General features: G+C 65.4%; 240 protein-coding genes, 1 other RNA gene and 1 pseudogene (1 of these 242 only partly in view). 117 read left to right on the top strand and 125 right to left on the bottom strand.

Features of this window, described 5'->3' with window-relative positions:
• The 3 genes in view from EWH10_RS00295 to argC are tightly spaced (each overlapping or abutting the next) and all read left to right on the top strand, a layout consistent with a single transcriptional unit that may run on beyond the window.
• On the top strand, positions 1-70 hold the 3' portion of the coding sequence (locus EWH10_RS00295) for a MarR family winged helix-turn-helix transcriptional regulator (RefSeq protein WP_025548865.1). 338 nt of this gene lie to the left of the window's left edge; only the last 70 of its 408 coding nucleotides appear in the window; its start codon lies off the left edge, out of view; the stop codon is at positions 68-70.
• Complete coding sequence (locus EWH10_RS00300; protein WP_044662580.1) at positions 30-938, top strand: C40 family peptidase; 909 nt, start codon at positions 30-32, stop codon at positions 936-938. The genes EWH10_RS00295 and EWH10_RS00300 overlap by 41 nt, the downstream gene beginning before the upstream one ends.
• Positions 935-1,879, top strand: coding sequence for an N-acetyl-gamma-glutamyl-phosphate reductase (gene argC, locus EWH10_RS00305; RefSeq protein WP_025548862.1), 945 nt, complete (start codon positions 935-937; stop codon positions 1,877-1,879). The genes EWH10_RS00300 and argC overlap by 4 nt, the downstream gene beginning before the upstream one ends.
• A 94-nt stretch (positions 1,880-1,973) precedes the next feature.
• On the opposite strand, the gene EWH10_RS00310 is transcribed toward argC, so the two are convergent.
• Positions 1,974-2,177, bottom strand: a complete 204-nt coding sequence (locus EWH10_RS00310) for a hypothetical protein (protein WP_037482318.1) — start codon at positions 2,175-2,177, stop codon at positions 1,974-1,976.
• Positions 2,178-2,404: 227 nt separating this feature from the next.
• Here EWH10_RS00310 and EWH10_RS21620 point away from each other — a divergent pair, with 227 nt between their 5' ends.
• Positions 2,405-2,578 carry a hypothetical protein gene (locus EWH10_RS21620; RefSeq protein WP_165363299.1) on the top strand — a complete coding sequence of 58 codons (174 nt, stop codon included), beginning with the start codon at positions 2,405-2,407 and terminating at the stop codon, positions 2,576-2,578.
• 60 nt (positions 2,579-2,638) lie between these two features.
• Entirely contained in the window at positions 2,639-3,967 is a 1,329-nt protein-coding gene (locus tag EWH10_RS00315) for a PQQ-dependent sugar dehydrogenase (protein ID WP_044662581.1), read from the top strand.
• A 228-nt stretch (positions 3,968-4,195) separates the two neighbouring features.
• Here EWH10_RS00315 and EWH10_RS00320 read toward each other — a convergent pair whose 3' ends face one another.
• On the bottom strand, positions 4,196-5,014 hold the full coding sequence (locus EWH10_RS00320) for an ATP-binding protein (RefSeq protein WP_025548859.1): 819 nt from the start codon (positions 5,012-5,014) through the stop codon (positions 4,196-4,198).
• A gap of 111 nt (positions 5,015-5,125) precedes the next feature.
• Here EWH10_RS00320 and EWH10_RS00325 point away from each other — a divergent pair, with 111 nt between their 5' ends.
• A complete protein-coding gene (locus EWH10_RS00325) occupies positions 5,126-6,082 on the top strand; it encodes an L-threonylcarbamoyladenylate synthase (RefSeq protein ID WP_065846747.1) in 957 nt (318 codons plus the stop codon).
• 97 nt (positions 6,083-6,179) lie between these two features.
• On the opposite strand, the gene EWH10_RS00330 is transcribed toward EWH10_RS00325, so the two are convergent.
• The 7 genes from EWH10_RS00330 to EWH10_RS00360 all read right to left on the bottom strand — a co-directional run bounded on the left by EWH10_RS00330 (position 6,180) and on the right by EWH10_RS00360 (position 13,011).
• Positions 6,180-6,446, bottom strand: coding sequence for a hypothetical protein (locus tag EWH10_RS00330; RefSeq protein ID WP_025548857.1), 267 nt, complete (start codon positions 6,444-6,446; stop codon positions 6,180-6,182).
• A 74-nt stretch (positions 6,447-6,520) separates the two neighbouring features.
• On the bottom strand, positions 6,521-7,057 hold the full coding sequence (gene msrA / locus EWH10_RS00335; RefSeq protein WP_025548856.1) for a peptide-methionine (S)-S-oxide reductase MsrA: 537 nt from the start codon (positions 7,055-7,057) through the stop codon (positions 6,521-6,523).
• A gap of 43 nt (positions 7,058-7,100) precedes the next feature.
• Entirely contained in the window at positions 7,101-8,807 is a 1,707-nt protein-coding gene (locus EWH10_RS00340) for a long-chain-fatty-acid--CoA ligase (protein ID WP_044662582.1), read from the bottom strand.
• Positions 8,808-8,944: 137 nt separating this feature from the next.
• Positions 8,945-9,628, bottom strand: a complete 684-nt coding sequence (locus tag EWH10_RS00345) for a DUF1013 domain-containing protein (RefSeq protein ID WP_025548854.1) — start codon at positions 9,626-9,628, stop codon at positions 8,945-8,947.
• A gap of 126 nt (positions 9,629-9,754) precedes the next feature.
• On the bottom strand, positions 9,755-10,783 hold the full coding sequence (locus tag EWH10_RS00350) for a glycosyltransferase family 4 protein (RefSeq protein WP_044662583.1): 1,029 nt from the start codon (positions 10,781-10,783) through the stop codon (positions 9,755-9,757).
• Positions 10,784-10,797: 14 nt separating this feature from the next.
• Positions 10,798-11,661 (bottom strand): UDP-2,3-diacylglucosamine diphosphatase, encoded by an 864-nt coding sequence (locus EWH10_RS00355; RefSeq protein WP_025548852.1) that lies wholly within the window; start codon positions 11,659-11,661, stop codon positions 10,798-10,800.
• A 333-nt stretch (positions 11,662-11,994) separates the two neighbouring features.
• Entirely contained in the window at positions 11,995-13,011 is a 1,017-nt protein-coding gene (locus EWH10_RS00360) for an NAD(P)H-quinone oxidoreductase (protein ID WP_044663183.1), read from the bottom strand.
• A gap of 97 nt (positions 13,012-13,108) precedes the next feature.
• On the opposite strand from EWH10_RS00360, the gene EWH10_RS00365 reads away from it, so the two are divergent.
• The 3 genes from EWH10_RS00365 (at position 13,109) to EWH10_RS00375 (ending at position 16,628) form a co-directional block, all read left to right on the top strand.
• On the top strand, positions 13,109-13,306 hold the full coding sequence (locus tag EWH10_RS00365; protein ID WP_044662584.1) for a DUF1192 domain-containing protein: 198 nt from the start codon (positions 13,109-13,111) through the stop codon (positions 13,304-13,306).
• 157 nt (positions 13,307-13,463) lie between these two features.
• Positions 13,464-15,782, top strand: a complete 2,319-nt coding sequence (gene clpA, locus EWH10_RS00370; RefSeq protein WP_044662585.1) for an ATP-dependent Clp protease ATP-binding subunit ClpA — start codon at positions 13,464-13,466, stop codon at positions 15,780-15,782.
• Positions 15,783-15,998: 216 nt separating this feature from the next.
• Positions 15,999-16,628: a glutathione S-transferase family protein gene (locus EWH10_RS00375; protein ID WP_044662586.1), complete on the top strand. Its 630-nt coding sequence runs from the start codon at positions 15,999-16,001 to the stop codon at positions 16,626-16,628.
• A gap of 70 nt (positions 16,629-16,698) precedes the next feature.
• Here EWH10_RS00375 and EWH10_RS00380 read toward each other — a convergent pair whose 3' ends face one another.
• Positions 16,699-17,436 carry a Bax inhibitor-1/YccA family protein gene (locus EWH10_RS00380; RefSeq protein ID WP_025548846.1) on the bottom strand — a complete coding sequence of 246 codons (738 nt, stop codon included), beginning with the start codon at positions 17,434-17,436 and terminating at the stop codon, positions 16,699-16,701.
• Positions 17,437-17,556: 120 nt separating this feature from the next.
• Between EWH10_RS00380 and thpR the strand changes: the two genes are divergently transcribed.
• Positions 17,557-18,105: an RNA 2',3'-cyclic phosphodiesterase gene (gene thpR / locus EWH10_RS00385; protein ID WP_044662587.1), complete on the top strand. Its 549-nt coding sequence runs from the start codon at positions 17,557-17,559 to the stop codon at positions 18,103-18,105.
• Between the two features lie 31 nt (positions 18,106-18,136).
• On the opposite strand, the gene EWH10_RS00390 is transcribed toward thpR, so the two are convergent.
• The 11 genes from EWH10_RS00390 to EWH10_RS00440 form a co-directional block, all read right to left on the bottom strand.
• The gene (locus EWH10_RS00390; protein WP_044662588.1) at positions 18,137-18,685 is read right to left on the bottom strand and encodes a superoxide dismutase family protein; all 549 of its coding nucleotides are present in this window, start codon (positions 18,683-18,685) and stop codon (positions 18,137-18,139) included.
• Positions 18,686-19,048: 363 nt separating this feature from the next.
• Entirely contained in the window at positions 19,049-20,125 is a 1,077-nt protein-coding gene (locus EWH10_RS00395) for an OmpA family protein (RefSeq protein WP_044662589.1), read from the bottom strand.
• Positions 20,126-20,315: 190 nt separating this feature from the next.
• Positions 20,316-20,819, bottom strand: coding sequence for a DUF2793 domain-containing protein (locus tag EWH10_RS00400; RefSeq protein ID WP_044662590.1), 504 nt, complete (start codon positions 20,817-20,819; stop codon positions 20,316-20,318).
• Between the two features lie 33 nt (positions 20,820-20,852).
• The gene (locus EWH10_RS00405) at positions 20,853-23,048 is read right to left on the bottom strand and encodes a phage tail protein (RefSeq protein WP_044662591.1); all 2,196 of its coding nucleotides are present in this window, start codon (positions 23,046-23,048) and stop codon (positions 20,853-20,855) included.
• Positions 23,049-23,056: 8 nt separating this feature from the next.
• A complete protein-coding gene (locus tag EWH10_RS00410) occupies positions 23,057-23,416 on the bottom strand; it encodes a hypothetical protein (RefSeq protein WP_013039658.1) in 360 nt (119 codons plus the stop codon).
• A gap of 8 nt (positions 23,417-23,424) precedes the next feature.
• Complete coding sequence (locus EWH10_RS00415; RefSeq protein ID WP_044662592.1) at positions 23,425-24,243, bottom strand: DUF2163 domain-containing protein; 819 nt, start codon at positions 24,241-24,243, stop codon at positions 23,425-23,427.
• Positions 24,240-26,567, bottom strand: a complete 2,328-nt coding sequence (locus EWH10_RS00420; protein ID WP_044662593.1) for a DUF2460 domain-containing protein — start codon at positions 26,565-26,567, stop codon at positions 24,240-24,242. Before EWH10_RS00420 ends, EWH10_RS00415 begins: the two co-directional genes overlap by 4 nt.
• A complete protein-coding gene (locus EWH10_RS00425; RefSeq protein WP_044662594.1) occupies positions 26,564-27,106 on the bottom strand; it encodes a hypothetical protein in 543 nt (180 codons plus the stop codon). Before EWH10_RS00425 ends, EWH10_RS00420 begins: the two co-directional genes overlap by 4 nt.
• Before the next feature lie 82 nt (positions 27,107-27,188).
• The gene (locus EWH10_RS00430) at positions 27,189-27,386 is read right to left on the bottom strand and encodes a phage tail assembly chaperone (protein WP_044662595.1); all 198 of its coding nucleotides are present in this window, start codon (positions 27,384-27,386) and stop codon (positions 27,189-27,191) included.
• On the bottom strand, positions 27,383-27,709 hold the full coding sequence (locus tag EWH10_RS00435) for a gene transfer agent family protein (RefSeq protein ID WP_229742428.1): 327 nt from the start codon (positions 27,707-27,709) through the stop codon (positions 27,383-27,385). Before EWH10_RS00435 ends, EWH10_RS00430 begins: the two co-directional genes overlap by 4 nt.
• Entirely contained in the window at positions 27,706-28,113 is a 408-nt protein-coding gene (locus tag EWH10_RS00440) for a phage tail tube protein (RefSeq protein WP_025552304.1), read from the bottom strand. The genes EWH10_RS00435 and EWH10_RS00440 overlap by 4 nt, the downstream gene beginning before the upstream one ends.
• Positions 28,114-28,171: 58 nt before the next feature.
• Here EWH10_RS00440 and EWH10_RS00445 point away from each other — a divergent pair, with 58 nt between their 5' ends.
• Positions 28,172-28,501, top strand: a complete 330-nt coding sequence (locus EWH10_RS00445; protein ID WP_025552306.1) for a hypothetical protein — start codon at positions 28,172-28,174, stop codon at positions 28,499-28,501.
• Here the strand turns inward: EWH10_RS00445 and gp17 are convergent.
• From gp17 to EWH10_RS00490, 9 genes are all read right to left on the bottom strand, one after another.
• Positions 28,498-28,893 (bottom strand): tail completion protein gp17, encoded by a 396-nt coding sequence (gene gp17 / locus EWH10_RS00450; RefSeq protein WP_044662596.1) that lies wholly within the window; start codon positions 28,891-28,893, stop codon positions 28,498-28,500. The two genes, EWH10_RS00445 and gp17, sit on opposite strands and share 4 nt — an antisense overlap.
• Positions 28,890-29,093 (bottom strand): hypothetical protein, encoded by a 204-nt coding sequence (locus EWH10_RS00455; protein WP_044662597.1) that lies wholly within the window; start codon positions 29,091-29,093, stop codon positions 28,890-28,892. Before EWH10_RS00455 ends, gp17 begins: the two co-directional genes overlap by 4 nt.
• A 19-nt stretch (positions 29,094-29,112) precedes the next feature.
• Positions 29,113-29,598, bottom strand: coding sequence for a head-tail connector protein (locus EWH10_RS00460; RefSeq protein ID WP_044662598.1), 486 nt, complete (start codon positions 29,596-29,598; stop codon positions 29,113-29,115).
• A gap of 124 nt (positions 29,599-29,722) precedes the next feature.
• Complete coding sequence (locus EWH10_RS00465; protein ID WP_044662599.1) at positions 29,723-30,835, bottom strand: phage major capsid protein; 1,113 nt, start codon at positions 30,833-30,835, stop codon at positions 29,723-29,725.
• 128 nt (positions 30,836-30,963) lie between these two features.
• Positions 30,964-31,356 (bottom strand): HK97 family phage prohead protease, encoded by a 393-nt coding sequence (locus EWH10_RS00470; protein WP_044662600.1) that lies wholly within the window; start codon positions 31,354-31,356, stop codon positions 30,964-30,966.
• A complete protein-coding gene (locus EWH10_RS00475) occupies positions 31,349-31,669 on the bottom strand; it encodes a DUF6127 family protein (protein WP_025552246.1) in 321 nt (106 codons plus the stop codon). Before EWH10_RS00475 ends, EWH10_RS00470 begins: the two co-directional genes overlap by 8 nt.
• Before the next feature lie 23 nt (positions 31,670-31,692).
• The gene (locus EWH10_RS00480; protein ID WP_130029749.1) at positions 31,693-32,823 is read right to left on the bottom strand and encodes a phage portal protein; all 1,131 of its coding nucleotides are present in this window, start codon (positions 32,821-32,823) and stop codon (positions 31,693-31,695) included.
• Between the two features lie 114 nt (positions 32,824-32,937).
• Complete coding sequence (locus EWH10_RS00485) at positions 32,938-33,276, bottom strand: hypothetical protein (protein ID WP_044662602.1); 339 nt, start codon at positions 33,274-33,276, stop codon at positions 32,938-32,940.
• A gap of 161 nt (positions 33,277-33,437) precedes the next feature.
• Complete coding sequence (locus EWH10_RS00490) at positions 33,438-34,763, bottom strand: DNA-packaging protein (RefSeq protein ID WP_025552161.1); 1,326 nt, start codon at positions 34,761-34,763, stop codon at positions 33,438-33,440.
• 65 nt (positions 34,764-34,828) lie between these two features.
• Between EWH10_RS00490 and EWH10_RS00495 the strand changes: the two genes are divergently transcribed.
• Positions 34,829-35,275 carry an acetyltransferase gene (locus EWH10_RS00495; RefSeq protein ID WP_044662603.1) on the top strand — a complete coding sequence of 149 codons (447 nt, stop codon included), beginning with the start codon at positions 34,829-34,831 and terminating at the stop codon, positions 35,273-35,275.
• Between the two features lie 89 nt (positions 35,276-35,364).
• Here the strand turns inward: EWH10_RS00495 and EWH10_RS00500 are convergent, their stop codons facing one another.
• The 5 genes from EWH10_RS00500 to EWH10_RS00520 form a co-directional block, all read right to left on the bottom strand.
• The gene (locus EWH10_RS00500; protein ID WP_083199221.1) at positions 35,365-36,474 is read right to left on the bottom strand and encodes a GGDEF domain-containing protein; all 1,110 of its coding nucleotides are present in this window, start codon (positions 36,472-36,474) and stop codon (positions 35,365-35,367) included.
• Between the two features lie 37 nt (positions 36,475-36,511).
• On the bottom strand, positions 36,512-37,399 hold the full coding sequence (locus tag EWH10_RS00505; protein WP_139111520.1) for a helix-turn-helix domain-containing protein: 888 nt from the start codon (positions 37,397-37,399) through the stop codon (positions 36,512-36,514).
• Positions 37,400-37,502: 103 nt separating this feature from the next.
• Positions 37,503-38,066, bottom strand: coding sequence for a hypothetical protein (locus EWH10_RS00510; RefSeq protein ID WP_044663186.1), 564 nt, complete (start codon positions 38,064-38,066; stop codon positions 37,503-37,505).
• A gap of 161 nt (positions 38,067-38,227) precedes the next feature.
• Positions 38,228-39,013: a hypothetical protein gene (locus EWH10_RS00515; RefSeq protein ID WP_170825667.1), complete on the bottom strand. Its 786-nt coding sequence runs from the start codon at positions 39,011-39,013 to the stop codon at positions 38,228-38,230.
• A gap of 44 nt (positions 39,014-39,057) precedes the next feature.
• Complete coding sequence (locus EWH10_RS00520) at positions 39,058-39,300, bottom strand: reeler domain-containing protein (protein WP_025551538.1); 243 nt, start codon at positions 39,298-39,300, stop codon at positions 39,058-39,060.
• A gap of 90 nt (positions 39,301-39,390) precedes the next feature.
• On the opposite strand from EWH10_RS00520, the gene EWH10_RS00525 reads away from it, so the two are divergent.
• From EWH10_RS00525 to EWH10_RS00560, 8 genes are all read left to right on the top strand, one after another.
• Positions 39,391-39,912, top strand: a complete 522-nt coding sequence (locus EWH10_RS00525) for a GNAT family N-acetyltransferase (protein WP_044662605.1) — start codon at positions 39,391-39,393, stop codon at positions 39,910-39,912.
• Positions 39,913-39,924: 12 nt separating this feature from the next.
• On the top strand, positions 39,925-40,560 hold the full coding sequence (locus EWH10_RS00530; protein WP_044662606.1) for a YqaA family protein: 636 nt from the start codon (positions 39,925-39,927) through the stop codon (positions 40,558-40,560).
• An 11-nt stretch (positions 40,561-40,571) separates the two neighbouring features.
• Positions 40,572-42,215, top strand: coding sequence for an apolipoprotein N-acyltransferase (gene lnt / locus EWH10_RS00535; protein WP_130029831.1), 1,644 nt, complete (start codon positions 40,572-40,574; stop codon positions 42,213-42,215).
• A 60-nt stretch (positions 42,216-42,275) separates the two neighbouring features.
• Entirely contained in the window at positions 42,276-43,481 is a 1,206-nt protein-coding gene (metK, locus tag EWH10_RS00540; protein WP_044662607.1) for a methionine adenosyltransferase, read from the top strand.
• Positions 43,482-43,727: 246 nt separating this feature from the next.
• The gene (locus EWH10_RS00545) at positions 43,728-44,438 is read left to right on the top strand and encodes a methyl-accepting chemotaxis protein (protein ID WP_044662608.1); all 711 of its coding nucleotides are present in this window, start codon (positions 43,728-43,730) and stop codon (positions 44,436-44,438) included.
• Between the two features lie 126 nt (positions 44,439-44,564).
• Positions 44,565-44,744, top strand: coding sequence for a hypothetical protein (locus EWH10_RS00550; protein ID WP_025551528.1), 180 nt, complete (start codon positions 44,565-44,567; stop codon positions 44,742-44,744).
• Between the two features lie 219 nt (positions 44,745-44,963).
• Complete coding sequence (trmB, locus tag EWH10_RS00555; RefSeq protein WP_044662609.1) at positions 44,964-45,659, top strand: tRNA (guanine(46)-N(7))-methyltransferase TrmB; 696 nt, start codon at positions 44,964-44,966, stop codon at positions 45,657-45,659.
• Positions 45,660-45,916: 257 nt separating this feature from the next.
• On the top strand, positions 45,917-47,458 hold the full coding sequence (locus tag EWH10_RS00560) for a right-handed parallel beta-helix repeat-containing protein (protein WP_229742426.1): 1,542 nt from the start codon (positions 45,917-45,919) through the stop codon (positions 47,456-47,458).
• 266 nt (positions 47,459-47,724) lie between these two features.
• Here the strand turns inward: EWH10_RS00560 and EWH10_RS00565 are convergent, their stop codons facing one another.
• The 3 genes from EWH10_RS00565 to EWH10_RS00575 form a co-directional block, all read right to left on the bottom strand.
• Positions 47,725-48,273, bottom strand: a complete 549-nt coding sequence (locus EWH10_RS00565; protein WP_025551523.1) for a hypothetical protein — start codon at positions 48,271-48,273, stop codon at positions 47,725-47,727.
• 502 nt (positions 48,274-48,775) lie between these two features.
• On the bottom strand, positions 48,776-49,027 hold the full coding sequence (locus EWH10_RS00570; protein ID WP_044662611.1) for a hypothetical protein: 252 nt from the start codon (positions 49,025-49,027) through the stop codon (positions 48,776-48,778).
• A gap of 79 nt (positions 49,028-49,106) precedes the next feature.
• Complete coding sequence (locus tag EWH10_RS00575) at positions 49,107-49,352, bottom strand: hypothetical protein (protein ID WP_229742423.1); 246 nt, start codon at positions 49,350-49,352, stop codon at positions 49,107-49,109.
• A gap of 161 nt (positions 49,353-49,513) precedes the next feature.
• On the opposite strand from EWH10_RS00575, the gene EWH10_RS00580 reads away from it, so the two are divergent.
• On the top strand, positions 49,514-50,623 hold the full coding sequence (locus tag EWH10_RS00580; protein ID WP_130029750.1) for a sensor histidine kinase: 1,110 nt from the start codon (positions 49,514-49,516) through the stop codon (positions 50,621-50,623).
• Positions 50,624-50,895: 272 nt separating this feature from the next.
• Complete coding sequence (locus EWH10_RS00585) at positions 50,896-51,639, top strand: LytR/AlgR family response regulator transcription factor (protein WP_025552126.1); 744 nt, start codon at positions 50,896-50,898, stop codon at positions 51,637-51,639.
• 182 nt (positions 51,640-51,821) lie between these two features.
• Here the strand turns inward: EWH10_RS00585 and EWH10_RS00590 are convergent, their stop codons facing one another.
• Both EWH10_RS00590 and EWH10_RS00595 read right to left on the bottom strand, forming a co-directional pair.
• Entirely contained in the window at positions 51,822-52,142 is a 321-nt protein-coding gene (locus EWH10_RS00590) for a UrcA family protein (RefSeq protein ID WP_044662613.1), read from the bottom strand.
• A 545-nt stretch (positions 52,143-52,687) separates the two neighbouring features.
• On the bottom strand, positions 52,688-53,260 hold the full coding sequence (locus EWH10_RS00595; RefSeq protein ID WP_044662614.1) for a septal ring lytic transglycosylase RlpA family protein: 573 nt from the start codon (positions 53,258-53,260) through the stop codon (positions 52,688-52,690).
• A 163-nt stretch (positions 53,261-53,423) separates the two neighbouring features.
• On the opposite strand from EWH10_RS00595, the gene uvrA reads away from it, so the two are divergent.
• The 11 genes from uvrA to EWH10_RS00645 all read left to right on the top strand — a co-directional run bounded on the left by uvrA (position 53,424) and on the right by EWH10_RS00645 (position 61,331).
• Entirely contained in the window at positions 53,424-56,336 is a 2,913-nt protein-coding gene (gene uvrA, locus EWH10_RS00600; RefSeq protein WP_044662615.1) for an excinuclease ABC subunit UvrA, read from the top strand.
• 75 nt (positions 56,337-56,411) lie between these two features.
• A complete protein-coding gene (locus EWH10_RS00605) occupies positions 56,412-57,488 on the top strand; it encodes a type I restriction endonuclease (protein WP_044662616.1) in 1,077 nt (358 codons plus the stop codon).
• 7 nt (positions 57,489-57,495) lie between these two features.
• Positions 57,496-58,056 carry a hypothetical protein gene (locus tag EWH10_RS00610; protein WP_083199195.1) on the top strand — a complete coding sequence of 187 codons (561 nt, stop codon included), beginning with the start codon at positions 57,496-57,498 and terminating at the stop codon, positions 58,054-58,056.
• Positions 58,034-58,228 carry a hypothetical protein gene (locus EWH10_RS00615; protein ID WP_099185664.1) on the top strand — a complete coding sequence of 65 codons (195 nt, stop codon included), beginning with the start codon at positions 58,034-58,036 and terminating at the stop codon, positions 58,226-58,228. Before EWH10_RS00610 ends, EWH10_RS00615 begins: the two co-directional genes overlap by 23 nt.
• 76 nt (positions 58,229-58,304) lie before the next feature.
• Complete coding sequence (gene relB, locus EWH10_RS00620; protein WP_044662618.1) at positions 58,305-58,487, top strand: type II toxin-antitoxin system RelB family antitoxin; 183 nt, start codon at positions 58,305-58,307, stop codon at positions 58,485-58,487.
• Positions 58,487-58,762 (top strand): type II toxin-antitoxin system RelE/ParE family toxin, encoded by a 276-nt coding sequence (locus tag EWH10_RS00625; RefSeq protein ID WP_044662619.1) that lies wholly within the window; start codon positions 58,487-58,489, stop codon positions 58,760-58,762. Before relB ends, EWH10_RS00625 begins: the two co-directional genes overlap by 1 nt.
• An 83-nt stretch (positions 58,763-58,845) precedes the next feature.
• Positions 58,846-59,847 carry a hypothetical protein gene (locus EWH10_RS00630; RefSeq protein ID WP_130029751.1) on the top strand — a complete coding sequence of 334 codons (1,002 nt, stop codon included), beginning with the start codon at positions 58,846-58,848 and terminating at the stop codon, positions 59,845-59,847.
• Positions 59,848-60,017: 170 nt separating this feature from the next.
• On the top strand, positions 60,018-60,230 hold the full coding sequence (locus EWH10_RS00635) for a cold-shock protein (RefSeq protein ID WP_007684722.1): 213 nt from the start codon (positions 60,018-60,020) through the stop codon (positions 60,228-60,230).
• 62 nt (positions 60,231-60,292) lie between these two features.
• Positions 60,293-60,469 carry a hypothetical protein gene (locus EWH10_RS21625; protein ID WP_165363300.1) on the top strand — a complete coding sequence of 59 codons (177 nt, stop codon included), beginning with the start codon at positions 60,293-60,295 and terminating at the stop codon, positions 60,467-60,469.
• A 128-nt stretch (positions 60,470-60,597) separates the two neighbouring features.
• Positions 60,598-60,816 carry a hypothetical protein gene (locus tag EWH10_RS00640; RefSeq protein ID WP_025550213.1) on the top strand — a complete coding sequence of 73 codons (219 nt, stop codon included), beginning with the start codon at positions 60,598-60,600 and terminating at the stop codon, positions 60,814-60,816.
• Positions 60,817-60,986: 170 nt separating this feature from the next.
• The gene (locus EWH10_RS00645; protein WP_025550214.1) at positions 60,987-61,331 is read left to right on the top strand and encodes a glycine zipper 2TM domain-containing protein; all 345 of its coding nucleotides are present in this window, start codon (positions 60,987-60,989) and stop codon (positions 61,329-61,331) included.
• Between the two features lie 57 nt (positions 61,332-61,388).
• On the opposite strand, the gene EWH10_RS00650 is transcribed toward EWH10_RS00645, so the two are convergent.
• The 4 genes from EWH10_RS00650 to EWH10_RS00665 form a co-directional block, all read right to left on the bottom strand.
• Complete coding sequence (locus tag EWH10_RS00650; protein ID WP_044662621.1) at positions 61,389-62,321, bottom strand: electron transfer flavoprotein subunit alpha/FixB family protein; 933 nt, start codon at positions 62,319-62,321, stop codon at positions 61,389-61,391.
• Positions 62,318-63,067 carry an electron transfer flavoprotein subunit beta/FixA family protein gene (locus EWH10_RS00655; RefSeq protein ID WP_044663190.1) on the bottom strand — a complete coding sequence of 250 codons (750 nt, stop codon included), beginning with the start codon at positions 63,065-63,067 and terminating at the stop codon, positions 62,318-62,320. The genes EWH10_RS00650 and EWH10_RS00655 overlap by 4 nt, the downstream gene beginning before the upstream one ends.
• A 113-nt stretch (positions 63,068-63,180) precedes the next feature.
• Positions 63,181-64,380: an ADP-forming succinate--CoA ligase subunit beta gene (gene sucC / locus EWH10_RS00660; RefSeq protein ID WP_044662622.1), complete on the bottom strand. Its 1,200-nt coding sequence runs from the start codon at positions 64,378-64,380 to the stop codon at positions 63,181-63,183.
• A gap of 140 nt (positions 64,381-64,520) precedes the next feature.
• On the bottom strand, positions 64,521-64,853 hold the full coding sequence (locus tag EWH10_RS00665; RefSeq protein ID WP_065847390.1) for a hypothetical protein: 333 nt from the start codon (positions 64,851-64,853) through the stop codon (positions 64,521-64,523).
• A gap of 70 nt (positions 64,854-64,923) precedes the next feature.
• Here EWH10_RS00665 and EWH10_RS00670 point away from each other — a divergent pair, with 70 nt between their 5' ends.
• Positions 64,924-65,322, top strand: a complete 399-nt coding sequence (locus tag EWH10_RS00670; protein ID WP_044662623.1) for a low affinity iron permease family protein — start codon at positions 64,924-64,926, stop codon at positions 65,320-65,322.
• Here EWH10_RS00670 and EWH10_RS00675 read toward each other — a convergent pair.
• Positions 65,319-65,498, bottom strand: a complete 180-nt coding sequence (locus EWH10_RS00675) for a hypothetical protein (protein ID WP_025550220.1) — start codon at positions 65,496-65,498, stop codon at positions 65,319-65,321. The genes EWH10_RS00670 and EWH10_RS00675 overlap by 4 nt on opposite strands.
• Positions 65,499-65,890: 392 nt before the next feature.
• Between EWH10_RS00675 and EWH10_RS00680 the strand changes: the two genes are divergently transcribed.
• From EWH10_RS00680 to EWH10_RS00695, 4 genes are read left to right on the top strand one after another with little or no spacing between them, the layout of a single operon-like run.
• A complete protein-coding gene (locus tag EWH10_RS00680; RefSeq protein ID WP_044662624.1) occupies positions 65,891-67,279 on the top strand; it encodes a glycosyl transferase family protein in 1,389 nt (462 codons plus the stop codon).
• Positions 67,276-68,331, top strand: a complete 1,056-nt coding sequence (locus EWH10_RS00685; RefSeq protein WP_044662625.1) for a hypothetical protein — start codon at positions 67,276-67,278, stop codon at positions 68,329-68,331. The genes EWH10_RS00680 and EWH10_RS00685 overlap by 4 nt, the downstream gene beginning before the upstream one ends.
• A 49-nt stretch (positions 68,332-68,380) precedes the next feature.
• Positions 68,381-69,295: a sulfite exporter TauE/SafE family protein gene (locus EWH10_RS00690; protein WP_025550226.1), complete on the top strand. Its 915-nt coding sequence runs from the start codon at positions 68,381-68,383 to the stop codon at positions 69,293-69,295.
• Entirely contained in the window at positions 69,292-70,053 is a 762-nt protein-coding gene (locus EWH10_RS00695) for a TIGR02186 family protein (protein ID WP_025550228.1), read from the top strand. The genes EWH10_RS00690 and EWH10_RS00695 overlap by 4 nt, the downstream gene beginning before the upstream one ends.
• On the opposite strand, the gene EWH10_RS00700 is transcribed toward EWH10_RS00695, so the two are convergent.
• Positions 70,050-70,520: an Lrp/AsnC family transcriptional regulator gene (locus EWH10_RS00700; RefSeq protein ID WP_025550230.1), complete on the bottom strand. Its 471-nt coding sequence runs from the start codon at positions 70,518-70,520 to the stop codon at positions 70,050-70,052. The two genes, EWH10_RS00695 and EWH10_RS00700, sit on opposite strands and share 4 nt — an antisense overlap.
• 117 nt (positions 70,521-70,637) lie before the next feature.
• Here EWH10_RS00700 and alr point away from each other — a divergent pair, with 117 nt between their 5' ends.
• From alr to EWH10_RS00740, 8 genes are all read left to right on the top strand, one after another.
• Complete coding sequence (gene alr, locus EWH10_RS00705; RefSeq protein WP_044662626.1) at positions 70,638-71,780, top strand: alanine racemase; 1,143 nt, start codon at positions 70,638-70,640, stop codon at positions 71,778-71,780.
• On the top strand, positions 71,777-73,030 hold the full coding sequence (locus tag EWH10_RS00710; protein WP_044662627.1) for a D-amino acid dehydrogenase: 1,254 nt from the start codon (positions 71,777-71,779) through the stop codon (positions 73,028-73,030). The genes alr and EWH10_RS00710 overlap by 4 nt, the downstream gene beginning before the upstream one ends.
• A 20-nt stretch (positions 73,031-73,050) precedes the next feature.
• The gene (locus tag EWH10_RS00715; protein ID WP_025550234.1) at positions 73,051-73,401 is read left to right on the top strand and encodes a RidA family protein; all 351 of its coding nucleotides are present in this window, start codon (positions 73,051-73,053) and stop codon (positions 73,399-73,401) included.
• A gap of 170 nt (positions 73,402-73,571) precedes the next feature.
• Positions 73,572-75,671 (top strand): TonB-dependent siderophore receptor, encoded by a 2,100-nt coding sequence (locus EWH10_RS00720; RefSeq protein ID WP_044662628.1) that lies wholly within the window; start codon positions 73,572-73,574, stop codon positions 75,669-75,671.
• An 8-nt stretch (positions 75,672-75,679) separates the two neighbouring features.
• Positions 75,680-76,258: a hypothetical protein gene (locus tag EWH10_RS00725; protein ID WP_137710348.1), complete on the top strand. Its 579-nt coding sequence runs from the start codon at positions 75,680-75,682 to the stop codon at positions 76,256-76,258.
• On the top strand, positions 76,255-77,601 hold the full coding sequence (locus tag EWH10_RS00730) for a PepSY-associated TM helix domain-containing protein (RefSeq protein ID WP_044662629.1): 1,347 nt from the start codon (positions 76,255-76,257) through the stop codon (positions 77,599-77,601). The genes EWH10_RS00725 and EWH10_RS00730 overlap by 4 nt, the downstream gene beginning before the upstream one ends.
• A gap of 104 nt (positions 77,602-77,705) precedes the next feature.
• The gene (locus EWH10_RS00735; RefSeq protein ID WP_083199187.1) at positions 77,706-78,545 is read left to right on the top strand and encodes a shikimate 5-dehydrogenase; all 840 of its coding nucleotides are present in this window, start codon (positions 77,706-77,708) and stop codon (positions 78,543-78,545) included.
• Positions 78,546-78,679: 134 nt separating this feature from the next.
• On the top strand, positions 78,680-79,687 hold the full coding sequence (locus tag EWH10_RS00740; RefSeq protein WP_044662631.1) for a class 1 fructose-bisphosphatase: 1,008 nt from the start codon (positions 78,680-78,682) through the stop codon (positions 79,685-79,687).
• 235 nt (positions 79,688-79,922) lie between these two features.
• On the opposite strand, the gene EWH10_RS00745 is transcribed toward EWH10_RS00740, so the two are convergent.
• The 7 genes from EWH10_RS00745 to EWH10_RS00775 all read right to left on the bottom strand — a co-directional run bounded on the left by EWH10_RS00745 (position 79,923) and on the right by EWH10_RS00775 (position 89,379).
• Positions 79,923-80,963 (bottom strand): rod shape-determining protein, encoded by a 1,041-nt coding sequence (locus EWH10_RS00745; protein ID WP_025551712.1) that lies wholly within the window; start codon positions 80,961-80,963, stop codon positions 79,923-79,925.
• A 114-nt stretch (positions 80,964-81,077) separates the two neighbouring features.
• Complete coding sequence (locus tag EWH10_RS00750) at positions 81,078-81,458, bottom strand: TadE/TadG family type IV pilus assembly protein (RefSeq protein WP_044662632.1); 381 nt, start codon at positions 81,456-81,458, stop codon at positions 81,078-81,080.
• Positions 81,455-81,928, bottom strand: a complete 474-nt coding sequence (locus EWH10_RS00755) for a TadE/TadG family type IV pilus assembly protein (protein ID WP_044662633.1) — start codon at positions 81,926-81,928, stop codon at positions 81,455-81,457. Before EWH10_RS00755 ends, EWH10_RS00750 begins: the two co-directional genes overlap by 4 nt.
• On the bottom strand, positions 81,925-83,181 hold the full coding sequence (locus EWH10_RS00760) for a pilus assembly protein TadG-related protein (RefSeq protein ID WP_044662634.1): 1,257 nt from the start codon (positions 83,179-83,181) through the stop codon (positions 81,925-81,927). The genes EWH10_RS00755 and EWH10_RS00760 overlap by 4 nt, the downstream gene beginning before the upstream one ends.
• Positions 83,182-83,469: 288 nt before the next feature.
• Positions 83,470-87,051, bottom strand: a complete 3,582-nt coding sequence (locus EWH10_RS00765; protein WP_065847387.1) for an error-prone DNA polymerase — start codon at positions 87,049-87,051, stop codon at positions 83,470-83,472.
• On the bottom strand, positions 87,048-88,637 hold the full coding sequence (locus tag EWH10_RS00770; RefSeq protein WP_044662636.1) for a Y-family DNA polymerase: 1,590 nt from the start codon (positions 88,635-88,637) through the stop codon (positions 87,048-87,050). The genes EWH10_RS00765 and EWH10_RS00770 overlap by 4 nt, the downstream gene beginning before the upstream one ends.
• The gene (locus tag EWH10_RS00775; protein ID WP_044662637.1) at positions 88,534-89,379 is read right to left on the bottom strand and encodes an ImuA family protein; all 846 of its coding nucleotides are present in this window, start codon (positions 89,377-89,379) and stop codon (positions 88,534-88,536) included. Before EWH10_RS00775 ends, EWH10_RS00770 begins: the two co-directional genes overlap by 104 nt.
• A gap of 223 nt (positions 89,380-89,602) precedes the next feature.
• Here EWH10_RS00775 and EWH10_RS00780 point away from each other — a divergent pair, with 223 nt between their 5' ends.
• From EWH10_RS00780 to EWH10_RS00805, 6 genes are read left to right on the top strand one after another with little or no spacing between them, the layout of a single operon-like run.
• Positions 89,603-90,472, top strand: coding sequence for a cytochrome c oxidase subunit II (locus EWH10_RS00780; RefSeq protein ID WP_044662638.1), 870 nt, complete (start codon positions 89,603-89,605; stop codon positions 90,470-90,472).
• Positions 90,472-92,202 (top strand): cytochrome c oxidase subunit I, encoded by a 1,731-nt coding sequence (locus EWH10_RS00785; RefSeq protein ID WP_044662639.1) that lies wholly within the window; start codon positions 90,472-90,474, stop codon positions 92,200-92,202. The genes EWH10_RS00780 and EWH10_RS00785 overlap by 1 nt, the downstream gene beginning before the upstream one ends.
• Positions 92,199-92,774 (top strand): cytochrome c oxidase subunit 3, encoded by a 576-nt coding sequence (locus EWH10_RS00790; RefSeq protein WP_044662640.1) that lies wholly within the window; start codon positions 92,199-92,201, stop codon positions 92,772-92,774. Before EWH10_RS00785 ends, EWH10_RS00790 begins: the two co-directional genes overlap by 4 nt.
• A 12-nt stretch (positions 92,775-92,786) precedes the next feature.
• A complete protein-coding gene (locus EWH10_RS00795; protein ID WP_044662641.1) occupies positions 92,787-93,473 on the top strand; it encodes a heme-copper oxidase subunit III family protein in 687 nt (228 codons plus the stop codon).
• An 8-nt stretch (positions 93,474-93,481) separates the two neighbouring features.
• Positions 93,482-93,820 carry a cytochrome C oxidase subunit IV family protein gene (locus EWH10_RS00800; protein ID WP_025547798.1) on the top strand — a complete coding sequence of 113 codons (339 nt, stop codon included), beginning with the start codon at positions 93,482-93,484 and terminating at the stop codon, positions 93,818-93,820.
• 3 nt (positions 93,821-93,823) lie between these two features.
• Complete coding sequence (locus tag EWH10_RS00805; protein ID WP_025547796.1) at positions 93,824-94,498, top strand: c-type cytochrome; 675 nt, start codon at positions 93,824-93,826, stop codon at positions 94,496-94,498.
• A 101-nt stretch (positions 94,499-94,599) separates the two neighbouring features.
• On the opposite strand, the gene EWH10_RS00810 is transcribed toward EWH10_RS00805, so the two are convergent.
• Complete coding sequence (locus EWH10_RS00810; RefSeq protein ID WP_025547794.1) at positions 94,600-94,839, bottom strand: hypothetical protein; 240 nt, start codon at positions 94,837-94,839, stop codon at positions 94,600-94,602.
• 153 nt (positions 94,840-94,992) lie between these two features.
• On the opposite strand from EWH10_RS00810, the gene EWH10_RS00815 reads away from it, so the two are divergent.
• Entirely contained in the window at positions 94,993-97,317 is a 2,325-nt protein-coding gene (locus EWH10_RS00815) for an arylsulfatase (protein ID WP_065846654.1), read from the top strand.
• Positions 97,318-97,432: 115 nt separating this feature from the next.
• Here the strand turns inward: EWH10_RS00815 and EWH10_RS00820 are convergent, their stop codons facing one another.
• Positions 97,433-98,125 (bottom strand): TetR/AcrR family transcriptional regulator, encoded by a 693-nt coding sequence (locus EWH10_RS00820; RefSeq protein WP_044662643.1) that lies wholly within the window; start codon positions 98,123-98,125, stop codon positions 97,433-97,435.
• Positions 98,122-99,705, bottom strand: coding sequence for a Na+/H+ antiporter (locus EWH10_RS00825; protein WP_044662644.1), 1,584 nt, complete (start codon positions 99,703-99,705; stop codon positions 98,122-98,124). The genes EWH10_RS00820 and EWH10_RS00825 overlap by 4 nt, the downstream gene beginning before the upstream one ends.
• A gap of 313 nt (positions 99,706-100,018) precedes the next feature.
• Between EWH10_RS00825 and EWH10_RS00830 the strand changes: the two genes are divergently transcribed.
• A complete protein-coding gene (locus tag EWH10_RS00830; RefSeq protein WP_371873073.1) occupies positions 100,019-102,796 on the top strand; it encodes a TonB-dependent receptor in 2,778 nt (925 codons plus the stop codon).
• Positions 102,797-103,011: 215 nt separating this feature from the next.
• On the opposite strand, the gene EWH10_RS00835 is transcribed toward EWH10_RS00830, so the two are convergent.
• Positions 103,012-104,034: a LacI family DNA-binding transcriptional regulator gene (locus EWH10_RS00835; RefSeq protein ID WP_044662646.1), complete on the bottom strand. Its 1,023-nt coding sequence runs from the start codon at positions 104,032-104,034 to the stop codon at positions 103,012-103,014.
• A gap of 144 nt (positions 104,035-104,178) precedes the next feature.
• Between EWH10_RS00835 and EWH10_RS00840 the strand changes: the two genes are divergently transcribed.
• The 4 genes from EWH10_RS00840 to EWH10_RS00855 all read left to right on the top strand — a co-directional run bounded on the left by EWH10_RS00840 (position 104,179) and on the right by EWH10_RS00855 (position 111,394).
• Positions 104,179-106,038: an alpha-amylase family glycosyl hydrolase gene (locus tag EWH10_RS00840; RefSeq protein ID WP_065846652.1), complete on the top strand. Its 1,860-nt coding sequence runs from the start codon at positions 104,179-104,181 to the stop codon at positions 106,036-106,038.
• A complete protein-coding gene (locus tag EWH10_RS00845) occupies positions 106,035-107,624 on the top strand; it encodes an alpha-glucosidase family protein (RefSeq protein WP_044662648.1) in 1,590 nt (529 codons plus the stop codon). Before EWH10_RS00840 ends, EWH10_RS00845 begins: the two co-directional genes overlap by 4 nt.
• A 121-nt stretch (positions 107,625-107,745) precedes the next feature.
• Positions 107,746-109,812: a glycoside hydrolase family 97 protein gene (locus EWH10_RS00850; RefSeq protein ID WP_044662649.1), complete on the top strand. Its 2,067-nt coding sequence runs from the start codon at positions 107,746-107,748 to the stop codon at positions 109,810-109,812.
• 70 nt (positions 109,813-109,882) lie between these two features.
• Positions 109,883-111,394 carry an MFS transporter gene (locus EWH10_RS00855; RefSeq protein ID WP_044662650.1) on the top strand — a complete coding sequence of 504 codons (1,512 nt, stop codon included), beginning with the start codon at positions 109,883-109,885 and terminating at the stop codon, positions 111,392-111,394.
• A gap of 46 nt (positions 111,395-111,440) precedes the next feature.
• Here the strand turns inward: EWH10_RS00855 and EWH10_RS00860 are convergent, their stop codons facing one another.
• The 3 genes from EWH10_RS00860 to EWH10_RS00870 all read right to left on the bottom strand — a co-directional run bounded on the left by EWH10_RS00860 (position 111,441) and on the right by EWH10_RS00870 (position 113,045).
• Entirely contained in the window at positions 111,441-111,716 is a 276-nt protein-coding gene (locus EWH10_RS00860) for a hypothetical protein (protein WP_044662651.1), read from the bottom strand.
• Positions 111,717-111,768: 52 nt separating this feature from the next.
• Positions 111,769-112,380: a response regulator transcription factor gene (locus EWH10_RS00865; RefSeq protein ID WP_025547776.1), complete on the bottom strand. Its 612-nt coding sequence runs from the start codon at positions 112,378-112,380 to the stop codon at positions 111,769-111,771.
• A gap of 83 nt (positions 112,381-112,463) precedes the next feature.
• On the bottom strand, positions 112,464-113,045 hold the full coding sequence (locus tag EWH10_RS00870) for a PilZ domain-containing protein (RefSeq protein ID WP_044662652.1): 582 nt from the start codon (positions 113,043-113,045) through the stop codon (positions 112,464-112,466).
• Between the two features lie 231 nt (positions 113,046-113,276).
• On the opposite strand from EWH10_RS00870, the gene EWH10_RS00875 reads away from it, so the two are divergent.
• The gene (locus tag EWH10_RS00875) at positions 113,277-113,693 is read left to right on the top strand and encodes a BLUF domain-containing protein (RefSeq protein WP_025547774.1); all 417 of its coding nucleotides are present in this window, start codon (positions 113,277-113,279) and stop codon (positions 113,691-113,693) included.
• Positions 113,694-114,009: 316 nt separating this feature from the next.
• On the opposite strand, the gene EWH10_RS00880 is transcribed toward EWH10_RS00875, so the two are convergent.
• Complete coding sequence (locus EWH10_RS00880; protein WP_044662653.1) at positions 114,010-114,396, bottom strand: response regulator; 387 nt, start codon at positions 114,394-114,396, stop codon at positions 114,010-114,012.
• Positions 114,397-114,466: 70 nt separating this feature from the next.
• On the opposite strand from EWH10_RS00880, the gene EWH10_RS00885 reads away from it, so the two are divergent.
• The 3 genes from EWH10_RS00885 (at position 114,467) to EWH10_RS00895 (ending at position 116,637) form a co-directional block, all read left to right on the top strand.
• Positions 114,467-115,225, top strand: a complete 759-nt coding sequence (locus EWH10_RS00885) for a Crp/Fnr family transcriptional regulator (protein WP_044662654.1) — start codon at positions 114,467-114,469, stop codon at positions 115,223-115,225.
• A complete protein-coding gene (locus EWH10_RS00890; protein ID WP_044662655.1) occupies positions 115,222-116,151 on the top strand; it encodes an HWE histidine kinase domain-containing protein in 930 nt (309 codons plus the stop codon). The genes EWH10_RS00885 and EWH10_RS00890 overlap by 4 nt, the downstream gene beginning before the upstream one ends.
• A gap of 288 nt (positions 116,152-116,439) precedes the next feature.
• Positions 116,440-116,637, top strand: a complete 198-nt coding sequence (locus tag EWH10_RS00895) for a hypothetical protein (RefSeq protein WP_044662656.1) — start codon at positions 116,440-116,442, stop codon at positions 116,635-116,637.
• Positions 116,638-116,828: 191 nt separating this feature from the next.
• Here the strand turns inward: EWH10_RS00895 and EWH10_RS00900 are convergent, their stop codons facing one another.
• Both EWH10_RS00900 and EWH10_RS00905 read right to left on the bottom strand, forming a co-directional pair.
• Complete coding sequence (locus EWH10_RS00900) at positions 116,829-117,590, bottom strand: Crp/Fnr family transcriptional regulator (protein WP_052628237.1); 762 nt, start codon at positions 117,588-117,590, stop codon at positions 116,829-116,831.
• A gap of 416 nt (positions 117,591-118,006) precedes the next feature.
• Positions 118,007-118,645: a Crp/Fnr family transcriptional regulator gene (locus EWH10_RS00905; protein ID WP_025547767.1), complete on the bottom strand. Its 639-nt coding sequence runs from the start codon at positions 118,643-118,645 to the stop codon at positions 118,007-118,009.
• A 404-nt stretch (positions 118,646-119,049) separates the two neighbouring features.
• On the opposite strand from EWH10_RS00905, the gene EWH10_RS00910 reads away from it, so the two are divergent.
• From EWH10_RS00910 to EWH10_RS00925, 4 genes are all read left to right on the top strand, one after another.
• Positions 119,050-119,529: a DUF4142 domain-containing protein gene (locus EWH10_RS00910; protein ID WP_229742417.1), complete on the top strand. Its 480-nt coding sequence runs from the start codon at positions 119,050-119,052 to the stop codon at positions 119,527-119,529.
• Positions 119,526-119,717, top strand: a complete 192-nt coding sequence (locus EWH10_RS00915; protein ID WP_044662657.1) for a DUF3606 domain-containing protein — start codon at positions 119,526-119,528, stop codon at positions 119,715-119,717. The genes EWH10_RS00910 and EWH10_RS00915 overlap by 4 nt, the downstream gene beginning before the upstream one ends.
• A 120-nt stretch (positions 119,718-119,837) precedes the next feature.
• Positions 119,838-120,059, top strand: coding sequence for a hypothetical protein (locus tag EWH10_RS00920; protein WP_025551728.1), 222 nt, complete (start codon positions 119,838-119,840; stop codon positions 120,057-120,059).
• 8 nt (positions 120,060-120,067) lie between these two features.
• A complete protein-coding gene (locus EWH10_RS00925) occupies positions 120,068-120,445 on the top strand; it encodes a response regulator (RefSeq protein WP_226869863.1) in 378 nt (125 codons plus the stop codon).
• 9 nt (positions 120,446-120,454) lie between these two features.
• On the opposite strand, the gene EWH10_RS00930 is transcribed toward EWH10_RS00925, so the two are convergent.
• From EWH10_RS00930 to EWH10_RS00960, 7 genes are read right to left on the bottom strand one after another with little or no spacing between them, the layout of a single operon-like run.
• A complete protein-coding gene (locus tag EWH10_RS00930; RefSeq protein WP_226869859.1) occupies positions 120,455-121,498 on the bottom strand; it encodes an NAD-dependent epimerase/dehydratase family protein in 1,044 nt (347 codons plus the stop codon).
• 32 nt (positions 121,499-121,530) lie between these two features.
• A complete protein-coding gene (locus EWH10_RS00935) occupies positions 121,531-122,607 on the bottom strand; it encodes a CgeB family protein (RefSeq protein ID WP_044662659.1) in 1,077 nt (358 codons plus the stop codon).
• Positions 122,604-123,710: a CgeB family protein gene (locus tag EWH10_RS00940; RefSeq protein ID WP_044662660.1), complete on the bottom strand. Its 1,107-nt coding sequence runs from the start codon at positions 123,708-123,710 to the stop codon at positions 122,604-122,606. The genes EWH10_RS00935 and EWH10_RS00940 overlap by 4 nt, the downstream gene beginning before the upstream one ends.
• Positions 123,707-124,810 (bottom strand): CgeB family protein, encoded by a 1,104-nt coding sequence (locus tag EWH10_RS00945; protein ID WP_044662661.1) that lies wholly within the window; start codon positions 124,808-124,810, stop codon positions 123,707-123,709. Before EWH10_RS00945 ends, EWH10_RS00940 begins: the two co-directional genes overlap by 4 nt.
• On the bottom strand, positions 124,807-125,889 hold the full coding sequence (locus EWH10_RS00950; protein WP_044662662.1) for a glycosyltransferase family 4 protein: 1,083 nt from the start codon (positions 125,887-125,889) through the stop codon (positions 124,807-124,809). The genes EWH10_RS00945 and EWH10_RS00950 overlap by 4 nt, the downstream gene beginning before the upstream one ends.
• The gene (locus EWH10_RS00955; protein ID WP_044662663.1) at positions 125,886-126,959 is read right to left on the bottom strand and encodes an SDR family NAD(P)-dependent oxidoreductase; all 1,074 of its coding nucleotides are present in this window, start codon (positions 126,957-126,959) and stop codon (positions 125,886-125,888) included. The genes EWH10_RS00950 and EWH10_RS00955 overlap by 4 nt, the downstream gene beginning before the upstream one ends.
• Positions 126,956-128,068 (bottom strand): NAD-dependent epimerase/dehydratase family protein, encoded by a 1,113-nt coding sequence (locus EWH10_RS00960; RefSeq protein ID WP_025551718.1) that lies wholly within the window; start codon positions 128,066-128,068, stop codon positions 126,956-126,958. Before EWH10_RS00960 ends, EWH10_RS00955 begins: the two co-directional genes overlap by 4 nt.
• A 273-nt stretch (positions 128,069-128,341) precedes the next feature.
• On the opposite strand from EWH10_RS00960, the gene EWH10_RS00965 reads away from it, so the two are divergent.
• From EWH10_RS00965 to EWH10_RS00995, 7 genes are read left to right on the top strand one after another with little or no spacing between them, the layout of a single operon-like run.
• A complete protein-coding gene (locus EWH10_RS00965) occupies positions 128,342-128,968 on the top strand; it encodes a histidine phosphatase family protein (RefSeq protein ID WP_044662664.1) in 627 nt (208 codons plus the stop codon).
• On the top strand, positions 128,965-129,789 hold the full coding sequence (locus EWH10_RS00970; protein ID WP_044662665.1) for a TIGR04290 family methyltransferase: 825 nt from the start codon (positions 128,965-128,967) through the stop codon (positions 129,787-129,789). Before EWH10_RS00965 ends, EWH10_RS00970 begins: the two co-directional genes overlap by 4 nt.
• Complete coding sequence (locus tag EWH10_RS00975; protein WP_044662666.1) at positions 129,786-130,709, top strand: glycoside hydrolase 5 family protein; 924 nt, start codon at positions 129,786-129,788, stop codon at positions 130,707-130,709. Before EWH10_RS00970 ends, EWH10_RS00975 begins: the two co-directional genes overlap by 4 nt.
• A 12-nt stretch (positions 130,710-130,721) precedes the next feature.
• The gene (locus tag EWH10_RS00980; RefSeq protein WP_044662667.1) at positions 130,722-131,837 is read left to right on the top strand and encodes an inositol-3-phosphate synthase; all 1,116 of its coding nucleotides are present in this window, start codon (positions 130,722-130,724) and stop codon (positions 131,835-131,837) included.
• Positions 131,834-132,838, top strand: a complete 1,005-nt coding sequence (locus tag EWH10_RS00985; protein ID WP_083199121.1) for an MDR/zinc-dependent alcohol dehydrogenase-like family protein — start codon at positions 131,834-131,836, stop codon at positions 132,836-132,838. The genes EWH10_RS00980 and EWH10_RS00985 overlap by 4 nt, the downstream gene beginning before the upstream one ends.
• Entirely contained in the window at positions 132,835-133,863 is a 1,029-nt protein-coding gene (locus EWH10_RS00990; protein ID WP_044662668.1) for a Gfo/Idh/MocA family protein, read from the top strand. Before EWH10_RS00985 ends, EWH10_RS00990 begins: the two co-directional genes overlap by 4 nt.
• Before the next feature lie 15 nt (positions 133,864-133,878).
• Positions 133,879-134,160, top strand: a complete 282-nt coding sequence (locus tag EWH10_RS00995) for a hypothetical protein (protein ID WP_025550104.1) — start codon at positions 133,879-133,881, stop codon at positions 134,158-134,160.
• Between the two features lie 38 nt (positions 134,161-134,198).
• Here the strand turns inward: EWH10_RS00995 and EWH10_RS01000 are convergent, their stop codons facing one another.
• Genes EWH10_RS01000 through EWH10_RS01015 form a run of 4 tightly spaced genes read right to left on the bottom strand, consistent with a single transcriptional unit; the run spans position 134,199 to position 137,924 of the window.
• Positions 134,199-135,572: a Coenzyme F420 hydrogenase/dehydrogenase, beta subunit C-terminal domain gene (locus EWH10_RS01000; RefSeq protein WP_044662669.1), complete on the bottom strand. Its 1,374-nt coding sequence runs from the start codon at positions 135,570-135,572 to the stop codon at positions 134,199-134,201.
• The gene (locus EWH10_RS01005) at positions 135,569-136,657 is read right to left on the bottom strand and encodes a polysaccharide pyruvyl transferase family protein (protein WP_044662670.1); all 1,089 of its coding nucleotides are present in this window, start codon (positions 136,655-136,657) and stop codon (positions 135,569-135,571) included. Before EWH10_RS01005 ends, EWH10_RS01000 begins: the two co-directional genes overlap by 4 nt.
• On the bottom strand, positions 136,635-137,030 hold the full coding sequence (locus EWH10_RS01010) for a DUF6165 family protein (RefSeq protein WP_025550107.1): 396 nt from the start codon (positions 137,028-137,030) through the stop codon (positions 136,635-136,637). The genes EWH10_RS01005 and EWH10_RS01010 overlap by 23 nt, the downstream gene beginning before the upstream one ends.
• Positions 137,031-137,045: 15 nt before the next feature.
• The gene (locus EWH10_RS01015) at positions 137,046-137,924 is read right to left on the bottom strand and encodes a glycosyltransferase family 9 protein (protein WP_229742416.1); all 879 of its coding nucleotides are present in this window, start codon (positions 137,922-137,924) and stop codon (positions 137,046-137,048) included.
• Between the two features lie 271 nt (positions 137,925-138,195).
• On the opposite strand from EWH10_RS01015, the gene EWH10_RS01020 reads away from it, so the two are divergent.
• Entirely contained in the window at positions 138,196-139,431 is a 1,236-nt protein-coding gene (locus EWH10_RS01020; protein WP_044662672.1) for an NRAMP family divalent metal transporter, read from the top strand.
• Between the two features lie 2 nt (positions 139,432-139,433).
• Here the strand turns inward: EWH10_RS01020 and EWH10_RS01025 are convergent, their stop codons facing one another.
• The 8 genes from EWH10_RS01025 to EWH10_RS01060 all read right to left on the bottom strand — a co-directional run bounded on the left by EWH10_RS01025 (position 139,434) and on the right by EWH10_RS01060 (position 145,454).
• Complete coding sequence (locus tag EWH10_RS01025; protein ID WP_044662673.1) at positions 139,434-140,162, bottom strand: Crp/Fnr family transcriptional regulator; 729 nt, start codon at positions 140,160-140,162, stop codon at positions 139,434-139,436.
• 81 nt (positions 140,163-140,243) lie between these two features.
• Positions 140,244-140,483 carry a DUF6894 family protein gene (locus tag EWH10_RS01030; RefSeq protein WP_025550110.1) on the bottom strand — a complete coding sequence of 80 codons (240 nt, stop codon included), beginning with the start codon at positions 140,481-140,483 and terminating at the stop codon, positions 140,244-140,246.
• 73 nt (positions 140,484-140,556) lie between these two features.
• On the bottom strand, positions 140,557-142,629 hold the full coding sequence (locus EWH10_RS01035; protein ID WP_044662674.1) for an NAD(+) synthase: 2,073 nt from the start codon (positions 142,627-142,629) through the stop codon (positions 140,557-140,559).
• A complete protein-coding gene (locus EWH10_RS01040) occupies positions 142,610-143,149 on the bottom strand; it encodes a CinA family protein (protein ID WP_044662675.1) in 540 nt (179 codons plus the stop codon). The genes EWH10_RS01035 and EWH10_RS01040 overlap by 20 nt, the downstream gene beginning before the upstream one ends.
• 17 nt (positions 143,150-143,166) lie before the next feature.
• Positions 143,167-143,520, bottom strand: coding sequence for a response regulator (locus tag EWH10_RS01045; RefSeq protein ID WP_025550112.1), 354 nt, complete (start codon positions 143,518-143,520; stop codon positions 143,167-143,169).
• A 6-nt stretch (positions 143,521-143,526) separates the two neighbouring features.
• Positions 143,527-144,429, bottom strand: a complete 903-nt coding sequence (locus tag EWH10_RS01050; RefSeq protein ID WP_044662676.1) for an iron-containing redox enzyme family protein — start codon at positions 144,427-144,429, stop codon at positions 143,527-143,529.
• Between the two features lie 125 nt (positions 144,430-144,554).
• Positions 144,555-144,704 (bottom strand): lmo0937 family membrane protein, encoded by a 150-nt coding sequence (locus tag EWH10_RS01055; RefSeq protein WP_130029753.1) that lies wholly within the window; start codon positions 144,702-144,704, stop codon positions 144,555-144,557.
• A 135-nt stretch (positions 144,705-144,839) separates the two neighbouring features.
• A complete protein-coding gene (locus EWH10_RS01060; RefSeq protein ID WP_044662678.1) occupies positions 144,840-145,454 on the bottom strand; it encodes a hypothetical protein in 615 nt (204 codons plus the stop codon).
• Between the two features lie 266 nt (positions 145,455-145,720).
• On the opposite strand from EWH10_RS01060, the gene EWH10_RS01065 reads away from it, so the two are divergent.
• Positions 145,721-146,209, top strand: coding sequence for a hypothetical protein (locus tag EWH10_RS01065; RefSeq protein ID WP_044662679.1), 489 nt, complete (start codon positions 145,721-145,723; stop codon positions 146,207-146,209).
• A 13-nt stretch (positions 146,210-146,222) separates the two neighbouring features.
• Entirely contained in the window at positions 146,223-148,286 is a 2,064-nt protein-coding gene (locus EWH10_RS01070) for a glycoside hydrolase family 65 protein (RefSeq protein WP_065846648.1), read from the top strand.
• Here the strand turns inward: EWH10_RS01070 and EWH10_RS01075 are convergent.
• Positions 148,268-149,254 carry a DMT family transporter gene (locus EWH10_RS01075; RefSeq protein ID WP_052628238.1) on the bottom strand — a complete coding sequence of 329 codons (987 nt, stop codon included), beginning with the start codon at positions 149,252-149,254 and terminating at the stop codon, positions 148,268-148,270. The two genes, EWH10_RS01070 and EWH10_RS01075, sit on opposite strands and share 19 nt — an antisense overlap.
• Positions 149,254-150,168 (bottom strand): SDR family oxidoreductase, encoded by a 915-nt coding sequence (locus EWH10_RS01080; RefSeq protein WP_052628239.1) that lies wholly within the window; start codon positions 150,166-150,168, stop codon positions 149,254-149,256. Before EWH10_RS01080 ends, EWH10_RS01075 begins: the two co-directional genes overlap by 1 nt.
• A 212-nt stretch (positions 150,169-150,380) precedes the next feature.
• Here EWH10_RS01080 and EWH10_RS01085 point away from each other — a divergent pair, with 212 nt between their 5' ends.
• Together EWH10_RS01085 and EWH10_RS01090 are read left to right on the top strand one after the other, a co-directional pair.
• A complete protein-coding gene (locus EWH10_RS01085; protein WP_044662681.1) occupies positions 150,381-150,776 on the top strand; it encodes a DUF6766 family protein in 396 nt (131 codons plus the stop codon).
• Positions 150,777-150,903: 127 nt separating this feature from the next.
• Complete coding sequence (locus tag EWH10_RS01090; protein WP_065846014.1) at positions 150,904-151,941, top strand: PAS domain S-box protein; 1,038 nt, start codon at positions 150,904-150,906, stop codon at positions 151,939-151,941.
• Between the two features lie 6 nt (positions 151,942-151,947).
• Here EWH10_RS01090 and EWH10_RS01095 read toward each other — a convergent pair whose 3' ends face one another.
• The gene (locus tag EWH10_RS01095) at positions 151,948-152,358 is read right to left on the bottom strand and encodes a low affinity iron permease family protein (RefSeq protein WP_065846013.1); all 411 of its coding nucleotides are present in this window, start codon (positions 152,356-152,358) and stop codon (positions 151,948-151,950) included.
• A 208-nt stretch (positions 152,359-152,566) separates the two neighbouring features.
• On the opposite strand from EWH10_RS01095, the gene EWH10_RS01100 reads away from it, so the two are divergent.
• Together EWH10_RS01100 and EWH10_RS01105 are read left to right on the top strand one after the other, a co-directional pair.
• Positions 152,567-153,475: a dimethylarginine dimethylaminohydrolase family protein gene (locus EWH10_RS01100; protein ID WP_044662683.1), complete on the top strand. Its 909-nt coding sequence runs from the start codon at positions 152,567-152,569 to the stop codon at positions 153,473-153,475.
• Between the two features lie 136 nt (positions 153,476-153,611).
• Positions 153,612-153,791 carry a hypothetical protein gene (locus EWH10_RS01105; protein WP_044662684.1) on the top strand — a complete coding sequence of 60 codons (180 nt, stop codon included), beginning with the start codon at positions 153,612-153,614 and terminating at the stop codon, positions 153,789-153,791.
• A gap of 155 nt (positions 153,792-153,946) precedes the next feature.
• Here EWH10_RS01105 and EWH10_RS01110 read toward each other — a convergent pair whose 3' ends face one another.
• Both EWH10_RS01110 and EWH10_RS01115 read right to left on the bottom strand, forming a co-directional pair.
• Positions 153,947-154,588, bottom strand: coding sequence for a DUF4142 domain-containing protein (locus tag EWH10_RS01110; RefSeq protein WP_044662685.1), 642 nt, complete (start codon positions 154,586-154,588; stop codon positions 153,947-153,949).
• Positions 154,585-154,809 (bottom strand): hypothetical protein, encoded by a 225-nt coding sequence (locus EWH10_RS01115; protein WP_025550128.1) that lies wholly within the window; start codon positions 154,807-154,809, stop codon positions 154,585-154,587. Before EWH10_RS01115 ends, EWH10_RS01110 begins: the two co-directional genes overlap by 4 nt.
• Before the next feature lie 228 nt (positions 154,810-155,037).
• On the opposite strand from EWH10_RS01115, the gene EWH10_RS01120 reads away from it, so the two are divergent.
• Positions 155,038-155,226: a hypothetical protein gene (locus EWH10_RS01120; protein ID WP_025550129.1), complete on the top strand. Its 189-nt coding sequence runs from the start codon at positions 155,038-155,040 to the stop codon at positions 155,224-155,226.
• A 16-nt stretch (positions 155,227-155,242) separates the two neighbouring features.
• Positions 155,243-155,464, top strand: a complete 222-nt coding sequence (locus EWH10_RS01125) for a hypothetical protein (RefSeq protein ID WP_044662686.1) — start codon at positions 155,243-155,245, stop codon at positions 155,462-155,464.
• A 161-nt stretch (positions 155,465-155,625) separates the two neighbouring features.
• Here the strand turns inward: EWH10_RS01125 and EWH10_RS01130 are convergent, their stop codons facing one another.
• Positions 155,626-156,870, bottom strand: a complete 1,245-nt coding sequence (locus EWH10_RS01130) for an NADH-quinone oxidoreductase subunit D (protein WP_083198893.1) — start codon at positions 156,868-156,870, stop codon at positions 155,626-155,628.
• 197 nt (positions 156,871-157,067) lie between these two features.
• Positions 157,068-157,253, bottom strand: a complete 186-nt coding sequence (locus tag EWH10_RS01135) for a hypothetical protein (protein ID WP_044662687.1) — start codon at positions 157,251-157,253, stop codon at positions 157,068-157,070.
• Between the two features lie 18 nt (positions 157,254-157,271).
• Between EWH10_RS01135 and EWH10_RS01140 the strand changes: the two genes are divergently transcribed.
• Positions 157,272-157,454, top strand: coding sequence for a hypothetical protein (locus EWH10_RS01140; protein WP_065846012.1), 183 nt, complete (start codon positions 157,272-157,274; stop codon positions 157,452-157,454).
• A 6-nt stretch (positions 157,455-157,460) separates the two neighbouring features.
• Here EWH10_RS01140 and EWH10_RS01145 read toward each other — a convergent pair whose 3' ends face one another.
• The 4 genes from EWH10_RS01145 to EWH10_RS01160 are packed head-to-tail and all read right to left on the bottom strand — an operon-like array spanning position 157,461 to position 160,013.
• Entirely contained in the window at positions 157,461-158,228 is a 768-nt protein-coding gene (locus tag EWH10_RS01145) for a ZIP family metal transporter (RefSeq protein ID WP_044662689.1), read from the bottom strand.
• A complete protein-coding gene (locus tag EWH10_RS01150; RefSeq protein ID WP_065846011.1) occupies positions 158,225-158,737 on the bottom strand; it encodes a ferritin-like domain-containing protein in 513 nt (170 codons plus the stop codon). Before EWH10_RS01150 ends, EWH10_RS01145 begins: the two co-directional genes overlap by 4 nt.
• 1 nt (position 158,738) lies before the next feature.
• The gene (locus EWH10_RS01155; RefSeq protein WP_044662691.1) at positions 158,739-159,710 is read right to left on the bottom strand and encodes a manganese catalase family protein; all 972 of its coding nucleotides are present in this window, start codon (positions 159,708-159,710) and stop codon (positions 158,739-158,741) included.
• Positions 159,711-159,722: 12 nt separating this feature from the next.
• Positions 159,723-160,013 carry a hypothetical protein gene (locus EWH10_RS01160; protein ID WP_044662692.1) on the bottom strand — a complete coding sequence of 97 codons (291 nt, stop codon included), beginning with the start codon at positions 160,011-160,013 and terminating at the stop codon, positions 159,723-159,725.
• A gap of 388 nt (positions 160,014-160,401) precedes the next feature.
• Between EWH10_RS01160 and EWH10_RS01170 the strand changes: the two genes are divergently transcribed.
• From EWH10_RS01170 to EWH10_RS22190, 3 genes and pseudogenes are all read left to right on the top strand, one after another.
• On the top strand, positions 160,402-160,908 hold the full coding sequence (locus tag EWH10_RS01170) for a hypothetical protein (protein WP_044662693.1): 507 nt from the start codon (positions 160,402-160,404) through the stop codon (positions 160,906-160,908).
• 114 nt (positions 160,909-161,022) lie between these two features.
• Positions 161,023-163,263 (top strand): CheR family methyltransferase, encoded by a 2,241-nt coding sequence (locus EWH10_RS01175; RefSeq protein ID WP_083198889.1) that lies wholly within the window; start codon positions 161,023-161,025, stop codon positions 163,261-163,263.
• An 11-nt stretch (positions 163,264-163,274) separates the two neighbouring features.
• Positions 163,275-163,802 (top strand): annotated as a pseudogene (locus EWH10_RS22190) (chemotaxis protein CheB); the annotation flags it as partial.
• Between the two features lie 43 nt (positions 163,803-163,845).
• Here EWH10_RS22190 and EWH10_RS01185 read toward each other — a convergent pair.
• The gene (locus EWH10_RS01185; protein WP_065846009.1) at positions 163,846-164,853 is read right to left on the bottom strand and encodes a chemotaxis protein CheB; all 1,008 of its coding nucleotides are present in this window, start codon (positions 164,851-164,853) and stop codon (positions 163,846-163,848) included.
• Positions 164,854-164,972: 119 nt separating this feature from the next.
• Between EWH10_RS01185 and EWH10_RS01190 the strand changes: the two genes are divergently transcribed.
• On the top strand, positions 164,973-166,748 hold the full coding sequence (locus EWH10_RS01190; RefSeq protein ID WP_052628243.1) for a sensor histidine kinase: 1,776 nt from the start codon (positions 164,973-164,975) through the stop codon (positions 166,746-166,748).
• Positions 166,745-167,113, top strand: a complete 369-nt coding sequence (locus EWH10_RS01195) for a response regulator (RefSeq protein WP_044662694.1) — start codon at positions 166,745-166,747, stop codon at positions 167,111-167,113. Before EWH10_RS01190 ends, EWH10_RS01195 begins: the two co-directional genes overlap by 4 nt.
• Positions 167,114-167,137: 24 nt before the next feature.
• On the opposite strand, the gene EWH10_RS01200 is transcribed toward EWH10_RS01195, so the two are convergent.
• Together EWH10_RS01200 and EWH10_RS01205 are read right to left on the bottom strand one after the other, a co-directional pair.
• A complete protein-coding gene (locus tag EWH10_RS01200) occupies positions 167,138-167,320 on the bottom strand; it encodes a hypothetical protein (protein WP_025547543.1) in 183 nt (60 codons plus the stop codon).
• A 51-nt stretch (positions 167,321-167,371) separates the two neighbouring features.
• Positions 167,372-168,067 carry a CDP-alcohol phosphatidyltransferase family protein gene (locus tag EWH10_RS01205; RefSeq protein WP_044662695.1) on the bottom strand — a complete coding sequence of 232 codons (696 nt, stop codon included), beginning with the start codon at positions 168,065-168,067 and terminating at the stop codon, positions 167,372-167,374.
• Between the two features lie 401 nt (positions 168,068-168,468).
• On the opposite strand from EWH10_RS01205, the gene EWH10_RS01210 reads away from it, so the two are divergent.
• Genes EWH10_RS01210 through EWH10_RS01220 form a run of 3 tightly spaced genes read left to right on the top strand, consistent with a single transcriptional unit; the run spans position 168,469 to position 169,096 of the window.
• Complete coding sequence (locus EWH10_RS01210) at positions 168,469-168,684, top strand: hypothetical protein (RefSeq protein WP_044662696.1); 216 nt, start codon at positions 168,469-168,471, stop codon at positions 168,682-168,684.
• Positions 168,681-168,923 carry a hypothetical protein gene (locus EWH10_RS01215; protein WP_025547548.1) on the top strand — a complete coding sequence of 81 codons (243 nt, stop codon included), beginning with the start codon at positions 168,681-168,683 and terminating at the stop codon, positions 168,921-168,923. The genes EWH10_RS01210 and EWH10_RS01215 overlap by 4 nt, the downstream gene beginning before the upstream one ends.
• Before the next feature lie 2 nt (positions 168,924-168,925).
• Positions 168,926-169,096 carry a hypothetical protein gene (locus EWH10_RS01220; RefSeq protein ID WP_162195972.1) on the top strand — a complete coding sequence of 57 codons (171 nt, stop codon included), beginning with the start codon at positions 168,926-168,928 and terminating at the stop codon, positions 169,094-169,096.
• A gap of 101 nt (positions 169,097-169,197) precedes the next feature.
• On the opposite strand, the gene EWH10_RS01225 is transcribed toward EWH10_RS01220, so the two are convergent.
• Positions 169,198-169,884 carry a spermidine synthase family protein gene (locus EWH10_RS01225; RefSeq protein ID WP_371873077.1) on the bottom strand — a complete coding sequence of 229 codons (687 nt, stop codon included), beginning with the start codon at positions 169,882-169,884 and terminating at the stop codon, positions 169,198-169,200.
• 480 nt (positions 169,885-170,364) lie between these two features.
• On the opposite strand from EWH10_RS01225, the gene EWH10_RS01230 reads away from it, so the two are divergent.
• The 6 genes from EWH10_RS01230 (at position 170,365) to EWH10_RS01255 (ending at position 175,795) form a co-directional block, all read left to right on the top strand.
• Positions 170,365-170,658, top strand: coding sequence for a hypothetical protein (locus EWH10_RS01230; RefSeq protein ID WP_128830691.1), 294 nt, complete (start codon positions 170,365-170,367; stop codon positions 170,656-170,658).
• Between the two features lie 158 nt (positions 170,659-170,816).
• Entirely contained in the window at positions 170,817-171,317 is a 501-nt protein-coding gene (locus EWH10_RS01235) for a Csu type fimbrial protein (protein ID WP_082166166.1), read from the top strand.
• A gap of 11 nt (positions 171,318-171,328) precedes the next feature.
• Complete coding sequence (locus EWH10_RS01240) at positions 171,329-172,066, top strand: fimbrial biogenesis chaperone (protein ID WP_044662698.1); 738 nt, start codon at positions 171,329-171,331, stop codon at positions 172,064-172,066.
• A complete protein-coding gene (locus EWH10_RS01245) occupies positions 172,047-174,374 on the top strand; it encodes a fimbria/pilus outer membrane usher protein (RefSeq protein ID WP_229742411.1) in 2,328 nt (775 codons plus the stop codon). The genes EWH10_RS01240 and EWH10_RS01245 overlap by 20 nt, the downstream gene beginning before the upstream one ends.
• Positions 174,371-174,877, top strand: coding sequence for a Csu type fimbrial protein (locus EWH10_RS01250; protein ID WP_044662699.1), 507 nt, complete (start codon positions 174,371-174,373; stop codon positions 174,875-174,877). Before EWH10_RS01245 ends, EWH10_RS01250 begins: the two co-directional genes overlap by 4 nt.
• Before the next feature lie 354 nt (positions 174,878-175,231).
• Entirely contained in the window at positions 175,232-175,795 is a 564-nt protein-coding gene (locus tag EWH10_RS01255) for a Crp/Fnr family transcriptional regulator (RefSeq protein ID WP_082718732.1), read from the top strand.
• A gap of 183 nt (positions 175,796-175,978) precedes the next feature.
• Here the strand turns inward: EWH10_RS01255 and EWH10_RS01260 are convergent, their stop codons facing one another.
• From EWH10_RS01260 to EWH10_RS01290, 7 genes are all read right to left on the bottom strand, one after another.
• The gene (locus EWH10_RS01260; protein WP_052628244.1) at positions 175,979-177,436 is read right to left on the bottom strand and encodes a TRAFs-binding domain-containing protein; all 1,458 of its coding nucleotides are present in this window, start codon (positions 177,434-177,436) and stop codon (positions 175,979-175,981) included.
• Positions 177,437-177,488: 52 nt separating this feature from the next.
• On the bottom strand, positions 177,489-178,088 hold the full coding sequence (locus tag EWH10_RS01265) for a hypothetical protein (protein ID WP_044662700.1): 600 nt from the start codon (positions 178,086-178,088) through the stop codon (positions 177,489-177,491).
• Positions 178,089-179,801, bottom strand: coding sequence for a toll/interleukin-1 receptor domain-containing protein (locus EWH10_RS01270; protein WP_052628245.1), 1,713 nt, complete (start codon positions 179,799-179,801; stop codon positions 178,089-178,091).
• A gap of 409 nt (positions 179,802-180,210) precedes the next feature.
• On the bottom strand, positions 180,211-181,026 hold the full coding sequence (locus EWH10_RS01275; protein ID WP_044662701.1) for a ferredoxin--NADP reductase: 816 nt from the start codon (positions 181,024-181,026) through the stop codon (positions 180,211-180,213).
• Positions 181,027-181,184: 158 nt separating this feature from the next.
• Positions 181,185-181,397 (bottom strand): hypothetical protein, encoded by a 213-nt coding sequence (locus tag EWH10_RS01280; RefSeq protein WP_226870181.1) that lies wholly within the window; start codon positions 181,395-181,397, stop codon positions 181,185-181,187.
• 144 nt (positions 181,398-181,541) lie between these two features.
• Positions 181,542-181,859: a hypothetical protein gene (locus EWH10_RS01285; RefSeq protein WP_025547568.1), complete on the bottom strand. Its 318-nt coding sequence runs from the start codon at positions 181,857-181,859 to the stop codon at positions 181,542-181,544.
• 112 nt (positions 181,860-181,971) lie between these two features.
• Entirely contained in the window at positions 181,972-183,567 is a 1,596-nt protein-coding gene (locus EWH10_RS01290) for a phosphoenolpyruvate carboxykinase (RefSeq protein ID WP_044663208.1), read from the bottom strand.
• Positions 183,568-183,856: 289 nt separating this feature from the next.
• Here EWH10_RS01290 and EWH10_RS01295 point away from each other — a divergent pair, with 289 nt between their 5' ends.
• From EWH10_RS01295 to EWH10_RS01335, 9 genes are all read left to right on the top strand, one after another.
• Positions 183,857-184,564 carry a response regulator transcription factor gene (locus EWH10_RS01295; RefSeq protein WP_044662702.1) on the top strand — a complete coding sequence of 236 codons (708 nt, stop codon included), beginning with the start codon at positions 183,857-183,859 and terminating at the stop codon, positions 184,562-184,564.
• Entirely contained in the window at positions 184,530-186,125 is a 1,596-nt protein-coding gene (locus EWH10_RS01300) for a stimulus-sensing domain-containing protein (RefSeq protein ID WP_044662703.1), read from the top strand. The genes EWH10_RS01295 and EWH10_RS01300 overlap by 35 nt, the downstream gene beginning before the upstream one ends.
• A gap of 228 nt (positions 186,126-186,353) precedes the next feature.
• Complete coding sequence (locus EWH10_RS01305; RefSeq protein ID WP_025547576.1) at positions 186,354-186,803, top strand: HPr kinase/phosphorylase; 450 nt, start codon at positions 186,354-186,356, stop codon at positions 186,801-186,803.
• Positions 186,800-187,732: an RNase adapter RapZ gene (gene rapZ / locus EWH10_RS01310; RefSeq protein ID WP_130029759.1), complete on the top strand. Its 933-nt coding sequence runs from the start codon at positions 186,800-186,802 to the stop codon at positions 187,730-187,732. Before EWH10_RS01305 ends, rapZ begins: the two co-directional genes overlap by 4 nt.
• 32 nt (positions 187,733-187,764) lie before the next feature.
• Positions 187,765-188,169, top strand: a complete 405-nt coding sequence (locus EWH10_RS01315; protein ID WP_025547579.1) for a PTS sugar transporter subunit IIA — start codon at positions 187,765-187,767, stop codon at positions 188,167-188,169.
• On the top strand, positions 188,166-188,438 hold the full coding sequence (locus tag EWH10_RS01320; protein WP_025547580.1) for an HPr family phosphocarrier protein: 273 nt from the start codon (positions 188,166-188,168) through the stop codon (positions 188,436-188,438). The genes EWH10_RS01315 and EWH10_RS01320 overlap by 4 nt, the downstream gene beginning before the upstream one ends.
• Positions 188,439-188,555: 117 nt before the next feature.
• The gene (locus EWH10_RS01325; protein WP_044662705.1) at positions 188,556-189,551 is read left to right on the top strand and encodes a sensor domain-containing diguanylate cyclase; all 996 of its coding nucleotides are present in this window, start codon (positions 188,556-188,558) and stop codon (positions 189,549-189,551) included.
• A 134-nt stretch (positions 189,552-189,685) separates the two neighbouring features.
• Positions 189,686-190,486, top strand: coding sequence for a TrmH family RNA methyltransferase (locus tag EWH10_RS01330; RefSeq protein WP_044662706.1), 801 nt, complete (start codon positions 189,686-189,688; stop codon positions 190,484-190,486).
• Positions 190,487-190,530: 44 nt separating this feature from the next.
• Positions 190,531-191,793 carry an MFS transporter gene (locus EWH10_RS01335; RefSeq protein WP_130029832.1) on the top strand — a complete coding sequence of 421 codons (1,263 nt, stop codon included), beginning with the start codon at positions 190,531-190,533 and terminating at the stop codon, positions 191,791-191,793.
• Here EWH10_RS01335 and EWH10_RS01340 read toward each other — a convergent pair.
• The 9 genes from EWH10_RS01340 to EWH10_RS01380 all read right to left on the bottom strand — a co-directional run bounded on the left by EWH10_RS01340 (position 191,777) and on the right by EWH10_RS01380 (position 200,276).
• On the bottom strand, positions 191,777-192,301 hold the full coding sequence (locus tag EWH10_RS01340; RefSeq protein WP_044662708.1) for a GNAT family N-acetyltransferase: 525 nt from the start codon (positions 192,299-192,301) through the stop codon (positions 191,777-191,779). The two genes, EWH10_RS01335 and EWH10_RS01340, sit on opposite strands and share 17 nt — an antisense overlap.
• A gap of 101 nt (positions 192,302-192,402) precedes the next feature.
• Entirely contained in the window at positions 192,403-195,027 is a 2,625-nt protein-coding gene (locus EWH10_RS01345) for a TonB-dependent receptor plug domain-containing protein (protein ID WP_044662709.1), read from the bottom strand.
• Positions 195,028-195,370: 343 nt separating this feature from the next.
• The gene (rplS, locus tag EWH10_RS01350; RefSeq protein ID WP_025547586.1) at positions 195,371-195,739 is read right to left on the bottom strand and encodes a 50S ribosomal protein L19; all 369 of its coding nucleotides are present in this window, start codon (positions 195,737-195,739) and stop codon (positions 195,371-195,373) included.
• A gap of 11 nt (positions 195,740-195,750) precedes the next feature.
• Positions 195,751-196,482 carry a tRNA (guanosine(37)-N1)-methyltransferase TrmD gene (gene trmD / locus EWH10_RS01355; RefSeq protein WP_044662710.1) on the bottom strand — a complete coding sequence of 244 codons (732 nt, stop codon included), beginning with the start codon at positions 196,480-196,482 and terminating at the stop codon, positions 195,751-195,753.
• Positions 196,479-196,751: a hypothetical protein gene (locus EWH10_RS01360; protein ID WP_044662711.1), complete on the bottom strand. Its 273-nt coding sequence runs from the start codon at positions 196,749-196,751 to the stop codon at positions 196,479-196,481. Before EWH10_RS01360 ends, trmD begins: the two co-directional genes overlap by 4 nt.
• 133 nt (positions 196,752-196,884) lie before the next feature.
• A complete protein-coding gene (gene rimM / locus EWH10_RS01365) occupies positions 196,885-197,364 on the bottom strand; it encodes a ribosome maturation factor RimM (RefSeq protein WP_025547590.1) in 480 nt (159 codons plus the stop codon).
• Between the two features lie 5 nt (positions 197,365-197,369).
• Entirely contained in the window at positions 197,370-197,822 is a 453-nt protein-coding gene (gene rpsP / locus EWH10_RS01370; RefSeq protein WP_025547592.1) for a 30S ribosomal protein S16, read from the bottom strand.
• A gap of 79 nt (positions 197,823-197,901) precedes the next feature.
• Positions 197,902-199,353 (bottom strand): signal recognition particle protein, encoded by a 1,452-nt coding sequence (gene ffh / locus EWH10_RS01375; RefSeq protein ID WP_044662712.1) that lies wholly within the window; start codon positions 199,351-199,353, stop codon positions 197,902-197,904.
• A gap of 203 nt (positions 199,354-199,556) precedes the next feature.
• Positions 199,557-200,276: a hypothetical protein gene (locus EWH10_RS01380; RefSeq protein WP_044662713.1), complete on the bottom strand. Its 720-nt coding sequence runs from the start codon at positions 200,274-200,276 to the stop codon at positions 199,557-199,559.
• Between the two features lie 177 nt (positions 200,277-200,453).
• On the opposite strand from EWH10_RS01380, the gene EWH10_RS01385 reads away from it, so the two are divergent.
• From EWH10_RS01385 to EWH10_RS01415, 7 genes are all read left to right on the top strand, one after another.
• Complete coding sequence (locus EWH10_RS01385) at positions 200,454-201,854, top strand: amino acid permease (RefSeq protein ID WP_044662714.1); 1,401 nt, start codon at positions 200,454-200,456, stop codon at positions 201,852-201,854.
• A 41-nt stretch (positions 201,855-201,895) separates the two neighbouring features.
• Positions 201,896-202,696 carry a diaminopimelate epimerase gene (gene dapF / locus EWH10_RS01390; protein ID WP_065846007.1) on the top strand — a complete coding sequence of 267 codons (801 nt, stop codon included), beginning with the start codon at positions 201,896-201,898 and terminating at the stop codon, positions 202,694-202,696.
• 1 nt (position 202,697) lies between these two features.
• Entirely contained in the window at positions 202,698-203,960 is a 1,263-nt protein-coding gene (mtaB, locus tag EWH10_RS01395) for a tRNA (N(6)-L-threonylcarbamoyladenosine(37)-C(2))-methylthiotransferase MtaB (protein WP_044662716.1), read from the top strand.
• A gap of 120 nt (positions 203,961-204,080) precedes the next feature.
• Complete coding sequence (gene ftsY, locus EWH10_RS01400) at positions 204,081-205,013, top strand: signal recognition particle-docking protein FtsY (RefSeq protein WP_025547600.1); 933 nt, start codon at positions 204,081-204,083, stop codon at positions 205,011-205,013.
• A gap of 106 nt (positions 205,014-205,119) precedes the next feature.
• A complete protein-coding gene (gene ispZ, locus EWH10_RS01405) occupies positions 205,120-205,770 on the top strand; it encodes a septation protein IspZ (protein ID WP_044662717.1) in 651 nt (216 codons plus the stop codon).
• A gap of 172 nt (positions 205,771-205,942) precedes the next feature.
• A complete protein-coding gene (locus tag EWH10_RS01410; protein WP_044662718.1) occupies positions 205,943-206,557 on the top strand; it encodes a superoxide dismutase in 615 nt (204 codons plus the stop codon).
• Between the two features lie 123 nt (positions 206,558-206,680).
• Positions 206,681-207,118 carry a hemerythrin domain-containing protein gene (locus tag EWH10_RS01415; RefSeq protein ID WP_044662719.1) on the top strand — a complete coding sequence of 146 codons (438 nt, stop codon included), beginning with the start codon at positions 206,681-206,683 and terminating at the stop codon, positions 207,116-207,118.
• Between the two features lie 2 nt (positions 207,119-207,120).
• Here EWH10_RS01415 and EWH10_RS01420 read toward each other — a convergent pair whose 3' ends face one another.
• The 11 genes from EWH10_RS01420 to mscL form a co-directional block, all read right to left on the bottom strand.
• Positions 207,121-207,459: a hypothetical protein gene (locus EWH10_RS01420; RefSeq protein WP_025547605.1), complete on the bottom strand. Its 339-nt coding sequence runs from the start codon at positions 207,457-207,459 to the stop codon at positions 207,121-207,123.
• Positions 207,432-207,980, bottom strand: a complete 549-nt coding sequence (locus EWH10_RS01425; RefSeq protein ID WP_044662720.1) for a J domain-containing protein — start codon at positions 207,978-207,980, stop codon at positions 207,432-207,434. The genes EWH10_RS01420 and EWH10_RS01425 overlap by 28 nt, the downstream gene beginning before the upstream one ends.
• 99 nt (positions 207,981-208,079) lie before the next feature.
• An RNA gene (gene rnpB / locus EWH10_RS01430) (RNase P RNA component class A) lies at positions 208,080-208,465 on the bottom strand.
• Between the two features lie 60 nt (positions 208,466-208,525).
• On the bottom strand, positions 208,526-209,224 hold the full coding sequence (locus tag EWH10_RS01435; RefSeq protein WP_025547608.1) for an N-acetylmuramoyl-L-alanine amidase: 699 nt from the start codon (positions 209,222-209,224) through the stop codon (positions 208,526-208,528).
• A 114-nt stretch (positions 209,225-209,338) separates the two neighbouring features.
• Positions 209,339-210,247 carry a CheR family methyltransferase gene (locus EWH10_RS01440; protein ID WP_229742409.1) on the bottom strand — a complete coding sequence of 303 codons (909 nt, stop codon included), beginning with the start codon at positions 210,245-210,247 and terminating at the stop codon, positions 209,339-209,341.
• Entirely contained in the window at positions 210,247-211,326 is a 1,080-nt protein-coding gene (locus EWH10_RS01445) for a chemotaxis protein CheB (protein ID WP_025547611.1), read from the bottom strand. The genes EWH10_RS01440 and EWH10_RS01445 overlap by 1 nt, the downstream gene beginning before the upstream one ends.
• A 67-nt stretch (positions 211,327-211,393) precedes the next feature.
• Entirely contained in the window at positions 211,394-211,759 is a 366-nt protein-coding gene (locus tag EWH10_RS01450; protein ID WP_025547613.1) for a response regulator, read from the bottom strand.
• A 94-nt stretch (positions 211,760-211,853) separates the two neighbouring features.
• Complete coding sequence (locus EWH10_RS01455; protein ID WP_044662721.1) at positions 211,854-212,291, bottom strand: chemotaxis protein CheW; 438 nt, start codon at positions 212,289-212,291, stop codon at positions 211,854-211,856.
• A gap of 18 nt (positions 212,292-212,309) precedes the next feature.
• Complete coding sequence (locus tag EWH10_RS01460) at positions 212,310-214,679, bottom strand: chemotaxis protein CheA (RefSeq protein WP_044662722.1); 2,370 nt, start codon at positions 214,677-214,679, stop codon at positions 212,310-212,312.
• A 148-nt stretch (positions 214,680-214,827) separates the two neighbouring features.
• Positions 214,828-215,103 carry a hypothetical protein gene (locus EWH10_RS01465; protein WP_025547617.1) on the bottom strand — a complete coding sequence of 92 codons (276 nt, stop codon included), beginning with the start codon at positions 215,101-215,103 and terminating at the stop codon, positions 214,828-214,830.
• A 135-nt stretch (positions 215,104-215,238) separates the two neighbouring features.
• Positions 215,239-215,667 carry a large conductance mechanosensitive channel protein MscL gene (mscL, locus tag EWH10_RS01470; RefSeq protein ID WP_065846006.1) on the bottom strand — a complete coding sequence of 143 codons (429 nt, stop codon included), beginning with the start codon at positions 215,665-215,667 and terminating at the stop codon, positions 215,239-215,241.
• 101 nt (positions 215,668-215,768) lie between these two features.
• On the opposite strand from mscL, the gene EWH10_RS01475 reads away from it, so the two are divergent.
• The 4 genes from EWH10_RS01475 to EWH10_RS01490 are packed head-to-tail and all read left to right on the top strand — an operon-like array spanning position 215,769 to position 218,407.
• On the top strand, positions 215,769-216,371 hold the full coding sequence (locus tag EWH10_RS01475) for a LemA family protein (protein ID WP_025547620.1): 603 nt from the start codon (positions 215,769-215,771) through the stop codon (positions 216,369-216,371).
• Positions 216,372-216,378: 7 nt separating this feature from the next.
• The gene (locus EWH10_RS01480; RefSeq protein WP_044662724.1) at positions 216,379-217,191 is read left to right on the top strand and encodes a TPM domain-containing protein; all 813 of its coding nucleotides are present in this window, start codon (positions 216,379-216,381) and stop codon (positions 217,189-217,191) included.
• Positions 217,191-217,868 carry a TPM domain-containing protein gene (locus EWH10_RS01485; protein WP_044662725.1) on the top strand — a complete coding sequence of 226 codons (678 nt, stop codon included), beginning with the start codon at positions 217,191-217,193 and terminating at the stop codon, positions 217,866-217,868. The genes EWH10_RS01480 and EWH10_RS01485 overlap by 1 nt, the downstream gene beginning before the upstream one ends.
• A complete protein-coding gene (locus EWH10_RS01490) occupies positions 217,865-218,407 on the top strand; it encodes an NUDIX hydrolase (protein WP_044662726.1) in 543 nt (180 codons plus the stop codon). The genes EWH10_RS01485 and EWH10_RS01490 overlap by 4 nt, the downstream gene beginning before the upstream one ends.
• Before the next feature lie 137 nt (positions 218,408-218,544).
• Here the strand turns inward: EWH10_RS01490 and EWH10_RS01495 are convergent, their stop codons facing one another.
• Positions 218,545-219,561, bottom strand: coding sequence for a 50S ribosomal protein L11 methyltransferase (locus EWH10_RS01495; protein WP_044662727.1), 1,017 nt, complete (start codon positions 219,559-219,561; stop codon positions 218,545-218,547).
• Positions 219,562-219,699: the final 138 nt, after the last annotated feature.

The following is a 219,699-nucleotide window of genomic DNA, read 5'->3' on the forward strand; positions in this document are numbered from 1 at the left end:
TCACCATTTCATCGCAGGAACCGGCCGCGATGAACGCCTCAACTTCTCCCCTGCGGAACGCACCGCCTGAACGCATCCGATTCAAGCTGGACGGCCGATCGGTCAGGCTCGACACGCGCGTCCACGCGGCGCGCGGCGACCTGGCCGACCTGGCGCTGGCCGGCGTGCTGTTTTCCGCCCATTATGCCCGCGCCGTCGAACTGACCTGCGTCGCCGCCGGCGCGCCGGTGCTGGCATCCGACACGCCCAAGGCGCAGGCGGTCAGCGAATTGCTGCGCGGCGAGAGCTTCCACGCGCTGGACGTGACGGCGGACTGGGCCTGGGGCTTTTGCGGGCATGACGGCTATGTCGGCTATGTCCGGCGGGAAGCGCTGGACGTGCGGGAGGTGGTGAACAGCCGCGTGATCACCGGCACGGCGCCGCTCTTCAGCGCCGCCGACATCAAGTCGCCCATTGCCGATTACTGGCCGCGCGGCGCGCAGTTCGCGGCAGAGGCGCGGGGCGATTTCTTCGCCTGTGCGGAAGGCTTCGTGCATCGGCGCCATGTCGCGGAGATCGACGCGCTGGAAAGCGACTGGGTTTCGGTGGCGGAGCGTTATCTGGGCCAGCCCTATGTCTGGGGCGGGCGCGGGCATCGCGGCGTCGACTGTTCCGGCCTGGTGCAGGTATCGCTCGGCCAGTGCGGGATCAAGGCGCCCCGCGACACCGATCTGCAGCGGGAGGGGATCGGTTCCCTCATCGCGCCGGATGCGCCGCTCCGACGAGGGGACTTTGTCTTCTTCCCCGGCCATGTCGGCATCATGACCGACGAGCGCAACATGATACATGCCAACGCCCATTGGATGAGCGTGGTGATCGAGCCACTGGCCGACGTCGTCGGACGGTTGGCGGCGGACCATGCGGAACCCGTGACGGCGAGGCGGAGAATCGGCACATGACACATCGGATATTCATCGACGGCGGCGTCGGCACCACGGGTCTGGAAATCAACGAGCGGCTGGCGGGTCGTCCCGAACTGTCGATCATCACGCTCGACGAGGACAGGCGCAAGGACGCGTCGGCGCGCAGGGAGGCGCTGAACGCGGCGGACATCGTCATCCTCTGCCTGCCCGACGATGCAGCGCGGGAGGCGGTGGCCCTGATCGACAATGGCCGGACGCGGGTGATCGACGCGTCGACGGCCCATCGGGTGGCGGACGGCTGGACCTATGGCTTTGCCGAACTGGAACCGGGGCATCGGGACAGGCTTGCAAATTCGCGGTTCGTCGCCAATCCGGGCTGCTGGCCGACAGGCTTCCTGGCGCTGGTGAGACCGCTGGTGCTCGCCGGTCTGCTGCCGGGCGACTGGCCGGTGACGGTATCCGGCGCATCCGGCTATTCGGGCGGCGGCAAGTCGATGATCGCGGAATATGAAGGCGCGGAGGGCGCGCCGAGCGCGTTCCGGCCCTATGGACTGGGGCTGGCCCACAAGCATGTGCCGGAAATGCTGCGCTATTCCGGCTTGCAGCACCCGCCCCTGTTCGCCCCGGCCGTCGCCAATGCCTATCGCGGCATGATCGTGGAGGTGCCGTTGCAGTTGCGCGCCCTGCCCGGGGCGCCTTCGGTGGCCGATGTGCATGGCGTGTTGGCCGCCGCCTATGCGGGATCGCCCATCGTCAGCGTGGAAGCGCTGGAGGACAGCGCGGCGATGACTCAGGTCCGGCTGGAGCATGTCGGCGCGACCGACCGGCTGGCGCTGTTCGTCTTCGGCAATGAGGCGGCCGGTCAGGCGCGGCTGGTGGCGGCGCTCGACAATCTCGGCAAGGGCGCGGCCGGAGCCGCCGTGCAGAACCTCAACATATTGGCGGGACTGCCGGAAACGGCTGGCCTGCGGCTATAGGCCGACATTCGATCTGCTCCATCCGTCATGCCGGACTCGTTTCAGCATGACGGATGGGAAGTCGGGGCGAGCGAAGCTTCGGAGATGCGCTGGATCAATGGATCGTGCCCAGCGGCCCTTCATGGGTCAGCAGCACGATCAGCCGCTCGATCTGCCGCCAATGGCAGAAGCGGATATGGTTGCCCAGATCGCGGCTTCGGTCGGCGCGCGCCGCGGCTTCATAGCCTGCATTGTCGCCAAACAGCGACATCAGCTCAGCTGCGTCCTCATAGCTCTTTCGATTGGAAAGATATGGCATGTTCATGACGAAGCCCCCCAAAGTCCCCACCCTGACGGTAAGGATCATGGTTCAATCCCCATGCCAACCATGGTCATCGACGGAGCAGCGCGGCCTGGAAGGGTGAACGGCCGGTTAGCCAAGTCCCGCCATGGCACAAACATCCCGTTGCGGCACAGACCTGTCCTGAAAAGGCGCAGGCGGGAAAGCGCTGGCCATGCATCCCCGCGCGTGGCAAGGACCGGGAAATGACCAATGCCAGAAAAGAACCGATCGGCGCAGGCGCCATTTTGGCGCTCACCATTTTGGGCGGAACAATCGTCGGCGGCCTGATGGGCCAGCCAAGTGCAGGCCTGCTGGGCGGCACCGCGCTGGGCATCGTGATCGCGGTGCTGCTATGGGTGCGGGATCGGGGAAAATAGCTCCGCACCCGGCACTTGCGCGCCTTGCCACCATCTGTGGGCCAGCATAAACGGATAGCCATGAAGAAGCATCTGATCGCGCTCACCCTCCTCACGCTGGCCGTTCTCATCGGCCTTTTCTTCTATTTCGCGCGGGGAGATACGGCGCGGCTTCCGGCCGGCGCGGATGTGGGCAAGGAGCCGGTTTTCACCAGCCCCCGCAGCGAAATGATCCCGACGATGAACGTCGCGGATGCCGTGCCGTGGAAGGGTGGGGAAAAGCCGGTTCCCGCAAAGGGGCTGAACGTCGATCGCTTCGCGGATGGGCTGGACCATCCCCGCTCGCTGCTGCGCCTGCCCAATGGCGATGTGCTGGTGGCCGAAACCAACAGTCCGACACGCCCGACGGGCGGCATCGTCAACCGGGTGATGAACTATCTGATGAACAAGGCAGGCGCCGGCGTGCCGTCCGCCAACCGCATCACCCTGCTGCGCGACGCCGATGGCGACGGGCGGGCGGAAACCAAGACCGCTTTCCTCAGCGGGCTCAACTCCCCCTATGGCATGGCGCTGGTGGGGAACACGCTCTACGTCGCCAATACGGATGCCTTGATGGCCTTTCCCTACAAGGAAGGGGACAGCAGGATCACGGCCAGGGGGCGCAAGATCCTGAACCTTCCCGCGCAGGCGCCCAACATGCACTGGACGCGCAGCCTGGCCGCAAGCCCGCAGGGGCTGCTTTATGTGGGCGTCGGCTCCAACAGCAATATCGGGGAAAATGACCTGGAGACGGAGGCCAATCGCGCCGCCGTGCTGGAGGTCAATCCCGATACGGGCGCCTATCGCATCTACGCTTCGGGCCTGCGCAACCCCGTGGGGCTGGCTTTCGAGCCCAGGAGCGGCGCCTTGTGGGGCGTGGTGAACGAGCGCGACATGCTGGGCAGCGATCTGGTGCCCGATTATCTGACGCGGGTGGAATTCGGCGCCTTCTATGGCTGGCCGTGGAATTATTGGGGCGGTTATGAGGATCGCCGTGTCCAGCCGCAACGGCCGGAGGTTCGCGAATATACCAAGCGGCCGGACTATGCGCTGGGCAATCATGTGGCGCCGCTGGGCCTCAGCTTCGCCGACAAGGTGACGCTGGGCGCGCCCTATGCCAACGGCGCCTTTGTCGGGCTGCACGGCAGCTGGAATCGCAAGCCTGCCGCGGGCTACAAGGTCGTGTTCGTGCCCTTTGGCGACAATGGGGAGGCGGGCAAGGCCAAGCCGGTCGATGTGCTGACGGGCTTCCTGGGAAGCAAGGGCGAGGCGCATGGGCGCCCGGTCGATGTGACGGCGGACGCCAGGGGCGCGTTGCTGGTCAGCGACGATGTCGGCGGTGTCGTCTGGCGGGTGACGGCGGCGAAGTGAGGTGATGGGTTCTTGCCGGGGTGTGCCCTTGATCCTCTCCCGTCGAGGGCCGGCAGAGAGGGACACTCCCCAAAATGCCCCGGCCGCAAACCCATGAATGGCGCGCTCAGGATTTGAGGCAAAGGGCCCGGCACAAGGAGAGAGGGCGCGGGAATATGTTTCAAGCCCTGCCGACGCCGTGATGGGCCTTTCTGGTCGAACCGCAGGACGCCCGGATGGGTTTACGGCCTAGATATTGAGGCCATGCCGCCCGGCCAGTTCCACCACATATTGCCAGGCCACGCGGCCTGAGCGGCTACCCCGCTGCGTCGCCCACTGGATCGCGTCCAGCGGCTGGAAGCTGAGGCCGAGGCTGGCCGCATAGCCGCTGACAATAGCGACATAGGCATCCTGGTCGATCGCGTGGAAACCCAGGGACAGCCCGAAGCGGTCCGAAAGCGCCATCTTGTCGTCCACCACGTCGCGGGGATTGACGGGGTCGTCCTGCTCCGACAGGTGGCGGGGCACGATGTGACGGCGGTTGGACGTCACATAGAGGCGAACATTGGCCGGGCGGGCGGCGGTTCCGCCCTGGAGCAGCGATCGAAGCGCACGGGCGTCGCCCACCCCATTTTCATCGAAGCCAAGATCGTCGAGGAACAGGATGAAGGGCCGGCGCGTGTCGCGCAACAGGGTGAAGAGTTGCGGCAGGCTGGCCAGTTCATCGATCGCGCATTGCAGCAGGGCGATGTCCTGCCCCTCCGCCTGAAGCTTGCCGATGACGGCGGCAACGACGGCGGACTTTCCGGTTCCGCGTGCGCCCCACAGCAGCACGTCATGCGCCGCATGTCCGGCAGCATGGCGGCGGCTGTTTTCAAGCAGCGCCTGCTTCTGCGCATCAATGCCGGTCAACAGGGCGTAATCCACCGGCGCGAAGGCCTCCACAGCCCGGATCGTGGCGCCGTTCCACACATAGGCGGGCGCGGCGGCCAGATCGGCGGAAGAAGCGGGCGGCGGAGCGATCCGTTCCAGCGCTTCGGCAATGCGGGTCAGCAGGGCATCGTTCATGGCGCCCTCGCTTAGCCCGCATCCGCATGACGGGCAAGCGCGGCGCCCATGTCATTCTTCTGTAGCAATGGCCTTTTACTCCCGGAAATCGGGGCTTATATCGCTGGGGTCGTGACCATCCCAAATCCAGTCTTTTCCACCCGAATAAGCCGCTATGGCAGCGAAGCGCTGCGCGAGGCGGCGCTGCTGATCCGTGCGGGCGAACCGGTCGCCGTGCCGACGGAGACGGTCTATGGCCTGGCGGCGGACGCCACGGACTCCAACGCGGTGGCGGCGATCTACACCGCCAAGGGACGGCCAAGCTTCAATCCGCTGATCGTCCATGTCGCCGATCGGGAGATGGCCGGGCGTCTGGCCGATTTTTCGCCCGTGGCCGACAAGCTGGCGGAGCGGTTCTGGCCCGGCGCGCTGACCATGGTCCTGCCGGTGCGCCCGGATAGTGGGCTGTCCCCGCTGGTCATGGCGGGACTGCCGACCGTGGCGCTGCGCCTGCCCGCCCATCCGGCGATGCGGGCGCTGATCCGGGAAAGCGGGCGTCCGCTCGCCGCGCCTTCGGCCAATCGCAGCGGCGCGATCAGCCCGACGCGCGCCGAACATGTGCTGGCGAGCCTCAACGGCAAGATCCGCATGATCCTGGATGAGGGGCCGACCAGCGAAGGGCTGGAATCGACCATCGTCGCGCCGGAAAGCGACTGCATCCGCCTGCTGCGACCGGGCCCGATCACGGCGGCCATGCTGGAGGAGGCAAGCAGGCTGCCGGTGGTGACGGGCGCTGACAATGCGAAGATCGAGGCGCCGGGGCAGTTGGAAAGCCATTATGCGCCGTCCAAGCCGGTGCGGCTGAACGCGCTGAAGGCGGAGAAGGACGAATATCTGATCGGCTTCGGCCTGATGCCGTGTCATGTGAATCTCAGCCCCGACGCCGATATGCGGGAAGCGGCGGCGCATCTGTTCGCGGCCCTGCACATCGCGGATGCCAGCGCGGCGGAGCGGATCGCGGTGGCGCCGATACCCAATGAAGGGATCGGTGTAGCCATCAATGACCGGTTGCGGCGGGCGGCGGCTTAACATTCGCATTCATGCGGACCGCCTATGAATATGGTCATGCTGAACTTATTTCAGCATGACGCGTGGGGATGGGCCGGATAAAAGGGCGAGAAATCACTCACCCGCAATTATCATAACCCGCATCGCGGCATTCGCGGCGACGGCGTTCTTCCTCCTTCTTCCGCTCGCGGGCTTCGCGCGCCTCCTGCTTGCGCATCTTGCGGCCGTAATTGCGGTCGGCCTCTTCCTGGCTGGTGGTGCTCCAGTCGACCACCTGGCTGCCAGCGCGCACCGGCGCCGTCACGATATTCGCCGCCGTCCGCGCGATGCAGCCCGGCAGGAACAGCAACAAAGCCGGCGCGGCCACCCATGCGATCTTGTTCATATCTCTTCCCCGGCTTGTCATGTCCGCCAGCTTAAAGACGCTGGCGGCCAGGGCAAGCCGTGGGCGACGAACCGTTAGGGCGCTTCGATCCGCTCGGCAAAGCCCTTGCGCAGCTTGGCGAGCTTGGGCGGGATCACCGCCATGCAATAGGGGTTCCGGTCCCCCACCCGCTCCCAATATTTCTGGTGATAATCCTCCGCCGGATACCAGGGCGCGTCGGGCTCTATGGCGGTGACGATCGGGTTCGCCTGATCCGCCTGAGCGCGCTCGATCCCGGCCTTCGCCTCCGCCGCCTGTTCGGGCGAATGGGGGAAGATGGCCGACCGATACTGGGTGCCGATGTCGTTGCCCTGCCGGTTGAGCGTCGTCGGATCATGGGTGGCGAAGAAAATGTCCAGCAGGTCGCCATAGCCGATCGCCGCCGGATCATAGGTGATGCGGATAGCCTCGGCATGGCCGGTCGCGCCGGAGCAGACCTGCTCATAGCTGGGGTTCGGCAGCGTGCCGCCGATATAGCCGCTTTCCACGGCCTTCACGCCCTTCAGATTCTGATACACCGCTTCCGTGCACCAGAAGCAGCCGCCAGCCAGGGTTGCGATCTCTTCGGCCATATAGGGAGTCCTTATCCTGAATTGGCCGCCGAGATAGGAAGGATCAGCCCGCGGTTCCAGTCTGCCGCATCGCCGCCTCCGCCTTGGCGCGTTCCTCGGCCACCAGTTCCTTGCGGGACAGCTTGCCGACCAGCGTCTTGGGCAGGTTGAGGCGCACCTCCACCTCGCACACCTTCTCATGCTTGCCCAGTTGCGGGTTCAGCCAGTCCTTGAGCGCGGCCCCGTCGATCCCGGAGCCCTCCTGAAGAGTGACGAAGGCCTTCGGGCATTCGCCGCGATAATGGTCGGGAATGCCGATCACCAGCGCTTCCTTGACCGCCGGATGGTGGTAGAGGACCTTCTCGACCTCGCTGGGGAAGACCTTGAACCCGCCGACGGCGATCATGTCCTTCAGCCGGTCGACGATCTTCACATAGCCGTCCTCGTCGATCAGCCCGACATCGCCTGTGCGCAGCCAGCCGTCGACGAAAACCTCCTCGTCGGCGTCCGGCCGCTGCCAATAGCCCTTCATGATCTGCGGCCCGGAAAAGACCAGTTCGCCCGGTTCGCCCTCGGGCGGCGGACGGGTCGGGTCCTCGCGGTCGACCAGCTTGACGCGGGTGCCGGGCACCGGCTGCCCCACCGTGCCGGACTTGTTGAGGCCCTCATAGGGGTTGGAGCAGACGACCGGGCTGCTTTCGGTGAGGCCATAGCCCTCGACCAGCTTGGAGCCCGTCATCGCCTCGAACCGCTGCTTGACCTCCAGCGGCAGCGGCGCGCCGCCGGAAATGCAGAGGCGCAGGGAGGAGAAGTCGATATTGGGCGTCGCGGGATGATCCAGCAGCGCCTGGTACATGGTGGGCACGCCGGGCAGCGAGGTCGCCCTGGTCCGCTGCAACGCGGCCAGAACCTGCGTGCCGTCGAAACGGGGCAGCATCACCATCTCGCCGCCGTTCAGCACCGTCCGGTTGAGCACGCATGTATTGGCGAAGACATGGAAGAAGGGCAGCACCGCCAATATGCGGTCGGGCGCTTCGGGATGCGGATCGATCAGGCGGACCTGCCGCGCATTGGCGGTCAGGTTCTGATGGGTCAGCATTGCGCCCTTGGGCCGGCCGGTGGTGCCGCCGGTATATTGCAGTAGGGCGATGTCCTGCTCCGGATCGATGGCGACCGGCACGGGGTCTTCGCCATGGCGCAGCAGGTCCGCATAATGGGTAAGGCGCGGATCGTGCGGTACCGCGACCGTCTCCTTGCGCTTGAACAGCCGGAACAGCACCGACTTGGCAGGCGGCAGGACTTCCGCGACGCAGCCGACGACCAGCCGTTCCAGGCTGCTGTTGTCCAGCACTTCCAGCGCGGTGGGCAGCAATGCCTTGGCCGACAGGGTGAAGAGGATCTTCGTCCCGCTATCCTCGACCTGATGTTCCAGTTCGGCGGCCGTGTAGAGGGGGGAATAGTTGACGACCGTCGCCCCGGCCATCATCGCGCCATAATAGGCCGCGACATAATGAGGGACATTGGGCAGGAAAAGACCGACCCGGTCCCCCTTTTCTATGCCCATGTCCTGCAATCCCCTGGCGACCCGCCGGATGCTGTGGAGCATTTCGCCATAGCTCGTCTTGCGGCCCATGAAGTCGATCATCACCGCTTGCGGATTGGCCGCGGCGCTGTTCGCCACCATCTCCACCATCGACAGGGGCGGGAATGTCTGCTCCCAGGCAGAGGGATGATTATAGCGGGTTTTCCAGATTTTTTCGCTGCTCTCCATTTGTACAGGTGTAAGTTACGCCTTCCCTTTACGCAAGCGTAAAGCACGGCAAAAGGGCCGCGGCCCTTGGCAAGGCGCGGCCCTTTTCCCGGTCTCTGCCGTCGTCGCTCCGCACGGGGCGGATTGACGTTACGGCATCAGACGTGACCCTTGTTGTCGCTGAACGGATCGAGGATTTTCGCGGCGCCCGAAATCAGGTCGGACTCGCTCTTCAGCGCTTCTTCCGCGCGGCGGGTGGCGTCCTCGCGCTCCCGGCGCAGCTCGTTGATCAGCGCCTCGCGATCGCCGTCCAGGCGCGAATCGGTGGGGGCCTCGATGCCCGCCTTCTTCGCCGCCTTCGTCACCAGCGCGTCCAGTTCCCGCTGCGAGCAGAGGCCCAGCGTCACCGGGTCCTTGGGCACGATGTTGGAGATATTCCAGTGCGTGCGGTCGCGGATCGCGGCGATGGTGGTGCGCGTGGTGCCGATCAGCTTGCCGATGGCGCCGTCCGAAATTTCCGGATGGTTGCGCAGGATCCAGGCGATGCCGTCGGGCTTGTCCTGACGCTTGCTGACCGGCGTATAACGCGGTCCCTTGGTGCGGCGGACCGGCTCGGGGCCCTTCAGCATCTTCAGGCGATAGTCCGGATTGGCCTCGCCCTTGTGGATTTCCTCCATCGTGATTTCATGGGCGCGCACCGGATCGCGGCCGGTATATTTGGTGCCGGCGGTATCGTCGGCAATCGCCTGCACTTCCAGGATATGCAGCCCGCAAAACTCCGCAATCTGGTCGAAGCTCAGCGCGGTATTGTCGACCAGCCAACTGGCTGTCGCATGGGGCATGAGAGGCTGGGACACGGGAATTCTCCGGCATAGAAACGGCGCTTAAAAACGACAAGGGCCGCCCAAGCAGGGCGGCCACGCCCGACCCGAGATAGTGCATCCGGCCGCGCCGGGCAAGGAAAAGCGTCAGGCCGCGCTGCCGAGCGCCTGGGGATCGATATTGTGCAGGCCGGTGAGGAATTCCCGCGCGCTGCGTTCCCAACTGAAGCTCTTGCCATAGGCGGCGCATGCCTGACGGTCGCAGAGGAGCGCTGCGGCGATGGCATCCTCCAGCCGATCCGACAAGGCGCCGCTTTCCGGGGTGACGATGTCGACCGGGCCGGTGACGGGATAGGCCGCCACCGGCGTGCCGCAGGCCAGCGCCTCTATCATGACCAGGCCGAAGGTGTCGGTGCGGCTGGGAAAGACGAAGACGTCGGCGCCGGCATAGGCGCCGGCCAGTTCCGCCCCGAACATGGGGCCCAGGAAATGCGCCTGCGGATAGGTTCTTTCCAGCATGGCGCGGGCGGGACCGTCCCCGACGACGACCTTCGTGCCCGGATGGCCGCTGGCCAGGAAGGCTTCCAGATTCTTCTCGACCGCGACACGGCCGACATAGAGCTGGATCGGACGCGGCAGATCGGCAAAGAGGATGGGCGGCGTCGCCATGGGCGTGAAGGCGGCCAGGTCCACTCCCCTGCCCCAGGCACGCACCTGCGCCAGCCCATGGGCGCGCAATTGCCGCCGCACGGACCGGGTCGACACCAGCACCGCCTCGGCCGGTCCATGGAACCAGCGGATATAGCGCCAGAACCACGCCGCCGGCAGCCCGGTGCGCTGCGCCACATAATCCGGAAAATGCGTATGATAGGCAGTGGTGAAGCGGATGCCGCTGCGCAGGCACCAGCGCCGTGCGGCCAGGCAAAGCGGCCCCTCCGTCGCCAGATGGATCGCGTCGGGACGGAAAGCCGCGATCATCTGCCCCACAACGCTCGAACGGGCGAAGGCCAGCCGGATTTCCGGATAGGTCGGACAGGGGATGGAGCCGAAGAGATCGGGCGAGACCAGCTTCACCTCATGCCCCATCTTCTCCAGTTCCGCCTGCATGGTCTGGAGCGTGCGGACGACGCCGTTCACCTGCGGGCTCCAGGCGTCGGTGACTATGGCGACACGCATCGTTCGCCCTCCCGTCAGGCCGCGATCCGGGAAGGTTCTTCGGCGGCGCGCCCGGCGATCTCGTCGGCCCAGTGCAGCACCTCCATGCGCCCGTCGAAATGCTCGACCAGCGCCGTGCATCCCTCCACCCAATCGCCGTCATTATAATATTCGACGCCCGCGATCTCGCGGATTTCCGCATTGTGGATATGCCCGCAAACGACCCCGTCGACGCCGCGGGAACCGGCCTCATGCGCCACCACCTCCTCGAAGCGGGAGATGAACTCGACGGCGTTCTTGACCTTGTGCTTCGCCATCTTGCTGAGCGACCAATAGGGCAGCCCCATGCGTTGCCGCACCGCGTTCACCACGACATTGACGCGCATCAGCATGGTATAGGCGGCGTCGCCCACAAAGGCCAGCCAGCGGTGCGCGAGCATGATCGTGTCGAACTCGTCGCCGTGCAGCACCAGCAGCTTGCGGCCGTCGGCGGTCTCATGGATCGCCTTGCGCCGGATCTCGACGCCGCCGAAGCTGAGGCCGGTGAACTGGCGGAACATCTCGTCATGATTGCCGGGGATGTAGACGACGCGGGTGCCGCGCTTGGCCCGCTTCATCACCCGCCAGACCACATCGTTATGCGCGGCGGGCCAATAGAAGCGCTTCTTCAGCCGCCAGCCGTCGATAATGTCGCCCACCAGATACATGGTGTCGCTGTCGACGCTGTCGAGGAAGTCGATCAGCATGCTCGCATTGCAGCCGCGCGTGCCGAGGTGAATGTCCGAAATCCAGATCGTGCGATAGCGGCGACGCTTCCCTTCCCGTTCGGGAATGGCGAACTTGTCGTCGGCGCCATCGTCCAACTCCGCCAGGAAAGGCAGGCGAGTGATGGCGTTCATGATGCGACCCCTGAGCTGTTTCCCTCAGGAGCGAATCCATAGCCGCCCTATGTTACAACTCCGCAGCGAATATGACGGAAATGCTACGGTCTTTGCCAGTGCAGGACATTCCTTCTCCCTCGAGGGAGAAGGATAGGAAGCCTTGGCGACGAAGGAGCCTAGGCTGATTTGGATGAGGGGGAAGCGGGCCTGCGGCCCGCGCGATCCCATGGATCGCAACCCCCTCACCCAGCTGCGACTAGGCAGCAAGCTGCCAAGTCTGCGCAGCCCTCTCCCTCAGGGAGAGGGATAAAGCGGGTGTTCGATTACCCCCCAATCAGACCCACCCCCTCGTCAAACCGTCAGCACGATCTTCCCGAAATGCTCCCCCGCATCCATGCGCGCATGCGCGGCGGCCGCCTCCGCCAGCGGAAAGCGCATGTCCATCGCCGGCCGCAGCCTGCCCTGCTCGATGAAAGCCCACACCACCCGCATCAACTCGTCCGCCACCAGACTCTTGAAGGCCACAGAGCGCGGGCGCAGCGTCGATCCGGTCAGCGTCAGCCGCTTGCCCATGATCGCGGGAATGAAGACCTCCGCCTTGGGCCCGCCCATGACCGCGATGGACACATGGCGCCCGTCCTCCGCCAGGCACTGGATGTTGCGCGGCAGATAATCCCCGCCGACCATGTCCAGCACCGCCTGCACGCCCCGCCCGCCGGTGATCCGCTTCACTTCCTCGACGAAATCCTGGCTGCGATAATTGATCGCATGATCGGCGCCCCAGGCCTTCGCCTGCTCGCATTTCTCATCGCTGCCACAGGTCACGATGACGCCGATGTCGAACAGCTTGCAGAGCGAGATCGCCATGGTGCCGATGCCGCTCGTGCCGCCATGGACCAGCACCACATCGCCCTCCACCACATAGGCGCGCTCGAACAGGTTGCTCCACACGGTGAACAGGGTTTCCGGCAGGGCCGCCGCCTCGACCAGATCATAATCGTCCGGCACCGGCAGGCACTGGCCGGCGGGCGCCACCGCATATTCGGCATAGCCCCCGCCGGGCAGAAGCGCGCAGACGCGCCGGCCGATCAACAGTTCCGCGCTACCGCCCGCGGCGACGATGATGCCGGAAACCTCCAGCCCCGGAATGTCCGGCGCACCGGGCGGCGGCGGATATTTCCCCTGCCGCTGCATCATGTCGGGCCGGTTGACGCCGGCCGCCGCCACCTTGATCAGCACCTCGTCCGGCCCCGGCACGGGAACCGGCCGCCGCTGCGGCACCAGGGCCTCAGGCCCACCGGGAACCGCTATGCCGATCACCGTCATTTCCGTCGGCAGGTCGTTCGGCTTCACGCCCTCTATCGCCATTGCGGCCCCTCGCGGCAGATGTTGCACCGCACCTAAATCGACGGGCGGAATGCAGGCCTTATTGACAGACTGGCCCGCAGGGTCAACATTGCGATTCATGGACATGGAAGACGATCTGCCCCGAAAGGCCGATGATCCTCTGGCCCAGCTGATCCGGCAGGATCTGGGTCCGCTGTCCGTTGCCGATCTCGAAGCGCGCATCGCGGCGCTGCAGGGCGAAATCGCCCGCACCCGATCCAGGATTGAAAACGCCGTTAACCACAAAGCAAGCGCCGAGGCGTTATTCAAGCGATGAACCCGCGCCCCGCCCCACGCGACTCCGACAAGGGTCTCACCGGGCATGGGCAGTCTGGCAATTCCGGCGGTCAGGATGCCCATCTTGATCCGCCGTCGAGCAATGCCGACATATGGTTCAAGACAGCCCCTCATTGGGGGTCAGGAGTATAAGAGACATGCCATCTTTCGCACCCGCCCTTGAAACCACCCTGCATAATGCGCTGACCCACGCATCGGAGCGTCGTCACGAATATGCGACGCTGGAGCATCTGCTGCTCGCGCTGATCGACGACGAACATGCGTCGAAGGTGATGCAGGCCTGCGGCGTGGAGCTTGGCGAATTGTCCGACGCGGTGACGCAATATCTGGATACCGAACTCGACAGCCTGAAGGTGGAGGGGGCAAGCGACCCCTCCCCCACCAGCGGCTTCCAGCGGGTGGTCCAGCGCGCGATCCTGCATGTCCAATCCTCCGGAAAGGATGAAGTGACGGGAGCCAATGTGCTCGTCGCGCTTTTCTCCGAGCGGGAAAGTTATGCCGTCTACTTCCTCCAGCAGCAGGATATGAGCCGCCTGGATGCCGTCAGCTACATCAGCCACGGCGTCGGCAAGGGCACGGCCGCCCCTGAACCGCGCGAAACCAAGGGCGCTCAGGAGGAGGAGAAGAAGGCGCAGGACAGCAAGGGCAAGAAGGACAGTGCCTTGGAGCAGTTCACCGTCAACCTCAACGAGAAGGCGGCGCGGGGCAAGGTTGACCCGCTGATCGGCCGCGCTTCCGAAGTCGACCGGACCATCCAGATCCTGTGCCGGCGGTCGAAGAACAACCCGCTCTATGTGGGCGACCCGGGCGTGGGCAAGACCGCCATCGCGGAAGGCTTGGCGCGCAAGATCGTGGAGGGCGAGGTTCCCGACGTCCTCAAGGAAGCGGTGATCTACTCGCTCGACATGGGCGCGCTGCTTGCCGGAACCCGCTATCGCGGCGATTTCGAGGAGCGGCTGAAGGCGGTCGTCACCGAGCTGGAGAAGATGCCGCACGCGGTCCTCTTCATCGACGAGATCCACACGGTGATCGGCGCGGGCGCGACCAGCGGCGGCGCGATGGATGCGTCCAACCTGCTGAAGCCTGCCCTGTCGGGCGGCACGATCCGCTGCATCGGCTCCACCACCTACAAGGAGTTCCGCAACCATTTCGAGAAGGACCGCGCCCTGCTGCGCCGGTTCCAGAAGATCGACGTCAACGAACCCACGGTCGAGGACACGATCAAGATTCTCGCCGGGCTGCGCAGCGCCTTTGAGGAGCATCACAACGTCAAATACACCCCCGACGCGATCAAGGCGGCGGTGGAGCTGTCGGCGCGCTACATCAACGACCGCAAGCTGCCGGACAAGGCGATCGACGTGATCGATGAGGTCGGCGCGATGCAGATGCTGGTCGTGCCGTCCAAGCGCAAGAAGACGATCACCCCCAGGGAGATCGAGCAGGTCATCGCAACCATGGCCCGCATCCCTCCCAAGACCGTCTCGGCGGACGACAAGTCGGTTCTCGAAACGCTCGACACCGACCTCAAGCGCGTCGTCTTCGGCCAGAACCGGGCGATCGAGGTGCTGTCCTCCGCGATCAAGCTGTCGCGGGCGGGCCTGCGCGATCCCGACAAGCCGATCGGCAACTATCTCTTCTCCGGCCCCACCGGCGTCGGCAAGACGGAGGTCGCCCGGCAACTCGCCCATCTGCTCGGCATTCCGCTCCAGCGGTTCGACATGTCCGAATATATGGAACGCCATTCGGTCAGCCGCCTGATCGGCGCTCCTCCGGGCTATGTCGGCTATGACCAGGGCGGCCTGCTGACCGATGCAGTGGACCAGAATCCGCATAGCGTGCTGCTGCTGGACGAGATCGAGAAGGCCCATCCGGACCTGTTCAACATCCTGCTCCAGGTGATGGACAATGGCCGCCTCACCGATCACCACGGCAAGACGGTGGATTTCCGCAACACCATCCTCATCATGACCACCAATGCCGGTGCGTCGGACATGGCGAAGGAAAGCATCGGCTTTGGCGAACTGACCCGCGAGGATGCGCAGGAGGACGCGGTGAAGAAGCTCTTCACCCCCGAATTCCGCAATCGCCTCGATGCCATCGTACCCTTCGGCTATCTGCCGCCGGAGATCGTGGCGCGGGTCATCGACAAGTTCGTGCTGCAACTGGAACTGCAACTGGCCGACCGCGACGTCCACATCACCCTGGACGACGAGGCGAAGGCCTGGCTCACCAAGCGCGGCTATGACAAGCTCTATGGCGCCCGCCCGATGGGCCGCCTGATGCAGGAGAAGATCAAGCAGCCGCTGGCCGAGGAACTGCTGTTCGGCAAGCTGGTGCATGGCGGCGAAGTCCATGTCCGGCTGAAGGACGACGCCCTCGCCTTCGAAATCACCCCCGCCGCCCCCAAGAAGGGGAAGAAGGGTGGCAAGTCGAAGCCTGCGGAACGGGCGAAATAAGACAGCGCCATCATCGGCAATCATGACAAGGGCTGCCCCTCGGGGTCGCCCTTGATCATTCGGGCGCGCCGAAGAAACCGGCCACGGATCAGCACGGCCGATCCTCCCTCCGGCATCAAGCCTCCCGAACCGCTGGACCGCCTGCCGAAGCGAGAACTTGCGGATTGCTCTCCATCGGGCACAAGGATGGCTCAAGCCAGATGCGGGAGAGTCGCGATGTCGAACGAAATCACCCTCTACACCAATCCGATGTCGCGCGGGCAGATCGCCCGCTGGATGCTGGAGGAAGTGGGAGAGCCCTACGACATGGTCGTGCTGGATTATGACGTCGGCATGAAGTCGGCCGATTACCTCGCGATCAACCCGATGGGCAAGGTTCCCGCCATCGTCCACGCAGGCAAGGTGGTGACCGAATGCGCCGCCATCTGCGCCTATCTGGCCGATGCCTTTCCCGCCGCCGGCCTGGCGCCCGCCACCGATGGTCGCGCCGACTATTATCGCTGGCTCTTCTTCGCCGCCGGCCCGGTGGAGGCCGCCATCACCAACAAGGCGCTCGGTTTTGCCGTTCCCGAAGGCCGCGAGCGTCTGGCCGGCTATGGCACGTTCGACCATGCGATCGATGCCCTGGAACGCGCCGTCTCCGGACCAGCCTGGATTTGCGGCGACCGGTTCACCGCCGCCGACGTCTATGTGGGAGCGCAGGTCGATTGGGGCCTCAGCTTCGGTTCGATCCCCAGCCGCCCCGTCTTCGAAGCCTATGCGGCGCGCCTGCGCGAGCGCCCGGCCTATAAGCGGCAAAAGGAACTGGACAACGCCCTGATCGCAAAGATGCAGAAGCCCGCCTGAAGCACCCCCAAAGCAAAAGGCCCGGCGAACCACTTCGCCGGGCCTTCCCTTATTTCAGCTAAAGCCGTCTTCAGTTGCGCTGATTGCCCATGAAGCGCAGCAGGAACAGGAACATGTTGATGAAGTCGAGATAGAGGTTCAGCGCCCCCATCACCACCGACTTGCCCATCATGTCCGTGCCGGCGACATAGGCATAGATGCTCTTGATCTTCTGCGTGTCATAAGCGGTCAGACCCGCAAACAGCAGCACGCCGACGAAGCTGATCACCAGATTCATGGCGCTCGACCGCAGGAACAGGTTGATGAGGCTGGCGACCAGCAGACCGACAACACCCATGATGAGGAAGGTGCCGAAACCCGAAAGGTCGCGCTTCGTCGTATAGCCCCAGAGGCTAAGCCCCGCAAAGGCAGCCGCCGTCGCGAAGAAGGTCTGGGCAACGGACGTGCCGGTATAGACGAGCAGGATGGACGAGAGCGACAGGCCCATCACCGCGGCATAGGCCCAGAACATCGCCTGCATCGCGAAGGTCGACAGACGGTTGATGCCAAAGCTCATCGTCATCACGAACAGCAGCGGCGCGAACATGATGACATATTTCAATATGCCGGGTCCGGCCAGGATCTGGTAAGCAAACCCGCTGGAGGCGAACAGCATGGCGACGACGCCCGTCAGCAGCACGCCGCTCGCCATATAATTGTAAACCGACAGCATATAGCTGCGCAGGCCAGCGTCATACGCCTCCCCGCGCGCAACGGTCGTGCCGCCAAAACCCGCAACGTCGGAACGCGGATCGGACCAATTGGCCATGAGATATTCTCCTTCACCGGCATCCATGCGGCCGGTTCCCTCATTATCGGCTTATCGCGCTTCCAATTCAAGCCGCGAGCGCAATCTGACTTATCGCCGCGAAACAGCTATAGGAAGGCGATGCACCGCCTGTTCGTCGCCATACGCCCGCCCGCCGACATCCGCGCCGGCCTCATCGCCCTGATGAACGGGATCAATGGAGCGCGCTGGCAGGACGACGACCAGTTGCACATCACCCTGCGCTTCATTGGAGAGGTCGACCGCCACCAGGCCAATGACATCGCCGACGCACTGGCGAATATCCGCTTTTCGCCCTTCCGGACCGCACTGTCCGGCGTGGGCTGCTTCGACCGCAAGGGCCATGTCAACGCGCTCTGGGCAGGCATGGAGCCACGCGCACCCCTCGCCCGGCTTCATCGGAAAGTGGACCGCGCCTGCATCGCCGCGGGCCTGTCACCGGACGATCGCAGCTATCTGCCGCACATCACCCTCGCCCGCTTCGGACGCACGGCCGGCCCGATGGACGCCTTCATCGCCCTTCATGCCGGCCTGGCAAGCGCCCCATTCACCGTCGATGAGTTCGCCCTCTATGAAAGCCATCTCAGCCAGAACGGCTCGACCTATCATTTGATCGAACGCTATAGGGCGGACAGGGACGAGCCCGAATAAGACGCGATTGCCGCAAGCGTTCCTGGCGAATTCAGGTCGACAGCGCGCCGCAGGCCACCCGTCCACCCGCATTGCCGGCAGGATCGGTCTTGTTGTCGTCCGCCTGCGCATGGATCACCAACGCCGCGCCGTCGCCGTCCAGCAGCGGCGTCGCGCCTCCGCTGATGGTCCCGCCGGGGATGACATATTCCATTTCGCCCGAACCGTCGGCGCCGGCGATCATGTTCGGCATATCGCCCATGTGCATGCCCGCAGGATTATCCTTGCCATGCTTGTGACCCGTGGGATTCCAGTGTCCGCCAGCGCTCGTGAAATCGGGCGGCGTACAGGTTCCGGTGCCGTGGATATGCACGGCATGCATGCCCGGCGTCAGCCCTTGCGCGCGCACCAGCACATGCAGGCCATCGGTCGCCTGCGTCACCGTCGCATCTCCGCGCGGCGATCCGTCCGCGGCCAGCAGCTTCGCATGGGCCACGGGCGCGGCGGCGTCGCTTGCAGGGGCCGTCCCCGACGACCCGGTCGCACAGGCCGATGCCAGGGCAGCCATCGGCAATGCCAGAAGAATTGCGGCAATTTTCATGATGAACCAACTCCGAGAAGAACGCTGCTAGGCGAACGCAACATGACGGTCTTTGTTGCCTAAGCGATCCGAAATGTCACCGCTTTTCATCCCGATCATGCTTTGGGCCGGAGGGCACAAGCCGCTCCTCCAAGGGCGCTCGAGCAAGACAGGGGTTCGCCAGGGGCCAATCCATTGCACGCAACTTCCGCATTGCCATTGGCAGCACCAGAGGCTGGCCGGGCCTGAACAGCATCTTCCCCGATTTGGTCCGAAGCCCGCTACAGGCGAGTTCGCAGCCCTCCCTGTACAAACCGCATGGAAAAAGGGGCCGGTCTTTCGACCAGCCCCTCAATCCCTTCCCATCCCGAAGGATGGAAAATCTTACTGACCCGAACCCGGACCGTAGGTGATTTCCACGCGACGGTTCTGCAGTTCGCGGACGCCGTCGGCGGTTTCGACGCGAGGGTTCGATTCACCGAACGCCTGGGTCGTGATCACGCCGTCAGGAATGCCCTTCGACGAGATATATGCCTTGACGGCATCGGCGCGACGCTGGGACAGGCCGACGTTGTACGAGGCCGAACCCGAACGGTCCGCATAACCCGCCAGCATGACCTGCGCGCTGCCGCAGTTGCTGTAGGCCGAAACCGCATTGTCCAGAATGGTGGCGGCGTCAGGCGTGATGTCCGACTTGTCCCATTCGAAGAAGACGATGTACGGCCCAGGGCTGCACTCAGCCACCGGCGGCGGAGGCGGCGGGGGCGGAGGCGGCGGGGGCGGCGGAGGCGGCGGGGGCGGCGGCGGAGCAGCCGGTTCACCACCGAAGTTGTAGGTCAGGCCCAGCAGCAGGCTGTGGGTGCGCAGCTTGGTGTCGACCGACGAGCCGGCGGGGCCACCGATGGTGGTGTAGGCCGGGATCAGCTTGATGTCGTCCTGGTTGAAGAAGCGATACTTCAGCGAGACGTCGACATTGTTGGTCAGCGGATAGCGAACGCCAGCCAGCGCCTGCCAGGCGAAGCCGGTGTCGGAATCGTTCACCAGATCGTTGGCCAGCTTGCCGCGCGAAACGCCGACACCGCCGCCGACGAAGCCCTGCAGGCCGTCATCGGGACCGAAGTCCAGCAAGCCGTTCAGCATGAACGACAGAGCCGAAGCCGAACCGCCGAAGCCGCTCTTGTCCAGATCCACCTTGGCGCGCTTGTAAGCGGCCTCGGCCTCCAGACGGAAACCGCCGAAGTCATAACCGATATTGGCGTCACCGTCGAAGCCCTTGTGGTAGTCCACGCCGGCAACCGTGTTGCTGGCAGCGCCGCCATTGCCGGGGGTGAAGGTGATGTCCTGATCTTCGACGAGAACAACGCCGGAATCGATACCGATATACCAGCTATTGTCACGCGCCAGGGCCGGGGTGGCCAGGGCGCTGGTCGCAAGCACAGCCGCGAGGGCAAGCTTCCGCATCTGAATTCCCCTTTCAAAAGTGTCACGAAGGACTGCTGAAACCCTGTATCGGGTAGAAAGTTTCATGGCAAGTCCACAATTGGCAAAACTGTTGCAAAAATAACGCAGTTAACCCTGTCGCCTTCCGTTGGCTCCTAATTCGAAAGGGCAATTCTGGTAAAAGGCGGACACAGCGAAAGTCACAGCAGGATCAGCTTGCGATCAGTCCATGTGTCCGCAGCGCGCCCAGAATTGCGGCAAGGGCCGAACGCGCCTCCACGTCGACTATGGCGCCGCCCGCCGGATTGGCGACGGCCGCCACGGCCGCGCCCACGACCCGCTGCCCACCGACATAGAAGCCATCTGCCCGCACGGCGGAATCCTCCCAGCGCGCGCCGTCATGCCGCATGACATGCCCCCGGTCCGCGACCCATAGCGAAAGGCCCGCACGGGGCGCGGCGAAACGCCATCCCCCTTCCGTCCAGCAGGCCAGGGCCCCATCCTGCCCTTCCCAGGCGCCACCTGCCCCGGCGGCCACGATCCAGCAGGCGCCAGCCGTCGGCGACGCGGGCGGCTCATCCCGGTCGGCGCTTTCCACCGCGCCATGCAGCAGCATGTCGATCCGCGCCAGCGCCTCGTTGTGAAACAGCTCCTTCTGCGCCTGCCCGGCGAAAAGCTGGGGCAAGGCCCAACGGAGCGTCGAGTCCATCACCATGATTCGATTGTCCTTTTCTTCAGAAAATGCCCATCAGCCGACCAGAACGATCCGCGCCGCACGCCCCAGCGCATAGGTGCCGATCTGACGGATCTCGACCGCCAGCCCGCCCGAATGGCCCATATCCTCCGCCACCGCGGCCGCGTCATAGGTCCAGGGCGATCGGTCGGTGACGATCCTGCGCAGTTCCGTCGACCCGGCCCACAGGCGCAGTTCATAGCTCTCCCGATCCTCGCCCAGGGGCACGTCGGCCCCGCCGGTCCAGCGCCACCCGCTCCTGCTGCGCCTGGTCCAGCCGACGATCCAGCCGCCATCCCCGTCCGCACGCGCCGTGACATGCACCGGGGAAGGCGGCGCCAGGGCCTCCCCCCTTATCGTCAACAGCGCATCGGCCGGCTCGCTGTCGCCGACCCCGATCGCGGAGACATGGAGGCTGCCGCCAATCTCCACCCCGCCATAAGCGGCAAGCTCGACCAGCCGGTCCTCCTCCAGCAACAGGAAGGCCTCGCCCTCGCCATGGGAATCCATCGCCCATTCGGTTCCGAACAATCCCCGCCGCAGCCCTTCCAGCCGGAAACTGGCGGCCCCGGTCTGCACCACATGGCTGAACTGGACCAGTTCCCGCCCGACAAGGCACAGATTGCGCCCCAGCCCCAGCGCCGCCTCGTCCGCCCCCGCCAATTCCATGTCCGCCGACAGCAGAGTGACATGGAGGGCATTGATCCGGTCGATCATCGTCACGCTCCCCGCGGCCAGTCCATTGTCCGTTCGCCCCATCACGGCGCGGCCGGCCGTCCGCCCGGCAGGCGAAGCCTCCCCCGTCGCACCGACCACGAAAAGCGCCGCGCCGCGCCACGCCTCGCCACCGCTCGCCGCCGCCACGATCAGGGGAGCGGCCGCCGCCCCTTCCCTGATCATGGGCAAATCGGCCAGCATCAGCGTGGTCGGGCCATGCGGCGTGTCGGCCTGCCGCACCATCGCGCCGGAGGACGCCCCCGGCGGCATCGCGGCGCCCGCCCCCGGCAAGCGCCTCAAGGCGAGGCGCACGGCCATCGCCTCCCATTCGCGCTCCTCTATCCGCCACCGGCCCGGCACGCCTTCCACCGCGACGACATCGCCCGGCGCATGGCGCAGCGCATCCCACCCGCAGCGCAGCGTCATGGTCGATCGCCCCGCCCAGGCCATCCCCAGCTTCCGCGCCGCCAGCGACCGCGCCTCCTCGCCCGACAGCACCATCGGCAGGTCCACCCCCTGCTCCAGCCGTCCCGGCCCCGGCCGTCCGATACGCTGCACACCCGCCTGATAGTCGCGCGCCGGATCATGATAACGGACCGACAAGGCCGCCGGCACGCTGTCCGCCGCGCCGCCCGCATGCTCGAACCCGTCCAGCGCCCGCCCATTGACCGACCGGCACAGCGCCCCCGCCGCGATCCCCGCCGTCCCTTCCCCCTCCGCGGCCCGCAGGCGCAACCCCGCTTCTTCCGCCACGAAGGCCAGGCCGAACGCCTCCACCAGCGGCGCCAGCGCATCGCCCACATCGGCGCCGCCCGCCGCCATGCCGGCGACCGCGCCCAGCCCATCGCCGGTCAACATCCCCCCGCTCAACGCCGCCGCCAGACCGGCAATCGCGACCGGCCCCTCGTCCGCCTCCACCTCGAAGGTCAGTGAAGGAATGCGGTTGCCATAATCCGCCAGCGCCAGATCCTCGAACACGGCATAGGCGATCCCCCGATGCGCCGGCGTCGCTCCCACGCCCTCCGCTGCCGCGATCAGCGGATCGACCGCCTGATCCTCGCCTCCGCCATGCAGCCTGAACGCCCCCAGCTCGGTCTTGAAGTCCCCCGCCGCCCCGCGCAGCAGGTTGCCGTCCGCCCAGATGCGCCGCACCGACCGCACGGCCCGCGCCGACAGCGCCACGGCAAAGCTCGCCGAATAGCTGTAGCTGGTGACGCTGGGCCGCCCCTTGCCTCCGCCGCTCCTGTGCCTCGTCTCCTTGAGGTCCGTCGCCCAGATCACGGTTCCCGCCACCCGCAGCGTACCGAACAGCCTCGGCACCTGCGACCCATAGGTCGACGTCTGGACCTGAACCTCGTTCAGCCGCCGCCCCTCCACGCCCTTGGGCCTGAACAGCACCGCATGGTCGAAGGCGTTGCCGATCAGCCCGCCGATGGCGCCCCCCAGCGGCCCGCCAATGGCCGTGCCAAGGGCGGTCAACACGATCGTCGCCATAGATTCTCCTATTCCGCCCGCCAGTAACCCAGCACCGGCCAGGGCGAAGGCCCCGGCATCTCCACGACGCGCCCCACGCCCGCATGGGCATGGACATGTCCGCCCGGCACGACGATCATCAGGTGCAGTTGCAACGGCCCCGGCCGCACCAGCGCCAGATCGCCCTCGCGCGCCGCATCGACCCGCCGCAGCCCCGCCGCGCGCAGCCAGTCCGCCGCCCGGCCCTCATCCCCGGACCGCAGCCCATATCCCTCCGGCGCCGCCCGCCCCAGCACCAGCGCCGCCAGCCCGACGCAATCCAACCCCCGCTCGGGCAGCCGCCCGTGCAGGCGGAACCGCACGCCCACCAAGGCGCGGGCCGCCGCCACGACCCCGCTCACGCCGCCCCCGGATAGCGCGTCAGCAAATCCGTCCCCGGCAGATAGGGCTCCCCCCGAAAATTCACCGCATTGCCGAACCGGCCGACGCACGTCGCCAACCGCCGGTCGCACCCCTCGGTCAGCAGCGCCAGCGCGCCCGCCTCCACCGCAAAGGGCGGCGGATCGGCCAGGCCGACATCCTCGGCGCCATTGTCGATCACCCCCTGCACTATCCCGCCATTGGCCCCGGTCAGCCAGCGCAGCGTCCCGAAGGCGTAGGCCCCCGGCTCCAGCCCGGCCACGCTCGCCACCGCATCCTCCACCGCGCCGACGGCCACCACGCGCCGCCGCCCGGCCAGATCGACCCGGCACTGCCTGTCCCCCAGCGCAGCCCGGCAGTCCGGCGAAGTGGACGGCGCGACAGAAGCCTTCAGCGCCGCCATCGCGCCCACCAGCTCTGCTGAAAAAGCCCCCGCCTTGCGCGTCACGGCCCCGATCTCCCCCCGCGCCAGCAGCAGCCACAGATCGCCCGGCGCCTCCCACTCGGTCAGCCGCAACTCCAGCCCGGCCCCGTCCCAGCGCCCCGCTATCAGGTCCGCCTCGCTGATCGCATCCGCCACCAGCGCGCCTTCGACATCGCTGTCCGCGCCCTCCACCCCGATGCCGCTGCGCACGGCGGAAGGCGTCATCCCCGGCGCCGCGCGATAGAGCAGATGGCCGATCTCCAGATCGCGATCATGGCTCGTCAGCCCGATCGTCACCCCGTCCCGCCGCTCGATCCGCCAGCAAAAGGCCAGCGTCGCCAGCGGCTTCTCCAACGCTTCCAGCCCGCTCATTCCCTGATCTCCACCAATGGCACCGACGGCGCCTCGCCCGCCGCGAAGGTCGCCCGGTTGATGTCCAGCCGGTCCTCGGCAAAGCGCACCGGCACGTCGAAGCGGAAACCGGCCGTCAGCACCGCTCCCTCGGCGGGCGCGACATCGAAGGCGATCATGCCCAGCCCGGCATGGCTCCAGCCGCCCACCATCTCCACGCCGTCCACGGCCACCCGGATGGTCCCCGCCACCGGCCGCGTGATCCGCCGCGCCTGCGCCTCCTCGCCCGCGCCGTAGAAGCGCTGCAAGGGAAACTCCGCCCGCACCCCGTCGCCCAGCCCCAGCCGCTGGTCCAGCGGCCCCGGCGCCTCCCCCATGCCGCAACTGCGGTCATCGAAGGGATCGCTGAACCGGAACCCCCGCGCCGCGCCCCGCCGCGCCCGGAAGAAGGCGATCAGCGCCGCCATGTCCGCCTCCGACCGCACGCCCGGCCCGGCATCGAAGGACAGGCGCGCATTCGCCCAGTCGCTGCTGCGCCGCTCATGCCCCGAAACGCTCTCCACGACCTGCGTCGAAAAGGCCGGCGCGACACTCGCCTCCCGTCCGACGCCCAAAGGAAAGGACACATCGTCAAAGGCTTGCACATCTTCCTCCCCATTCAATCTGAAGCAGGTGAAGCCGTCCCGCGCCACCTGCGGCAGCGCCCAGATGAAGGTCGCGGCCGTCCCCCGCCGCACCGCCGCATCCGCCGCCGCCGCGATCTCCCGCCATTGCGCGGCATCCTCCCCGCGCAGCACGAAGCCCGAAAGATAATGCTGCGCCTCGACCGGATAGCCGAGCCGCTCCACCGCCAGTTCGACGCCCCGCGCCGTCAGCCGCTCGCGTCCCTGCGTCACCCAGTCATAATCTTCCAGTTGCAGCACATCGAAGGCGGGCGACGCCCATCCCAACGGCATGTTCGCCCGCTTGGCTTCCGGCGCCAGCGGATCGAGCACCGTGGGCAGATAGGCGAGCAGATGCGTCACCGCCCCCGGCGCCACCCCCTTCACCCAGGCGCAGAGCGCCGCCGTCGATGCCGCCAGCACTTCGCCCGCCCGGTTCAGCAACGCCTTCTGCCCGGCGCTCAGCGTCCCCCGCACATCCGGGATCGACACCAGCGCCGTCCCGAACGCCGCCCGCGCCGCATCGTCATACAGGCAGATGCGCCCGTCGGCAGGCATCACCCACCACCAGGGCTCGCCCACCTGAAATCCGATCTCCAGTCCAGCCGCCAACCCGATGAAAACAAAGGCCCCTGCCACCAGCCGCAAATAGCTCATCGCCCCGTCATGCGCAGGGGAAAGCAGGGTGGAGGGCGGCGACCAGCCCGTCAGCGCGGGAGAACCATCCTCCGCCCGCTGCTTCCAGTCGTTCCAGCAGTGCTCGTCGAACAATTCATAGGAAAGCGACCAGATCACCCCCAGCCCCAGCGCCTTCGCCCGCCGCGCGAAATCGGCATGCCAGGCGGCGCAGGGCGCGTTCAGCACCCCGCCGGCCAGGCTGATGTAAAATCCGCCGCCCAGCGGTTCCAGCCGGAAATAATGGCTCATCCCGACATAATGGTTGATGTCCCCGCGATAGCCCAGCGCATGGATCGACGCGACGATCCGCTCCGGCGTCTGGTTGAAGCAGTCGTCATAGCCGGTCGCCATCGACAGCCCATGTTCGGGCAGCACCGCATCGCCCACGCGCAGCACCGACCCGGCCCCGTCGCAGCCCATGTCGGAAAGCTCGCACCACCCCTCGACCCCGCCGGCAAAGGCGGCGCTCCCCGCATCGTAACCGGGCGCGGCGAGGGAGATGAACATCCGGTCCACATCGCCTGCCCAGACCTCTTCCCCTTCGCTCAACAGGAATCCGCTCCTGATCGCGGAAAAATCCAGTGTGATCACAGCATCTTCCGGCCCGCCGCTCGCATAGTTCCACAAGCGCACATACCAGGCCCGCGCATGCCCCGCCGCGTCCCTCCCCTCGATGGTCAGCGTCGGCCCATGCGTCTGGTCCAGCCGCCGCAGCCCTCCGCTCCGCCAGCGGAAGCGCAGCACGCAATCGCGAAAATCCCGATCCGTCTCATAGGCCAGCAGGGCATGGCTCCACTTGTCCTCCGCCTCCCAGATCAGCCCCGCCAGATCCCCGGACCCGTAAAAGACGGCATCCACCCGAAGCGCGTCCGGCGCGGTGGTGACGACACTCGCCATCATCGGCCGGGGAAAATTGACGGTCCAGTGCGTCGGCGCGAACCGCTTCATGAACCGCGCCTCCTGCCCCCGCCGCGCATCGGCCAGCCAGTAAGCCAGTCTGCTCATCCGCTTATCGCCCCCCTGACCGCCCGGGCCACCTGCCGCGCGCTGCGCGCCAGCAATCGGGCGCTATCCGCCCCCTGCCCCTGCACCGCGATGCTCACCCGCACATCCCGCGCGCCACCACCGCCATGGGGAACAACCTGCCCGCTCGCGGTGGGCACAAAGACCTCGGGCCCCCGCTCTCCCACGACATAGGCCCGCCCCGGCGCCACCGGCCCGCCGGTTGCCCGCCCCGGCAAGCCCAAGGCGGACGCCGCCAGCCCGATCAGCCCGCCATCGCCGCCGATGCCGTTCATCCCGGCCCGCAAGGCGCTGGCCGCAATGTCGTCCAGCACCCGCAGCGCAATGGCCTTCAGCTCCTCGAAACCGAACCGCCCGGTCCGCACTGCCCGCAACAACCCCTGCTCGATCCGCCGCCCGGCCCGCTCCGCTCCCGTCGCAAGAGGCCCTTCCAGCTCCCCCCGCATCGCCTCGACATCCCGCGCAAAACCCTGCCTGTCCGCCCGCACCCGCACGACCAGATTGTCGATCTCCTCGTCCATCCCTCTCACCTCGCAACCGAAAAGAAAAAGCCCCTCCCTTCAGGGAGGGGTTTGGGGGAGGGGAAAGCCCCACATTCCAACCTCAATCCGGCATCCCAGCCCGCAACCTCTCCAACTCCCCGCGATCCATCCCCACGCGCGCCTCGTCCTCATCCCCATGAGCCGCCCGCAACACGCTCTCCAGTTCCGCGGGCGTCGACCGCCAGAACTCCTCCGGCCGCCACCCCAGCAACCACCCCGCGACCCCTGCCAGCCGCGCCGCCGCTTTGAAAAAGCTCATCGTCCCCCCAAAATCTGCCCGAGTATCCCGCGCAGAACCGGCGTCAGCTTCGCCAGCCCCGCCGCCACGATCGCCTCGCCCAAAGCCTCTCGCGTCAATCCCGCCGGCGGCTCCGCCAGGCAATGCCAGAACAGCCCGGCCATCTCGCCCAGCGACAGCTTCCCGTCCGCCGCCCGCTCCACCAGCGCGAACAACGGTCCCAATTCCTCCTCAGCCGCCACCAAAGCCGCGAAACTGGGCCGCAGCACAAGGCGCTCCCCACCCAGTTCCAGCGCAGCCTCCCCCCGGGCACCGTTAGCCGGGGCGCCATTGCCCCCGCTCACAGCGACACCACCGGCCCGGAACTTTCCAGGCTCAGCGCATAGTTGCGCTCGCCATTATAATCCCCGGCATAGTCCAGCCGCGTCACCAGAAAGCGCCCGCGCATCTTCTCGCCGCTTTCGAAGCTCAGCTCATAATCCTCGATGGTCCCGGCCAGCGCATGGTTGCGCAGCCGCACCTCCGCCGCCGATCCGGTGAATATGCCCGCCGCCGACACGCTGACGGATCGCACGCCCGCACCCGACAGCAGCTCGCGCCAGCCGCCCGATCCCTTGTGCGTGACGTTCACCGCCTCGCCGTTGACGGACAGTTGCGTGGTCCGCATCCCGGCCACGGTCGCATAGGCCGCAGGCGCCCCGCCATCGCCTATTTTCAACAGAAACGCGCTTCCTTTTTCCACGCCCATGGCGCATTCTCCTCTACGATAAACCGTGCAAGATTCGGGATTTGGAGAGAGGCCCCCTATGTTCGTCACCGCCCCCCTGATGCTGTTGCTGGCCGCCGCTCCGCAGGGCGGCGTCGATGTCGGCACTGGCCGCAAGGACTATTCGCAGTGCCTGTCGAAACAGATTCAGCCCGCCATCGACAAGAAACTGTCGCTCGGCGATTTCCAGTCCGCGCTGAAGAGCGAATGCGGCGCCAAGGAAGCCGCCTTCCGCGCCGCCATCGTCGCCGACGACAAGTCGAGCGGCATGTCGGACAAGGACGCGCAATCGGACGCCGACGACCAGATCAGCGAATATCGGGACAAGATCGTCGGAGAATATGAAGACTATTCGAAGCCGGGCAGCTAAGCCCGCACCACCCGCACCCGATAATCCACCAGGGCCTGCCACCCGTCCCGTGCCGCCGTCCGCGCCACGCGGGACCGCACCAGCCCCGCGCCAACGACCCGCCAGCCCTCCACCGGCCCCATCGCCCGCATCGCCGCATCCACGCGCTCCAGCAGGCCGCCCAGCCGCGCAGGCGCTTCCCCCACGTCGAACAGGCTGACCGCCACGGTCAGTTCCCACCCCTCCACATCCTTCGCGCCCCAATCCAGCGCGATGCAGTCCCCCACCACCCCATAGGGCGCGCTGGCCCGTCCCGGCGCGCCGTCGAACAGCCCGTTCACCCCCGCCATCAAGACGGCATCCCCACGCAGGGCCGCAACCACGGCTCCACGCACCGCCACCTCCGCGCTCATCGCCGCCCCTTTCCCGAATGCCGCACCGCTTCCCGCAGCGCCAGATCGCCCATCCACCGCGCCTTGAGCCCGCGCCCGGACAGCCGCACCGCCTCACCCTCGACCTGCGCCTCCACGCCGGTCGCCGCCAGAGCCGCGGCAATCCCCCGCCGCCGCGCCTCCATCCGCGCCTCGACCAGCGCGCCCAGCCATCCCCTCATGCCCACCGCCCCCTCATGCTCATGCCAGCCGCATCCGCCGCCATGGCCGCCACAGCGCGCTCACCACGGCGGGCGGCGTCGCCACGTCCCCGCCCCGCGCCGCGAAATGCTCCGCCGCCAGCCGCACGATCCCCTGCCGGATCGCTTCGGGCAGCGCATCCTCATCGACCGCCAGCCCCGCGCGATAGCGCACCACGACCTCCCCCGGCCCATCGACCGGCCGCGCCCGCACCCAGCCATCGCCGGAAGCATCGATGTCGATCGCATGGGCCTCCGGCGCCAGCGCCACGCCGGCCGCCTCCACCCCCTCGATCGCCACCACCGGCCGCGCCGTCAGCCTCTGCCAGCTCCCGTCCGCGACGACCGTCTCCGACGCCTCCCGCACCACCAGCCACTGCCCGATAAACTGCTCGCAAAGCCCCGAAGCGCTTCCCAAAAGCCGCTCCAGCACGCCATCCTCATCATCCGACCCGATCCGCAACCAGGCCTTGAGATCCGCCAACATGGCCCCTCCCACCAAAAAAGGGGACGCCCCGCAGGACGCCCCCAGTCTTTCCTTCTCCCCTTGTGGGAGAAGGATGCGCAGCCTTAGCGGCAAGGCCGCTTAGGCGAAGTTGGATGAGGGGTGATCAGGAAGCCGCGAACTTCATCAGCTTGATCGCCTCCGAATTGGCCACGGCCCCGCCGATCCGCTTCACCGCATAGAAATGCACGAACGGCTTGTTGCTGAACGGATCGCGCAGGATGCTGGTCTCGCTGCGTTCGGAAATCACATAGCCCGCCTGGAAATTGCCGAACGCGATCGACAGCGAACCCGCCGCAATGTCCGGCATGTCCTCGGCCTCGACCACCGGATAGCCCAGCAGCGTCGCCGGCTGCCCCGCGCTCAGCGAAGGCTGCCAGATGAACGCCCCGTCGCTGGTCTTCATCTTGCGGATGACCGACAGCGTGGCCGAATTCATCACGAAGCAGGCCCCCTGGCGATAGGGCGCGCGCAACGCCTGCACCAGGTCGATCAGCCTGTCCTGCCCCGAAGCGGCAAAGGCCCCCGAAGCCCCCGACGCCACATATTGCAGCGACCCGAAGGCGCGCACGCTGTCCGCCTCATTGGTCGTCGTATAGGTCAGGAAGCCCTTGGGCTTGTTCGTCCCATTGCCGTTGACGAAGGCCGCGCCCTCCGCCGCCGCGAACTCGCGGGCGATCTCCCCGGCCAGCCAGCCCTCGACGTCGAACTGCGCATCGTCCAGCATCGCCTGGCTCGCCGCCGGATTGGCGTAGAGCTCGCCCGAAGGCGGCACGATCTCGTTGAAGCTCGGCGTCGCCGTCTCCGCCCGCGCGCCCGTTTCGCTGGCCCAGCCGGACACGATGCCGCCCGACGTCACCAGCTTGCGATAGCCCGCCGTACCCGTCCGCACGACATTGGCGATCGACCGGATGGGCGAAATCGCCTTCAGCGTCGCGCCGATGATCTGGTCGATCTCCCGCGGCACCGCATAGCCGCCCGCCGCGCCCGAAGCGCCGGAAAAGCTCTTGAGCTCGACCCCGGCCTCCAGCCCCTGCCGCACATAGCGCTCGACGAAGGCGGCCCGATGCGGATCGACCGCCCCGCCCTTCACGCCATCCAGCGCGGGCCTCTGCTGAACCAGCAGCGCCCCCCTCAACGCCGCGACCTCACTTTCCAGCCCGGCAATACGCTCACCCTGCGCCATCACGTCAAAGCTCGCTTCCAATTGATCCGTCATCCACCACTCCCACGAAAAAGGGCGGCCCACCGGACCGCCCGAACAGCTCCTTCTCCCCTTGTGGGAGAAGGATACGAAGCCTTGGCGGCAAAGCCGCCCAGGCGAAGTTGGATGAGGGGTAAGGCCCCCTATTCCACCGCAATCACCCGAGCCAGATCCTGCATCGGATGCGTGACGACGCTCACCTCCACCACCTCCAGCTCCAGCAATTCCCGGGGCGAAACCCCTCTCGCCTCCCGCACCCGATAGCCAAAGGACAACCCGTCCACCGCCTTCTCCCGAAGCGCGCGACCCGCCTCCCGCCCCGCCGCCGTCCGCCCGGAAACCCGCCCGATCACGCGCAGGCCCCGCGCATCCTCCTCGACCTTCTCGACCGTCCCGATCACCTCGCCGGGCCGATGCTGCCACAGCAGCGGCACCCCCGCCGCCACCCCGGCAAAGGCCCCCGCCCGCACCACATCGCCGCCCCGGTCCACCCGGTCGAACACCGCCGCATAGCCGGCGAACCGCACGTCACTCATGCGCCAGCCCCAACAGACCCAGCTTCACCGCCATCCCCAGCAGCATCAGCGCGGTGACGATCCGCACGACCCAGGCGACGACCGCGCCCCGCGCCGCCTTCTTCGCGTCGCGCCAGCCGCCCAGCAGTTCGCGCAGCTCCCGCACATCCGCCTCCGCCCCGCGATCCGCCAGCCCCAGCCGCTCCAGCGCCCGCCCCGCGCCCAGTTCGCTCGCCTCCTCGACCAGCGCGCGGATCATCAGCATGTCCGCCCCCGCCGGCTGCGCCTCGGCCTGCGCCACCAGCCGCGCCAGCATCTCCCCATCATATTTCATCACCTGCCTCCGCGCCCGTCGCCTCACCCCATGCCCAGCATCGCCTTCTTCTCCTCCGCCGACAGGAAGTCCGCGGCCGCCACCCGGTCCCACAGCGCGCTCCTCTCCTCGAACAGCGCGGGCACCGCATCCAGGTCGGCGCCCAGACACAGCGCCGGCCACCAGCCCTGCAGACCCTGCGCCAACCCACCCCAGATCTTCGCCAGCAGCGGCAGGATCGTCTGCCGCCACAACGCCCGATTGGCCTCGCGATAATTGGCGTAGCTATTGTCCCCCGGCAGCCCCATCAGCATCGGCGGCACGCCGAAGGCGAGCGCGATCTCCCGCGCCGCCGCCGCCTTCAGCCCCACGAAATCCATCTCGGCGGGCGTCAGGCTCATCGCCTTCCAGTCCAGCCCGCCCTCCAGCAGCATCGGCCGCCCGGCATTGGCCGCGCCGGAAAAGGCGACCTCCATCTCCCGCTTGACCCGCTCGAACTGCTCGGGGCTCATCACCGACCCGTCGCCCGGATCGTAGACCATCGCGCCCGAAGGCCGCGCCGCATTGTCCAGCAGCGCCTTGTTCCACACCGTCGCCGCATTGTGGATCGCCACCGCCCCGGCGGCCGCCCCGACGCAGCCCAGCCCATAATGATCGTCCAGCGGATGCAGCGCCTTCAGGTGCACGATCCCGGTCCTTCCGGCGCCATCCTCGGGCGACAGCCGCGTCACGCTTTCCCCGACGCGATAGAGATAGGCCGCCGGCCATCCCCGCGCATCCGCCTCCACGCTCACCCGCTCGGGCCGCAGCGCATACAGCTCGCCCGGCATCCCGTCCGCCCCCAGGATGATCTGCACATAGGCATTGCCATGCAGCAGCAGATGGCCGGCCACCGTCTCCACCAGCGACTGTCCGGACGAACAGCGCGCCACCAGCGCCTTCACCCGCGCCCGAACCTCCTCCGCGACGCCCCCGACGACCAGCGCGGTCCCGCCAGCCCCCTCCGACACCAGCCGCAGCGCCCTCTGCGCCACCGGATTGCCGATCATCCCGGCCCGCACCTGCTGCTCATAGCTGGCCGGCCACTCGCCCAGCGCGACCCCGCCCGATCCCCAGGCACGCGCCAACACCGGCCGCGCCCCGCCGCGCGCCGCCTTCACCCCGAACAATTTCATGGACCCACCCACCGACAAAAAATCCTCCCCCCGGGAACGGAGGGAGGATCGTGAAGGTCTGCGGCGCTCAGCCGCCTACCGAAAACCGGACGGGTCTGCCCCGTCCCCGAACTCTCAGGGATTGCGGGCCAAAACCCGATCGCAGGCGGAATTGGTCCCCTCGCTCTTCCCGATCACGCGCCCCGCCACGGCGCCCGCCGCGCCGGCCAGCAGGGATTCGCCCAGACTGCCGCCGGCCAGCGCGCCGACGCCGGCCCCGCCCGCCGCACCGATCACCGTGCCCTTGTCCCGCCCCTTCTTCGCCTGGAGCAGGCAATAGCGCACATCATCCCGATCGCGCGGCGCGGCCCGCGCCACCCGCGCCCGCTCCTTGCCGTTCAGCGAAGCCGCCAGCACCGGCGAACCCACCAGAGCCAGCCCCGCCGCAGCCATCGTCCATCCGGCCAGTTTCATGACCAATCTCCTTGCAAATCAGACGAAAGGACTACGCAAACACCAGGTCATTGTTCCCCCATTACGAACAGGCCCTCCATTACGAACAGGCCCCCATTACGAACCGGCAATGTCCGTCGATCATGACCATAGCGCTCCTGCGAAGGCAGGACCGCGCAGGATCAGGCATCCCCCCAAATCCCCCGCACCCGCGCATCCCCGCGCCGCCCCAGCATCAACTCGGTCAACCCCCACACCAGGGCGTCGGCCCGATCCGGCGACCGCCCCGGCCCCTCATAGCCGCCGCCCAGCATCATCCCGCACATCTGGTCCTCCAGCGCGGGAAAGCCGCCCCGATGCGCCACCCGCCCGGCCTCATAAAGGGCCGCCACCGGCTCGGCCCGCGCCACCTTCCCCCGGCTCGCATGCACCAGCCGCACGGGCAGCCCGGCCTCGGCGGCGCGCAGCACGCTCTCGACCATCGCCCCGCCATTATTCGCCTCGGCCACCACCCGGTCCGCGCCATGCACCAGCGCCGCCGCCGCCACCGCCCGCGCCCAGCCCTCCGGCGTCGCGCCCTCCACCGTCGCATCGGCAATCACATAGGCGCGCCGATCCGCCCCCAGCCCGACGACCACGATCCCGCAGGCGTCGCCATGCGCGGAGGCGGGCGGATCGACCGCCACCACCACCCGCGCCAGCCCGCCGCGTACATGCGCCACCCGGCACCGCTCCAGCAGATCGCGGGTCCACAGCGCGCCCTCGACTTCCTCGATCAGCTCGCCCTCCAGCTCCTGCCGCCCCAGCCGCGTCCCGCCATAGCTCCGCTCCATCGCCGCCAGGAACCCTTCCGCGAGATGCGCGACATTGTCCGCCGTCCGCCCCCGCGTCACCACCACGTCGCCGCCGTTGCGCGCCACCAGCCCCCGCACCAGGGCGACGGGCCGCGGCGTCGTCGTCGCCAGCACGCGCGGCGCGCCGCCCAGCCGCATCCCCATCATCAGATTGTCCCACACCGCCTCGCCGCCCGCCCATTTGGCGATCTCGTCGGCCCAGCCATGGCTGAACTGCGGCCCGCGCAGCCCCTCCGCCTCCGCCGCGCCGTAAAGCGTGGCGATCGCGCCATTGGGCCAGACCAGCTTGCGCAGCGCCGGCGCGAAGACCGGCCGGTTCCACCAGGGCGCGATGGACAACAGGCCCGACGCCCCCTCCACCATCACCGCCCGCGCCTCGCCCAGCGTCGCGCCGACCAGCGCGATGCGCGCCGCCGGATCGCTCTCCGCGACCGAGCGCACCCACTCCGCCCCGGCCCGCGTCTTGCCGAACCCGCGCCCCGCCATCATCAGCCAGATGCGCCAGTCCCCTTCGGGCGCCAGTTGCTCCGGCCGCGCCAGCCAGCGCCAGTCATGCGCCAGCGCATCGGCCGCCGCCGCGCCCAGCCCGGCCAGCACCCGCTCGCGCGCCGCCTCCGGCAGATGCGCCAGCCGTTCGAAATCCGAAAGGGCCATGCGCCCGCCTCCATTCATCGATTTTCCACGGCGGCCGATTTGGCCGATCAGCCCCACATCCCTATATGCCCGCCATGAGTTCCATCCGCCCCGCCCGCGCCGCCGACGGCGCCTGCCTGCTCGACATCTGGCGCAAGGCCGTCGACGCGACCCATGATTTCCTGACGCCGGCAGACCGCACCGCGATAGAGGCGGAGGTCGCCGCCTTCCTCCCCCACGCGCCCGCCTGGCTCGCCACCGACCCGGACGACCACGCCATCGGCTTCATGCTGATCGACGGCACGCATATGGAGGCGCTGTTCATCGACCCCGCATGGCGCGGCCAGGGGGTCGGGCGCCGCCTGATCGACCACGCCCTGTCGCTCCACCCCACGCTCACCACGGACGTCAACGAACAGAATGCGCAGGCGATCGGCTTCTACGAAGCCATGCGCTTCGCCCGCACCGGCCGCTCCGACCAGGACGGCCAGGGCCGTCCCTACCCCCTGATCCACCTCCGCTACGCCCCCTGACGAGATAGCTGAAACGACCAGTTTTTGCCGTCTAAGATGAAATCTTTTGTCTCAAAAGCGGTCATCGCTTTCCTGATAGCAAGCGCCTATTAAAGATTCCGGGCTACATGAATTTGGTTCCTGCCAGCCTCCTTGGCGGCGTAGAGGGCTTCGTCAGCGGCTTTCATTGCAGCACGCGGGTCCGGATAATCGAATATGTCGGCGATGCCGGCGGAAAAGGTGACCCGCCCGACGGGCTGGTCTGTCTTCCGGTTGATCAGGCGCCGGTCGGCCATGCTTTCCCGCACATCGTCAAGCTGATTCTTCACTTCGGAGACTGGCAGTCCTCGGAAGAGCATGACGAATTCCTCGCCACCATGGCGCGCGACATGGCACTTGTCGTCACTGATCCTGGCGAGTGTCTCCGCTATCAACCGGATAACGCGGTCGCCGGTGTCGTGGCCGTGCGTGTCATTGACGCGCTTGAAATGATCGATGTCGCAAAATGCGACGGCCAGCGGTTCCATCGCGCCGCGCGCTTCGCGATATTCGCGTTCCAACACGGCTTCAAAGGCACGCCTGTTAGGGAGGCCGGTCAGATGATCGACCTCCGCCTCCCGCTTGGCCTTTTCCAGGCTCCGGCGCAATGATTCCGCTTCCTCCTCGCTGCGGTGCATATCGCTTTCGAGTTGCCGGGTCCGCTCCAACATGGCGGTAGCCATTTTCGTGAAGTGCGAAATGATCTGCCCCGTTTCCGAACTGGCGGCGAGTTCGGCGACATGGCCCTCCAGCTCGACGGAATATTCCGAGGTGGCGCTGCGCGCCGCATTGGTATTTCTGGAGAATATTTCGATGCTGTTCTCCATCTGGCCGATCAGCAACTCGACGCCGTTGTGCTGCTTGTCGGATTGATCGATCCCTGCCACTTCATCCAGCCACTCCTGCGTGATCTCAAGGCCAGCCGCATGGCGCTTTGCAATTTTGCGGGCCAGGACTGGATTGCCTCCGGAGAATATTCCATGCGTGGTGACGAGATTGGTCGATGTCACGTCAAGGCGATGACTGACCAGGAAAGTCGCAATTTCATCGAGCAGGTGCCGCCGCACCGCCTGGATCAAGTCGCCGCTTCCCTTGGCATATTGTTGCTCTGCCGGTTCACGAACGCCGCGCCGACCGAGCCAGCCCAGAAATCTGTTCGATGCATTGTCAAAGTCGCTCATATATCCCGCCCCCACGAGAAGATTTAATTGCCGATTTTCAGCGCTGCTGCCTGCGATATTGTTTCGGCGTCGTGCCCGCAAACTGTTGAAACACACGACGAAATGCGCCGGCGCTCGCGAAGCCGACCGCCTGTGCAATGGATTCGACCGATTGATCCGGAACGGCGCGCAGCATCTCTTGCGCGCGGCGAACGCGCCAGTCGCTGACGAAACGATATGGTCCGACGCCCGTCGTCGCCTTGAACGCGCGGGAGAAGTGAGAGCGACTGAGATCGACCACGTCTGCAAGCTCATCAAGGCCGATGGCGCGATGCTGATTGGCGAAGATAAAATCCTGAATGCGTGCAAGTTGCGCCTTGCTCAAGGGCGCGGCCTCCCGTGACGGCCGCATTCCCAGCAATTCGATTGTCGCGCTCAGGCAAAGAGCTTCGGCGTAGAGGGGGTCATCGTCACCACGTACGGCCAGGTCGCGCAGCTTGATCATCGTCGATGCCAGGCCGGCATTGCGAACATATGCAAAAGGTGCCGCATTGGCGCAGGCATATCGTTCTCCCAATTCTTCGGAAACGATATCGGGTTCGAAATAGAGAGCCGTGTAGCTGTTTTCTCCGCGAGCAGGCTTTGCCCACCCCTCAATGGCGCATCCTTCGGGCGCGAAGGTGAGCGTGTCGCGAAGCTGCGTCTTGGCCAAGGTCGGCAAACCCTCCATCTTCAGCTCACCGTCGGTCAGCATCAGCTCATGATAGGCGAGATAGCAACTGTCGCCCTTTGCGCGGAAATCATAGCCTTCATCTGTCGTGAGGAGCACATGTTCGACCCTGAACCCGCGCCAGGCGAGCGGGGATTTTTTTGCTCCGACTTGCGAGGCGTCTTGGAACTGGAGTTCGAGCGTAGGCAGTATTTCCATGGCGGCGATATACGGCAATTTTTGCTATATGCTACAATTATTGCTGCAAATGATCGTGCTCTTTGTCAGCTTTCGCGATGCGCGAACCAGCAGTTGCCAGTCCGCAACCACCCAAAATCCCCTACCCCCCACTCCGCTTCCGCACCTCATCCAGCGCCACCCGCAACCGCTCCACCGCATCCTCGCCATCGGGCCGCTCCACGCTCTCCAGCCGCTGCATCTCCTCCACCTCCTTCTCATGCGCCCTGAACAGCAGCGCCTGGATCATGTGCGGATGCCCCCGCCTGATCTTCCGGCTCTTGACCGCCCCTTCCCCGTCCAGCACGATCTCCTCATCCTCCGTGCCGAACAGCGCCTGCCGCAGCATCAGCGCCCGCAATTCCTCATGCCCGATGCTCAGCGCCTGCTTCCACGCCCGCGCAAATGCCGGATCGCGCCGCTTCAGATAATAGACGGTCGACAAGTTCCGCCCGACGACCCGCGCCGCCTCGCTGACGTTGCAGGTCAGCGCCAGCGTCTCCAGGAACTTCTGCCGCAGCGCCGGCGTCCAGCCATTCCGGCGGACCGCGCGCATCTGCGGCGCGACGCCCAACGCCCCCTGCGGCCCATTCTCCAGCGCCAGCACCCGCTCGGGCGCATCGGCCCGCCCGCCGAACCGGCTCCTCTTCCCTTCTCCGTCCGCCACAGCCAATCCCCCGCATGCAAAGCAAAGGGGCCGGCCCTGACGAGGACCAGCCCTTCACCGCCTCATCGGCGACTCACATTTTCCCAATGTCGACCTATGTGCCAGAACAGCGTGACGATGTCAACAAAAATGTTCCATATGGGTTAAAAACTCCTCCCGGTTCACCGCCCCGCATCGTCCCCGCCGGCCACGCTGCGCGTATAGTCTATCCTGATCCGAACCCAGCTTCCGACCATCACCTTGCCATTCACCCGCGGCGGCAGCACCAGAAATTGCCACGCCGCCAGCCGAACCGCCTTGGCAAAGCCGGACCCCATGGGCGATTCCCCCAGCGCCTGGCAGTTCTCGACATGGTAATGATCCACCGTCTTGCACGCGACCAGACCCCAGCCGCTTGTCGGCGCATCGGCGGGCAGATAGCCGGCCAGTTCCGCATGGCTCGGCCGCCGGTACCATTCCGCATCGAACAATTGCACGCCCCCCGGCCCCTCGCCCGGCCCCGCCGCCGCCGCGCTGTTGCCCTGCCCCGTCGCGCCGTCGGCCGCGCCCTTCTTCGCCATCTTGCCGATGTCGGCGGACGCCATCTGCTGGCTGTCCAGCACCAGGAACGGCAGCGGCGAGGGCTGCTGCTCGGTCGGCTTCACCACGGGACGGTCGCGCCTGACCACCGGCTGCTGCACCTGCCGCCGCGCCGATTTCTCCTGCTTCTTCTTCTCGCTCTTCTCGGCCTTGCTCTGCGCCTTCTCCGCCTTGGGCGCGGGCGCCATCTCGAACGTCACCGGATTGCGCAGGTCGGGCAGCCGGATCACCGGATCGGGCGCCAGCGTCAGCAACGCCAGCAGCAGCGCGTTGAACAGCAGCGCCAGCAGCAATCCGCCGCCGCGCTCGCGCCATTGGGAGGGAAGGGATAAGGTCAAATTCACTCGGATGCGCCGGGCCGGACTCATAAGGGGTCATGCCCAGACGCCGCCGCGCCGTCAACGCCGTGGCGTCAACAGATATCCTCCTCCCGGACGACAGGACGGCTTTCCCGGGTCGCCCGCATCCGGCTGGCCTTGTCGTCCGGGTCCGACGTCAGCACGACATGATCCTCATGCACCTCCAGCAGCACGCCGGCAAAGGGCATGCCCTCCAGACTGCCCGTCACCCGGTAGCTGACCGAATCCCCGACCTTGAACGTCGCGGGATCGGTATTGAACTCAAAGGGACAGGCGCCCTCTCCCATGCCAAGCATATGCGTCTCCTACACGGCAAAGCTAGCGTGGCGACGCCGCACCGATCAAGACCCCTGTCGCTTCCATCACAAGGGCGTTACAGGCCGGCCATGGACATACGCCTCGCCCGCCCGTCGGACCTCCCCCGTCTCCACCCGATCATAGAGCGCGCCTATCGCGGCGACACCGCCCGGCAAAGCTGGGCCATAGAGACCGCCCCGCCCGCCACCCCCCGCACCAGCATCGCGGCGCTGGAGGCGATCCTCGCCGACCCCGCCGAACGCCTGCTGGTCGCGCCAGACCCGGACGACGCCCCCATCGGCTGCGTCCAGATCTCCGACCGGGGCGACGGCCGCGCCTGTCTCGGCCTGCTCTGCGTCGATCCCGCGCTCCAGTCGGGGGGCCTCGGCCACCGCCTCATCGCCGCCGCCGAACAGCTCGCCGCGACCGCCTTCGGTACCCGGCGGATGGAAATGACCGTCATCTCCACCCACGACAATCTCATCCGATATTATCGAAGACGCGGCTACCGACCGACGGGAGAGACGCGCCCCTATCCCGTACCGCTCGATCCGCCGCAGCAGATGGTCGTCCTGGCAAAAGCACTGGCGGCCCGAAAGCAGTTGGGCTAGGGCCTCAACCCGATGCTCACCAAGCTCTACCAATGGACGCTGGCGAAAGCCGCCCACGCCCACGCCGAACGCTGGCTCTTCGCCATCAGCTTCATGGAAAGCAGCTTCTTCCCCATCCCGCCGCACCCGCTGCTGGGCCTGATGTGCCTCGCCCGCCCGGAACGCGCGATCCGCTTCGGGCTGATCTGCACCATCGCCTCGGTGCTGGGCGGGCTGTTCGGCTATGCCATCGGCCATTTCCTCTATGAAACGGTGGGGCAGCAGATATTGCACGCCCTCGGCCTCGCCGCGAAATTCCCCGTCGCCGCCTGCTATTTGCGCGATTACGGGGCGGAGATCATCCTGATCAAGGGCGCGACGCCGATCCCGTTCAAGCTCATCACCATCACGGCGGGCTTCATCGGCCTCTCCCTCTTCACCTTCCTCTGGGCGAGCGTCCTCAGCCGCGCCTTCCAGTTCATGCTGGTGGGTTTCCTGTTCTGGAAGTTCGGCCGCCCGATCAAGGCGTTCATCGAGAAATATCTCGGCCTGCTCTCCGCCGCCTTCCTGGTGCTGCTGGTCGGCGGCTTCATCGCGGCCTCCGCCCTGTCCGGCGGCGGGGACAAGAGCGACAAGTGCAGCCACGCCACCATGGCCACGCTGCACTGATCCGCACCGGCATGAAGGACATTCCGGCCCGCTTCCCGAAGCTCACCGCCCTGCTCGCCGGATTCGCGGCGGCCACCGGCTTCGAACCGCTGAAGCTCTGGCCTGTCACCCTGGCCTGCTTCGCGCTCCTCATCCTCCTGATCGAACAGGCTCCCGACCGCCGCAGCGCTTTCCTGCGCGGCTGGCTGTTCGGCGTCGGCCATTTCACCCTCGGCCTCAACTGGATCGCCCACGCCTTCACCTTTCAGGACGCGATGCCCCACTGGTTCGGCTATGGCGCGGTGGTCCTCCTGTCCCTCTACCTCGCCGTCTATCCCGGCCTGGCCACGCTGGCGGCGCGGTGGCTGTACCATCTACAGAACAACGTGTTCCTGCGAAGGCACTGGAACGAGACAAGCGACTCGCGACAGCCCAGTCCCGCCGTCAGAACTGGACTCCTGCCTCCGCAGGAGCACGCCACACTTCCTTTCACCCTCCTCTTCGCCGCCTGCTGGCTGGCCTCGGAATATCTCCGCGCCACCGTCTTCACCGGCTTCGCCTGGAACCCGCTGGGCGTCACCCTCCTCCCCACCGGCATGGCGATCGCCTCCACCCTGATCGGCACCTACGGCCTCGGCGCGCTCGCCATACTGGCGTCGGGCGCGCTCCTCCTCGCCCTCCGCCGCCAGTTCCGCCCCGCCGCCGCCCTCATTACACCCCTCATCGCCCTGACCCTGTGGGGCAATCTCTCCCCCGCCCCGCCCACTCCCACAGGCGCCCCCAAAATCCGCGTGGTCCAGCCCAATATTGGCCAGGACGAAAAATATTCTCCCGAACTCGAACAGGCCCATTTCCAGACCCTCGCCGCCCTCTCCGGCACGCGGCGCCCGGCCCCGCGCCTGATCTTCTGGCCCGAAGCCGCCATCCCCGCCTATCTCGACATGGAGCCCGACTGGCGCGCCCGCCTCGCTGCATTGCTGGGCCCCGGCGACCTCCTCATGACCGGCGCGACCAAGGTCTATTTCAAACAGGTTGGGAAAGAAGGCGTCCCGGAAAACGCGCTGGCCGGCGCGAACAACAGCCTGTTCGTCGTGAACGCACAGGCCCGCCTGCTCGGCCGCTACGACAAGTCCCATCTCGTCCCCTATGGCGAATATCTGCCGATGCGCCAGATTCTCCAGCCGCTCGGCCTGTCCCGCCTCGTCCCCGGCGCCGTCGACTTCTGGCCCGGCCCCGGCCCGCAAAGCCTGGCCCTGCCCGCCACGCTGGGCCGCCCGCCGCTCAGGATGGGCGTGCAGATCTGCTACGAGATCATCTTCTCCGGCCAGGTTGTGGACGAAGCCAACCGCCCCGACTTCCTGTTCAACCCCTCCAACGACGCCTGGTTCGGCAGTTGGGGCCCGGTCCAGCATCTGGCGCAGGCCCGCCTCCGCGCGCTGGAGGAGGGCATCCCCATCATCCGCTCCACCCCCACCGGAATCTCCGCGGTGGTCGACGCCCGCGGCCATATCCTCGGCAGCATCGGCCACCACCGCGCCGGTTTTCTCGACACCGCGCTCCCCCCCGCGCTGCCGCCGACGATCTTCGCGCGATTCGGCAATCTTCTCCCCTTCGCCTTTGCAGCGCTGCTCGTCCTCGCCTGCATCCCACTTGCCCGGTTGCGCGGCAGCCGCTAAGGCATCCACTGCACATAAAGATTTCTTTATACGCAGACACAGCATCAGACTGGAGCAACCATGCGTTCGAACTACCTCTTCACCTCGGAATCCGTTTCCGAAGGCCATCCCGACAAGGTCGCGGACCAGATTTCCGACGCCATCGTCGACCTCTTCCTGTCGAAGGACTCCGAAGCCCGCATCGCCTGCGAGACGCTGACCACGACGCAGCTCGTCGTCCTCGCCGGGGAAATCCGCTGCAAAGGCGTCTATGAAAATGGCGAATGGGCGCCGGGCGCGCAGGAAGAGATCGAACGCACCGTCCGCGACACGGTAAAGCGCATCGGCTACGAACAGGACGGCTTCCACTGGGAAACTTTCCGCTTCGAAAACAACCTCCACGCCCAGTCGGCGCACATCGCGCAGGGCGTCGACGCCGCCGGGAACAAGGATGAAGGCGCGGGCGACCAGGGCATCATGTTCGGCTTCGCCTGCGACGAAACGCCCGACCTCATGCCCGCCACGCTGGACTACAGCCACAAGATCCTGGCGAAGATGGCCGCAGACCGCCACAGCGGCCGCGCCCCCTTCCTGGAGCCGGACGCGAAGAGCCAGGTGACGCTGCGCTTCGAAAACGGCAAGCCCGCCGCCGCCACCGCCATCGTCGTCTCGACCCAGCACGCGCCGGGCTATGACGCGGGCGAAAAGGAAGCCGAACTCAAAAATTACGTGAAGGGCGTCGTCGCGGAAATCCTGCCCGGCGAACTGCTCTCGGACGAGACCGTCTATCACATCAACCCGACCGGCAGCTTCGAAATCGGCGGCCCGGACGGCGACGCCGGCCTTACCGGCCGCAAGATCATCGTCGACACCTATGGCGGCGCCTCGCCCCATGGCGGCGGCGCGTTCAGCGGCAAGGACCCGACCAAGGTCGACCGCTCGGCCGCCTATATCACCCGCTATCTCGCCAAGAACATCGTCGCCGCCGGCCTCGCCCGCCGCTGCACGATCCAGCTCGCCTACGCCATCGGCGTTTCCGAACCGCTGTCGCTCTATGTCGACACCCACGGCACCGGGACGGTCGGGGACGACAGGATCGAACAGGCGATCAAGAACATCAAGGAACTGGGCGGCCTCACCCCGCGCGGCATCCGCACCCATCTCGGCCTCAACAAGCCGATCTACCAGCCCTCGGCCGCCTATGGCCATTTCGGACGCAAGGCGGAGGGCGACTTCTTCCCCTGGGAACGCACCGACCTGGTGGAAAAGCTCAAGGCCGCCCTTTAAGGCGCGCTGGGATTCCGTTCAGGGCAAGGCGAAAAAAAGCTCGAAGCGCAGTTCGGCAGGTAAGCGCCGGAAGCGCGGAAAGCCGCCATTTGCAGCCGCCATGGGCTGAATCCCACACACCCGATCCGGGTCGGGAAAGCAAATCGCATCAGGGGTTGCCGGTCGCCCGGCAGCCCCTTTTCCATGGCCCCTTACCCTTCCTTAACCATGCTCCGCCTAGCGCCGGATGGATCAAGGAGACATGGTTTGGCCTCTTCCCTCTCTTACGGCACCCACGGCGCCGAAGCCGCGTGGACAGCCCTCAACCGCAGCCAGGCGGTGATCGAATTCGCGCTGGACGGCACGATCCTGACGGCCAACGCCAATTTCCTGGCCCTGATGGGCTATGGGCTGGAAGAGATTGCGGGCAAGCACCACCGGATCTTCTGCACGCCGGACCATGCCGCATCCCAGGAATATGCCGATTTCTGGCAGAAGCTGGGTTCCGGCGCCTTCGACGCCGGCGCCTATGAGCGCCGCGACCGCAACGGCCGCGAAATCTGGTTGCAGGCCACCTATAATCCCGTCTTCGAAGCCGACGGCACATTGCGCAAGGTCGTGAAGATCGCCACCGACATCACCCGCCAGGTCCGGCAGGAACGGGAGGCGCGTCATCGCCTGGCCGACAGCCATCGCCTCCAGCACGATCTGGAGCGACAGAAGAATGCGCTGGAAAAGACGATGACCCAATTGGCCGACATCGTCTCGACCATCCGCGGCATCGCCGCCCAGACCAACATGCTCGCCCTCAACGCCCGGATAGAGGCGGCCCGCGCCGGGGAGGCCGGCCGCGGCTTCGCCGTCGTCGCGGGCGAGGTCAAGAAACTGGCCGACGACACCCGCATCGCCACCGAACGCGCCGCGGCCATGATGCAGCAGGAACGGATCGGCCTGACGGACCGGCAATCGGCGGCCTGACAGGCCCCCCGCATGGCGGCAACATGACGAAAAGTTCATTGGCATGCCGCCCGCAAAACGCCCATAAGCAGGGCGTCGGACCCGCACCCCTGTCGGGTCCGGCAACCTCTTTCCAAGGGGAATGCGATGACCAGGCCACTGACTTCCGCCCTCCTCGGCCTAGCCCTCATGACCGGCAGCGTAGCCCCAGCGTTGGCCGCGCCATGCAAGGACGCCAAGGGCAAGTTCGTCAAATGTCCGCCCAAGCCGGTCGCCAAGAAGGGACCGTGCAAGGACGCCAAGGGCCGCTTCGCCAAGTGCAAATGACCTGACGGGTTCGCATCGGCCCTGACCCATCGCCTCCCAAAGGAACAAGCCCGACGCCGCCCACGGCGTCGGGCCTGAGCCTCCTGTCCCCGGCATCATCTCCTCAACAACGGGGACAGGAGGCGCCCCATGACGCTTCCCTCCTTACCATCCCCTTCCCGCATTTTTCGATCCGGCAGGTGATTTCACTCGCACCGAAAATGCTCTATCCGCCCGCGCATGACAGCGCATAAATCCGGCGATCCCACCACGCTCAACCGCCTCTACGGCCGCCAGTCCGGGCACAAGCTCCGCAAGGGGCAACAGGAACTGGTCGATTCCCTGCTGCCCGCCCTCTCCGTGCCTGAGGAAGGGGATGTCACCGCCGCGGGCCTGTTCGGCTACGACCGTCCCCTGCATTTCGAAATCGGCTTCGGCGGCGGCGAACATCTCGCCTATCGCGCCGACCTGCTGCCCGATCACGGCTTCATCGGCTGCGAACCGTTCCTGAACGGCGTCGTCACCGCGCTCGGCCATATCCGCGACAGGGCGCTGGGCAATGTCCGCCTCCACATGGGCGACGCCCTCTCCGTGCTCAGCCGGATTCCGGACGGCTCGCTCAGCTTCGTCTATCTGCTCCACCCCGACCCCTGGCCCAAGGCCCGCCACGCCAAGCGCCGCATGATGAACCCCGGCCCGGTCGCGATGATCGCGCGCAAGCTGAAGCCGGGCGGCGAATTCCGCTTCGGCACGGACCATCCCGTCTATCTGCGCTGGGCGCTGATGGTGATGAACGGCCATCCCGATTTCGAATGGCTGGCGGGCTCTCCCACGGATTTCCAGCGCCGCCCCGGCGGCTGGCCCGAAACCCGCTACGAAGCGAAAGCGCGCAGCCTGGGCCATGAAGTCTGGTACTTCCGCTACCGCCGCCACTGATCGCCGCCCCGGCCCTCTCCAAAAAGAAACCCCGCCGGAGCAAGCTCCACGGCGGGGCCAAGGTTCAGGGAGGTGTCACTCCAAGGGGGAAGAGTGACCACATCAATCTAGGGCTCCCATCCGGCAATTCAAGGGCTTGCCGGCCCTCCTTTCCCCGCGACACGCCATCGTCCCCGCAATCGCCACATCTTCATTGACCGTTCAGCGCCCCTCCATCAATCTCACGGCCAGATCGCAACGCCGTGAAAGACCGACAGGTGCCGAAGCCATATTGGGCGTTTCTTCTTCCGACGCTCCTGTTTCCCGCCCCCCTCGTCACCGCCGCCCACGCCGAAACCTATTATGTCGATTCCCGCCAGGGCGACGACAATGCGGACGGCACGGCCGGCAACCGGGCCTGGCGCTCGCTTGCGCGGGTCAATGGCTGGCCGCTCCGGCCCGGCGACCGTGTCCTGCTGGCCGCCGGATCGGTCTGGCGGGAACCGCTGACGATCGCCCGCTCGGGCAGGGCGGGATCGCCCATCACGGTCGGCGCGACCGGCTCCGGCCCGCGCCCGCGCATCGATGCGGGCGGCGTTTCGGAATATGCCGTCGGCGTGATCGACGCCGATCACGTCACGATCAGCGGGCTGGAAGTCACCAACGCCGCCCCCTCGCCGGCCCCGCGCATCGGCATATTGGTGCGCGCCGAAAACCGGGGGGTGACGCGGGGCATCCGCATCAGCGACAATTATGTCCACGATGTCCGCGGCACCAACGACCGCAAGGACAATGGCGGCATCCTGTTCCGCGCCACCGGCCGGCAGGTCGCCACCCGCTTCCAGGACCTGGCGATCGAGCGGAACATCCTGTGGCGCGTCGACCGCTCCGGCATCGCCGGGATCAGCGACCGGGTGTCCTTCCTCGACTGGTTCCCCAGCAGGAAGGTGGTGATCCGCGACAATTATCTGGAGGACATCGGCGGCGACGGCATCGTCCCCCGCGGCACGGACGGCGCCCTGATCGAACATAATATCGTCCTCCACGCCGGCAGCCGCGCGCCCGGCTACAATGCCGGCATCTGGCAGTGGAGCACCGACAACAGCCTGATCCAGCTCAACGAGGCGGCCCATACCCGCACCCGCTATGATGGCCAGGGCTTCGATTCCGACTTCAACTCGCGCCGGACGACCTTCCTCTACAATTACAGCCACGACAATGCCGGCGGCTTCCTGCTGATCTGCTCGCCCCGCCGCAACGACAAGGACAATCTGGGCAATCGCGGCACGCTGGCGCGCTTCAACGTCAGCCGCAACGACGGCGCCCGCATCTTCCAGCTTTCCGGCAATGTGTCGGACGCTCGGATCGAAAGGAACGTCATCCATGTCGGCCCGGCGATGGACGTGCAGATGATCGTCGCCACCGAATGGCAGGGCTGGGCGCGCGGAGTCCGCTTCGCGCGCAATGTCTTCAAGGTGGCGGGCACCGCCCGCTACGGCAGCGAGAGCGGGCGCAGCGGCCCCGACTATCTGATCCGGGCCGGCTTCGCCCCGGCCGAATCGATCCGCTTCCGGCGGAACAGCTATTTCGGCAGCCATATCGACCTGCCGGACGATGGCGCCGGCCAGACCATCCAGCCCTATCAGGAAATCGCGTCGGACTGGGACGTGCCCAGGTTCGACCCCGCCAGCCCCGACGCTTTCCCCGAATTCATCGACCGCCACCGGAACTGGATGCTGGCGATGCTGGGGCGCGAACTGGGAACCCCCGTCCGGCTCCGGCAACCACGGGCCAGTTCCGCCTTCGAAACCCGCCGCTGAGCCGATCCCCCTCCGCCAAAGGCAAAGGAGCCCCGCCCCTTGCGAAGGAAGGCGGGGCTTCAGTTGGGTCGCACACAGGCCAATGCCTGCGGACGGCAATAGGACATAGTTCCGCCGGGAAGTCGATTGCGATAATCTAGACCTGGATCAAGCGCATGGAGGGTCATGACGGCGGAAAAAGGCAACGGCGCGCCGGGTCCGGCCCGCCGCGCCGTCATCGCCGCGTCCCTCGCGCCCCTCCCCCCGGACGGGCCCGGACCGCTCGCTCAGTTCGCCTTGCTCAGATCCACCTTCTCGACCCATTCGGGATAGAAGGTCGGCTCCCGGTTCGACCATCCGACCGCCGTCGCCGCCGCTTCGCTGATCGACTGGAGCAGCGCCCGGCGCTTTTCGGGGTGGAGGTGCGGCAGGCTGGCCGCCGCGCAGAAGGCCCCCGGCAGCCATGGCCGCGATCCCGCACCCAACAGCCGCTCGTACAGGAAGCGATAGGCGGAAAAGCTGCACAACCGGTCCTGCCCCAGGTCGAAGGCGGAAACCGTCACCAGCGGCGCCATGAAGGGCTCCATCTGGTCCAGGCCGCTGTCATCGGGCACCCGCGCCTTGATCTCCTCCAGCCGCCCGTAGATCCGCGCCTGCGCGCGAATGCTGGCTTCCTCCACCATGTCGCGCGACCACAGCTTCATGGCGTCGCGCCGATGAAGTCCGATGTCCAGCGATCTTCGGATGTAACGCTGCGTGGCGGCCGGGAAACTGGCGAATTCACGCAACTCCGCCAGGGTAATCGCCCCGTCCGCAGGTCTTGCACTCGTGCCCATGCTTTTGCCCTCCGACTTCAAGTCGTAAGCAGAACATGCGCCCCCGATGGTTACTGCAAGCTTAAGCGCCGGTTCTGCCGACAGACACAGGGAATCATTTTTCCTTGTGCAGCGCAACATGTAATTTTTATGAATGCGCCCAATCGAGTAGCATCAGCCGGTTCGCCGCCCAGCCGCCGCCGGCATTGTCCGGCGGCAGCCGCTTTCCTCCAAACGGGCTTCATTCCTGCGAGGCGCTCGAATGCGGCGAATGGCTCATGCGCGCACAACCAAGCTGCCCGATAATCCGCCAGGGCGGAGGCCCGGCTCCCGATCCCTGCAAGCAGGACAGGCCGATCGGCAAGGGCAACCCAAACCCGGCCGCCGCCATGGAGCGCCGCGTTAAACCGGATGCAGGGCGCGCGCTCGAATTTTCCGCTGTCGCATCGTTTTCAGCCGCATCCTTTTCAGCGCAAAACACCCACCCACGACCGGCTCAGGACAGGCGTTTCTGCGCGATGCCCTACCCGGCCCTGCGCTCCAACACCGCGCCGATCATGCTGCGCCAAACGGCCACGTCGCCCGCCTGCGCCATTTGCGCATCGGGCTCCCGCAGCGTGTGCAGGATCGCATAGGCATCGTCGACATGGTCCTGCCAACTGGCATCGACTGCGCTCGCCGCATGCGGATCGTTGCCCTCGCCGTTCAGGCTGAGCTGGCGCCCGGCCAGCACGCGGGCAATGCGTTCGATCACGGGAGTGGCGGAAGTCGGCATATGAAGTGGCTCCTCTCACCTGCGGAGGGCAACGCGCGGCTGCCCTCCCGACCGATCATATCACGATTTCCCCTATCGTCTATCGCCCGTCCTTCCGATCCTCGCCGTCCGGCCGATCCCTGCCTTCCGGAAAACCGGAAGACGGCACCGGATCGCCATGATCGCCCGGCGCGGTCGCCGATGGCGGATCGGACGCATCCATGCTGTCCATCAATCCCTCGTCCAGCTTCTCCTCCGTCGTCACCGCATGGTCCTGCGCGTCGGTAGGCCGCCTGTCGTCGGCTTCCTCGCGGCTGTTGGGCCGAATATCGGTCTTGTCGCTCATCATGCTCTCCTTTTTTGGCGCGCCGGCGCCTCGAACCATGAAACGGACGGCGGCAACGGCGGGTTCCGCCCGCCGCCCCTATCGACCAACGCATGGAACCCTTCGACCAGCTTCGCCGCCAAGGGGCGACAGACGCCGCGCCTTGTCCTAGACTTTCGCCCATGAGCATAAAAAACGAGGACGGCGAGCCTGGCGTGCCGCCGACGGTCGCACTGTATTCGATATTGGGTTTCTGGTTCTTCTACGCGGTGCTGGTGACGCTGCGCGCCTCCGTCATGGGGTTCGAGGCGCAGGGGGCCATGGCCGCGCGCCGCGCGGTGGTGACGGTGATCGGCATCGTCGTCACCTGGGTCCTCTATCTCTGCCTGCGCCGCTTCGACCGCCAGCCGCTGACGACGCGCATCGTCGCCGCCTTCTCGCTCGCCGCGCCCTTCGCGCTGGCGACGGCGGCGGCCAATTTCTACGTCTTCAACATCTACGACCCGGCCTCACTGTTTCCTGACGCCGATTATCAGAAATATGCGAGCGAACAGGGCTTCGCCCTGATGCAGATCGTGGAGGACGCGATCAGCCGCTATTTCTTCCTCGCCGCCTGGGCCGGCCTGTACCTCGCCCTCTCCTACGCCAGCGAGGCGCATCGCGTCGAACGCCGCGCCGACCGGCTGGAACGCGCCGCCCAGCAGGCCGAACTGCGCTCCCTGCGCTATCAGGTGAACCCCCATTTCCTGTTCAACACGCTGAACTCGCTCTCTTCGCTGGTCATGAAGGACCGGCGCGACGAGGCGGAACAGATGATCCTCTCCCTCTCCAATTTCTACCGCACCAGCCTGACCGGCGACCCGCTGGAGGACGTCTCGCTGGAGGAGGAAGTGCATCTCCAGAAACTCTATCTGGACATCGAAGCGGTGCGCTTCCCGGATCGCCTGTTGACCAGCATCCGCATCCCGGACACCCTGCTCAATGCCTGCGTTCCCGGCCTGATCCTGCAACCGCTGGTGGAAAATGCGATCAAATATGGCGTGTCGCGCACCTCCAGCCCGGTGACCATCGCCATCGAAGCGCGGGAGGAGGAGGGCATGCTCCACATCAGCGTCACCGACAATGGCGACAAGCCGCCCAGCGAAGCGGACGCGGGCAGCGGCATCGGCCTCGCCAATGTGCGCGACCGCCTGACCGCCCGCTTCGGCGAACAGGGCCGGATCGACTATGGCCCGCGCCCCGGCGGCGGCTTCGCGGTGGACCTCACCCTCCCCATCATCCGCCGGAGCTAGGCCGTATCGACATTCAACTTGAAAATATAAGCGACGTCATGCTGAACTTGCTTCAGCATCCATTTCTCCCCAGCAACCGCAGGTGGGTAGAGGCACAATGGATGCTGTCGCCGCAGCCTGGAGCGTTTTCCAAGCAGATGGAATCATCTGCCGACTCGGAAAACGCGAGAAAACAAAAACCTAGAGCAGTCGAGCCGATGCAATCGGATCGGAATCTGCTCTAGGGTACGGAATTTCCCCATCCTTGGCGCAATCCGTGAAAGGTCGAACCCATGCCCATCCGAACGCTGATCGTCGACGACGAACCATTGGCGGTCGAACGCCTCCAGATGCTGTGCGCCCGCGAACCGCGCATCGCGCTGGTCGGCACCGCCAGCGACGGGGAGGCGGCGCTGCGCCTGATCGAGGGGCTGGAACCGGACCTGGTGATGCTCGACATCGCCATGCCGCTGCTCGACGGCATCGGGGTGGCGCGGGCGACCTCGCGCATGGGCATCTGCCCGGCAGTGATCTTCGTCACCGCTTTCGAAGGTTTCGCGGTGGAGGCCTTCGACCTTGCCGCCGTGGACTATCTGCTGAAGCCGGTGGCCCATGAACGCCTGTCCCGCGCCATCGACCGCGTCGAACAGGCGCTGGGCAACCGCACCGTCCCCTCCCCCGCCACCAGCACGCAGGACGAACCCGAATGGGCGGAGGAATTCTGGGTGCCGCACCGTTCCGAACTGATCCGCATCGGCGCGGTCCAGATCGACCGGATCGAGGCGGAACGCGACTATATGCGGCTGCATGTGGGGGCCAACAGCTATCTGCTGCACCAGACGATCAGTTCGCTGGAAAACCGGCTGGACCCGCAGCAGTTCGTCCGCCTGCACCGCTCCCACATCGTGCGCCGCGACCATATCTCCCGGCTGCGCCACGACGGCAGCGGCGTCTGGTCAGCCTGCCTCGCGGACGGCACGGAAATCCGCATCGGCCGCACCTATCTCACCAACGCCCGCGCCATGGCAGGCCGCTGACCCCTTCAGTCCTCCCGTCGCAGATGGGAAGGGAAACCGCCAAAGACGATGGAGGGCAACGCCCGCGGGACGCCGCAAGGGCAGCCGCAACGCTCCGCGCCCACAAAAGGAAAGGCCCGGTGAATTCCGGGCCCTTTTCTAAAAACCGATTGAATAACTCAGGCGCCTGCGCTGACTGGCTTTTACTTGCCCAGATCGGCAAAGCGCTCCCCATTCTGAGCCTTGGCGACGGCAAGGTCCACAGCGCCGCGAACATGCGCGGCTGCAACCTGCTGGCACTTCTCGATCGCGGCCGTGGTATCGTTGAGCGGGCAGACCTTTGCCGCGGCACGCCGTATACGGGCATTCAGGACGCGTTGGTCGCTCGTCTTCGACAGGTCCAGATCATGATAGCTGACCTCGACACTCTTTCCGTTGGACTCGAATTCGATGGCGGAAGCCGTGCCAGCGGCGCCCATGGCGGCCATGGCGGCGAGAGCAGCGGTGAACTTGATGGCGATCATGGCAATTGTCTCCTCAACGCTATGCTTTTGTCGGCCTGGCCGCGTGGCGCGCAGTGCAGACCTCAAGCGAAGAGAAGAGAAGGCCTCAACAGATCATCGTCTCTGTCTTCGCCCATTTTGTTTAGGCGCATTGCAAATGCATCGCTTTTCGCTTTCGACCGGCGCCTGTCCCTGTCGGCCAACGGCGCTCCCGTCGACCAAATACAGTCTCACGGGGACGAACGACAATTTTACGACAGAAAAACAACCGTTCCGTAGCGTAAAATTACAATCGTTCAACAATTCGCGCACATAAAAACACCCCCGGCGCAAGGGAAAGGCCGGGGGTGCATCCAGGAAGCTGTCGGGCTCTCCGGGATCTCTTTCAATCATCTTGCGGCGATACGGCCCGGGGCCGGTCGATCCATAGCCAGATCGTCGCCATGTCGAACCGCATCATAGCGCGGGTGCGCAACGACCGTTTTCCCCATTCGATGATCCGCCCATCCATCACGCCCGGCAACATCAGCCGTGGACGAACGGACGACATTCTTCCACGAACGACATCACCGCCCCTGCGCGGCGAGCTGCGCCCGCAAATTGGCGAGCGTCCGCGCATCGACGACCGGCCGCTCCGGCGCCTCCTTCCCTTCGCGCAGCTTGCTGCGGTCCTTCTCCGGCGGCTCCACGACGCGCACCCTGACCGGCGCATGGCCCGTCGCCCTGATCCCCAGCTGCTCCGCCGCCCCGCGCGACAGGTCGATGATCCGCCCCCGCCCGGCGAAGGGCCCGCGATCGTTGATCCGCACCAGGATCGTCCGCCCCGTCTCCAGCGCCGTCACCTCGACATAGCTCGGCAGGGGCAGCGTCGCGTGCGCCGCCGTCACCGCCTTCGGCCGAAAGCGCTCGCCATTGGCCGTCCGGTTCCCGCTCTCCCCGCCATACCAGCTCGCATAGCCCAGATAATCATAGCCCGGATCGGCGGCAGGCACATAGGTCACGCCCCTGACGCTATAGGGCTTTCCCACCCGCACCGGCACGTCGCTCACGGGCCGATAGCGCACCCCCCCGCCACAGGCCGCCAGCGCCATCGCGACGCCCAGCGCGCCGAACCGCATCCGAACAAAAGTCCCGCTCATCCCCGCCCTTTACCCCAGCCCGGCGCGGGGGCAAAGCCGCCGCCTTTTCCTTTCGCCGCACAGTCCCTATCTTGCGCCCGACCGGCCCTTGCCTCCCAAGAACAAATCTGGAACAACACGCCCCCATGAGTCTCACGCAAATTTCTCAGCAGAGGTCTGCCGAATGCTGACCACCATAAGCGTCCGCGGCGCACGCGAGCATAATCTCAAGGGCGTCGACGTCGACCTTCCGCGCGACAGCCTGATCGTCATCACCGGCCTTTCCGGCTCGGGCAAGTCCTCCCTCGCCTTCGACACTATCTATGCCGAGGGTCAGCGCCGCTATGTCGAATCCCTCTCCGCCTATGCGCGCCAGTTCCTGGAGATGATGCAGAAGCCGGACGTCGAACATATAGACGGCCTCTCCCCCGCCATCTCCATCGAGCAGAAGACGACCAGCCGCAACCCGCGCTCCACGGTCGCCACCGTGACGGAGATCTACGACTATATGCGCCTCCTCTGGGCGCGCGTCGGCATCCCCTATTCGCCCGCCACGGGCCTCCCCATCAGCGCCCAGACGGTCAGCCAGATGGTCGACCGCGTGATGCAGCTGCCCGAAGGGACGCGCTTCTACCTCCTCGCCCCCGTGGTCCGCGGCCGCAAGGGCGAATATCGCAAGGAACTGGCGGAGTGGCAGAAGGCCGGCTTCACCCGCGTCCGCATCGACGGCGAACTCTACGCGATAGAGGACGCCCCCGCCCTCGACAAGAAATACAAGCATGACATCGAAGTGGTGGTCGACCGCCTCGCCGTCAGCGACGACATGGCCACCCGCCTCGCCGACAGCTTCGAACAAGCCCTGAAACTCGCCGACGGCCTCGCCTATGTCGACCTCGCGGACGGCGCCGTCCCCGGCCGCGAGGTCGAAGCGGAATCCACCGGCAACCTCAAGGGCGCAGGCATCCCCGCCAACCGCATCGTCTTCAGCGAGAAGTTCGCCTGCCCCGTCAGCGGCTTCACCATAGCGGAGATCGAACCGCGCCTCTTCTCCTTCAACGCCCCGCAGGGCGCCTGCCCCGCCTGCGACGGCCTGGGCGAACGGCAGGAGTTCGACCCCGAACTCGTCGTCCCCAACGAAGCCCTCAGCCTCAAGAAGGGCGCGGTCGTCCCCTGGGCCAAGTCCAACCCGCCCAGCCCCTATTATATGCAGGTCCTCGGCTCCCTCGCGAAGGAGTTCGGCTTCTCCCTCGACACCCCCTGGGCCGACCTGCCGGGGGAGGTGAAGCTCATCATCCTCCACGGCACCGCCGGCCGGCCCGTCACCCTGCGCTTCGTCGACGGCAAGAAAAGCTATGAGGTGAAAAAGCCCTTCGAAGGCGTCATCGGCAATCTCAACCGCCGCCTCCTCCAGACCGAATCCGCCTGGATGCGGGAGGAACTCAGCAAATACCAGACCGCCATGCCGTGCGAGACCTGCCACGGCGCCCGCCTCAAGCCGGAGGCGCTGGCGGTGAAGATCGCGGGGGAAGACATCTCCATGTCCACCCGCCGCTCGGTGGTGGACGCGCTCGGTTTCTTCTCCACCCTCCCCAGCCGCCTCAACGATCAGCAGAACCAGATCGCCCGCGCCATCCTCAAGGAAATCGTGGAGCGCCTCGGCTTCCTCAACAATGTCGGCCTCGACTATCTGAACCTGGACCGCACCAGCGGCACCCTGTCCGGCGGCGAGTCCCAGCGCATCCGCCTCGCCTCGCAGATCGGCAGCGGCCTGTCGGGCGTCCTCTACGTCCTCGACGAACCCTCCATCGGCCTGCACCAGCGCGACAATGACCGCCTGCTCATCACGCTCAAGCGCCTGCGCGACCTCGGCAACACCGTCATCGTCGTGGAACATGACGAAGACGCGATCCGCACCGCCGACTATATCGTCGACATGGGGCCGGGCGCGGGCGTCCACGGCGGCACCATCGTCGCGCAGGGCACCCTGAACGAACTGCTCGCGCACAAGGACAGCCTGACCGCCGACTATCTGAACGGCACCCGCCGCATCGAAGTCCCGCCCCGCCGCCGCAAGGGATCGGGCAAGAAACTCACCGTCCACAACGCCCGCGCCAACAACCTGCAAAATGTCACCGCCAGCATCCCGCTCGGCACCTTCACCTGCATCACCGGCGTATCGGGCTCGGGCAAGTCCAGCTTCACCATCGACACCCTCTATGCGGCGTCCGCCCGCACCCTCAACGGCGCGCGCATCGTCGCCGGCCCGCATGACAAGGTGACGGGCCTCGAACATTGCGACAAGGTGATCGACATCGACCAGTCGCCCATCGGCCGCACCCCCCGCTCCAACCCGGCGACCTACACCGGCGCCTTCACCAACATCCGCGACTGGTTCGCCGGCCTCCCCGAAGCGCAGGCGCGCGGCTACAAGCCCGGCCGCTTCAGCTTCAACGTCAAGGGCGGCCGCTGCGAAGCCTGCCAGGGCGACGGCGTGCTCAAGATAGAGATGCACTTCCTCCCCGACGTCTACGTCACCTGCGACGTCTGCCACGGCGCCCGCTACAATCGCGAGACGCTGGAGGTGAAGTTCAAGGGCAAGTCCATCGCCGACGTCCTCGACATGACGGTCGAGGACGCGGTGGAATTCTTCAAGGCCGTCCCCCCGATCCGCGACAAGATGGCGATGCTGGCCGAAGTGGGCCTGGGCTATGTCAAGGTCGGCCAGCAGGCGACCACCCTGTCCGGCGGCGAAGCCCAGCGCGTCAAACTCGCCAAGGAACTCAGCCGCCGCGCCACCGGCAACACGCTCTATATCTTGGACGAACCCACCACCGGCCTCCATTTCGAGGACGTCCGCAAGCTACTGGAAGTCCTCCACGCCCTCGTCGAACAGGGCAACAGCGTGGTCGTGATCGAACACAATTTGGATGTCATCAAGACCGCTGATTGGATCATCGACATGGGACCAGAGGGGGGCGTCAAAGGCGGCGAAGTGGTCGCCGAAGGCACGCCCGAAAAGGTCGCAAAGAACGCCCGGAGCTTCACCGGACGCTATCTCGCGCCGTTGTTGGGGATGGAGGCTGTGGCGGCGGAGTGATTGACTTGAACGATCTTAACTGGAAATTTTAATATTTTTCAGCAAGATGGTGTGCAGGTATAATTGGGGGGTTAAATGGAACTGGCTACTAAACTGGTCGAACTCGAAAAACGAACAGCCCAACATCGCGAGCTATTGCTAACCGAGGAAGCAGCCAAAACGGCGCTAGTGATGCCGTTTATCCAATCATTGGGATATGATGTCTTCAATCCGGCAGAAGTCATACCCGAGTTCACGGCAGACGTAGGGATAAAGAAAGGTGAGAAAGTTGATTACGCAATCTGCATTGACGGTCAGCTAAAAATTTTGATGGAATGCAAACCTTCCTCTGTTGACCTCGATCTCAAACATGCTTCTCAACTATTTCGCTATTTCTCAACAACAGACGCTCGCGTCGCGGTCCTAACGAATGGCGTTCAATATCAGTTTTATTCTGATATAGAACAACCCAATAAAATGGACGAAAAACCATTTTACATCTTTTCCATGGATGGGATAAAGCGGACCGATCCGCCTATCTTAGAGAAATTTACACGTCAGCATTTTGATATCGACTCAATTGTCGCAGCCGCTGGTCGATTGAAGCTTGAATCACAAATGCGCATTGAATTGGAAAAGGAATTTGCCGACCCTTCGGATGACTTCATCAAAATGATGGCTGCAAGGGTGCAAGGAGGGCGTGTAACAGCATCCCTCAAAGAGCAATACCATGCTGTTCTTACGGCATCTATCGCCTCGATCATCAGAGACCGGGTCAACGATCGTTTAACATCGGCACTGAATGTTGCCAATCCGGCTTCCGAAATCATTGAGGAGGGTGGGTCTGATGACATGTCCGATGCGGCAGGCATCATCACGACGGATGATGAGATTAACGGGTTTCGTATCGTACAAGCCATAGCTGCACGACATGTAGATCCTAGTCGCGTGGTCATCCGGGATTCAAAATCATATTGCGCCATATTGCTAGATGACAACAATAGGAAATCTCTAGCCCGGCTCCACTTCAATAGCCCAACGACACGATATGTTGGCACGTTCGTTGACAAAGTAGAGACGCGGCATGCCGTTTCGTCCCTCACCGACATATACAAACTTGAGGAGTTAATCGTAGCGCGTATCACGGCTTTAGAAAGCGGGCCTGACAGCTAATCATACCATGCCTCAATATCGCTTAGAATTCACCGCCGCGCTGGAAATCTTCGCACAGATTTGTGATGCAATGGCCGCACGAGGCTTCACTCGACCTGTGCTGGTGGGAGGCGCGGCAGTAGAATTTTACAGCATGGGATTTATTACTACGGGCGACTTCGATCTCTGCTCACCGGCGCAGGATGCCCTCGAAGAAGAATTTCAGCGCTACGGGTTCGTCCGCCCCTCAGGACCAGGCCGTGCTACACGCGGGTGGGTTCATCCCGATCTCGGCCTCGGTTTCGAAGTCGTTGGCGACATGCCGCTCGACGGCGCTGTCACACGCGACCATATCGCCCTTGTCGAGGATTTTGAAAATGGTCCGCCCTTTGCGATTATCTCTGTGGAAGATCTGATAGCCGACCGCATGGGCCAATATGCCTCCGGCACCGCCCGCGAGATGCTGGCGCAAGCAAAAACGCTGCTACGCCTTCACCCGGAAGCCGACATGGATTATCTTGAACGCCGCGTCCGCCATGAAACTGGCGGTGATTTCGGAGCAGATGATGTCCTTGACCGACAAAACTGAGAATTGGCCCGGCCGCCGCATCGCCTTCAAAAGCTTTGCGGCCGATCTCGCGCGCCGCCGCGCCGAACTCGGTATCACCGACGCCGATATACCCCGCAACAGCGGCACCCGCCGCACAGCCAGCAAAAAGGCCCTCCTGAAAGCGATCAGGGACGCAGGCGGCAACTGGTAAATCCGACTCATCTAATCGGACCAATTCAGCCGTTCCATGATTGGCACAGACCGCGGCTACTGATATTTTCCAATCCATGACAAAACTCACTCCCATCGAGTCCGAGTTCGCGACCACCGAGGACGCCGAGGCCTATGACGCTTGGTTCCGCGCCAAGGTCGAAGCCGCCTTGGCCGATCCCCGACCCGGCATCCCGCACGATCAGGTCATGGCGAAACTGCGCGCCATCATTGAGGCCAAGAAAGCCAAGCAGGCCTGATGCCGCACGTCATCTGGCGCCCGAAGGCGCTCGAAGATGCCGACCGCATCATCGACTATATCTCCGACCGCAATCCCGCCGCTGCCGCCCGCCTTGCCGATCTGTTCGAATATGCCGCTGAGCGACTGGCCGACCATCCCTATATGCATCGCGCCGGTCGCGTCCCGGATACGCGGGAAGCCATCGTTACCCCCAACTATATTCTCGTTTACCGCGCAGGCGCAGACGTCATCGAAATACTGGCCATCCTCCACACCCGCCAACAATATCCTTGACTTCGTTCCCATTTTGTTCTGTCCTACACGCCCTCCCCTTACATATCCTCCCGGCAAAGCACCTAACGGAAAAGGGCCTTGCCATGACCTGCCAATTCCCTCCCCTCCCCACCACCGCGCAGCAGATCCGCGCCGACGGCTGGAGCCCCGCTCGCCAACGCGCCTTCCTTGAAACCCTCGCGGCCACCGGCATCATTCTCTCCGCCTGCGAAGCCGCCCGCATCAGCCCGCGCTCGGCCTATGCCCTGCGCATCCGCCGCGACGGCGCGGCCTTTCGCCTCGGCTGGGACGCCGCCATCCTCATCGCCCGCGCCCGCCTCGCCGACGATCTGCTCGCCCGCGCCCTCACCGGCCATGAGGAGGTGATCCGCAAGGACATGGACGCAGGCGAAATCACCCGCCACCGCCACGACAACCGCCTCGCCATGTCGATGCTCTCCTGCCTCGACCGCATGGCCGACAGCCCGCCGCAGGGCAGCGACGCCGCCCTCGCCCGCGTGGTGGCGCAGGATTTCGCCGCCTATCTCGACATGCTCTGTCCGGAGGATCAGGCGCAGCCCGACCGCCCCGACGCCGCGCCCCCGCCCATGGCCGCCGATGCGGACCACGCCGCCCTGCCTGACCACGCCGCCCCCGAAGATGCGCCGGCCATCGAACAGGCCGCCGCCGCCTTGTCCCCCGGCGCCTCCGCCGCGCTGTTCGTCGCCGCGCGCCTGGCGCTGGGCGAGGGCGGCAAGGCCCCGCTCTTCGCCCTCGATGGACGGTGTGAACTTCGGCCCATTCCGGCCGCTCCGCCGGTCGACCGCGCCAGCTTCCCGCCGGAGGAAGCCGCCGCCCGGCTGCGCGGCATCTGGTGGGATGAGGAAAGGGACGGCTGGCGCACCGACTATCCCGCGCCGCCCGGCTTCGACGGCGAAGAAAGCGACGCCCTCTACGACATCGACGCCTATGAGCGCGACCTGACGATGGCGGAGGAACAGGCGCTGGCCCTGCGCGCGGAGGCGGAGCGCCGCCCCTATGAACATGCCGCCGCCCGCGCCCGCGACGCCTTTTTCGGCTTCGCCGCGCTGGCGGGAGCAGGATGATCGCACCCGCCGATTTGCTATTCCGCCCCCATGCCCCTATATGGGGAAGGCTATAGTCGCAAATCGACGGTCTTTCGGCGCTTTGCGGCACCAAACTTCCTTCTTTCCCTGCCCCTCTAGCGCAAGGCCCGTCCACACGGGACGCGCCCACGTAAAGAAGGAAATACCCCATGAGCATCATCGGAACCGTCAAATTCTTCAACGCCGACAAGGGCTATGGCTTCATCGCTCCCGATGACGGCAGCCCGGACGCCTTCGTCCACATCTCCGCGGTGGAGCGCGGCGGTCTCGCCACCCTGCGCGAAAAGGACCGCGTCTCCTACGATCTGGAGCAGGACAAGCGCGGCAAGATGGCGGCGGTGAATATCCAGCACGCGCAATGATGCGCCGCTGACAGGCCGGGCGCCGCCCACGCGGCGCCCGCCACTCTTGAAAGGAGCGTCCCATGGCCAACCCCGATTTCCGCGCCCTCGCCCGTCAGGCCCGGAACGAAGCCGACGCCGCCACCCTGGACAATGTCCGCCAGCGCTGCCTGCGTTCCGAAGCCGCCTTTCTGGTCATGGCCCGACGACAGGAATATGTCGACGAAAGCCGCGCCCGCCGCGCCGCCGCCACCAACTGAACGGCCCCGGCCGGCCCTGCCACTCTTCGCATCGCCGGCCCCGCTCGCCCTGCCGCACCGCGCCGGAACCGATCCGCGCCGCCAATGTTATCCTTGCAAATTCCCCACGGAACAAGGAGCCCCCACCCATGATCCGCACCCTGATCTTCGGCGCGATCGCAGGCTATGTCGGCAAGAAACTCTATGACGAAGGCAAGCTGACAGAGTTCAAGGACGACCTCGTCGCCCGCTACAACCAGGCCAAGTCGGACCTCGACCAGCGCCGCGACAGCGACAGCACGGTGACCAGTCCCAACCTCGCCACGCCCGCCGCCAGCACCACCGGCGCCGCGCCCGTGACGCCCTGACGGCCCGACCCTTTCCTTTCCAGCGGTGAACACCCTCTCCCCGCTGGCATCACTGCCCGCCCGGCTGCCTTTCCCCCCTTTTGGTGCCGCGGCGGGCAGACTATTTCGCGCAACTTCCTCCCTTCCCAAGGGTTGTCATCCCAGCAGGGAAAGCACAGGAGAAAAGGACAATGCGCACCCCCCTATTGGCAGCGGCGCTGCTTGCAATGCCGTTGACGGCCTGCGTTTCGGACGGTGACGGTGGCCGCTACGGCTACGACCGCCCCGGCTACGGCCACCGCCCCGGCGGCCGGCCCATCGGCGACAACGACTATATCTACCGCGACAATGACGGCCGCTACTATTGCAAGCGCGACGACGGCACCACCGGCACCATAGTCGGCGCGATCGCGGGCGGCGTATTGGGCAACATCATCGCCCCCGGCGGCTCCAAGACGCTCGGCACCATCCTGGGCGGCGCTGGCGGCGCGCTCGCCGGCCGCGCCATCGACAAGAACGACGTCCGCTGCGAATAGAACGAAAAAGGGCGCGGACCCAAAGGCCCGCGCCTTCCTTCTGAACCCCGACAGGGCTTACAGCTTTTCGACCAGCTCCGGCACGACCTTGAACAGGTCGCCGACCAGCCCGATGTCCGCCACCTGGAAGATCGGCGCGTCCTCATCCTTGTTGATGGCGACGATGGTCTTGGAATCCTTCATCCCCGCCAGATGCTGGATTGCCCCGGAGATGCCCACGGCAATATAGACTTCCGGCGCCACGATCTTGCCGGTCTGCCCGACCTGATAATCGTTCGGCACATAACCCGCGTCGACCGCCGCGCGGCTCGCGCCGACCGCCGCGCCCAGCTTGTCCGCCAGCGGGAAGATCGTCGCCTCGAACGTCTCGCCGTCCTTGAGCGCACGGCCCCCCGACACGATCACCTTGGCCGAAGTCAGCTCCGGACGCTCCAGCTTGGCGATCTCGGCCCCGACGAAGGAGGAAATGCCCTTGTCACCCGTCGAAGCCACCGCCTCGACAGTCCCGTTGCCGCCTTCCTTGGCCGCCTTCTCGAAAGCGGTGCCGCGAACGGTGATGACCTTCTTGGCATCCTTCGACTTCACCGTCGCGATGGCGTTGCCGGCATAGATGGGCCGGGTGAACATATCCTCGCTCTCGACCGACAGAATGTCGCTGATCTGCATGACGTCCAGCAGAGCCGCCACGCGCGGCGCGATATTCTTGCCATTGCTGGTGGCGGGCGCGACGAACGCATCATGATGGCTCATCAGCTCAACGACCAGCGGCGCGACATTCTCGGCCAGCGCATGACCGAAGGCGGCGTCGTCGGCGACATGGACCTTGCCCACGCCCGCGATGCTGGCGGCTTCCGCAGCAACGCCGCCGACGTCCTGCCCCGCAACCAGCAGATGCACTTCACCCAGCTTCGACGCAGCGGTGACGGCGGAAAGCGTCGCGTCCTTGACCGCGCCGCCCTCATGTTCAACCCAAACGAGCGTCTTCGTCATGCTGCAACTCCCAGAGCCTTGAGCTTCGCGACCAGTTCATCGACATCGGCCACCTTCACGCCGGCCGAACGCTTGGCCGGTTCGGACACCTTGATCGTCTCCAGACGCGGCGCAATGTCCACGCCGTAATCGGCAGGCGCCTTGGTCGCGAGCGGCTTGCTCTTCGCCTTCATGATGTTGGGCAGCGAGGCATAGCGCGGCTCGTTGAGACGCAGGTCGGTGGTGACGATGGCCGGGACGTCGAGCTTCACCGTCTCCAGACCGCCGTCGACTTCGCGGGTCACGCTGACCTTGTCGCCTTCGACCTCCACCTTGCTGGCGAAGGTGCCCTGCGGCAGACCCAGCAGGGCCGCCAGCATCTGGCCGGTCTGGTTGCTGTCGTCATCGATCGCCTGCTTGCCCAGGATGATCAGGCCAGCGCCTTCCTCTTCCTGCACCTTGGCGAGCAGCTTGGCCACGCCCAGCGGTTCGACCTCATCGTCGGTCTGGATCAGGATCGCCCGGTCGGCACCCATGGCCAACGCCGTGCGCAGCGTCTCCTGCGCCTTGGCAACGCCGATCGACACCGCCACCACCTCGGTCGCCACGCCCTTCTCCTTCAGGCGAATGGCTTCCTCGACCGCGATCTCGTCGAACGGGTTCATCGACATCTTCACGTTCGCCAGATCGACGCCCGTCCCGTCCGCCTTCACCCGAGGCTTCACATTATAGTCAATCACCCGCTTCACGGGCACAAGGATCTTCATCTCCAACATCCTTCCTTCATTCACGCCAAGCCCGCAAATGCAAGCAGGGGCGCGGGCAGCCCGTCTCCGGACCACCCGCACCCTTTGGTGTCTTGTTCAGGCGAAAAGCTGCGTCAGGCTGCCTTCCTCACTTCCGCCACGATCTTCTTGGCCGCGTCGCCCAGATCGTCCGCCGGGACGATGGCCAGGCCCGACTTGGCCAATATGTCCTTGCCCTGCTGGACGTTCGTGCCTTCCAGGCGGACGACCAGCGGAACCGACAGGTTCACATCCTTGGCGGCGGCGACGATGCCGTCGGCAATGATGTCGCACTTCATGATGCCGCCGAAGATGTTGACCAGAATGCCCTTCACCGCCGGGTCCTTCAGGATGATCTTGAAGGCCGCCGTCACCTTTTCCTTGGAAGCGCCGCCGCCGACGTCCAGGAAGTTGGCCGGGAATTCGCCATTCAGCTTGATGATGTCCATGGTCGCCATGGCAAGGCCCGCACCATTCACCATGCAGCCGATATTGCCGTCCAGCTTGATATAGGCGAGGTCATATTCCGAAGCCTCGACTTCCGCCGCATCTTCCTCGGTCAGGTCGCGCAGTTCGACGATGTCCTTGTGACGGAACAATGCGTTACCGTCGAAGCCGACCTTGGCGTCGAGGACGAGGAGATTGCCCTGCTCGGTGACGGCGAGCGGGTTGATTTCGATCTGCGACGCGTCGGTCGCCAGGAAAGCGTCGTAAAGCGACGAAGCGACCTTGGCGGCCTGCTTGGCCAAGTCACCGGTCAATTCCAGCGCGGCGGCAACGGCCCGGCCATGGTGCGGCATGAAGCCGGTGGCCGGGTCGACGGCGAAGGTGTGGATCTTCTCCGGGGTCGAATGCGCGACTTCCTCGATGTCCATGCCGCCTTCGGTCGACACGACGAAGGCCACACGGCCGGTCGCACGGTCCACGAGCAGGGCGAGGTAGAATTCCTTCGCAATATCAGCCCCGTCGGTGATGTAGAGGCGATTGACCTGCTTGCCTGCTTCGCCGGTCTGCACCGTCACCAGCGTGTTGCCGAGCATGTCGGTGGCGTGAGCCTTAACCTCGTCCAGGTTGAAGGCCAGACGGACGCCGCCCTTCGCGTCGGGACCGAGTTCCTTGAACTTGCCCTTGCCGCGGCCACCGGCGTGGATCTGCGACTTCACGACATAGAGCGGCCCGGGCAGCTTCTTGGCGGCTTCGACCGCTTCATCGACGGAGAAAGCGGCGTAACCGGCGGCGATCGGCGCGCCGTACTTCGCCAGCAGTTCCTTCGCCTGATATTCGTGGATGTTCATGGGGCTCGCCCGTCCTTTCCGCTGAAACTCTTGTGTCCAGCGGCTAAGCACAGGCAAAAGGGCAACACCAGCAAATTTCGCAAAATGACTTTGCAAAATTGCAAAACCTTTGCGAAGCGCAAGCCTTGTTTATTGCGAAATCAGCCGTCGATGGCGCAGACGATCGCCGCCTTGCTGGTCACGGCAAAGATCTCCGGATCCTCCAGCGCGCGGACCTTGAAGAGGAACCGGTCCACCGTCATGTCTCCCATGTGAGACTTGCGGAGCGATGCCAGCGACTGAAGCCTGCGGAGCTGCATCAGACTCAGCCGATCGACCATCCTTTCGGCCATGCAGCCGGCCATGCGGGGCGATATGCCCGCATCGATCAGCCCGGTGCGAAGGCGCGATTCGGGCGAGACCGTCGCGCAGGACAGGAGGAGGAGCGAAGCGCCCAGCCCGCAGGCCAGCGAACGGAGGGGGATGGTTGTCATCCCTCCTTCATGGCAAGCATGGTCTGAACAGAGGCTAAATGCTGGCCGCGCCCAAGGGAGAAAAAGAGAGATGGACAGGATTTTCACGGCCTTTGCCCACCGGATCGCAAGCTGGTCGGGCCAGCCGGCCGCCTTCATCCTGGCCGCGCTGGTGATCCTGGGCTGGATCGTGACCGGCCCGATCTTCCATTATTCCGACACCTGGCAGCTCATCATCAATACAGGCACGACGATCGTCACCTTCCTGATGGTCTTCCTGATCCAGAATGCGCAAAATCGCGACGGCTCCGCCATACAGGCGAAAATGGACGAACTGATCCGCGCCGTATCGACGGCGCGGAACGAGTTCATCGGCATCGAACATCTGACTGAAGCGGAACTGGAGAAGATCAAGACGGTGCTGGAAAAGGAATGCGGCGACAATGAAACGCACCGCGAGTCGATAGAACGGCTGATCGAACGCCGCTAATGCGCCAAGTCGACCAGCCTTTCATTCTCACGGCGATAGGCGTCGATCTGATCGGTATAGCCGCGCGCAAGGCCTTCATAGGCCTCCCGGCCCTTCACCGACCGGCTCATCTGCGCGCGGATCAATGCAACTTGCTGTCTGTGCAGCAGATAGTTGACATCCATCTCCCCATTCATATTCACCCTCCTACCTGATCGCTGAAAGAGATTGGCTGGGGTTCGCATCCTGTGCGAGTCGCTCTACGGCGTGCTTACGATAGCATCGGCCCGATGGTCATGCGATTCCATCCGGCGCATGCGGAGAGCAGCCTGCCGGATATTACCCTCCTCCTCAAAAGCGGGCCGCCTTCCAAAAGGAGGCAATCCACAATGGTCAAAGCAGCAGCAAGCCAGCCAGAATGGCGGTCTTCGCCTGCTCGAAGAGCAGCGAGGGCCTGAAAGCCACTGTTGGGGAAGGCTATGTATCAATAAAAATTATTACGGTTATGAAATGATTATTTGTTTGAGAATCAAGTCTTTGCTGTCATAGCCGTTCGTCGGGAACAGGGGGAGCTCGATCCGTGGAGGCAATGATCTTCGCTTATCTGGCGGGGGTTCATCATGAAATTCTGCTGTTCGCGGTGGTGGCGCTGGCGATCGGCGGCATGGACGATTTCATCATAGACCTGGTCTTCCTGTGCCGAAGGCTGTGGCGCAAGCTGATTGTCTATTCCCGTCATCGACGAATGACGACCCTCACCCTGCCCGCCTCCCCGCAACCCGGCCGCATCGCCATCTTCATCCCAGCCTGGCAGGAAGCCGATGTGATCGGCCCGATGCTCCGTAACGCGCTCAGCCACTGGAGGGACCAGGACTATCGGATCTTCGTGGGCGCCTATCCCAATGACCGGGCGACATTGGATATTCTCACGCCCTTGGCCGGTCGGGAAACGCGGTTGATCCTGTGCATCAACGAACGAAATGGGCCAACTACGAAAGCCGATTGCCTGAATGTGGTCTGGCGCGCCATGCTGCGGGAGGAAGAGCGCACGGGGGTCCGGTTCAAGGCGATCGCCCTGCACGATGCGGAAGATGTCGTCCATCGCGACGAGATCAGGCTGTTCGACCTGATGACGGATCGGTTCCAGCTCGTTCAGCTCCCGGTCCTGCCCCTGCCCGGCCAGGGCGGCTGGTGGTCGAGGGCCATAGCCAATCATTACTGTGATGAGTTCGCGGAAAGCCATGGAAAGTTCCTGACCGTGCGCGAGGCCATGGGTGCGTCCATGCCCTCGGCCGGGGTGGCCTGCGCATTCGAGCGGCAAATGCTGGAAAGGCTTGTGAATCCGGCCAATGGCGGACCGTTCGATCCGGAATCGCTGACCGAGGATTATGAGGTCGGCCTGCGTATCAGCAATATGGGCGGGCGCGGCGTGTTCGTCCGCATGCGCGACGGTGAGGGCCAGCTTGTCGCGACCAAGGAATATTTCCCGGACAATCTGACGGATGCCGTCAAGCAGAAGGCGCGCTGGACGGTCGGCATCTCGCTTGCCGGATGGGATCGCATGGGCTGGCAGGGCGGCCCCGCCGAATGGTGGATGCGGATGCGGGACCGGGGTGCGGCGCTTTCCGCCTTCGTCCTGTTCACCGCCTATCTGGCGCTGCTGCTCTGGGGCGTGCTGCTTGCCGGGAGCCTGTTCAGCGCCTTTCCCGTGCCCAGACCCACGCCAGTGGTCGAAGCCCTGCTGTGGCTCAACTTCGGCTTCATGAGCTGGCGGATGGCGATGCGCGCGATTTTCTCGGGCATGGCTTATGGCTGGGCCTTCGGGCTGGGGGCGATACCGCGCACGCTGATCGCCAACATCATCGCGATGATGGCTGCCCGTCGCGCCATGTTCCTGTATCTTCAGTCGCTGTTCGGCAAGCCGCTGACCTGGGACAAGACGCATCACCGCTTTCCCGAGCTGGATTTTCCGGGGTGAGCGAAGCCGCCACCGGGCGCCCGCTCCGCTTCTTCGTCCTCGTGATGGCGGGTTGGGTCGCGATCCGTCTGGCAGGCCCAGAGGGTGATCTTCCCCAAATGGCGAGGGGAATTGACGGCGAGAGGCGTTTTCACCCCACCGCCTATTCGAAGAAGAAGGGCTCCGCAGCCGCGACGGGGCATGACGCACCGGCCTGGTTCGGTGAAATGCCGCAAAAGCGCCAGCCTGCCGCCATCCTGGGTCCTATATTCAAGGACTCTCGACGCCTTGGGAGAAGGACAAGCGCGGCCCCCTTCCTGTCCGTCGAAGAGAAGGCGGCGCCGGCTGCACAGGACCAGAGTGGCGGTCGCGTCGTTCCATCGAACAATCCTGCGCCAGCCTTACCCCTCGCTTCCACGCCATCCGCAAGCGACGCGCGCTGGCATGGCAGCGCCTGGCTGCTCTGGCGCGACGGAAGCACGACCCGCGCCGATGCCGTGACGGGCGGTAGGCTGGGCGGATCGCAGGCGGGCCTACGCCTCGATTTCGACCTGACCCCGCGCTCATCGAGCCGGGCGGCCGCCTATGCGCGAGCCAGTGCCGCGCTGAACGAACCGGCATCTCCGGAAGGCGCGCTCGGCATTGCATGGCAACCGGCGCGCACCATTCCGGTCAGCTTCGCGGCGGAACGACGGATTGCACTGGGCAAGGGCGGGCGCAACGCCCATGCCGTGCTGGCGGCAGGCGGTTTCGGGCCGGCGCCGGTGGCGCCCTCGCTGGAAGTCGAAGCCTATGCCCAGGGCGGCATTGTCGGCTTCCGCTCTCACGACCTGTTCGTCGATGGCAAGATGTCGCTGCTGTCGCCGCTAGGCCATTCGCCCATGCGGATCGGCGCGAGCCTTTCCGGCGGCGCGCAGCCGCAGGTCGAGCGGCTGGACATCGGGCCGGAACTGCAGGTCCGCCTGCCGCTCAGGCCGGTGAGCGCAAGGCTGAGCATCGAATGGCGGGAACGGATTGCGGGGCGCGCGGCACCGCCGTCCGGCCCGGCCGTTACGCTGGGCGCTGATTTTTAAGCGGGAGCGCCTTTATCTCTCCGCATATTGCGCTTAACCCAGGAAGCGCATGGATCTCTATCTGCCCATCGCCAACCTGTCGGTGAATGCGCTGGTCATCATCGCCCTGGGCGGCGTGGTGGGCCTGCTTTCCGGCATGTTCGGGGTAGGCGGCGGATTTCTGACGACGCCGTTGCTGATCTTCTACGGCATTCCGCCGACCGTCGCGGCCGCTTCGGCGGCGAGCCAGGTGACGGGCGCCAGCGTATCGGGGGTCGTCACCCATATGTCGCGCGGAACGGTCGATTTCCGCATGGGCGGCGTGCTGATCGCCGGCGGCGTGGTGGGCGCCGGCCTCGGCGTGCTGATCTTCCGACTGCTTCAGGCCATCGGCCAGATCGACACGGTGATCGGCATCCTCTACGTGCTGATGTTGGGCGGCATCGGATCGCTGATGGCGAAGGAGTCCATCCAGGCGCTGATCGCGCTCAAGACCGGGAGGAAGATTCAGGCCCGCAAAAGACGGCACCATCCGCTGGTGGCGGCCATGCCGATGCGGTGGCGCTTCTATCGGTCCGGGCTGTATATTTCCCCGCTGGCGCCGCTGCTGCTGGGCATGGCGACGGGCATCCTCACCATGTTGCTGGGGGTGGGCGGCGGCTTCATCCTGGTTCCGGCGATGCTCTACCTGCTGGGCATGACGACCCAGTCCGTCGTCGGCACGTCGCTGTTCCAGATATTGTTCGTCACCATGGCGACGACGATGATGCACGCCATGACGACGCATGCGGTCGACCTGGTGCTCGCCCTGCTGCTGCTGATCGGCAGCGTCACCGGAGCGCAGGTGGGAACGCGCCTTTCGATGACGATCCGGCCGGAATATCTGCGCATCCTGCTTGCCGCGATCGTGCTGCTGGTGGCGGCACGCATGGCGCTGGGGCTGGGCTTTCGGCCCGACGAAATATACACGGTGGAGATCCGGTGAGGCGGCGGGCGCTTCTGGCCCTGCCGCCGGCCCTGCTGCTGCTGACGGCGGCGGACGAACCGATGCTGGTGCCTGACGTGTCCCAGCGCGAGGTGGAAATACAATATAGCTTCACCGGCGCTGACCTGCTGCTGTTCGGCGCCATCGTCTATCCCGATGGGCGTCGGCCCAGCAAGCCGCCGGACATCATGGTCGTGCTGAAGGGTCCGGACCAGTCGATCACGATGCGCGAAAAGCAGAAGGTGGCCGGCATCTGGGTCAATGCCGACAGCGCGCGCTTCCGGTCTGCGCCCAGTTTCTACGCCATCGCATCGTCCCGACCGGTCGACAAGGTGGTCGATGAGCGAACGGCGGCGATCTATGAAATGGGCGTGGACAAGCTCCAGCTCTCCCCTTCCTCGCTCAACGACAGCGCGGAGCTGGACCGGTTCCAGAAGGGGCTGATCGACCTCAGGGAACGGGCCGGGCTCTATGTCGAGCGGCCGGGAACGGTGGAGATCACCGACGGCGTGCTCTACCGGGCGCGGCTGCCGCTTTCGGCGCGTGTGATCGTCGGTGACTATACGGCGGAAACCTTCCTCGTGCAGGATGGCCGCGTGGTGGCCGCCGCCGTGCGCGACATCACCGTCCGCAAGTCGGGCTTCGAACGCTTCATGGCCGTCGCGGCGGAACAATGGCCCTTCGCCTATGGTCTGGTCGCGATGATGCTGGCCGTTGGCATGGGATGGGCAGCAGGCGCAATCGCCAGGCGGGTTTAGCGTCGCGCCGCTTTCCTGGGCCGCAGCGCATCGCGCATGGCGATGCTGCTGTTGATCCGCGTGACGCCCGGCATGCGGGAGAGGATTTCGCTGTGGATCGCTTCATAGGCGGCCACGCTCTCGGTCTCGACGCGCAGCCAGTAATCAACGCCACCGGTCATCAGGAAACATTCGCGGATTTCAGGACATTGCCGCACGGCATGTTCGAAACGGGCGAGATAATCCTCCGTCTGCCGGTCGAGCGTCACCTGCACAAGGACATCGACGGCGCGGCCCTCTTTTTCCATCGGTGCGGTCACGATGGTATAACCGCGGATCACGCCGGCATCCTCCAACATCCGGATGCGCCGGTGACAGGCCGAGGGGGACAGGCCGATCTCCGCCGCAATCTCCGAATTGGGACGCCGCGCATTGAGCCGCAGCAGACGGATGATCGAGCGGTCCACGGCATCCAGCGATTCTGCCATTTTTTCCATTCCTTGCGAAGGATCGTTCAATTATCCCGTCACATTAGACGATCCTGCGATCATTTGGGAGCATTTTCACCGAACGCCGCGTTACCCTCCCTGCAAAAGGGGGCAGATATGCAGTCCATCGATACCGCCGGAGCCGTGCTTCGCATCGACCTTGATGCACTGGTCGAAAACTACCGCACGATTCAGCGGCAGGTCGCCCCCGCCACCGTCGCCGGCGTGGTCAAGGCGGACGGTTACGGCCTGGGCGCGAACCTCGTCGCGCGCAGCTTGATCGGCGCCGGGTGCCGACACTTCTTCGTCGCGCATCTCAGCGAAGCCATGGCGCTCCGACCCATTCTGAGCGATGGAATGGCGCTGTTCATCCTCAACGGCCTGCAACCAGGCGCGGAAGGCGAGTGCGCAGCCATCGGCGCCATTCCGGTCCTGAACTCGCTCGACCAGATTGGGCGCTGGGCCAGGACGGCACGCACGCTGGAGCGGACCCTGCCCGCTGCGTTGCAGGTGGACAGCGGCATGTCCAGGCTCGGTCTTCCGCCCGAGGAGGTCGCCATTCTGCTTGCCCAGCGGGAAAGATTGGAGGGCGTGGACCTTCGCCTGCTGATGAGCCACCTCGCCTGCGCCGACGATCCCGATGCCCCCTCCAACGCGATGCAACGCCGGAAATTCGATGCGTTCAGCATGAATTTCCCCGGCGTGCCGCGCTCGCTGGATAATAGCGGCGGAAGCTTCCTGCCCGCCGATCATTTCGACATCGTCCGCGCCGGGATCGCCCTGTATGGCGGAGCGCCGCAGGGCGAGCGCCGGGAGATGCGGCCGGTGGTCTCGCTGGACGCGCGGATCATCCAGTTGCGGAACATCCCGGCGGGCGCTGCCGTCGGCTATGGCCTCACCCACCGTTGCGAGCGGCCGACGCAGATCGCGACGATCGCCTTGGGCTATGCCGATGGCTGGCCTCGCCACCTGAGCAACGGCGGCTCCGCCTATATCGACGGCCATCGCGCGCCGATAGCGGGACGGGTTTCGATGGACAGCATCACGCTGGACGTGACCGACGTGCCCGATGTGCTCCTCTATCCTGGCGCCCTGGTGGAACTTCTGGGGCCTCATCAGACCGTGGATCAGGTCGCCGCCGACGCCGGCACCATCGCCTATGAAATACTGACACAGCTCGGGCATCGCTATCACCGCTCCGTACGGGGTGGCCGCGATCCGGCACAAGCGGAGCATCACGCCATGAAAGTCGCCATATGAGGGTCGCCATTCTGGGCAGCGGCGTCATCGGCGTCACATCCGCCTGGTATCTGGCACAGGCCGGGCATGAAGTGACGGTGATCGACCGGCAGGACGGGCCGGCGCTGGAAACCAGCTTCGCCAACGCTGGAGAAATCTCGCCCGGCTATGCCTCCCCCTGGGCTGCGCCGGGGATACCGATGAAGGCGCTGCGCTGGCTGTTCATGAAGCACGCCCCGCTGATCCTGCGGCCGCGGATGGACATGGCCATGCTACGCTGGATGGTGGCGATGCTGGGCAATTGCAACGAACGCGCCTATGCCATCAACAAGAGCCGGATGGTGCGCCTGGCCGAATATAGCCGTGACCGGCTGATCGACCTGCGGCGCGAAACCGGCATCGCCTATGACGAGCGGTCGCGAGGCACCTTGCAGCTTTTCCGCGAGCAGAAGCAGCTTGACGGCATCGCGAAGGACATCGCCGTGCTGAAGGCGGACGGAGTGCCTTTCGAAGTGCTGGATGCGGCAGGCTGCATCGCGGCGGAACCGGGGCTGGCAGGCAGCGGCGCGCCTGTGGCCGGGGGCCTGCGGCTTCCCAATGACGAAACCGGCGACTGCTTCAAATTCACCAACGCGCTGGCCGACATGGCGAAGGCGAAGGGCGTGACCTTCCTCAACGGACGGACTATCGGAAGGATCGCCGTCGACAATGGAAAGGTCAGCCATGTCGAAACCGACAGGGGCCATGTCGTGGCCGACGCCTATCTTGTTGCGACGGGCAGCTATTCCCCGCTGCTGCTGGCCCCGCTGGGGATCAGGCTGCCGGTCTATCCGGTGAAGGGCTATTCGATCACCGTTCCGATCGTCGATGAGGCAAGGGCGCCGGTGTCGACCCTGCTCGACGAAAGCTACAAGGTTGCGATCACGCGGCTGGGCGACCGTATTCGTGTGGGCGGCATGGCGGAACTGTCGGGCTATTCCAAAGGGCTGCCCAGGGCGCGGCGTGATACGCTGGAATATTCGGTGGGTTCGCTCTTTCCGGGCGCAGGCGATCTGGGCGGCGCCAGCTTCTGGTCCGGGCTGCGGCCGATGACGCCGGACAGCACGCCGGTCATCGGGGCGACGAAAGTCCCGAACCTCTTCCTCAACACCGGGCATGGCACATTGGGGTGGACCATGGCCTGTGGGTCGGGGCATGTGATCGCGGACATCATCGGCGGGGGCAGGCCCCGGATCGAAACCGCCGATCTTGCGATCAGCCGCTATTCATAACCGAAAAGGAGCCTTTCCGCATGACCATCACCCGCATTGATCGCGGCCCGCGCATGAGCGAGGCCGTCATTCATGGCGACACCATCTATCTGGCGGGGCAGATCGGCGCCCCCGGCGAGAGCGTCACGGCGCAGACCCGGGCCGTGCTGGCCGAGATCGACGCCCTGCTGGAACGCACGGGCAGCAGCAGGAACCATATGCTGAGGGCGCAGATCTGGCTGGCGGACATGAACGACTTTGCCGAGATGAACGCGGTGTGGGATGCGTGGATCGCGGATGCCGAAGCACCCGCCCGCGCCACGGGCGAGGCGAAGCTCGCCAGCCCCGATTACAAGGTCGAGATCATCGTGACCGCCGCCAGGGCGAAGTGAATCGTGCGGGTGGAATGCCGTGCAGCAAGGCACGGCATTCCACCCAAAGCGTCGTCTGAAAAAGAGACGCACGACTTATATTCATATATTTATTGCGATTGACTTGCATTATTATGAGCAATAAGGCCCTTTCTGCCGGTTGCGCCCGGCAAGAAAAAGGGTCCGTCCGCATGTCCATCGCTTTCCGTTCCGTTCTGCTCACCCCTGTCCTTGCCGCTTGCTGGGCGTCGCCCGCCCAGGCCGACGTGCTGGCGGAGGCAGACAATATCGTCGTCACGGGCACGGTCACGGATGAGAACGCATCGGCCACCGGCCTTGCCCTGACGCTGCGCGAAACGCCCCAGTCGATCACCGTCGTCGACCGCGAACGGATCCAGGATTTCGCGCTGACCAATGTGAACGACCTGCTGACCCAGATGGTCGGCATCAATGTGGAGCGGGTGGAGACCGACCGGACCTATTATAATTCGCGGGGGTTCGACATCACCAATTTCCAGGTCGACGGCATCGGCCTGCCCTTGCGCTGGGGCATCCAGTTCGGGGACCTCGACACCATCCTGTTCGAGAATGTCGAGGCGGTTCGCGGCGCCAATGCAATCATGACCGGGGTCGGCAATCCGTCCGCCACGATCAACTATGTCCGCAAGAAGCCGACCAGGGAATTGCAGGCCTCCCTTTCCGCCATGCTGGGAAGCTGGGACAACCGCCGCGTGGAAGCCGATATTTCGGGCCCGTTGAATGAGTCGGGCACGCTGTCGGCACGGCTGATCTTCGCCCATGAAGACAGGGACAGCCACCTCCGCTACAATCATGTCGACCGCAACGTCTATGGCGCGATCCTGGATTGGGAGATCACGCCGCAATTAAGGGCGTCGGCCGGCTATACCCGGCAGGACAATGACGCGGACGGCGTGTTGTGGGGCGCGCTGCCGCTGCTCGACGATAATGGCGATCGGATCGCCTATCCGCATTCGGCCAGCACTTCAGCCGACTGGACCTATTGGAACGTCAGCGACGAAAGCGCATGGGCGGAACTGGCCTATGTTTTCGGCAATGGCTGGAACGCCCGCGGCCGCTTCACCTATAATCATCGCAGTTCGGGGGCGGAACTGCTTTACGCCTATGGCTATCCCGATGCGGCGACGGGCGTCGGCGTGACGGGGATGGCGGGCAAATATCGCTCCCCCTCCGACCAGTATCTGGGCGATTTCTACGCTTCCGGCCCAGTGACGCTGTTCGGGCGCGAGCATCAACTCGCCTTCGGCCTCTCCACCGGCAGGACCGACGGCCGCGAATATGAGCAAAGCGGGCTGGCTGCCGTCGCCTACCCGGCTGTTGCCCAATGGGCGTTCAACCGCACCACGCTGATCGAACCCGACTTCACGCAGGAAAGCCTGGAGGAAGAGGTGACGGACCGGCTGACGCGGGCCTATGGCGCGCTGCACGCCAATCTGGCCGACAGGCTGAAGGCGGTCGTCGGCGCCAGCGCCTTCTGGCTCAAGACCACCGGCGCATCCTACGGCACGGACCAGTATCGCAAGAACAGCGCGGTCAGCCCCTATCTGGGCCTGGTGTTCGACGCCACGTCCAACATCAGCTTCTATGCCAGCTACACCGACATCTTCAATCCGCAGGACAAGGTCGACATCACCAACCGCCGGCTCGATCCTGCCAAGGGCAGCAGCATGGAGGGCGGCATCAAGAGCGAATGGTTCGACAAGCGGCTCTATGCCAGCGCCTCACTCTTCCGCGCGAAGCAGAAGAACCTCGCGGAGCAGGCCGGCGTGTTCGGCGCGGGCGATCCGGGGCAGGTGGGCGACGTCTATTATGCGGGCGTCGACACCACGGCCAAGGGTTTCGAGATTGAGCTGACCGGCCGCGTGACGGACCACTGGTCGGTAAGCGGCGGCTATACGGGCCTCAGGATCGAGGATCAGGCCGGGAACCGCGCCCGCACCTACCTGCCGCGTCAGTCGCTGAAGCTTGCCAGCACCTATCATATTCCCGAGTGGCGCGACCTGAAGCTGGGCGCACAGTTCCGGTGGCAGAGCGACATCAGCACCCTCGACAGCACGGTCGGCCGCGACATCCGGCAGAAGGATTATGCGGTGTTGGACCTGATGGCCAGCATCAAGCCCATCGACAGGCTGACCGCCAGCATCAATGTGCGCAATGTGACCGACAGCAAATATCTGGGCAGCCTGATGTGGGGGCAGGCCTTTTACGCGGCCCCCCGCAGCGTGATGGGCACCTTGCGCTTCGATTATTGAGGATGATGGTGAACCAGCCTTCCCTTCTGCTCTGGACCAGCGCGCTTTTGGCGGCGGCGGCGGTGTGCCTGCTGCGCTTCTCATGGGGCAAGGCGCTACGATCGGCTCCGCTCAACGCTGCTGCCTGGGGGCTGCTCGCCTTTGCCCTGGCGATGGGAATGGCGGGAGCCGGCGCCTGGGGCGTTGCCATGGTGACGCTGGCCGCACTGGCAATGGCCTTCTCCTGCCTGGCCCTTGCCGCCGCGACCGCGCCGCCCGGCAAGACCGGCGCCTCCAACCGCCGCGCCCATATGCTGCCGGAAGGACAGGAGCCGTTGCGCATCGGCGGGCGGATGGTCAGTTTTCTGCTCAGCGTGCCGGGTGCGATGCTGGTGGCGCTGATCCTGGGACTGGCGGCGCGGGGCGCGGCCGGAGCGCTGGGCGCGCATGAGGCGGACGGCAATGTGCTGATGCTGTTCCTGATGCCGCTGCTCTGGGCGGTGCTGGCCATGCTGATCCTGCTCTGGCCGCAACGGCGGCGGCAAGTGGGACTGCTGGCGGCCCCTGCCCTGCTGGGTCTGGCCATGCTGTGGATGGCCCGGCCATGAACCTTGGCCTGTCCAAAACGCTGGTCCAACGGGGCCTGTCCGCCCATGCCGCCATCGGCCTGCTGGCAAGCGCATTGCTCTATATCGTCTGCCTGACCGGCACGGTGACGGTGTTCTACGAGGAATGGCAACGCGCCGAGCGGCCCGATGCTCCGGAAATGCAGCGGATCGCGCCCGATGCGGTGCAACGCGCCGTGGCTTCCGTGCTGGCAAGCGAGAAGGACCGGAAAGCGACCGAGCATCTCTACGTCCATCTGCCGACCGACGCGCTGCCGCGCACGACCGTCACCACCGACCATCAGGCGGTGCATGTCGACGATCAGGGACGGGTCGTCGCGAAGGAGTTGAACGGATGGTCCGAATTCCTGCTGAACCTGCACTATACGCTGAACATTCCCGGCATGGTCGGCCTGACGATCGTAGGCGGGCTGGGGGTGATGACCATCGCCCTGTCATTGACCGGCCTGATCGCCCATCCCCGCATCTTCCGCGATGCCTTCCGCCTGCGGGCGCGGGACCGGGGTGGCCTCGGGTTGGCGGACTGGCATAACAGGCTGGGAGTGTGGACCCTGCCTTTCGCGCTGGCGATCGCTCTGACCGGCGCGATGATCGGCCTGGGATCGATCAACGTCTATGGACTGGCGCAAGGCTTCTACAAGGGCGATATGGAGGCGGCCTATGCGCCGATCTTCGGCGCTGAGGGCAAGCCGAATGCCAAGCCCGCCCCGTTGGCGGACGTGGCCGCCGCGTTGCAGACGATGACCGCCCGCTTTCCGGAGGTGCGTCCGATCTACGTCTTCATGCACGAACCGGGAACCGCGGGGCAGCAGCTACAGGTGCTTGCCCTGCCGCAGCGACGGCTGGTCTATGGCGAAACCTATAATTTCGATCAGGCCGGGCGCTTTCTGGGGACGGTCGGCCTGGCGGACGGCGCGACGGGACAGCAGGTGGCGGCGTCGGCCTATAATCTGCATTTCGGCAATTATGGCGGACTGCCGGTGAAGATCGCCTATCTGCTGCTGGGTGGAGCGCTTTGCGTGGTGATCGCGACGGGCACTTCGATCTGGCTCGGCAAGCGGGAGCGGCGCGGCTACCGGCAACCGCGCTTGCGCAACGGGTGGAACGCGATCGTCTGGGGTTCGGGACTGGCCCTGGCCCTGACGCTGCTGGCACGGCTGTGGATCGGCAATGCGGCGCCGTTCAAGACGATCTTCTGGCTTTCGCTGGCGGTGCTGGTGGTCCTGAGCACCGCCTTGCCGGAGCGGTACCGCGTGCGGCGCGCCCTGCAATGGAGCCTGGGCATCTGCGTCGCGGCGCTGGTGCCGGCGGTGCTGGGAGGATAAGCGCTCCTGCGCCGATCCGGCGGACAAAGGGCATGGATGGTCGCTCTCGTCATTGATCCCATGCCGGTGGCTGTCTAGGCCATGCGCGAGGAGACCATCAGCTTATGAAACCACCCATTGGGCGGGATACCCGCTTGTGCATGTCCCTGTCCGGACGGCCCGGCAATGCGGGATCGCGCCTGCACAACCGGCTCTACGAACTGCTGGGACTGGACTATGTTTACAAGTCTTTCAGCACGACGGACCTGCCCGCGGCCATCGGCGGCATCAGGGCATTGCGCATCCGGGGATGCGCCATCTCCATGCCCTTCAAGGAAGCCGTGATCCCGCTTGTCGACCGGCTGGAGGAATCGGCGCGGATCATCGACAGCGTGAACACCATCGTCAATGACGTGGGCGTCCTCACCGGCTACAATACGGATTTCGTGGCGGTCCGCGACCTTCTGGAGCGGCGGATCGCAAGCCCCCAGCCCTTTCTGCTGCGCGGCAGCGGTGGCATGGCGAAGGCCGTTGCGGCGGCGCTGCGGGACGCGGGCTTCGACAAGGGCACCATCGTCGCCCGCAATGAGGCGGCGGGCCGGGCGCTGGCGGAACAATATGGCTATGCATGGCAGCCGGCCCTGCCCGATACGGGCGCGCCCCTGCTCGTCAATGTGACTCCCCTTGGAATGGAGGGGCCGGATAGCGAGGCGCTGGCCTTTCCGGCCGACTTCATCGCCGCCTGCGACATCGCCTTCGACGTCGTGGCACAGCCGGTGGAGACGCCGTTCGTCCGCGCCGCACGGGCGGCGGGGAAAGCGATCATCTCCGGCGGGGAGGTCATTGTGCTGCAGGCCGTCGAGCAATTCGCGCTCTATACCGGCATCCGGCCGACGCCGGAACAGGTGCGGGATGCCACGCTATTCGCGCATGGGCCAGAGGTCGCGGCCAGTCTCGAAGCGTGAACGGGTCGTCCTTCGTCACAGGGGCGTCACGAATTGGCGCTTTTCCGACGCCTGTATGGCCGCTACGGCATTCCCTGGTTCCATGCATGGCGTGCGTTCGGCGCGCCATATTCTCTTGAGCGAGTAAACCGCCTATGCAGTCCGTCACCCTCACCCGCTTCCTGATCGAGCAGCAGCGCGAGGCCAATGCCATCCCGCCGCAATTGCGCCTGCTGATCGAAACCGTTGCGCGCACCTGCAAGACGATCAGCCACAGCGTGTCCAAGGGTGCGCTGGGCGAAGTGCTGGGCAGCCTGGGTAGCGAGAATGTGCAGGGCGAGGTCCAGAAGAAGCTGGACGTCATCGCCAACGAACTGCTGCTGGACGCCAATGAATGGGGCGGACATCTGGCCGCCATGGCTTCGGAGGAGATGGAAACGATCCATCGCATCCCCAATCGCTACCCCAAGGGCGAATATCTGCTGCTGTTCGATCCGATCGACGGGTCCAGCAATATCGATGTCGACCTGAGCGTGGGCACCATCTTCTCCGTGCTGAAGGCGCCGGAGGAATGTTCGGGCCGTGAGGTGACGGAACAGGATTTCCTTCAGCCGGGCACGCAGCAGGTGGCGGCGGGCTATGCGATCTACGGACCGCAGACGCTGCTGGTGCTGACCATCGGAACCGGCGTCTATGAATTCACGTTGGACCGGGAAATCGGCTCCTGGCGGATGACGGATGGACCGATGCGGATGCCGCAGGGCAATGCCGAATTCGCCATCAACATGGCGCGTCGGCGGCAATGGTCGCCCGGCATCGCACGCTACATAGAGGAACGCATCCAGGGCACCGAAGGGCCGCTGGGCAAGGATTACAACATGCGCTGGACCGCTTCGATGGTGGCGGATGTGCATCGCATCCTGAAACGGGGCGGCATCTTCCTCTATCCCGCCGATCACCGCTACGCCGACAAGGCCCGGCTGCGGCTGATGTATGAGGCGAACCCCATGTCCTTCCTAGTCGAGCAGGCGGGCGGCGCGGCCAGCAACGGCTATCAGCGGATCATGGACGTCAAGGCGACCGGACTGCACCAGCGCGTCGGCGTCGTGCTGGGCGACAAGGCCGAGGTGGAAACCGTGGTCGCCTATGGGCGCGAGGAATAGAATCCCGACGCACAGGCGCGGCCTTGAGGAATGTCCTGTTTTGGCCAATCCAAGACATTCCCCTCCCGTAAACGGGAGGGGTTAGGGGTGGGCGCGAGCGTAGCGAGCTTCTGACTTAGCCGTTGCAAAACAGCGCAGATGCCGCGCCAGCCCACCCCCTAGCCCCCTCCCGCCTGCGGGAGGGGGAATGTCCTGATTCCACCCCATTCCCGCCGTCACTTACGGCAGGCGGATGTCAGGAAACCGTCAGCACACCGTCATAGGCGCGGTCTTCCAGCGCCCGGCCAGCGCCCATGGCCACGCAGATCAGCGGCTTGTCCGCGACCGTGACGGGCAGCCCCGTCGCGTCGGACAACGCTTCGTCCAGACGCCGGAGCAGCGCACCGCCGCCGGTCAGGGTGATCCCTTCCTCGATGATGTCGGCGGACAGTTCCGGCGCGGTCTGTTCCAGCGCGGTCATCACCGCCATCTTGATCTGGCCGACCGGTTCGGACAGGGCATCCGCGATTTCCGCCTCGCTGATCGACATTTCGGCGGGGCGGCCGTTCACCAGATCCCGGCCCTTCACCGTCATCCGGCGGCCTTCGCCATCGGGTGAGGTCGCGGCGCCCAGTTCGCATTTCACACGTTCGGACGTCGCTTCACCGATCATCAGATTATGCGTGCGGCGAATGTGGGAAGCGATGGCATCGTCCAGCCTGTCGCCACCGACCCGTGCCGAGCTGCTATAGGCGATGCCCCGCAGGGACAGGACGGCGACCTCCGTCGTCCCGCCGCCAATGTCGACCACCATCGCCCCGCGCGGCTCGGTGACGGGCAGGTCGGCGCCGATCGCGGCAGCCATGGGTTCCTCGATCAGCTGGACCCGATAGGCCCCCGCGTTGGAGGCGGCGTCGCGCAGAGCGCGGCGTTCAACCATGGTGGAACCTGTCGGTACGCAGATCACCACTTCATGGCGGCGGCCGAAGCGGTTGGCGCCGTTCAGCGCCTTGTCGATGAAATGCTTGATCATCTGCTCGGCCACGTCGATGTCCGCGATCACGCCGTCGCGCAGCGGCCGGATCGCCTGGATGCCGGCCGGCGTCTTGCCCATCATCAGCTTGGCTTCGTTGCCGACCACCTTGACCTTGCGGATGCCGTCGCGCGTCTCGATCGCGATGACGGAGGGTTCGTTGAGGACGATACCCCGGTCGCGCACATAGATGACCGTGTTGACGGTGCCGAGGTCGATGGCCATGTCGCAGGCGGAAGAGGAAAAGAAGCGCGGCAGTTTCATGCGAATGGCGGACAATCTGTGCAGGGGAAGCGGGATGGCATCCCCTGCACAGCCCCCTCTCCAAGCAGAAGCAGGGTGCGACAGCCCGTCCGGTATCCGGGGCCAGTTGAGGCGTTAATAGGCTCGCCGGGTATAGCTGATCGATATGGCCGGGGTCTGGTAAAGGATGAAATTCAATGGCCGGGAATAGGTCATGGTGATTTCCCTGTAGGAAACGCCATATTGCGTGCCCTGCACGACCGTCGGATCGTTGGTGTAGGTCGGGTCGAGGCCGAATTCACGGCTCTTCACCTTGGCGATGATCTCAGCGTCGGTGGGCTTGGGAAAGATGCTGGCATAGCGCGCGCCTTCGTCGACCGCATGTTGCAGGCCGGTGCGCGCGCAGGCGATGATGCCGAGTTGCAGCGCGCCCATCAGCAGCATGATGAAAGGCGGCACGGCGAGGACGAATTCGATCGCCGCGGCGCCGCGCTGGTCGCGTATCAAGCGCGTCATTGCAGGCGCACCGAGGCCGAGCCGGTGAGCGCGATGCCCTGGGACGACCATCTGCTGCCGGGGGCAAGTTTCGCGAACATCGGCGTATAGGTTCCTGAAATGCTGATCGCGACATAGCGCTTCGTCTGCTGGCCGTCGGGGCAAGGAACCTCCGGGCTGGCGGTCTGCACGGTTGCGTCGCAGAGCAGCGTGGGCGTGACGGTGACGTTGCCGGTCGGAACGCCGGCTGCTGCAGCGGCGTCTGCCGCCAGATTATTATAGGCCTTCGAAGTGTCTGTGGTGTCGTTGGTGTAGCCGCCCGCGGCCGCCAGTTGCGCCGTGCGCTCCGCCGCGCGCTGGAGCCCGATCTTCGCCTTGAACGCCATGGCGACATCCCCCGCCATGCAGGTCAGCAGGACCAGGACCGGCATGATGATCGCCAGTTCGACGGTGCTGTTGCCGTATCGGTCGGAGAGAAGCCGCTTCATCATCCCACCAGCTTCACCAGCGTGGCCGTGAATTTATCGACTCCCGTATCTTTGCATTGATTGACGATATTGCTGTTCCCGATGAAAGTGACGCGCTTGCCCACCATCTTCACGCAGTCGGTGGTCATGCCCGATGTGCCGCTGAAGGACAGCGCCTGGCCCGGAAAATAGAAAGCGCCTTGCAGGACGGAACTCGCATTGCCGTTGATCGTGTTGGTTCCCGAATCCAGCGCGCGCCGGTCCTGATAGAAGAGGACGCCATGATAAGGGTCACTGAGGTCCGTCGGCGCCTTCAGGTTGAGCGTCGCACCGCCATTGATATTGACGTTGGCGATGGAACTGGGGTTATTGGCTGCGTTACTGCTGGTCAGGATGATGGTGACGCCGGTGCCGTTGACCACTGCCTGCGACCCGATGTCGAAGGTCGTGCTGTCGATAAAATATACACCTGGCGCCATGTTGAGCGTGCCCTTGACGTTGAAATTTTTATAGCAGCCTGGCGAGATGGATTTGCTGTTATTGGGTTGAACATTGGCGTTGCCCCCACAGCCCGACAAATCCGACGCAGTGGGCGTTGGCAGCGATGCATAGGGGTCTAGCACCGGGATGCTGTAGGGCAGCAGCGTGGTCGGCGAGACATAGTTGGAACTGGACGTCAGCCCGCCCACCGCCGCCACCGGCGTCGCCGTCACCGTGCTGCTGCCGCCTGCATAGACGGCGTTGGATGCCCGCGAATTGGTGGCGATGCCGCAGCCCAGATTGACCGTGGCATTGCCCTGGAGCGTGATGCCGACCGCACTCGTCTTTTCAAGCGCAACGACGCAATAGTCGCCGCTGCCCACCACGGCTGCGGTCGCTTCGCCATAGATGACCGGCGCTTTCACTCCCAATATCTTCGAAAAGGGCAACTCCGCCGAGGTTTGCAGCACCACGCGCACCGCCTTGCTGTTGCCGGCATAGGAACCTGTCGTCGGCGCATTTTCGATCGTCGGGGTTTGCGTCAGGTTGACCAATGACATGCGGTTGATGTCCGATGTCGCGCTGTCCGACGCGCTGAAACCCTGCGCGACCGCATAGGCTCCAGCCAGCGCGGCGCTGTCCGCCTGGCGCTGGATCTGTCGTTTCCAGAGGGTCCATTGCACCGTGTCTGTCGCCAGGCCCGCCGCGCCGACCAGTACTGGCATGGAGGCTGCGGCCATCATCAGGACATTGCCCGTCCTGTCCCGCAGCAACCGCCCCACCGCTCTGCCGAACATTCCCATTCCCTTCCTGCGTGGAGCATCGCTCCAGATCACAGTCGGGGTTTTAAATATTATGGGTTAATGAAATATGATTTTCTAACATAAATTAGTTATATTGAATAGTATATAACTTTAGTTATATCAATATTGAGATAAATTAATTGATTTATTTTCGCATCTATATTCTAAATAATACCCGATAAATATATTATAATATGAAATATTTCTACATATTTTTGAAAATAACTGAGATTTTCTTGCCTGCCTCCTCTCTGGGACGACAAGCTCAACCACCCTTCAGTCTCAATGAAAATCCCGCGATTGCGGCAATATCCGCACATTGCGCGGATGTCCTGAAGCGTGCCTCTGGCGCGTGCGGGAAGACTCCTGCACATCCGTTTGCGAAAGCCGTGACAATTCCGCGGTCCTGTCATGCACGCGGGAAGCCATCAGGTGGACGACGCCTTCCTTGCTGCGCTGCACTTCCCCTTCGACCAGCATCAGCCGCGACGCCATGACCGGACGCCGCTGCATTTCGAACAATCGCGCCCATAGAAGAATATTGGTGATTCCCGTCTCATCCTCGATAGTGATGAAGACCGCATTGCCCTTGCCCGGCCGTTGCCGCACCAGCACCACGCCGGCCGTCTTCACCAGGGCTCCGTTCTTCGCCGCCGAAATCTGGTTGCAGCTCAGCACGCCCTCCGCCGCGAAGACCGGGCGCAGGAATTGCATCGGATGCCCTTTGAGCGACAGGCGCGTCACCAGATAATCGGCCTCGACATGCTCGGACAAAGCCATGGCAGGCAGCATCGCATCAGGCTCCTCCCCCAGTTCCTGGGCCTTGGCGGCGGCGAACAGCGGCAATTCATCCGAAGGCGTCCGTCGCGCTTCCCACAGGGCAGCCCGCCGGTCCTTCCCCAGCGAGCGGCAGGCATCGGCGTCCGCCAGCAACCGCAAGGCCCGCGCCGGCAATCCCGCCCGCCGCGCCAGATCCTCCATGGTGGAAAACAGCCCTTCCTTTCGCGCCGCGACCAGTTGCTTCGCCCAATCCTCGCGAAAACCATCCACCTGCCGCAGTCCAAGGCGCAGCGCCAGGGCCCGCCCCGCCCCCTCGCCCCGACCGTCATCCCGCGACCGCAGCAGCGGTTCGAGCGCATTGTCCCACTCGCTCATATTCACATCGACATCATGCACGGTGACGCCATGCTCCCGCGCATCGCGCACGATCTGGGCCGGGGCGTAGAAACCCATGGGCTGCGAATTGAGGAGCGCGCAGGCGAACACCGCCGGCTGATGGCATTTGATCCAGGCCGACACATAGACCAGCCGCGCGAAGGACAGGGCATGGCTTTCGGGAAAACCGTAGCTGCCGAAACCCTCGATCTGCTTGAAGCAGCGTTCGGCAAACTCCGCCTCATAGCCGCGCTTCACCATGCCCCTGATCATCTTCTCGCGAAAATGATGGATCGTGCCGACATTGCGGAAGGTCGCCATGGCGCGGCGCAGGGCATCCGCTTCCGTCGGCTTGAAGTCCGCCGCCGTGATCGCAAGCTTCATCGCCTGTTCCTGGAACAGCGGCACGCCATAAGTCTCGCCCAGCAATTTCTCCAGTTCATCGGCTGGTCCATGATGGGGGGACGGCCGGGGATATTCGACCTTCTCATCCCCGCATCGCCGCCGCAGATAGGGATGGACCATATTGCCCTCGATCGGCCCGGGACGAACGATCGCCACCTGCACGGTCAGGTCATAGATGGAGCGTGGCTTCAGACGGGGCAGCATGTTGATCTGCGCCCGGCTTTCCACCTGGAAAACGCCGATGCTGTCACCCTTGCACAGCATGTCGTAAACGGTTTCGTCCGCCGCCTCCATATCGACCGTCAGCTGGTGATCGCCCAGCCCCTGTTCCCGCATCAGGTCGAACGCCCGGCGGATGCAGCTCAGCATCCCCAGCGCCAGCACGTCGACCTTCATCAGGCCGAGCGCGTCGATGTCATCCTTGTCCCATTCGATGAAGCTGCGATCCTCCATCGCCGCATGATGCAGCGGCACCGTCTCGTCCAGCCGGTTCTGCGTCAGCACAAAGCCCCCCACATGCTGCGAAAGATGGCGCGGAAAGGGCTCTGACAGCAACTGGTCGACAATCGCCTTCAACTGCGCGATCTGCGGATTGTCGAGCGCGAAGCCCGCCTCCACGATCCGCGCATCGTTCATGTCGCTCGAATAACTGCCCCACACCGTGCTGGAGAGGCGGGCCGACACATCCTCGCTAAGGCCCAGCGCCTTCGCCACTTCCCGCACGGCGCTGCGCGAACGGTAATGGATGACGGTCGCGGCGATCCCGGCGCGATGACGGCCATAGCGTTCGTAGATATATTGCATCACCTCCTCGCGCCGCTCATGTTCGAAATCGACGTCGATGTCGGGCGGTTCGTTGCGATCTTCGGATACGAAGCGGGAAAAGAGCAGGTCGTGCTTGAGCGGATCGATGGATGTCACGCCCAACAGGAAGCAGACCATGCTGTTCGCCGCCGATCCGCGTCCCTGGCAAAGGATGCCCTTGGTCCGGGCAAAGGCGACGATGTCATGCACGGTCAGGAAATAATAGGCATAGTTGCGCTTGGCGATCAGTTCGAATTCTTTTTCCAGTGTCTCGCGGGCCTTCAGGGGAAGACGCGCGCCATAGCGGGCATGGGCGGCGGACCAGGTCAGTTCCTCCAGCCATTGCTGCGCCGTCCATCCTTCCGGCACCGGTTCATGGGGATATTCATAGGCAAGCTGGTCGAGCGTGAAATGCACCCGGCTCAGCAAATGTCCGCTTTCCGCCACTGCCTCCGGGCAATCGCGGAACAAATGGGCGATTTCGGCAGGGTCATGGATATGCCTTTCCGCATTCGCCTCCAGCAGGCGCCCTGCCCTGGCGATGCCGGTGCCTTCGCGAATGCAGCTCAGCACATCCTGCAGGGGACGCTGCGCCGGACTGGCGTAGAGCGCGTCCATGGTCGCCAGCAAAGGCACGCCCGCCGCCACGGACAAGGCCTTGAACTGCGCCAGCCGCCGCGCATCCCGCCCATCCCGCCCCAATGCCGCCGCCAGCCAGACCCGGCGCGGCGCAAGACGCGACAAGCGCGCCAGCAATCCCTTCAGATCGGACGGAGCCGGCGGCGGCACAAGACTGAGATGGCCCTGCCTGATCGCTTCCTTCGGGGGCCGGTCGTCATAATCATAGTCCACCGGCTTGCGATGCGCGGTCTGTTGGGTGGCGGTGGAGCCAGGCATCACGATCAGCAGCAGATCGTCCAGATAGGCGGTCAGATCCTCATAGCGCAGGATACAGTCGCCCTTCACCGAACGGAGATTGCCGACGGTCAGCAATTTGGTGAGTTCGCCCCAACCCCGCCGCGTCGCGGGATAGGCGACGATGTCCGGCGTTCCATCCACGAAGACCAGCCTTGCGCCGACGACCAGCCGCAGGTCGGTCCGGCAGGCGCGCTCCTCCTCTTCGCTGAGTTCCAGCGGCTGCCCCGCTTCCTTGCGCGCCTCCAGCAAAGCGGCGCGCATCCGTTCGGGCCAGCGCTTGCGCGCGACATGGGCGCGGACCACCCCGGCGACGCTATTGCGGTCGGCTATGCCCAGCCCCACAAGCCCCAGGGCGATGGCGCGCGTCACCATGTCCTGCGGATGGGATGCGCCGCGCAGGAAGGAGAAATTGGTCGCCGCCACCAACTCGGCAAAGGGAGGCGCCTCTGCCGGCCCGATCGGCGGAGATTCGCCGTGCGACCCGCGCCGCCCCTTTTCCCGCGCAGCCTCCAGCGCATTCAGTTCACGCCGGTCGATGGATTTGGGCCTGGACGGGTCTGGACCCTTGGCGTGGCGCTTCATGCGAACAGGCCATGGATGTACCAGCCGGGATGTTCCGCTTCGGCGCCGTAAAGCCCGTTGCGGAATATCCAGTAGCGCCGCCCGCGCGCATCCTCGACCCGGTAATAGTCGCGGGTCAGCCCCACGCTCTCGCCCTCCAGCGCGCCGTCCCTGGCCGTCCACCATTCGGGCGCGATGCGTTCGGGGCCTTCATAGCGCGTCACTTCATGCAATGCCTTGCGCCAGCGGAAGCGATGGGGCGGACCATCGGGCACCTCGGCCACCACGTCGATCGGCTGCGGCGGATCGAACAGATGCAGCGGGCGCATGGGCGGCTCCCCCTCCTGCCCCTCTTGCGGCCAGTTCATGGGGGCGCGGCTTTCCACGGCGGGCAGGGCAAGCTGGGCCTGTTCGGGGATATGGCTGTCCTTCGGGTGAAGCCGCTGGATGCGAGCCCGGCCTGCCCGGATCGACAGCCGGTCGACCAGAGCCGCGACGCTTTCCTCGCGACGCGCCTCTCCCCCTTCCAGCGCCAGTTGCGTCGGCGCCATCGGCTCCGCCTGCGGCACGGTGAGGCGCAGCATGTCGAAGCCGAAACCGGGATCGAGCGGATCGGACAGCGCATCGATCCGTTCCTGCACCAGCCGCATGATAGCGGGCGCGTCCCGCACCGGCAGGCTGGTTTCCACCCGCAAGGGAAAGGCAAGGCCGTCGCTGCGGAAGAACAGCGCCTCGAACCGTCGACCGCCTTGCCCGCGTTCGCTGAGCCGCTCCCCCACCTCGGCCGCCATCTCCTCCAGCGTCCGGAGGGCAAAGGCGGTGCTGCCCATCGGCTCGGCAAAACGCCGCTCGATCCGGATCGCGGGACGCGACCGCCGGGGTGCAAGAGGCCGCCTCCCCAATCCCAGCAAAGCGTGCAGCGCGTCCACCGCCGCCTCACCGAAGCGCGACGCCAGGACCGCCGCCGGCCGCGCCGCCAGATCGCCCACGGTCCGCAGTCCCGAGCGGCGCAACGCCACCGCGCTTTCATCCTCCAGCCGCAACGCCTCGACCGGCAGGCGGCGCAGCGCCGCATCCTCGTCCGCCGCCGCGCCCACCGGAAAACGGCACAGCGCATGCGCACCCTCCGCCGTTCCGGCAAGGGCATGGCGCACCCGCATGCCATGACGCTCCAGCCGTTCGGCCGCCTCGCGCGCCAGCATCTCCTCCCCGCCCCAGAGATGCGCGCAGCCGGTAATGTCGAGCATCAGACCGAAGGGTGAATCCAGCGCCGCAACCGGCGTGTAGCGGGAACAACCGTCGCAGAGCCGCTCCAGCCAGTCCTGATCGCCATGGGGATCGGCATCGAACACGCGCAGGTCCGGTTCCCGCGCACGCGCATCGGCCAGCGTCATGCCCGGCGTCAGGCCCAGCGCGAGAGCGTCGGCGTCGAGCGTGGCCAGCCGCATCGCGCCGCGCACCTGTTCGACGACGGCTGCGGGACCTTCGCCCTGCGCCCAGAGATCAGGCCGCGCGATCCGAAGCCGGTCGATCGGCAGGAACGGAAACCACAGCGCCAGATAGCGGCGCTTGCCCATCGCGTCCTCCGCCCTCCCGTCCGCTGCCATCCTGTCCAAGGCCATGGCGTTCATCGCGCCCACCTCCACTTCCTTCAAACATGCCCCGGCCATTGTCCCAGACCAGCCGCCAGCCGAGCCCGTCCCGTCCCGCCCGCCGTCGCAACAGGCCAAGGTCGAAGGCGCTTCTGCCCGGCCCGTTTCCCGGCAAGGGCAGAGAGGGCGCCGCCGCAACGCGCCAGCGCGTGTCCGCCGCGCTAGGCACCGGATCGCCGCCCACCCGCAACAGGAAAGCCGTGACGCCGGACGACTCCGCCGCCAGCGCCAGCCGCCGGCTGGCTGTCAGGTCGAGCAAGGGCGCCGGCCCGCGCAATTCCACCACAAGTGCGCCCAAAGCGGGGCATCGCAGCGCGTCGACCGCCGCTCGCAGCAGCATGGCGTCATCGGCCATCGCGCCGATCAGCAACCGGGCGGGATCGATGCCCAATGCGGCCAGTCCGGGGCCATAGGGCATGCCCCCCGCCCGGCCCGCCGCCATCGTGCGCAGCCAGAGCAGGGGCGCCTCCCCCGCCGCCAGCCGCGCGAGGATCAGGGCCAGCCCAGCCCCCGCCCCCCCTTCCTCTGTCGCGGCGAAGAATTCATGCACCCGACCCCGCGCCAGACCGCCGTCCAGCGCCAGGTCGAGCGGCGCATAGCCGGTTTCCACCCGCGCATGGGGCTGGGAGGCTGGAACGCCCTCCAGCGATGCGATATGCCGCCTGAGGGCGGCGAGGGTCTTCACCGACTCAGCCATATATTCGTTCCCTGTTTGTTCTTTTCGCCGCAATGACAGGCGCTGTCAATCGACCGTGAAGGCCCGAGCCGGAAAAGGCGCTGGCGACGCTCGCACCCCACAATTTCCCAAACGCTTCCCCCGTCAGCGCTTTTTCTGTAAGTTGTCGCGGCGGGTGTTACCGAGGCGACTCGAAATGCCGGACTGAAAGGCTGCGAGCGCCTGCCAATGTGGGAGAGGGCTTGTGCCGGTTGCGGTAGCCATCGCCATGCTCGTGGTCGGTTCGGTCGCCTTTCACCTGTTCAGTCCATGGTGGCGCACGCCCATCGCATCCAATTGGGGATCGATCGATTCCGCGCTCGACGTGACGCTCTGGATATGCGGGGCGGCCTTTGTCGGGCTGAACCTGTTCCTTGCCTGGGCGCTGGTCAAATATCGCCATCGCCCCGGCCATCGCGCCCATTATGAGCCGGAAAACCCTTCGCTGGAAAGGCGGCTGACATTCTGGACCGCCATCGGCATCGCCGGCATGCTGGCGCCGGGGCTCGCGGCCTGGGGCAAATATGTCTCGGTGCCGAAAGAAGCCACCGTCATCGAGGCGGTCGGCCAGCAATGGCAATGGTCCTTCCGCTATCCCGGTCCGGATGGCGTGCTGGGTGCGGCGGGGGTCAAATATATCACCCCCGACAATGGGCTGGGCCTCGATCCGCTCGACCCGTTCGGCCGGGATGACATATTGGTGGAAAGCGGCGACCTTCATCTGCCGGTCGGCAAGCCGGTGAAGATCGTGCTGCGCTCCAAGGACGTGCTGCACGACTTCTATGTGCCGGAATTCCGGGCCAAGATGGACCTCGTACCCGGCATCGTCACCTATTTCTGGCTGACCCCGACCAAGACGGGCACGTTCGACATCCTCTGCGCCGAACTGTGCGGCACCGGCCACCATGCGATGCGCGGCAAGGTGGTGGTGGAGACGCCCCAGGCCTTCGCGCAATGGCAGGCGCAGCAGAGCAGCTTCGGACAGATTCTGGCGGAGGCGCCGCCGGCCGCCATGTCGATCCTGCTGATCAAGGCCAATGCCTGTATCGTCCCTGCCTCCTGGAGCATTCGCTGATGGCTACCACCCTGGCCGACGACCTGCGCCCGCTGCATCATCCGCATAGCTGGGTCACCAAATATGTCTGGAGCCAGGATCACAAGGTCATCGCCATCCAATATAGCTGCACCGCCATCGGGATCGGGCTGGTGGCGCTGGTGCTGTCGGCGCTGATGCGGTTGCAGCTTGGGTTTCCGGGGGCTTTTCCGGCGATCCAGCCTGATAATTATCTGCAATTCGTGTCGATGCACGGCATGATCATGGTGGTCTATCTGCTGACGGCGCTGCTGCTGGGCGGCTTCGGCAATTATCTGATCCCGCTGATGATCGGGGCGCGGGACATGGTGTTCCCCTTCGTCAACATGCTGAGCTTCTGGTTCTATCTGCTGTCGGTGATCGTGCTGGTGGCGGGATTCTTCGTGCCGGGCGGGCCGACCGGGGCGGGATGGACGCTCTATCCGCCGCAGGCGATCAGCGAGGGGACGCCGGGGCATCAATGGGGCATCGTGACCATGCTGGTCAGCCTCGCCATCTTCGTCGCGGCCTTCACCATGGGCGGGTTGAATTATGTGACCACGGTGTTGCAGGCGCGGACCAGGGGCATGACGCTGATGCGGATGCCGCTGTCGGTGTGGGGCATCTTCACCGCTTCGGTGATGGGCCTGCTGGCCTTTCCGGCCTTGTTCGTCGCGGCGATCATGATGCTGTTCGATCATCTGGCGGGCACCAGCTTCTTCATGCCCACCATGCAGTCGATGGGTGCGATCACCCCGACGCAGGGCGGCAGCCCCCTCCTCTTCCAGCATCTCTTCTGGTTCTTCGGCCATCCCGAAGTCTATATCGTCGCCCTGCCCGCCTTCGGCATCGTGTCGGACCTGATCAGCGTCCATGCGCGGCGGAATATCTTCGGTTATCGCATGATGGTGTGGGCGATCGTGATCATCGGGGCGCTGAGCTTCCTGGTATGGGCGCATCATATGTATGTGAGCGGCATGAATCCCTATTTCGGGTTCTTCTTCGCCACGTCGACTTTGATCATCGCCATTCCGACGGCGATCAAGGTCTATAACTGGCTGCTGACCCTGTGGCGCGGCGACATCCATTTGCGGGTGCCGATGCTGTTCGCCATCGCCTTCATCTTCACCTTCATCCACGGCGGGCTGTCGGGGCTGTTTCTGGGCAATGTCAGTGTCGATGTGCCGTTGTCCGACACTTTCTTTGTCGTCGCGCATTTCCATATGGTGATGGGCGTGTCTCCGGTTCTGGTGATATTCGGCGCCATCTATCACTGGTATCCCAAGATATTCGGCAGGATGTGGAACGAAACTTTGGGGAAGCTCCATTTCTGGATCACTTTCCTGGGCGTCTATGCGATCTTCCTGCCGATGCATTATCTGGGGATTTTGGGGGTTCCGCGCCGTTATTACGCTCTGGGCGAGACGGCCTTCATCCCGCAATCGGTGCATCTCGCCAATGCGTGGATCAGCATTGCGGCGCTGGTCGTCTTCTGCGCGCAGGGGCTGTTCTTCTTCAACATGATCTGGAGCCTGTTCCGGGGGCCTCGCGCCGATCCCAATCCCTGGGGCGCGGCCAGCCTGGAATGGCTGACGCCCGACACGCCGCCGGCGCATGGCAATTGGGGGCCGCATCTGCCGGTCGTCTATCGCTGGGCCTATGATTATAGCGTGCCGGGGGCGGCGCGGGACTTCATTCCCCAGACGGAACCCCAAGTGGAACAGCGGGCATGACCATCCTCGCGCGCCTCACCGAAAAGAGCTGGGAGCCGGGCCCGCAGCCGGTGGAGCGGGATCGGCCGTCGGCGGGGGCGGTGGGGATGGTCGCCTATTTCGGCGTGGCCATGGTGATGTTCTCGCTGCTGCTGGCGGCCTATCTGATGCGCATGGGGCTGCATGCAGGCACGGAACATGTCCATGACTGGAAGCCCATGCCCGATCCGCCGCTGCTGTGGATCAATACGCTGGTGCTGGCGGCGAGCAGCGTCGCCTGGGAAGTGGCGCGGAGGGAACGGGCGGTTCGGGCGGCAATCGTCGGATCGGCGCTGGGGGTGCTGTTCCTTGGCGGGCAGTTGTTGCTCTGGCGGCATTATCAGGGGGCGGGCTATACGCTGTCGAGCAATCCGGCCAATGCCTTTTTCTATCTGCTGACGGCGCTGCATGGTCTGCACATCATCGGCGGGCTGTTTGCCGCCGGACGGGCGCTGGCGGCGGCCAATATGCGCAATGTCGCCCTTTGCGCGCTCTACTGGCATTTTCTGTTGATCGTCTGGCTGGTTCTCGCCGCTTTGCTGCTGTCGACTTGAGGATGTTCCGCCATGGCTCAGGCTGTCCCAGATAGAGAAGTCATCGCTCCCACGTTGAGGGAGATCGCGTCCGACTGGTCAGCCGATCAGGAAGTCTTCCGCCATACCCATTGGGGCAAGGCGATGATGTGGATCTTCCTGCTGAGCGACACCTTCATCTTTTCCTGCTTCCTGACCGGTTACATGACGATGCGGGCGTCGGCTGTACTGCCCTGGCCCAATACGGCGGAAGTGTTCGCCCTGAATATCGGCGGGCAGGAACTACCGCTCGTCCTGATCGCGATCATGACCTTTGCGCTGATCAGTTCCAGCGGCACCATGGCGATGGCCGTGAACTTCGGCTATCAGCGCGACCGGCGGAAAACGACGGCGCTGATGCTGATCACCGCCCTGTTCGGGCTTGTCTTCCTTGGCATGCAGGCGTTCGAATGGAGCAAGCTGATCTTCGAAGAGGGCGTGCGGCCCTGGTATAATCCGATGGGCGCGCCGCAATTTGGCGCGACCTTCTTCATGATCACCGGCTTTCACGGGCTACATGTGACCTGCGGGGTCATATTGCTGCTGATCATCGCGTCCAAGGTGGCGCGGGGACATTATGACAAGGCGGGCGATTATTCGGCGGTCGAGATCGCCGGGCTGTACTGGCACTTCGTCGATCTCGTCTGGGTGTTCATCTTCGCCTTCTTCTATCTCTGGTGAGGGGCTCCATGCAGCATGATCCTTCAGCGACCCATAAGGGCCAGCAACATCCGATCAGCCTGTATCTGAAGGTCTGGGGCCTGCTGTTCCTGCTCAGCGCCATGTCCTATCTGGTCGACTATATGCATGTGCAGGGGATCGTGCGCTGGGTGCTGATCGTGACCTTCATGTTGCTGAAGGCGGGGCTGATCCTGTCCATCTTCATGCATCTGGCGTGGGAGCGGCTGTCGCTGATCTATGCGATATTGGTGCCGCCGCTGGTGCTGCTGGTGCTGGTGCGGATCATGACGATCGAGGCGAATTACGCCTTCTGGACCCGCGCCATCTTCATGGGCGGAGGGGGGTGAGCCATGGGCCGGATGCATGGGATGGCGGTGGGACTGTGCGTTGCGGGAGCGGCGGTGACGGCGCTGGGGCTGGGATGGTTCAGCGACAAGCTCTATACGCGGGTGCGGCCGGGGGAGCTGGCCTATAAGCCGATGGACGAGATGCCGCCGCGCGTCGACATGGCGTCGATCCAGCGCGACTGGCCCGCCAGTTTCAGCGAGGCGGGGGAAGGCAGCCGGGTGATCGCCTATCATCGGGACATGCGGGGGAAAGCGCCGATGCCCGGGACGGGCGGCGGCGGGGCGGCGGCTGCTCCTCCGGTCGATCTGGGCACCCTGCTCGCCAGCGCGGATGCGGGGGTGGGGAAGCAGAAGGTGCAGCTTTGCATGAGTTGTCACGACTTCACCCAGGGCGGACCCAACCGCATCGGGCCTAATCTGTGGGGCGTGGTCGGGCGGCCGGTGGCGAGCCATGCGGGCTTTGCCTATTCGCCCGCCATGCAGGGACATAAGGGCAGTTGGAGCTATGAGTCGCTGTTCGCTTTCCTCGCCTCTCCGGGGCGCGAGGTGCCGGGAACGAAGATGAGCTTTGCCGGGCTGCGCAAGCCGGAGGATCGGGCGGCGGTGATCAAATATCTGGCGACCTTGGGGACGGGGGCGCCGCCTTTGCCGCAGCCGAAGGTGGTTGCGGCGCGATAGGGCGGTGGCGGCGGGTCGCATACCACCCCGCTCTTTTCTTGAAGAGAAGTGAAGCCGTTCGACAGGTTCAGGGCGAACGGGGCGTGGAGATGCCCGTGGCTTCAGGGGCTGGGCCGCCGCCAGTCTTCCTCGACCAGATAGCGGCTGAGGAATGTCGATCCCTGCCGCGCCGCCGTTCGCGCGATGTGGCGGCGGATGTCATGATCGGTCGATCCGAGCACGGTGCGAAAGGCCTCCATGGCGCTGGCGGTCGGTTCGCGTTTCAGATCGACATAAGGCTGGAAAATATCGCCCAGCGCCTGTTCCCACGCTTTCTCGATCTGGAGCAGCCGGTTTTCCATGGCGCGCCTCGTTCTGCATGAACCTCATCACAATATGGGACGACGAGGGCGGCGGGACAAGAGGAGGGAGGATGCGGTTCCGGCTTGACTTCAATCAACTGCGTTAATATGAAATCTGCACCATAGGATAATAATATTGCAGCAGGAGAGCCCATGTCCTCCCTTCGCGCCAAGCTCGGCCGGCAATGCCTGCCAGCCCTCCCCCTGCTGGCGCTCGCCATGCCGCCGGCCACGGCGCAGGACGCGCCCGCGCAAAAGGTCTATGGCCGCACGCCCGCCGAATCCTCTCCGCCCGCCTGGCCTCAACCGGTGCGCGCCGCCAGGGGCGCGCCCAATATCCTGCTGATCATGACCGACGATGTCGGTTTCGGGTCCAGCAGCACCTTCGGCGGACCGGTGCCTACGCCGACCTTCGACGCGCTGGCGAAGGCAGGGCTGCGTTACAATCAGTTCAACACCACCGCCATCTGCTCCCCCACGCGCGCCTCGCTGCTGACGGGGCGCAATCCGCAGGCGGTGGGCATGGGCTATGTCGCCAATTGGGCGACGGGCTATGACGGCTATAACAGCGTCATCCCCAAAAGCGCCGGGACGATGGCGCAGATATTGAAGGAAAATGGCTATAACACCGCCATGATCGGCAAGGGGCATGTGACCCCGGAATGGGAAATGAGCCGGGCCGGGCCGTTCGACCGCTGGCCGACCGGTCTGGGCTTCGAATATTTCTACGGCTTTCTGGGCGCCGACAGCAGCATGGCGGAACCCAATCTGGTCGAGAATATCAATCCGGTCACACCGCCCGCCGATCCCCGCTATCATCTGGAGCGCGATCTGGCCGACCATGCGATAGGCTGGATCGACAGCCAGCATGCGGCCGCCCCCGACAAGCCCTTCCTGCTCTATTATGCCACCGGCACGGCCCACGCGCCCAATCAGCCGCCCGCCGACTGGCTGAAGAAATTCCGGGGCAGGTTCGACGCGGGCTGGGACGTGCTGCGCGCCGAAACCGTGGCGCGGCAGAAGAAGCTGGGCGTCATTCCGCCCGGCACCGACGATGCGCCGCATCCGGGCACGCTGCCGCGCTGGGACAGTCTGACGCCAGACAGGAAGCGGCTCTATGCCCGCTATATGGAGGCCTATGCCGCTTCGCTCGCCTATGCCGACGAGCAGATCGGGCGGGTCATCCAGAAGCTGCGCGACAATGGCGAACTGGACAATACGCTGATCATCTACATCCAGGGCGACAATGGCGCGAGCGCGGAAGGCAGCTTCGACGGCAAGCTGTTCGAGCAGTCGGCGCTGAGCGGGGTCCGGGAAGACCCGTCCTACGCCCTCGCCCATATCGATGAGATCGGGACGAAGGACGCCTATAATCTGATGCCGGGCGGCTGGGGCTGGGCGATGAACGCGCCCTTCCCCTGGGCCAAGCGCTATGGATCGCATTTCGGCGGCACGCGCAACGGCATGGTGATCGCCTGGCCGGGGCATATCGAGGATGCCGGCGGCCTGCGCAGCCAGTTCCACCATGTCAGCGACATCATGCCCACCATATTGGAGGCGGCGGGGGTGAAAGCGCCGGAGATACTGGACGGCGTACCGCAACAGCCGATCACCGGGATCAGCATGGCCTACAGCTTCAGGGCCAGGGACGCGCCCTCCCGCCGCACCGTGCAGGTGTCGGCCATGGCGCAGAATCTCAGCATCTACAAGGATGGCTGGGTGGCCGCGACCGCGCCCATGGCGACCCCCTGGGAGCGGACGCCGCCCCCGCCGGTGCCGCTGGATCAACGGACCTGGCAGCTTTACGACACCCGCAGCGACTTCAGCGAGGCCCATGACGTCGCCGCCGCCAATCCGCGGAAGCTGGAGGCGCTGAAGGAGTCGTTCTGGGCGGAGGCCGCGCTGTCCAACATTCTGCCCATCCACGGCAGCGAGGGCGGGCAGAAGGGCAGGCCAGACCCCAATGAGGGGCGGACGAACTTCGTCTACAGCGCGCCCGTCAGCCATATTCCGGAAAGCGCCGCGCCGGCCCTGATCGGGCGATCCTTCGCGATCACGGCGAAGCTCGGCATAGCGGCGGAGGGCGGCAAGGGCGTCATCGTCGCGCAGGGCGGACGCTTCGGCGGCTACAGCCTGTTCTTCGACCGGGGGAGGATTGCCTTCACCTATAATCTGACGCCCGCGCATATGACGCGGATCGTGGCGCCTGCGCCATTGGCGGCCGGCGCGCATGTCGTCGGGCTGGACTTCGCGATGGACAGGGCAGCCCCGACCAGCGGCGCCACCGTCATGCTGACCGTCGATGGCAAGGCGGTGGCGCAAGGGCGGGTCGAACGGACCTTCGCGCAGGTGGTTTCGCATACGGAAGACTTCGACATCGGCATGGACCTGGTGAGCCCCGTCGACCCGGCGGCCTATGACAGCGCGGCGAGCCGGTTCAACGGGCCGCTGGACCGGGTCGAGGTGACGATCAGATAAGCTGCCGGGCGCCGCGCCTCCGCAAAGGGACCCGAACGAGACGAGCGGCTAGCGGGAGCGCGGTTTCAACGGTGGGATTCGGCTTCATCGGCGCGTCCGGAACCGAAGGGCCGTATCAGCCGAGGCCGTCGAACCATTCCTCTACGGAGGCGGGCACGCCCTTGTCCTCCGGCCCCGCCAGCAGGCTGGCGCAGGCGGCTCGCATCACGTCGCGCACATGCGCCTGCAACGGCACCGCGCTATCCTGCGGCTCGCCATGGTCCCAGCGGACCAGCACGCATTGCAGCATCATGTTGCAGAGCAGGATGCGATTGCGGGCGATGTCCGGGTGCACATGCCCGACCAGCGCCGTCAAATGCCCCATCAGGCGCATCAGGTTCGGCGCCTTGTCCCGCACCTGTGCAAGCAGGCCGGCGTTCAGCGACCAGTAGCGCGTCGCGAAATGCAGCATGAACGCCGCATAGGGATGGCGTCCCCGGCCATCGGCCAGATGGAGCTGCGGCAGGAACAATATGCCGAGCAGCGCCATCGGATCGTCCAGCCTGCCCTGCCGTTCCAGCCTGTCCAGCATCCCGCCCCGCACGCCCTCCATCTTCTCGGCACGGCTCGCGAAGATGGCGGAGAGCAGCCCTTCCTTCGATCCGAAATAATAGGTCACCGCATTGGTGTCGCCGCAACGGGCGGCGGCCGCGATCTCCCGCATCGAAACGGCGTCGATGCCCCGCTCCGCGAACAGCGCCTCGGCCGCCTCGATCAGCCGCAGCGCGGCGGGGATGGCATGGCGCCTGGGGTGACGTCGGTCGGTCATGCCTTGGCGGACAGGGCGCTCAGTTCCTCCAGATCGAGGTCGCGTTCCAGTTCCTGCAACGTATGTTCATCGATCTCTCCTGTGCGGTGGAGGCGCAGCAGTTCCGCCCGCCCGGCGGCTATGGCCTTCAGCACCAGGTCGAAATGGGCGTGGAGCGTCTCCGAAAACTGCGCCTCCTGCCCGGCATAATTGGCGGAAAGTTCGGCATGGCGCTGATAGCGCTCCAGCAGCCGGGGGTGGAGCAGCCTGCCTTGCGCATCATAGGCGTGCACCTCCACGACGCGGACCTGCGCCTGCGCCATGGCGGCTTCCGCCTCGCTCATCGTCATGCGCGGACGGTCGCTTTCCGGTTCCTCCAGCTTCACCAGCCGGATCACGGCGCCCAGGGTCGTCCCTTGCAGCAATACGGTGCCGATGATGACCGCGAAGGCGGCCGTCAGGATGAAGTCGCGTCCGGGGAAATCGGCCGGCACGCTGAGCGCGACCGCCAACGTCACCACGCCGCGCATCCCGGCCCAGCCCAATATGGCCGCCGCCCGGAATCCCAGCGGGCGATAGCCGCAAAGACCCGTCGCCCTGAGCCCCGCGATCACCGCGTCGGAACCGAAAACCCAAATGAAGCGTGCGGCGGTGAGCGCGGCCAGTATCGCCAATATCGGCAGCGCCATTTCGTCCAGCACGACGCCGAAACCGCCGACGCGATCGATCACGCCGCGCAGCGACGAACCGATCAGCAGGAAGACGAACGCCTCCATCAGGAAGATCATCACCGCCCAGAAGGCCGTGCCGTTCATCCGCACCATCGCGGGGAAGACGACATGCTGGTACCAGCCGCAGATAAGGCCGGTGGTGACGGTCGCGATCACGCCGGAGGCATGGATGGATTCCGCCAGCAGATAGGACGCCCATGGCGCCAGCAGGGAGGAGGCGATCATCAGATATTTGTCGTCGAGCCGCTTGACCGTCAGCACCCAGAGCGCGCCGATGACCGCCCCGACCAGCGCCCCGCCCACGGCCAGCAGGGCAAAGCTCTGCAAGGCGTCGACCATGCTGAACGCGCCGGTGACGCCGGCCGCTATGGCGAAGCGAAAGAGCACCAGCCCCGTGGCGTCGTTGAACAGGCTTTCCCCCTCCAACAGGATGGAGAGGCGACGGGGCAGGTGGACATGCTGCAACACCGCGCGGGCCGATACGGCGTCGGGCGGCGAGACGATGGCGCCCAGGGCTGCGCATGCCGCCCAGGGGAGGCCGGGCACCAGCCAGTGCGCGACCGCCGCGACCACGGCTGTGGTGAAGACCACCGCGCCCAGGGCCAGCGCTAATATGCCGAACATATGCCGCCGCAAGTGACGCAGGGCGATGAACCAGGCGCCGTCCATCAGCAGCGGCGGCAGGAAGATCACCAGCACCAGTTGCGGATCGAGCGAGATCACCGGCAGGCCGGGCAGGAAAGCGAACAGCGCGCCCCCCGCCAGCAGCGCGACGGCGGGCGGCAGGCCCAGCCTGTTCGCGGCATAATGCAGGACGATGATCGCCAGCAGCATGACGATCACCAGTTCGAACAACTGCATCGGGTGCATTGGCCCTCCCCCCCGTCCATCCGCATCATGGCCATATGACATGGAAATCCATCGGCCGACGATGAAAATGCCAGCAGCGCCAGCAGTTTCAAGAGGCGTCTTCCATGCAGCGAAATTCCCCGAAACCGTAGAGGAAAGCGGCGCGCCACTGGCCGCCGGACGGATGTAATTTCACGATAGTCATGGTTTTTCAAATAGATAGCGGATCATACTGAATACGTATGTGGGATTCTGTGCAGACCATGGGCGGCGCGGCTATCGGTGACGGCAAGAAACACAAGCAATGCGTCTTGGGGAGGGTCCACAAATGCACATGTCCCATCATTCCATCCTGCGCGCGGCCCTTCTGGCCGGCGCTTCGCTGTCGGTCGCGGCGGCAGCCTCCGCTCAGACCGCGGCTGAGACCACCGCCCCCGCCGAGCCGCAGGGAGAGGCCATCGTCGTCACCGGCATCCGCGCATCGCTCGCCTCCGCCGCGAAGCTGAAGCGGGATTCTGTGCTGATCGTGGATTCCATCTCCGCCGAGGATGTCGGCAAGCTGCCCGACGTGTCCATCGCGGATTCGCTCGCCCGCCTGCCCGGCGTGACGGCGCAGCGGCTGGAGGGGCGCGACCAGCGTCTGTCGATCCGTGGACTTGGTCCCGATTTCTCCACCACGCTGCTCAACGGGCGCGAGCAGGTGACGGTGGGCGACAATCGCGGCGTCGAATATGACCAATATCCGTCCGAATTCTTCCAGAACGTCAATGTGTACAAGAGCGCCGACGCGGCGCTGATCGCGGCGGGGATTTCCGGCACGGTCGACCTGCGCATGCTGCGCCCGCTGGACAAGAAGGACCGCGTGATGGCGGTGTCGCTGCGCGGGCAGATGAACGGGATGGACAAGCTCAATCCCGACGGCAAGCGCTACGGCTATCGCGCTTCGGCCACCTATATCGACCAGTTCGCGGACGACACGCTGGGCCTGTCGCTGGGCTTTTCCGCCTCGCAAACGCCCTCCCAGAACGAACGGTTCAATTCCTGGGGCTATCCTTCCGCTCCCGACGGCACGCTCATCATCGGCGGCGCGAAGCCCTATGTGCAATCGAACCTGCTGAAGCGCTATGGCGCGGTGGGCACGCTGGAATGGCAGCCCAGCGACGATTTCCATTCGACCTTCGATGTGCTGGCGTCGCATTTCGAGGAAGAACAGCGGCTGCGCGGCATCGAATTCCCGCTGGTCTGGGGCACCGATGTCGGCGTCAGCGACGTGACGGTCGAAAACGGCTTCGTCACCGCTGCGACCTTCAGCAATGTCTATGGCGTGCAGCGCAACGACTATAACAAGCGCAAGGCCGACATGATCTCGCTGGGGTGGAACAATGACATCCGCCTGAACGATGCGCTGAAACTCAATGTCGATGCGAGCTGGTCGCGGGCCAAGCGCACCGACTTCCTGCTGGAGACCTATTCGGGCACCGGCTATCTGCGTTCCGGCGTGCCGGACACCGTGCGGGTGGAACGCCAGTCGAACGGATTGTTCCACATCGCCCCGACGCTCGACTATACCGATACCGGCATCATCAGCCTGACCGATCCCAATGGCTGGGGCTATAACGGCACGACCGCGGTGGTGCAGGCGGGTTTCCTCAACCGGCCGAAATTCATCGACGACATGAAGTCGTTCCGCGCGAACCTGGTCGGGGACATTTCAGGCAGTCTCTTCTCCCAATGGGAAATCGGCGGCAATTATAGCCGGCGCAAGAAGACCAGCGCCTATACATCCTATTTCCTCTGTCCGCCGGGCGGCACGGACTGCACCATCGCCGGCGGGACGCCGGGATCGGTGGCGGTGCCGAACGAAGCGCTGCTGGGATCGAACGTCTCGCTCGATTATCTGGGCGTGCCGGCGATGCTGACGCTGAACCCGCTCTATCTGTACGACAATGTGCTGGATGCGGTGTATGATAACCGCCCCGGCTCGCTGGTTCGCGACAATGTGGTGAAGGAAGACGTGTTCACCGGCTATGCGAAGCTCAGCATGGACGGGGAACTGGGCGGAAAGCCGCTGAAGGGCGCGATCGGCGTGCAGGTGATCCATTCGCGGCAGGCATCGACCGGCACGATTTCCAACTTCGCCAACGGCGTGGTGACGATACTGCCGGTGTCGGGCAAGGACAGCTACACCAACGTCCTGCCAAGCGCGCAGATTTCGGTGGAACTGGAGCCGAGCTTCTTCGTGAAGCTGGGCGCGGCGCAGACCATGGTGCGTCCGCGTCTGGACCAGGAGCGGATCAACCAGGAGTTCAAATATAATTTGAGCTATGTCGGAATCGGATCTTCCGATCCGCAGTTCAGTCCGTTCAAGTCAGAGGGCGGCAACATCTTCCTGCGTCCTTATCAGTCGACCAATATCGACCTGTCGCTGGAGAAATATTTCCGGGGCGGCGGTTATGTATCGGTCTCCGGCTTCTTCAAGAACCTGACCGACTTCGTCGATCCCAACAACAATATCGCTTACGACTTTTCCGCCGTTCTGCCGACATTGCCGGCCGATCAGCGCGACGCCATTCTGGCCGACGGAAGCTATATCGGGCTGGTGAAGTCGCCCGCCAATACCGGCAAGGGCACGATCATGGGCGTAGAGGCGACCGCGTCGCTGCCGTTCAAGCTGTTCAGCCCGGCGCTCGACGGCTTCGGCATCTTCGCCAGCGGGTCCTATACGCATAGCGAGGTCGAATATGGCAGCAATCCGACCGAAAGCGTCACCCTGCCCGGCCTGTCGAAATGGGTCGCCAGCGGCACCGCCTATTTCGAGAAGGCGGGTTTCCAGGCGCGGGTGAGCTATCGTTACCGCTCCTCATTCCTGGGCGAGGTGGCGGGGCTTTCGGCGGCGCCGACCTTCCGCACGGCGAAGGCCGAGGGCATTCTCGATGCGCAGATCGGCTATGAGTTCCAGTCCGGGCCGCTTCAGGGGCTTTCGATCCTGTTGCAGGGCAAGAACCTGACCGATCAGCCCTTCGTCACCTATCAGAATGACGATCCGCGGCAGGTGATCGACTATCAGCGCTATGGCCGGGATTATTATCTGGGTCTGACTTACAAGTTTTAACGTCCCCCGACTGCCTGACTGCACGCAGGCAGTTCTCCCCCGGACCGCCGCCCCTTTCAGGGGTGGCGGTCCTCCCTTTTTATGTTCCCCTCCCGTAGACGGGAGGGGTTAGGGGTGGGTGCGAGCGGAGCGAGCTTCTTCACTATCGGTTAGGGAGGAACGCCGCTGCGCGGCTTGCCCACCCCCGGCCCCTCCCGCTTGCGGGAGGGGAGAAGTCAGGCGGTCATTCTTGTGACCAGTCTTGGCGCGAGCAGCGTGGGCTCCACCGGCTTGCGGTCGATCTGGCCGATCAGCGCGTCCACCAGCACCTCGCCCGCGCGCAGATAGTCCTGGGCGACGGTGGTCAGCGGCGGGCGCGTCAGGCTGGCGGCGGGGATGTCGTCGAAGCCGATCAGCGCCACATCCTGCGGCACGCGCATGCCCGCTTCGTCCAGCGCCCGCATCGCACCGATGGCGATCAGATCCGACCCGGCGAAAATCGCGTCGAAGGGCAGGCCGCGCGCGATCAGGCGGCTGGCCGCCTCATGCCCCGACTGTTCGGTCGAGAGGGCGTCGACATGCAGGCCGATGTCGACCAGCAATCCGGCCTCCCGCATCGCCTCGGTCAGTCCGGCATAGCGGTCGCGGAATTCGGGATAGCGGCTCGACGCATCGCCCAGGAAGGCGATGGTCCGGCGCCCCCGCTCGATCAGATGCTGTCCCGCTTCGCGTCCGCCCCGCCGGTTGTCGCAGCCGATGGTCATGCCCAGCGCATTGGGGTCGACCGATCCCCAGCGCACGAAATGGGTGCCCTGCGCCACCAGTTGCTCCAGCCGGGCGCGATAGCTTTCATAATCGCCATAGCCCAGCAGGATGATGCCGTCGGCCTTGCGGCTGTCCTCATAATCGACATGCCAGTCGGTCGAAAGCTGCTGGAAGGAGGTCAGCAGGTCGTAGCCCCGCTTGGCGCAGGTTTGCAGGATCGGCCCCAGCATCGAGAGGAAGAAGGGATTGATATAGCTTTCATCGGGCAGCAGATCTTCGAAGAAGAGCAGCGCCAGCGTGTTGCTCTTGCCCCGGCGGAGGGAGGAAGCGTTCTTGTCCACCGTATAGTTGAGCTGGCGGGCGATGGCCTCGATCCGCTTGCGGGTGGCTTCGCTGACGGTGCGGTCGCCGCGCAGGGCCCGGGACACGGTCGGCTGGGAAACCCCCGCAAGCGTCGCGATGTCGAAGGACGTCGGTTTTTCGTTCACGGCCATCGCGCGATCCTACGCCCTGCCCCGGATATTGGAAAGATAAGCTTTTGAATACGTATGTCGGCTGCTTGGCCCGGCGGGTGCGAACCGATTAAGACCCCTATGAAAGCCGCTGCGATCAAGCCAGAAGGCCAAGGGAGGAACGCCATGCGTGGAAGGAAGGCGATGCTGTTTGCCGCGCTGGCTGCCCTGGCCCTCCCTGCCCTGGCCCGCCCTGCCCTGTCGCTGGCAGCCGAGCCATGCGATTTCCGGGCGCGGCTGCCGGAGGATGAGGTCATCTATTTCCTGCTGCCCGACCGGTTCGACAATGGCGACCCGGCCAATGACAAGGGCGGGCTGAAGGGCGATCGGCTCGTCACCGGCCATGACCCCGCCTCCAAGGGTTTCTATCATGGCGGCGACCTGAAAGGGCTGATCAGGCGGCTGGACTATATTCAGGGGCTGGGCGCGACCGCCATCTGGGTCGGGCCGATCTTCCGCAACAAGCCGGTGCAGGGGCCGAAGGGGCAGGAAAGCGCGGGCTATCACGGTTACTGGATCACTGACTTCACCCATGTCGATCCACATTTCGGCACCGACGCCGATTTCGCCGCTTTGGTGGAGGCCGCGCATCGCCGGGGGATGAAGGTCTATATGGACATCATCGCCAATCATACGGCGGATGTGATCCGTTACCGGGAATGCCCAAGTACAAATGCGGACACGACATGCCCCTATCGTTCGCGGGCCGACTATCCCTATCAGCGGCGGGGCGGCATAGGCGGCAAGGCGATCAACGCCGGTTTCGCGGGCGATCAGGACCATGGCGAGGCGAATTTCGCCAGACTGACCGATCCGTCCTTCGCCTACACGCCTTATGTGCCCAAGGGCGAGGAACGGGCGAAAGTTCCGGCTTGGCTCAACGATCCGCTTTATTATCATAATCGCGGGGAAACGACCTATTCGGGCGAGAGCGCGACCATGGGGGACTTTGCGGGGCTGGACGACCTGATGACCGAGAATCCGCGCGTGATCGCGGGGATGATCGATATTTTCGGCGGCTGGATCGACCGTTTCGGCGTGGATGGCTTCCGGGTGGATACGGCGAAGCATGTCGATCCGCATTTCTGGCAGATGTTCGTTCCTGCCATGCAGGCCCGCGCCAAAGCGAAAGGCATCCCCAATTTCCATATTTTCGGGGAAGTCTATGTCGAGACGGTCGATGCCGGGCCGCTCGCCTGGCATACGAAGGAAGGCGGCTTTCCAGCCGTGCTGGACTTCGCCTTCCGGCAGGCGGCGCTGGAGACGGTCGCGGGCAGCGGCGCGACGGCGGTCTGGGAGCGGATGCTGGCGGGAGATGCGCTCTATCGCGATGGCGAGGCGACGGCGCGGACCTTGCCGACCTTCGTCAGCAATCATGATGCGGGGCGCTTCGCCACCTTCGTGCGCAAGGCTTTCCCGCAGGCGAGCGATGAGGAAGTGTTGCGCCGGGTGATGCTGGCCAACGCCATGCTGCTGACGATGCGCGGCGTGCCGACACTCTATTATGGCGATGAACAGGGCTTTGTCGGGGACGGCGGCGATCAGGATGCGCGGGAGGATATGTTCGGCAGCCGGGTGGCGAGCTATAACGACAATCGCCTGCTGGGGACCAACGCCACCACGGCGACGCCGCGCTTCGACACCGGCCATCCGCTTTATCGGGAGATCGCCGCGCTGGCCCGTCTGCGCACTACCCATCCGGCGTTGCGGCGCGGCCGGGAGGTCATCCGGGCGCGGGGCGACCAGCCGGGCCTGTTCGCCCTATCCCGCTTCGATCCCGACAGCGGCGCGGAAACATTGATCGCCTTCAACACGTCCACCGCGCCGATCAGGGCGCAGGTCGAGGTGGATGCGCGGTCCGACCAGTTCACCACATTGGCCGGAGCCGAATGCGCCGCAAGCGCTTCCGCCCCCGGCAGCATCGCCGTCTCCCTCCCCCCTCTCAGCTACAGCGTCTGCGCTGTCCGGAGTGCCGTACCCCAATGACCGACACGACCCTCCCCTGGTGGCGCGGCGCCGCCATCTACCAGATTTATCCGCGCAGCTTTGCCGACTCCAATGGGGATGGCATCGGCGACCTCAAAGGCATCACCGCCCATCTGCCCTATGTGGCGTCGCTGGGGGTGGATGCGATCTGGCTGTCGCCCTTCTTCAAGAGCCCGATGCGCGATTTCGGCTATGACGTGTCGGATTATTGCGACGTCGATCCGATCTTCGGCACGCTGGAGGATTTCGACGCGCTGGCGGCGCGGGCGCATGAACTGGGGCTGCGCATCATCGTCGATCAGGTCTGGGCGCATACGTCGGAGGAGCATCACTGGTTCGTCGAAAGCCGCTCCAGCCGCGACAATCCCAAGGCGGACTGGTATGTCTGGGCCGATCCCAAGCCGGACGGTTCCCCGCCCAACAACTGGCAGTCGGTGTTCGGCGGGCCGGCCTGGACCTGGGATGCGCGGCGCGGCCAATATTATATGCACCAGTTTCTGGCGCAGCAGCCGCAACTGCATTTGCATCATCCGCAGGTGCAGGAGAGCGTCTTCGACATCATCCGTTTCTGGCTGGACCGGGGGGTGGACGGGTTCCGCATCGATGCCATCAACCATTCGATGCACGATCCGGAGTTGCGCGACAATCCGCCCGCGCCGGAGGATGGCAAGGTGCGGACGCGGCCGTTCGACTTCCAGATCAAGAAGTACAGCCAGAGCCATCCGGACATTCCGCTGTTCCTGGAAAAAGTCCGGCAAGTATTCGATGAATATCGGGATCGCTTCACCGTGGCCGAAGTCGGCGGAGCGGACAGCGACATAGAGATGAAGGCCTTCACGCAGGGCGACGGCAGGCTGAATACCGCCTATGGATTCGACTTTCTCTATGCGCCGAAACTGACCGCCGAATTCCTCAAGACGGCGCTCGTCAAATGGCCCTGCGAAACCCATACGGGCTGGCCGAGCTGGGCGTTCGAAAATCATGACGCGCCCCGTGCGGTGTCGCGCTGGGCCAAGGGGGTGGACCCGGACGCCTATTGCCGGATGAAGATCCTGCTGCTCGCCTGCCTGCGCGGCAATATCTTCCTTTATTATGGCGAGGAACTGGGGCTGCCGCAGGTCGACATCGCGTTCGAGGATCTGCGGGACCCCGAGGCCATCGCCAACTGGCCGCTGACGCTTTCCCGCGACGGCGCGCGAACGCCGATGCCGTGGCGGGCGGATGCGCCCTATCTGGGATTTTCGGAGGCCAAGCCCTGGCTGCCGGTCGGGGAAACGCATCGCGCGCTCGCCGTGGATGTGCAGGAGGCGGATGCGGATTCGCTGCTGCACTGGACGCGGCGGGTGCTGGCGTTGCGCAACGGGTCGCCCGCGCTGCGCGTGGGGGCGATCGATTTCCTGGAGGCGCCGGAGGAATTGCTGGCGTTCGAGCGGGAGCATGAGGGCGAGAGGATGCTCTGTGTCTTCAACCTTGGGGACGAGCCTGTGACATGGACGCCGGCGGGTCATTGGCAGCCGTTGCTGTCGACCGGCGGAGTCGAAGGATGGCATTTCCCCGCAGCTTCCGGTCTTGTCGCGCGCGTTTAAAGGCATCGTACAATGTTCCTGCGTAGGCAGGCAACCAGTCCCACCACCTGAACTGGGCTCCTGCCTCCGCGGCAGCACGTCGCGCTTTGATCTCGTCAGGGCAGACTCAAAAGGAATTATCATGAAGAAACCGACCGCGCTCACCCTGCCGCTTTTCGCGCTTTCGCTGGCCCCGGTGGCTGCCCGCGCCGATGTGGTAGCCAAGGCCGCCTCCCCCGATGGCCGCATCACGCTGACCGTCAGCCTCGATAATGAAGGCCGCCCCAGCTACGCCGTGCAGCGCGACGGCAAGGCGCTGATCGCGGACAGCCGCCTTGGTTTCATGTTCACCGACGCACCGAAGATCGAGCGCAATCTGACGCTGGCCGACAGCAGGACCGGCAAGAGCGACACGACATGGACCCAGCCCTGGGGCGAATGGTCCAGCATCCGCGACCATCACAATGAGATCCGCCTCGCCTTTCGCGAGAAAAGCGACCTTCAGCGCGAGATGGACGTGACCTTCCGCCTGTTCGACGACGGCGTGGCCTTCCGCTACACGCTGCCCGATCAGGCCCATCTGCACCACGCCAATATCGCGGAGGAACTGACCCAGTTCGCCTTTGCGGAGGGCGGCACCGCCTGGTGGAAGCCCGCCTTCGAATGGAACCGGGAGGAATATCTCTATAACAGGACGCCGCTCGATGCGGTCGGGACCGCGCAGACGGTGATGACGGTGAAGCTCGCCAGCGGCACCCATGTCGCGCTGCATGAGGCGGCTTTGGTGGACTATGCGGGGATGAACCTGGCGCGGGCGCAGGGCAATATATTCCGCGCCGCGCTGACGCCGGGTTCCGGGGCGCCCAAGGTTTCGCGGGACGCCGGTTTCTCGACGCCATGGCGCACCATCGCCATCGCGGACGATGCGGCGGGGCTGTACATGAACCATATGATCCTGAACCTGAACGAACCCAACAAGCTGGGCGACGTGTCGGGCTGGATCAAACCGGGCAAGTTCGTCGGCGTGTGGTGGAACATGATCAAGGGCGAGTGGACGTGGGCGCGCGGGCCGAAGCATGGCGCGACCACCGCCAATGTCCGCCGCACTATCGACTTCGCCGCCGCCAACGGCATCCCCGCCGTGCTGGTCGAGGGATGGAATGTCGGCTGGGACGGCAATTGGTTCGGCAATGGCAACGGCATGAACTTCTCCCAGTCCACCGAGGATTTCGACGCCGATGGGCTGGCCGCCTATGCCAGGTCCAAGGGCGTGACGCTGATCGGCCATCATGAGACGGGCGGTTCGGCCAGCCATTATGACGGGCAGCTCGACAGTGCGTTCAAATGGGCCGCCGACCATGGCGAGCGGGTGGTGAAGACCGGCTATGTCACCGATGCCGGGCAGATCGAGCGGGTCGATCCCGACGGCTCGCAGCATCGCGAATGGCATGAGGGGCAGTGGATGGTGAACCACTATCTCCGCGTGGTGCAGGCAGCGGCGAAATATAAGGTCAGCATCGATAGTCACGAGCCGGTGAAGGATACGGGCCTGCGCCGCACTTATCCCAATTGGGTGGCGCGCGAAGGCGGGCGCGGCATGGAATATAATGCCTGGGTCGGCGGCAAGAATCCGCCTGAGCATGAGGCCAATCTCGTCTTTACCCAGTTGCTGGGTGGGCCGATGGACTTCACGCCGGGCGTTCTCAGCCTTTCCGGGTCGGAGGGGAGCGCGATCCAGTCGACCATCGCCAAGCAGTTGGCGCTTTATGTCGTGCTGTACTCGCCCTTCGTGATGGCCGCGGATACGCCCGAAAATTACGCGAAATATCCGGGGCCGTTCCAGTTCATCAAGGATGTGCCGACCGACTGGTCCGATACCCGCGTCCTGAATGGCGAGGTGGGCGACTATGTGACCATCGCGCGCAAGGCCAAGGGCAGCAATGACTGGTATCTGGGCGCGGTCGGGGATGAAGAGGCGCGCTCCACTCAGGTGAAGCTCGACTTTCTGGAGGCCGGGCGGTCCTATGTGGCGGAGATTTATCGGGATGGGCCGGGGGCGGACTATCGCACCGAGGCGCGTCATGCGATCGTGATCGAGAAGAAGGCGGTGAAGAGGGGGGATGTGTTGAGCATTGACCTCGCGCCGGGTGGGGGGGAAGCGATCCGCTTCGTGGCGGGCGGGGGCAAGGGCAAGCGCTCAATACGATAAGATACCCCGCACCGTTCGCCCTGAGCCTGAACGGCGATAGGAATAAGTATAAAGCAAAGGTTGGGGACGCATGGATCAGGCGCAAGATAATCTGGAACCGCAGTCCCGCCCTCGCCAGGGCTTTTGGGGCCTGTGGAACATCAGCTTCGGCTTTTTCGGCATCCAGATCGGCTTTGCGCTGCAGAACGCCAATATGAGCCGCATCTTCCAGTCGCTGGGCGAAAGCCTGGACGATCTGGCGCTGCTGTGGATCGCGGCGCCGCTCACCGGCCTGCTGGTCCAGCCGATCATCGGCCATTATAGCGACCGGACATGGTGCCGTTTCGGGCGGCGGCGGCCTTATTTCTTCGCGGGCGCGCTGTTCGCGGCGCTGGCGTTGGTCGGCATGCCCAATGCGCCAGGCCTGCTCGCCGCGGCGATGATGCTGTGGGTGCTCGACGCCTCGCTCAATGTTTCCATGGAGCCCTTCCGGGCCTTTGTCGGGGATATGCTGGCGAAGGAGCAGCATATGGCGGGCTACGCGCTCCAGACCGCCTTCATCGGCGCGGGCGCGGTGATCGGGTCGTCCACCCCGTGGCTGCTGGACCGGCTGGGGGTCGCCAATGTCGCCAGCGGGTCCGGCATTCCCGACACGGTGCGGATCAGCTTCTATATCGGCGGCGCGGCCCTGTTCCTGGCGGTGTTGTGGACCGTGCTCACCACCCGCGAATATTCGCCCGAGCAGATGACGCGCTTCGAACCTTCGGAGGGCAAGCCGGTCGCTGAAAGGGACGCTGTCCCGGCCATCCCGCCCGGCGGCACGCTCTGGATCGTCGCCGGGCTGGCCGTCGTCGCGATCGTCCGCATCCGGTCGCTGGAGAAGGAACTGTACCTGCTCGGCGCGCTGCTGGCCGGCTATGGCGCGGCGCGGATGCTGGCGCGCCGGCTGCACTGGGGCGGTCGCACCGACAATCTGCTCACCCATGTGGTCGGCAATTTCGCGGCCATGCCCGCGATGATGAAGCGCCTTGCGCTCGTCCAGTTCTTCACCTGGTCCGCGTTGTTCATCATGTGGATCTACACCACCCCGGTCGTCGCCCAATATGTCTTCGGGTCCGCCGATCCCGCCAGCGCCGCCTATAATGCGGGCGGCAACTGGGTCGGCATCCTCTTCGCCACCTATAATGGCGTCGCCGCCCTGGCCGCACCCTTCCTGCTGCAACCGCTCGCCCGCCGGATCGGCCAGGCGCAGACCCATGCCCTGGCGCTGATGCTGGGCGCGTTGGGCTTCCTTTCCTTCCTGTTCCTGCGCGACGCCCGCATGCTGCTGCTGTCGGAAGTCGCCATCGGCATCGCCTGGGCATCCACGCTCGCCATGCCCTATGCGATGCTCGCCTCCAGCGTGCCGCAGGCGAAGCTCGGCATCTATATGGGGCTGTTCAACGCCTTCGTGGTCATCCCGCAATTGCTGGTGGCCACCGTCATGGGCACGATCATGCGGCATTTTTTCCCGACGGAGCCGATCTGGACCATGGCCTTTGCAGCGGGCGTCATGCTGCTCGCCTCAATGGCCGCCCTGCGCTGCCGCCAGGCGCGAAGCTGAGGAAACCGGCGAATCGCAAAAGCGCTTCATGGAAAAGTCGACAGGCTCAGCAAAGGCAGTCGACACCCGATTCCTCTTCGTCGGCAATCATGGCGTCCGCCACCTTCTTATATCTGCCTATTATTCGCCTGCATTCTTCCTGCGACTTGAAATATCCGAAATCATCGTCACCGGGGATCCTGTCCTGCTTCGGTTTTTTCACCATTAACCATGGCGTAAACGCAGACGATGTTTCACAATCAGATGCCTGCCTGAGATCGGTCCATTTCTTTCTGACAATCCCGCCCCCGAATATGGGGCCGGGAACATCCATCTTTGTCATTTCCAATCCTGTATATTGGGAATGATGGCGACGATTTCACATATTCAACAGGTCAGGGTAATCCTGAATCGGGCAAGAACCGGATGATTTCGGAGAATTTCTTGACGCCGAACTTCTTCATGATGCTGGCGCGGTGCATTTCCACCGTTCTGATGCTGATCTGCAGCGCGTCAGCCACATCCCTGTTGCTGCCGCTGGAACTCAGCGCGCGCACGACATCCAGCTCCCTTTTGGTGAGGCTGCCGAAATAGGCTGCGGCGGCTTCCCGCCGGCGCTGGATCTCGATGTTCCGTTCCAGCATGGGCCAGGCATTGGCGAGCACCTTGAGCAGCAGGCCGTCGGCAAAGGGCTTTTCCAGAAAGTCGATGGCGCCCCGCTTTATGACGTCGACCGCCGTCGGAATATCGCGCGACGCCGTCATGACGATCAGGGGGATGTCCACCCGCCGCGCGGACAGTTCCTGCTGAACCGCCGGCCCGGCCATGTCGGCCAGATGCAGTTCCATCACCGCAATGCCGGGCGCTAGGAAATCAAGCGCCTCGATAAAGTCGGAACCGCAGGAAAAGGGGACGGGTCCGAACCCTTCCCGGCGCAGGATTCGCACCAGTTCCTGGCGCATCCTGCTGTCGTGGTCCACGATATAGACTGGACATCCTGGGTTCATAGCCAATTGCCTAGACCATCATTCCCGCGCCAACGCGCGAAGCCGCCAATGGTTTCGGCTCCGATCCTTTCTTTTTTATCGCGTCAGTTCGCAGCCGTCCGGCGGGGTTCGAAGAAGACCCCGATCATCCCGCCGCTCGACCACTGCACCCGCCCCATCCGTACATCCAGGCCGCGGGTTTTCACAAGCAGCCGCGTACCTTCGCCAAGGCCGCCCACTTCGATCATCATCCCTTCGGCCGACAGGTTGCGGATCGTCCCGATCAACACGGGCGTGGAAGTCACCAGCGTTGCGGAGAAATCGACCGCCAGTCGGCGGCTGCGCGGCTCGTAGGTCTGGGGCGCGGGGTTCGCATCAGGCTCCTCGCCCGGAATCCAGGGCAATGTCTCTTCAAGCAGAAGACCGCATTTGGGCCCGTTGATCCAGCGGACCTCCGCCGTACGGAAGCTGGCGTCGTCGAAGCTCACATGCACCTGCTGGTGCAAGCTCAGCGACAGGGCGCACCGTCCGCTCAGTCCCGCATGGGACACATTTTCGACAGACAGGTTCGCTTCCTCGACGACCGGATAGAGCAATGCCGTCTTGAAGACGGTCTGCCGGGGGTGCCGGCGTTTCTCCATCATCGCGCTCCGGTCGTCGGACGGCTTTTCTAGCGGCTCGGTCATACGGGTTCCCACAGATTCGCGGAATCCCATAAATGATTGGACTTGCACGCCGATTAGCGGGGAAATAGGTATTTTTACGGTATCGCCCGGAGCGGTTGCATTAACCTTCATCTCCTAGACAGCCGGGGGCCGTTTCCTCCGCTGAGGCCGGCCTGGAACCGGCGGGGCGCATTTTCAGTCCCATCATGCGCCTCGCCTTTACTTTCCTCAGACAAATGGCATCATCGTCGCATGCTTGCTCGATGGTCCTATATTAGCACCAGCCAGTTGGATGCAACCCAAGCCGAAAAACACATGGAAGAGATCGTCCAGGTCTCCATTCCGCGCAACCGCTCGCTGGAAGTGACGGGCGCGCTGCTGTTCACGGGCAACCGCTTCGCCCAATATCTGGAAGGCGCGCCGGCCGCCATCGAAAACCTCAAGGCGAGCATCCTGCGCGACCGGCGCCACAGGGAGGTTCAGACGATCGCATCGGGCGAAGCGCCGCATCGCCATTTCGTCACCTGGTCCCTCGCCTATGCCGGCCCTTCCCATTTCGTTTCCGACATCATCGAACGCGCCTTGAACGATGCGCTGGAAAAGGGCGACGAAGGGTTCGAAGCGCTGGTTCAGATGATGTCGGAATTTTCGATCCGCGGCCGGGGTTGAGCTTTCGTCCCGCCATGGCGCGGCGACGCCGATATACCATCCCGCCGGAAAGCAGGCGATTATTAACTCAGATCAATATCCGCCGGGGAACAGGAAGACCTGCCGCTGGTTGCTCTGCCATGCCACTCGCCCTATCCTCGCCGATCGTCCGGGCGGCGGCCGGTCCACTGCCATTGTCACGCAGGATGCATGGCCTTGTCCCTTCCCCGCCCCACCGATATGAGCAAGGGCAGACCATCGGTGTGAATGACAGACGCCCCGGTCGGGCGGAACGTCCAGCGCACGACCGGTTCGGAAAGAAAGGGAGAGCCCGATGTCAGAGCCTGTGGTCCGTGCCGGCCAGAACCATGCCGATCGCCCCCAATATGTCCGTGCGGGAATAGGGCTTGATCACCCGCCTGCAGCTTTCATAGGCCGACGGCAGGCTTTGTTCGTCATAGCCCGTCACGATGATCACCGGCACGGCACGCGCGACCAGTTCGTCGATCAGGGGATAGCTCATCTCCCCCTGAAGATTGACGTCGAGCATGACGATGTCAGGCAAGTGTTCTGCAATGGCCTTGAGCGCGCCGAACAGGCTGCCATGCGGGCCCATCACCGAAAACCCCTCTTCGGCCAGCAAGGCGCCAAGGTCGCTCGCGAGAAAATAATCATCCTCCACCACCAGCACGCGAACCGCGCCGGGGGTCACCCCTTCCATCATTCATCTCTCCTCTCCCGCCAGCCGTCGCACGGGAATGGGCGGCAGAAAATAACATAGGTGGAAACGCGCCATGTCATCGCTCGATATCCCGCAGGTTGCGATGAAGGATAGCATCACTGCCCAGAAACTGGCGGCGCACTGGCCGCTCGGCCGGCGCGACCGGGATGTGATCAACGGCCTGGCCGGTCGGGCGCTTCAACCGCTGCGCACCGGCACGGACCTGTTCACCCAGGGGGACCGGCTGACCTCCATCTTCTTCCTGCTGGAGGGATGGGCGGCCCGGTACAAGATGCTGGAGGACGGCCGCCGCCAGATCGTCAGCCTGCTGCTGCCGGGCGATTTGTGCGATCCCTTCTGCTTCCTGCTGCATCGCGCCGACCATGGCGTCACCGCGCTCACGCCGGTCAGGGTCGCCGAAGTCGGACGCAGCCAGTTCGAGGAGATCGCGCTGGCCCATCCCGAAATCACCAAGGCGATGTGGATCAACGCCCTGATCACCGCGTCCATCCAGCGGGAGTGGTGCGTCAATCTGGGCCGCCGCACCGCGCTGGAACGGTTCAGCCATCTCTTCTGCGAACTCTATCACCGGCTGCTGAAAGTGGGCTTGGTCAGCGGCAACGGCTTCCACTTTCCCGTCACGCAGCTCGAACTGGCGGACGCAACGGGATTGACGATGGTGCACACCAACAGAATATTGCAGGAAATGCGTCGCCAAAGGCTGATAGAATTGCACCGGCGCCATCTTGTCGTGCCGGATCTCGCAGCGCTGGAGCGCGTCTGCGCCTTCGACCCTTCCTATCTGCATCCGGCGGCGCAAGAGGCATCGTGACGACACCATCCCCGACCGACGGCTGGCGCGACTTCCTCGCCCTCTTCGATGCCTCTCCCCTGCCCCAGATCCAGGTCGGGCCCAACGACAATATATTGCGCGCCAATGCGGCATTGACGGAATTGCTGGGCATTCGGCCGGACCGGCTGATCGGCGGGCGGCTGGTCGTGCCGGCATCGGGCGAGTCGGCGGCACGGCTGAGCTGGGACGACGGCAAATGCGAGGCGCGGCTGTTCGCCGCCGTGCTGGTGACGACGCCCGACTATCGCGTCTGCGTCTTGCAGTTCGGCAATGTCGACGCCCTGGAGGCGGCGGCGCGGCAATATCTGCTGCGCGACGTGCAGCATCGGCTGCGCAACCTGATCGCCTCCGTCCGCTCCATCTTCCGGCGGACTGCCGCGACCAGCGATTCCGTCGACCATCTCACCAGCCATTTCCTGGGGCGGCTGGACGCCATCGCCCGGATCGAATCCAATCTGGCCCTGGCGGAACGCCATGGACTTGAACTGCACGACCTGATCATGGACGAGCTGGCGGCGTTCGCCGTCCGTGCGGGGGAACAGGCCTTTCTGGAGGGGCCGGATGTCCGGCTGCGCACCTCCGCCGCGACGACATTGGCCCTCGCCTTTCATGAACTGGGCAATAATTCCATCAAATATGGCGCGCTCGGGTCGGACGGCGGCCGTGTCTGGGTCCGATGGTGGAGCGATCGCGAACCGGCCGGTCCGGTGCTGCGCATCCTTTGGGAGGAAAAGGGCGGCGACAGCCCGACAGCCGCCCGCCGGTCCGGCTTCGGCACGGAGATGCTGACCAAGACGATCCCGTTCGAACTGGACGGTTCGGGCACCATCGACTGGACGCCCGGCGCGTTCAAGGTGCACATCAGCCTGCCCATGACCAAGAGGCTGCTGCACCCCAGCGACTAGAGCCAATCGACATTCAGCCCTGACGGCCTGCAAATGACGTTTTCCGTGCTTCCGGTGCTCACCTACTTTGAGTAGGCTGCGCTCCGGGTCACGGAAAACCATCATTTTCGGCTCGTCATCTTCTGAATGTCGATTGGCTCTAGCCGGCGGAAGGGCGAAGAAGCGCGCCGGCCATGATCCAGGTTATGGGCCGGCCAGGAACGGGGGAACGTCCGCCGCCGTTCTATGTGCTGGGAGGCATGGCCATATGCTTCCCCTCAAGACCATGAAACCAGAGGAACCGCCGACATGCACGAACCGGAACGTCCCAGCGATCGGCGTCTCGGGCTGGCGGCGATCTGGGCGGTGGGAATCGTCCTGCTGGTGATCGCCGTCGTCTTCATCGGGCGCAACTTCTGGCATCATGACGTGCTGAAGGAAGACCAGCAGACGGGCGAGAACAGGGCCGACGACCATGAGGGCCTGACGCCGAACGAAAAGCGCTGAAGCGGCGCCATGCGGCGCGTGGATGCTCCAGAGCCAATCGACATTCAGAAGATGACGAGCCGAGCCGAAGGCCACCGAAGGTAAAATGGCGGTTTTCCGTGACCCGGAGCGCAGCCTACTCAAAGTAGGTGAGCACCGGAAGCACGGAAAAGCGTCATTTGCAGGCCGTCAGGGCTGAATGTCGATTGGCTCTAGCCCTGTTCTTCCTCCAACTCGACATGCCGGTCCATCCGGCCGAGCCAGGCCTGGGGGCGGAAATCGGACAGTTCTGTCAGGCGGCGCCAGTTGGGGATGGTGATCCGCCGCCGGTCGCGTTCGATCACCCCCGCCTTTTCCAGCGCCTTCAGCGTCCGGTTGACATGCACGGTGGTCATGCCGGTGGCGTCGGCCAGCTCCACCTGGGACAGGGGCAGGATCAGCCGGCACCCGTCCGATCCCCCTTCCGGATAGCTGCGCATCACCAGCTCGCAAAGCAGATAGGCTATCCTTCCCCTGGCGTCCCGCCGGCCCATATTGCTGATCCAGGCGCGGAAGACCGATGTTTCGGCCGTCATCTCCGCCCACAGCGCATCGGCGATGTTCGCCCGCTCGCGCATCAGCGCCAGCACGTCCTCCAGCGGGATGGCGGCGACGCGCAGATCGGTCAGCGCCTGGACGAAATCCTCCGATGGAAAGAGCTGCACCGGCGGCAGCGTCAATATGTCGCCCCGGCCATGTATTCCCACGATATGGCGGCCGCCATTGGACGATATGCGGTGGCGATGGGCAAAGCCCGACAGCAGGATCAGGCAGGATTGCGGCCGGTCGCCCTCCCGGATGATATAGTCCCCCGGTTCGCAATGACGCAGGCTGTGCGGCAGGGATAGCAGAGCGGCGCCGTCTTCCTTCGAGAGAGCCGTGCGCCCGCCAAGGCGCGCCAGCAGCGGCAACAGGATCGATGATGGCATTTTCATGAGCGGGATGGGATGCCGTCTTCATCTCCGCCGCGGCCGCGATGCTCGCCGCTGGCCGTCCGGCTGTCCATGGCGGAATGCCGGCCTGCCGCATGCAGGACCGGGCCGTCGCGACGCGGCGCTCTCCCCCCGGCGGGAAGAACGACGGAGCAGTGCGGCATGGGACTCATTATAAGGGTGGAGGAATTCATCCCGGATCGTGTCATGACTCGTCGTCTTGGTGGCGCTGCTCATTCTCCTTCGGTCGACCGGCCGGCGCCGGCGTTCGAACGAAGAAGGATTCACCTTGCTCCAGCCGCCCGCCGACGCTCGCTAACATATGCTAATGCAGGTGTAATTTTTGCCGTTGGGCCTCATTTTCCGGGGCTGGACGGTTGCAGAAGTTGCGCGACATCAAGAAGTTCGCGCCCGCCCGATCAGGCCGCCATGTCCTGGCCGGTGAGGGCGGCCACTTCGCGCAGGGCCTGAAGCTCCGGTATGCGCAGCCATTTGGATTGCAGTTCGACCAGACCGCGCGCCCGCATGGATTGCAGCGTGCGATTCACATGGACCGGGGTCAGCCCGGTCATGTCCGCGATCTCCATCTGCGTCAGCGGCATGGCGCATTGCTGGCCATAGGCGAGACCCGCCTGCCGCATGCGTTCGAACAATTCCAGCAGCAGATGCGCCACCCGTTCGAGCGCCGTCTTGCGGCCCAGGGTGACAAGCCAGTTGGCCTGCCGCTCGATCATGCCGGACAGCGCCTGCCAGAAGCCGTTATGCCCGTCGAAACCGGCGTGCGAGGGTATGCGACAGGGCAGCCGGAGCGCCCTGACGTTGGTGATCGCCACCACGGGCTGGGACGCCACCCCGCCCAGCGCCCATTGCGGATCGCAATAATCGCCCGGCAGATAGAGCGCCGTAATCTGGCGGCGGCCATCCGACAGCAGCCGGTATCGGCACGCCCACCCTTCCTGAACATAAAGCATGGCGTCGGGTTTTTCATTTTCCCGGGCCAGAAACTGATGCATTCGGAAATGAACCTGGTTTTCGCCTTCGGCAACCTGGCTTAACATGGACTACTCCTTGTTAAGCCCCCCTGGACCAATATCGATTGAACCTGCCCCCACCATAGCGTTTCTGGTTCATGCTGGATTCACCTATGTTTCCTCGCAGCAAATAATTGGGATGGAGCGAGAAAAAGAGCCGATGAACGCGGCACGCCCTCCGGCGGCCTCCGGAAAATTGCCGTTCGTCTAGGGTGTGTGGGGATTCAGTTCAGGGTGGAGCGAAAATGGTGGCTTTCGAGAACCAGCGCGCAGCGTACTCAAAGTACGTGAGCACTGGAAGCGCAGAAAGCCGCCATTTGCAGCCCGCCATGGGCTGAATCCCCACACAGCCTAATGCAGGTTATCGCGCGGGCGTGGGGCCGTGGAACCTCCTAACCCCGAAAACCGCTGGCTTTGCAGGAGGAACGACCATGTCCAAAATGCTCTTGCTGATGCCGCTGATCGCCGTGGCGATGCCCGCCGCCGCGGCGGAATCCCCCACCGCCTATCTGGGGAAAGCGGGCGCGGGCGACCTGTACGAACAGACATCCAGCAAGATCGTGCTGGAAACGACCAGGGATGCCAGGGTCAAGAGCTTCGCCACCATGATGGTGGGGGATCACGGCAAGAGCACCGCCATGCTGAAAAGCGCGGCTGCGGCATCGGGCGTCAAGGCGCCGCCGCCCAGTCTGACGCCCGATCAGCAGGCGAAGGTCAGGGCGCTGAAGCAGGCGAAGGGCGCTGCCCGCGACACCCTCTACTGGCAGCAGCAGAAGGCGGCTCACAGCCAGGCGCTGCAACTGCATCAGGATTATGCCGCCCATGGTTCTGACCGGTCGCTCAAGGACGCGGCGGCGAAGATCGTGCCTGTGGTGAAACATCATCTCGACCTTCTGAACGCAGGCCGATGACGGACGTCCATAGCCTCGCCGCCCCTGCCGCTCCGGCGGACCTGAAGCATGTCTCGCTGGATCGGGAAAGCGATGCGCGCTACTGGCAGCAGCGTTTCAGCACATCGCGTGCCCGGCTGGAGCAGGCGGTCGAGCAGGTCGGCCATAATGTCAGCGCCATAGCGGAGTTCCTCCACCACAGCGGCTGACGGCGGGCGTGACGGCCAGACCCTTGTTGCACCCGGATAAAAGATCGACCAGGGCCGCGCCTTTCCGGGAACCAGCCCGTCGGCGCGCCTGTTCTCTCCTCAACGAAAGGAGAGTTTTCGATGCACAAGGAAGAGGAAGACGGCCGCATCGTCACCCATGTCTCACGGCAGGAGGCGCGAAGCGGCGCTTCCACCCATGTCACCCGCTATGTTCTGGGCATCAGCCTCTTACTGGTCGTGATCGCCTTCGCCATCCTTCTGGCGGGCGGCTTCTTCAGCACTGCCGAAACGGGCGCCGACGGATCGCACATGGCCAGCCCGGCCGAAGCGAACGGAGGCTGAGTCCCGGCATGATGGGCCAGACCGACCTTGCGGCACAGACGGTGTTGATCGTCGAGGACGACTATTATCTCGCCTTCGATACGGCGGAAGCGCTGCGAGGCGCGGGAGCCGGGATCATGGGGCCTTTCCCGACCGAGGAGAAGGCGATGGCTGCGATCCGCCAGGAACGCCCCACCGCCGCCGTGCTGGACATCAACCTGGGAAACGGTCCCTCCTTCGACCTTGCGCGGTTGCTGAAGGAACGGGGCGTGCCGTTCCTGTTCCTGACCGGCTATGACGAGGAAATCATACCGCCCGATCTCGGCGATACATTGCGGCTGCAAAAGCCGGTCGCCCCCAGGGAGATCGTCGCCTCGCTCGCCAGGCGCCGCCAGGGCAGCGCCTGACGCCCGGACTCATTCGGCCGCGATGCCCGCGCCCCCCACGAAGGAGGCGCCGCTCAACGCAGGACTGCATGCAAAGCCCGGCATGCGATCGTAAAGCTCCTTCTCGAAAAAGGCGCAGGTGATCGCCAGCCCCTCGCTCAAGGGAACGTGCGGTTCCCAGCCGAGCAACTGGCGCGCCCTGCGGATGTCCGGCCTGCGCCGGCGCGGATCGTCGACCGGCAGCGGCTGGAACACGACCTGGGACTGCGTGCCGGTGGCGGCCACGACCTGATCCAGCAGTTGCAGGATGGTATATTCCTCAGGATTCCCCAGGTTGACCGGCGCCATGTCGGACAAGGGCGCCTCCATCAACCGGATCAGCCCGTCCACCATGTCCGACACGAAGCAGAAGCTGCGCGTCTGCGATCCGTCGCCATAGATGGTGATGGCATCGCCCGACAAAGCCTGGCAGACGAGGTTGGAGATCACCCGGCCATCGTCGGGATGCATGTTCGGGCCATAGGTGTTGAAGATCCGCGCCACCCGCACATCGGCGCGGCCCAGCCGGGCGAAGTCGAAGGCCATGGCCTCCGCCGCGCGCTTCCCCTCGTCATAGCAGGCGCGGGGGCCGGTGCAGTTCACCCAGCCACGATAGTCCTCGCGCTGGGGATGCGCCTCCGGATCGCCATAGACCTCGCTGGTGGAGGTGAGCAGGAAGCGCGCGCCGACCTGCTCCGCCAGCCGCAGCAGGCGATCGGTTCCGACCACGCTGGTCAGCATCGTATGTTCGGGATCGGCCTGATATTGCGGCGGCGAAGCCGCGCAGGCGAGATTGTAGATGCGGCTGATGTCGCGCCGGCGCGTGACCGCATCGGGCAGGGGATCGACGATGTCGCCGCGCACGAAGGTGAAGGCGCGATGCCCCTCCAGCATCCGCAGGTTGACCTCCCGCGAGGTCTGGAGGTTGTCGAGGCAGATCACCTCATGCCCCCGGTCCAGCAGCGCCCGGCACAGATGCGACCCGATGAAGCCGGCTCCTCCGGCCACCAGGGCTGTTTCACGCTTTCCGTTCATCGACCCTCCGTCCTTTTCTGTCCTGTCGTTCTTCATTCGGCCGCCGCCATGTCCCGCGTGCGCATCCGGGCGGCCTCTTGCAGCCAGTTTTCCAGCTCGGCGGCGCGGCTGCCCGATATATGCCGGTCCAGGATGCGGCGGCGGGCGGCCTCGCCCACATCGGCGCGATCCTCATGGAGGGCGACGATCACCTGCTCCGGATTCCAGGCGAAGATGATTTCGCGATTGGGCTCCAGCAGCTCATTGAGCCCCGGCCAGACATCGGAGATGATAGGCGTGCCGCAGGCCGCCGCCTCGAACAGCCGGACGGAGGGGGACCAGCCCGCCTCGATCATGTCGGCGCGCGTGACGTTCAGCGTGTAGCGCGAGGCGGAATAGAAAGCGGCGTGGTCGCGCGGGGCGAGATGCTCGATCCGCTCGACATTGGCGGGCCAGTCCATGTCGTCCGGATATTGCGGCCCGGCGACGACGAAACGCCTGTCAGGCAGCAGCCGCGCCGGTTCGATCAGCAACTTCTCCAAGGTGGGCTGGCGATCCGGGCTGTAGGTGCCGAGATAGGAGAGATCCCATTTCTTCGGCACGTCCATCGGCCGATAGGCCGACGCATCCACCGAGCAATAGAGCGCCCGCGCCATGGGGGAACGATAATGCCGCTCCAGCAGGTCGAGCGTCGGGCCGCCGGTGAAGGAGCAATAGCAGTCATAGCCCGCGATCAGTTCCGCCGACAGATAGTCGCACCGCCCTTCGCGCAGCGCCGCCAGCGTGACGGGCGTATCGATGTCGTAGAAGGCGGTGACCCCGCGCGCCGTGCGCTGCACATAATGGCCGACCGCGATGCCGTCGGGCACATAGGAGCCGACCATGACCGCGTCCGCCGTCTCGATCTCCTGCCGCCAATCTTCCAGCGCTTCCACGCTGTCGTAGAATTCCAGCCGGCAGAAAGCGGGATCGATGAGGTCGCGCTGGCTGGCATACCAGGGCACGTCCCGCTCCAGGAAGAGTATCTCATGCCCGCGCCCGGCGAAGGCGGAGAGCAGGGCGCGGAAGGTCGTGGCATGACCATTGCCCCAGGATGAAGACAGGCTGAGTCCGAGGACGACGAGTTTCATGCTCCCTCCATCTGATGGTGCCTGGCGGCGCGCCGCCCCGACCGGTCGCGCAGGATTTCGTCGACCTGGCGCCCGCGTAGTTCATAGCTGTGTTCGGCCCGGACACGGGCAAGCGCCGCCTGTCCGATCGCCCGCGCCCGATCCGGCGTCAGCGCCGCCAGATGATCCGCCACATCCTGCCCGTCGCGGGCGACCAGCACCTCCTCGTCCGGGGTCAGGAACATCTCTATCCCCTCCCACGCATCGGTGATCAGGCAGGCCCCTGCCCCCGCTGCCTCGAACACGCGGGTCGCGGGGGAAAAGCCGATATGCGCCATGCTGTCGCGGGCGACGTTCAGCACGGCCAGCGGGCTGCAATTGAAGGCGTTGTGCTCGGCGGTGTAGACATGACCGCGATGGCGGACATTGCCGGGCATCGCCTTGCTGTCCCAGCCATTGCCGCCGATCAGGAACTGGCGGCCGGGCGACAGGGCCGCGGGTTTCAGGAAGAATTCCTCCACCCGCGCCTCCCGGTCGGGCAGGCGGTTGCCAAGGAAGGCGAGATCGGCGGTGAAGCGCGGATCGGGCGGCACGGGATGGTGGCTCTGCGGATCGAGCGCATTGTAGACGGGAACGCACTCCACCGCGCCGAAGCCGCGATAGGCGTTCACCACCGGATCGCCGCCGCCATAGGTCAGCACCATGTCGAGTCCGGGCAAGGCGCGGCGCACGGCATGGTCCGGATCGGCGCGCATCTCGTCCAGCGTCGCGGCGGCGTCCACATCCCAGAAGATGCGCAGCGCATGGGGCCCGGCGCGGCGCATGACCCCGTCCAGCAGCTCGTCGTCGAACACGCCCACGCCGCTGGCCTTTACGACGACGTCGGCATCGGCGGCCTCGTCCATCACGCCCTTCAGCGCGTCCGGCGTGGCGGGATAGACCACCACCCGCGCCCAGTCGGGCGGGTCGATGTCACGGTGCTGCTGCCGGTCGAAGGCATCCGGTTCATAGAATGCGATGTGATGGCCATGCCGGGCAAGCTGCTCCAATATCCCGCGATAATAGGTGGCCGCGCCGTTCCAGTAGGAGGAGAGCAGGCTGGAGCCGTAAAAGGCGATCTTCATGCAACGCTCCTGATCGGCTGCGCGTCGAGCGACGCCGTGATGTCCATCAGCTGCTGCGCGCGATGGGCGCAGCTATGGCGGCTGCGGATCGTCTCCAATCCGTTGCGGACGAGGCTGGCGCGAAGGTCCGCATCCTCGCTGATGGCGCGCATATGGCCCTTCATTTCGTCGCCGGTCCGGGCGAAGAGGAAATCCTCGCCGGGCCGGAACAACCCTTCGCTGTCGTCCCAAGGGGCGGACAGCAACGGAATGCCGCAGGCCAGCGCCTCGAACACCCGGATCGTCGGAATGCCGGGCAGAAGCTGCGTATAATAGCGGCGCGGCACATGGACGGTGGCAAGGTGGCGGGCGAAGATAGCCGGCGCGGCGGCATTGGGCGCCCAGCCATGATAGGCGACGCCATAGCGTTCCAGCGTCGCCAGCGCCTCCTGCGGATAGCGCACGCCATAGATGTCGAGCGGAAGCTTCGCCTGCCGCGCGGGGCGGAAGAGGTAATCCTCCAGTTCGGCGGTACGCTCCCCATCGCCCCAGTTGCCGATCCAGACGAGGCCGCTCTTCTCACCGGGCAGGGGGCGGAAATGCCTTATGTCGGCGGCTTCATGCCAGGTCCAGACGCGCTCGCCCCAGCCCCAGCTTCGATAGACCTCCGACAGGGCCTCGCCGAACGCCAGCACGCCGTCATAGCCCGACAGGTCGAACGCCCGGATCGCGTCGGGATCGGACACGGCGCGATGATGGGTGTCATGGAACAGCAGCGTGAAATCGCTCCGCCCCGCCCGGATCAGGCCGAGCGCCCCGACCAGCGAAGGCTCGTTCCATTCATGGACGATGACGAGGTCCGCGCCGTCGACCAGCGCGACCAGATCGTCCTTCATGCCATAGCCTTGGGCACGGAGTTCGGGATAGGCCTGACGATAGGCGGCGAGCCCCTCCTCCCCATGGTCGGACAGGAGGTTGGCGAGGCTCCAATTGCCCTCCGGCTCCAGCGCCAGCACGTCATGGCCCATGGCGGCGAGTTCGCGCAGCACGCCGCGCAGGAAATGAGCATTGCCATGGTTCCAGCAGGACAGCAGCGAATGGGTGAAATAGAGGATCTTCATGCGGCGACCTTCCGCTGGACGGCGCGATAATGGGCGGCCATGTGCGCGGCCGTGGCGGCGGGGGTATAGGCGCCCGCCCGTGCTTGGGCGCGCTGGCCCATTTCCCCGCGAGCGGCGCCGTCGCCCAGCAATTCCTCTATCGCCCAGGCGAAGCCCCGCGCGTCGCGAGGATCGACGAAGATGGCGGCGCCATCCCATAGCTCCCGGAAAGTCGGAATGTCGGACAACACCAGCGCGCAACCCGCCAGCGCCGCCTCCAGCACCGCAAGGCCGAAGGGTTCGTAAAGCGCCGCCGAGGCGAAGACCGGTCGGCTGGCCAGATGCCGGGCCAGCGCCATGCTGTCGAGCGGGCCGAGCGGCAGCAGCGAACGCAGACCGATCGCCCCTCCCTGCGGCCCCTCAAGCGGCCCCGCGGCCCTGAACGGCACGGCGATGCGGGCGGCCGCCTCGTCCAGCACCCGGACATTCTTGCCCTCGTCCCAGAGACGGCCGGCGGTGAACACATGGTCCTGCATCGCCTGCGGCTTCACCGGAAAGAACCGGCCATTATGGACCGCCATGGGGAGCACGCCATAATGGCGGCGCGCCGCCTGCGCAAAGGCCATGCTGGGCGCGACGATGCGGCTCGCCTGCCGAAGGCCGGCCGCGACCAGCGCGGTGCGCCAGTTGAAATCCTCCGGCATGGGACCGCCGCGCACCGCTTCCCACCAGGTCGCGACGCAACTGTGCAGCAGCGCGATCACCGGGCAGGGATAACGGCCGGCACTGGCCAGCGCCGGCGTATGCAGTTGCACCGCGTCGGCGCGAAGGTCGCCCGCCATTTCCGCCAGCCGCGCCTCGGCCTGCACGATGGGCGCCGCTTCCGCCGCCAGCCATTCGAGTTCGAGGCCGGTTTCCACCAGATGGCAATTGGCTATGGCCGCCGCCTCCGCCCGCTGCGCCTCGCTCAGCGCAGGGCCCATGACGGCCAGCGTCACCTCATAGCCATGGGGCTGGAGCGCGCGGATCAGGTCTGTCGAATATTGCCAGACGCCGCCCACCGCGTCGGCGGACAGCAGCAGATGCCCGCCGCCCCTCACAGCGCGCTCGCGGTCATCAGCCTGGGCCCGGCGCGCTCCGCCCGTTCCTCCGCCAGCCAGCGGGCCAGGTCGGCGACGCCCTGCCGCCAGGGCTTGCGCGCCTTCAGGTTCAGCGCCGTGCGCGCCGAGGCGGTGTCCGCGACGAAATAGCGCTGGTCGCCCGCCCGCCAGGGCGCGAAGTCGGGTACGATGGACTTGCCCAGATGGACGCCGATGAAGGCCAGGATCTGCCGCAGGCTGACGGCATTGTCCGGCCCGCCGCCCAGGTTGAAGGCGCGGCCGCCCACCCGTCCGATCTGCCGCCAGACCGCCAGATAGGCGTCCACCGCATCCTGCACGTCCAATATGTCGCGCACCTGATGGCCGTCGCCATAAAGGGTGATCGGCTGTCCTTCCAGGGCGCTGATCAGGAAATGCGCGACCCAGCCCTGATCCTCCGTCCCCATCTGCCGCTGGCCGTAGATGCAGCTCATGCGCAGCACTGCGGCGGGCAGATCGAAGCTGCGGGCATAGTCCAGCACATATTGGTCCGCCGCCCCCTTGGAGCAGCCATAGGGCGTATGGAAATCGAGCGGGCGGCTTTCGTCTATGCCGTTGGCGCGCAGATGCTCCGAGGCCGGCTGATAGGCGCCGTCGATCAACGGGAAGTCCAGGTCCTCCAGCCCGCCATAGACCTTGTTGGTGGAGGCGAAGATCACCGGGGGCGGCGTGGCGCAGCGGCGCGCAGCCTCCAGCACGTTGAGCGTGCCGAGCGCGTTCACCTCGAAATCGGCGCGCGGATCGGTGAAGCTGGTGGTGACGGCGACCTGCGCGGCCATGTGGAAGACCGCCTTCGCGCCGGCGACCGCCCGGTCCACCGCCGCATCGTCCCGCACATCGGCGATGACCGGCGTGATCGCGGCGCCATGGCGCTGCTCCAGCCAGGCAAGGTTGCGCTCGACGCCGGGCCGGGCCAGCGAGTCATAGACGACGACCTGCTCGCCCTCCCCCGCCAGCCGGTCGGCGATGTTGCAGCCGATGAAGCCGGCGCCGCCCGTGACCAGCACGGGCCTTCCGTCGGCGCGCTTCACGCGACCAGCCCCCGCGCTTCCAGCTCCGCCCGCGCCTGATTGACGCGGTCGTCGGCGGTCTGCCGCGCCACCCATTCGGCCAGCACGGCAAGGCCCTGCTGGAAGTCCTGCCGGGCCCTGAAGCCCAGCACCTCTTCCGCCTTGCCGGTGTCGCAGAAGCAATGGCGGATGTCGCCGGTGCGCGCTTTGCCGACGATTTCCGGTTCCCCGTCGTTCCGGCCCATCGCCAGTGCAAGCGATTGCGCCACCTCCGTGACGGAGCGGTCCTGCCCGGAGCCGATGTTGAAGGTGCCGCCCGCCGCCTGCGGCAGTTCCAGCGCATCGGCAAAGGCGCGCGCCACGTCGCCGACATGGACGAAGTCGCGCCGCTGCCCACCATCCTCGAAGATCATCGGCTTCTGCCCGTTCAGCAGGCGCGACGCGAAGATCGCCAGCACGCCGGTATAGGGATTGGACAGCGCCTGCCCCGGCCCATAGACGTTGAACAGGCGCAGGCAGACGCCCTCCATGCCATAGGGCGCGGTCATGATGTGGGTCGTGCGTTCCTGCACATATTTGTTGAGCGCGTAGATAGAGGCGAGATTGGGCTGCTTCCATTCCGGCGTGGCGATGGGGGTGAGCGGGCGGCCCTGCCGGTCGACTGGGTCCCAAACCTTCTGATTGTCGCGGATCGACCCGCGCTCCGCGTCCTGGACGATCCGGCCGTCCTCGTCGCGGTACAGCCCCTCGCCATAGATGCTCATCGAGGAGGCCGTCACCACACGCCGCACCGGACGGTCGATCAGCCGTTCGAAGAGGACGGCGGTGCCGACGTCGTTGACGGAGGTATAGCGCTCCACTTCATACATGGACTGGCCCACGCCGACTTCCGCGGCGAGGTGGATGACGGCGTCGACGCCTTGCAAGGCGCGATCCACCGCATGGCCGTTGCGCACATCGGCGCGGATCAGCTCAACCTCCGGATCGAGATCGGCCGGCCGCTCGATGTCTCCATGAACCTGCTCGATCATGCTGTCCAGCACGCGAACGGCATGGCCGCGCTCCAGCAACTCCCGGCAAACCGTCCGGCCAATAAAACCGGCGCCACCCGTGACAAGAATCTTTTCCACGGCCGCTCCCCTTCATTGATGATGATTTGCCAAGGATTGGCCGCGAGGATGTGATATTCCCCGCAACCGTGGCAACGGCATCATGAACATCTTCTTCTACCGTCAGGTTCCGGAAATATTTCAGAAAACCGTTGAATCTCTACTCAATATAAACTCATGAAAATAACTCATGTTATACGGCAAAAACACAGGTTATTCATGATATTTCCATTTACCTGTTTGAGAATTACGTCTATGGAACTTTCCTTCTCTTAATCCTGTTAAGCAGCATCTATGTTGATGCTGTCCTCCTCTCGCGAACCGCCCCGCACCTGCTTTCACCTGATCCGTCATGGGATGCATGGCGAATATGGCCGCCTGCTGAGCGGGCGGGCGGGCGCGTCGCCCCTCACTGCGCGGGGCCGCATGCAGGCAGCCGGGGTCGCGGCATGGCGCGGCCTGCACGACATAGACGCCGTCCACGCCAGCCCGCGCCGGCGCACGGTGGAAACCGCCTCCATCATTGCCCGGTCCCTGGAGCTGGAGGTCGCCATCGTCCCCGATCTGGACGAGGTCGATTTCGGTTCCTGGAACGGACAGTCCTTTCCGGAACTGGAGGAAGATCCGCGCTGGCGCGATTGGAACCGCAACCGCTCCACCAGCGCGACGCCGGGCGGAGAGACGATGGGCGGCGCAGTCGCCCGAACCGTCCGGCATCTGGAAACAGTCGCGCGGGAAAAGGCGGGCGCGACCATCCTCTGCGTCACCCATTGCGACATCATCCGCGGGACGATCGCGCATTATCTCGGCCTCAGCCTCGACAATCTGCTGAGGTTCGAAGTCGATCCCGGTTCGATCAGCACGATCCTGCTGGGACCAGGCGGCGGTAGCGTGACCCGATTGAACGAGGTACCCGCATGAAGACAGTGAATCTCGCCGCAGACCGCAAGACCGACGCATTGCGCCGCCAGATCGAAGAATTGGGCCCATGGTTCCACAATCTTCGCATCGGCGGCGTGGAAACCGCGCCGGATCATTTCCTGGGCGATTATCCGGCTTTCAAATTCGCGCGCTTTGCGGATGCCGTTCCCGAAGACCTTTCCGGAAAATCCGTACTCGACATCGGCTGCAACGCCGGTTTCTATTCGCTCGAGATGAAACGCCGGGGCGCAGCCGAAGTCCTGGGCATCGATTCCGACGACCGGTATCTGGCCCAGGCCCGTTTCGCCGCCGAAGCGCTGGGCCATGACGGCATCGAGTTCCGCAACCTGTCCGTCTATGACGTCGGAAAGCTCGGTCGCCGCTTCGACCTCGTGATCTTCATGGGCGTGCTCTACCATCTGCGGCACCCCCTGCTCGCGCTCGACCTGATCCGCGAGCATGTGGCGGGCGACATGATGCTGTTCCAGACGATGCAGCAGGGTTCGTCCGACGTGCTGCTGGTGCCGGAGGATCATCCCTTCCACGTCCCCGGCACCAGCCGCCCGCCCGGCTTCTTCGACAATCCGGCCTATCCCCGCCTGCACTTCATCGAACGGAAATTCGCGCATGACTGGACCAACTGGTGGGCCCCGAACAAGGCCGGCGCACAGGCGCTGCTGCGCGCCGCCGGCTTCACCATAGAGGCCGAGCCGGAGGAGGAAGTCTATCTCTGCCGCGCCGCCCCGATCCCCTTCGGGGAGCTGATGGGCAGGCCGGCCGTCTATCCAGCCCAAGGGCCAGAGGAGGGAACCGACGCATGATCGAAGCCGCGATGATCTGGAACGAACCCAATAACAAGTCGCATTGGGACCCGGAGGTCGACCCCGACTGGTCGCTCTATGCCGACATGGTTATCCGCGCGGGCGCCGCCATCGCCGACGCCAATCCCGCCGTGACCCGCGTGCTGGGCGGCATGTCGCCCATCGATCCGCATTGGGTGAACCGGATGCGCGACCATGGCGCGCTGGACGCGGTGGATGTCGTGGCGGTGCACGGCTTCCCGCTCGACTGGAACCTCTGGCCGCTCAATGACTGGCCCGCCCGGATCGCGGAGATCGAGGCGGTGGTGCCCGACAAGCCGGTCTGGGTGACGGAAGTCGGCGTCGGCTCCTTCGGCGCGGAGGAAGTGCAGGTCTTCGGCCTCAACCGCACCGCCGAACTGCTGATCGGGCGGGTGCCGCGCATCTATTGGTACAGCCTCTACGACCTGCCGCAGGAATGGGGCGCGACCACGCGCCATCGGGAAGCGGAAGGATCGAGCTATTACCGCCATTTCTACATGGGGCTGATCCGCGCCGACGGCACGCCCAAGCCCGCACTGGACGACTATGCCAGGGTCGCTGGCGAGATGGGGCTGATGCAATGGTTTCATTTCGAGGACCCGCGCCTGAACGATGCCGTCGACTGGATGAAGCGGCTGGGCGTCAGGCAGTTGCGCACCGGCCTGAGCTGGGCCGACAGCTTCCGCCCCAATGCGGTCGACTGGTTCGACCGGCAGATGGAGGCGCTCAGCGATTTCGACGTCACCGTCACCTTCTGCTTCACGCCCGAACATCTGGGCATCGCCCCCCATCACAGCAGCGCGGTCCACGATCCGCAGGCCTTCGCGGATTTCTGCGCCTGGATGATCGACCGCTACGCGCCGGCATCGGCCGCCCTGCCGGTCGCCCGCACCGCCTGACGGAGACGCATCATGCAACCTATCAACATCGGCATCGTCGGCGTCGGCAATTGCGCCAGTTCGCTGGTGCAGGGCCTGTCCCACTATCGCGCCGAGAGCAACGACCATAGCGGCCTGATGCATTGGGAACTAGGCGGCTATCGCCCCTGCGACATCCGACTGGCGGCGGCCTGGGACATCGACCGGCGGAAGGTCGGCCGCGACATTGCCGAAGCGATCTTCGCCCGGCCCAATTGCACCCAGACCTTCTGCGGCGACGTCCGCCCAAGCGGGGTGAAGGTGGAGATGGGCCGCCTGCTCGACGGCTGCGCCGATCATATGGCGGACCATCCCGACGAGCGCACCTTCCTGCCTGCCGACGCCGCGGAACCCGACCGCGCGCAGGTGATCGAACGGCTGCGCGAGGCGAAGGTGGACGTGCTGCTCAACTATCTGCCCGTGGGATCGCAGCAGGCGACGGAATTCTACGCGCAATGCGCGCTGGAGGCGGGCGTTGCCTTCGTCAACAACATTCCGGTCTTCATCGCCAGCGACCCCGCATGGGCGGACCGGTTCGAGCGGGCAGGCGTGCCGATCATCGGGGACGACATCAAGGCGCAACTGGGCGCGACCATCGTCCATCGGGTTCTCACCGACCTGTTCGCCAAGCGGGGCGTGAAGCTGGACCGCACCTACCAGCTCAACACCGGCGGCAATACCGATTTCCTCAATATGTCGAACCGTTCGCGGCTGAAGTCGAAGAAGATTTCGAAGACCGAAGCCGTGCAGTCGGTCGCGGAAACCCGGCTGGAGGATGAGAATATCCATATCGGCCCGTCCGATTATGTCGCCTGGCAGAATGACAACAAGGTCTGTTTCCTGCGCATGGAAGGCCAACTCTTCGGCGGCGTGCCGATGAACCTGGAACTGCGCCTGTCGGTGGAGGACAGCCCCAATTCGGCGGGCGTCGCCATCGACATGATCCGTTGCGCCAAGATCGCGCTGGATCGCGGTCTGGGCGGCCCCATCCATCCGGCGGCCGCCTATTTCTGCAAGCATCCGCCGATGCAGATGACGGATGACCGGGCGCATGAAGCGCTGGAGGCCTTTATCCGTGGGGAGGGCGCGATCGCGCTGGCGGCGGAATGAGCGCATTGCTGATGGCGGAGCGCGAACCGGCCGAAAAGGCGGCGACCATGCGCGCGGCGGTTGTCACCGGCCCCGGCGCGGTGCGGATCGACCGGGTTCCGATGCCGCGGCCCGGCCCCGGTCAGGTCCGCATCAGGCTGGAGGGATGCGGCGTCTGCGCCTCCAACCTCACCCCCTGGGCGGGACCGGAATGGCAAAGCTTCCCGCTGGAGCCGGGCGCGCTCGGCCATGAGGGCTGGGGCATTGTCGATGCCATCGGGAAGGACGTGACCTCCGTAACGGTGGGGGACCGCGTGGCGGCGCTTTCCTATGCCAGCTATGCCGACCATGACCTCGCGGACGAAAGCGCCATCGTGCGGCTGCCGTCCGAACTGGACGGGCTGCCCTTCCCCGGCGAGCCCCTGGGGTGCGCGTTCAACATCTTCCGCCGCGCCGACATCCATCCCGGCCAGACCATCGCGATCATCGGCATCGGCTTTCTGGGGGCGCTGCTCACCCGGCTCGCGACGGAGGCGGGAGCCCGCGTCGTCGCCATTTCGCGGCGCCCCTCCTCGCTCGCCCTCGCCCGCGATCATGGCGCGGCGGAGACGATCGCAATGGACGATCATCAGGCGATCATCGACCGGGTCGGCGCGCTCACTCAAGGACGCTTCTGCGAACGGACGATAGAGGCGGTGGGCAAGCAATGGCCGCTCGACCTGGCGGGCGAACTCACCGCCGAGCGCGGCAAGCTGATCGTCGCGGGCTATCATCAGGACGGGCCGCGCCAGGTGAACATGTGGCTGTGGAACTGGCGCGGCATCGACGTCGTCAACGCCCATGAGCGCGATCCCGCGGCCTATGCAGAGGGAATGAGGGAAGCGGTGGCGGCGGTCGCTTCCGGCCGCATCGATCCCGCGCCGCTCATCACCCACCGCTATCCGCTCGACCGGCTGGGCGAGGCGCTGGACGCCACGCGCGACAAGCCGGACGGTTTCGTAAAGGCGATCATCGTCCCATGAATGCCGCTATCGCCCCTGCACCGACCCTCCTCACCCGCCCGCACATCGGCTTTCTGGGCGTGGGCTGGATCGGCCGCAACCGGATGGAGGCCATGCTGGCGACCGGCGGGATCGAGGCGGTCGCCATTGCCGACGCCCTGCCCGGCAACGGCGCGGAGGCCGCGCTGCTCGCTCCCGACGCGGTGCGGCTGGACTCGCTCGACGCGCTGCTGGAACAGCCGCTCGACGGCATGGTCATCGCCACTCCCAGCGCACTCCACGCAGAACAGTCGATCCGCGCGCTGGAGCGGGGCGTCCCGGTCTTCTGCCAGAAGCCGCTGGGCCGCACCGGGGCGGAGGTCCGGGCCGTGATCGACGCCGCCCGCGCGGCCGACCGGCTGCTGGGCGTCGACCTGTCCTATCGCGGCACCGCAGGAATGCGCGCCCTGCGGGAGCATGTCCGCGCCGGCCAACTGGGCCATGTCCATGCCGTCGACCTCATCTTCCACAATGCCTATGGCCCGGACAAGCCATGGTTCCACGATCCCGCACTGTCGGGCGGCGGCTGCATGATGGACCTTGGCGTGCATCTGATCGACCTGGCGCTCTGGGTGCTCGACTTCCCCGAGGTGGAGCGGATAGATGCCGCCCTCTTCGCGAAAGGACGCCCGCTGGAGGATCGCGGCCGGCAGGTCGAGGATCTGGGCATGGCGACGCTGCATCTGGCGGACGGGCGCATGGTCCGGATCGCCTGCTCCTGGAACCTCCACGCCGGGCAGGATGCGGTGATCGCCGCCGATTTCTACGGCGACAGGGCGGGAGCCGCATTCCGCAACATCGGCGGCTCCTTCTACGACTTCCGGGCAGAGCTGTTCCGCGGCACGGCGCGGGAGACGCTGTCGGAGCCCGGCGATCCATGGGGCGGCCGAATGGCGGCGGAATGGGCCGAAAAGCTGGCGCGCTCCCCTCGCTTCGATCCGGGATGCGAAGAACTGGCGCATGTGGCCGACATCATGGACGGCATCTACGCCGCGGCGACAGGATAAGGAAAGGACTTCATCATGAGCACATCGGACACGACCACCGACCATGACACCATCCGCAAATGGGTGGAGGATCGCGGCGGCCGCCCTGCAGTCGTCAAGGCGACCGAAGACAATGGCAAGGGCGGCGGCCTGCTGCGCATCGACTTTCGCGAAAAGGATGAGGCGCTGGACGAAATCGAGTGGGATGAATTCTTCCGCATCTTCGATGAGAACAATCTCGCCTTCCTCTATCAGGACAAGACGAAGGACGGGAAGGAAAGCCGGTTCAGCAAATTCGTGGAACGCGACAAGGGGTAAGCCCGCAGCAGGCGCCCCCTGACCATTGCGGCCAAGGGTCACGCAAAACGGTCGAACAGCTTCCCCAGCCAGCCGCGCGAATAAGCGAGGCCATGGTAGAGCTTCAGCATGGCCCGCGCCCAGAGCAGGAACAGGCCGGGCCTGCCCAGAGCCTCCGCCAGCCGGAACACCCTGCCGCTGCCCCTGCTGATCGCGTGGCGCAGCCGATAGATCATCCTGCGCCGCCACGGCAGGCCCGCGCTGCCCGGCCGCACGCGCTTGCGCGGCCGGACGCCCGCCTTGCGCCAGCAAAGCCGATAGGCCAGTCCTTCCCGCCGCTGGCGAAAGCCCGCCGCCTGCGTTTCCCGCACGAAACCGGCATCGACGGGTTGCAAGGCCAGCCTTCCCGCATCGATGCGTTCGCGCAGCATCGCGTGCAGCGCGGGCGACCGCACCACCACGACATTGGTGCCGCGCCCGTCCGAGGAATAGGGTTCCACCCAGGCATCGCCAAAGGCGATGTCGGCGGTCTCCGCCACCACATCGTCGCAAAAGTCGCAGGCGCTGTTCTGGAAGAATCCCGACCCCCAGTCACCATCCACCAGATGCCACCAATCCCGCATACGCTGTTCGCCGGCACGATCGGTCAGCCGCGCCCTGTACCAGTTGGCCGGCCGCTCCGGGTCCTTGACGCGATAGTCGATCTCCCGGACAGCGGCGGGATCGAAACCCATCTGCCGAGCGAAGCTGGACGCCATATGGCGGCTTTTCATATGCCCGCACACCAGGCCCAGCGTGAAGACAATACGTTCCCGCAGCAGCGGATCGGCGGCGCGGGCGAGATGCACCGCCTTGATGAAACAGGGAATGCCGACGACGGCATAACGGCCCGGCACCTCCCGGATCTCGCGCAGCACCTCGGCCATGTCGACGGGATAATAGCGCGACTGCGCGCCCTCCCACAAAGCAGGAAGATCGCGCGCTATGCGATAGCGGAACAGACGCCCCTCGGTCGCGGGATCGGCCCGCGTCACATGCGCCACGCCATCCACCATCCCCCGGCGCAACAGTTCACCCGCGACCCAGCTTACCATGCCGCCCGAACTGCCCCTTTCGCGATAGCCGGCTTCGGCGGCGTGGCCGACATAGGCGGCGTCGAACCGGCCGATATAATCGTCCCGCGCCGCCGCTGCCGGAAAGCGCTGTCCGGCGATCTCATCCTCATTCATGGCGTGCGGGGAAAAAGGACAGCATGCCGAAAAGCCCTCGCTCCGCCGCCGGTACCAATCCGGATCGCCGGCCGGGTTTCGCTGGCCGTCCCTGTTCCACTCCAGCCGGGCCTGCTCGGACCGGGCCTGCGCGACGCAGCCGCCGCAGCCGATGCAGAGGCCCGACGAAACCATGTCGCGGGGGCTGACCGCCGCCGCGCTCATGACGGCATCGCCAGCGCCCGCCGCAGGAAATCGCCCGACTGCGCCCGCAATTGATCGATGCGCTGCTGCACGGCCGATGCCGGCGGTTCGTCGAGGCTCCGGGCGACGACCCGATCATCATCCTCCGGCAGGATCATATGCCCTTCCGCGCCCAGCTCCCAGAGGAGGTCGCGCACCTTGTTCATGCGGTAGGCGGAGGGCGCCGTGACGAAAGGACGCCCATTCAGCAGGGCGAAGACGCAGCCATGGAAGAAATTGGTGACCACGGCGTCGGCGCCCGCCATCAGCTCGGCGAATTCCAGCGGTCCGGCCTCCAGCCATTGCTCGTCCGCCCAGTCGTTGCGATAGCCTATGCTGCGGATCGGGAGCCCGCGCGCCCTTGCCCAGTTGCGGACGGAAAGACAGAACCACTCCGGGAAATTATGACCGTAAAGCGCCACATAGCCTTCGCCGGACGCGCCCCTGCGCGCCGCCGGTCCGGGAAATTGCAGGCAAGGGTCCAGCACGATGTCGGGGTCATGACCCAGCGCGGTTCTGATCATCCGGCGGCTGTTCTGGTCGCGCACGGAAATGGAGGCGAAGTTGCCGATCTGGCTTGCCCAATGGTCGGACAGTCCCTCCGACGCGTTCTGATTGCCGAAACTGGCTGCATAGGAGATCAGCGTCCCGCGAACCCCCTTTCCGTAAAAGGCCGAACATCCGCCATACCAGGGGTGGCGCAGGTTCCACACCTCGTCGCTGCCGACGATGACGGCGTCATAATCGCCCATCTCTTCCGGCCGGTCGATGGGAAAGCGGCGCGACAGCGGCAACCGCTCGAACGCCTCGCGAAATTTCCGGGTCTTGCGGGCATAGGCCGGAAAATCGCTGCGCGGCGTCCGCTGCGGCAGGGTGGGACTGAGCGCGCAGCGAAGCTCCGCCCGGGTGACGCGCGGCGACTCATGGTCCAGCAATTCGGCCTCGACACCCATGCGCCGCAACCCTTCGACCAGACAGCGCGCCTGCCAATAGGAACCGTAGTTGATGCAACGGTGGAATGTCAGGACGCCCAGCCGCCGCATCTCAGTCCGCTGCGCAGGCGGCATAGCTTTTTTCCTCCACCAGTTCGGAATCCAGCAGGCGGTTGATCTCCCGCTTGATCGCGGCGCGCCGGTCGTTCATCCGGTAGACCGACCGGGCAAGGTCGATGAAGGACGCGCCGAACCGCGCTGCCGCCTCTTCCCCCCGGATCGCGTCCTCGATTTCCCACAGCGCCTCGTTCACCCGCTTCAGGCTTTCGACCAAACCGCCCACGGCTCCGTCGCGCAGGGCCTGTTCGCCAATGGCGCTCAGCAACCGATATTCCCTGCCCACATTGTCCCGCGCGGCGGGCGTGGCGATCCGCTCCTGCTTGATCTGCAGGATCGTCATCTTGTCCAGCAGCTCCCCCCAGGACACCGGCACGGAAGGGGTCGGCATATATCCCATGTTCAGCTACCTTTCCGCTGCGAGCGCCGGACAGGCGGCAAGGTCGCGCGCCAGTTCGGCCAATGGCGTTTCCCAGTCGCCGGCGCTGGGCTGGGCATAGATCCGCATCGACGGATACCAGGGCGTGCCGCGCGCGCCGACCGGCCAGCGCCAGTCGGGATCGGACTTCAGCAACAGCCAGGTCGGCTTGCCCATGGCGCCGGCCAGATGGGCGATCATCGTGTCGACGGTGATGACCAGATCCGTCGCGGCGATCAGGGCCGCCGTCGCCTTCATGTCGAAGGGGCAGCCGTCCGGATTGAGCACGGGCAGCGTCGTCGCCTCCGGCATCAGGCTGATGCAGGGCGCCATGGCGCAGATCGGCGCCAGCAGGTGCGGCGGAATGGACCGCGCGGGGTCCCACGGTCCCGCGCCATGGCAAAGCCCGACGCAACCATGCGGCAGCACGCCGCTTTCCGCCGCGAGATAGGGCATCGCCGCATCGGCGGGCGTCAGCCGAAGAGCGAAGTCCAGTTCCGTGATCTCCAGATCGCATTCCGACTGCGGCAGCGGATGGGCGTCGATAAAGGGGACGAAGCGGATGCCTCCGCCCGGTCCGGCGATGAGGTCGATCAGCCGCGGCTGCATCTCCACCGTCAGCGAGGCCGTGCGCGCCGCCAGCATCGGCAGGAAGCGCGCGAACTGGATGCTGTCGCCCAGGCCATGATAGCAGCGCACCAGACAATGCCTGCCTTCATAAGGCCGCCCGTCCCATACCCAGCGCTGATGATAGGGCAGCGTCGGATCGTCCCGGCGGGCGGGATCGCGCCGCTGGAGTTCCCGATCCGAAATCGCCCAGGCGGCGGCATGGTCCCCCGCGCGCATCGCAGCCGCCCAATCTGCCATGTGATCCGCCATGCCTGCCCCAATTCCCGCCCGGTGGAGCGCGTTCCGGACCGCCGGCGCGACCCGGACGATCCGCTAACCTATGTGATCGAAATTCCGGCATCGGCGTGTACGGGAAACCGGCCCGCTATCATGGGTTAACGGCCATGCACCTCCCGCCATGCCTGCCGTGTTGAACCACGGCTTTGCCCGTTCGAGGTGGAAATTGACTACCCAATCCCGTGAACCGCTGAAAACCCGCAGGCCGGTGGACAGGCCGCGCCGGGGCGTCATGAAGATGCTCGCCGCCGGCATCGTGACGGGCGCCGCAGACGACGATCCTTCCGCGATCGGCACCTATGCCAGCGCGGGCGCGCGCTACGGCCTTGCCTTCCTGTGGATCGCGCCGGTCCTGCTGCCGATGATGTATGTCGTCGTCTATCTGTCCGCGAAGATCGGGCAGGTCTATGGCAAGGGCCTGTTCGCCTGCATCCGCGATCAGTTCCCGCGCTGGCTGCTGCTGCCGCTGGTGACGCTCGCCTTCGCCGGCAACATCATAGAGGCGGCGGCGGACCTGGGCGGCATCGGCGCGGCGCTCAACCTGCTGGTGCCGATCCCGGTGCCGCTGATCGTGGTGGGCGCGGCTGCGATCATCTTCGCCCTGCAATATTTCGGTTCCTACATGCTCATCCGGCGCGTGTTCCGCTGGCTGGCGCTCATCCTCTTCGCCTATGTGGCGGCGGCGGTCATGGCCCGCCCCGATCCCATCGCGGTGCTGCGCGCCACCTTCATCCCCGCGCTCAGGATCGATGCGCAATCGCTGTCGCTGATCGTCGCCTGCATAGGCACCTCGCTTTCCGCCTATATCTATACCTGGCAATCCAATCAGGAGGTGGAGGAGCAGATCGCCCTGGGCCGCCGCCGGCTCTGGCAGCGCAAGGGCGCGACCGCGTCGGAGATGAAGCGGACGAGCCGCGACGTGCTGACCGGCATGATCTTTTCCAACCTCATCCTCTATTTCATCCTGCTCGCGACCGGGATCACCCTGCACGCCGCCGGACGGACGGAGATCGAGACCGCCGCCGACGCCGCCGCCGCGCTGGAACCCATCGCCGGTCAGGCCGCGAAATTCCTGTTCGCGGCCGGCGTGGTCGGGGTGGGCTTCCTGGCGGTGCCGGTGATGACCACGGGCGCGGCCTATGACGTGGTGCAGGGGCTGGGCCGCGCGGGCAGCCTGCATGACGCGCCGCAGGACAACAGGCTGTTCTATGCCATCATCGCGGCGGTGACGGCGCTGGCGGCGGCGATGAACTTCCTGGGCTTCAACCCCATGAAGGCGCTGGTCTGGTCGGGCATCGTCCAGGGCTTTTCCGTGCCGCCGCTGCTGCTGCTCATGATGCTGCTCACCAACCGCCCGGCCGTGGTCGGCGCGCGCACCAATGGCCGCTGGACTAACCTGCTGGGCTGGACGACGACCGGCGTCACCTTCCTCTGCGCCCTGTCGCTGGCGGCGAGCTGGCTGCTATGAGCCTATTCCCGACGCATTTCCAGATAGCCGCCGTCGAAGCTCGCGATGCGGACGAGGCCGTCCCAGTCCAGCACGCGGATGGTCCGCCCGGTCCAGGACAGGACACCCTGCTGCCTCAGCCAGCGAACGACGCGGTTCATGTGCACCGGCGTGATGCCGAGCGCGTCGGCAATATGCGCCTGCGTCGCCTTGAATTCGAAGGCCGTGCGCGAACCCTGGCCCGCGCATTCCAGCCGCAACGCCATTTCGCACAGCAGATGCGCGGTGCGCGCCGCCGCATCCCGCCTGCCAAGGCTGACCACCCATTGGGCGATGATGGAAGCGTCGACCACGCAGTCGCGCCAGAAGGCCTCCGCCACGCGCGGATGGGCGCGCGAGACCCGCAGCAGTTCCTCATGCGGGATCTTCAGGTAGGTCAGCGGCGCGGAAAGGGCCTGAACCGCCCATTCCACGCGCGGCAGCATGGCGGAATGCAGGTCGCACATGTCGCCGGGAATATACATCGCCGTGATCTGCCGCATGCCGTTGGGCAACTGCCCGAACCGCCCCGCAAGGCCTTCCGCCACCAGGCAGGAATAGGTCACCAGATGACCGGGAGGGACGATGTCGACATTGGGCGACACCTGCGCCAAATGGAAGCGCATGGACAGGATCGCCTGCCGTTCCTCCTCCGTCAGCGGGGAACGGATCAGAAGCCGGTTCAGGAAATATTGCAGGGCAGGATGCGGCATCAGCCGACGCTCCCCACAAGAGGGCGCAATGGCCGCAGGGCGATGATGCGCGAGGGGGGCGGCCTGCAGGATCGCCGCAGGTCAGCCACCGAACGTCACGACATCGCGAAAATAGATCGTTTCCAGCTTGCGGCCCTGATCGTCCTGCAAGACCAGATGATGATCGAGATTGACAGGCCGGCCGTGGATGACATGTTCCGCGATGATTTCGCGCCCGCTGCGGATCGCTTCGGCCCGCGCCTCCGCCACGTCAGCAAATTGCTGACCGGCTTCGTCGATCACATTGTCGTCGTTGAACAGGTGAATGTGGAATATCGGCATGGGTGATAAAATCCGTGTTCGAAACATTGTTCCGGCGTCAGGCCGCGTGATCCCACGACGACTTCGGCGGAGGTCAGCCCCCGTTGTCGTCGCCATCCAGGCCACGCGCCAATTCGTCGAGCCACACCGTCGCGGTCCCGTCCGACGGCGCCCGCCAGTCGCCTCTGGGCGACAGCGCGCCGCCGGAGGAGATTTTCGGGCCATTGGGCAGCGCGGACCGCTTGAACTGGCTGATCGTGAAGAAGCGGTAGAGGAAATTTTCCAGCCAGTGCCGGATCGTCGGCAGATCATAGGCGCGTTTGGCGCTCTCCGGATAATCCGTCGGCCATGCGCCGCTTCCGGCGTCGCGCCAGGCGTGCCATGCCAGAAAGGCGACTTTCGACGGCGGCAGGCCCAGGCGCACGATATGATGCAGGAAGAAATCGTTGAGCGCATAGGGGCCGACCCGATCCTCCGTGCTCTGCAAGGCGCCGTCCTCCCCCGCCGGCACCAGTTCGGGCGAGATTTCGGTATGCAATATCGCGTCCAATATCCGCGCAGTCGCCGCATCGAACTGGCCGGTCGCGATGCACCAGCGGATCAGGAACTGGATCAATGTCTTGGGAATGGCGCTGTTGACCGCATAATGGCTCATCTGGTCGCCCACGCCATAGGTGCACCAGCCCAGCGCCAGTTCGCTGAGGTCGCCCGTCCCCACGACGAAGCCGCCATGCCTGTTGGCCAGCCGGAACAGATAGTCCGTGCGCAAACCCGCCTGCACATTTTCGAAGGTCACGTCATAGACCGGCTCCCCCCGCGCGAAGGGATGCCCCATGTCGCCCAGCATCTGGCGGGCGGCGGGGCGGATGTCGATCTCCTCCCCCTTCACCCCCAATGCGTTCATCAGCGCCCAGGCATGGCCCTTGGTCAACTCGCCCGTGGCGAAGCCCGGCATGGTGTAGCCCAATATGGCCGAGCGCGGCAGGCCCAGCCGGTCGCAGGCCTTGGCGGCGACGATCAGGGCATGGGTGGAATCGAGGCCGCCCGACACGCCGATGACGAAATGCCGGCCCGCGGTCGCGCGAAAGCGCGTGACCAGCCCCTCGACCTGGATATTGAAAGCTTCGTAGCAATCCGCCGCAAGCTGCCCCGGATCGGCGGGGACGAAGGGAAAGCGCCGGGGCGACCGGTGCAGGCCGACATCCTTGCCGCCGCGCAAAAACGGAAAACGCACGGTACGGAAGCGGGTTTCCGGATGCCCGGCCGCGGCCGCATTGTCGTTGAAGGTGCCGTTGCGCATCCGCTCCAGCCGCAGCCTCTGCACATCGACATCGGCGTAGAGCAGTTCCGCCGCATCCCCGAACCGCTCCGATTCCGCCAGCAGTTCGCCCAGCTCATGCACCATGGCCTGCCCATCCCAGGCCATGTCCGTGGTGCTCTCGCCCGTGCCCGCCGCCGAATAGGCATAGGCCGCCTGACAGCGCACCGACTGGGAGGCGGATAGCAGATGCCGGTCGCGCGCCTTGCCGATGGTGATGTTGGAGGCCGAAAGATTGCACAGGATCAGCGCGCCCGCCATCGCCCCCATGGTGGAGGGCGGCAGCGGCGCCCAGAAATCCTCGCAGATCTCGACATGGAAGATGAAGTCGGGACAGCTGTCCGCCGCGAACAGCAGGTCCGTGCCGAACGGCGCGACATGGCCGCCGACGTCGACTTCCAGCCCGGAAAGACCGGCCCCGGACGCGAACCAGCGCTTTTCATAATATTCGCGGTAATTGGGCAAATAGCTTTTCGGCACCACGCCCAGCAGCCGCCCGTCCGCAATGACCAGCGCGCAATTGTAGAGCCGCCCGCCGCGCCGAAGCGGCGCACCGATCAGCAACACCGGCCAGCCGGCGCTCGCCTCGATCAGCGCCGCCGCCTCCCGTTCCACCCGGTCGAGCAGCGCTTCCTGCAGGTGCAGGTCGTCGATCGCATAGGATGACAGGCATAGCTCGGGAAACAGCAGGAGGTCGGCCGCGCCGCCCGCCGCCTGCCGCGCAAGCGTCCGGATCGCCTGTGCATTGGCTCCGACATCGCCAACGCTGCCCTTGGGCGTCGCCGCCGCGACACGGACAAGGCCGTGGCTATGGATCGACGCGAACCTTTCAACCTCGCTCAAGGGCATGCCTCATCATCTCGAGCGCGACCCGGATGGACCTGATCCGCACGGGTCCTCGCCCTATGTCCCCGAAATGCTCTTCCCGATGCTCGGTCGGCCCGCCTCGTGCGGCGCAGGCGAAATGGACCAGGCCCGCTTCTTCCCCGGGCGGGGCCGCGCCGGCATAGCCCGTTATGGCAAGCGCGATGTCCGCATGGGACCGTTCGATCGCGCCATCGGCCATCGCCATGGCGACCTCCCGGCTGACCGCACCGCAGGCCGCGATCCGCTCGCTGCGGATGCCCAGCAATTCGCATTTGGCATCCTCGCTATAGACGACGAAGCCGCGTTCGAAGGCATGGCTCGCGCCCTCCACATCGGTCAGCAGCGACGCCAGCAGCCCGCCCGTGCAGCTTTCCGCCGTCGCCAGTGTCAGTTCGGCGGAACAACAGTCCTTCAGCAACGCGGCGGCGGCATTCTCAATATCTTCGGGAATGATGGGCGACAGGGTTTCCGCCGTATCGCCCTTCCCATCCGATGCGCTCATGGCGGGCCATCCTCATTCTAATGCACGATCCGGCGCAGGGCATCGATCAACTGGCGGGACAAGGCCCATTTGGGCACGAGCGGAGCGCCGGGATGAGCGTTGACGGCAGGATGCGCAAAGGCGCCGGTGCAGAACAGATAAGGGATGTCATATCGGTCCAGATCGTCGGCGAGCAGACCGACATCCCCATCCCTCACCCGCACGTCGAGCACCGCGCCCGCCGGGAAGTCCGCCGCGACCGCCGCCATGCCGTCCGCCAGGCTGGCATATGGACCGTCCACCTCATAATCCGCGTCTTCCAGCAGGTCCGCGATGATGCCCGCTATCGCCGGATCGTCCTCCACCAGCAGGATTTTGGGATTTGCCGCCATGGCGCCTCATCCCAATCCGAAATGCGCGCGATAGCGCTCGAAACAACGCTCCCCGCATTGAAGGCGGATCAGCGCGCCTTCCGCCATCGCCGTCGCCCGCCGTGGGTCTTCGGCGACGAGCGGCACTATGGCTTCGTCGTTCCAGTCGCGGCTATGCTTGACGTCCAGCACGGCATGCAGATCGAAATAGCGCCTTTCGCTGCCGCTGAGCCCGATGCGGCGCAGGCCCTGGGCGGTATGGGCGGAACGGCCGGGCGCGGTCAGTTCGATCACGCCCAGCGCGCCGACGCTGTGCCAGGCATAACAGCGCGACGTCGCCATCGCCGTCATCGCATTGGCGAGGGCCAGGCTCTGCCAGACCGTGCTCTCGACCCCGATGTCGAGGTGGAGTATGTCGACCAGCTGGCCCAGCATCGGGCCGTGCATGCCCTTGGCATTGCCGCGGCCCATCTCGTCCCAATAGTTGCGCGCCAGTTCCAGCTTGGCGCGCGGCGGCAGCTTCACCTGAGTCAGGGCGACCAGATCGTCGAAACCCGCTTCCCCCGCCGCTTCCTGCGAAAGGAACCATCGAATCTCGTCCCGGCTCGCCTCCTGCGCCAGCCAGGGGAAAAGCGCGTCCTTCTGGCCGGGTCCGCTTTCCTTCAGTCCTTCGAACCAGGCGATGAACCCGTCCGGGTCGGTCGGCGCCTGCGCCGCTTCCTCGCGAACCTCCGCGCGTAGCTCCTCGATAAAGCCATGCTCCAGACGAAGCATCCGCCGATCGCGGTCGAATCTCTCCGCCGTCATGTCCGAAGGAAATGCTGGCGAAAGCCGTTCACGATTCCAGTAGGTAAGTTCCTCCTGAAACGGCTGCTGCAGAAATTGTGACCCGTGATATTCCCATTGTGTCGCCACGATAAAACCTCTCATTCATCATGGCTAAAAATCCCGGGACAGGCGAGCGTTCCTGAAAATCTTACTGATCCGGATCAACTCTGCAGGAAACGACCATGATGACTGCCGGACGGGTGCCGACAATCATCCTGGTGAAACGATCAGGGAACCCGTCGGCCCGCCACAAGCTGATAGACGAGGACGACCAACGCCAATACCAGCAGCAGGTGGATCAGTCCCCCGCCCACCGGCACGATGAATGCGCCCAATGCCCAGAGGATGAGGAGGATGATAAGGATGGTCCACAACATGATCGGCCTCGCTGTCGCTAAGTCAGGCTGGATAAGTCGCGCCGCCTGCGATTGTTCCGACGCGATCCATTCCCGTGCATGAAATATGGCGGCTCCGCTCAGGAAGCCGCCATGTCCGGGGTCCGGCGTCGGCCGTCAGCGCTGGGTGACGGTCGTGGTCGTCTTCTCCACCACGGAAGCGCGGGCCGGGCTCGTCGTGCGCTGCACCACCTTGCGCTTGACCGGAGCGGCCTTGCGCGTCGCAGTAGGGGTGGTCTTCACGGTTTCCGTGGTCACCGTAGTGGTCGCGGGCGCGGGCACCGCTGCGGCGGCGCGGGCGGCGCGGGCGTCTGCGGCCGCGGAAGCCGCTGCGCGCTCGGCGGCTTCGGCGCGCGCATTGGCCGCCGCGGCATCCTGCTGCGCGGCCACGGCCGTCGATGCATGCACCTGGGCGTCGGCATCGGCGCGCAGCCGGCTTTCACCGATGGCAGTGTCCGCGAATTGCTGCGCTTCCACCGCCGTCCGGATGGCGGCCTGTTCCTTGCCGCTCTTGAGATGCTCCTGCGCCAGACGCAGGGACGCCTGGGCCTTCGCCAACACCGCCGGATCGAAGTCGCCGGCCTTCAACTTGCCCGCCGCATCGATTTTCCCCTGGGCCTGCGCAATCGCCGCAAGCGCGCGTTCTTCATCGCCCGCCAGCGCGGGCGTGCTTGCCAGGAACAGGGCCGATGCAGCAGCGAAAGCACGCATGGAAAAGCTGATCTCACGCATATACTCTCCTGTATTCGTTTCTTGAGGCCACGAGAACGAATCATATGGCGACTGTGTTCCACTTGGATGATGCGGATGCCGACTGTCGCATCCTCCGCCAAGGTCAACGCCTGATCTTCGATGCCGATATATTTCTCTTCCGGATGGGAACAGGATTGCACCGGAATATAAGGCGGCCGCTCTAACCTGCATTATATGGCTTGCCCCGGCATCGGGGAACCTGCCCGCGCGAGCCGCCGTTCTTCCGCCGAGGAGGCTGTCTGCACATGACACCGAAGAACTGGAGCCTTGGCCTCGGTCTTTTCTCCATCGGTCTGGGACTGGCGGAAGTCGCACGGCCACGCGCCATTGCGAGGCGGCTGGGGCAGGACCATGCCGCCGCCCGTGCGACGATAAGGCTGTTCGGAGCGCGCGAGCTGCTCGCCGGCGCAGGCATCCTCGCGGCGCCGGCGCATTCCACGCGGGTCTGGAACCGCGTGGCGGGCGATGCCCTCGATCTTGCGGCGCTCGCCCTGGCCAGCCGGCGCCGCCCGCTCTGGGGGCCGATGGCCTTCGTCATGGGCGCCACGGTGGCGGACATCATCGTGGCGCGCGCACTGGACCGAAAGACCGGGAAGATGTTGCCGCTGTCTCCCGGCAAGCCGCGCACACCCCCCGATCCGCCTGCCGACAACCAAGGGTCCCCCACCACCATAGAGCCGGACGACATGGCGTTTCACCATGCGCCGCCGGTGCCCGCGCGACAGGTGCGATGACCGGGGCGGGGAGATGACCTCCGCCCCCCTCAATCCGCCGCCCTGTCGTGGCGCCCGCGGCAGCGACCTGCCGGCCTATGTCGGCAACGGCACGATCGGCCTTCGGGTGCGGGAAATCCCCCTGCTGGCGGGTTCCGCGATCCTGAACGGCGTCGTCGGTCCCGATCCGGACAAGGGGATCGAAGCGGCGGTGCCCATCCCCTACCCGCTCGCCGCCGACATCGCGATTGGGGAGGCATGGCTGTCGGACCAGCCCTGGGCCGCCGAAGACCTTCTGCAGAGCTATGACTTCGGCACAGGGGAACTGTTCAGCCAGTTTCTCTTCCGCATCGGGGACGTGGCGCTGACCGTGGAGGTCACGACCTTCGCCAGCCGTAGCGACTGCTCGCTCGTCCTGCAGGAAAGCCGCATCACCGCCGGGCAGGCCTGCTCGATCCGGCTGCGCACGCTGGTCGATTCCCGCCCGGCGCAGGGGCGCATGACCGAAAGGCGCACCGGCGGCCCCTCCGCCGGCGGGGGCGAAGGGTCGCTGCTCTGGGTGCCCGAGGGCGATCTCAGCCATTGCGGCATTGCCTTCCACAGCCGCTGCTCGCTGACGGATGACAGCATGATCGCGCCGAAATTCGGCTCCGGCCCTCTGGTCGCCGAATATCGCGTCGACCTGAGGGCCGGCCAGCCGGTGGAGCTGCATCAGATCGCCGCCCTCATCCCCTCCATCGTGCATCACCGGCCAAGGGAGGAGGCGGTCAGACGCGCCAGCCTGGGCGCGCGGCGCGGGCTGGCGCGTCTGCGCGCCCTCAATCGGGAAAGCTGGGCGGAAATCTGGAAGGGCCGCATCGTTGCGCAAGGCGCGGAACCCCGGCATCAGCAACTGATCGACGCCGGCTTCTACTATCTCAACGCCTCGGCCCACCGCTCTTCACCCGCCGCGACATCCATGTTCGGCCTCGCCCATTGGCCGGGCTATCATTATTATTACGGCCATGTGATGTGGGACATCGACGCCTTTTGCGTGCCTCCCCTTCTGCTCCTGCAACCTGGCGCCGCCCGCAGCCTGATCGACTTCCGGGCGCGCCATGTCGAGGCTGCCCGGCGCCATGCCCGGCTGGATGGGAAGCCGGGCATGCGCTTCCCGTGGCAGGCCGCGCCCCTGAGCGGGGAGGAGGCCGCTCCGGACGACGGCCCGGCGGCAGCCTTGGCCGCCCATCTGTCCCTCCACGTCGCCCGCGCCTTTTCCCTGGACGCCGATTGCACGGGCGATCTGCGCTACCTGCGGGACCGGGGTTGGCCGATCATCGCCGGCGTTGCCGACTGGCTGACCGGGAGGCTGGAACGCACCCAGCGCGGCGCAGAGCTGCCCTGCGCCACTGGCCCCGCCGAAGTGCCGGATCCGCCGGACAATGACAGCTTCACCCTGATGACGGCCGCCGACCTGCTGAAGCGCGCGATCCGGATCGGCGCCGGCATCGGCGCCGACATCCCGGCGGCCTGGCAGGACATGCTGGACGCGCTCTATCTGCCGCGCCGGAGCGACGGGGTCATTCCCGCGCATGAAGACTTCCGGATCGACGAGGACAAGGGCGCCACGCCCAGTCCGCTGGCGGGCCTGTTCCCGATGGACTATCCCGCAGGCGAAAGGGAGCGGCAGGCGACGCTGGACTTCTTCCTGTCCCGCTGGCGCGATTATGTGGGATCGCCCATGCTGGCCGCCTTCTATCCCGCCTGGGCGGCCATGGCGGGCGACCGGAAGCTGGCGCTCGACCTGTTCGAGGAGGGCTATGCCGCCTATGATGCGGGACGGTTCCACCAATGCCTGGAATATCGCGTCGACCATCCGGACTCGGCCGTGCCCGCCGGCCCCTTCCTCGCCAATATCGGCGGCATGCTGATGACGATGCTGTTGGGACTGCCCGGCCTCCGCATCAGCGGCGACAGTCCGGAGGCATGGCCCCACCGCCCCGTGACGCTGCCATCGGGCTGGTCCTCCATCGCCGTCGATCGCCTCTGGGTGCGGGGAAGGCCGATGCGGCTGATCGCGGAACAGGGCAAGGATCGCGCTCAGATCCTGCCGGCATAGCCCGGCCGCCGCAGCAGGCGCCCGCCGCGCAGCCGCAACCGGCCGAGAAATCCTTCCCGCTGCAGCGTATAGGCTCCGCCCGCCGCCACCAGGGCAATGCCCAGCAGCGAAACCCCGTCCGGCAGGGCGCCGAAGGCCAGATAGCCGACCAGCGTGGCGAACAGCACCTGCGCATAGGAGAAGGGCGCCAGGAACGACGCCTCGCACCGCCGGTAGGCCAGGATCAGCAGCAATTGCGCGGCGGCATAGAGCAGGCCCATCAGCGCCGCGGCCGCCACCTCCCACCGGTCCATGGCCGTGAACCACAAGGGGCTGCCCGAAGTCAGGACCAGCAGTCCCAGACCCGACGACCAGAACAATGTGATCGACAGCGGATCACGGTCCCCGATCCGGCGTGTCACGATGATGCCCAGCGCGCCGCATAGCGCGGAACCCAATGGCAGGAGGGCGGAGGGCGCGAAGGCGCCCGCCCCCGGCCGGACGACGATCAGCACGCCGGCCAGACCCAGCAACATGGCGGTCCAGCGCCTTCGCCGCACGACCTCGCCCAGCAGGGGGACGGACAGCATCGTCACGAAGGCGGGCGTTGCGAAGGATATGGCCGTCGCCTCCGCGACCGGCAACCGCCCCAGGCCCAGCAGGAAGAGGCTGGCGGAAAGCAACAGGCACAAGGCGCGCAGCGATTGCAACCCCGGTTGGCGGCTGCGCCACGGCACGCTGCCCGCCCGCACGGCCAGCATGGCGGCAAGCATGAAGAAAAGCAGATAGCGCAGCCAGGCGACCTGAAATCCGGGAAGCGTCTTGCCCAGCCCCTTGGCAAAGACGTCCGAAATGGAAAACAGGAACACCGCGCACAGGATCATCCCGATCGGCCGCCAGGGCGAAGCGGGCCTTTCCGCCGCCGCCTCCACCTGCGGCGGCACGCCGTCAGGGCCGGGCCATCCTACGATGGGCTCGCCGCTGCGCATCAGGTCCAGTTGGCGCTGTCGGCCGCGTCGATGCTCAATGTTCCGCCGCTGACGAAGCGCGCCTCGTCGCTGAGCAGGAAAAGCGCGCCGGCCGCAATGTCCTCCGGCTTGACCCAGGCATAGCCCATCGGCGTCGCATCCCTGCGCGCCTCCAGATAATCGTCGCGCGTCGGATTCTCCTTGTCGGGGACCACCTGACGGAAGCGTTGCTCGCTGGACATCATCGGCGTGTCGACAGGCCCCGGCAGGATCGCGTTCACGGTGATGCCGGCCTTCGCCACCTCCAGCGCGGCGACCTTGGCAAGGCCGATCAGCCCCCATTTGGACGCCACATAGGGGGCGGCGTTGGGCTCGGCATGGCGCGCATCGCCCGAAGCGACGACGATCACGCGCCCGCGCCCGGCGTGGCGCATGCTGCGCAGCGCGGGCGAGAGGATGTTGAACACCCCCAACAGATTGTTGCGGACCACCGTCTCGAATATCTCGGGGGAAAGGTCGACGATCTCGCCCTCGATCGTCAGGGCGGCATTGGCGATCAGGAAATCCAGCCCACCGAAGTGCCGCTCGGCCAGCGCCACCAGTTCGCGCGCCAAGGCCGGATCGCCTGCATCGCCGACCTTCCAGACCACCTCCGCACCCAGCGCTTCGCAGATGCGCTGGGTCTCCGTCAGGTCGGCGCGGGACGTCCGGGGATAGGGCGTGCCTTCGGGCAAGCCCTCGCAAATGTCGCAGATCACCAGCCTGCACCCTTCCCGCGCCAGCGCCACGGCGAAGGCCCGCCCGATGCCGCGCCCCGCCCCGGTGATCAGGGCGGATCGCCCGGTGAAGCGGGGCGTGGACGTGACCGGCGGCGCGGCGGGCGGATCGGCGGGGTGGGGCATGACGGCGCTCTCCGGCTCGGGAAGACGACCCATATCGCTTTGGCGTGGCGGGCTGTTCCGGAAAGCCGCCCCGAAACGCGCATGACGATGACCTGGGTTAGCATCTCTCCCGCCCCCCCCCCCCGATTCCTTCCGGCCCGACCGCATGAGACAAAAGGCGCAAGGGCCAACTTATGTTAGTGATCCCAATCCCTTGCCGGGCGTTTCATCTTCCACGTGGAAGATGATGCAGGGAAGCGGCCTTCATGAAACGATATGCCTATGGATGGATCACGGCGATATTCTTCCTGGTTTCCATCGTCGGTCACTGGGCGTTCGGATGGCTCGCCTATGTGGACGACGCGCGACAACATGGGCAGGCCGCCGAATTCACGCAATATGCCGTGGAAATGGGCCGCGACACTTTCGAGAACTGGCAATCGGAATTTCTGCAACTGATCTGGCAGGTCGTCGGCCTTGCCTATTTCCTCTATGTCGGCTCCCCCGCGTCGAAGGAGAATGACGACCGCATGGAGGCCAAGATCGACGCGCTGCTGAAACTGCAAGGCGGGGAGAAGGCGGATGCGCTGATCGCGGAACTGGACGATCGCTACCTCCGAACCCATGGCCACGCAAAGCCGCACGGCCATTTCACAGGCTGAAGGCCAGCCGCATCACAGGCCCTCCAGGCGGAGAGCTTAACCTGCTTTAGTGCATGGAGGCCTCGCGCCACTATAAGCGGCCAGTCAACGCCATCGCCCCCGAATGGGGGCACGCAAGGAAGCAGGATTGTCGGATATACCAGCTACAGCCAGGGCGGCAGGCGGTTCGGACGGAAAATCAGAGATCGATGCCGGCGCCTGGCTGGCCGCCATCGTTGAAAATTCCGACGACGCCATTCTGAGCAAGACGCTGGACGGCATCATCACGACATGGAACGGGGGCGCCAGCCGCCTGTTCGGCTATTCCGCCGAGGAAGCAATCGGCAGGCCGGTGACGATCGTCATTCCCGAAGACCGCCTGCATGAGGAGGATCATATCCTCGCGCGCCTGAGGGCGGGAGAGCGGATCGATCATTTCGAGACGGTTCGCCGGCGCAAGGACGGGACGCTCATCGCAATATCGCTGACGGTTTCCCCCGTCCGCAATGCGGCTGGGCAGATATTGGGGGCATCCAAGATCGCGCGCGACATCACCGCGCAGAAGCGCGCAGCCGCGCAACAGACCCTGCTGCTCAAGGAGATGCGCCACCGCGTCAAGAACCTCTTCGCGCTGGCCACCGGGCTGGTGGCGCTGAGTGCGCGCGGAGCGAAGGATGTCGGGGAACTGACGCGCGATCTGACGGCGCGGCTGATGGCGCTCGCCGCCGCGCACCAGCTTACCTTGCCCGATGTGGACAATGAGGGGACGGCGGGAACCGCCACGACCCTGTTCTCGCTGCTGGAGGCCATCGTCGCGCCCCATGAACTGGCGGATGAGCGCAAGCGCATATTCGTGAAGGGCACGGACCTGGCCATCGGCGGCGGCGCGTTGACGTCGGTCGCGCTGCTGCTGCACGAACTGGCGACCAATGCCGCCAAATATGGCGCGCTCTCGACGCCGGACGGCCGGCTGGACGTCACCGTCAGCATCCAGGATGACGATGCGCTCATCCAGTGGGTGGAATGCGGCGGCCCCACCCTGGACCGGGCGCCGGATCGCGAAGGCTTCGGAACGGCGCTGGAGCAGGCGTCGCTCAGGGGAACGGGCGGCACCCTCGTCCGGTTGTGGAAGGATGCCGGCCTGACGATAGAGATCCGGTTCAGGCTGAGCCGTCTCAGCCAATAGCGGCGCTCAATACCGCTTGAGCAAGCGTTCGACCGTGGGGGCGGCCGACCCTTCGCGGCCCGATTTGTCCTTGATGTCGCGTTCCAACGCGTCGCGGATGGCCGCGATCTGCGCATCCGTCAGATGTTCGATGCCGACAAATTCCACGCGCGCCCTGTCCAGGGCCCGGATGATCTCGTCCAGTTTCGCCTGCATGGCCGCGCCGTCGCGGTTCTGGCTGTTCTGGATCAGGAAGACGGCGAGGAAGGTCAGCACCGTCGTGGCGGTGTTCACGATCAACTGCCAGGTATCGGAGAAATGGAGAAAGGGCCCCGACACAGCCCAGAGGAGGATCAGCAAGGTGGATATGATGAAGGCCTGGGGTTGTCCCATGAGGCGTGCACTGCTGGTGGCGATTTTGGTGAAAATTCGATCCATTATTTTGCGCCTGCGACAATATGGCCCCCATCGGAAAGGATAGGTGCGAACCGAACCGCGGACATTAACTTATGATAGTGCCGGCGGGCCGTCGGTTTTCGGGGCAGGAGCGGCGCAATGCTTCGACCGTCGCGGGAAGATTGCCGGGATACAGTCGCAAGGCGGATGCGTTGAACGCGAAGGAAGCAAGGCGGCACGGAGCGCAGGCATGAAACTGGACTGGCACGGCGAAGACGGCGGAGCGGGCGCCACCATCATCCGCGATTTTTTCGTGGAAGGGGAAAGCGACAGGCTGACCGACGTGCTGCTTTGCGCGCCTTCCCATCTGGAGCCGGTTCCCTGCTGTTCGGTCACGCGCGAAAGCCTGCGCAAGGGACTGGCGGTTTCGGTCGACAAGGCCGAACGGCAACATCGCGCCCTGCGCGGGGCATTGGCCGATCATCAGGTGCGGTGCCATCTTCTGCCGACGCATGCCGATCTGCCGGACCTCTGCTTCACCCGCGATACGGGCGTGGCGACGCCCTGGGGCCTTGTCGCGTTGAATCCCGCCATGCCGCACCGCGCGCGGGAAGCGGACCATGTGGCGCAGGCCTTGTCCCGCCTCGGCGCCCGTCCCGTCCGTCGCATCTGCGAAGGCAGGATAGAGGGCGGCGACATCTGCCTGGCGCGGCGCGGGCTGCTGATCCTGGGCATATCCGGCGAGCGGACGGACGAGGCGGGCGCCCATGCCTTTGCGGAGCCCTTTGCCGCCAATGGCTGGGACATTCTCCGCTACGCTTTCGATCCGCATTTCCTCCATCTCGACACGCAATTCTGCATGCTCGACGCCCATCATGCACTGGCCTGCGTCGACGTTCTCGACGACGCCTTCCTCGCAGCCGTCGAGGCGCGCGGCATCACGCTGCTGCCCGTTTCCTACAAGGAGGCGCGTGGCCTGGGCTGCAATATCCTCTCCATCGACGGCCGGACGATCCTGATGGGCGCTGGGCATGACGACGTCGCCGCCCGGATCAGCGCGGCGGGATTTCAAGGCGTCGCGCTGGACGTGTCGCAATTCGCCGCCTGTGGAGGCGGCATCCATTGCATGACCATGCCCCTCCGGCGGACGGCCGGCTAGGCGGGCGCGAAAAGACCCCAGACGGTCCTTTCCCGAAGTCGTTCATCTGGGTTAGCGCCAGCGCATGAAAGGGGCCGGCGTCCGGAACGCCGCAAGCGCCGCTCCGTTGATCCTTCGATCATATCAGGAGGCAGGAATGGCGCAAAAAGGTGCAGGCGGAAATCCGGGCGCGGTCACGAAGAAGGGCGGCGATGGCGCTCATGGAAGCACCGGCACGGGCCGCGGCGGCGGCAATAACGCGCGCGGCAGCGGCAGCGCCAGTTCCGGCAAGAAGAAGGAAGACGGGAAAGCGGCCAGCGGAAAGGGCGACCGCTAGAGCCAATCGACATTCAGGTCTGGCGGCCTGCCAATGATGCTTTTGCGTTTCCGGCGCCGGGGGTACAGCGGCGCCGGTCGGCATCCAGTTCGCGCCGGTAGAAACAGGCGATGGCCCTCGGCATTCCGGCCGTGCCATCCTGGCATTTCCGCAGGTCATTGCCCGGCCGGAACCGGCCTGGCGGTCGGACCGAAGCTGGCGTCCAGCGCCTCCGCCTCCCTGCGATGCGCCGCGATCACCGGGACCATCTCCCCGGCCATCTTCTTCAGCACGGGATAATCGCCCCGCCGGGCATAGCTGCTCTGCAGGTTGAAGGCCTCCAGATGCGCCGCCGCCTGTTGGCCGACATAGACGCTGTCGAATTCCCGGTCGCCCGAACCGTTGAGGGCGCCCAGCATCGCCCGGCGGCGCGCATCGATATTCTGCGGGATGGCGATGTTGACCGGATTGTCCGCAACGAAGCGCCTGAGCCGCTCGCCGCTCTTCTGGTGGTCGGAGACCATCTTCCGCGCAAAGGCCTTCACCTCGGGCGCGCGGGCACGCACCATGGCGATCTTGCCCGCCTCTATCTCATACATGTCGCCGATCGCGGCCTGCGGAATGTAGAAGGTGGTGGTCACCGCCTCGTCAGGGCGGGAGACGCCCTCGGGCTTCGGCCCTTCATAATGCTTGGCCACCGTGGCGCTGCCATTGGCCGGTCCCCGTTCGGACGCGCCATCGGTCTGGTTGCAGGCGGAAAGGGCCAGCACGGCGAGGCAGGCGGGCAGTCCCGGCCGGAACGAACGGCCGCCGGTCATGGCTGCGTTCCGTTGCCGGCCGCGCCCGGAGCGCCGATGCCCGGCATGGCGTTCGCGCCACCCATGTCGCCAGCGGCATTGATCGCCTCCTGCTGGTTCGTTCCGCCGGGCACCCTGCCATTCTCATTCTGCGCGGCGGGGCTGCAGGCGCAAAGCAGGGCGGAGGACGCCATCAGGATCAGGGCGGTCGATATGGGACGGGGCATGCTGGGACAAAGCATGAGGTTCTCCTTCTGCGGGGCTGCTGCGGCGACAACGCCCGGCAGGCCGAAGGGCAGCGTCCGTGCGATAACCCTATGTTAGCGCGGGCGCGCTTTTCCCCTTTTGCGGCGCGGCCGTCCGCCAGCCCGGGAACCCCCTGCCGATGGGCCGCGTATAAAGGCTTTCCCCCATCCCGTGCGCCGCCATCCTGACGATGGAGCGCGACACATCGCGATTGGAGACGGCCCATGTCGGTGACAGGTTTGACGGCGATCATCGTCCTCGTGGCGGCCGCGCTTCTGGGCGTCGTGCTCTACGGTCTGCACAGGGGCCGGTTGAGCCGGGGCGGCGCGCTCGCGGCGGCGATCCTCATATTGGCGGCCGCCTCCGTCATCTTGGTCTATCCGTCGGTTCTGACGACGACGCACATGAGCTGAAGAGGAGAGAGACACCATGACGATCGAGGATGAAGCCCTGACCGACGGAGACATCGCCACCGCCGGCGTCCAATGGGTGGCCGCGCTGGTCGGCAGGTTGGTGGAGAAGGGCCTGATCACCACCCAGGACGCGCAGAGCATCGCGTCGGAAGCGCGCGAACAGTGCAGGGCGGAGGGCGTGGCCAAGGCCGCCCGCGTCATCGCCGCCCTGTCGGAAGAGGGCGAACCGCGCGGCTGAACCGGCCGGTTCCCGCCTAGAGCCAATCGACATTCAGATGATGACGAGCCGAAAATGGTGGTTTTCGGTGACCCGGAGCGCAGCCTACTCAAGGTAGGTGAGCACCGGAAGCACGGAAAAGCGTCATTTGCAGGCCGTCAGGGCTGAATGTCGATTTGGCGCTAGCGGTCGATCTCTCCGAACACGATGTCCAGCGATCCCAATATCGCCGTCACATCGGCCAGCATATGGCCGCGCGTCAGGAAATCCATCGCCTGAAGATGGCTGAATCCGGTCGGCCTGATCTTGCAGCGATAGGGGGCGTCCGTGCCGTCGGCGACCAGATAGACGCCGAATTCCCCCTTGGGGCTTTCGGTCGCGACATAGACTTCCCCCGCCGGAACGTGGAAACCCTCGCTGTAGAGTTTGAAATGATGGATGAGCGCTTCCATCGACCGCTTCATCTCGGCCCGTCGCGGCGGCACCACCTTGTTGTTGTCGCTCGACACGCGTCCGCCGGGCATGGCGTTCAGGCACTGGCGCATGATGCGGGCGGATTGCCGCACCTCCTCCACGCGCACCAGCAGCCGGTCGTAGCAATCGCCCCGGCTGCCCACCGGTATGTCGAAATCCATCCGGTCATAGACGTCATAGGGCTGGCTCCGGCGCAAGTCCCACGGTACGCCGCAGGCGCGCAGCATCGGCCCTGAAAAGCCCCAGCGCAGCGCATCCTCCTTTGAAACCGCGCTGATGTCGACATTGCGCGCCTTGAAGATCGGGTTGTCGATGGCAAGGCCGACGGCATCCTCGAACATGGTGGAATAATGGTCCAGCCATGCCCCTATGTCGTCGAGCAGCTTTTCCGGCACGTCCACGCGCACCCCGCCCGGCCGGAACCAGGCCGCATGCATCCGCGCGCCCGATGCCCGCTCGTAAAAGCCCATGAGCTGTTCCCGAAGCTCAAGCAGCCAGAGATTGGGAGTCATCGCCCCGACGTCCATGATATGTGCGCCCACGGAGAGCAAATGATTCTTGATCCGCGTCATTTCCGCGAACAATACCCGCAGATATTGGCCGCGCATGGGAACTTCCAGATTGAGCAGCTTCTCTATCGCCAGAACGAAGCTATGCTCCTGACAAAGGGGAGATACATAGTCGAGGCGATCGAAATAGGGGAGCGCCTGCAAATAGGTCTTATATTCTATCAGCTTTTCCGTGCCGCGATGCAGCAGGCCGAGATGCGGGTCGACCCGCTCCACCACTTCCCCATCCAGTTCCAGCACCAGTCGAAGCACGCCATGGGCCGACGGATGCTGCGGTCCGAAATTGATCGTGTAGTTGTGGATGGCGGTGTCGCCGGGCGTCGGCTCCTCTCCTGCTATGGGATGAGCGAAATTCCGGGTGGCGCTGGTCGGTTCGCGGGCCATCATGTCCTTCCATCCGCCCCGTTCAATGGCAGGAGCGGCGCATCGGTAAGAGGGGGCGGCCTGCGGATGATCACGGGCGAGCCGGACGATGAGGAGAAGAGTAGAGCGGAACCGCCCCGACCGCATCGGAATGGACGCTGATCCATCTTAGCGCGGAATCGCCTTTGCCGGAACGCGGAAACACATCCTTTCCTATGTTAGCGCAACCCATGAATGGGGAAGAAATCGCCTCCGGATTCATCTGTGTTGATGACATCTTCTTTCATCCGCGCTTCTTCATCGGAAGATTTGCGACAAAACAGCATGGCAAGGCGCAGCATGATCAACAAGGATGAACGACGGCGCAGGCTGGTCGCGAAACACCCGATTCCCGGCATGATCAAGTCGGGCAGGCAGGCGGCATGATCATCATAGCCATCGTCGCGGCGGTCGCGCTGGCGGGATTGACCGGCATCCTCGTCGCGCTGCGTCGTCGCCGGGTCGGCGTGTTCATGGCCATGCTGATGCTCATCGTCCTGCTGGCCATTTGCGGCATGGCGCTTCTCTATCCCGCAGCGCTCACGCTGCGGTCGCCGGGCCGCTGAACGCCCTCAACCGAGTGCGACGTCGAGGCAGGTCATCACCGCAAGGCCGATCAGCAGGCTTCCCTGGGCGGCATGCCCGTCCTCGCCAAGTTCAGGGGCGATCTGGCTCATCACGACGCTGATCATCGCCCCCGCCGCAAGGCACAGGGCGATCGGCAACAGCATGGCGAAGCGATGCACCAGCGTCGCGCCCAGCGCACCGAATACCGGTTCCACCAGTCCCGATGCCAGCGCCCCGGCAAAGGCCAGGAGCGGCGGATAGCGCAACGCCAACGCGCTGCCCACGGCGAAACCTTCGGGTATGTTCTGGATTCCGATGCCCAGGGCCGTGGCATAGCCCTCTCCCCCCGCATCCCGCGCGAAGCTGACGCCGACCGCCAGCCCCTCCGGCGCGTTATGCAGCGTGATCGCCGCGACCAGCAGCCAGATGCGATGGCCCGTCCGGTCCAGCCCCTCCTCACTGGTGAAACGCTCGACGGAAAAGCGCCCGAGGGCAAGCAGCAGCGCCCCGCCGACCAGAACCGCCACGGCAATCATGGCCGCCGCCGGCCAGGAGCCGATGCCCTGCCGGTCCAATATGCCGATGGCGGGCACGATCAGAGAGAAGAAGGAAGCGGCGAGCATCACGCCCGCCGCAAATCCCAGCATCACGCCCTGACAGCGCGCCGCCGACCGGCCGATGCCCAACATGGGCAATCCGCCCAAGCCGGTCGCCGCGCCTGCCAGCAGGCTTGCAATCGTGCCGGCCAGAACCGGCGACAGGTCGATGCTCAATGGCTGGCCTGCTCTCCTTGGCTGCGCAGCGCGAGGAACCTGTCGATCACCCTGGGCAGCATCTCGTCCAGGAACGTGGCCATCGCCAGTTCTTCGCGCAGGCTTTCCTCCAGCACGGGAATGGCCGCCTCGAACCCGCCCGCCCTGGCCATGGCGATCAGGGCCTTGTAGGCCGCCGCCTCATAATTCTCGAACGCATAGTTGGCGAGGCTGTTCTTGATGACCTCGTCCGGCGCCAGCGCGTGGGACAGCGCAGCAACGCTGCCCCCGAACTTCAGCGCCGCGTCCTTGATGGCCGACGGACTGTCGCCCAGCGCGTCCAATATGCCCTCCAGCCGTTCTATCTGGCGTTCGGTTTCGCCCCTGTGGCTGCGAAGCCGCGCCTCGACCTCGGTATATTGGGCGAGATGCTCGATCTGCCGGTCCATGATGCCCAGCGCCTGATGCTCGACGGCATGGGCGTCGCGCAGGCCGACGATGAACATGTGCCGGACGGTGTCCTGGTCCATCTCACTCCCCGTCGGACTGGAGGGGGCTCTTGGCGGCGGCCTGCGACCGGGCGTCGGCCATGTCGCTCGCCCCGCCCAGATCCTCGTCGCTCAACTTGCCCGCACCCGGCCCGCCGCCCAGGTCCGCGCCGGTCACCGGATTGGCGTTGGGATCGGACTGCAGCCGGCCGGTCATGGCCGCGAAATCCTGCATCTCCTGCTCGCGGAGCGTGACCGAGGCCTGGCCGTCGCCGCCATCGACCGGCAGCTTGCCCTCGACATCGTCCAGCCGTTCCCATTGCTCGCCCGTATTCCAGGGGCCGACCGCATCGCCCTCCCCCTGGGAGGCGTTGACATAGAGGTTGGCATAGGGAGCAAGGCCGGGCAGCTTGCCGGCGGGGAAATTGTCCTTGATCGAATAGAGCGCCTTCTCGAAGCTCTTCTGGTGCGAAACCTCCCGCGTCATCAGGAAACCCAGCGCATCCTTGACGCCCGGATCGTCGGTGATGTTGATCAGCCGTTCGTAGATGATCTTGGCCCTGCTTTCCGCCGCGATGTTGGACCGCAGGTCGCAGGTCGGGTCGCCGCGGCTGTCGACATAGGCGGCCGTCCACGGAACGCCCGAACTGTTGGTGAGCGAAGGCCCGCCGCCATAGAGGATCGACTGGGTATGGCTGTTGCCGCCCGCATTCAGCGACATGTAGAGTTCCGCCTCCTCCATCGACGCTTCGGTCAAGGCCGACTTCGCGCCCTTGTTCAGCATGGCGACGATCGATCCGATCACTTCCAGGTGACTGAGTTCCTCGGTCGCAATGTCCAGCAGCATGTCCTTCCGGCCGGGATCGTCCTCGGCAAGACCCTGGGTGAAATAGCGCATTGCCGCCGCCAGTTCTCCGTCCGGTCCGCCAAATTGTTCCAGAAGAAGCGAAGCGAGCGCCGGATTGGTTTCCGAAACCCTGACCGTATATTGAAGCCGCTTATTATGCATGAACATGGAATGGTCTCCTCAGACTCCGCTGCCGGATGAAAATATGTCGGGATGATGGGTGCGGGCGCTGGCCCCGCCGGGTTTGAATTCGCCGTGCAGGATATGGCGGACGCAGGCCAGCACACCCCCGGCGATCAGAACCATGGCCCCGGCGCCCAGCACCGCCGCCATGACCGCCTCCCGCCGAAGCGGCGCGCCGGTCAGCCAGACATGGAGCAGGATGCACAGGGCCGCGATCCCCGCCGCCTCTATGGCCGCACCGACGAGCAATCTTGCCGTTGCCCTGGCGCTTCTATTTACCCTGCTCATGATTGCTCCCACATCGAACAAGGACAGTTAAGCCTCACCGGGAGCAAGCGTTCCGCGATCCGCGATGGAACGCTAATGCAGTTTACAGCGAACCGATCTACGATATTTCCGCCGTAAAACTTCGACTGCGATCCGGAACCATTCCGGATCGACAATCATGGCGGCCCGTATCATGAAAGTAGCGGAAGCAGAAGCCTGGAAACTTCCGCCCCCACCCGGCAGGATTTCCGATGAAGGACCGGCAACCGGGTTCCGGCTGCGCTTCCGGTGGCGAACGCCGCGCCATGGAAAAGACCGTCCGAAGCTGATCCAGTTTATCGTCCTGCGCGGATCGCCCCTCCACCCGATGCGTTGCTTTTGAAAGCGGATATTTTCAGGAAGACGCGCGATGAACGACCGCAATGCATTTCTGCAAGGGCAAGGATCGCCCATCAGGGACGACGCGGCGCCGCCCGAACAGGGCTGGCGCGGCGAACGCGCCGCCGACGAACCGGCTGGAAAAGGTCCAAGGCGGCGCCGGATCGGGGGCGTGAAGGCGGAGGTGGAGGACATATCCGGCACCGCCTTCGTCGAGGCGGGCGGCGCGGACATGGCGTCCACCCACGACGACGGCGACGGCGACGGCGAAGACAGGCGCATGCAGCCGCGGCAGGAAGGCGGCAGGCGCTCCCATCCGGACGGGGTCAGCGATCTCGACATGTCCGCGACGAGTCCCGGCGGGGAAAGCGCCGGCGCCCCCTATCCGCACGGGCGCAGGAAGTCGAAGAACGACTTCGGCAGCCGCATGGGCCATGGCGGGCAGACGGAGATCGGCTATCACGGCACCGGCCATCTGGGCGGCCGCAAGGTGGGGGAGGACGACAATCGCAACGGCGTCGCTGAAACGGACGATTGACCCTGTTGCGGCCCGGCAACCCGTTGATATTTCGGCTTCGCAGGCAAGCGGCATGGACGGCGGCGCCATTCGGGCATAGCAAGGGCAATCCTGTTGCGGAGCCGAAAGAGTTCAATGGTCGAAAGAGCTGCCCCCGATCCCGAGTTCGAAGCCCTGCTGCGTCACATTCAGGAGAGTCGGGGACTGGACTTCCGCGGCTACAAGCGCACCAGCCTGCGGCGGCGCATCTCCCTGCGGATGGAGGCGGTCGGCGCGGAGGATTTCGCCGCCTACCGTACCTGCCTGGAGGCGCAGCCCAGCGAATATGAGGAACTGCTGAACACCGTCCTGATCAACGTCACCTCCTTCTTCCGCGACGAGGATGCGTGGAACGTGATCCGCGACGAGGTGATCCCGGAAATCCTCAAAAATGCGGAGGACGACCGCGCGATCCGGGTCTGGAGCGTGGGCTGCGCCAGCGGCGAGGAACCCTATTCCATCGCCATGCTGCTGGCCGAGGCGATGGGCATGGGCGACTTCTGCCGGCGCGTGAAGATATATGCGACAGATCTGGACGAGGAAGCGCTGAAGGTGGCGCGGGTCGCCACCTATTCGCCCCGGGAGGTCGAGAGCGTGCCCGGCCATCTGCTCGAAAAATATTTCGAGCGGACCAGCAATCATTATGTGTTCGAGCGGGAATTGCGCAAATGCGTGATCTTCGGCCGCCACAATGTCGTGCATGACGCGCCCATCTCGCGCATCGACCTGCTCACCTGCCGCAATCTGCTGATCTATCTGGAGGCCGAAACCCAGTCGATCGTGCTGCCGCGCCTGCATTATGCGCTGAACCCCGATGGTTTCCTGTTCCTGGGCAAGGCGGAAACGCAGCTTGCGCGATCCTCGCTGTTCCGGCCCGTCGACATGAAGCACCGCATTTTCGCCAAGGTGCCCCAGGAATGGCGCCGCCCTCTGAACGGCAGCTTCACCGCCAACCGCCCGACCCGGCTCGACATGCCCCTGCCCGACGTCCACCTGCTGGAGGCCGTGATCGACGAGGTCGGCACCGCCCTGCTGGTGATCGACGACAGCGGCGCGGTGGCGCTCGCCAATCTTCCGGCCCGCAACCTGCTGGGCGTGGGCGAGGCCGATCTTGGCCGGCCGTTCCAGGACCTGCCCATTTCCTACCGTCCCATAGAATTGCGCGGCCCGATTGACGAGGCGTTCCGCGGCCGCAGGGGCCTGCGGCTGGAGGACCAGGAATATCGGCTCAACCAGACGGAGGTGATGCGGCTCACCATCGACGTCCGCCCGCTCCAGCGCGCGGACGGCAGCGTGCATGCCATCCTGCTCGCTTTCCACGACCATACCGGCATTCACGGCTTGCGGCGGGAACTGGAGGCGGCGCAGGAAAATCTCGAACAGTCGATCGAGGAACTCCAGTCCGCCAATGAAGAACTGGAAACCACCAATGAGGAGCTTCAGTCCACCAATGAGGAGCTGGAGACCACCAATGAGGAACTCCAGTCCACCAATGAGGAACTGGAAACGCTGAACGAGGAAGCCCGCTCCTCCAATGAGGAGATGGAATCGGTCAACGAGGAACTGCGCATACAGGCCGAACAGGCGGCCGGGTACCGCCTCCATCTCGAATCGGTGCTGCGCTCGATGAATGCGGGCATCGTCGTGCTCGACCCGCGCCATTTCATCCAGAGCTGGAACCGCTGGAGCGAAAACAGCTGGGGCCTGCGCGCGGAGGAGGTGCTCGGCACCAGTTTCGACAGGCTGGACATCGGCCTGCCCGTCCAACAGTTGCGCGACAACATGATCGCGGTCCAGTCGGGGTCGGAGGAGCAGACCGAGCGCCAGCTCGAGGGGCTGGACCGACGCGGACGCCGCATCATCTGCCGGATACGCATTACCGGCCTGCTGGACGAAACCGGCGCGAATCACGGGCTGGTGCTCGTCTTCCAGGACATTACCGACGAACGCAACAGCGAGGATTACACCCGTTATCTTGGCCGCGTGCTGGGCGGCGCGGCCAATCAGATCTACTTTCTGGACCCCGATAATCTTCGCTTCCTGCTGGTGAACGACAGCGCGCAGAAGAAGCTGGGCTTCAACGCCCACCAGCTTTCGCGCATGGCCCTGCCCGACCTGCTGCCGGACATATCCGCCGACGACCTGCACGCCATCCTCGCCCCGCTGCTGGGCGGCGAACTGCCGGAGCTGCCGCTCCAGACGGCGATGCGGTTCGGGGAAGGCGGCAGTCTGCCCGTCGACCTGCGCCTGCAATATTTTTCCGAAGAAACGCCGCCCATCCTCGTCGCCATGGTATATGACAGGAGCGAGCGCGAACTGTCCGCCGCGCTCGAATAGAAAGGCGGCACATGGCCGGCCATGACATCATCGTCGTCGGCGCCTCCACTGGCGGCGTCGATGCGCTCGTCCGGCTGGTGGCGCAGCTTCCCGCCGGGATGGACGCGGCCATGCTCATCGTACTGCATGTCGGCACCGGCGTCAGCCGGCTCGCGGACATATTGAACCGCGCTGGCAAGCTGCCCGCCGGCCAGCCCGCCGATGGCGAGGAGATACTGGCCGGACATATCTATGTCGCCCCGCCCGACCTGCACATGACGGTGGAGGGCGGCCGCGTCAGGCTGGCCCATGGCGACAAGGAGAATTTCAGCAGGCCCGCCATCGACCCGCTGTTCCGATCCTCCGCCGCCGCCTATGGCCCGCGCGTCGTCGGCATCGTGCTGACCGGGAAGCTGCAGGACGGTTCGGCGGGCCTGCTGGCGATCAAGCAGGGCGGCGGCATCGCGATCGTGCAGGACCCGGCGGAGGCGGTCGCTCCTTCCATGCCGCAACGGGCCATCGCCTGCGCGCCGGTGGACCATGTCTGCCCCCTTGCAGAGATGAGCGCGCTGCTGCTCCATTACGGCCGGCCGCCGGGCAGCCTCAACCCTCCGCTTCGTTCGACGCCTTGCGCAGGCTCGTCATCGCCTCTTCCAGCACCTCGATCATATGCCCGCTTTCCCGCGAAGCTTCCGTCCAGCGCTGGACCGCATGCGCCAGGCCGCGTTTCTCCGCGCTGTGCTGCATCTGTTCGAACAGCCGGATGCGGTCCCGATGCGTCCGCACCGCAATCGCCAGCGCCCGCTCCAGCTCGTCATTCTGCGCCGCCGCCAGTCCCAGCGGCGTGAAGGCATGGCCGACCTGGCAGCGGAAGCGGACTTCATCCTCAGTCTCGATATGGTTCAGCACGCCCCCGCAATCGGGGCAGGACAGGTGGCTGGGCTCACCCGGCGTGACGATCTGCGGTTCAGCCACGGCAAACTCCTGTGCGGCAATCCGGTCCTCGATCAGATATTCCTCGGGCAGGGGTATGGTCGGCCCCGCTTCCTCCCGCACCAGCCGCGCGAGCAGGTCGGGTATATGATCCAGGGCGAGCGCATGGTCGACATGATCGCGCTTCAGCGCGTTGCGCGGCATGGACGGCCATTCCGCGTCGGCGGGGTCCTGCACGACCGAAAGCCCGCCGGCCGCCTTGACCGCGATCAGCCCATCGGTCCCGTCGTCCAGCAGGCCGGTCAGCACGATGCCGGTCACGCGCCCGCCATAATGGATCGCCGCCGATCGGAACAGGGCGTTCACCGCCGGCCGCGTGCGGTTCTCATAGGGACCGCGCCGCATCAATATCCTGCCGGGACGCAGCAGCAGATGCATGTCGGGCGCGCACACATAGATGTGCCCCGGCTCGATCGCCTGTCCGTCCACCGGGGACAGCGCAGGCAAGGGCCCGGCCCTGTCGAGCAATTGCGGCAGCACGCTGCGCGCCGAAGGCGAAAGATGCTGGGCGACGAACAGCGAGGCGCGAAGATCGGCGGGCAGCGCGGCGCAGAGCCGGCGCAGGGCATCCACTCCCCCGGCCGATGCCCCGATCACGATAATGTCCCTGCTGGGCATGCTGTGCTTCTCCATGGGGGCAACGAAGCGCGCCGACAAAAAGGTTCAGACGGAACCAACTTATTTTAGAGCCAATTCCCCCGCGGGCGCGTTATCAGGGTGACGCAACAGGGAAAATCATGGGCAAGAAGGCTGAAGCTCCGGGGCAGATCAGCGCCAGGCTGCTCGACGAGGTCGAACAGTTGCGCACGTCCCTCGAATCCGCGCTGGAGGAGAATGCGCGCCTGATGGAGGATCGCGACCGGCTGAGCCGCCGCGTGACCCAATTGTCGCAGGACCTTCAGGCCGCCCGCTCGGCGCCGCCGCCGGCGCCCCCTGCCCTGCCGTCCGTCGAACAGGGGCAGGCCGAAGAGGAGCTGCGCGTCGCCTTCGAGGAATTGCAGGTCCTGACGGAGGAACTGGAAGTCGCCAACAGCAGCCTGCAACAGGCCAATCACGAACTGGACGGCCGCGTCGAGGAACGCACCCGCCAGATCCAGGAGATCAACGACACGTTGCGCGCGACCGAAAACTCCCTGCGCACGATCGCGGACCTTGTGCCCGACCTCCTCTGGCGCAGCGACGCCACCGGCCATGCCAACTGGTTCAACCAGCGCTGGTGCGACTATACCGGCTGGGATAAGGAGGAACTGAAGGAAGAAGGCTGGACCAATGCGCTGCATCCGCTGGACCGCGCCTCCTCCCTCGCGGCCTGGGCGCAGGCGATGGCGGCGGGCACCGTCTATCAGGAACAGCACCGCATTCGCGACGCGCAGGGCGATTATCGCTGGTTCCTGATCCGCGCCGAACCGATGCGCGACGCGAACGGCACGATCCTCGCCTGGTTCGCCGCCGCCACCGACATGCATGAGCAACGCACCGCCATGGAGGCGCTGCAACGCAGCGAATTGCGGTTCCGCACGCTGATCGAGGGCATGCCCCAACTCGTCTGGCGCGCCGTGGACAGCGGCCAGTGGACCTGGTCCAGCCCGCAATGGAGCGCCTTCACCGGCCAGAGCGAGAAGGCCAGCCGGTCGCTCGGCTGGCTGGAGATGCTCCATCCCGACGACCGGGATCATGCCATGGCGGCATGGACCCGGGCGCAACAGACCGGCAGCCTGGAGATCGAAGGACGGATATTCAACGCGCAGGACCGGCGCTACCGCCATTTCCGTACCCGCGGCGTACCCGTGCGCTCCAGCGAGAGCAGCTTGCTCGAATGGCTGGGAACGTCGACCGATGTCGACGACATCGTCCAGTTGCAGGCGCATCAGGAAGTGCTGGTGGGGGAACTTCAGCACCGCACGCGCAACCTGATGGCGGTGGTCCAGTCGGTCACGGCGCGCACGCTGAAGGGCAGCCATTCGCTCGATCATTTCGCCCAGTGCATCGGGGACCGATTCGATGCGCTGGCCCGCGTCCAGGGACTGCTATCCCGTCGCAAGGGCGGGCTGCGGGTCACGTTCGACGCGCTGCTGCGCGAGGAACTGTCCGCCCATGTCCCGCTGGATGCAGACGGCAGGGGAGAGCATGTGACGCTTACCGGGCCGGCCGGCATATCGCTGAAATCGGCGACGGTTCAGACGCTCGCGCTCGCCCTGCACGAACTGGCGACCAACGCGGTGAAATATGGCGCGCTGTCGCAACCCGCCGGCCGGCTGGAGGTCCGCTGGGACATCCGCAGGCCCGCGCCGGGCGAATGCCGGCTGTTCGTCGACTGGCGCGAGCGCGGCGTGTCCGAACTGCCCGCCCCCGGTGCGGAACCGAAGGGCGGCGGCTATGGCCGGGAACTGATCGAACGCGCCTTGCCCTATCAGCTCAATGCGCAAACCAGCTACGCCGTGGAGACTGACGGCGTTCATTGCACGATCGACGTGCGCGTCCCCTCTGAGGATAGTGAAGGCGGTGGAAGATGACCGAAGCTGCGCTGCAGGATTGCCGCATATTGATCGCAGAGGATGAATATCTCATCGCCGCCGATATTGCCGAGGCCCTGGAACAGGACAATGCCGTGATCCTGGGGCCGGTGCCGCGCGTCGCGGACGCGCTGTCCCTGATCGGGTCCGGAACGCGGATCGACCTGGCCGTGCTCGACGTCAATCTGTGCGGCGACATGGCGTTTCCCGTCGCCGACGCGCTGGTGGAGCAGCGCATCCCCTTCGCCTTCGCCACGGGCTATGACGGATGGACCATCCCCGCCCGCTTCGCGGACGTGCCGCGCCTGGTGAAGCCGTTCAGGCCCGACCGCTTGCGCAGCGCGCTGAAGTCGCTTCTGCCCTAGGGCAGATCCCGATGATCGGCTGCTTCAGAGGTCGGGCGGCAACAGGTCCTGGTCGGCGTCAAGACGCCGGTCTATCTCCTCGCCCAATCGGTCGAGCTGATCGAAGGACGCCCCGACCACCAGGATCGAACCGTCCTCCAGCGTCAGGCGCAACCGATAGCTTTCGCCGTCGGCCTCTATGGCGAAATGGGCGAGGCGCACGGTCATGACTGTCTCCCGATGATGAGCGCCCCCGCACCGATCCGGGGCGCCGCCGCCTCATTTGGAAGCATGGCGATGCGCCGTTTCCGCCAGAGCGAGCCTTCTGCCCGTGACCAGGGTCTGGCCGATGAAAAGAAGGATCAGGATCGAACCGGCCGTCCCGACGAAGAGGTCGAAGCCCGACCAGCGCCCGAACAGGCCTGGACCGGACCCCAGCACCATCATCATGACCGTCAGTCCGATCAGCAGCAGCCTGAGTTCGGTCGGCCCGGCGGAAAGATAGGAAAGCTTCAATTCCCCCAATACCCGCGCGGACAGAAAGGCATGGATCGACAGCAGCAGATAACCCGCCAGCGCGATCAGCGCGACATCCATCGTCACGAACGGGCTGAGGCCGATCCCGGCAAGGATGAGCAGCGTCGCCAGCCCATCGCAGCTATGATCGATGAAATAACCGTAGGACGGTCGCTCGATCCGCCGATACCGCGCCAGGCTGCCGTCCATGGAGTCACCGAACCACTGCACCGCATAGCCCGCAATCGCCAACAGCAGCCAGGCCGACGCGACGTTGCTGGCGGCATAGCCGGCGAATATCATCAGCGCGCCGACCATTCCGGTCGCCGTCAACCGGTCCGGCGTGACCCAGGCGGGCATCCGGCCGCACAGCCAGCCAAGCAACCGCCGCTCGTTCGCGGCAAGCCAGTTCTGCTGGATTCGGGAGAGCGATGGGGGAGATGGGGGCTGGATCGTCATGGGGCCTTGGATAACAGTCTGGAACAACGGGAGCGCCGCAGCGCCGTCATATTCGCGGCATCAGCCGCTCCGTCCGAAGACGCACCGTCCCGGAAGGATCGGCACGACGACCGATACGACCGGCGCGACCTGAAAGGAAAGACAATCTTCCTGCACGACATGCTCCCTCTGCGCGGGAGCACGCAAGTCTCTCTGTCGGATCGTGCGAAGCGGAAATCCGATGACTGCTGGTAGCATCCTCTGCATGACCCGAACAGAAGTTTTTGGAACTTGCACGACTTTCGCGCGAGACGGGAGCGGCCCCTTGTGCTACAGTTCCTTTATTGCGCGAAATTTGCCGCAAGCATTCGCCGTGACAGAGAGACCATCGTGCTCCCGCTTGCCAGCCGAGGAGCCTCGTCATGGAAGACCTGAACTATCTGCTCAAGCGCGAACAGGAAGAACTGCTGCGCGCCCGGACGGCGCACAGTCCGGAGGCCGGCCGCGTCCACGAACGGCTCGCGCAGGGATATGCGGCGCGGATCCGCCATCACCCCCATCCCTATCGTTCCAGGCGGGCGGACGGTTCGGCGCCCTTCAACCCCTTTCCCTTCAATGTGGAGGGCGGCGCGGCATGAGCAGGGTCGTCAACGTCCGCGCCACGCCGGACAGCATCAAGACGATGTGCACGAAGCACGCCTTCCGCATATCCGCGCTGGAGGAACTGGTTTCGGGCGGGGCGCGGGTCGTCCTGCTCGATCCGCGGGACGCGGACGCCTTCCGCGTCCTGATGAAGGACAGGCTGATCGAGGGCAGCGTCACGCGATCAGCGTCGCACATGGCCAGACAATGGACGCCGCCGGCACGATGGAAATAGTCATGAGCCAGTTCGATTATCTCGACCGTCGCAGAAAGGCCGAATTGAATCATGCCGATCTGGCCATCTGCCCGGTGGAGCGGACGAGGCATGAAGAGCAGGCAAGGGCCTATGCCAAGATCATCTCTGTTCTGCGCCGGGAAGAGGAAGAGGCGACATCACGCCATCGATAGCGGAATATAGCCGAATATTTGTCCCTGCATGCGCCAATATTATATGCTGGGCGAACGACAGAAGAAGAAATCCGGCGGGAAATGGGACGACTGAGCCGCTGTCAGCGCGAAGCGGCTGCCTTCCGGATGGCCGGGCCCGGCTTGGCGGCAAACCAGATATTGTGCCAGCGTTCCGTGCTGCCGATATAGGCCGGCAGGACGATCTCATCGACGTCGAAACCCGCTTCCTCCAGCCGCCCCGCAAAGCAATCGTCGGAATAGGAGGACCAGACGGACAACAGCCCGCCCGGCCGCAAGGCGTCATAGGCGGCGGAGAGTCCGGCATGCGAATAGAGCCGGTCGTTGCGCGACGTGATGAAACCGTCCGGACCGTTGTCGACATCCAGCAGGATGGCGTCGAACCGATCCGGCCCCTCCATGATGATGTCATAGACGTCGACCACCCGAACGCTGACGCGCGGGTCCGCGAGATTGTCCCTGAACAGATGCGCCAGCGGCCCCTTGGCCCACACCAGTATCTGCGGCACCAGTTCCGCGACCGTCACCAGCGCGTCGCAGGTCCAGGAACCCAGCACGGCGTCCAGCGTGAAGCCCATGCCCAGTCCCCCCACCAGGACATGACCGTCCTTCCTGTCGAGACGCTCGCTCGTCAGCGTGGCCAGCGCCATTTCCGAAACATGGTCCTGACTGCCCATCAACTCGTCGCGACCGAACTGGATGGAATATTCCTTGCCGCATTTGAGCAGGTGCAACTGGCCGCCGCCGGGAATGTCCGCGACATCCACCATTTCTATCGGCGGGCGGCCTCGGCGGGCGGCGGGGGATTGCCCCTGTCCGATGATCCCGGCCGGCCTGCCTTGCGGCTCATGGCCGGGCGGCCGCTGGCGGTGGGGCCGCTTTGGCGAGGCGTCGTTGCGATCCATGCCGTTCCTGTCGCATTTCAAGATCAATCGCGACGTAAACCAGCATGGCGTCCATTGCGCGGTGACGCCGTGCAATGCCCCGCCTGTCTTCCCTTTGCAAGGCCGCTGCGCATGCAGCCCCGAAGATCGCTGGCGGCCCGCATCGACATTCAGAAGAGGACGAGCCGAAAATGCCGGTTTTTCGTGATCCTCCAATGAGTGACGTGCATCCCCTGAATGGCGCATATTCAAGGCATGGGCAGCGCCGGATGCGCAACAGGCGCCATTTGCAGGCCATCAGGGCTGAATGTGGATACAGGCTAAATGGACGACCTGCGCGGTCGTCTATAGGGAGGAAGGAACGACATGCCCACCCATAGCCCGATGAAATCCGCCACGGCTCTGGCCATGCTTGCACTTGGCTCAACCGGAAGCGTCCATGCCGCCGAAGCGAAGCAGCGCATGGCCGTGGGCGCCGTGGTCGTGGCCCCATGCACCGTGGAGGGCCTGCGGGTGGATTGCATATCCGGCCAGCGCCCCCGGATATATATGGCCGGAAAGGCCACGACTTCGCCCGCTCCCGGCCATGGCGCGGAACCGGCGCACGCGGGGCAAGGCGCATCCCCTGCCGCCACCCGCTATATCGAGGTATCATTTTAACCTAAGCCTCGGAATAATCGGAACAACTTCGCGCCTTCCGCCGTTTCCTCCCTCGCGACGACCGGCATTGGGACAGACATGCTGCAGCCGGTCCCGCGATGCTCATGGAGTGCGCCTATAGCCAGAACAGGGCGCAGGATGCGTTACAGGAGATGCGCATGAAGCGGTATGGCAAAGGCCATCTGGCCGGGCTGCTGATATTCGGAATGGCTTTGCCGGACGCCGCGCAGGCGGCGCAGACGACGACGACATTCCCGGTGACGGCGACCGTCCTCACCGCCTGCGCCGTGACGGCGAACCCCCTCAGCTTCGGAAACTACGATCCCACATCGGCCACGCCGCTCGATGCCACGACCACGCTTTCGGTGCTGTGCACGGTCGGCACGTCCTTCACCGTCGGCCTGAACGCGGGCACGTCGAGCGGCGCCACCGTCACCAGCCGGAAGATGGTCAACGGCGCCAACCTCCTCAACTATGGCCTCTTCCGGGAGACGACGCGCACGAATAATTGGGGCAACACGCCGGGCACCGACACGCCGCCGGCCACCACCGCACCGGTGCTGCCCAGCACGCTCACCGTCTATGGCCGCATCCCGCCAAGCCAGAATGTGCCGGCGGGCGGCTATGCCGATACGGTCACCGTAACCGTCAACTACTGAAGCGCGAAAAGATGAACAGGGGATATGCAAGCGTTGCGGCAGCGGCGGCGATGCTCTTTGCGCCGCCCGTGCAGGCGGCGGGGCTCAAGGTCTTCCCGGTGCGCGTCGTGCTGACGCCGGCGGAACCGGTGCAGACGATGACGATAGAGAACAGCAGCAAGGAAAGCGCCCGCGTCCAGCTCCGCGTCTATGGCTGGCGGCAGGAAAAGGGCGAAGACGTGCTGGAGGAGACCCGCGACGTGCTCGCCAATCCCGCCCTGTTCGAGATGCGGCCCGGCGCCGTGCAGATCGCCCGCTTCGGCCTGAGGACGGGAACAGGCGCTGCGGAGAAGAGCTATCGCGTGATCCTGGAGGAGGTGCCCGGCACCCGCGCGGTTCCCGCCGGAACCGTCCAGACGCTCCTGCGGATCAGCATTCCGATCTTCGTGCCCCCGGCTCGCGGGTCGGGCAGGCTGGTCTGGCGCGCCTGGCCCAGCGGACCGCGCCAGATGACCTTCGCCATCCGCAACGAAGGCAACGCCCATGTGCAGATCAACCGCCTGATCCTGTCGCGCAAGGGCGGTCCGCAAGTGGCCCGGCAGGACATGTCGGTCTATCTGCTCCCCGGCTCCTCGCAGCAGGTCGTCCTCGACACTGCCGCATCCATCGCTTCCGGCCAGACCCTGAAACTCGACGCGATGACCGATCAGGCGGATGTCGCCGCGGAGATCGTTGCAGAGGAGCGGCCCCGTGAAGTCGCGCGCCCTTGAAGGGGCCATGGTCGCGCTCTGCCTCCTGTCCCGCCCCGCCGCCGCCCAGGCTCCCCCCGGCCATGGATCGCCGCCGGCCGCCGGGGAAGACGGCGACGGGCCCTCGCTGATGCTGGTCCGGCTTCTGGTCAACGGCCAGGCGCAGGAGGGCGAGATACTGGCCGGGCGGCGCGGCGACGCCTGGTTCCTGAAGGCCGCGGACCTCGAACGCTGGAAGATCCGCGCCGATGCCCCGCCCGTGACGATCGACGGAGAGGCGCTGGTCCCCCTCCCCTCCTTCATCACGCCCTCCTTCGATGCGGCCAGCCAGCAGCTTGACCTGACCGTACCCGCCGAACGGTTCGCGGTGCAGCGGCTTTCCGGATCGGCCGGCAGGCTGCTGCCCACAGCCGGCACCTTCGCCGCCTTCCTCAATTACGACCTGTCGGTCTCCCATCAGGACGAACTGGCCTCCTCCGCCTTCCTGGAAGCCGGCCTGTCGGACGATTGGGGCCTGTTCGCCAACAGCATGACGGTCGGGCAGAGCAGCGGCATCGGCAACGGCGTCGTGCGGCTCGACAGCTATTTCATCCGCGACGATCCCCAGGATCTCCGCCGACTGATCCTGGGCGATACCGTCACGACCAGCCCCGACTGGGGCCGCCAGATACGCTATGGCGGCGTTCGCTACGGCACGGAATTCGGACTCAGTCCCACCCTCATCACCTTTCCCACCCCCGCCTTTCTCGGCCGCACCGCCGTGCCCTCCAATGTCGAACTGCTCGTGAACAATGCCGTGCGCTTCCAGTCGGACGTCGATCAGGGGCCCTTCTCCATCGATCAGGTGCCTCTGGTGACGGGCGCGGGCGAGGTGACGCTGGTCGTGCGCGACGCCACGGGCGTCGAACGGCGCGTGCGCACGCCCTATTATGTCAGCCCCCGGCTGCTCAGCGCCGGGCTGTCCGCCTGGTCGTTCGAAGCCGGGGCGGAACGGCGCGACTATGGCATTGCCAGCTTCAGCTACGGCACCGCCTTCGCCGCGGGCAGCTACAGGCGCGGCCTGACGGACTGGCTGACCGTGGATGCCCGGGCGGAGGCGAGCGGCGACGTGCAAATGCTGGGCGGCGGCCTGTCGTTCGTCTGGCCGCTGCTCGGGGAATTCAGCCTCGCTTTGGCGGGATCGCGCGGGAGGGAGGGGAGCGGCGGCCTCTATCGCGCCTCCTTCGCGCGCATCACGCCGCGCTGGAACATCGCGCTCAGCTATCAGCGCGCGTCGGATGGCTTCGACCAGATCGGCATAGACCGCCCGGCGGACCGCATCGCGCGGCAGTTCCAGGCGTCGGCCGGGGCGTCGCTTGGCGATCTGGGCAGCATGGTCGTGACCTGGACCGACCTTGAATATGGCGACGGCAACCGGGCGAGGATCGGATCGGCCAATTACAGCGTCGGGATCGGCAGCCGCGCCTATATGAGCCTGTTCGCCCTCCGCAGCGACATGGCGGGTCGGGAACCGGAGGCGGTCGTCGGCCTTGGCCTCACCATTCCGCTGGGCACGCGGACCAGCGTCTATGCGCAGGGCGACAATCGCAACCGCCTGGCGGAAATACGGCGGACGGCGCCGCTTTCGGGCGGCTGGGGCTATCGCCTGGCGGGCAGCGAGGGCGAAAACGACCGGCAGCAGGCGGAAATGAACTGGCGCGGCTCCACGGGCGAGCTGAGCCTGGAGGCGGCCCGCTTCCGGGGCAAGACGGGCGTGAGGCTGCTCGCGAGCGGCGGGGTCATGTTCGCGGCCGGCGGCATCCATGCCTCCCGGCGGATCGAAAATGGCTTTGGCGTGGTCGAGGTGCCGGGGCAGGGCAATGTGCGCATCTATCAGGAAAACCGCCCCGTCGCGCGCACCGACCGGCGGGGCATCGCCATTGTTCCGGACCTGCGACCCTATGAGGCGAACCGGATTTCGCTGGCGCCGTCCGACCTGCCGCTGGACGTGCGGCTGCCCGACGACACGATGATCGTCGTTCCGCGGATCAGGGGAGCGGCCCATGCCCGCTTCCCGGTCGAGCAGGACCGGCCGGGCACGGTGGTCGTCGCCACCGCCGACGGCAAGCCGGTCGCAGCCGGCGCGAACGTACGCACCGACGGCGGCGAGACGCTGTTCGTCGGCTTCGGCGGAGAAATTTTCGTGCGCAATCTCCGCGAAGGGATGGTGCTGGAGATCGACACGGGCGGCGGCGTCTGCAAGGCGACCGTGACAGGCATCGCGCCGCGCGATACGCTGCCCCGCATCGGCCCCGTCGCCTGCGCGTTCCAGCGGGAGCCGGCGCCATGAGGCGGCGCGCTCAGGCCCTGACGGCCCTGCCGCTGCTGACGGCCATCCTGTTCCTGATGCAGCCAAGCCCTGCCCAGGCCGCCTGCAACGGTCTGGCCGGCTGCTCCTGCACGGTCACGGCCACCGGCATCAGCTTCGGCAACTATAATCCGCTCTCGCCCACCGCGACCGACGCGACGGGTACGATCAACGTCCATTGCGATCTTCTGGTGGCGCTGGCCGGCTCCTACACGATCGACATCAGCGCCGGCAGTTCCGGCAGCTTCGCGCCACGCACGCTGCGAAGGGGCGCCGCTGCCCTCAACTACAACCTCTACACCAACGCCGCACGCACGCAGATATGGGGCAACGGCACCGGCGGATCGGTCAACGTCACGCGCACCGTCCTGGCATTGCTGGTATTCAACGACAGCGTCACCGTCTACGGCCGCATCCCGGCGGGACAGAATGTGGCGGCCGGCGCCGGCTATCTCGACACGCTGACGGTGACCGTCACCTATTAGGGCAGCGTATACGGGCCGGCGTCAAGCTGAGCATGTAGGCGCCTTCTCCCGCCCAACGCCTTTGTCGGAGATCGACGAAGCGTGATGCACGTCACGCGCAAGATAGGAAGAGGCGCTTATTGTTCCGCCCGCGACCCGAGGAACTCAGGCTTGCCTGATTTCCAACTCAGGGCCCGGCAGCCTTCGCGCTGCTGGGCCTTTTTTTGAGAGCCATCAGCCGGTAGGTTCGACCGCGCTGGCCCACATGGTTTTTGGGGGAAGAGCTTGCTTGAGACGGAACGGCTGGCCGTTATCAGAAGCGTGTTTTCATGTGGGCAGGCAGGTGCCGAGGCTCTGGCGTCCGCCGTTCGCGACATGGTTTTTCCGCACAAGGCCGTCGTCGCGCATCAGGGCGACCTGGCCGATCATTGCTGGGTGGTCGTGGAGGGCGCCGCCCAGGCCCAGATCAACTCGGCCGATGGCCAGTTGACCTTGCTCGCTTCCCACGGGCCGGGCGAAATCTTCGGCAGCTATCCCGAACCGGCGGCGCTGCGCAGCGACATCGTCGCGCAGGGTTCGCTCCATCTCCTCTGCATCGAAACCTCGGCATTGGTGGACCTGGCGCGGCACAGCGCGGATATCGCCCATGGCCTCAGCCTGCTGTTCGCGCGGCAGTTGGACGTGATGCTGGACCGCATGGCCGCCAGGACCACTTTGACGGCGAATGGCCGGGTCTATGCCGAACTGCTGCGCCTTGCGGGCGCCTCCAACCGCATCGAGCCGCCGCCCGTGCTGTCCGCGCTGGCGCTGTCGGTGCATACCACGCGGGAGACGACATCCCGGGCCATTGCGCATCTGCTGCGGCGGGGCATCGTCAGCCGGACAGACGAGGCGCTGGAGATACTGGCGCCGCGCCTGCTCGCCGAATTGATAGCCTGAAGCCTGCCCGGACCACGCCATGCGGAGATCGGGCCTGCAAGCGCCGATTCTCCTCCCGGTCGCGGAAGCCGGATCCTCGCACATCCTGAGCAACGTCCGATGAACCGGAGCCGCTCAACATCCGTTCGCCCTCAGCTTGTCGAAGGACTCAGCGCGGACCAGAAGAGGTGATTCCCCCCAGGCTCAGGGAAACAGGCCATAAAGCGCCAGGTCGCCCGACGCCGTCCTGATGTCGCCCATCGGCTGCACATTCGCCTCCGGCGCGTGCAGGGCAAGGGCAAGGGCGGCCGACTCGCTCAACGCCACCGCCCCCTCCAGGTCCGCGGCGGCGATCATGAGCGCACGATCCCAGCGTCCGTCCTGCGTGTCGGCCAGGGCGCGGTAATCCAGCGCCAGCCGGGCCTCGGGATGGTCGCCGCGCAAAGCAGCGGCCCTGTGGGCCGCGTCGGCAAGGGAAGACAGGCCATAGGCATGCTGCCCCTCCTGCCCCACCAAGAGCGTCGCATCCCCGCCGAAGTGGAAGGGCAGGGATTCCGGAACGGCGATCAGCGCCACGACTTCCGCCTCCGGCGACAGGGCGACCTGAGCAGCGTTGCTCCGTTCCAGCGCCAGCCGATCCAGCCGCAGCCCCAGCGCTTCCCAGCCTGCCATGTCGCCTCCCCCCTCCTCGCCCCGCCCGACGATCTGCAAGGCGCGGGCGGAGGATTGCAGGCGCCTGGCCTCGCACAGGGCCAGCCCCATGGCGGCCTGCCTCGACACCTCGACGGATGCATTGCTGAGCGGTTGCCAGTCGTCCATTTCCCTGACCGACACCGCCCTTCCCATCAACGCATCGAACCGATCGGCCCATGCCGGACCGAAAGGATCGACCGACGCCGCCCGGAACAGTTCGGCCGGACAGGGCAGAACGACATGCAGCTGGCGGCCCGCCTCAATGGCCGCCTCCGCCACCAATATGTCCGCCCCGGCGGCCAGCGCCCCGATCACCATGGAAGGGGCCAATGCATCCACCGCCCCGGCAATCGTGCGGGCCGCCTGGGCGTCATCGGCTGCAAGGCCCAATATTCCCTCGAAATAGAGCGGCGAAGCCGGACGGTGGCGGTCCAGCCAGTCCGCCGGCCGTCCCGCCTCCGCCAGGATCATCGCGAACTGTCGCAGCGTGGAGGCATGGTCTTCCCACGCTTCGGGCTGATGCCCGATGGCCTGCCGCAGCATCCGTTCGGCATCCTGGGTCCGGCCCAGCAGCAGCAGCGCTTCGGCCCGCGTCGCATCGATCCAATAGGGCGTCTCGGCGGCGCGCAGCGGATCGTCGAGCAGCGTCATCACGGCATTGGCCAGCGTCACCGCCGCCTCGTGCCGCCCTGCCACATAGGCCAGCGTCGCCGCGTTGATCAACGGATAGGTCGCATGCGAAAGGGCGGAAGCACGCTCATAGGCGGTGATGGCCCGGTTCAACAATTCTTCCCGCGCCGCGCCGCTCTCGCCCGCCGCGCGGTCCTTCAGCAGGCGTCCGTAAACCGTCAGCACATCCGGGTCGTCCGATTGCGGCGACAGGCCGGCGGCATGGAATGTGGTCCAGGCCTGTTCCAACGCGCCCGCCCGGGCCAATCGCGTGATGCTGTTAAGCTGCGGCCTGATCATTTCCCGCCTTGTCCCACAAGCGCCCGTCCGCCGCCACCGGATTCGCGCGATCCTATTTCCGCGGTCCCTTGCTGACGCCGTCGGGATCGATCGCCAGGACAACCCCCGAATCGCCGCCATGTTCATAACGGCCGCGAATATAGAGATTGAAGATGAAGCCCTGCTCCTCCCCTTCCTTCAACGGTTCGCCGGTATAGCCGTTGCACATGTAGTTGCGGCAGCGCAGCGCCGGATAGCCGCCGATGTCGGTCATCTCCAGGTCGTAGAAGCTGCGGTTGGGCGCCACCGGCGCGGGCGGCGGGGGCAGCGAACTGTTTTCCTTCTTCTCCACGAACCAGATCGGATCGGTGTCCTTTCCGTCATGGAAGCTGTAGCCGGGCGCATCCAATATGATGGTGAAGAAGCACATATATTCGACGAAGGCGATGTTCTCGAACCCATAGCCCCTGAATTCGGGATATTGCGCGGGGTCGCGGGACTGCGCCATCTTCAGCAGGCGCGCCTCCGTGGCCTGCAGTCCGCGTTCGCAGATCGGCGCGAACCAGCGGCTGACATTCCACGCGCCTTCCCGCACGCGAATGGAGAGCAGGGTAACATGATCGATCTTGTCGCCGGGGCCGATGGTCCTGACACTGTTCCCGTAAGGCAGCATTCACTCCCCCTTTGCCGAAGCCCTGTCATTCGACTGTGCTATAGCATCCAGACGCCGGATCGACGTAGCCCGAAATGCCGGGTCCGCCGCGGCCGTCGGACTTGCATCATGCATGATCCGACGAGCTTGGTCGACCAGTCGGTGGACCTCCGCGCCCTGGTGGCGCGCCCTCGCCACCTCGGCTGCATCCATCAGCAGCCGCAAATGCTGCTCGAACCAGTTCTGGTTCTCCGGATCGCGCTGGCGCAGCGCCGAAGACTGGCTCCGCGCATCGCGCAGCAGCCTGACCGCCTTGGCCGTCTCACCGGTCTCGAACGCGATCCGCGCAAGCGAACGGGTCGCCACCAGAGTGTCATAGGCGATGTCGCCATTTTGCGGATCTTCCCGCCGCAAGGGTTCGAGCAGCCTCAGTTGCTCCAGCCGATGCTGCTCCGACGCCCGGAAGTCGCGGCGGTCGAAATGCACGTCGGCCAGCCGCGCATGGCGTTCGGCCACCTCCATGCGAATGTTGAGCGATCCGGGATCGGCCTGCTGCGCCCGCTGGAACCAGTAGAGCGACTTCGCATAATTCCGGATCGCATCGTCATGGTCGTTCTTCGATTCCCATTGGACCGAAGCGATGTTGCTGAGCGCATAGCCCATTTCCGTGAAGCTGCGCGCCGCCTGGGGCTGATACCGGAAAAGCTCGCGGGCCCAATGCAGATAGGCCCGATAATGCCTGAGCGCGGCGTCAGCCTGCCCGGATAGCTGATCGACCTGCCCGATCCAGAATTCGCTCTGCGCGTGGACGAAGATCCATTCGGGCCGCTGGGGATCGTCGTCCAGCAGAGCGGTGGTGGTGCGATGCGCTTCCTCGAACTTGCGCCGCGCCGCCGGCAGGCTGCCGCGCGCAATATCGTCCTCCCCCATCGCCTGAAGGATGCGCGCCCGCCTTTCCAGGCTGTCGTCCGGCAAATCGTCGAGGTCGCCCTGGTCGCGATAATAGTTCATCGCCCGGTCGTTGACGACGGTCAGGGCATCCAGGCGACCGACGCTGCGCAGACGTTCCCGCAAATCGGTCAGCATGAATTCAATGATCCCTTCTGCTTCGGCGCGTTGCCGCTCCGCTTCCCGCTGCGCTTGCAAGGCCGCAATCGACAGCGCGAGAAAAGCTAGCATGACCAGCAGCAGGGCCAGCGTGACAGCCGTCACGCGCCGGACGCGCCGCTGCGCATCGCGCTGCACCAGCCGGTCCAGGCCGATCCCGGCCAGCCCGGCAATGATCTTCAGGGTGCCCAGCCGAACGCCGTCGCCCTCCCGCCGAAGGTCGGCGGCAAGCGGTTCGCCACCGTCCCGCAACGCAGGCGGAAAGGCCTCTTCCGGTTCGCCTTCGATGATCGCGGCCAGGATCGGCCGGTCGGGATGGAGGACGCGGAACAGGCGGATTTCCTTGTCCACCCAGGGCGAAGCCGCCGCATGGGGCGAACACAGGACCACCAAAGCCGCCGATCGGGAAAGCGCCTGCTTCACCGCCTCCGACAGGTCGGCCGCGGCAGGCAATTCGTCGCGGTCGCGGAAGATCGGGCCAAGCCGCCGCCCGCCGTCGGACCGCATGGCGCCCTTGGGCAGCCGATAGGATTCCAGCCGCCGTTGCAGCCCGCGCGCGGCCCGAACGTCCCTGTGATTATAGCTCAGGAAGGCGGTGTAGGCCGCCTTCGCACTGTCTGCCCGCATCTCCACAAATCGCGCCGTCGCCCCTTCCTACGCCGGAGGTGGACTGCTTATCGCGATGTTCCACCGAAAAATCGACCGCTTTGCCGAATCGCCCGCTGCCGCAACGGCCGAATGGAGCCGCATCCCGGGCGCGACTCGCCGCGGGGGCCATGCGCGGACGCCGGAACATATCCGATAAACCGTTCATAATGGACGATGATCATCTTGCCTTCGGCACGGGAAAGGGAAACAAGGATATGGACCGGCCAGAAGCAAAGCCTCGGGTCGCAGCCGGTTCATTGCGATGACATCGTCCGGCGCCGTTGCGATGCCGGCCTTGCGCCGCCTGCCCCCATCATGAAGACCATCCACGGAAAAGCAGAAGGGCCGGCATCGCCGCCAGCCCTTCCCTTGCCGATGCCGCAGGCAATCAGCCTACGAAGGCGCGCTCAATAACATAGGCGCCCGGCGCGGCGTTGGAGCCCTCGGCAAAGCCCTGTTCCTCGAAATAGGCGCCGAACTGCTTGATCATCTCCATGCTGCCGCACATCATGATCCGGTCGGTCTCGGGATTGAACCTCGGCTCGCCTGCAATCCCTTCGAACAGCGCGCCCGTTTCCACCAGCTTGTCGATGCGGACGTTGTTGCGGAAGGGTTCGCGCGTCACGGTCGGCACATAATGGAACTGGCTGGCCGCCTGCTCCGCCACCAGCGGGTCGTCCGCCAGCTTGCCCGACAGCTCGTCATGGAAGGCAAGGTCGCTCACCCGGCGGACCGAATGCACCACCACGACCTGCTCGTAAAATTCATAGACGTCCGGATCGCGCGCCAGGCTGAGGAAGGGCGCCAGGCCCGTGCCGGTCGACAGCATGAACAGCCGCTTGCCCGGCAGCAGCGCGTCCGTGACGAGCGTGCCGGTCGGCTTACGCCCCAGATAGATCTGGTCGCCGGGCTGGATCAGTTGCAGTTTGGACGTCAGCGGCCCGTCCTGCACCTTGATCGACAGGAACTCCAGTTCCTCGTCCCAGGCGGGGCTGGCGACCGAATAGGCGCGCAGCAGCGGCTTGCCATTGTCGCCCTGCAAACCGATCATCACGAACTCGCCCGACCGGAAGCGGAAGCTGGCCGGCCGCGTGATGCGGAAACTGAACAGATGTTCGTTCCAATGCCGCACCGACAGCACGGTTTCCACTGAAAGCGCGCCGGTCGGTTCCAGCACCGGCTTTTCGATCGTCACGTCGTTCAAAACCTTTTCCCCTGCCAAATCCAGGGCGACTGTCGCGGGTAAGAGCGTCAGTTGCGTGGGCTTCGCAATAAGCTATGCAGCGCGAATGCCCCTTGGGACGTTCCAAGGCAAGGCGAAAAAAACTTGTCCGTGCGAAAGCTGGCGATCATCCGCGCGGATCAGGACCGCGGGCAAAGCGGCGGCACCGCGCGACGCGCCGGAACGCAGCAGGGAAGATTGCGCGTCTCCGGCGCATTCAGGGCGCGGTAGCTGGGCACGCAGGCCCCGTCCTGCATCCATTCACCGGACAGAAATTGGCTCTGCGCCTGCGCGTTGCTGCTCAATATCGCTGCAATGGCGGCGCTGCCGCGCAGCATATCCCCCATCATCATGATTTTCCCCTGCTCCCGGAGCGCCGACACGCCCGTCCCGCAGCAAGCTCATAATCGCTTATCTATCCAAAAGCATACCCAATCCGGGGTATGTCCGGCCATTTCCGCAAAATCCGTCATCCCAGCGCGCGCCGGGACGGCGGATCAGCCGAAAAGACCTTTGGCCAGCCCGCCCAGTTCGTTGAGCGGATTGCCGTCGCCATCCCGGTCGAACAGGCCGCCGATCTTCGCCAATATGGCTTCCGGGCCGCCGAAATGGGCGAACAGCTCCTGCAACTTGTCCGCCGACACGCCATGTTCGGCGGCCGTGGTCGCCAGCGCGGCGACATCGGTCTCGCCCGAAGCGATCTTGCCGCCGATTTCGCTCATCAAGGCCTGCATCTGGTCGGGCTGAAGGCCGATCTTCGCGGCAACCGCCTCCAGGCCACCCATATTGCCCAGCAAATCGTCGAACAGTGCCATAGCTCATATCCCGCTGAAGTTTGATGCAGGATAGCATTCCGTCCCGCCGACGGGAAGCGAAAGAGGCCGGAAGATCGCTCCCCGGCCCCTGTCGTTACGAAATGCGGGCCTGTCAGGCCGCCGTCAGCGCCGCGTCGCGCACCGACGCATCGACATGATCCTCGAACTGGGCGAAATTGTCGACGAACTGCTTGACCAGCTTGCCGGCGGTTTCGTCATAGGCCGCCTTGTCGGGCCAGGTCGCGCGCGGATCGAGTATGGTCGAATCCACGCCCGGAACCGCAACCGGCACCTGGAAGCCGAAATTGGGATCGGTGCGGAATTCGGCGTTGTTGAGGCTGCCGTCGAGCGCCGCGTTCAGCAGGGCCCGCGTCACCTTGATCGGCATGCGCTTGCCGACGCCATATTTGCCCCCGGTCCAGCCGGTGTTGACCAGCCAGCAGGTCACGCCGCCCTTGTTGATCCGTTCCTTCAGCAGGTTGCCGTAAACGGAAGGGTGACGCGGCATGAACGGCGCGCCGAAGCAGGTGGAGAAGGTCGCGGACGGCTCCGTCACGCCGATCTCCGTCCCGGCGACGCGCGCGGTATAGCCCGAAAGGAAATGATACATGGCCTGGTCCGGCGTCAGCCGCGCGATCGGCGGCAAAACCCCGTAAGCATCGGCGGTCAGGAAGATGATGTTTTTCGGCACCGGCCCCAGATTCTTCTCCGACGCATTCGGGATGAAGTCGATCGGGTAGGAACCCCGGCTGTTCTCGGCCAGGCTGTTGTCGTCCAGGTCGATCTCGCGGGTTTCCTCGTCGATCACGACATTTTCCAGCACCGTGCCGAACCGCTTGGTGGTGGCGAAGATCTCCGGCTCGGCCTCGGCCGACAGGTTGATCATCTTGGCGTAGCAGCCGCCCTCGAAATTGAAGACGGCGGTGTCCGACCAGCCATGCTCGTCATCCCCGATCAGCGTGCGGCTGGCATCGGCCGACAGGGTGGTCTTGCCCGTGCCCGACAGGCCGAAGAAGACCGCCGTGTCGCCGTTCGGACCGATATTGGCCGAACAGTGCATCGGCATCACGCCCCGCGTCGGCAGCAGATAGTTGAGGATGCCGAAGACCGACTTCTTCATCTCTCCGGCATAGCGGGTGCCGCCGATCAGGATCAGCTTCTCGGTGAAGTTGACCGCGATCACCGTCTCGCTGCGGGTGCCGTGACGGACCGGATCGGCCTGGAAGGTGGGCAGGTCGATGATCGTATATTCAGGCGCGAAATCCGCCAGCTCCTCCGCGCCCGGACGGACCAGCAGCGTGCGGATGAAGAGGTTATGCCAGGCGAATTCGTTGATGATCCGCACGTTGACGCGATGCTCAGGCTGCGATCCGCCGAACAGATCGGCAATGTACAGCTTGTCCTTCTGCCCCAGGGCGGCGAAGAAATCGGCCTTCAGCGCGGCGAAATGCTCCGGCGTCATGGGCACGTTGGTCTTGCCCCACCAGACGGTGGATTCGGTTTCCGCGTCCCTGACGATGAACTTGTCGCTTGCCGACCGCCCGGTATGCTTGCCGGTCTTGACCACCAGCGGGCCGTCCTTGGCCAATATGCCCTCGCCATTGGCAAGCGCGGCTTCGACCAGCGGCGCGGTGCCCAGATTCCAATATTGATCGGCGCTGGTGGAAATGCCCTGCCGATCGAGGGTGAAAGAGGATTTGGCCTGCACGCCTTTACTCCTGAATATCATTATGTCCGGCCGCCATCTTATCATGTTCACGGCCGGTCCGCCTCTCAACGCCGCGATCTTCGCCGCTTGGCGCCATCTGCTGCAGACCTAGCGGGCATAAGCCTTTGCAGAAGATGCGTCAAACCCCGGGAAACCCCGCATCCCCGGCATTTATCCCGAATTCCCATGGCTACACCGCATAACCCGCCCGCCCGGCCTTCCTTGCAGGGGAAGCCGCCTTCGTCTAACGCAGGGGCATTCCCATTGCCGACGATTTTCGGGGCGCAGCATGACCGCAACCATCGCTCTGGTGGACGATGACAAGAATATCCTGACCTCCGTCTCCATCGCGTTGCAGACGGAAGGGTTCCTGACGCGCCTCTATTCGGACCCGGAGGCGGCGCTGAAGGCGCTGATAGAAAATCCCGCAGACCTGGCCGTGTTCGACATCAAGATGCCGCGCATGGACGGGCTGGAACTGCTGCGGCGGCTGCGGGAAAAGAGCCATATGCCGGTCATCTTCCTGACGTCCAAGGCCGACGAACTGGACGAGGCGCTGGGCCTCGCCATGGGCGCGGACGATTATATCAGCAAGCCTTTCTCCCAGCGGCTGCTGATCGCCCGCATTCGCGCGATCCTGCGCCGGGCGGAGGCGAGCAAGGTGGATGCCGCGCCCGACGAGCCGGTGGCCGAACCGATCGTGCGCGGCCGGCTGGAAATGGACCCTGCCCGCCACCGGGTCAAATGGATGGGCCGGGACGTGACGCTGACCGTGACCGAATTCCTGATCCTGGAAACGCTCGCCGCGCGCCCCGGCGTGGTCAAGAACCGCAACCAGCTGATGGATGCCGCCTATCAGGACGACGTCTATGTCGACGACCGCACCATCGACAGCCACATCAAGCGCCTTCGCCGCAAGTTCCGCGAAGTCGACCCCGAATTCAACGCAATCGACACCCTCTATGGCGCCGGCTATCGTTTCTCCGAAGAAGCATGACGCGGGCGCAAGGTGGAGCTGGTCCGGCCGGATCAGCCTGACCCCGCGCATCCTGGCGGTCAATGTGTTCGCGCTGGCGCTGCTGGCGGGCGGCTTCTTCTATCTGGACAGCTACCGCACGCGCATCGTCGACGACCGGCTGGAGCAGTCGGCGCGCGAATTGAAGCTGCTGGCCATTGGCCTTGAAAATGCGCCGGCTGACCGGCAGGACGCGCTGATCGCCGCCTATGCGCGGCAGACCGGCGACCGCGTGCGCCGCTATGACGCGCAGGGACGGCTGATCGCCGACAGCTTCGCCATGAACGCGCCGCGCTATCGCCTGCGCCTGCCCGCCGAGGAGGAATGGCAGCGCCATGTCGCCCGCTTCCTCGACAAGGTGATAGACCGCATCGTGTCCGCCGACCGCCCGCCCAATTTCGAGGAGCCGGCAGTCGACCGGGCACAGGCATGGCCCGAAATGGTGGTGGCGCGCAAAAGCGGCCGCACCCAGGCGGTGAACCGCTATGCCCCCGACCGCACCTTCATGATCTCCGCGGCGGTCAATGTGAAGGACGGCACCGGCCTGCTGGCGACGGAAAATGCCCGCGACATCACGCGCACCGTCCGCGCGGAGCGTTTCCGCCTGGGCATGGTGCTGGCGGCGGCGGTGCTGGCTTCCGTCCTGCTCTCCCTGTTCCTGGCCCGGACCATCGTGCAGCCGCTGCAACGCCTCGCCCGCGCGGCGGTGCGCGTGCGGCTGGGGCGGGCGCGCGAAGTCACGGTGCCACGCCTGCCCGACCGGCGGGACGAGATCGGCATGCTGGCCCGCGCCCTGTCCGACATGAGCCATGCGCTGCGCCAGCGGATCGACGCGACCGACGCCTTCGCCGCCGATGTCAGCCATGAGCTGAAGAACCCCATCGCCTCCCTGCGTTCAGCCCTGGACGCGCTGGATCGGGTGGACAAGCCGGAACTGCGCGCCCAGCTGATGGCGATCGCGCAGGACGATGTGCGCCGGCTCGACCGGCTGGTGACGGACATTGCCGAAGCCTCGCGCATCGACGCGCAGCTTTCCCGCACCCGGTTCGAGCCGATCGATCTCGGCCTGTTGATCGAGAAGATGGTGGTCGCCCGCGAAGCCCGCGGCGTGCCCCGCGGCGTGCGCCTCGCCTTCGCCCGGCCACGCAGGAATGTCGCGGTTGCGCTGGGCGAGGAGCAGCGGATCATCCGCGTGCTCGACAACCTCATCGACAATGCGATCTCCTTCTCCCCCGATGACGGGCTGGTCCAGATCGTCGCCACCGTGGCGGACAATGAAGTGCTGGTCAGCGTGGAGGATGAGGGTCCGGGCGTCCCGCAATCCGAACGCGAACATGTCTTCCGCCGGTTCCACAGCGTCCGCCCGGAAAATGAGGCGTTCGGCAAGCATTCGGGCCTTGGCCTCGCCATCGCCCGCTCCATCGTGGAGGGGCATCAGGGCAAGATCAGCATCGCGGACCGCCAGGACGCGCAAAGCGGCGCCTGCTTCATCGTGCGCCTGCCCATGGCGGTCGAACGCGATCCGGGCATCGTTTCGGAATAAGCCGGAACGGGGGAGGCGCAGATACTCCCCCTCCCATGGGCGGGAGGAGGCCGGGATTTTAAGCTGCCGCCCTCCAGGCCCGCTGCGCCGCGCCGACCGTCTGCGGGGAATGGCCTGAATTTGCCCCTCCCCCACACCCCCACTGCACCATAATGAGAAACGCCCCGGTTAATTCGATTTCCACCAGCGCCAACAGGAGCTAATATGACGTCAAAGCGATAAGGCGATATGGCGTCGACACATTCTTCCGAAACCCTGCATGCGACCAGCGTGGCGATTGACGGCCGGGCCGTGCTGCTCTGCGGCCCCAGCGGCATGGGCAAGTCCGACCTGGCGCTGCGCCTGATCGATCGCGGCGCCGTGCTGGTGAGCGACGACTATACCCGCCTGCTGGAGATCGAAGGGCGCCTGTTCGCCCGCGCGCCCGACCGGATCGTCGGCATGATGGAGGTGCGCGGCCTGGGGCTGGTCGACATGCCCCATGCGGACAACGCCCCGGTCGCGCTGGCGGTCGACCTCAGCGACGACGTGGAGCGAATGCCGCCGGAAACCGCGCAACGGTCCATCGCCGGGGTCGCAATCCCCGTGGTCCGGCTCGCCCCGTTCGAAGCATCCGCCCCGATCAAGGTGGAACTCGCCGTCCGGACCCTGGGCCTCGGGAGCATGGACCCGTTGTGAGCCTGGAAACGCCGAAGACCATCCTGCTCGTGTCCGGCCTGTCAGGCGCGGGCAAGACGACCGCGCTCAAGACGCTGGAGGATATGGGCTGGGAAGTGGTCGACAACCTGCCGCTGGTGCTGCTCGACCGCCTGCTCGACACCCCCCTGCCGGAGGGGCATGAGGAAGGGACGGACCGTCCTCTGGCGCTGGGCATCGACGCGCGCACCCGCGGCTTCGACGCCGCCGCCATCGTCCAGCGGATCAAGGCCCTGCGCGCTCGCCACGGCCATGATGTGGAAACGCTGTTCCTCGACTGCTCCGGCGAGGAGCTGGAGCGTCGTTTCGCGGAAACCCGCCGCCGCCATCCGCTGGCCACCGACCGCCCCGCCCGCCATGGCATCGCCCGCGAACGGGAACTGACCGAACCGCTGCGCCGCTGGGCCAATCAGGTGATCGACACCAGCAGCCTCACCAGCAACGGCCTGCAACAGGAAATCCGCAACCGCTTCTCGCGCGAGGGGCTGTCGGACCCGGTGCTGACCATTATGTCCTTCGGCTATTCGCGCGGCGTGCCGCTCAACGCCGATCTGGTGTTCGACATGCGCTTCCTGCGCAATCCCCATTGGGAGGAGGCGCTGCGGCCGAAGACCGGGCTCGACCCCGCTGTCGCCGCCTATATCATGGAAGATCCCGCCTATGATGAGGCGGTCGGGCGCATCGAACACTTGCTGGCCCTGCTGCTGCCCCGCTATGCGGAGGGCGGAAAAAGCTACATTACCGTGGCCTTTGGCTGTACGGGCGGCCGCCATCGGTCGGTCCATGTGGCCGAACGCGTCGCCAGATGCTTGCAAGATGCGGGCTTTTCGCCCACGGTCTCGCACCGCAATATGGAATCAGCGCCCCAGGACGCCCTGGAGAAGCGCAGACCGGGAGGCCCGAAAGCGTAATCCATGAAGAACAGGTGGGCCACGTAAGCAAGATGATTGGACTGGTACTCGTCACCCATGGGGCGCTGGCGACGGAATTCGTCGTCGCGATGGAGCATGTGGTCGGTCCGCAGCAGCAGATCGAGACCATCTGCATCGGGCCTGAGGACGATATGGAGATGCGCCGCGCCGACATCGCCAATGCGGTGGCGCGCGTCAACGACGGGTCCGGGGTGATCCTGCTGACCGACCTGTTCGGCGGCACCCCCTCCAACCTCGCCATCTCCCTGCTGAAGGCGGGCGAGATAGAGGTGATCGCGGGCATCAACCTGCCCATGCTGATCCGCCTGGAAAGCGCGCGCAAGGTCATGGACGTGCGCCAGGCCGTCGCCGCCGCGCGGGAAGCGGGTCAGAAATATATCAGCGTTGCATCGGAACTGTTGGGCAGCACCACATGAGCGAAATCAGCCAGGAAGTCAGGATCAGCAACCGCCGGGGCCTCCACGCCCGCGCCAGCGCGAAATTCGTGACCCTGGCCAGCGGCCTTCCCGCGCAGATCACCGTGCGCAAGGACGGCAGCGAAGTCACCGGAACCTCCATCATGGGCCTGATGATGCTGGGCGCGGCGATGGGGGACAGCATCGTCATCAGCGCCACCGGTCCCGAGGCAGCCGATTCGCTGGGCAAGCTGGTGACGCTGGTCGAGGATAAATTTGGCGAGGAATAAGGCCGGTCGAGCCTGCTAAGCCTTTGTCAAACATCGGCAAGCGACTATCACAGGATAATATCGAACGGGAATCGCGGGGCGCAGGAAGGGCGCGCCGCCGGTTGAGGATAGTTGGCAATGCTCGATCCAAAGCTGATGGACGAACCGGCGCGTCTCGCCGCGCTGAACCGGTACGAAGTTCTGGATACGCCAAGGGAATCCTCCTTCGACCGCATCACCGATCTGGTCCGCAGCATCCTGGGCGTGCCGATTTCGGCCGTCTCGCTGGTCGATACCGATCGGCAGTGGTTCAAGTCGCTGGCCGGCCTCGACGAAAGCGAAACCGCCCGCGACATCGCCTTTTGCGACCACACCATCCGCCAGCGGGCGCCGATGGTCATTACCGACGCCAAGGAGGATGCCCGCTTCCGCGACAATCCGCTGGTGACGGGCGATCCCAACATCCGCAGCTATGCCGGCATCCCGCTGGAAACGCCGGACGGCTATAATATCGGTTCGCTCTGCGCGATCGACACCGTGCCGCGCGAATTCGACCCGGCGCAGATCGCCATCCTCAAGAACCTCGCCGCGCTGGTGGTTGAGCAGCTCGAACTGCGCCGCATCGCGGAGCGCGATCATCTGACCGGCGCGCTCAGCCGCCGGGCCTTTCTCACCGAAATGAACCGCGCCATCGCCCTGTTCGAACGGCATGAGCGGCCCTCCAGCCTGCTGCTGTTCGACATCGACCATTTCAAGCATATCAACGACACCTACGGTCATCCCGCTGGCGACCAGGTGATCCGCGGCATCGCCCGGCTCTGCGCCGGCCTGCAACGCCCCAGCGATTCGCTCGGGCGGCTGGGCGGCGAGGAATTCGGCATATTGCTGCCCGAAACGGCGGAGGACGATGCCGCAAGGGCGGCGCAGCGCTTCTGCGACGCGATCGCCGCTGCGGAAATGCCCGGCACGCCGCCGCTGCGCGCCACCGTCAGCTTCGGCGTGGCGGAACTGCGCGGCGACTGGCCGACAGGCGAAAGCTGGCTGGCGGTCGCGGACATGGCGCTCTACGAAGCCAAGCGCTCCGGCCGCAACCGCGTCGCCGTCGCCCGGCACGGCGCCTCCCAGGCGACCTGAGATAGGGGATCCGGTTTAACGCCTGCCGGCAGCAAGGCCAAATCCCCACCCTGCCAAGCCCCCTACCCTTTTCCCCTCTCCCCCTATAGAGAGGCCGTTTCGGCGGACCTGCAAAAAGGGCAAGAGACAGCATCGTGGCGCGAGAAATCACCGGATTTTCCAACCCGCTGGTGAAGCGCGTCCGTTCCCTGCGGGAGAAGAAGTTCCGCAAGGCGGAGGGACTCTTCCTGGCCGAAGGGCTGCGCATCCTGACCGAAGCGCGCGAGGAAGGCGTGCTGCCCGAAATGCTGTTCCACGCCGGTTCCACCCACCCCCTCGCCGCCGATCTGATCGCGGCGATGGAGGCGGCGGGCGGCGACGTGATAGAGACGACGCCCGACATCCTCTCCAAGATCAGCGGCAAGGATAATCCGCAGGCGGTGGTCGGCGTCTATCGCGACCGCTTGACCCCGCTGGCGAAGCTCGACCGGAGCAGGGCCGACATCTGGATCGTCGCCCAGTCGCTGCGCGATCCCGGCAATCTGGGCACGATCCTGCGCACTGGCGATGCGGTCGGCGCGGGCGGTCTGATCCTGATCGACGATTGCGTCGACCCCTTCTCCGTCGAATCCGTGCGGGCCAGCATGGGCGCCCTTTTCACCCAAAGCATCACCCAGGCGCGCTGGGGCGAGTTCATGCACTGGCTGCGCCAGGGGCCGGGCGAGCTGATCGGCACCAGCCTGAAGGCCACGCACGACTATCAGGAACCTCGCTACCAGAGCCCCAGCTTCCTGCTGGTCGGCAACGAGGCGCAGGGCCTGCCCGAAAGCTATGAAGCCGAATGCGACCTGCTGGTGAAGATGCCGATGCTGGGCAAGGCCGACAGCCTGAACGCGGCGGTCGCCTGCGCGGTGATGGCCTATGAATTGCTGAACCAGAAGCGGGCGGGGAAATGACGACGATGGGGGGCGTGCAAGCGGTGGAAGCAGGGGCCAGGGAAATGGGCGGCATGGGCGCGATGCTGCGCCACAAGCGGGTGCTGGCGGCCAGCCTGATCGGCACGGCCGTCGAATTCTACGACTTCTATATCTACGCGACCGCCGCCAGCCTGGTCTTCGGGCCGCTCTTCTTCCCCGCCTCCTCCCCCTCGGCACAATTGCTCGCCGCCTATGGCAGCCTCGCCCTCGCCTTCTTCGCCCGGCCCCTGGGCGCGGCGGTGTTCGGCCATTATGGCGACCGCATCGGGCGGAAGGCGACGCTGGTGACGTCGCTGATGCTGATGGGCGGATCGACGCTGGCGATCGGATTCCTGCCGACCTATCAGAGCATCGGCTGGTGGGCGCCGCTGATCCTCTGCCTCCTGCGCTTCGGACAGGGTTTCGGCCTTGGCGGCGAATGGGGCGGCGCGGCCTTGCTGGCGGTGGAGAATGCGCCTCCGGGATGGCGGGCGCGCTTCGGCATGTTCCCGCAATTGGGCGCGCCGGTGGGCTTCCTCGCCGCCAACGGGCTGTTCCTGTTGCTGGGCATGTTCCTCACTGACAAGGATTTCTTCGCCTGGGGCTGGCGCCTGCCCTTCCTGGGCAGCGCGGTGCTGGTGATCCTGGGCCTGTGGATTCGTCTGAAGCTCACCGAAACCCCCGAATTCGCCGCCGCTCGGGCCGAAGCACCGCCGCCCGCCGTGCCGCTCGCCACGCTGTTCAAGAGCCATTTGGGCGCGGCCGTCGCGGGCACCTTCGCCTGCGCCGCCTGTTTCGCCGTCTATTATATCGCGACCGCCTTCGCCCTCGGCTATGGCACCACCACGCTCAGGATCGACCGCGAAACCTTCCTCGCCATCCAATTGGGCGCGATCCTGTTCATGGCGTTCAGCATCATCGTCGCCGGCTGGTGGTCGGACAGGAGCAGCCCGACCCGCGTGCTGGTCGCCGGCTGCGTCGGCACGGTGGCGATGGGCGTGATCTTCGGTCCCGCCATGGGCACCGGGCAATTGCTGCCGATCTTCCTGATCCTCAGCCTCGCCCTGTTCCTGATGGGCTTCGTCTATGGGCCGCTCGGCGCCTATCTGCCGCATCTCTTCCCGGTGCAGCTTCGCTATACCGGCGCGTCCTTCGCCTTCAACCTGGGCGGCATCATCGGCGGCGCGCTGGCGCCCATCGTCGCGACCTGGCTGATCCAGGTCCAGGGCGTCGAGCTGGTCGGCCTCTATATGTCGGCAGCGGCAGCGCTCAGCCTGATCGGCCTCTGGTTCACGAGTCGCCAATAGGCTTGCGCATCAGGATCAGCGGCACGCCGCTATCCTCGAACGCCCGCACGTCGACGAAGCCGAAGCTGCGGTAAAGCGGCACGCCCGCCATGGTGGCGGACAGTTCCAGCGCCGCGAAGCCCTCCGCCCGCGCCGCCGCCTCGCAGAGGGAGAGGATCAGCGTGCCCACGCCCTTCCGCACATGATCGGGATGGGTGTACATGGCCCGCACCCTGGCGGCCTCCGTCGCCGGATCGAGCAGCCGGTCGTCCCGCCCCGCGCTATGGTCGCCGCCATAGGCCGTGGCGCGCCGACTCCAGCCGCCGCAACCGGCAATCTCCCCCCGATCCTCGATCACGAAATAGGTGCCGTCGCTGATCAACCGGCTGTCCAGCCCCATGAAGCCATGGCTGGCCTTCACCTGTTCCGGTGTCAGGAAACCGGATTGCAGACGGTCGATGGCCAGGGTCATCAGTTCCAGCAGCGCCGGTTCGTCGGCCGGGGTGGCGATACGGTGGAAAAGCGGCATGGACTGGCACCGATAAAAGGCAGAAGGGCGGCGACGGCTCGTGCCGTTCGCCGCCCTTCCCGTTGCAAGACAGGCAGGCCGGAAGGCCTGTCCGCCTTTTTTCAAAAGGTGACGTTCACCCGCGCATAATAATAGCCGCCATTGATGCCGAAGGGCGAGATGGTCGGATATTTGCTGGTCGAATAGCCGCGTTCGCCATTGGCGAGTTCCGCGTTGCGGATGAACTCCTTGGACCGCTGGGTCGGATATTTGTTGAACAGATTGTTCGCACCGATGGAAAGCTTGATCGGCTTGGCGATCTGGTAGCCAAGTTCGAGGTCGGTGATGAACGCCTCCTTGACCGGCACCTTGATGAGGTCGCCGGCATCCGGGCCGCTGCGCGCGGTTTCCAGCGTATAAACCTGCGAATAATAGCTTTCGCGCAGGTTGGCGGAGAATTTGCCCCAGGTCCAGAAGGCGTTGAACGTGCCCCGGAAGCGCGGCGTGCTGTGCTCCAGCTCCACTTCGCTCGACGCGTCGATAAGGCGCGTCAGCTCGGGATTGACGGTGCTGGAATAGAGCGCGGAAGGAAGCGGATTGATGCCCAGGACCTTGTTGGCGTTGTAATTGCCGGTGAAGGTCAGGTCGAGCTTGCCCATTTCGCCAAGGTCGGTGACATAGCTCGCCACCAGGTCGACACCCCGGGTCCGCATCTTCACGCCGTTGACGAAGCTCTGCACCGACACTCCGCCCTCGGTGTTGCGGTCGACGCCATTGTCCGCGAACAGCACATAGGCCGGGATCGCGTCCGCCGTCCTCCAGTCCGTCACCGTGCTGCTGCCGCCCAGCGCCGCGTTCACCGCGCTCAGCACCGCCAACTGGTTGTAGATGGCATATTGGTCCGCATCGAAGGGCAGGCAGGCCGCCGCATTGCCGCCCGCATAACCCGCCGGGCAGCGATTGCCGGTAAAGCCGGAGAAGGCCGTGGAGGTCATGATGCGGTTGCGGATCGTGATCTGATAGGCGTCCAGCGTGATCGTGAAGTTGCGCGCCGGGTTGATGACCGTACCCAGGCTGAAGTTGGTCGACTTTTCAGGCTTGAGGCCGCCAAAGCCCAGCGACGCCGCGGCGGACGATGCGGGCGGAAGCACGCCGCCGATGAAGCCCGGTCCGACGTTCAGGCCGGAATAGCCTCCTTCGGCCAGGGTCGGCGCGCGGAAGCCGGTGCTGACCGTGCCGCGCAACGCAAAGGCGTCGGAGAAGTCATAGCGGCTGGTCAGCTTGAAGACGGTCGTGTCGCCGAAATCGCTATAATGTTCGTGGCGGACCGCGCCGTCCACCAGCCAGTTTTCCAGCGGCTTGAGGCTGATGTCCAGATATTGCGAGAAATTGTCCCGCTTGTACTTGCCCGCGTCATTGGGGCTGTAGCCGAAGAAGGACTGCGCACCGCCGCCATAATAGGAGGCCGGATCGCCGGCCCGGATGCCATAGGTCTCATGCCGGAATTCCAGGCCCGCCGCGATGTTGACCGGTTCCGAAAGCCCAATGTCCACGGCATGCGTCAGGTCGAGCGTGTTGCTCCACTGGGTGTTGAAGAAGTCGCCATTGTGGAAGGTTTCGGGCGTGAAGCCGGTATCGGCGTAGAGCTGGGCATTGGCCGAATGATAGACATAGACCTTGACCAGATCCTTGCCATAGGTGGACGCCAGGTCGAACGTCGTGTCCCCCAATGTGCCGCGGAAACCGCCGGTCACCGAATAATCGGTCTCGTCGATGCGCTCCTGCGGCTGGAAGCCGCCGGCATAATAGGGCACGCCGCCAGCGCTGACGACGGTCGTCGGCGGGCGCGTATTCTCATAGGCGGCGGCCTTCTTATGGCCGTAGCTGCCGAAGCTGTAGATTTCATAGTCGCCGAATTCATAGCCGGCATTGTAGTTCACGACCGTCTGGTCGATGTGCGGGTCGCCTATGATCCGGTTCGTATAGGGATAGCCGGGCAGGTTCCTGATTTCGGGATAGGTGTTGGACAGGTTGATCGATTGCGGGTTGATGTCGCCCCGGAAGCTGAAGCCCTTGTGCTTCTTCTGCGCCGATATGTTCAGATAAGCGCCGTCGAAGGGCGCCAGGCCGATATTGCCGCCGATCGCATAGGTCTTGCCGCCCTGGTCGTAATATTCGCCGCCGGTCGCATTGATCGAGCCGCCATGGTCGGCCTTCTTCTGGAGGAAGTTGATGACGCCCGCGATCGCGTCCGTGCCATATTGCGCCGCCGCGCCGTCCTGCAGCACTTCCACGCGCTCGATCGATTCGGGCAGGATGAAGCTGACGTCCGGAGCGGCACTGCCGCCATAGGGGCCACCGGCGACCGAGACGTTGGCGGTGCCGTGACGCCGCTTGCCGTTGACCAGGACCAGCGTGTGGTTGGGGCTGAGGCCGCGCAGCTTCATCTGCAGGTTATGCGCCTGAAGGTCGCTGCCGAAGGATTGCGCCTGGACGGAGGGAAGCTGCTGCGCCAGGCTCTGCATCAGGTCCGGGGAGCCCGTGCGCTGCAACGTGTCCGCGCCCAGGAGCTGGATCGGCGCCGGGCTGTCGGCCACCTTCATCCCGGTCAGGCGGGTGCCGGTGACGATGATCGCCGCGCCATCCGTGGCGGAGGCCGCTTGCGGATCGGTCTGTGCGTAAACTGTTGCTGAAGAAGACAGCGCAATAATCATGGCTGCGCGAGAAACGAAACTCTTTTGGTTCATGAACCAGCCCCCTTGCTTCGTTATGAAGAGAGCCTCTCCCGACAGATATTTTCTTGTTCTTACCTGAACAGTTCGTTCAAATCCTTTGAGCTACGATGATCCTGCTCCAGAGCCGCAGGCTTGGATCTTCGAAATATTGAGCAATCTCTGGAAACGGAACGCTGACACAAAACCGCCATCAAAGAAAAACGAATTTCTGCTGCGGCGCAAAATCATGGCTGACGGGGAAAGGGGAAATCCCCGCAATTCCGGATCAAATCATTGATGCATAAAGAAAAAGGCGGCACCCCCATGGGATGCCGCCTGTCTCTTTTTTACAACTGTCAAGACAGTATGAAAGCGATCAATCCTCGCTGCGCACTTCACGGCGCTCGGCAATGCGAGCGCGCTTGCCGGTGCGGCCGCGCAGATAATAGAGCTTCGCGCGACGCACCACGCCCTTGCGGACGACAGTGATCGAATCGATGTTCGGCGAATAGAGCGGGAAGACGCGCTCCACGCCCTCACCGAAGCTGATCTTGCGCACGGTGAAGTTGCTGCCCATGCCCTTGTTCGAGCGGGCGATGCAGACGCCTTCGTAATTCTGGACGCGGCTGCGGTCGCCTTCGACGACCTTCACGCCGACGCGCAGCGTGTCGCCGGGGCGGAATTCCGGAATATCCTTGGCGAGGGCCGCGATGTTCTCGGCCTCGATCTGCTGGATCAGGTTCATGACTTCAAGTCCTACTTTTCGCGTTGCGCACCAGAGGGCGGCTGGTCCCGAACGCCGATATGACGTTCCCAAAGGTCCGGCCGCCTTAGCCGTGTGTCATCCTCCGCCCTTTGTTTCCGCCAGGCGGCGATCTTCGCATGATCCCCCGATCGCAACACTTCGGGGATCATACGCCCTTCCCATATAACGGGCCGGGTGTAGTGGGGATATTCGAGAAGGCCGCTTTCGAAGCTCTCTTCATCCCCACTGGAAGCGGCGCCCATTACCCCAGGAAGCAGGCGGATGCAAGCATCCAGCAGCATCAGGGCGCCCATTTCTCCGCCGGAAAGGATGATGTCGCCCATGCTGATCTGCTCGACGGGCCGGGCGTCGAAAATCCGCTCGTCAAATCCCTCGAACCGGCCGCAGAGGATGGTGGCTCCGGGACCGGCGGCAAGCTGGCGGATGCGCCCCTGGGTGATCGGCGCGCCGCGCGGCGTCATGGCGATGACGGGCAGGTCGGGGCGCTTTTCCAGCGCATGATCGATGGCAAGGCCAAGTATGTCGGCCCGCAACACCATGCCCGCCCCGCCGCCCGCGGGCGTATCGTCCACGGTGCGATGCCTGTCCGTGGCGAAGTCGCGAATGTGGATGGGATCGCAGCCCCATTTCCCCTCCGCCAGCGCCCGCCCGGCCAGCGACACGCCCAGCGGCCCAGGAAACATCTCCGGGTAGAGCGTCAATATCTGCGCCTGAAAGCTCATGCCTTGCGCGCCTTGAACCAGGCGCCCGTCATGCCGCCCAGCAGCGACACCCCGCCGCCCAGCATCAGCGCGATGCCGATGGCGCACAGCAGGTCCGCGAAGGGCCGGTCCGGCTGCACCAGCGCGGGCAGCAGGAACAGCATCGGAATGGGAACGACCATCGCCACGCCCGCGGCGATCTTGAGCGCCCGCGACCAGGACATGGTGAAGAGACGCCAGCCGGCGGCGACCATCAGGAGCAGATAGAGAGCGGCAAGGATTTTCGGCATGGTTCGCGCCCTCTTAATGCCTCCGATTGATCTACAAGCTGCTCCTGCGAAGGCGGGAGCCTGGTTCCACCGTCCGATCTGGGCTCCTGTCTTCGCGGGAGCACGGCGGTTCAATTGCCCTGGCGAACGAAGCTCAAGCCGCAAACGCGGCCTCTATGACCGCCCGCTCATCCGCAATGGTCACCGCATGCATCGGCGCCATGAAACGCTTGCCGTTGGGCCGCTCCACCTCGATGATGTCGCCGGCGCCGAAATTCTCGACCGCCACGACATGGCCCAGCCCTTCGCCATCGCTGGAGAAGCAGGGCAGATCGATCAGGTCGGCATGATAATATTCGCCCTCCCCCAAGGGGGGCAAAGCCGAACGGGGAACGGTCAGTTCCGTGCCGCGCAGCGCCTCCGCCGCGGAGCGATCGCCGACTTCGGCAAAGCGGGCGACCGCGCCGTTCGGGCCGGGGCGCACCGACTTCAACGTCAGCCTGCGCCCCGCCGCATCGAAGCCGTCATAGGATTTCAGGGCCTCAGCCCCCTCCCCGAACAGCTTCAGACGGACCTCGCCCGTCACTCCATGCGCGCCGATGATGACGGCAAGCGTGACGGGCTTGTCGGTCAAAGGGCTCAGCCTTCAGCCGATTCTTCAGCCGGAGCGGCTTCTTCCGCCGGTGCTTCGGCGGCCGGAGCGGCAGCGGCCTCGGCGGCGGCCGCCTTGGCGGCTTCGGCGGCTTCAGCGGCTTCCGCAGCCTTGGCGGCGCGGTCTTCGGCGCGATCCTTGGCCTTCTGACCCGGCTCGGCCTTCTTCGGGTTGTTGCGGGCGGCGCGTTCCTTCACGCCGGCAGCATCCAGGAAGCGGGCCACGCGGTCGGTCGGCTGCGCGCCGGCGGCAACCCAGTGCTTCGCGCGCTCGACGTTCAGAACGACGCGCTTCTCGTCGCCCTTGGGCAGGACGGGGTTGTAGCTGCCGATGCGCTCGATGAACTTGCCGTCACGCGGGGCGCGGCTGTCCGCCACGACGATGCGGTAATAGGGACGCTTCTTCGAACCGCCGCGCGAAAGACGAATGGACGTTGCCATGAAACCTGACCTTACCTTTCTGTACCAAATTACGTGTTTTTCAATTCGTCATCCCAGCTTGCGCCAATGACGAGCAGCTTCACTTCTTCATGAAATTCTGAAAGCCGGGCGGCAGGTTCGGCATATTGCCCCCCAGTCCCGGCAAACCCTGCGGAGGCGCGCCGCCACCGCCCAGCATCCCATCCAGCCCACCACCGGTGAACATCTTGGCCAGCCCTTTCAGGCCGCCCATCTTGCGGATCTTCTTCATCGCCGTTTCCATCTCCTGATGCATTTTCAGGAGCCTGTTGACTTCCTGCACGGTCGTGCCGGAACCCTTGGCGATACGGATCTTGCGCTTGGCGTTGATCAGGGCGGGCTTCTCCCGCTCCTTGGGGGTCATCGACCCGATCATCGCGTCGAGATGGATCAGCGTCTTGTCGTTGGCGCCGCTCTGAGCCATCGCCGCCTGCGCCTTCTTGAGGCCCGGCAGCATGCCCGCCAGCGCGCCAAGACCGCCCATGCGGCGCATCTGGTTGAGCTGGGCGCGCAGGTCGTTCATGTCGAACTGACCCTTGGCCATCTTCTTGGCAAGCTTGTCGGCTTCCTCGGCGTCGATGGTCTCGGCCGCCTTCTCGACCAGCGAGACGACGTCGCCCATGCCCAATATGCGCTGCGCCACGCGGGCCGGATGGAACGGCTCGATCGCGTCCAGCTTTTCGCCGGTACCCGCGAACTTGATCGGACGGCCGGTAACGGCGCGCATCGAGAGCGCCGCGCCGCCGCGCGCATCGCCGTCCATCCGGGTCAGCACCACGCCGGTCAGCGGCACCTGCGCGGTGAAGCTGGTCGCGACATTCACCGCGTCCTGACCGGTCAACGAGTCGACCACCAGCAGGATTTCCGCCGGGCTGGAGACTTCGGCCACCGCCTTCATCTCGTCCATCAGCGCCTGGTCGACATGCAGCCGGCCTGCGGTGTCGAGCATCACCACGTCGAAACCCTGGAGCTTCGCCGCCTGCAACGCCCGCCTGGCGATGTCGACCGGCTGCTGCCCCGGCACGATGGGCAGGGTCGCCACGTCGGTCTGCGTGCCCAGCACCGCCAACTGCTCCTGCGCGGCGGGTCGCTGGACGTCGAGCGACGCCATCAGCACCTTCTTGCGCTCTTTTTCCTTCAGGCGCTTGGCGATCTTCGCGGTGGAGGTGGTCTTGCCCGAACCCTGCAGGCCGACCATCATGATGACGGCGGGCGGGGTCACGTCGATCAGCAGGTCGGACGATTCCGAACCCAGCGTCTCGGTCAGCGTGTCCGAGACGATCTTGACGACCATCTGCCCCGGCGTGACCGATCGCAGCACATCGCTGCCGACCGCGCGCTCGGTCGCCTGATCGACGAACTGGCGCACCACCGGAAGCGCGACGTCGGCCTCCAGCAGCGCGATTCGCACCTCGCGCATCGCGGCGCGGACATCGTCCTCCGTCAGCGCACCGCGCCCACGCAGCTTGTCGAATACCCCACCCAGACGATCGCTTAGCGAATCGAACATCATCACCTCAATTTGGGCCGAAAGGCCCGGAAAACCTTGCTTACCCCGTCAAACGACAAAATCGCCGGCGGGCGAAACCTCGCCGGCCAGCGTCCATCCGGTACTCCTCTTGAGTGCCATGGATCTGTCAGGGTATCGGACGGCAAACCATCCGACTGCTGGCGCGCCCTTAGCGCAAGGGCGCGCCCGACGCAACCGAAAGCGGCTCAGCCGGCCAGGGCGGAAGCCAGCCAGAGGACAGGCCGCGTCGCCGCCAGGACCGGCACGGCCAGTCCCTCCGCCAGAATCGCCGCAGCGCCCACGGCATAGGCGGGATGCACCCCGCCCCGCGTGGCGAGGTCATGGACCATGCCGGCCGCGACGAACAGCATCTGCCCGCTCATCACCGCCAGCCCGCCCCAGGGGCCAAGCAGCGGCATCGGCAGGATGCGTCCGAAGGCAGGCCCGATGATCGCCACCATGGCGCACAGCATCAGCCGCCGATGCCATTCGGTCCGTCGGCGCATCCGGATGGCGCCCGTCAGCAGGGCGGCGAAGACCAGCAGTTCCAGCAGGCTCAGCGCCAGGAAGATCGGCGGCGTGAAGAAGGGCGGCACCCGGTCCAGCACGACCGCCATGCTCATGGTCAGGATGCCCAGCGGCACCATCGCCGTGGCCAGGCCTACGGCCACCCATCCCATGCGCCGATGCAGCGCCATCGACCCGCGATGGGCAAAGGCGTTCTGCATGACGAACAGCAATGTCCAGCCGACGAACACCGCGCCGTGGACATGCACCCAATAGGGCACGCGCGCCACATCCACCATTCCGCGCAGCGCGTAGGAGCCGAAGCCCCCGATCACCGTCGCCGCGATGGCGACCGACATTCCCAGGTAAAAGCCATTTTCCCGCACGGACGCGGGAACGGTCGACGCAGCAGCATCCATGGGACGCCTTCCCCCTTTTCAAGAAGATTTAAGCCGTCGCGACCTTTGTTTGCGTCCCTGTAACAGAATATCAGGGGAGTCGCGAGAGGTGGCCCGGCGCTGCCTTACATTTGTAAAACCCCTTGCCAGCAGCTTCGGCAGCGGCAAGGTGCGCCGTGCAGAGAGGGGAATCAGGACATGGGTTGGACGCGCCGCAAGCCGATGGAGGCGATGATGCCCTCGCATGAGGGGCAAAGGCTGGCGCGCACCTTGTCCTGGCCGCACCTGCTGGCGCTGGGCGTGGGGGCCATCGTCGGCACCGGCATATTGACGCTGATCGGCGTCGGCGCGGACCGGGCGGGTCCAGCCGTGCTGCTGTCCTTCGCCATTGCCGGCGCGATCTGCGCCTGCGCGGCGCTGGCCTATGCCGAACTCTCCACCATGATGCCGGCCGCCGGCAGCGCGTACAGCTACAGCTATGTCGTGCTGGGCGAAGGCATTGCGTGGATCGTCGGATGGAGCCTGATCCTCGAATATTCGCTGGTCGTGTCGACCGTGGCGGTGGGCTGGTCCGGCTATGCCGCACCCCTGCTGACATCGGCGGGCTTCCCGGACCTGTTGACCAGGGGGCCGGAACTTGGCGGCCTGGTCAATGCGCCCGCCATCTTCATCATCGCCGTGGTCGCCGGCCTGTTGATGCTCGGCACGCATGAAAGCGCGCGGCTGAACTCGTTGCTGGTGGTGATCAAGATCGCGACGCTCAGCCTGTTCGTCGCCATCGCCCTGCCCGCCTTCGACGCCCAGAACCTTCAGCCTTTCATGCCCTTCGGCTTCGCCAAGTCGATGGCGCCGGACGGCGTCGAGCGCGGCGTCATGGCCGCGGCGGCGATCATCTTCTTCGCCTTCTACGGCTTCGACGCCATCTCCACCGCGGCGGAGGAGGCGAAGAACCCGGACCGCGACCTTGCCATCGGCATCGTCGGATCGCTGGTCGCCTGCACGCTGATCTATGTGCTCGTGGCGGCGGCGGCGGTCGGGGCGATGCCCTTCACCCGCTTTGCCGGCAGTCCCGAACCGCTGGCGCTGATCCTGCGTGAAATGGGCCAGGGACAGGTGGCGCGAATCGTCGCCATCGCGGCGGTCATCGCCCTTCCCACGGTGCTGCTGGGCTTCCTCTACGGCCAGAGCCGCATCTTCCTCGTCATGGCCCGCGACGGCTTCCTGCCGCAAAGGCTGGCGCTGATCTCCCGGCGCGGGACGCCCGCCCGGATCACCGCCGTCACCGCCCTGCTGGTCGCGATCATCGCCGGCCTGCTGCCCATCGACGAGATCGCAGCGCTGGCCAATGCGGGAACGCTGATCGCCTTCACCGCCGTGGGCGCATGCCTGCTGATCCTGCGCCGGCGCATGCCCGACATGAGGCGCCCCTTCCGCACCCCGGCCGGATGGCTGGTCGGGCTCGGCGCCATCGGCGGCTGCGCCTATCTGTTCATCAGCCTGCCGGCGAAGACCATCCTCGCCTGCCTCCTCTGGAACGCCATCGGTCTGGCCGTCTATTTCCTCTATGGCCGCAGGCGCGCCGCACTGAACGCGGGATAGGCTGGTCTTTTGCCGGCACAGGCCTTACATGCGCGCCCATCATGGGCCGTTTTTCGAAGATGCATGGACTGGGCAACGACTTTGTCGTGATCGACGCGCGGGAAACCGCGCTCGACATGACGGAGGCTCGCGCGCAGGCCATTGCCGACCGTCACGCCGGCATCGGCTGCGACCAGTTGATCCTGATCGGCAATAGCGACCGCGCCGACGTGTCGATGCGCATCTTCAACAGCGACGGCAGCGAGGTGGAGGCCTGCGGCAACGCCACCCGCTGCGTCCCCCTGTTCGTCGGCCGGGACGTGCTGATCGAGACGAAGGCCGGCCTGCTGGACGCAAGGGCCGTCGATGGCGGCGCGAGCGTCGACATGAGCGAACCGCGCCTCGAATGGGACGCGATCCCCCTCGCCTACGCCATGGACACGCTGGCCATGCCGGTAAGCTGGGAGGATCTGCCTGCCCCGGTCGCGGTCAATGTCGGCAATCCGCATGTGATCTTCTTCATGGACCGTCTGGACGGTGTGAACTTCGACCGTCTTGGGCCGTTGATCGAGCATGATCCGCTCTTCCCCGCCCGCGTGAACGTGAATTTCGCGCAGATGGTGGGCGACAATCATATCCGCCTGGTCGTCTGGGAACGCGGCGCCGGCCTGACCCGCGCCTGCGGAACCGGCGCCTGCGCGACGGCGGTGGCGGCGGTGCGGCGCAAGCTGGCGAGCGGGCCGACCACCGTGAGCCTGCCGGGGGGCGACCTTGTGATCGATTGGGCGCCGGGCGGGCACATATTGATGACCGGCCCTGCCACCCATGTCTTCGACGGCGAGGCTGACTGGGCGCGATTCTGACATGGGCGGGCCGCAGATCATCACGCTTGGCTGCCGCCTCAACATCGCGGAGAGCGAGGCGATTCGAGAGATTATCGGCCGCGAGATGCCGAACGCGCAGGATGATCTGGTCGTCGTCAACAGCTGCGCCGTGACGGCAGAGGCCGTGCGCCAGAGCCGGCAGGCCATCCGCCGCGCCCGCCGCGACCGCCCCGGTGCGCGGATCATGGTGACGGGCTGCGCCGCGCAGACGGAGCCGGAAACCTTCGCCGCCATGGCCGAAGTCGACGCGGTGATCGGCAATCGGGAAAAGATGCACCGGACATCCTATCTCCCGAACGGAGGAAGTGACCCGGTCAGGGTCTCCGACATCATGTCGGTCCGCGACACCGCTCCCCATATGGCCAGCGCCTTTGCAGAACATGCCCGCGCCTTCCTGGAGGTCCAGAATGGCTGCGACCATCGCTGCACCTTCTGCATCATCCCCTATGGCCGGGGCAACAGCCGCTCCGTCCCGGCCGGCGCCGTCATCGACAAGGCCAGGGAACTGGTCGGTGCGGGTTACAGGGAAATCGTCCTCACCGGCGTGGACGTCACCAGCTACGGCCCGGACCTGCCGGGCGCGCCGTCGCTCGGCCTGCTGATCGAACGCATGCTGAAGGGGGTGCCCGACCTCCCCCGCCTGCGCCTTTCCTCGCTCGACAGCGTGGAGATCGACGAGCGGCTGTTCGACATCCTCGCCCATGAGCCGCGCATGATGCCGCATCTGCACCTGTCGCTCCAGGCGGGCGACGACATGATCCTGAAGCGCATGAAGCGCCGCCACAGCCGCGCCGACGCCGTGCGCATCGTGGAACGCCTCAGGGCCGCCCGTCCGGAGATCAGCATCGGCGCCGACATCATCGCCGGCTTTCCGACCGAGGACGACGCCATGTTCGAAAACAGCCTCAGGCTGGTCGAGCAATGCGCCATCGTCCATGGCCATGTCTTCCCCTATTCACCGCGCGCAAATACCCCGGCCGCCCGCATGCCGCAGGTGGAGCGGGCCACCATCAAGGCCCGCGCCGCCCGGCTGCGCGCCGCCTGCGGGGCGCAACGGGAACGCTGGCTCCAGAGCCTCATCGGTTCCACCCAATCCGTGCTGGTCGAACGCAACGGGCTTTCCGGACATGCCGAAAATTTCGCCCCGGTGCGTTTCGCGACCCCGCAATCGCCCTCCTCCATCGTCCATGCGACCATCACGGCCCTTGAGAATGGCGCGCTGATCGCGCAAGAGGCAGCGTGAGAGACAATCATTTTTCCGTCATTCCCGCGCAGGCGGGAATCCATCTCCGGGCCGTTCCGCCTGGTGCACCCCATGGGAGATGGATCCCCGCCCGCGCGGGGATGATGCTGGTGGATAGACATGGCTGAAACATCCTGGCGCGATCGCCTCTTCGGCGGCCTCAAGCGCACCTCCGACAAGCTGGGCGAGAATCTCACCGGCCTCTTCTCCAAGGCCGCGCTCGACGAGCAGACACTGGACGAGATCGAGGAAGCGCTGATCGTCAGCGACCTCGGTCCCGCCATGGCCGCCCGCGTGCGCGACCGCCTGTCCGAAGGCCGCTACAACCGCGAACTGACCGAGGATTATCTGCGGGAGATCATCGCGGAGGAGATCGAGAAGGTTCTCGCCCCGGTCGCGCGCCCGCTGGAGATCGAGGCTTTTCCGCGCCCTCAGGTGATCCTGGTCATCGGCGTCAACGGTTCCGGCAAGACCACCACCATCGCCAAGCTCGCCAACCTCTTCCTCGAACAGGATTATGGCGTGATGCTGGCGGCGGGCGACACCTTCCGCGCTGCCGCCATCGGCCAGCTCAAGGTCTGGGCGGAACGGCTCGGCATCCCCATCGTCGCGGGCAAGGAGGGCGGCGACGCGGCGGGCATCGTCTTCGACGCGGTGAAGCAGGCGACCGCCACCGGCATCGACGTGCTGATCGTGGACACGGCCGGGCGCCTGCAGAACAAGACCGAACTGATGGACGAGCTGGCCAAGATCCGCCGCGTGCTCGGCCGGTTGAACCCGGCGGCGCCGCATGACGTTGTGCTGGTGCTGGATGCCACCACGGGACAGAATGCGTTGAGCCAGATCGAGGTCTTCAAGGAATTCGCGCAGGTGACGGGCCTCGTCATGACCAAGCTGGACGGCACGGCGCGCGGCGGCGTGCTGGTCGCCGCGGCGGAGAAATATCGCCTGCCGATCCATGCCATCGGCGTGGGCGAGAAGATCGAGGATTTGCGGCCGTTCGACCCGGGCGACATGGCGCGGGCGATCGCGGGAACCGCCTATGCGCGGTGATCGCTTCCCCTTCGTCATGCCGGCGCAGGCCGGCATCTCTGGCCTCCACGGCTCGACCCGGCCGCACGAGATCCCGGCTCCCGCCGGGATGACGGAGTGAACATATATGGCTGACCCGAAAAAACCGACCCATGGCGGCAATCTCAGCCTCGCGCTGGACTTCGGCCCTCTTCTCGTCTTCTTCCTGACCTATAAGGGCGCGGGCTGGCTCTGGGGGCCGGGCAACCCCATCACCGCGATGATGTTCGGCACCGCCGCCTTCATGGCCGCCATCGTCGTCGCCGTGATCGTCTCGAAGGTGAAGCTCGGCCGCGTGTCGCCCATGCTCTGGCTATCGGCGCTGCTGATCCTCTTCTTCGGCGGCCTCACCATCTATTTCCGCGACCAGAGCTTCATCCAGATCAAGCCGACCATCATCTACGCCTTCTTCGCGCTGATGCTGTTCGCGGGGCTGATGCGGGGCAAGGCGTTGCTTAAATATCTCCTCCAGGCGGCCTATGACGGCCTGACCGAGACCGGCTGGCGCAAGCTGTCGCGCAACTGGGCCCTTTTCTTCGTCGCCATGGCGCTCGCCAACGAAGTCATGCGACGGACCATGAGCTTCGATAGCTGGCTGGCCGTCAAGGTGTGGGGCGTGACCATCGTGTCGGTCGTCTTCGCTGCCGCCAACATCCCCATGCTGATGCGCCACGGCCTGGACCTGGGCGAAAAGCTGGACAGTGACGAGATCGGTGAAACCACCCCGCCCCAGGGTTGAATCGGCCGCCTAATTAAGATCGTTTCGCAATAGGCATATATCTGTTTTCATGGCCGCCGGGGGCGCATATGGGAGGGGCGCGGAGGCGTCCACGCCCCGACAGGACCATTGAACCAATCGACCGCACCATCCGTTCTGCGGCCGACCCATAACGAACCCGAGGAGTTCCGCCATGGCCTTTGTTCTTCCCCCCCTGCCCTATGCCAAGGATGCCTTTGGCGACATTCTGACCGCCGAAACCTTCGACTTCCACCATGGCAAGCACCACAATGCCTATGTCGTGAAGGCCAATGAACTGGTCGCCGCCGACGCCTCGCTCCAGGGCAAGTCGCTGGTCGAGCTGATCAAGTCGTCCAAGGGCGGCCTGTTCAACCAGGTCGGCCAGATCTGGAACCACACTTTTTACTGGCAGTCGCTGTCGCCGATCAAGACCGCGCCGTCCGGCCAGTTGCTCGACCTCATCAACGAGGGTTTCGGCTCGGTCGACGCGCTGATCGAAAAGCTGAAGGCCGAAGCCGTCGGCCATTTCGCCAGCGGCTGGGCCGCGCTGATCCTGAAGGACGGGAAGCTGGAAGTTACCAGCTACCATGATGCGGACACGCCCGTCGCGCATGAGGGCCATCAGCCGTTGCTGATCCTCGATGTGTGGGAACATGCCTATTATATCGACTATCGCAACGCGCGCCCCAACTATGCCGACCGCGTCCTCAAGGAAGCGATCAATTGGGACTTCGCCGCGCAGAATCTGGACGGCCAGGGCGTCAGCCGCGCCGAACAGCCGGCCTGAATGGAGGGCGCCCGCCGCGTGGATTGCGCGGCGGGCGGACCGCTCAAGCCTTTGTGAAGTCCGCACAACTGTTTCTTAACCCCGCGAGCGGAATATGCCGGGCGGGGACGAGGAAAGCGGTGCATGGACCTCGACGAATTGCAGAAGCAGCATGATGAGATAGAGGCGATGGCCGCCCGCTTTCATCAGGCGATAGCGGACGAAAGCGTTCCGCAAAGGCTGGGCCCGCTGCGGTGGCAGTTCGCCCGCCTGCTGATGGCGCATCTGGCGCTGGAAGACCGGATTTTCTACCCCAATATGCAACGGCAGCCGCACGAAAAGCTGCGCGGCACCGCGGCGCGACTCGAAAGTGAAATGGCGCCCATCGCCAGTGACTTCGCCGCCTATATGACGCGTTGGAGCGATGATCGGATCGAACGCGAATGGGCGGATTTCTGCCGTGAAACCCGTGCCATCCTGGCCAGCATCCTGAACCGGCTGCACAAGGAAGAAGGGCTGCTGATGCCCTTGCTGTCCGACGCCGGGCTGATCGATTCGGCCCGGATCAGGCGCGCAGGCTGAATTCAGCCTTCCTTTGCCGGAACCAAGCCCAACGCCTGGGCCAGTTCATCCAGATCGGCGCCCGGCCGCACCAGCAACCAGTCGCGCGATTTTGCACCGTCGACGACTGTGACCGCACCCTTGGGACAAATGCCGAGGCAATTGACCTCGACGATCCCAGCCGCCGCCTTGCGCCCCTTTTTCAGAGAAAGATGCCGGCGCAGCGCCCTGGCAAGCCGCTCGTCCCCGTCCCGGCCGAAACCGCCGTCCAGCTTCTTCGAACATTTGCGGCAGACCAGCACCGCATGATCCCAGTTCGACCGGACGCGATCCTTCAATCCGCCCGCTCCCGCGGTTTCCACGTCCGCCGCTCCTCCACCGCCCGCAGCACTTCATAGGCAGCCTGGATCGTCTGGAAACGCACAGCCGCCTGCGCGTCGCCGGGCTTCACATCGGGATGATATTCCTTGGCAAGGCGGCGCCAGCTCTTCTTCACGGCCTCGAAATCGGCGTCGTCCTCCAGCTCCAGCGCCTGCAGCGCATGCAACTCGTCGCGCGAGCGGCTGCCGTCACCCGGCCCGCCCCAACCATGATAGGCGCTGTTCTGATAACCGCCCGCGTCACGCCGCTCGGCACGTTCGCGCTGCTCCCGCTCTTCCTGGTCCAGGCCCTGAAAATAGTCCCAGTTGCGGTTATATTCCGCTGCATGGTCGGTGCAGAAATACCAGCGTTCGCGGCTGTTGGGCGATTTGGGCGCGGGGCAGTCGCCCGGCCGGTCGCAGCCATGCCGGTCGCACAGGCGCACCTGCTGCGCCTCACGCGATGCGCCGTAGCTGCGCCAGCGGGGAAAGCCCCAGTCATTGGATCGGCTGCTTCTTGCCATGGTTCCAAATTAGGCAGGCCGCAGGCGGAACACCACCCCGGCAGCCGATGAAATTGCCGTTATTTTAAATCCTCCCCATCTGCCGATGGCGAGGATTTAAATGCCAGAGGGCCTGTAAGCCGGGTTCTGTCCCCCTCTTGCGAAGGGTGGCGACCATTCCTCTAGGGGACGGATCGCTCCGTCCCTCAAGCAACCAACCCGGGCGGTCTCAGCCGAAACTGGCCTAGCAGCCGAAACTGCGCGCCGCCCCTATTCGGTCTTGCTCCCGGTGGGGTTTACCGTGCCGCCTTGCGTTGCCGCAGGCGCGGTGCGCTCTTACCGCACCCTTTCAATTTCGCTGAGCCGAAGCTGTAGCGACCTGCTTTCTGTTGCACTGTCCCTTGGATCACTCCAGCCGGCCGTTAGCCGGCACCGTCATTTCGTGGAGCCCGGACTTTCCTCGCCGTGGAAGTTACCCGCCACGCCGCGGCCGCCCGGCCCTCTGGCAGAGGGGCCTATACACAAATCCGGCGCCCCCGTCATCCCCGTTTGGGCGTCGTCCCCATTCAGTCGTCGCCCATCGGCTTGGGCAGCAGCAACGCCAGCAGGATCGCCCGGCACTCGCCATCGATGATTCCATCGATCAGTTCGGGCCGGAAGCGCCGCTGGAACGCGACCACCGCCGCCTGCGGCTCCGCAATGTCGTATCCGAAGCGCTCCAGCGCCAACATGAAGCCGCCGTCGCTCCAATGCGGGTCCATCAGATTCTTGGTCGGGCGCGGCAGGGCCAGCCGCAGACGCGCCAACTGGCCCCAGGGGAACAGTTCGCCGGGGTCCTGCTTGCGGGCCGGGGCGACGTCGCTATGCCCGACGATGTTGCCGCGGGTGATCCTGTGCCGCTGCACGATCTGGTGGATCAGCGGGATCAGCGATCCCATCTGCGCGTCCGGAAAGGGTCGATAGCCCCATTCATGCCCCGGATTGACAATCTCGATCCCGATGCTGGCCGAATTGATGTCGTCGATGCCGCGCCAATGGGCGCGGCCGGCATGCCAGGCGCGCTTTTCCTCATCCACCATGCGGATGACCTGCCCATCCTCCGTCACGACATAATGAGCGGATACCTTGGATTCCGGGCTGGCGAGCCAGTTGATCGCGGTCGCGGCATCGGCCATCCCGGTATAGTGCAGCACCAGCATGGAAATCGGCAGGCTGCGCTCGTCAAAATTGGGCGACGGCGTGTCGATCATCGGGAAGTCGTTCATCGCCAAGGGCCAGTCACTCGCATTCGTCCGTCAGCGCCTTCGGGCGCGCGGACAGACCATGGCCGACAGCGGCAGACCAATCAAGCAGGGCGCGGTATTTTCCCGCCGGGACGATCAGACCGCCCGGCGCATCGCTCCGCCCGATTGCGCCGCGGCGTCGGCGCGGCGTCCATAGCCGCCGCGGAATTCGGCATGGGGGACGAAATCCTCGCTATGGCCGATCACCGTCTCGCCCGCGCCCAGCAGCAGGACAGAGCCCGCATGGCTGTGCCGGGCGAGAAGACGCAGCACGCTCTGGCGGCGTTCGGGCGTGAAGTAGAGAAGCACGTTGCGGCAGAGCAAAAGGTCATATTCGCCCTGGGGCGCATGCGCGTCGAACAGATTGTCGGTGCGGAAATCGATCATCTGGCGCAGAGCCGAATTGGCGCGCCAATCGTCGCCCGAAGGGTCGAACCATTTGAGCAGGTCCCCCACCGGCAGGCCCCGCTGCACGTCCATCTGCGTGAAGATGCCCGTCTTCGCCTGCGCTATGGCGGCGGTGGAAATATCGGTCGCCAATATCTCGATCCGCCAGCCGCGCCAGCGCGCCATGTCGTTGCAAAGCTGGATCGCCAGCGAATAGACCTCCTGCCCAGTCGAACAGCCCGCGCTCCAGATACGCAGCGTCCGGTCCGATCGCTGTGCATGGATGCGCGGCAGGATATGGCGGTGGATCATGTCGAATATCTGGAGATCGCGGAAGAAGCTGCTCTCATTGTTGAGCAGCGCGTTGACCACGTCATTTTCCAGCATCGCATCCTTGTGCCCCATCAGCCGGGAGGCAAGTGCATCCATGTCGCTCAGCCCATGCGCCCGCAGCACCGGCTTCAGCGCCGTCTCCATCCGCCAGGCCCGGCTTTCGGACAGGATCTGACCGGTGCGCGCTTCCAGCAGGCCGGAAAAGATGCGCGCCGCCCCGCGCATGGGATCGGCGGAGGAAACGGAGCCGGACAGGAGGGGGTCGGCCGAAGGGGGCAATGCCATCAGTTTCTGTTCTTTCCTCTTCGCGCCACGAAATCCATGATCGCATGGGGTTCCAGCAGGGCGCAGTTCAATCCTTCTCCGGCGACCGATCCGGGCATGCCCCAGACCACGCTGCTCGCTTCGTCCTGCGCCACGATCCATCCGCCGGCCGCCACTATGTCCCGCGCACCGGCGGTGCCGTCCCGCCCCATGCCCGTCAGCACCACGCCGGCCGCGCCCGCGCCATAGGCCTGGGCCATGCTGGCGAACATCGGGTCGACGCCGGGCAGATTGCCGGTCGGCGTGCGCTGCGGATTGAGCACGACGGACACCCGAGCATAAAGCCCCCGCCGAAGCTGGAGATTGGCGTCGCCCGGCGCGACATAGACGATGTCCGGGGCCAGCAACTCGCCCTGCTCCGCCACCTTGACGCGCAGGGACGTCATCCGCCCCAGTTGCTGGACGAAATAATGGGTGAAGCTGGCGGGGAGATGCTGGGTCAGCAGGATCGGCACGCCCAGCGGCGCGGCCAGACCCGCGAAAAGCTGTCCCAGGGCATGGATGCCGCCGGTCGATGCGCCGATGCCCAGGCAGGCGAGCGGCTGGGCCGCCTGCTCCGGATCGGCCCGCAGCGGCGGCCGGACCGCCACAGGCATGGCTTCGCCGCTGAACAGGCGCGATAGGCGGTCGATCAGGGCCTGGGGGAAGTGCTCACCGAAGCTGCCGCTTCCCGGCTTCGCCAATATGTCGCTCGCGCCCAGCGCCAGCGCTTCTACCGCCGCGGCGCTCCCCTCCTCGCAATTGCCCGACAGGATCACGACCTTGGCGCGCGGATTGGTCCGCAGGATCGCGGGCAGCGCCGTAAGACCGCTCTGTCCCGGCAATTCTATGTCGAGCAGGATCAGGTCGACCTCATGGTCCCGCAAATAGCCCAGCGCATGTTCGGCGCTGTTGGTCTTGTGCGTGACGGAAAACCGCCGGTCGGCGTTCAATATCCGTTCGATGACCGTCCTGACCACGACCGAATCGTCGACGATCAGGGTACGCAGCGCCCTGTCCTCGTCGCGGCTGCTGGCCATGATCGGCACGTGAACGGTCATCGAGGGAAATCTTTCTGAACAAAATCGGGGAGGTCGGTCGAAGATCGCTCGATCCGAAGCGCTACGCCTAGATGACGCCGACGATCGTCAGCTTGCTTTCCAGCGTTTCGCGGTCGAACGGCTTCATCACATATTCGTCCGCGCCGGCTTCGACGGCGGCCTTGATATGGCTGATGCCGTTTTCCGTGGTGCAGAAGATGATCTTGGGCCGCGCGGACAGATTGGCGTCCGGCAACGCCTGGAGGAATTCCATGCCGCTCATCACCGGCATGTTCCAGTCCAGCAGGACCACGTCCGGCACGGACGTTTCGCATTGCGTAAGGGCGTCACGCCCGTCGACCGCCTCGCTCACCGAAAGATCGAGCGATTCCAATATATGGCGGGCAACTTTGCGGATGACTTTCGAATCATCCACGACCAGGCAGTTTTTCATAGAGCGTCCCTTGTTTTGCGTCCCATCGTCACAAGCCTTAACCGGCAAAGGCGAGGATTTGGTAAACGCCGGTACGAGATCGTGCGATCTGGCGTCATGCCGCCTGGGCGACGGTGCCGGCCTCGATGAAGCCGCTCAACGACACCAGCAGATAGGGCTGGCCCTCATGCTCCACCAGACCGCGGGCATAGGGCGCCCAGGCGGCATCGAGCTGGCCCCGCAGCGGCAGCTCGCCCTCCGGCACCTGGCAGATGTCGTGCACGGCATCGACCATCAGCCCATAGCTGTGGCCGCTGATGTCCGCGATGATCGCGAAGACCCGCCGCTCCATAGGCGTCGGCCGCCCCCGGACCAGCGCGGCGACGTCGATGACGGTCAGCACCCGGCTGCGCAGCGCGGACAGCCCGGCGACATGCGCGCCCATGCCCGGCACCGGCGAGATGTCGGTCAGCTTGACCACCGCCTCCACCTCCCGGGTTTCGACGGCGATCCTCGTGCCCGCCAGCGTGGCGAAGAGGTAAAGCTGGTTCATGCGGCTATTTCTCCGTTCCTATCGCCGCGATCCGGCGAGCGCGGCCATCAGCGCGTCCTGATCATAGCGATAGATGCTGCTGTCCTGGGGTCCGGCGGGTCGCGGCGTGGCGCGCAGATGGACGATGCGGCAGCCCAGCAGTTCGCTCGCCTGGGAGGCGTCCGATCCGGTGAACAGCACCACATCCTGCGGGTCGACCGCTTCGTCGGCGGGCAGGCCCATCACCACATCATGCCCGGCCTGGCGGAGCAGCGGCGCCAATATCTCGCGCGTCCAGCCATCTTCGCTGTCGGCCAGCAGGCAGCGACCGCCGCTCCGTTCCGCAACCGGCTCCTCCGGCAGGGCGGCGAACAGGGCGAAGGGGTTGATCACCTCCAGATGCTCGCCATCGATCACGGCAACCCCGCTCAACAGCCCATGCATCGCAACCATGTCCGGCACGGCGGGCATTTCCACGATGTCGAGCACCGCGGCAACCGGATAGCAGGCCTCCCTCGCGCCGTCGCGCAGGCGGAGCGCGGCGACCTTCTCCTCGGAAAAAGCATGATGGCCGTTGGCGACCGGCACCAGCCGCCCGTCCAGACGCACGAAGCCGCGCCCGCCCGACCGACCGAACAGCCGGGCATCTATGTCCTCGACCCGCTCGATCAGCGACAGCTTCAGCAAGCGCCGCTCGCCCGAATACTCCTCGAACCGCAAGGCGGGCACCATCTCGACACCGCCCTGCGCCTCCTCATCCTCCCCGGCCCGGCGGGCCGCATGATCGTCGATGATGTTGGGCAGGCGCGCCGCGTTGGCGAGGCCCGCCGCGTCCAGCAGCAGCATCGGCTTGCCATTGTCGGGCAGGGTCATGCCGGCATAGACGCCCGACGCCATCACCAGCGGCGATGCGGGACGGATCACCAGTTCCTCATGATTCTCCACCGCCGACACGCCCATGGCGAAGGGCACGCCGGTCGCGGAACGCACGACCATTACGGCACGCGGCCCGGACTGCGCGACCCGCTCCATGCCCAGCACGTCTTCCAGATCGATCATCGAATGGCGGATGGAGCGGATCGTCGCGATCTTGGCCCCGCCGACCTGCGCGATGTTCAGCGTCTCATTGTTGTCATGCAGGATTTCCACGACCGCAGCGCGAGGAATCGCGAAATGCAGGTCGCCGGCCCGCACGATCAATCCCGGAATGATGGTCAGCGTCAGCGGCACCCGCAAGGTGATGGTCAATCCGCAGCCGGGCCGGTTGTCGAGCGCGATGACGCCGCCGATCCGCTCCACATTGGCGCGGACCACATCCATGCCGACGCCGCGCCCGGAAATGGCCGTGACCTGACTGGCGGTCGAAAGGCCAGGATGGAAGATCAGGTCGAGCTTCTCCGCCTCGCTCATCCGCGCGGCTGCTTCCGGCGTCAGGCGGCCCGCGGCCATCGCCTTGTCGACCAGCCGGCCGGTATCGATGCCCTGCCCGTCGTCGGAAATCTCGATGACGATCTGGTTGCCCGACTGGCGCGCCTCCAGCTTCAGCCGCCCCGCTTCGGGCTTGCCCAGCGCCCGGCGCCTTTCCGGCGTTTCTATGCCATGGTCGATGCTGTTGCGGACGATATGGGTGAGCGGGTCGACCACCATCTCCACCATTTCGCGGTCCATTTCGACATCGCCCCCCTCAAGGCTGAGGTCGATGCGCTTGCCCAGGTCCCGGCCGAGATCGCGCACCATGCGCGGGATGGCCGTGAACAGGCGGTCGACGCGCTGCATCCTGGTCTTGGAAATGGCGTCGCGCATGTCCGCGACGCAGGTCGACAGTCTTTCGAAGGCGCTTTCCAGTTCCGGATCGCCCGACCGCTCGCGCAGCTTGCGCGACAGCTCGTTGCGGGCCAGCACCATGTCGGACACGCCGTTCATCAACTGGTCGATCAGCGACAGGGGCAGGCGGATCGTGCGCGGCGCCGATTGCCCGCCGGAAGCGCGCGCGACGGCGACGGACGCCGCCGGCGCCTCGCCCTCATCCGGCGCGGACGCTTCCTTCTCCGTCAGGGCGGCGATCAGATAATCGTCATTCTCCTGCGGCAGCGCAGCGCCGATGGCGACCGCCTCGGCCAGTTCCGCGATCCGGTCCATAATGCCCAGAACGGCGCTGACGGTGGCAGGATCGGCAAGGCGCTTGTCCGCCCGGATTTCCGACAACACATCCTCAGCCGCATGGCTCAGCCGTTCGAACCGCGGCAGGTTGAGGAAGCCGCAGCTCCCCTTCACCGTATGGAAAAAGCGGAAAATGGCGTCCAGCCGGTCGCGGTCCGTGGGGTCGGCTTCCCAGGCGACGACCTCCCCCGCCAGCGCCTCCAGCGTTTCCTGCGTTTCCGATATGAATTCCTGGAGTAGCTCGTCCATTCCACCGCCTCATGGGATAGGCGGCGGACCATGGCGCGGCTGTGGTTAAATCCCCGTTAAAGAGGGGTGGCACGGCAACCATGAAAGGAAAAGGGGCGCCGCGACCGGCAGTCGCGGCGCCCCTTTCGGCTCGGTAACAGCCTTGAACTTAATGCGCCTCGGTCTTCTCGACCGAGTCAGCCGCCTTCTCCCCGGCTTCGCGGGTGGCGTCCGCCTTGTTCTCCAGCGCGTCCGCGGCGTTTTCAGCGGCGCTTTCGGCATTGCCGCTCAGATTATCGGCCATCGCTTCCATATTGTCGGCCTGGTTGTCGATGGCGTCCGCCTGATTCTCATACGCGTTCTCGACCTTGTTCTCCTGCTTGGAATCGCATGCAGCAAGCGCGATCAGGCTGGCAAGGCCAAGGACTGATACGAAGGTTTTCACGGCGTTTTCTCCTGTTGCGCCCCCATGGGCTGACGTCATTCGGCAAGGGGACCGGATGCCCGGAACCCTGACGCCCATCAACTGGTCGCGCGAAGGATGGTTCCCGCCGCACGCTCCTTTCGTCGCGGAAACGACTTATTTTTTCAGGGAATCGCGAATTTCGCGCAGCAGCAGCACGTCCTCCGGCGTCGCGGCCGGCGCTTCCTCGGGCTTGGGCATCAGCTTGTTCACCGCCTTGACCAGCAGGAAGATGATGAAGGCCAGGATCAGGAAATTGACGAACACGGTCAGGAATTCGCCCCAGCCGAACATGGCGACATTGGCCGCCTTCAGGTCGGCATAGCTGTCCGGGTTCCCCTTGAACCCGGCGGGAATCTCGCCCAGCCGGATGAAATAGCCCGAAAAGTCGGCCCCGCCGAAGATATAGCCGACGACCGGCATGATCAGGTCGTCCGTCAACGACTTGGTGATGGTGGCGAAAGCCCCGCCGATGATCACGCCGACGGCCAGGTCCATGACATTGCCGCGATTGATGAACGTCTTGAATTCGGAAATCAGCCCCATGGCGAACCCCTTGTCCCGATTGCGATATGGACAGCATGAGCCGTTGCGAAGGCTTCGACAACCGCCTATTTCCTCACACGAAACAAGCCTGAGGATGTTCCATGACGATCCTGCGCCAGTTCCGCCTGTTCCTTCTGCCGCTGCTGGGCGCCTTTGCGCTCAGCGCCTGCGGCATCAACAGCGTCCCCGCCGCCGAGGAGGTCGCAAAGGCCAAATGGGCCGATGTGCAGGCGCAATATCAGCGCCGCGCGAACCTTGTCGGCAATCTCGTGGCCACGGTGAAAGCCGCCGGCAAGCAGGAGCAGGACACGCTGGTCAAGGTGACGGAGGCCCGCGCCAGGGCCACCTCCGTCCAGGTCAATGCCGAGGATCTGTCCGATCCCGCCAAGGTGCAGCAGTTCCAGCAGGCGCAGGCGCAACTGAGCCAGGGCCTTGGCCGCCTTCTCGCCTCGGTAGAGGCTTATCCGGAGCTCAAGACCAACCAGAATTTCCTCGACCTGCAATCGCAGCTCGAGGGTACGGAGAACCGCATCGCCGTCGCCATTCGCGACTATAACGAAGCGGTGCGCGCCTATAACACCCGCATCCGCACCTTCCCCGACGCGATCGGCGCCAAGATCATCCATGGCGCGAAGCCCATGACTCCGTTCCAGGCCACCACGCCCGGCGCGGAAGAAGCGCCGAAGGTCGATTTCGGCAACTGAGCCGGTGATGCTCCGCCGCCTGCTCCTGATCTTCGCGCTGCTGGTTTTCATGCCCGTGGCGGGAGGGACGGGAATCGCGCCTTCCGCTCAGGCCCAGACCTTCCCCAAGCTGACCGGCCGGGTGGTGGATGACGCCGCCCTGCTCTCCCCTCAGCAGAAGCAGGCGTTGACCGACAAGCTGGCGGCGCTGGAGCAGCAGAGCGGGCGGCAACTGGTGGTGGCGACCCTGCCCGACCTCCAGGGATATGACATATCCGATTATGGCTATCGGCTGGGCCGCGCCTGGGGAATCGGGTCCAAGGACAAGAATGACGGCGCGCTGCTGATCATCGCCCCCAATGAGCGTAAGGTGCGGATCGAGGTCGGCTACGGCCTGGAAGGCATCATGACCGATGCGCTGTCGTCCCAGATCATCCGCAACGCCATCACGCCCCGGTTCAAGGCCGGGGACATGCCCGGCGGGATCGATGCGGGCGTGGACGCCATCGGCAAGCTGCTGACCCTGCCCCCCGAAGAAGCCAAGGCGCTGGCGGCGCAGGCCGAAGCCAGGGCGCGCGACGCAGCGGACGATGGCGGGGCATTCATGGCGATATTCTGGCTCGTGGTCGTCGCGATCATCGTGATCGCCATGCTTTCCGGGCGGGGCAAGGGACGGCGCTATCGGGGCGGATCGGGACCGATCATCCTGTGGGGGCCGGGCGATTCCGGATGGGGCGGCGGCGGTGGATCAGGCTGGGGCAGTGGCGGCTGGGGCAGCGGCGGCGGCTTTTCGGGCGGCGGCGGCAGCTTCGGCGGCGGCGGCGCGTCGGGGGACTGGTGATGCGCCTGATCATGAACGAAGCCGATCACGACCGCGTGACCGCTGCGGTGGCCGAAGCGGAGAAGGCGACGGATGGCGAGATCGTCACCATCGTCGCGCGCCGGTCGGACGCCTATCATGATGCAGGGCTGCACTGGGCCATCGGCGCGGTGTTCCTGGCCCTGTCGGCGGCGGCGGCCTTCCCCCTGCATTTCCGGCGCTTATGCTCCTGGCTGCTGCAAAGCTGGGAGCATGAGGTGGAGGACTGGAAGCTCTTGACGGTCCTGCTCAGCCTGCTCATCCTCAAATTCCTGATCGTCCGCTATGCACTCGCCTGGATGCCGCTGCGCATGGCGTTGACGCCCAAGGCCACCAAGGCCCGCCGCGTGCGCCGCCGTGCCATCACCCTGTTTCGCGCGGTAGCCCAGGGGCGCACGCGCGGACGGACCGGCGTGCTCATCTACCTCTCGCTGGATGAGCATCGGGCGGAACTCGTCGCGGATGCGGCGATCAACGAAAAGGTCGCTCCGGAAATTTGGGGCGAGGCCATGGCCGCACTGATCGACGGCGTGCGCGCAGGCCGCGCCGCCGAAGGCATGGCGGAAGCGGTGCGGCAGGTCGGCAGCGTGCTGGCCGAATATTTTCCGGCGACCGGCGACAATCCCAATGAATTGCCCGACAGGTTGATCGAATTATGAGCGAGCAGGACGGGGCTTCCCCCGAAGAGATCATGTGGGAAGGCCGCTTCATCACCGCCAAGCGCCGGGGCAGGTGGGAATATGTCGGCCGGGCGCGGGGCATCCATGCCGCCGTCATTCTGGCCGTGGACGAGGCGGCGGACGGGCGGCATGTGTTGCTGGTCGATCAATATCGCGTGCCACTGGGCCGCCGCTGCATCGAATTGCCCGCGGGCCTTGTGGGCGACCATGACGAGGGCGAGGAAGCCGTGCTGGCCGCCACTCGCGAACTGGAGGAGGAAACCGGCTACCTGCCCGGCCGGATGGAGGCTTTGGGTGAATTCTACAGTTCGCCCGGCATGGTGTCGGAGAGCTTCACGCTGTTCCGTGCGCATGACCTCATGAAAACCGGCGATGGCGGCGGCGTGGAAGGCGAAGATATCCGCGTGCACCGCGTGCCGCTCGACAGGATTCACGACCGGATCGCGGCATGGCGGACGGAAGGCTTCGCAATCGACGTGAAGCTGCTGTTGCTGCTGGGTGCGGGCATCGTGGGCTGAGGCCTTTTGCAGGGCGAGGCGCTCCAGGCCGTCCCGCCCTGTAAATGCATCACCTCCGCCAACGTGCGGTCACCTCAACCGTCCGCTGTCGAAACGGTCCCAAGTCGATCCAGGCGATGATCACGCTCAGCCAAAGGTCACAGACTGCCGAAACCAGGGGCTTCGCCACGGGCATTGCCGTCGATGCGGGTCGGCCGTCTCCAGCCGATCCGCGGGCGCTTGCGCAGGCGGAGGGTCGGCCAGTCGCCGCGGTCCGTCCGTTCCGCCAGGCGCATTCCCTGGGCGCGATAGGCAGCCAGCACCGCACCGGCCTGTTCATTGAGCAGCCCCGCAAGGACGATGGTGCCGCCTTCCTCCACCAGCGCGCAGAGCGAGGGAGCAAGTTCGATCAGCGGACCGGCCAGGATATTGGCGATCAGCAGGTCATAGGGCGCGCGCGTCGCAATAGCCGGGTGATCCACGCCGGCAGCCGTGTAGAGCGCGAGTTGCCCCTGTCCCTTGCCCGTCGCAATCCCGTTGGCCGCCGCGTTGGCAGCGCTGATCTCCACCGCGACGGGATCGATGTCGGACGCCGTCGCATAAGCACGCGGCCAAAGGTGGAGCGCCGCGAAGGCAAGCAGGCCAGTGCCCGTTCCGATGTCCGCGACATTGCCGAAGCGCATGCCGACCCGCCGCATGCGGTCGAGCATGATCAGGCAGCCCGCCGTGGTTTCATGCTGGCCAGTGCCGAAGGCGCGGCTCGCCTCGATCAGGAAATTGACGTGACCGGGCGCCGCCGGGTCGCTGGCGAGATTGCGGACATGGAAACGCCCCGCAGTGACGGGTTCCAGCCCCTGCTGGCTCAACGTCACCCAATCCTCGTCGGGCAGTTGCTCGACCAGCGGCTTGACGCCGGCGGCGCTGGGGACGAGCGAACGGAGCAGCCGGATCGCGGCGGGGCTCGGCTGGCCTTCGAAATAGGCGTCGAGCCGCCAGCTTTGTTCATTATCGGGCTCCGCCTCGCTGGTCATCAGCACAGGCGGACGATCCATCAGCGCGAAGGCGGCAATGTCGCCATCCAGCGCTTCGGCCTCCGCACGGGTGCATGGGAAGGTGACTTTCCAGCTTTGCGCCTTCTCTTCGGCCAGCGCGGATGGGGTGGCAAGGTCGTTCATGTCGCGGCCTTTAGACCTTTGGCGGATGGAGGGGAAGCAGGCACATCTGCCGGGGATGCAAGCCTTGGGTGATCGAGGACATCAAACCCCTTCCCTGAAGCAGGGGGGAAGCGCCGGTGTCCGCAATTTCCCAGAACG

This window comes from Sphingobium fuliginis (assembly GCF_004152845.1).
Taxonomy (GTDB): Bacteria; Pseudomonadota; Alphaproteobacteria; order Sphingomonadales; family Sphingomonadaceae; genus Sphingobium; species Sphingobium fuliginis.

Coding starts and splice junctions, on each gene's coding strand:
- EWH10_RS00675 (WP_025550220.1), bottom strand. CDS start 65,498: ATGAATGGGGAGATGGATGTCAACTATCTGCTGCACAGACAGCAAGTT.
- EWH10_RS00630 (WP_130029751.1), top strand. CDS start 58,846: ATGACCTGCCAATTCCCTCCCCTCCCCACCACCGCGCAGCAGATCCGC.
- EWH10_RS01285 (WP_025547568.1), bottom strand. CDS start 181,859: ATGGCACTGTTCGACGATTTGCTGGGCAATATGGGTGGCCTGGAGGCG.
- EWH10_RS01185 (WP_065846009.1), bottom strand. CDS start 164,853: ATGCCCAGCAGGGACATTATCGTGATCGGGGCATCGGCCGGGGGAGTG.
- EWH10_RS00910 (WP_229742417.1), top strand. CDS start 119,050: ATGTCCAAAATGCTCTTGCTGATGCCGCTGATCGCCGTGGCGATGCCC.
- EWH10_RS00875 (WP_025547774.1), top strand. CDS start 113,277: ATGCTTGCTCGATGGTCCTATATTAGCACCAGCCAGTTGGATGCAACC.
- EWH10_RS01020 (WP_044662672.1), top strand. CDS start 138,196: ATGAAGATGCTCGCCGCCGGCATCGTGACGGGCGCCGCAGACGACGAT.
- EWH10_RS00920 (WP_025551728.1), top strand. CDS start 119,838: ATGCACAAGGAAGAGGAAGACGGCCGCATCGTCACCCATGTCTCACGG.
- EWH10_RS01175 (WP_083198889.1), top strand. CDS start 161,023: ATGGTCGAAAGAGCTGCCCCCGATCCCGAGTTCGAAGCCCTGCTGCGT.
- EWH10_RS00485 (WP_044662602.1), bottom strand. CDS start 33,276: ATGAAACTGGCCGGATGGACGATGGCTGCGGCGGGGCTGGCTCTGGTG.
- EWH10_RS01080 (WP_052628239.1), bottom strand. CDS start 150,168: ATGGGTCGTCTTCCCGAGCCGGAGAGCGCCGTCATGCCCCACCCCGCC.
- EWH10_RS00645 (WP_025550214.1), top strand. CDS start 60,987: ATGCGCACCCCCCTATTGGCAGCGGCGCTGCTTGCAATGCCGTTGACG.
- EWH10_RS00790 (WP_044662640.1), top strand. CDS start 92,199: ATGACCATCCTCGCGCGCCTCACCGAAAAGAGCTGGGAGCCGGGCCCG.
- EWH10_RS00615 (WP_099185664.1), top strand. CDS start 58,034: ATGTCCTTGACCGACAAAACTGAGAATTGGCCCGGCCGCCGCATCGCC.
- EWH10_RS21625 (WP_165363300.1), top strand. CDS start 60,293: ATGGCCAACCCCGATTTCCGCGCCCTCGCCCGTCAGGCCCGGAACGAA.
- EWH10_RS00710 (WP_044662627.1), top strand. CDS start 71,777: ATGAGGGTCGCCATTCTGGGCAGCGGCGTCATCGGCGTCACATCCGCC.
- EWH10_RS01110 (WP_044662685.1), bottom strand. CDS start 154,588: ATGACCGGCGGCCGTTCGTTCCGGCCGGGACTGCCCGCCTGCCTCGCC.
- trmD (WP_044662710.1), bottom strand. CDS start 196,482: ATGAGCTTTCAGGCGCAGATATTGACGCTCTACCCGGAGATGTTTCCT.
- EWH10_RS00320 (WP_025548859.1), bottom strand. CDS start 5,014: ATGAACGATGCCCTGCTGACCCGCATTGCCGAAGCGCTGGAACGGATC.
- EWH10_RS01270 (WP_052628245.1), bottom strand. CDS start 179,801: ATGCGGGCAGACAGTGCGAAGGCGGCCTACACCGCCTTCCTGAGCTAT.
- metK (WP_044662607.1), top strand. CDS start 42,276: ATGCGTTCGAACTACCTCTTCACCTCGGAATCCGTTTCCGAAGGCCAT.
- EWH10_RS00915 (WP_044662657.1), top strand. CDS start 119,526: ATGACGGACGTCCATAGCCTCGCCGCCCCTGCCGCTCCGGCGGACCTG.
- EWH10_RS00935 (WP_044662659.1), bottom strand. CDS start 122,607: ATGAAACTCGTCGTCCTCGGACTCAGCCTGTCTTCATCCTGGGGCAAT.
- EWH10_RS00770 (WP_044662636.1), bottom strand. CDS start 88,637: ATGGCAGCGGACGGGAGGGCGGAGGACGCGATGGGCAAGCGCCGCTAT.
- EWH10_RS00945 (WP_044662661.1), bottom strand. CDS start 124,810: ATGAAGATCCTCTATTTCACCCATTCGCTGCTGTCCTGCTGGAACCAT.
- mscL (WP_065846006.1), bottom strand. CDS start 215,667: ATGGGGCTGATTTCCGAATTCAAGACGTTCATCAATCGCGGCAATGTC.
- EWH10_RS00445 (WP_025552306.1), top strand. CDS start 28,172: ATGTTCGTCACCGCCCCCCTGATGCTGTTGCTGGCCGCCGCTCCGCAG.
- EWH10_RS01345 (WP_044662709.1), bottom strand. CDS start 195,027: ATGAACCAAAAGAGTTTCGTTTCTCGCGCAGCCATGATTATTGCGCTG.
- EWH10_RS01215 (WP_025547548.1), top strand. CDS start 168,681: ATGAGCAGGGTCGTCAACGTCCGCGCCACGCCGGACAGCATCAAGACG.
- EWH10_RS01000 (WP_044662669.1), bottom strand. CDS start 135,572: ATGAGCGCGGCGGCGGTCAGCCCCCGCGACATGGTTTCGTCGGGCCTC.
- EWH10_RS00405 (WP_044662591.1), bottom strand. CDS start 23,048: ATGGCGACGATCGTGTTGACCGCCCTTGGCACGGCCATTGGCGGGCCG.
- EWH10_RS00975 (WP_044662666.1), top strand. CDS start 129,786: ATGATCGAAGCCGCGATGATCTGGAACGAACCCAATAACAAGTCGCAT.
- EWH10_RS01475 (WP_025547620.1), top strand. CDS start 215,769: ATGACGATCCTGCGCCAGTTCCGCCTGTTCCTTCTGCCGCTGCTGGGC.
- EWH10_RS00840 (WP_065846652.1), top strand. CDS start 104,179: ATGCGTGGAAGGAAGGCGATGCTGTTTGCCGCGCTGGCTGCCCTGGCC.
- msrA (WP_025548856.1), bottom strand. CDS start 7,057: ATGGCCGAAGAGATCGCAACCCTGGCTGGCGGCTGCTTCTGGTGCACG.
- EWH10_RS00720 (WP_044662628.1), top strand. CDS start 73,572: ATGTCCATCGCTTTCCGTTCCGTTCTGCTCACCCCTGTCCTTGCCGCT.
- EWH10_RS00310 (WP_037482318.1), bottom strand. CDS start 2,177: ATGCCATATCTTTCCAATCGAAAGAGCTATGAGGACGCAGCTGAGCTG.
- EWH10_RS01085 (WP_044662681.1), top strand. CDS start 150,381: ATGAAACGATATGCCTATGGATGGATCACGGCGATATTCTTCCTGGTT.
- EWH10_RS01260 (WP_052628244.1), bottom strand. CDS start 177,436: ATGATCAGGCCGCAGCTTAACAGCATCACGCGATTGGCCCGGGCGGGC.
- EWH10_RS00815 (WP_065846654.1), top strand. CDS start 94,993: ATGTCCTCCCTTCGCGCCAAGCTCGGCCGGCAATGCCTGCCAGCCCTC.
- EWH10_RS00495 (WP_044662603.1), top strand. CDS start 34,829: ATGCCCGCCATGAGTTCCATCCGCCCCGCCCGCGCCGCCGACGGCGCC.
- EWH10_RS01305 (WP_025547576.1), top strand. CDS start 186,354: ATGGCGTCGACACATTCTTCCGAAACCCTGCATGCGACCAGCGTGGCG.
- EWH10_RS00400 (WP_044662590.1), bottom strand. CDS start 20,819: ATGGTGATGGACTCGACGCTCCGTTGGGCCTTGCCCCAGCTTTTCGCC.
- EWH10_RS00715 (WP_025550234.1), top strand. CDS start 73,051: ATGACCATCACCCGCATTGATCGCGGCCCGCGCATGAGCGAGGCCGTC.
- EWH10_RS01480 (WP_044662724.1), top strand. CDS start 216,379: ATGCTCCGCCGCCTGCTCCTGATCTTCGCGCTGCTGGTTTTCATGCCC.
- EWH10_RS00550 (WP_025551528.1), top strand. CDS start 44,565: ATGACCAGGCCACTGACTTCCGCCCTCCTCGGCCTAGCCCTCATGACC.
- EWH10_RS00850 (WP_044662649.1), top strand. CDS start 107,746: ATGAAGAAACCGACCGCGCTCACCCTGCCGCTTTTCGCGCTTTCGCTG.
- EWH10_RS01120 (WP_025550129.1), top strand. CDS start 155,038: ATGTCGGTGACAGGTTTGACGGCGATCATCGTCCTCGTGGCGGCCGCG.
- EWH10_RS00430 (WP_044662595.1), bottom strand. CDS start 27,386: ATGAGCTTTTTCAAAGCGGCGGCGCGGCTGGCAGGGGTCGCGGGGTGG.
- EWH10_RS01015 (WP_229742416.1), bottom strand. CDS start 137,924: ATGGCAGATTGGGCGGCTGCGATGCGCGCGGGGGACCATGCCGCCGCC.
- EWH10_RS00580 (WP_130029750.1), top strand. CDS start 49,514: ATGAGCATAAAAAACGAGGACGGCGAGCCTGGCGTGCCGCCGACGGTC.
- dapF (WP_065846007.1), top strand. CDS start 201,896: ATGGGCCGTTTTTCGAAGATGCATGGACTGGGCAACGACTTTGTCGTG.
- EWH10_RS00520 (WP_025551538.1), bottom strand. CDS start 39,300: ATGCTTGGCATGGGAGAGGGCGCCTGTCCCTTTGAGTTCAATACCGAT.
- argC (WP_025548862.1), top strand. CDS start 935: ATGACACATCGGATATTCATCGACGGCGGCGTCGGCACCACGGGTCTG.
- EWH10_RS01190 (WP_052628243.1), top strand. CDS start 164,973: ATGGGCAAGAAGGCTGAAGCTCCGGGGCAGATCAGCGCCAGGCTGCTC.
- EWH10_RS01095 (WP_065846013.1), bottom strand. CDS start 152,358: ATGGATCGAATTTTCACCAAAATCGCCACCAGCAGTGCACGCCTCATG.
- mtaB (WP_044662716.1), top strand. CDS start 202,698: ATGGGCGGGCCGCAGATCATCACGCTTGGCTGCCGCCTCAACATCGCG.
- EWH10_RS01250 (WP_044662699.1), top strand. CDS start 174,371: ATGAGGCGGCGCGCTCAGGCCCTGACGGCCCTGCCGCTGCTGACGGCC.
- EWH10_RS00785 (WP_044662639.1), top strand. CDS start 90,472: ATGGCTACCACCCTGGCCGACGACCTGCGCCCGCTGCATCATCCGCAT.
- EWH10_RS01410 (WP_044662718.1), top strand. CDS start 205,943: ATGGCCTTTGTTCTTCCCCCCCTGCCCTATGCCAAGGATGCCTTTGGC.
- EWH10_RS01360 (WP_044662711.1), bottom strand. CDS start 196,751: ATGCCGAAAATCCTTGCCGCTCTCTATCTGCTCCTGATGGTCGCCGCC.
- EWH10_RS01425 (WP_044662720.1), bottom strand. CDS start 207,980: ATGGCAAGAAGCAGCCGATCCAATGACTGGGGCTTTCCCCGCTGGCGC.
- EWH10_RS01450 (WP_025547613.1), bottom strand. CDS start 211,759: ATGAAAAACTGCCTGGTCGTGGATGATTCGAAAGTCATCCGCAAAGTT.
- EWH10_RS00825 (WP_044662644.1), bottom strand. CDS start 99,705: ATGCACCCGATGCAGTTGTTCGAACTGGTGATCGTCATGCTGCTGGCG.
- EWH10_RS00885 (WP_044662654.1), top strand. CDS start 114,467: ATGTCATCGCTCGATATCCCGCAGGTTGCGATGAAGGATAGCATCACT.
- EWH10_RS01255 (WP_082718732.1), top strand. CDS start 175,232: ATGGTTTTTCCGCACAAGGCCGTCGTCGCGCATCAGGGCGACCTGGCC.
- EWH10_RS00820 (WP_044662643.1), bottom strand. CDS start 98,125: ATGACCGACCGACGTCACCCCAGGCGCCATGCCATCCCCGCCGCGCTG.
- EWH10_RS00900 (WP_052628237.1), bottom strand. CDS start 117,590: ATGAAAATGCCATCATCGATCCTGTTGCCGCTGCTGGCGCGCCTTGGC.
- EWH10_RS01150 (WP_065846011.1), bottom strand. CDS start 158,737: ATGGACCAGGACACCGTCCGGCACATGTTCATCGTCGGCCTGCGCGAC.
- EWH10_RS00605 (WP_044662616.1), top strand. CDS start 56,412: ATGGAACTGGCTACTAAACTGGTCGAACTCGAAAAACGAACAGCCCAA.
- EWH10_RS01445 (WP_025547611.1), bottom strand. CDS start 211,326: ATGACCGTTCACGTGCCGATCATGGCCAGCAGCCGCGACGAGGACAGG.
- EWH10_RS01280 (WP_226870181.1), bottom strand. CDS start 181,397: ATGATGATGGGGGATATGCTGCGCGGCAGCGCCGCCATTGCAGCGATA.
- EWH10_RS01070 (WP_065846648.1), top strand. CDS start 146,223: ATGACCTCCGCCCCCCTCAATCCGCCGCCCTGTCGTGGCGCCCGCGGC.
- EWH10_RS00995 (WP_025550104.1), top strand. CDS start 133,879: ATGAGCACATCGGACACGACCACCGACCATGACACCATCCGCAAATGG.
- EWH10_RS00640 (WP_025550213.1), top strand. CDS start 60,598: ATGATCCGCACCCTGATCTTCGGCGCGATCGCAGGCTATGTCGGCAAG.
- EWH10_RS00425 (WP_044662594.1), bottom strand. CDS start 27,106: ATGGACGAGGAGATCGACAATCTGGTCGTGCGGGTGCGGGCGGACAGG.
- EWH10_RS01205 (WP_044662695.1), bottom strand. CDS start 168,067: ATGACGATCCAGCCCCCATCTCCCCCATCGCTCTCCCGAATCCAGCAG.
- EWH10_RS00760 (WP_044662634.1), bottom strand. CDS start 83,181: ATGTTCGGCAGAGCGGTGGGGCGGTTGCTGCGGGACAGGACGGGCAAT.
- EWH10_RS00315 (WP_044662581.1), top strand. CDS start 2,639: ATGAAGAAGCATCTGATCGCGCTCACCCTCCTCACGCTGGCCGTTCTC.
- EWH10_RS00800 (WP_025547798.1), top strand. CDS start 93,482: ATGCAGCATGATCCTTCAGCGACCCATAAGGGCCAGCAACATCCGATC.
- EWH10_RS01105 (WP_044662684.1), top strand. CDS start 153,612: ATGGCGCAAAAAGGTGCAGGCGGAAATCCGGGCGCGGTCACGAAGAAG.
- EWH10_RS01045 (WP_025550112.1), bottom strand. CDS start 143,520: ATGGCGGCAAATCCCAAAATCCTGCTGGTGGAGGACGATCCGGCGATA.
- EWH10_RS00330 (WP_025548857.1), bottom strand. CDS start 6,446: ATGAACAAGATCGCATGGGTGGCCGCGCCGGCTTTGTTGCTGTTCCTG.
- EWH10_RS00750 (WP_044662632.1), bottom strand. CDS start 81,458: ATGACGCGCTTGATACGCGACCAGCGCGGCGCCGCGGCGATCGAATTC.
- EWH10_RS00755 (WP_044662633.1), bottom strand. CDS start 81,928: ATGATGAAGCGGCTTCTCTCCGACCGATACGGCAACAGCACCGTCGAA.
- EWH10_RS00470 (WP_044662600.1), bottom strand. CDS start 31,356: ATGAGTGACGTGCGGTTCGCCGGCTATGCGGCGGTGTTCGACCGGGTG.
- EWH10_RS01230 (WP_128830691.1), top strand. CDS start 170,365: ATGCCCACCCATAGCCCGATGAAATCCGCCACGGCTCTGGCCATGCTT.
- EWH10_RS00340 (WP_044662582.1), bottom strand. CDS start 8,807: ATGGAGAGCAGCGAAAAAATCTGGAAAACCCGCTATAATCATCCCTCT.
- EWH10_RS00440 (WP_025552304.1), bottom strand. CDS start 28,113: ATGGGCGTGGAAAAAGGAAGCGCGTTTCTGTTGAAAATAGGCGATGGC.
- EWH10_RS01160 (WP_044662692.1), bottom strand. CDS start 160,013: ATGAGCAGGGTAAATAGAAGCGCCAGGGCAACGGCAAGATTGCTCGTC.
- EWH10_RS00990 (WP_044662668.1), top strand. CDS start 132,835: ATGAATGCCGCTATCGCCCCTGCACCGACCCTCCTCACCCGCCCGCAC.
- thpR (WP_044662587.1), top strand. CDS start 17,557: ATGCACCGCCTGTTCGTCGCCATACGCCCGCCCGCCGACATCCGCGCC.
- EWH10_RS00345 (WP_025548854.1), bottom strand. CDS start 9,628: ATGCCCCATGCGACAGCCAGTTGGCTGGTCGACAATACCGCGCTGAGC.
- EWH10_RS00830 (WP_371873073.1), top strand. CDS start 100,019: ATGTCCCATCATTCCATCCTGCGCGCGGCCCTTCTGGCCGGCGCTTCG.
- EWH10_RS00865 (WP_025547776.1), bottom strand. CDS start 112,380: ATGAACCCAGGATGTCCAGTCTATATCGTGGACCACGACAGCAGGATG.
- EWH10_RS01460 (WP_044662722.1), bottom strand. CDS start 214,679: ATGGACGAGCTACTCCAGGAATTCATATCGGAAACGCAGGAAACGCTG.
- EWH10_RS01050 (WP_044662676.1), bottom strand. CDS start 144,429: ATGAGAGGTTTTATCGTGGCGACACAATGGGAATATCACGGGTCACAA.
- EWH10_RS01210 (WP_044662696.1), top strand. CDS start 168,469: ATGGAAGACCTGAACTATCTGCTCAAGCGCGAACAGGAAGAACTGCTG.
- EWH10_RS01035 (WP_044662674.1), bottom strand. CDS start 142,629: ATGCCCTTGAGCGAGGTTGAAAGGTTCGCGTCGATCCATAGCCACGGC.
- EWH10_RS01455 (WP_044662721.1), bottom strand. CDS start 212,291: ATGAACCAGCTTTACCTCTTCGCCACGCTGGCGGGCACGAGGATCGCC.
- EWH10_RS00845 (WP_044662648.1), top strand. CDS start 106,035: ATGACCGACACGACCCTCCCCTGGTGGCGCGGCGCCGCCATCTACCAG.
- EWH10_RS00590 (WP_044662613.1), bottom strand. CDS start 52,142: ATGATCGCCATCAAGTTCACCGCTGCTCTCGCCGCCATGGCCGCCATG.
- EWH10_RS01235 (WP_082166166.1), top strand. CDS start 170,817: ATGAAGCGGTATGGCAAAGGCCATCTGGCCGGGCTGCTGATATTCGGA.
- EWH10_RS00655 (WP_044663190.1), bottom strand. CDS start 63,067: ATGAAGATCCTTGTGCCCGTGAAGCGGGTGATTGACTATAATGTGAAG.
- EWH10_RS00940 (WP_044662660.1), bottom strand. CDS start 123,710: ATGAAGATCGCCTTTTACGGCTCCAGCCTGCTCTCCTCCTACTGGAAC.
- EWH10_RS01320 (WP_025547580.1), top strand. CDS start 188,166: ATGAGCGAAATCAGCCAGGAAGTCAGGATCAGCAACCGCCGGGGCCTC.
- EWH10_RS00625 (WP_044662619.1), top strand. CDS start 58,487: ATGCCGCACGTCATCTGGCGCCCGAAGGCGCTCGAAGATGCCGACCGC.
- EWH10_RS00805 (WP_025547796.1), top strand. CDS start 93,824: ATGGGCCGGATGCATGGGATGGCGGTGGGACTGTGCGTTGCGGGAGCG.
- EWH10_RS01010 (WP_025550107.1), bottom strand. CDS start 137,030: ATGCCGACCCCTTCCGTGCCGGTGTCCTGGGGGGAGCTGCTGGACAAG.
- EWH10_RS01130 (WP_083198893.1), bottom strand. CDS start 156,870: ATGGCCCGCGAACCGACCAGCGCCACCCGGAATTTCGCTCATCCCATA.
- EWH10_RS00525 (WP_044662605.1), top strand. CDS start 39,391: ATGGACATACGCCTCGCCCGCCCGTCGGACCTCCCCCGTCTCCACCCG.
- EWH10_RS00810 (WP_025547794.1), bottom strand. CDS start 94,839: ATGGAAAACCGGCTGCTCCAGATCGAGAAAGCGTGGGAACAGGCGCTG.
- EWH10_RS01295 (WP_044662702.1), top strand. CDS start 183,857: ATGACCGCAACCATCGCTCTGGTGGACGATGACAAGAATATCCTGACC.
- EWH10_RS00700 (WP_025550230.1), bottom strand. CDS start 70,520: ATGGCAGAATCGCTGGATGCCGTGGACCGCTCGATCATCCGTCTGCTG.
- EWH10_RS01025 (WP_044662673.1), bottom strand. CDS start 140,162: ATGCCGCATCCTGCCCTGCAATATTTCCTGAACCGGCTTCTGATCCGT.
- EWH10_RS01415 (WP_044662719.1), top strand. CDS start 206,681: ATGGACCTCGACGAATTGCAGAAGCAGCATGATGAGATAGAGGCGATG.
- EWH10_RS01340 (WP_044662708.1), bottom strand. CDS start 192,301: ATGCCGCTTTTCCACCGTATCGCCACCCCGGCCGACGAACCGGCGCTG.
- EWH10_RS00610 (WP_083199195.1), top strand. CDS start 57,496: ATGCCTCAATATCGCTTAGAATTCACCGCCGCGCTGGAAATCTTCGCA.
- EWH10_RS01060 (WP_044662678.1), bottom strand. CDS start 145,454: ATGCGTGAGATCAGCTTTTCCATGCGTGCTTTCGCTGCTGCATCGGCC.
- EWH10_RS00970 (WP_044662665.1), top strand. CDS start 128,965: ATGAAGACAGTGAATCTCGCCGCAGACCGCAAGACCGACGCATTGCGC.
- EWH10_RS01055 (WP_130029753.1), bottom strand. CDS start 144,704: ATGTTGTGGACCATCCTTATCATCCTCCTCATCCTCTGGGCATTGGGC.
- EWH10_RS01140 (WP_065846012.1), top strand. CDS start 157,272: ATGATCATCATAGCCATCGTCGCGGCGGTCGCGCTGGCGGGATTGACC.
- EWH10_RS00690 (WP_025550226.1), top strand. CDS start 68,381: ATGGATCTCTATCTGCCCATCGCCAACCTGTCGGTGAATGCGCTGGTC.
- EWH10_RS01495 (WP_044662727.1), bottom strand. CDS start 219,561: ATGAACGACCTTGCCACCCCATCCGCGCTGGCCGAAGAGAAGGCGCAA.
- EWH10_RS00735 (WP_083199187.1), top strand. CDS start 77,706: ATGAAACCACCCATTGGGCGGGATACCCGCTTGTGCATGTCCCTGTCC.
- EWH10_RS00460 (WP_044662598.1), bottom strand. CDS start 29,598: ATGTTGGCGGATCTCAAGGCCTGGTTGCGGATCGGGTCGGATGATGAG.
- sucC (WP_044662622.1), bottom strand. CDS start 64,380: ATGAACATCCACGAATATCAGGCGAAGGAACTGCTGGCGAAGTACGGC.
- EWH10_RS01200 (WP_025547543.1), bottom strand. CDS start 167,320: ATGACCGTGCGCCTCGCCCATTTCGCCATAGAGGCCGACGGCGAAAGC.
- EWH10_RS00870 (WP_044662652.1), bottom strand. CDS start 113,045: ATGACCGAGCCGCTAGAAAAGCCGTCCGACGACCGGAGCGCGATGATG.
- EWH10_RS01380 (WP_044662713.1), bottom strand. CDS start 200,276: ATGGATGCTGCTGCGTCGACCGTTCCCGCGTCCGTGCGGGAAAATGGC.
- EWH10_RS00855 (WP_044662650.1), top strand. CDS start 109,883: ATGGATCAGGCGCAAGATAATCTGGAACCGCAGTCCCGCCCTCGCCAG.
- gp17 (WP_044662596.1), bottom strand. CDS start 28,893: ATGAGCGCGGAGGTGGCGGTGCGTGGAGCCGTGGTTGCGGCCCTGCGT.
- clpA (WP_044662585.1), top strand. CDS start 13,464: ATGCCATCTTTCGCACCCGCCCTTGAAACCACCCTGCATAATGCGCTG.
- relB (WP_044662618.1), top strand. CDS start 58,305: ATGACAAAACTCACTCCCATCGAGTCCGAGTTCGCGACCACCGAGGAC.
- EWH10_RS00490 (WP_025552161.1), bottom strand. CDS start 34,763: ATGGCCCTTTCGGATTTCGAACGGCTGGCGCATCTGCCGGAGGCGGCG.
- EWH10_RS01030 (WP_025550110.1), bottom strand. CDS start 140,483: ATGCCGATATTCCACATTCACCTGTTCAACGACGACAATGTGATCGAC.
- EWH10_RS01225 (WP_371873077.1), bottom strand. CDS start 169,884: ATGGTGGATGTCGCGGACATTCCCGGCGGCGGCCAGTTGCACCTGCTC.
- EWH10_RS01155 (WP_044662691.1), bottom strand. CDS start 159,710: ATGTTCATGCATAATAAGCGGCTTCAATATACGGTCAGGGTTTCGGAA.
- lnt (WP_130029831.1), top strand. CDS start 40,572: ATGAAGGACATTCCGGCCCGCTTCCCGAAGCTCACCGCCCTGCTCGCC.
- EWH10_RS00395 (WP_044662589.1), bottom strand. CDS start 20,125: ATGCGGAAGCTTGCCCTCGCGGCTGTGCTTGCGACCAGCGCCCTGGCC.
- EWH10_RS01335 (WP_130029832.1), top strand. CDS start 190,531: ATGGGCGGCATGGGCGCGATGCTGCGCCACAAGCGGGTGCTGGCGGCC.
- EWH10_RS00475 (WP_025552246.1), bottom strand. CDS start 31,669: ATGAAATATGATGGGGAGATGCTGGCGCGGCTGGTGGCGCAGGCCGAG.
- EWH10_RS00670 (WP_044662623.1), top strand. CDS start 64,924: ATGGACAGGATTTTCACGGCCTTTGCCCACCGGATCGCAAGCTGGTCG.
- EWH10_RS00680 (WP_044662624.1), top strand. CDS start 65,891: ATGATCTTCGCTTATCTGGCGGGGGTTCATCATGAAATTCTGCTGTTC.
- EWH10_RS00965 (WP_044662664.1), top strand. CDS start 128,342: ATGTTGATGCTGTCCTCCTCTCGCGAACCGCCCCGCACCTGCTTTCAC.
- EWH10_RS01485 (WP_044662725.1), top strand. CDS start 217,191: ATGCGCCTGATCATGAACGAAGCCGATCACGACCGCGTGACCGCTGCG.
- uvrA (WP_044662615.1), top strand. CDS start 53,424: ATGCTGACCACCATAAGCGTCCGCGGCGCACGCGAGCATAATCTCAAG.
- EWH10_RS00515 (WP_170825667.1), bottom strand. CDS start 39,013: ATGAGTCCGGCCCGGCGCATCCGAGTGAATTTGACCTTATCCCTTCCC.
- EWH10_RS00930 (WP_226869859.1), bottom strand. CDS start 121,498: ATGAACGGAAAGCGTGAAACAGCCCTGGTGGCCGGAGGAGCCGGCTTC.
- EWH10_RS21620 (WP_165363299.1), top strand. CDS start 2,405: ATGACCAATGCCAGAAAAGAACCGATCGGCGCAGGCGCCATTTTGGCG.
- EWH10_RS00360 (WP_044663183.1), bottom strand. CDS start 13,011: ATGGCGATAGAGGGCGTGAAGCCGAACGACCTGCCGACGGAAATGACG.
- EWH10_RS01075 (WP_052628238.1), bottom strand. CDS start 149,254: ATGCGCAGCGGCGAGCCCATCGTAGGATGGCCCGGCCCTGACGGCGTG.
- rpsP (WP_025547592.1), bottom strand. CDS start 197,822: ATGGCAACGTCCATTCGTCTTTCGCGCGGCGGTTCGAAGAAGCGTCCC.
- EWH10_RS00895 (WP_044662656.1), top strand. CDS start 116,440: ATGCACGAACCGGAACGTCCCAGCGATCGGCGTCTCGGGCTGGCGGCG.
- trmB (WP_044662609.1), top strand. CDS start 44,964: ATGACAGCGCATAAATCCGGCGATCCCACCACGCTCAACCGCCTCTAC.
- EWH10_RS00570 (WP_044662611.1), bottom strand. CDS start 49,027: ATGCCGACTTCCGCCACTCCCGTGATCGAACGCATTGCCCGCGTGCTG.
- EWH10_RS00300 (WP_044662580.1), top strand. CDS start 30: ATGAACGCCTCAACTTCTCCCCTGCGGAACGCACCGCCTGAACGCATC.
- EWH10_RS00565 (WP_025551523.1), bottom strand. CDS start 48,273: ATGGGCACGAGTGCAAGACCTGCGGACGGGGCGATTACCCTGGCGGAG.
- EWH10_RS01100 (WP_044662683.1), top strand. CDS start 152,567: ATGAAACTGGACTGGCACGGCGAAGACGGCGGAGCGGGCGCCACCATC.
- EWH10_RS00745 (WP_025551712.1), bottom strand. CDS start 80,963: ATGAAACTGCCGCGCTTCTTTTCCTCTTCCGCCTGCGACATGGCCATC.
- EWH10_RS00350 (WP_044662583.1), bottom strand. CDS start 10,783: ATGCGTGTCGCCATAGTCACCGACGCCTGGAGCCCGCAGGTGAACGGC.
- EWH10_RS00880 (WP_044662653.1), bottom strand. CDS start 114,396: ATGATGGAAGGGGTGACCCCCGGCGCGGTTCGCGTGCTGGTGGTGGAG.
- EWH10_RS00775 (WP_044662637.1), bottom strand. CDS start 89,379: ATGGCTGAGTCGGTGAAGACCCTCGCCGCCCTCAGGCGGCATATCGCA.
- EWH10_RS00575 (WP_229742423.1), bottom strand. CDS start 49,352: ATGAGCGACAAGACCGATATTCGGCCCAACAGCCGCGAGGAAGCCGAC.
- EWH10_RS00585 (WP_025552126.1), top strand. CDS start 50,896: ATGCCCATCCGAACGCTGATCGTCGACGACGAACCATTGGCGGTCGAA.
- EWH10_RS01440 (WP_229742409.1), bottom strand. CDS start 210,247: ATGGCATTGCCCCCTTCGGCCGACCCCCTCCTGTCCGGCTCCGTTTCC.
- EWH10_RS01490 (WP_044662726.1), top strand. CDS start 217,865: ATGAGCGAGCAGGACGGGGCTTCCCCCGAAGAGATCATGTGGGAAGGC.
- EWH10_RS01065 (WP_044662679.1), top strand. CDS start 145,721: ATGACACCGAAGAACTGGAGCCTTGGCCTCGGTCTTTTCTCCATCGGT.
- EWH10_RS00730 (WP_044662629.1), top strand. CDS start 76,255: ATGAACCTTGGCCTGTCCAAAACGCTGGTCCAACGGGGCCTGTCCGCC.
- ftsY (WP_025547600.1), top strand. CDS start 204,081: ATGGCTGAAACATCCTGGCGCGATCGCCTCTTCGGCGGCCTCAAGCGC.
- EWH10_RS01385 (WP_044662714.1), top strand. CDS start 200,454: ATGGGTTGGACGCGCCGCAAGCCGATGGAGGCGATGATGCCCTCGCAT.
- ispZ (WP_044662717.1), top strand. CDS start 205,120: ATGGCTGACCCGAAAAAACCGACCCATGGCGGCAATCTCAGCCTCGCG.
- EWH10_RS00595 (WP_044662614.1), bottom strand. CDS start 53,260: ATGAGCGGGACTTTTGTTCGGATGCGGTTCGGCGCGCTGGGCGTCGCG.
- EWH10_RS00860 (WP_044662651.1), bottom strand. CDS start 111,716: ATGACAAAGATGGATGTTCCCGGCCCCATATTCGGGGGCGGGATTGTC.
- EWH10_RS00355 (WP_025548852.1), bottom strand. CDS start 11,661: ATGAACGCCATCACTCGCCTGCCTTTCCTGGCGGAGTTGGACGATGGC.
- EWH10_RS01240 (WP_044662698.1), top strand. CDS start 171,329: ATGAACAGGGGATATGCAAGCGTTGCGGCAGCGGCGGCGATGCTCTTT.
- EWH10_RS00455 (WP_044662597.1), bottom strand. CDS start 29,093: ATGAGGGGATGGCTGGGCGCGCTGGTCGAGGCGCGGATGGAGGCGCGG.
- EWH10_RS00390 (WP_044662588.1), bottom strand. CDS start 18,685: ATGAAAATTGCCGCAATTCTTCTGGCATTGCCGATGGCTGCCCTGGCA.
- EWH10_RS00835 (WP_044662646.1), bottom strand. CDS start 104,034: ATGGCCGTGAACGAAAAACCGACGTCCTTCGACATCGCGACGCTTGCG.
- EWH10_RS00985 (WP_083199121.1), top strand. CDS start 131,834: ATGAGCGCATTGCTGATGGCGGAGCGCGAACCGGCCGAAAAGGCGGCG.
- EWH10_RS00480 (WP_130029749.1), bottom strand. CDS start 32,823: ATGAAATTGTTCGGGGTGAAGGCGGCGCGCGGCGGGGCGCGGCCGGTG.
- EWH10_RS01195 (WP_044662694.1), top strand. CDS start 166,745: ATGACCGAAGCTGCGCTGCAGGATTGCCGCATATTGATCGCAGAGGAT.
- EWH10_RS00500 (WP_083199221.1), bottom strand. CDS start 36,474: ATGAGCGACTTTGACAATGCATCGAACAGATTTCTGGGCTGGCTCGGT.
- EWH10_RS00635 (WP_007684722.1), top strand. CDS start 60,018: ATGAGCATCATCGGAACCGTCAAATTCTTCAACGCCGACAAGGGCTAT.
- EWH10_RS00905 (WP_025547767.1), bottom strand. CDS start 118,645: ATGTTAAGCCAGGTTGCCGAAGGCGAAAACCAGGTTCATTTCCGAATG.
- EWH10_RS00465 (WP_044662599.1), bottom strand. CDS start 30,835: ATGACGGATCAATTGGAAGCGAGCTTTGACGTGATGGCGCAGGGTGAG.
- EWH10_RS01435 (WP_025547608.1), bottom strand. CDS start 209,224: ATGAACGACTTCCCGATGATCGACACGCCGTCGCCCAATTTTGACGAG.
- alr (WP_044662626.1), top strand. CDS start 70,638: ATGCAGTCCATCGATACCGCCGGAGCCGTGCTTCGCATCGACCTTGAT.
- EWH10_RS01300 (WP_044662703.1), top strand. CDS start 184,530: ATGGCGCCGGCTATCGTTTCTCCGAAGAAGCATGACGCGGGCGCAAGG.
- EWH10_RS01040 (WP_044662675.1), bottom strand. CDS start 143,149: ATGAGCGCATCGGATGGGAAGGGCGATACGGCGGAAACCCTGTCGCCC.
- EWH10_RS00980 (WP_044662667.1), top strand. CDS start 130,722: ATGCAACCTATCAACATCGGCATCGTCGGCGTCGGCAATTGCGCCAGT.
- EWH10_RS01005 (WP_044662670.1), bottom strand. CDS start 136,657: ATGCCGCCTGCGCAGCGGACTGAGATGCGGCGGCTGGGCGTCCTGACA.
- EWH10_RS01265 (WP_044662700.1), bottom strand. CDS start 178,088: ATGCTGCCTTACGGGAACAGTGTCAGGACCATCGGCCCCGGCGACAAG.
- EWH10_RS01115 (WP_025550128.1), bottom strand. CDS start 154,809: ATGCTTTGTCCCAGCATGCCCCGTCCCATATCGACCGCCCTGATCCTG.
- EWH10_RS00665 (WP_065847390.1), bottom strand. CDS start 64,853: ATGACAACCATCCCCCTCCGTTCGCTGGCCTGCGGGCTGGGCGCTTCG.
- EWH10_RS01220 (WP_162195972.1), top strand. CDS start 168,926: ATGAGCCAGTTCGATTATCTCGACCGTCGCAGAAAGGCCGAATTGAAT.
- EWH10_RS00795 (WP_044662641.1), top strand. CDS start 92,787: ATGGCTCAGGCTGTCCCAGATAGAGAAGTCATCGCTCCCACGTTGAGG.
- EWH10_RS00365 (WP_044662584.1), top strand. CDS start 13,109: ATGGACATGGAAGACGATCTGCCCCGAAAGGCCGATGATCCTCTGGCC.
- EWH10_RS00415 (WP_044662592.1), bottom strand. CDS start 24,243: ATGAGCGGGCTGGAAGCGTTGGAGAAGCCGCTGGCGACGCTGGCCTTT.
- EWH10_RS00765 (WP_065847387.1), bottom strand. CDS start 87,051: ATGAAGCGCCACGCCAAGGGTCCAGACCCGTCCAGGCCCAAATCCATC.
- EWH10_RS01125 (WP_044662686.1), top strand. CDS start 155,243: ATGACGATCGAGGATGAAGCCCTGACCGACGGAGACATCGCCACCGCC.
- ffh (WP_044662712.1), bottom strand. CDS start 199,353: ATGATGTTCGATTCGCTAAGCGATCGTCTGGGTGGGGTATTCGACAAG.
- rplS (WP_025547586.1), bottom strand. CDS start 195,739: ATGAACCTGATCCAGCAGATCGAGGCCGAGAACATCGCGGCCCTCGCC.
- EWH10_RS01170 (WP_044662693.1), top strand. CDS start 160,402: ATGAACGACCGCAATGCATTTCTGCAAGGGCAAGGATCGCCCATCAGG.
- EWH10_RS00375 (WP_044662586.1), top strand. CDS start 15,999: ATGTCGAACGAAATCACCCTCTACACCAATCCGATGTCGCGCGGGCAG.
- EWH10_RS00650 (WP_044662621.1), bottom strand. CDS start 62,321: ATGACGAAGACGCTCGTTTGGGTTGAACATGAGGGCGGCGCGGTCAAG.
- EWH10_RS00380 (WP_025548846.1), bottom strand. CDS start 17,436: ATGGCCAATTGGTCCGATCCGCGTTCCGACGTTGCGGGTTTTGGCGGC.
- EWH10_RS00420 (WP_044662593.1), bottom strand. CDS start 26,567: ATGAGCAGACTGGCTTACTGGCTGGCCGATGCGCGGCGGGGGCAGGAG.
- EWH10_RS01325 (WP_044662705.1), top strand. CDS start 188,556: ATGCTCGATCCAAAGCTGATGGACGAACCGGCGCGTCTCGCCGCGCTG.
- EWH10_RS00530 (WP_044662606.1), top strand. CDS start 39,925: ATGCTCACCAAGCTCTACCAATGGACGCTGGCGAAAGCCGCCCACGCC.
- EWH10_RS00925 (WP_226869863.1), top strand. CDS start 120,068: ATGATGGGCCAGACCGACCTTGCGGCACAGACGGTGTTGATCGTCGAG.
- EWH10_RS00740 (WP_044662631.1), top strand. CDS start 78,680: ATGCAGTCCGTCACCCTCACCCGCTTCCTGATCGAGCAGCAGCGCGAG.
- EWH10_RS01315 (WP_025547579.1), top strand. CDS start 187,765: ATGATTGGACTGGTACTCGTCACCCATGGGGCGCTGGCGACGGAATTC.